Below are 230,686 nucleotides of genomic sequence, written 5' to 3'. Positions count from 1 at the left end.
GCAGCCCTGGTGCTGCTGAAGGAGGCCTATGGCGAGCACAACGGCGCCGAGGTGGCCTTGCCCTATGCCGATGCATGCCTGTTAAGCGGTGATATTGCCGGTGCCAAGAGCTTGCTTGCCGGCATCAAGCTTGAAGATCAGGATGCATACTACGCCAGTTTACAAGCCAAACTCAAATTGGCGGAAGAGGCTGCCGATACGCCGGAAATCCGCTCTTTGCAACAAGCGCTTGAAGCGGCTCCGGGTGACCTGAGTTTACTTGGCAAGCTGGCAACGGCACTGCATCAAGCGCACCGGGATGAAGAGGCTCTTGAGCTGCTTTTTGCGCAACTGCAGCAAGATCTCAACGCCGGCAATGGTGAGTTGAAACAACAGTTTCTGACGATACTTTCAGCCCTTGGCCAGGGGAATGCACTGGCGAGCGGCTATCGTCGCAAGCTCTACAGTTTACTCTACTGATAGAGTCAAGCTTGACAGCCCAAGCCTCTGCCTGAGCGGTTTTGACCATTTTCAACAGGTCAGAGCTGTCAGGTTTTTTTGGCGTTTCTGTGGCTAAAGTCGAAGCCAAAAGCCTTCTCATGGGCGGTCAGATGTGCGAAGATCGCCGCCCTAACAAGAATATCAATGCGAAAAGAGGACTCTTGATATGCGCATTATCCTATTGGGCGCCCCTGGTGCCGGTAAAGGTACCCAGGCTCAGTTCATCATGGAAAAGTATGGCATTCCACAGATCTCAACCGGCGATATGCTGCGTGCTGCCGTCAAGGCCGGTACGCCTTTGGGACTGGAAGCCAAGAAGGTGATGGACGCCGGACAATTGGTTTCAGATGAGCTGATCATAGGTCTGGTCAAAGAGCGCATTACTCAGGACGATTGCGCCAAGGGTTTCCTGCTGGACGGTTTCCCGCGCACCATTCCACAGGCTGATGCCATGGTGGCCAACGGTATCCATGTCGATCATGTGATTGAGATCGATGTGCCGGACGAAGAAATCGTCAAGCGTATGAGCGGTCGTCGGGTGCACCCCGGTTCTGGCCGGGTTTACCATGTAGTCTTTAATCCGCCTAAAGAAGAAGGCAAGGATGACGTCACTGGTGAAGAGCTGGTTATCCGTCCCGATGATGAAGAGAGCACAGTACGTAAGCGCCTTGGCATCTACCACGAACAAACCAAACCTCTGGTGGATTACTATGGTGCCATGGCTGCCAAGGGTGATACCAAGTACAGCAAATTCGATGGTACCCAGAGCGTTGCTTCCGTCAGCGAAGCCATTGTGAAGGCACTGGGCTGATTAATTATCAGAACCGGTTCTCATAATCGAAAAAAGCCCGCTGCTGCGGGCTTTTTTTATGGTTTTAGCGATGTTAACTTGGCGCCATCTATCTCGGAACAGGAATAATACAGTGCAGGATACCCGTCCTCCATTCGGTGTGCTTTTAGTTAACCTGGGAACTCCCTCTGCGCCAACCAAAGCGGCGGTACGTGCTTTTTTGAAGCAGTTCCTCAGTGATCAACGTGTGGTGGATCTGTCTCCCTGGCTGTGGCAACCCCTGTTGCAAGGGATTATTCTCAATACCCGCCCGGGCAAAGTCGCCAAGTTGTATCAGTCTATCTGGCAAGCAGAAGGCTCGCCATTAATGGTGGTCAGTAAACAGCAGAGACAAGCGCTGGCGGAATTGCTTCGGGAGCAAACTGGCTGCCATATTCCTGTGGAGCTGGGTATGAGCTATGGCAGCCCGTCCTTGAATGATGGCCTGACGGCGCTGAAAAATGCCGGTGTGGACAGGGTGCTGGTGTTGCCTCTCTATCCTCAATATTCCTGCTCCACTGTGGCCAGTGTGTTTGATGGTGTTGCCGCTGCACTGAAACTGGAGCGTAATCTACCTGAGCTGAGGTTTGTGCGGGATTACCACGACAAGCCAGGTTATATTCAGGCCCTGGCAGGCAGCGTCCGTAGCCATTGGCAGCGAGAAGGGCGGGGACAAAGGCTGCTTATGTCGTTTCATGGGGTGCCTGAGCGCTACATCAAGGAGGGCGATCCTTATCGCAGTCAATGCGAAACCACGGCCAAGTTGCTGGCCGCCGAACTTGGCCTGGGTGAAGGCGAATGGCAGCTGTGCTTTCAATCCCGTTTCGGCAAAGAGCCTTGGTTAACCCCTTATACCGATGAGCTGCTCGAATCTTTGCCGGGGCAGGGAATCACAGCGGTCGATATCATGAGTCCCGCCTTCGCCGCCGACTGTCTGGAAACACTGGAAGAGATAGCCCAAGGAGGCCGCGAGAGCTTCCTTGAAGCCGGTGGGAAACAATATCAATTTATCCCTTGTCTCAATGCACAATCGGCTCATATGCGTTTTCTTGCTGATTTGGTGAAGTTTCACACTGAAAACTGGCATTAAGCCGGCGAGCGCGCACTGGTGCGGCGGTGGATTTGTGATAGAATCTGCCGCCATTCGGTGTGGTCGCTGGCAGCCCAGTCAGCCTGGCCTAAGATCATTATCAGGAAAGTCTGTACTCAAGCAGTGCAGCTACTCAGGGACGAAGACAACGAGAGCCCAATATGAAATTTCCCGGTCAGCGTAAATCCAAACACTATTTCCCGGTCAAAACCCGTGATCCTCTGCTGGCGCAGTTGACTCAACAGCCGCAACCTTTCAGTACCTGGATTTCAGGTATAGATCAAACTCTGGTGGATATCGAAGCCAAGGTCGAAGATGAACTGCTGCAGCGTTACGGCTTACCCAAAGGCAACTCGACTCTGATTGATGATGCCAGTGCCCACCAGTTGTATCATGAGCTCAAAAGCCGTGAGTTGGTCAGCGATGAGTTTGCCGGCGGTACTATCGGCAATACCATTCACAATTACTCAATTCTCGCCGATGACAGATCTGTGCTCTTTGGCGTGATGAGCAAGAATATTGAAGTAGGCAGTTATGCCTACCGCTATCTCTGCAACACCTCGTCCAAGGTAGATCTTAACTACCTGCAACCGGTTGAAGGCCCTATAGGTCGCTGTTTTACCCTGATCTCCGATGGCGGTGAGCGCACTTTTGCCATCAGCAAAGGCTCAATGGACAAGTTAAGCCCTGAGTTTATCGATAAAGAAGTGATTCAGGGCAGTTCTGCTTTGGTGTTGACTGCCTACCTGATGCGAGCCAGCGATGGCGATCAGATTGGTGAAGCGGCGTTGACCGCCATTCGCTACGCCCAGGAAGCCGAAGTGCCGGTAGTACTGACCTTGGGAACCCGCTTCCTGATTGCCGAAGATCCCAAGTGGTGGCAGGAGTTTATTCGCCAGCACGTTACTGTGCTGGCGATGAATGAAGATGAAGGTGAGGCGCTGACCGGATTTGCCGATCCTTTGCTGGCCAGTGAAGCGGCACTTGAATGGTGTGACATGGTACTGACCACAGCGGGTGCTTCGGGACTTTACACCGCCGGTTATACCAACGATGCCGAGAAACGCGAGACGGCTCATACTCTGCTTCCCGGTGCTATTCCTGAGTTCAACCGTTATGAGTTCTCCCGCCCGAAACTGAAAAAAGACTGTGACAAGCCCATCAAGGTGTATGCCCATATTTCGCCTTACATGGGCGGGCCGGAGAAAATTCACAATACCAATGGCGCCGGTGATGGTGCCCTGTCTGCCCTCTTGCATGACTTGGCGGCCAATACTTTCCATAAGACCAACGTGCCGGGCTCCAGCAAGCATAAACGCGATGGTTTGTGTTACTCCTCATTCTCGCAAATCTGTAAGTACGCCAACCGGGTGGCTTATGAAGTGCTGGCGCAGCACAGCCCTCGCCTCTCCAGAGGTTTGCCTGAGCGGGAAGACAGCCTGGAAGAAGCCTACTGGGAGCGTTAAGCTCGTTTCCACAAGTAGATTAAAAGACAAGTAGATTAAAAGAAGAGGGCGCTCAAATGAGCGCCCTCTTTGTATTTCCACTCTTTTTGTTTTTGGTATCTGAAAGCCAAGCAGCAAGGGCTAACTTGGCTTTGATACCCAAATCCGGATTATCCCTTACATGGGAGTGTGGTGTTCCTTGTGAAAGCTGACATTGTTTTTGCCGGCTTTAGGGTCATTGAAGGTCTCTTCATTGAACTCATTTTCCGACTTGGCAATCACCACGGTTGCGACTGTATCACCTGTGACGTTAACCGCGGTGCGCACCATATCCAGCAATCTATCTACGCCGATAATCAGTGCTATACCATCTACCGGCAGGCCCACTTGATTAAGCACCATGGCCAGCATCACCAGACCCACTCCGGGTACCCCGGCTGTACCGATAGAGGCCAGGGTGGCCGTGACAACCACAGTGATATAGTCGGTAATCGTCAGGTCGATACCGTAAACCTGAGCGATAAACACAGTCGCCACACCCTGCATGATGGCGGTGCCGTCCATGTTGATGGTCGCGCCCAAGGGTAAGGTGAACGAGGCTATCTTATTATCTACGCCCAGGCGATGCTCGGCCGTTTCTATAGTGACCGGCAGGGTAGCGTTGGAACTGGCGGTACTGAAGGCAAATAGCTGCACGTCGCGCATTTTACGGATAAAGGTGAGGGGATTCAGCCCTGAAAGCAGATTGAGCAGCACTGGGTAGGTGACAAAGGCATGCACCAGCAGTACGCCCAGTACCACAAAGAAGTAAGCGACTACGCTGCTGAAGGTCTCCATACCGAGCGTCAATGCCAGTTTACCCATAAGGGCAAATACGCCATAGGGGGCCAGATGCATGATCAGGGTTACCACCTTCATGATTACCTCATTGAGGTCCTCAAACAGGGCGGCAACCCGCTTGCCCTTGTCACCCACATGAGAGATGGCGAAACCAAAGATCACGGCAAAGATGATGATCTGCAGCATATTGCCTTCACTCATTGCCTGCATCGGATTGGTGGGCACTATGTTGATTAACACTTCTGCCAGGCTGGGGGCATCTTTGGCCTCAAAGCTGTTACCTGCAGTAGGCATACTGCTATGTCCAGGATGCAGCAATACCGCCGCCATAATCGACAGTGTCAGGGCAACGGCTGTGGTAAACAGATAGAAAGCCAAGGTTTTACCCCCAAGGCGTCCCAGTTTTGAAGGCTCACTGAGTGAGCTGGTACCGCAGACGAGAGAGATAAATACCAGTGGCACCACCAGCATTTTCAAGCTGGAGATAAAGATGGTACCGACGACGTTGAGAAAACCTTCGGTGATGTAATCCTCAACAAAGATGAAGTAGGGGTCTTGCCGAACTTGTTCTGAGTTCAGGTCACCATCGGGGAAAAAATGTCTCAGAAGAAGGCCGAATAAAATACCGGCCGCCATCCCGATAAGGATCTTGCCGGTCAGGCCTATTTTCTTGGTTGGAGTGAATGCCATAAATCTTCCTGTTTAATTCTTGTACTTTTGTTATTTGGCGCACTAAAGCCTAGCAAGAAAGCTCTCCCGAGGAAATGATACGTGAGTTAAAGTTTTTGGCAAATAATGAGTCATATAGCGCATTTGTGCTGGAAATGTTTAAGGAAAATTGTGTAATGTTGCTCTATAAGTAATACACAAGCAGATTGTTCGTATTTATTGAGTAACAGGGAGTCTGACAATGAGGTCAGCGTTTAAGTTTTGCTTCACTTTATTATGTAGTTTTCTTTTATTTGCCTGTGGCGGTGGGGGCAGTATTTCAGATACCGGGGATGGCTCGACGCCGCCAACGGGAACAACAACCGTCACTCTGAATATTTCAGATCCCAATATTTCCGCAGAAAACCCTGCGACCTTAACTGCGACTGTCAGCAATAGCTTAACGGGAGCGTTGGCGGGGCAACTGGTGACTTTTACCCTAAGTAACGAAAACCTGGGCACCTTCAACCCAGCCATAGGCACAGCCCTGACTGATGCAGATGGCAAAGCCGTGATTTCGCTGGCAACGTCCAACATTGCCGGTGCCGGTACTGTTAGCGCTGCAATCAGCTCAGGAGAGTCTGCCTCGGTCGGTTTCACTATGAAAGGTGATGGCGGTCAAGCCGGAGGTGGCGCGCAAGTCACCTTAACTCTTACTGACGTTGATGGTAATACGACAGACAGCATTACCAGCACATCTCCCGGTATTCTTGTTGCCACAGTAACCGGCCTGTCAAAACCGGCCATAGTGACATTCGATGCCTCTTTGGGCGATCTCCCGATAAAAACTGCGATTACGGATGCCAACGGTAAGGCCAGCGTCAGTATTTATGCAGGAAGTACTCCAGGCGCCAGTTCTGCCACCGCCTCGTTGGCAACCGGTGAAAAGGCTGAGCATGTCTTTGTGATCGGTGCTTCAGATGTACAGATGGGGAGTGGTGATCCTTTTGTTTCCGGAAAAGCAGCAGTGAGTGCAGCGACTCTATCGGCGGGGGGTACCGCTACGATTTCGGTAATGTTGCAAGATAGCCAAGGTAAGCTGTTTACTGAACCTGTCGATGTGAGTTTTTCATCAACCTGTTCCAAAAAGACTTCTCCTGAAGCCGTAATTAGTAGCCCTGTAACGGCCATTAATGGCCTGGCGACCAGTACTTATCTGGCCAAAGGATGTGTCGGTGACGATAACATCACGGTTTCTGCCGATGTTGGTGGCAAAAACCTGTCTGCTACCGGGGTTGTGAAAATATTGGCAGCCGACGCCGGAAGCATAGTGTTTGTTGATGCTTCCCCTGAGAATATCGGTATCAAGGGTACAGGTTCGGATGAGTCCTCTATTATTCGCTTTAAGGTGTTGGATACCAATGGTAATGCTGTTGCCAACAAGGCTGTCAGTTTCAGCCTTAATACCGATGTAGGTGGTTTGAGTCTCAACCCGGCAACGGCGACAACCAATAACGAAGGGATAGTACAGACAGTTGTAAATTCGGGCACGGTAGCAACTACCGTTCGGGTGACGGCTGACATAGATGGGACCTCTCCGCTGATCTCCAGTCAGTCCAGTGTCTTGGTTATCTCTACCGGTAAACCGGATCAGGACTCCTTCTCGCTTTCGGCTGAAACCCTCAATGCCGAGGGATGGGATGTAGATGGCACGGCAGTGAAAGTAACTGCTCGTCTGGCCGATGCTTTCAATAACCCGGTTCCGGACGGCACGGCGGTTTACTTTACAACAGAGGGGGGCGCAATTACTCCTTCGTGTACCACCACAGGTGGTGTTTGCTCAGTGACTTGGACCAGCCAGAACGCTCGCCCTGAAGGCCAATTACTGGTCGATAACAGCGGCTCCCGTAACCCCATTGCGGAGCTTTCTGCAACCGGTGGCAACTTCTATGGCCAAAAGTATGGTGGCCGCGCAACCATCACAGCTACAGCCAACGGTGAGGAGTCTTTCCCGGATACCAATGGTAACGGCCGTTTTGACGCATCTGAAGTCGCTGCATTTCAAGGTACTGATGTCAGTGGCCAACCTTATGATCTGGCAGAGGCCTTTGTTGATCACAATGAAGATGGATTGTTCAATCCTCAGCAAGCCGGTGGTGAAATTGGCGGTGAGAATGAGGAACTGATCGACTTCGACAGCGATGGCGTATTTGACTCGGCCGATGGCAAATACAATGGTGTATTGTGCTCTATCCCTGCCCATGACGCTTGTGCCGATGGCATTAGTCATTCTCAATCCATCAACGTTCGTTCCAGCTTGGTGATGGTAATGTCTGGCAGCACGGCTTATGCTACCGACCCAGCCGACATCCGCATTATTGATCGTGACGGCGATAATCTGGGAGGTGACATTGATATCAACGGTAAATCGAGTGCGACAGTCCAGTTCACTATTTCTGACCTGCATAATCAGCAAATGCCATCCGGAAGTGTGGTGACCTTTACGACATCTGCCGGTTCGGTAGCCAGCTCAGGAAGCTATACTTGGCCCAGCTCCAATCACAACGGTGGCCGTCAATTCAGCGTAACCTTGAAGGGTGCAGATGAACCAGATTCAGGTTCCTTCATTGTTAAGGTCAAAACTCCTGGTGGTGCAGAAACCGAAGTCGTTAACTTGAAGGTCAATATTTATTGATAAAATCAAGTGACCCAAAAGGCGCCATCGGCGCCTTTTTTATCAAGAGTGTTTGTACATATCGATTGGTCTATAACGACTTGAAATACGCGCTATCTACAAAAAGACCACTCATTTGAGTGGTCTTTTCATTAAGAAGTTGCCTATCTCTGAAACTGATAGACACTACCGAGCTTCATTATCTGGGTCAGTTCATCCAGTGCGGTGCGAGACTCGACTATCAATTGTGGGTCGGCCAAGTCTGCGGGTAACAAGCGGTCGCGGTAGTGTTTGTCCACCCAGGCGTTGAGGCGAGTAAACAGGCTATCGTCGAGCAGTACATGCTGATTGATGGCTGCCAACTCGGCATCATTCATGGCGACCCTCAGGCGAAGGCAAGCCGGGCCACCACCGTTTTGCATGCTTTGTTTAACATCAAAGTATTCAACTTTCTGAATCGGAGTATCCAGAGTCAGCAGTTCATCGAGGTAGGCTTTTACCGCAGGGTTCTCTGCACAATCGGTTGGCGCTATGATGACCATCTTGCCATCACTCATACTCAAAAGTTGAGTGTTGAACAGGTAGGATTTTACCGCATCCTGAATACTGACTTTGGCGGTCGGTACTTCAATGAAATGGATATCACCTTCCAGCTTGGCCCGGATCTCGGCCAGCTTGGCCTTGGTATCGACAAAGGCTTGCTCGTGATGAAAAAGCACATTGCGGTTACCGACAGCAATCACATCATTGTGGAATACGCCTTGATCTATCACCTCAGGATTTTGTTGAATAAAGACAGTATTGTCTTCATCGAGACGATGTAAACGGGCGATAGCCTTTGAGGCTTCCAGCGTTTGTCTGGCGGGAAACTTCTTCGGCTTTATGGCCTGAGGGTTGGTAGCTTCCTGGCCGTAAACAAAGACTTCGACTCCGGCATGACCATATTCCTGACACAGGCGGGTGTGGTTGGCTGCGCCTTCATCACCAAAACTGCTGTGTTCCGGCAGGTGTTGGTGGTGTACAAAATAGCGACTGTCGCTGAAAATGGCCTTGAGAATGTTGCCTGTGGTTTGCGGCTCGATTGAGCGATGCAATTTATCCACCAGGTTGGCCGGGGTAAAGTGCACTCGGCCATCATGGGTATCGGCGCTTGGGGATACGGTTGCTGCATTGGCGGTCCACATGCTGGAGGCGCTGCAACAGGCTCTCAGAACCGCCGGTGCCTGCTCGGCGGCCTTCTGCAGTACTTCTTTATCGGTACCGCTAAAACCTATCCTTCGCAGCGTATGCAGATCGGGGCGTTCTTGCGGTGCCAGCATGCCCTGGATCATCCCCATGTCGGCCAGTGCCTTGGCTTTTTGTAATCCCTGCTTGGCCGCAGCCTTGGGGTTGGCTGCCTGGGCAGCATTGTTCAGGGAGGCGACATTGCCGAACGACAGGCCAGCATAGTTGTGGGTGGGTCCCACCAATCCGTCAAAATTCGCTTCAAAATGCTTCATTGCTTGTCCTTTTGGGGTATTTGAGGTTGTTATAGGGGCCCAATCCAGGCCCTGGACTGGCCCCAGTATACTTGAGCTCCTAGGCTTAACAAGTCGCCCCACAGGGTGGCAAAAGTGCTTTTTCATCACAAATGCATAACTATTACTTGCTTGCAGTGAAATAATGAAATATTAGTTTTTAATTACGCAATATTATTTTGTACAAATTTTTAACCCTGCTTAAAAATTGAGTCGCCGGTACACATAAAAGAGGGATTAACTTGAAAGTCCGAGGACAACCCTCTATATATGGTGCCAATTTTCACCGTTCTGAGATCGTTTGGCGCAAATCACACTATGGGTAAATCGCTAGTTATTGTCGAATCGCCGGCCAAAGCCAAGACTATCAACAAATATCTTGGTAAAGAATTCATCGTTAAGTCGAGTGTGGGTCACATACGTGACTTGCCGACTTCCTCCTCCGCCGACGCCAACGGCAAGGCAAAAAGCGCAGCCGAAGTGCGTAAGATGTCGCCTGAAGAAAAGGCCAAGTACAAGAAGGTGAAAGAGAAAAAGGCTCTGGTTGCCCGTATGGGGGTTGATCCTGAGCACGGCTGGAAAGCCAACTACCAAATTCTGCCTGGTAAGGAGAAGGTGGTAAAAGAACTGCAAGCGCTGGCCGATTCCGCCGATGAAATCTATCTCGCGACGGATTTGGATAGAGAAGGGGAAGCGATTGCCTGGCATCTGCAGCAGGTGATAGGCGGCGACAATTCCCGTTATAAGCGGGTGGTGTTCAACGAGATCACCAAGAGTGCCATCCAGGATGCCTTCAGCAAACCCAGCGATCTCGACAACAATATGGTCAATGCTCAGCAGGCTCGACGTTTCCTCGATCGGGTAGTGGGCTTTATGGTTTCGCCGCTGCTGTGGAAAAAGGTTGCCAGAGGCCTCTCTGCCGGACGGGTTCAGTCGGTAGCCGTGCGTTTGGTGGTTGAGCGGGAAGCCGAAATTAAAGCCTTCGTGCCTGAAGAGTTCTGGGATCTGCACGCCCAGTTGGCGACCGCTACCGATGATGCTCTGACCATGCAAGTGGTCAAGCAAAACGGCAAGGCATTTGAGCCGGTCAATCAAGCCCAGGCGCTGGCTGCTGTGGCAGCACTGCAATCGGCCAGTTATGAGGTGATCGGCCGCGAAGACAAGGCCACTCAAAGCAAGCCCAGCGCTCCCTTTATTACCTCAACACTGCAGCAGGCCGCCAGTACCCGTCTCGGTTTTGGGGTGAAGAAGACCATGATGATGGCCCAGCGTCTCTATGAGGCGGGTCATATCACTTATATGCGTACCGACTCTACCAATCTGAGCCAGGAAGCGCTGGATAACGTCAGAGCCATGATTGCCAAAGAGTTCGGCGACAAGTACCTGCCGGATGCGCCTATTCGTTATGGCAGCAAAGAGGGCGCGCAAGAGGCTCACGAAGCGATTCGACCTTCAGATGTCTCTGTAAACGCTGCGTCACTGACCGACATGGAGCGTGACGCTCAGCGGCTCTATGAGCTTATTTGGCGCCAGTTTGTTGCCTGTCAGATGACTCCGGCTCAATATGATGCCACCCGACTCACGGTCAAGGCCGGTGAGTTTGAGCTGAAGGCCAGTGGTCGCACCCTGAAATTCGATGGTTGGACCCGGGTACAATCTGCGGTCAAACGCAAGAATGAAGATGAAGTCACCCTGCCATATCTGGCGGAGGGCGATAAACTGGATCTGAAACAACTGGATCCCAAACAGCACTTTACCAAGCCACCGGCGCGCTACAGCGAAGCCTCTCTGGTTAAAGAATTGGAAAAGCGCGGCATAGGTCGCCCTTCCACTTATGCCACTATTATTTCCACCATCCAGGATCGGGGCTATGTGAAGGTGGAAAACCGCCGTTTCTACGCCGAAAAGATGGGGGAAATTGTCAGTGAACGTCTGGTGGAAAACTTTGCCAACCTGATGAACTATGACTTTACCGCCGGAATGGAGCAGACCCTGGATAACGTTGCTCAGGGGCAACTCGACTGGAAACAGGTGCTTGATGGCTTCTACAAAGACTTCACCAAGCAGTTGCAACATGCCGAGCTGCCACCGGAAGAGGGTGGTATGCGCCCCAACCAGATGGTGCTGACAGACATAGCCTGTCCTACTTGTGGGCGCCCCATGGGGATCCGTACAGGCACTACAGGCGTGTTCCTGGGATGTTCCGGCTACGAATTGCCCCCGAAAGAGCGTTGTAAGACCACGCTGAACCTGACTCCGGGTGAAGAAGCGATCAGCGAGAGCGAAGATGCCGAAACCGAGGCGCTCAGGGCCAAGCATCGCTGTGGCATCTGTGGCACCGCCATGGACAGCTACCTGTTGGATGAAACCCGCAAGTTGCATGTTTGCGGTAACAATCCTGCCTGCCCGGGTTATGAAGTCGAGAAGGGACAGTTCAAACTCAAGGGTTACGAAGGCCCGGTCATTGAATGTGACCGTTGCGGCAGCGATATGGAGCTGAAGAACGGCCGTTTCGGTAAGTATTTTGGCTGCACCAACAGCGAGTGCAAGAATACCCGTAAACTGCTCAAGAATGGCGAAGTGGCGCCACCCAAGGAAGATCCTATTCCATTGCCCGAGCTCAAGTGCAGCAAGTCAGACGCTCATTTCGTCTTGCGTGATGGTGCCTCGGGTATCTTTCTGGCCGCCAGCACGTTCCCGAGATCCCGTGAAACTCGGGCACCACTGGTCTCCGAGCTGGTGGAGTACCGCGAGTTGCTGTGGCCCAAATATCAGTTCCTGGCCGATGCGCCGGTGAAAGATGATGAAGGTAATCCGACTCTGGTGAAGTTCAGCCGCAAGACTAAAGAGCAGTACGTGGCCAGCGAAGTTGATGGTAAGGCAACCGGCTGGGTCGCCCACTATCGCGATGGCAAGTGGTTTGCTGAAAACAGCAAGAAAAAGAAAGCCAAGAGCTAAGCTCAACTGAATACTTGAGCTAATAACGCCCTGCAATTGCAGGGCGTTATTGTTTGTGAAAGTGTAAGTTGACCCTAAACGGGCTGTATCGGCAGCCTGGATTATTCGGAATAAATTAATCGAGATAGAATTGGCTGAGAGAACTTTGGGGATGAGTTACTTGGCTGGCAGAGTTCACTTGGCTAGGCAAAACCGACAGCAGCAACAAAAAGCACCCAAGAGGTGCTTTTTGTTGGAGTTTACCGGTAGTAGCTTAAGCTCAAGTTGACGGCTTACCACTTCTTCTTAGGCTGGAACAACACATCGATATCATCTTCATCATTTTTCTGTTTGGGGGCGCTGGGCTGAGCCATCTTTTGCGCGCCCATGATTTCATCGAGCAGTTGCTTGGCTTCATCCACTTTTCGGGCAATAAAGGGATCATTCGGAGTTTGTGCCTTGATGGTATGCAGGGTACTGAGTGCCTTGGTGACCATCTGCCTCGATGAGCCGTATTGTTTCATGTAACTGGCGGCGCGGGCGCGTGACAGCATGCTCTCCACATTGATCCTGAGTTGCAGGCTGTCAATGCGTCCTTCTTCAGCGGCAAATACTGTGGGATCGACTTTGCCCTTGTTATGCTCGGCGCGCAAAATCGCCTTGAGCTTTTTCAAGGTCTGTACCAGCACCAATACCTGACGATCGTTGTCAGGCAGGCGAAAGTTTTCAATGGCCGGTGTTTGAGGGCCGCTGCTTTGCAGATTGTTGATCAGCGCCTCAAGATCAGTCAGCCTCCGCTCATAATCCCCTTTCTGATTGGCTTTGCTCAGGGTAACGGCGATTCTTGCCGCATCCTGAATACGCTTGTAGAGCACCAAAACCATTTGTGAAGAGCAAGGGAACATGCCGGTATTGGAGAGGACTTCTTCGGTTTCGTCCAAAATAGCCCGTTGGCGAGCCAGCTCGGTACGACGTTCGGCCTCGGCTCGCTCTTTTTGTTGCTGAATAACATTGATGCCGATCACCAGCAGAAGAAGCGCGCCAATCAGCACCAGTACAAGAGTAAATGCCATAGCCTTTCCGTAAATTTTATAATTCTGTTAATGCTACAATAAATCAATAAACTAGCCTAGTTATCTTAGTCCAGCATGAGGTATCTGTCCTGAAGATAGTTCGCATTCGTGGCTATATTCCTGTTTGATTTAGTTATTGCTTTATACTATAACCATTGATTATAGATGTCCGGCATTACAACATTCAAATTCTGCTCCTGAATGGGGCAGGAATTCAAGGATCTAAAGATGAAACTGCAACAGCTCAGATATATTGCAGAAGTGGTCAATCACAACCTCAATGTTTCCGCTACCGCCGAAAACCTTTATACCTCTCAGCCAGGGATCAGTAAGCAGGTACGCATGCTGGAAGATGAACTGGGGATCCAGATCTTCGGTCGCAGCGGTAAACACTTGACCCATGTGACACCGGCCGGCGAGCAGGTCATCAAAATCGCCAATGATATTCTCGGTAAAGTCGAAAGTATCAAGAAAGTGGCCGAAGAGTACACCAAGCCGGATCAGGGGGAACTGAATATTGCCACCACAGATACTCAGGCCCGCTATGCTTTGCCGCAAATTATCCGCCAGTTTATTGAACGTTATCCCAAGGTAAATCTGCATATGCATCAGGGCACGCCATCGCAGATAAGCGAAGCGGCTGCTCGCGGGGACGCCGATTTTGCCATCGCCACCGAGGCGATGCATCTCTATTCCGACCTGATTATGTTGCCTTGTTACCACTGGAATCGTTCTGTGGTGGTATCCAGAGATCACCCTCTGGCCAGCCGCAGTCAGATCAGCATTGAAGAGCTGGCGCGCTTCCCCTTGGTCACTTATGTGTTCGGTTTTGACAAGGCCTCGGAAATTGAGCGTGGTTTCCATGGTGCCGGGCTTGAGCCCAGAGTTGTCTTCAGTGCCACCAGTGCCGATGTGCTCAAGACTTATGTCAGATTGGGTCTCGGGGTGGGTGTAATAGCTTCCATGGCGATTGATCCAGTGATTGACAAGGATCTGGTGGCTATAGACGCCAGTCATCTGTTTGCTCACAGTACCACTAAGATAGGCTTTAGAAAGGGCAGCTTCCTGCGTAGTTATATGTATGACTTTATTGAACGATTTGCGCCGCACCTGACAAGGGATGTGGTGGAAAAGGCGGTTACATTGCGTGATGCGCAGTTGATAGAGCAGATGTTCGCCGATGTCGAACTGCCGCTGCGCTGAGACCACTGCTTAACAGAACCGTCCACAAGTTGGGCGGTTTTTTATGCAGTTACAAGGTTGGAGAAGTAACTGCGATCATTGCACCTTGGGGATTTTTTGACGTTCTCACTAAGCTCTTGGGTAAATTTCAGGAGCCGCTTCACAGTCTGTTGATCTGAATCAAAATTATGGTAATGATATTTATTATCATTTAAGTCTGTCGTTCAACGGACTTTCCGATGATTTTCACTCCCTCCATGACGGGGATCGCCAGCCCATCCCCCTTGCAGTTTGCTTTTAGCCCAAAACGTGCGCCCCATTCCCATGGCGGAGTCAGAGTTGAAGCTCAGCTTGATGCCGGCCAATGGCACGAGCTTTGGCAGCAAACCTCGACCAGCAGCCAGCGTGCTCTTTATCTGCACATCCCTTTTTGCCGAAAACGCTGTAGTTTCTGTAACTTTTTTGAAAATGGCGCCAAGCCGCAAAGAATAGCCGATTATGTTGAAGCCTTGAGCGCTGAGCTGCGCCGCGCCGGCCAAAATCCACTGGTGCAAAGCAGGCCTTTCCAGGCCGTCTACATAGGTGGCGGCACGCCGAGCGACATGACGGCCAGCCAAATCGCACTTCTGCTGCGTTCACTGACTGATTTCCTCTTGAGTGATGATGTGGAAATCACCCTGGAGGGGCGTCTCAACGGCTTTGGCGACGATAAATGGCAGGCGGCACTCAATGGTGGGGTTAATCGCTTTTCATTCGGGGTGCAGAGCTTTGATACCCAGGTGCGTCTTGCCGCAGGGCGTCTGGACTCGAGGGAAAAGGTCATAGAGCGCTTACAGCAACTCAGCCGCCGAAATGATGCACCTGTTATTGCCGATCTTATCTTTGGCTTGCCCTTGCAAGATGAGCGGGTGTGGCAGCAGGATATTGCCGATGTGATTGAAAGCGGCATTCACGGAGTGGATCTGTATCAGCTGATAACCTTGAGTGGCAGCCGTATTCAGCGCCAGCAGCAGAGTGAGGCTGAAGCGCCGCGTGCTGACAGTGCTACTCGCGCGCGGATGTACGCTTATGGTGCCAAGACTCTTGAGGCTGGCGCCTGGCAAGCTTTGTCCTGTAACCATTGGCGCAGAGATGTCAGAGAACGCAGCCGCTATAACCATATGGCCAAAGCCGGCGCCGAGATCATTCCCTTTGGTGCCGGTGCCGGCGGTAACATTCTCGGGTATGGCATCATGTATGGCCGTGAGCTTTCGGCCTGGCAGCAGGCGCTGAAGCTAGGGATCCGGCCACCGGCCCATATTACAGCGCCTGTGCCCAAAGGATTTGCCGGCACGATTAAGGGCGCTCTGGACTCAGGCTCCCTGGCATTTTCTCTCCTGCCTGACAGTCTGGTCGGTCACTTGATGCCGCTGTTTTTACGTTGGCAAAGCCATGGTTTGGCCGAGCTCAGTCAAACGGCTTTGAAGTTGTCTCTGGCGGGGCGTTTTTGGAATGTCAGTATGCAGTCGGGCTTGTTTGAATACCTTGAGCGCAACCCGCCGGCGGAATATCCATCTGTTACACAGGAACGGGAAAATTGTGCTTAAGGTCTGCAAGCTATCAGAAAAAGAGGGTTACGGGCATAGGAAATCCTGTAAACAGGGGAGGCAGTAATGAGGCGTTGCCTGAGCAACGCCTCATATGAGCTTTGGTGAACGAATCTACTCTTGCTATCCCCTGAGTCAGCGCAGGGCGGCACCAATCAACATTCGACGATATTAACCGCCAGGCCGCCTTTGGCGGTTTCCTTGTACTTGCTGCGCATATCTTTGCCGGTATCCATCATGGTCTTGATCACCTTATCCAGGGAAACCTTATGATTACCGTCGCCGCGCAGCGCCATACGTGAAGCGTTGATCGCCTTGACGGCGCCCATGGCATTACGCTCGATACAGGGAACCTGTACCAGGCCGCCGACAGGATCGCAGGTCAACCCCAGATTGTGTTCCATACCGATTTCCGCCGCGTTTTCGACATGCTCGACCGTACCACCCATGATCTCGGTCAGTGCGGCTGCTGCCATGGAACAAGCCACGCCGACTTCGCCCTGACAACCAACCTCGGCTCCGGAAATGGAGGCGTTTTTCTTGTACAGAATACCTATGGCCGCGGCCGTCAATAGAAAGCGGCTACAGACATCTTCATCCACTTCCTGAACAAAGGTGTCGTAGTAGCAGAGCACGGCGGGGATGATACCGGCGGCGCCGTTGGTCGGGGCCGTTACCACCCGATCGCCGGCGGCATTTTGCTCATTCACCGACAGGGCAAACAAGTCCACCCAATCCATGGCATTGAGGGGATCTATGTTGTTGCGGCCCTCAGCCTTGAGGCGGCGATACAGCGCCGGGGCGCGGCGGCGCAGCTTGAGACCGCCGGGCAAAATACCTTCTTTCTGATAGCCTTTCTCCACGCAGGCCTTCATGGTTTGCCAGATATGCCACAGTTTGGCTTTGACTTCACTCTCTGGGGCTATGCTGAGCTCATTGGCCATCATTAATGAAGAGATGCTCAGGCCATTGTCGCAGCACAGCTCCAAGAGTTCGCTGGCGGTATTGAAATCGTAAGGAGCCTGGGCAATGGGGGTCGCAGGAGAGGCGTTACGCTGCTGAATTTCATCCTCATCGAGAATAAAACCGCCGCCGACCGAATAGTAAGTGCGTTGATACAAACACTCTCCGCCCTTGAGGGCGTAGAGTGTCATGGCGTTGGCGTGTGCAGGCAGTGTCTTGCGTCTGTGGTAGGTGATGCCATCTTCGCGGGTAAACTTAACCTTACGGCCATCGCTGAGTGTCAGTGTCTGGCTGTCGGCCACCTCTGCCAGAATCGTCTCTATGCTGTCGGTATCGACGGTTTCCGGATCTTCCCCCATCAATCCCAGGATCACCGCCTTGCCCGTACCGTGGCCCTTGCCCGTTTGTCCAAGAGAGCCAAAAAGCTCGGCCTGCAGTTCGTCGACCTGTCCAAGTAAGTCATCTGCAGCCAGTTGTTCGATAAAGATTTTGCCCGCTTTCATCGGACCCACGGTATGGGAACTGGAGGGCCCTATACCTATCTTGAACATATCGAATACGCTAATCATTTGGTTAACCCTGTTGCTGTTTCGTTGTTATTTTAGTCATTGGGAGGCGCATTGCTCGCGCATACGCGGGTTTCGGAGTAACCTTGACCCAGAGTTACTCTGCCCATAGGGCAAGTATCCCATACTTTTGGCCTGGAATATCATTAGTTATTTTTATCAAGCTATGGTCGGATTAGCCTTGCTAACAATGGGATTGACCCTAGTCGCGCTATCCTGGCAGCCATACCTGTATCGGGGCTAACACCATTTCGTACCTTTTTCAGTCGCTTTCATGCGCGGTACCCTGTTGGAGATGTTTATGAGTCACTTAATGCTGGATCTTGCCTCTGTCGAGTTGACACCAGAGGAGGCCTCTGTCCTACAGCACCCGGCCGTTGGTGGCCTAATCCTTTTCAGCCGTAATTACCAAGACAGAGAGCAACTGATAGCCCTGATCCGTGCGGTTCGCAGTGTGCGTCCCGAACTGCTGATCGCCGTCGACCATGAAGGGGGCAGGGTACAGCGTTTTCGAAAGGGGTTTACCGAAATCCCAGCCATGGGCGATATATTGCCGGCAGCCGCAGGCTCGCTGGAGCTGGCGACAACCTGGGCCAAAGAGCTGGGCTTCCTGATGGCCGTCGAGCTCTTGGCTTGTGATATAGATTTAAGCTTTGCCCCTGTGCTCGATCTCAATGGTATCAGCCAGGTGATAGGCACTCGCAGTTTCGGCTCGAGGCCCGAGCAGGTCACCGCACTGGCAGCGGCCTTTATTGAAGGCATGACTGAGGCCGGTATGGCCGCGGTGGGCAAACATTTTCCCGGCCACGGCAGCGTCGAGGCCGATTCCCATATTGCCCAGCCGGTCGACCCGCGCAGTTACCAAGAGATTGCCGAGTGTGACATGCAGCCTTTTTCACAGCTGATCGCCAAAGAGATGCTCCAAGGCATTATGCCGGCTCATGTCATTTATCCCGAAGTAGACCCTAACCCAGCCGGTTTTTCATCTTTTTGGCTCAAACAGGAGCTGCGCGGCAAATTGGCCTTTAACGGGGTGATTTTTTCGGACGATCTCGGCATGAAAGGGGCGGCGGTAGCCGGAGACTATCAGGCCAGGGCCAGAGCGGCACTGGATGCCGGCTGTAACATGGTATTGGTATGCAATGACCCTGAGGGTGCCAGAAGTCTTCTGGGGGACTTCCCTTGGCCAGAGAGCAATCCTTTCCCGGCTGCAACATTAAGGGCCGACCCCGTAAAGGTAATGCGTGCATTACAGGATGAAGTACGCTGGGACCGGGCCCGCGAGCTGGCGGCCAGAATTTCATCCACAAAAAATTGATTTGGCACAATATAGGTGCAAACTAACTTGGTTAGTTTGAAACCTGTATAACCATGACTGGAAATGAGACTTGAGGAAACAAAATGATTTTGTATTTTCACGGATTTGATGCCACCAGCCCGGGTAATCATGAAAAAGTCAGGCAGTTACAGTTTATTGATGATGATGTGCGTCTCATCAGCTACAGCACCCAGCATCCCAGACACGACATGCAGCATCTGCTGAATGAGGTCAGTAAACAGCTTAAACTCACCGATGACCCCCATCCATTGATCATAGGTGTGGGGCTGGGTGCCTATTGGGCCGAGCGAATCGCTTTTCTGTCCGGGCTCAAGGCGGTATTGGTCAACCCCAATCTGTGGCCGGAGGAAAATATGCCCGGCAAGATAGACAGGCCGGAAGAGTATGCCGATATTGCCAGCAAATGCGTGACCGATTTTCGCAGCAAGAACCGTAACCGTGCCCTGTGCCTGCTGTCGACCGAGGATGAGGTCTTGGATAGCACCCGCAGTCATGCCTTGCTCAGCCGCTATTATGAAGTGATTTGGGACAAACAACAGAGTCATAAGTTTGCTTCGCTGGCGAGCCATTTGACTCAGATAAAAGCCTTCAAGCAAACAGAGGGGGTTGAACGGGTAGGATAAATATCCACTCATACGGTAAATTGAGTGCTTTTTGTGATCCAAGTCACGAGAGTGCCTCCGGGTTGTTTTTCAGTTTGTTTCGCTGGTTGCATCGGGCCATTGACTGTGTAAAGTTACCAACCATGGCGAGTTTGATACAGAATGTTACATTCGGTTATTCATACAGTGCCAGACCTTTTGCGTATGTCGCCCGATGCAGCTAACACTCTTTTGTTAGCTGTTTTTTTTGCTTTTTTGTTAATCAACTGCTTGATTTATAAGCATGGCAACACAAGGCCACCAAGACAAGTCTACAAGGAGACGCCCATGAAGCGGGTGCTGCTGACTGTGAAAGGCAAGGTGCAGGGAGTCTGTTTCAGACGCTTTACCCAGCAAAAGGCTCAGTCACTTGGGGTGACAGGCTATGTGCGCAACAAAGAAGATGGTTCGGTGGAGGTGTTGGCGCAGGGCGCCTTCCCGGCGGTCGACCACTTGATTGCCTGGTGCGAGCAAGGGCCACCTCAGGCTCGGGTCGATGGAGTGTATGTAGAGGAAGACGAGGCAGATGAGATCTACCTCGACTTCTCTATCAGTGATTGATCAGAGTTCTTCGCCACCATCGACTTGAGTTTGGCTGCCTGGCTGGGCCATACGCCTTACCTGTAGGATCATCCCCATTCTTGGATGATCGAAGTAGTGTATTTCCCCGCTGCGAATACGGCGATTCTGTTCCATGGGAATGCTGTAAAGAAAGGGGGTTTGCAGCTCAGGTTCGCCTTCTTGGGTGGCCAGAGATTTATAGCCGGCCTCCCTCAAATTAAAGCGGGTTTCCACATAGAGATAATGGCTGAGATAGATATTTAAAAGCCCATCGAACTCCCACACCGCCTTGGGTGTTTTGGGGACCATCAAGCTCCCAAGCGCTGCGTATTCCTCACTGCCCATTTGATTTGGTTCACTTAGGCCATTGCCTATTGCCTGCCCAGGCAGTTTGTCTTCCGACAAGCCATTCAAAGAGGAGCTTGAAGTCGTGTCCAACTGGCTCTGGGGTAAACCTGACTGCCTGAACTGCGAGCCAAAGTTACGGCCACCAAAGAGATGCATCGCCTCTGCTCTATGGCGGGGTTTCATCTGTTGCTGCCAGGTGAGGTGCAAAAGCCCTTTCAAACCGCTCTGCCGCTTGAGGGCATTGATAACACCGCCAAATTGGGCCTGGCTCTCACTGAGCAGCAAGGCGCCGGGTTGGCTGGCTGTGCTGCTGTCTCTGGGACTGATATTCACAGGCAACTGCTTGGGCATACGGATTTCCGCTTGCTGCTGTTGGCAAGGCAAACCGGCGGCATCCGCTTGAGTCGTGTTATCGGTCTGGGCCAGAGATATCACTTGGCCTGCCTGAAGGGGACGGCCGCGCTGTGAGTCAAAGGTATCTTTATTGAGAGCCTTATCTGCTGCGCTGTCTGCGGATTGAGATTGCCATTGCGGATCACAGTCTCCCACAGCCATGCTGCTTGAGCTGATTTCGGTGGCGACCTGGGGAGTGATCAAGTCTATGGTCTTGTTCAGCTTGAGCTCCAGCGGCGTATCCGGCCACTTTTCCGTGCTTGGCCCGGGGCGTTCAAACAGGTATACCTCGACTTCGTACCAAGGGTATTGTGCCGCCTGCAATACAGGCGAAAGTGTCAGCCCCAGAGCCAGGGTTGCCAGCATATTTCGATACACTATTTTTCTCCCACAGTGTGTTGTGCCAGTTGTTGCAGCAGTAGACCCACTATCTCCAGGCGTTCTTTACTGCTTTCGGCCGCCAGGGTGAACTTTAACTTATTCGGTCCATCCATTCGATAGATTTGTGGCTGGGATTGCAACAGGCCAATGATAAAGCCGGGATCGATAATATGATCGTCACCGAACTCTACACTGCCGCCGCGGGCGTGAAAATCCAGTTTCTTCAGCCCGAGCGCGGTGGCCTGATGCTTGTACAGTGTCAGTTGCATCAGGTTACGGGTGGCTTCAGGCAACAAACCGAAACGGTCAATCAGTTCTACCTTGAGCTCATCCAGCGCCGCTTCCGTAGTGCAGTTGGCTATCCGTTTGTAGAGCGACAGACGAATATTGACATCGCCCACATAGTCTTCCGGCAACAGCGCCGGGATCCTCAGCTCGATTTCGCACTGCTGGTTGAGCATCTGCGCCAGGGATGGCTCCTTGCCCTGTTTCAGCGCCTTGACCGCCGACTCCAGCATCTCCATATAGAGGCTGAAGCCTATCTTGGAGATATGGCCGCTCTGCTCATCCCCCAGCAATTCACCGGCGCCGCGGATCTCCAGATCCTGAGTCGCCAGCATAAAGCCGGCGCCAAGATCTTCCAGGGCATCAATCGCTTCCAAACGCTTGCGGGCATCTGAGGTCATGCGTTTCGGATGCGGGGTCATCAGATAGGCATAAGCCTGGTGATGGGAGCGGCCAACCCGGCCCCTGAGCTGATGCAGCTGCGCCAACCCGAAGGTGTCGGCCCGCTCTATGATGATGGTGTTGGCGCTCGGCACATCGATACCGGTTTCAATAATGGTGGTACACACCAACACGTTGTAGCGTCTGTGGTAGAAATCGGACATTACCCGCTCCAGCTCGCGCTCACGCATCTGGCCGTGGGCTACGACCACTCTGGCATCGGGCAACAGCTCGCGCAACTCCTCGGCGCGTTTCTCTATGCTCTCCACATTGTTGTGCAGGTAATAGACCTGGCCGCCACGGAGGATCTCCCGCTCTATGGCCTCACGGACACTGGCCTTGTCGTATTCGCGCACGAAAGTTTTCACCGCCAGGCGTTTGGCCGGCGGGGTGGCGATAATCGACAGATCCCGCATGCCGGACATGGCCATATTCAGGGTGCGGGGAATAGGGGTCGCCGTGAGGGTGAGAATATCCACATTGGCCCTGAGCGCCTTGATCTTCTCTTTCTGCCGTACCCCGAACCTGTGCTCCTCATCTATGATAAGCAGACCGAGGGCGTCAAATTTCACCTCGCTGTTGAGCAGCTTATGGGTGCCGATAACAATATCCACCTTGCCGTTTGCCAGGTCGGCAATCACCTGTTGCTGCTCTTTGGCGGTGCGAAAACGGGACATGACTTCAATCTGCACCGGCCAGTCGGCGAACCTGTCCTTGAAGTTTTCATAGTGCTGCTGAGCCAGCAGCGTCGTGGGCACCAACACCACCACCTGCTTGCCGGCGTTGACGGCAACAAAGGCGGCGCGCATGGCCACTTCTGTCTTGCCAAAGCCCACGTCACCACAGATCAGACGGTCCATAGCCACCGGTGACTGCATATCGGCGAGAACGGCGGCGATGGAGGTTTCCTGATCCACTGTCTCTTCGAACGGGAAACCCTGGGCGAACAAGGCGTATTCGGCCTCATCCAGTTCACAGGCCTCGCCGGGGCGGGCCTGACGGCGAGCGTAAACATCCAGCAGCTCGGCGGCCACATCACGAATACGCTCTATCGCCTTCTTCTTGGCCTTGGCCCAGCTCTCGTTGCCCAACTTGTTGAGGTTGGGGGATTCATCCGGCGCCACGGCGTAGCGGCTGATGAGGTGGAGTGACGACACAGGCACATAGAGTTTGTCGCCACCGGCGTATTCCAGCTTGAGGTATTCGGCCACCACGCCTCCGGTATCCAGGGTTTCCAGCCCCTGATAGAGGGCGACCCCGTGCTCCAGGTGCACTATGGGTTGGCCGACCTTGAGCTCAGCGAGGTTTTTAATCAGGGCATCGCTGCTGATCTGGCGCTGTTTTTCCCGCCGTCTTTGCTGGGAGATCCGCTGACCGAAGAGCTCGGTCTCGCAAATAATGCTCAGCTTGGGCTCATGGAGTATGCAGCCCTTGGCAAGGGGCGAGACGATTAACCCCAGCTGTGCATCCGAGTCGATAAACGCCTTGAGATGCGGGAACAGTACCGGGCGCAACTCTATCTTGGCCAGCAGCTCCATCAGCGCCTCGCGGCGGCCTTCGGATTCGGCGCTGAGCAGGACTCTGCCCGCCGAGGTGATATAGTCGGCCAATGCCTGCAAGGGCTGCTTCAGCTTATGGTTGACCGAGATATCCGGCAGCGCGCTTACTGCAGCCAATTGCTGCTGTTTTTGGGCATCCACCTGGCTCAGTTGCAATCTTGGCCAGCGCTTGAAGGCGGCAAACAGCTGCTCGGTCAACAGATATAGGTCGGCCGGGGCCAGCAAGGGCCGCAGCGGATCGACCCGCCTGTCTTCATAGCGATTGCGCACCTGCGTCAAATGGGTGTCGGCGGCCTGCTGCAGGTCGCCCAGCGTCAGCAGTTGCACATCGCCGGCAAAATAGTCGAATAGGGTCGCGGTTTCATCAAAGAACAAGGGCAGGTAGTTTTCGATACCGGCGGGCATCAAATGGCGGCTCACCTGCTGATAGATGGACTCGGGCTCTTTAACCAATACTTCAAAATAGCGCCGATAACGCTGGCGGAAGCCTTCTATGGCCCGTTCATCAGTGGGGAACTCCTTGGCCGGCAGCATTCGTACCTGCGACAGGGGTTCCTTGGATAGCTGGGTTTCAGGATCGAAATGGCGAATCGATTCCACTTCATCATCGAACAGTTCAATTCGCAACGGCTCGGCTGAGCCCATGGGAAAGATATCCAGAATCGAGCCGCGAATGGCAAATTCGCCATGTTCATAAACCTGGCCGACCAGATGGTAACCGGCGCTGACCAAGTGCTCGCGCATCTGTTGCAGGCTGTAGTTGTCGCCCTTATTCAGCAACATCACATTGGCCGACAGGAAAGACTTGGGCGGCAGTCGCACCATCAGGGTGTTGATAGGCACTATTACCAGGGCGCGCTTGGCACTTGGCAACCTTGACAGGGTTTCCAGTCGCTGGGAGATCAGATCCTGATGCGGCGAAAAGCTGTCGTAGGGCAGGGTCTCCCGATCGGGAAACAACCACACGGGCAGGGTATCACCCAGAAGGTATTTGAGTTCGGCTTCCAGTGTCAGGGCGGTTGGCGTATCCGCTGTCACCAACAGGCTGACACCTTGATGTTGGCGGGCGAGGTTGGCCAAGGTCAGCGCGCGCTCCACGCCTTCGCCGAGGCCGAGATGGCGGATCTCGCCGGCCTTTGGGGCACCCTCAGGCGCCAGTACAGAAAACTTATTCATTGAAGATGTGATAACAGATTCATTCTGAATGGATTGCGCACCATTGTAGAGATTTAGGATGGCTCATGCCAGTTGGGATCCTGACTGGCCTTACGCCTTTTGAGCTGCTTTTGTTGCACGCTGAGACTGGCCTTGACCAAGAGTTCGATATCGGCATCCTGGATCACTCGATAGTCGAGATCGGCCAGAAACTGGCCTTCATGGTCTGGGTCGTCGCGGCATTCCCGCACCGAGGCGATGCACTGCAAGGACAGGATTTCATCGCGAATAAACAGGGTCAGCTTGCAAAATGTACCGGCGTCCAGTGCCTGGGGTAACTGCACCCGCACGCCGCTGCCGCCAAATTGCACCCCGGGGCAGTGTTGGCCTTCGCGGCTCTCCTGCTCCAATACGTGCTGTAACACCAGATCTATCTTACGGGACTGGAGTTTGAGGTAGTCGACTATCGCCCGGCCCTCATCGCCGAGTTGCCTCAGCTGCATCAAACAGCCGGCTTCCTGCGCCTTGACCTCGCTCATCAGTTTCAAGCCGGTGGATTGCATCGCCAGCAGTTGGCTCTCGGTCGGCAAGGGAGCGTCCTTGGGCCAGAGGCTGAGATAGACATCGAAGGCGTGGGGCACGCTGAAGTATGGATTGGATTCAGGAAACAAGGTCCCGCCTCTTGTATTTACCCGGTCAATCCACCTATTATCGTGCCCACTTCATTGATTTAGCAAGCGCAGCGCACAGGACATGCTATCCCTCTCATGAATCCGGGACTCTCATTTTACATAGGTTATCGTTACTGGCGTGCCCGCAAGGCCAACGCTTTTGCTTCCTTTATTACCTTCTTCGCCGTCAGCGGGATTTTTCTCGGGGTGGCAGCATTGATTATTGTCAGCTCTGTGATGAACGGCCTGGAAGGCCAGCTCAAGACCCGAATCCTGGGGGCTATCCCACAACTGACGGTACATACAGACCACTCTTTTGACGACTGGCAGAGCTTTAAAGGCGATTTGCAACAATTGCCCGGCGTGCTTGGGCTGGCGCCCTCGGCGACCACCCAGGCGATGGCCCAGTCGGCCGACAATATCAGTGCGGTGCAGCTCTATGGCATCTACCCGGAGGCCGAGAAAAATCTTTCGGTTGTAGCCAAACACGCCTATCTGGATGCCTTTGATTCGCTCCGCAGCGGCAGCTACCGGGTGTTGTTGGGCTCAGAGCTGGCACGGCGGCTCAATGTTGCCACCGGTGACAAGCTGCGTCTGCTCAGCGGTGATGGTGTGGTGTACTCGCCGCTTGGGCCTGTTCCCAGCCAGCGAATTTTTGAAGTGGCGGGTATTTTTGAGATGGGTTCTCAGGTCGATGCCGGGGTGGCTTTTCTGCACTATGAAGATGCCCGCCGCTTGATGCGTCAGTCGCCAAAGCAAATTCAGGATCTCAGGCTGTTTCTGAGCGACCCCTTCAGCGCCCCGGCGCTGGCACCCAAGGTTGAACATTTGTTCGAAGATAAGGGAGTCGAGGTAAGCGTCAGCGACTGGCGTGACAGTTATGGCCATCTCTTCGCCGCGGTGAAGATGGAAAAGAACATGATGTCTTTGATGTTAAGCCTGATTGTCGCAGTGGCCGCCTTCAATATCGTCTCGGCGTTGGTGATGATGGTGGTGGATAAAACTGCCGATGTCGCCGTGCTCAAGACCCAGGGGCTGGGCAGGCTGGACATCATGACCATTTTTATCTCCCAAGGCTCTCTCAATGCCCTGATAGGCTTGGCGCTGGGCCTAGGGGTTGGCATAGTGGCCACCCTCAACATCAATCCGCTGCTGTCGACCTTGGGGATCGCCGTATTGGGCGCCGGGCAGAGGTTACCTGTGCAGCTGGAACCGCAGCAACTGGTGCTTATCGCCATCGGCACTCTGCTGATGACCCTGGCCGCCACCTTGTACCCGGCTATTCGGGCCGCCCGGGTAGAACCTGCGACTGCACTTAGATATGAATAAGAGAATCAATACCATGCAACAAGCCGCGCTCCTTGAAGCCAAAGCCGTCAGCAAGAGTTATCAGGAAGGCAAGCTCAGCACCAAGGTGCTCGAGCAGGTCGACCTCAAGGTGTATCCGGGGGAGCAGTTGGCGATTGTCGGCAGTTCGGGCTCGGGCAAGAGTACCTTACTGCATATTCTTGGCACCTTGGATAGGCCTTCTGCCGGTCAGGTGTTGCTCGAAGGCGAGGACTTATACAAGGCCTCGGCTTCCCGCCAGGCACAGCTGCGCAATCAGGCGATGGGCTTTATCTACCAGTTTCATCATCTGTTACCCGAATTCAACGCTCTGGAAAACGTGGCCATGCCGGGGCTGATTGCCGGTCGACCCAAGGCGGAAGTGCGAGCGCAGGCCAGGGCCTTGCTCGAAAGAGTGGGGCTGGGACATAGATTGGATCACACCCCGGCGGAGCTTTCCGGCGGTGAGCGCCAGCGGGTGGCCATTGCCAGGGCCTTGATCAACGGCCCAAAAGTGGTACTTGCCGATGAACCTACGGGTAACCTGGATGCCCACAGCGGCGAGGCTGTCTATGAGCTTATCCGCGAGCTGGCCTCGCAACTGGGCACGGCTTTTGTGGTGGTAACCCATGATCATCAACTGGCGGCAAGGATGGATAGGCAGCTGCAGATGGTCGATGGTCGTTTGTCGGCGCCGGAGGCGGGCCAATGACGGCGCATCCCGCCTTGCTGCCCCTGGTCATCGGCTGGCGCTTTTACCGTGCCCGCCAGAGCAGCAGTTTTATCAGTTTTATCTCTTTTGCCTCCACCGCAGGTATCGCCCTCGGGGTCGCCGTGCTTATTCTGGTGCTGTCGGCGATGAACGGCTTTGAGAGCGAGCTGGAGCAGCGCCTGCTCGGGGTTGTGCCCCAGGGGGAGTTGAGCCAGGTCCGTGAACCTATTCATGACTGGCGTCAGATAGTGTCGGACGCCGAGCAAATCGACGGCATCAGCGCCGCCGCTCCGCTGGTACGTATGCAGGGGTTGGTGCAAAAACCGGGCGGTTTTGTCGGCTTGTCTGTGGTGGGGATTAACCCCGAGGCCGAAGCGCGGGTTTCGACCCTGAGTCAGTATCTGACACAGGAAAGCTGGCAGAGCCTTGAGGGCGACAGCAATCATATCGTGCTGGGCCAGGGGATGCTGGACAAACTGGGACTTAAGGTGGGTGATCGCCTGACCCTCTATCTGCCATCACCCCATGGCAAGGGCAGTGGTCAACTGGCGCAGGCTCGCAGTCATTCACTGTTGATAAGCGGCAGCTTTCGTCTCGGCGGCGAGCTTGAATACACCACGGCTTATGTGCCCATGGCCTATGCCCAGCGCCTGCTTGGGCTTGGAGACGAGGTGACCGGGGTGAGAATCAAGGTTGAGCGGGTATTTGAAGCGCCGCGGCTGATTCGCGAGCTGGGTTATGCCCAGAGCCAGACTTTGTATCTCAACGACTGGACCCGCACCCAGGGCCACCTCTACCAGGACATTCAGCTGGTGCGCACCGTCATGTATCTGGTGCTGGCATTGGTAATAGGTGTGGCCTGTTTCAACATAGTCTCCACCCTGGTAATGGCGGTGCGTGACAAGGCTTCGGAAATCGCCATCTTGATGACCATGGGACTTAAGCGCGGCGCCGTGATGCAGGTATTTATTGTCCAGGGTGCGCTCAATGGTGTGCTCGGCTGCGCCATAGGAACCTTGCTGGGGGTACTGCTGGCCAAGAATCTCTCGGCCATCGCCAAGGGGATTGAGCAGTTGACCGGGCATAAGTTGCTCTCGGGGGATATCTATTTTATCGATTTTTTGCCATCCAGGCTCGAGTTGGCGGACGTACTGGTCGTGGTGGCTATGGCGCTGCTGATGAGTCTGCTGGCTACCTTGTATCCGGCGTTCAGGGCCAGTCGAATAGCCCCGGCCACCGCCCTGGCCGGGCGCTGATAAGCGACAGGCACATCCTAAATAGCAAGAACCCGGCCATCGCCGGGTTCTTGGTTTTGGTTGGCTGAACATGCTTTGGGTTGCCAAGTTTGGTCAGCGCTAAGACTAGGTATCCCTGAATTGTGCCGCTCCAGTGATGTTACTGCCAGCAGCAATTACTTGCGTCGTTTTTGCCACTGCAGATAGATGGAGTACTGCCAGGCACTCTTGATCACAAAATATCCCGTCAGGGCGCTGACCACACCCAACACCAAGCAGCCGAGCAGGAAAGGTGGGCCTATGGTACTGATGGAGGATTCTATCCAGGCCCAACTGGCTTCGAAGGTAAACTGCTGCGGCGGGTGATTGAGCAGCTTGGCGCCTATTAAGTAGGCCAGGTAAAACATGGGCGGCATAGTCACAGGGTTGGTAATCCAAACCAAGGCGACCGACACCGGCAGATTGACGTGGAAGTAGATTGCCAGCGCGGCGGCCAACACCATTTGGAACGGCATCGGCATCCAGGCAACAAACAGGCCTATGGCGAAGGCGCCGGGGGCAGAGCGGCGATTCAGTGCCCAGAGGTTGGGTTTGTTCAGCAGACTGCCGAAGATCTTGAGGTGTTTATGATTCCTCAGTTTCTCCGGATCGGGCATGAATCTCTGAATGATCTTTTTTGGCATAGGCTTGGATTGCTGTCTTAAATTACTCAATGATGAATCAATGCTTATCGGGCTTTTGCATCGCTGTACTCTCGGCCATGCTTTGGCCTTGGATACCGCCCTTATTCTCATTGCCAATTATTGCAGTGCTGCTGGTCTTGTGCCTCAGAGTCTTGAGCGGGAGCTGGGTTCCCAAGGGAAGTGCTTTGCTCTATGGTGCTTTGGGCGGCGTGCTGTGGGTCAGTGTTTACTGTCAGTTAGTTATTGATATTAAAAGCCTTACTGACTCATCATCCAGCTCTGAAACGTCTGTTACTCAGACACTGCGGGGCGAAATCATATCACTAGTTTCTGCAAACGGCGACTGGATCCGTATGGATATTCGGCCAATTGATGATAATTCTCCAACCCTGTTGGCACCCCTGGCCTCCATGTGGCGTTTGAGCTGGCAGGGGGATGCATTGCCGTCACCGCAATTGGGTGAGGTGTGGCAGTTTGAAGTCAAACCCAGAACCTTCGCCGCCGTGCTTAATCAGGGCGGCTTCAATCGTCAGCGCTATCTGCTCGGCGAGCGAATAGCTGCCAGAGGCCAGGTGATATCAGGTGAGCGGCTGTTGCCATCAACTGGGCTCAGGGCCCGATTGGTCACAGAGTTAACTCCAATATTGGCCGAAATCGATGGCGGCGATCTGCTGCTGGCGCTGACCTTGGGTGAGCGGTCACTCTTTTCCAAGGCGCGCTGGCAAGAGCTGCGCCAGTCCGGCAATGCCCACCTGGTGGCGATTTCTGGGTTGCATCTTTCGGTGGTCGCTTTCTGGTGTTATCTGCTGAGTTTTGGAGCGCTCAAACGTTGGGCACCCACCTATGGGCGGCGCAATTTGGTGTTGGCATCTTTGGCGGCGTTGCTGATGGCACTCTTTTATGCCTATCTGGCGGGCTTTGCCATTGCCACCCAAAGAGCCTTGCTGATGCTGTTTTTGCTGGTGCTCTCTTCATTAATGATGCGCTATGCCTCGGCCTGGGATCGGCTGCTGTGGGCGCTGGCCTGTGTGCTCTTGATTGACCCCTTGGCCAGTCTCAGCGGCGGCTTTTGGTTGTCATTCTCGGCACTGGCGTTAATTTTGCTGAGCCTTAACCATCAAGTTCATAATCCTAACGCTCTGGAGCAGGAGCAAGTGCTGACCCACTGGCCTGCCAAGCTCAAGCGCTGGGCCTTGGCATTTTGGGCGATACAGTGGCGCCTTTGTCTGGGGCTGTCGTTACTGCAGGCGGTACTCTTTGGCGCCGTGACAGTTCACAGCCTGTGGCTCAACTTGCTGCTGGTGCCTTGGTTCAGTTTACTGGTGATCCCTCTGGCGCTACTGGCACTGCTGCTGTGGTCGATTTTTTCCGCTCTCGGCATGGATGCAGTGGCACTCATGCCTTGGCAATTGGCGTCTCTCAGTCTCTGGCCGGTGCAAAAATTATGGCAGTTCAATAGTCAGCTTCCCGGCGGCTGGCTCATGTTGCCGCAGGCTCTCAGCGCCGCGGCGCTGTTGCTGTTTCCGGCATGGCTTTGTTGGCGTTTACTGCCCAAGGGGCGGGGAGTGGCCATGCTGCTGATATTGCCCTTTGTACTGCAGCTCGGGCTATGGCTTGGACTGCTCAAATCCAAGGGCTGGCAGTTACATATGTTGGATGTGGGGCAGGGGCTGGCTGTGGTGGTACAAAAGGGGCCTAATGCATTGCTCTATGATACAGGTGCGGCTTTTGGCGAGCGTTTCAGCTACGCAGAGCGGGTGATAGTGCCTTTCCTTGGCGCCAAAGGCGTGACCAAGCTCGATTTCCTTATTGTCAGCCATGGCGATAATGACCACGCCGGTGGTACCCAAGTGCTGATGCAGGCCTTTGACCAGGCAGGGTTGATAACCGATGTCCCTGAGCTCAAGAGCAGTCATCCAAAGCGTTGGCACAGGGGCTGCCGTCCGGGGATGTTCGAGTGGCAAGGGATAGAGCTGAACTTTCTCGGCCCCGAGCAGGCAGAGCCAGGCAACAACGGTTCCTGCGTGCTGCAACTCTTCGATGGACATCATAGGGTGCTGCTGCCGGGGGACATAGAGCTGGCCGCCGAGGTTGCCTTATTGCACAAAAAAGGCTCACTTGAGAGCGATATTTTACTGGCGCCCCATCATGGCAGCCGCACTTCATCTCACCCTGAGTTTATCGGTGCTGTGGCGCCGAAATGGGTGTTGTTTGCTGCCGGATATGGCAATCGTTGGGGGTTTCCCAAAGAGGAGATACGTTTGAGATATCACGCCTTTGGGGCCCAAGCCTTGATTTCCGGCGAGCTGGGGCAGGTGAGTATCCACTTTGATAGCCAAGGTTATACAGTGCACAGTTACCGCGAGGATCTGGCGCCATTTTGGTATAACCGCTTGTTTGGGTTTGGTATGGCAGGGAATCCAGAGTAGAATGGCGACTTTGTCATAAATATAGTTTCGCTGATGAGCACATCTCAACAACGTGAAGTCTGGACGGTTTTCAGACGTTTGCTGTCCTACCTCAAGCCTCTCAAAGGGGTATTTATCATCTCGATTCTGGCGTTGATCACCTATGGGGTTGTGGACGCTACTTTTATCGCTTTTGTGAAACCTTTTATTGATGAAGGGTTTGCCAATAATTCGGTCGTTGCCGGCGTGGAGCTGGGCACCTCCAAAGGGTTTAATGCCAGCTCGGATGTGTTGACCATGGCCCCCTTCGTGGTAGTGGGGCTGTTCAGTCTTAGGGGATTGGCCAACTTTGTCTCTACCTATGGCATCTCTTATATCAGTGCCAAGCTTATTCAGGATATGCGTCAGCAGGTGTTTGAACACATACTGTCGCTGCCTGTCAGCTATATGGACAAGGAAAACACGGGTTCCTTGATCTCCAAAGTAACCTTTGACACAGAGCAAATTGCCAGAGCCTCCGGCAGCGCGCTGATCACTCTGGTGAGAGACAGTGTCACTGTCATCGGCATGCTGGGGTTGATGTTCTATTACTCCTGGAAGCTGTCGCTTTGCATTCTGATCATTGGTCCTTTCATCGGGGTGGTGATTGCCGTTGTCAGTCGCCGCTTCCGTAAGGTATCGCGGCAGATCCAGGGCGCCATGGGGTCAGTGACTGCAGTGACTGAGCAGATGATCAAGGGCCACAAGAACGTGTTGTCTTTCGGCGGTCAGAAGACTGAGGCTGAGCGTTTTGCCAAAGTTAACGATCAAAACCGCTATCAGAACATGAAGTTGGCAGCGGCCCAGGCCATCAGCCAACCGCTTATTATGATCATAGGTTCCTTTGCATTGGCCTTTGTACTCTATGCTGCCAGCTTTGACAGCCTGAAGGATGAACTGACCGCGGGTACCTTTGCCACTATCCTGGGTGCCATGCTCGCCATGCTGCAGCCCATCAAGAACCTCACCCGGGTTAACGCCGAGTTTCAACGCGGTATTGCTGCCTGTACCACAGTGTTTGAGTTGCTGGATACTCCGGGGGAGTCCGATAGCGGCACTCACACAGTAGAGCGGGTTGAGGGTAATCTGCGTTTCGATAACGTCAGCTTTGGTTATCCGGGGCAGGAGCGTCTGGCGCTTGAGAATATCGACTTTGAAGTGCATCAGGGGCAGACTCTGGCGCTGGTGGGTCGCTCAGGCTCGGGTAAGTCGACCATCGCCAGTCTGGTGACCCGTTTTTACACAGGGCTGAAACAGGGGGAGATCACCCTGGATGATGTCAGTATTTACGACTATTCACTCAAGTGTCTGCGTAGCCAGGTCGCTTTGGTGTCGCAACAGGTCACTCTTTTCAACGACACCATAGCCAATAATATCGCCTATGCCTATCCAGGTGAGGCGACTCGCGAACAGATAGAAAACGCCGCCAAATTGGCCTATGCGATGGAGTTTATCGAAACCTTGCCCCAAGGACTGGATACCGAGATAGGTGAAAACGGCGTGATGTTGTCCGGAGGTCAACGCCAGCGGATCGCCATTGCCAGAGCCATCCTCAGGGATGCCCCTGTGTTGATCCTCGATGAAGCGACCTCGGCACTGGATACCGAATCAGAGAAGGCGATTCAAAAGGGGCTGGATAACCTGCGCCGCAATCGTACCTCGATAGTTATTGCCCACAGGCTGTCGACCATTGAAAGTGCCGATCAGATTTTGGTGGTCGATCAGGGCAAGATCCTCGAGCGCGGCACGCATCAGAGCTTGCTGGAAAAGGATGGGACGTACGCCAAGTTGTACCAGATGCAATTCGGAGGTTAAGTGGAAGCTCTGCTTAACCGTATCTGGTATCAGAAGCATTGGGCAAGGTGGTTGCTTTGGCCGCTTTCCTGGTTGTTTGCCTTGCTCAGTGGCCTGAGACGCCTGGGGTTTAAACTTGGACTCAAGGCCTCGCAAGCTTTGCCCGTACCCGTGATCATTGTCGGCAACATTACCGTCGGCGGCAGTGGCAAGACGCCTACCGTTATCTATCTGATTGAGTTGCTCAGGCACTATGGTTACCACCCCGGGGTAATAAGCCGTGGTTATGGCAGTGGTCAAACCGAGCCGAGACTTGTGCCCCAAGGCGCCAATCCAACGGATTTTGGTGATGAGCCGGCGATGATAGTGGCCCGCACTCAAGTGCCTATGGCTGTGGGAGTAGATCGTATAGCCACCGCCGAGTTGCTGCTGGCGTCCGCTGAGGTGGATATTATTATCAGCGATGATGGTTTGCAGCATTATCGACTGGCGCGGGATATTGAAGTGGTGGTGCTCGATGCCAGCCGCCGCTTGGGTAATGGCATGTTATTGCCAGCAGGTCCCTTGAGAGAGGGTGAATGGCGCTTGGAGAGTGCCGATTTCGTTATTCACAACGGCGCAGCCAGCGATACCGTCAGAGAGTTTGGTATGCAGCTCATTCCCGGTGCAGTACTGAGTGTCGCAGGGGAAAACCAGACTCAGGCCCCCACAGCGCCTATGGCGGTAAAAGCCATGGCCGGTATCGGTAATCCGGAACGTTTTTTTGAAACTCTCTCTCAGATGGGGTTCAAGCTCGAAGCCCAAGAGGTCTTTGCCGATCATCAGGCCTACAGTCTGAAGGCCTTGACGCCGCTTGGTGATGAACTGCCGCTGCTGATGACAGAAAAAGATGCGATCAAGTGTCGCGAATTTGCAAAACAACACTGGTGGTATTTGGCCGTCAATGCCAAGCTATCACCCCAATTCGATGCCCAATTGCTGACTCGGGTGCGAGAGGCAATGGCAAGCAAACAAAAGGCAAACCAAAAAGGACAGTCTGATGGCGTTTGATAAGAAACTATTGGAAATCGTAGCCTGCCCCATATGTAAAGGCAGACTGGAGTATGACAAGCAGGCACAGCAACTCATCTGTAAGGCAGATAGGCTGGCTTATCCTATCAATGATGGGATCCCTGTGCTGCTGGCTGACAAGGCCGAGCCTTGGCAGGAAAAGCAATAACAGCCCCTGTCCGATCCCCCCAATCCGCAACAGCGGATTGGGGTCTACATTTCTACTTCCCTCCCTGGCATCGTCTCCCTCTTTTGTATTAGTTGTTGTGTTTGGAAATTGTTAATTTCATTCATCAATTGTTTTTATCATTAAGCCTCTGTGGTATTAGTCTCTGAAAATGCGTTAAATAGCAGGGTTTTAGCCTAAGTGAATTTGCTTTAATCGCCATTCCCTAAGATACTAATAAGAATTTTCTGTGAACCACCACCAATTCTTGGAAGGGAGTCCTGTCCATGGAGCAACCTAAATTCAATCAATATGTTCTGCGGGTGCTGGAAGCTCATCCCGGGGAGCGTATTTGCTCGTTTGAATATGAGGGTAAAAAATACTGGCTCAAACAGGCAGAGACTCTTCAGGGGGCCATGCGGGTGTTGAAACCCAATCCTCAACTGGCGCTGGAAAAAGAGAAACAGACTCTGGAACATCTGGCCAGCCGCTCAGCTCCTGTGCCGCGCATTGTTCAGGCCGATAAGGGTTACTTTGTCGTGGAAGATGCCGGTGTGACAGTCAAAGACTGGTTGGCACTCAAATCCCAGGATCAGCAAGGCATGCAGCAGATCCTCAATGACAGCGCCGCTGCTCTGGCGGGTTTGCACAGTATGGGCTTGGCCCACGGCCGTCCGGCACTAAGGGATATCAGTTGGCAACAGGGACAGGTGACCTTTATCGACTTTGAAGCCAATCAAAAGGGTAAAGACATGCTGATGCAGCAGATAAGGGATCTGCTGGTGTACATTCACAGCTTATACCGCTACATGGGGCCGGCCAACGAGGCGATTGCCCAAGCGATAGCCAGTTATCGCCAAGCCGGTGGTGAAGCTATCTGGCATGAGACCAGAAGTTTCCTGGTCAGTTGGCAGTGGCTCTATCTGTTGCTGAGGCCGTTTCGCGATATAGGCGGCCGTGATCTCAAGCCCATCTATTGGGTGTTGTGGCATTTTCGCAATATTCCTGCCTGAACTTTGCCGAGTCAATAAACGCCTACAACTGAGAGGGCAGTTATTCCTGGGTTAATCCCTGATACAGGGTCTTGACCCAGCGCTCCTTGGGGATGAACTGCCAGCCCCATTCCCGCCATGCTTGTGGCAGTTCCATTGCCTGCATTTGCTCGAGAGTCATGCCGCGCTGCTTGCCCTCTTTCATCCAATTGATGCAGTCATCCAGCATATGTTTGAACCTCAGGAGATCGGCCTTGTTGGCCAGTTCACCATGACCTGGGATAACCAAGGTATCCTGATCTATGAGTTCAAGCACGGCTGCTACATTGTCTCTGTAGCCGATGACTGAGCCGCCGTGGTCGAGATCGATAAAGGGAAACCTGTCTTTAAAGAAGAGATCGCCCATATGCACCAGTTTGCGATCCTGCCATAGCACCAGGGTGTCACCATCCGTATGCCCTGGGCCCAGATGAATAAGTTCCAACACCTGGTTGTTGAAGTGAATTTTCAGTCCCTTGTCATAGGTGATAACCGGTAGCGCCTTCTTTGGGATTGCTTTCTCATTCAACCGCTTGAGCACATTCTCGTGGGCAAGAATGTTGGCGTTTTGGCCAAAGTACAGATTGCCCCCGGTATGATCGCCATGAAAATGGGTATTGATGACAAAAGCCGGGTGGCCCGGCTTGAGACCCTGTAATGCCGCAGAAATCTTCTCTGCCAGCGGCGCAAACTGGTCGTCTATGATGAGCAGTCCATCCTCCCCGGCACTGACACCTATGTTGCCGCCGGCGCCGGTCAACATGTAGCGACCTGGCAGCAGTTCATGAGTGGTTATCTTGACCTTGGCATAGGGATTCTCGGCATAGGAATTATTTTCCGCCGCGGCAGCCAAGCTGACAAGTGTAAACAGCACGAGTGATGTAAAGCGTTTAAGCAAACCTGGCATGAGAGCTCCAAATAGTTGAGTGCTGGGATAAAGCTAGTTCGCTATTGATGTCCGGGCAATAAAAAAGCTGCAATGGCAGCTTTTTTATCTGTTCAGCGGTGTTTTTGGGCTCAGGTCCAGGGCAGCAGGCGCTGACTGAGTTTGAGCGATTGCCCGAGCCTGATGGCCGCATTATGACGCAGGCGGAAGAAGGCCTGGTAACACAGGGGCACCAAATAGAGACTGGTCAGGGTGGAGAAACTCAAGCCGCCTATGATGGCAATCGCCATAGGTGAGTATGGCGGGCCACCGCCGCCTATCTGAGTGTCTCCCAGCGCCAGCGGAAGCAGGCCCAGCACTGTGGTCCCAACCGTCATCAATACCGGCCGTAAACGGGTGACACAGACAGAGGCGATGACCTCGGACAACTGCTCCAGTGGCGGCGTCATCTGATTGATTTGATCCACCAGCACTATGCCGTTGTTGACCACTATCCCCATCAGGATCAGTATGCCTATCATGGCCATCACGGACATAGGCGTGCCGCTCAGCCACAGGGCCCAGAATACCCCTGTGATGGAGAAGAGTATGCTGGTAATGATGGCGCTCGGCAGCAGCAGCGACTCAAACAAAGCCGCCATCACTATATAGATCATGGCAATCGCCAACACCATGTTGATCAGCATGACTGACTCTTCCTCGTCCTGACGTTGAAAGCCGCCTCTGAGTGAGTAGTCATAACCATGGGGGAAGTTGACATGCTTGAGCGCCGCCATGATCTGTTTCTGCGCCTCTTCCATACTGAGATCTTCAAGGTTAGCGCCTATGGATAGTGCCGTCTGGCGATCATAGTGACGAATGACATCGAATCTGGGGACAATTTCCACCTTGGCCAGACTCTCGAGCGAATAGACCTTGTTGTCCTGTCGCACTATGGGCAATTGTTTTAGCCGCTCCAGCGACTGACGCCAGTCGCGTTCAAAGGCCAGTTCGATTCTGAGCTCACCACTGGGATCGTGGCGAAATGAACGCAGCGCCGCGCCCCGCAGTGCCAAGGAGATACTGCCGGCAATATCCTTGATGCTCAGTCCCAGGCGGGCGGCCAGCTCTCTGTCTATCTGTACTATCACCTCCTGCTGGGCACCGTTGAGCTCTGAGCGCACATCATGCAGGCCCTCTATGTTGGAGAGCAAAGGGATCACCTGTTCACTGAGGCGAATCAGCTCTGAGGTGGATCGCCCGGTCAGTGTGACTCTGACGCCGGACTCATCGCTGCCCCAGCCAAACTGAGGCTTGGCAATGGAGAACTTGGGAAATCCTTCGCGGATCCGCTTTTTCAGCTCGGCGACATCTTCCTCCAGATCCGGCTTCAGCAGTATGGTGGAAGAGGCATCCTCGGGAGAGTAATAGCTGTAGACGGCATCTATGTGGAACTCTTCCTTATGGGCATAGAGGTAGTCTTCCATCTGGCTGACCATGGCCTCGGTGACCGCCAGGCTGTGACGTCCTTCCAACTGGTAGTTGATGTAGAAGCGCTCCTTGCTTTGGCTGTCCTGACTGTCCTGTTTCACCAACGACAGCGGCAGGGCGGTTGACAGTAACATCAGCAGTGCCAGGCAAGTAGCGGTTTTCGGGTGCTGCAGTATCCAGTTGAGACTGGTGTGGTAAGACTTCTGCAGCCGCGATTCTTTCTCGACCCGCTCAAACCTGAGTTGCAGTTTTGACAGCATCAAGGGGATCAGTGTCTTGGCCACCAACAGCGAGGCTGCCAGCGAAATGCAGATGGCGATGGCAACATGTTCGAGGAAGATAGTCAGCTCCACTTTAACCCCGAAAATATTCGGCAGGAACACTATCGCCGTGGTCAGGGTGCCGGCCAGCACCGCCAGCGCCACCTTGTCGACCCCGTTGAGGATTGCCCGATCGCCAGTGTTGTTGGGGCTGTCATCAGTATTGTTATCGACAGCGCCATGTTGCTGCTCCTGCAACACACTCTCTGTGACCACCACGGCATTATCAATCAGCATACCTATCGCCAGCAACAGCCCCATCATAGAGAGGATATTGAGGCTGTAGCCGAGAAAGTACATGCCGGCCAATGTCATACAGATGGAGATGGGCACGGAAGAAACCACCACCAGGGTCATGCGCAGGTTACGCAGGAACAGGTACAGCACGGCAAAGGAGAGCAGGGCGCCCAGCAGGCCGGACATCAACAAGTCCTTGAGCGACGATTTCACTCCATGGGCCTGATCTTCCATGATAAACAGCTTGATCCCCTGAAATTGCTTATCCTCTCTTGCGGCCTCAATCACTTTAAGCACCCTGGTCGAAACCTCCACCAGATTGGCACCGGATTCCTTGAACACATCCAGGCCGACGGCATATTTCTTATCCAGATGGCGGCCCTCGGTGGCTTCAGGCAGGGCGAAATTGACTTCGCTGATATCGCCCAGGGTCAAACCCGGCAGTAATACCAGCGCCTTGATCTCTTCGAGATTACGGAACTCGCCCTTGGGAGACACCTGATAGACCCGGCCGTTGTCCCTCAGGTTGCCGCCGCTTATCACAAAGTTTTCTGCCGCCAGACGCTTGTGAATGGCGGGAACACTCATGCCACTGGCAGCCAGGCGCTGGGCATCGAGACGTATCTCTATCTGTTTTTGCTCCACGCCATAGAGGGTGACCTTGGAGACGCCTTCCACCCGCTCCAGTGGCCGTTTGAGCTGTTTTTCCAGCAGATCGAAGGCGCCGGAGAGTTCCCGCTCACTGGAGATCCTGATATTCAGCATAGGCATGTCGGCGGTGGAGAACTGCATGATAAACACCCGCTCCACGTCGGTTGGCAGCAGATGGCGCACCGCATCCACCTTCTCCCGCGCCTCCAGGCTGCGGGCGGCGACGTTTTCACCCCACTTCATTCTCACTTCTATCTCGCTGCCATCCTGGCTGGAACGTGAGCGCAGCTCATCGAGTCCCCCCATGGTGGCGAGTGACTCTTCCAGGACATTGGTGATGTCGCGTTCCACTTCCGCCGGAGAGGAGCCTTTGTAAGGCACCTGGATAAAGATTCGCGGTATCTCTATCCCGGGGAACATCTCCAGCGGCAGCAAGCGGCTGGCGGCCAGACCAAAGAGCAGAATGGCCACAAAGAACGTGCTGGTGGTCACCGGGCGCTTGAGCGCCAGTTTGGTCAGGTTCATGCGCCTTCTCCCATGGTGGCCGGCTCGGCGTACTGTTTGCGGTCGAACAGGGCATAGAGCACAGGAATAACCACCAGAGTCAGCAGAGTCGACAGGCTGAGGCCGAAAATGACAGTGATCGCCATGGGGGCACGCACTTCACTGCCGTCCCCTAAGCCTATTGCCATGGGCAGCAGCCCCAGATTAGTGGTCAGTGTGGTCATCAGTATGGGTCTTAAACGCGATGCTGCCGCTTGCTTGATGGCGTCGAGACGTTGTTTGCCGCTTTGCCTGAGCTGATTGATCCTGTCTACCAATACTATGGCGTTATTGACCACTATCCCGGCCAGCATGATAAGGCCGATAAAGACGATGACAGACAACTGGGTGCCGGTTATTGCCAGGCCGTAGATACTGCCGCTCAGTGCCATAGGTACAGCCATCAGGATAAGCAAGGGGTGCAGCAATGACTCAAACTGACTGGCCATCACCAGATAAACCAGGAATACCGCCAAGATCAGCGCTATCTTCAACGACTGGAACGAATGCTCCATCTCTTCATTCTGACCGCCGAATCGGCTCTGCACCGAGGCGGGCAGCGTCAGTTGGCTGAGAATACGCTTGGCACTGGCCACCGCCTGATTGAGATCGCCATAGGCCAGATTGGCCGACACTATGGCTACCCGCTGCTGGCTGATGCGATTGATTGCCGAAGGTCCCAGAGTCAACGAGACATCGGCCACGGCGCTCAAGGGGATGGGCTGCGGGCTGGATGGGTTGATCAGCATGGCATCGATATCGCTTATCTGATTGCGTTCATCCAACTCGCTGCGCACTAGAATATCTATCTTGCGCTCCCTGAGAGTGTATTTGCTGGCTACGGTACCGCCAACCCGCTGGGCTATGCTGGTGGCCACGGTTGGTGCATCCAGGCCAAGGGCGGCCATTCTGGCGTGATCAAAACGGATACTCAGCTCCGGCTGACCGTCACGCAGGCTGCTGCTGACATCGACAAAGCGGGGATCGCCCTCCAGCGCCTTAACCAGTGAAGCGGCCGAGGTTTTCAACTGTTCCAGTTCATAGCCGGACAACTCTATCTCCAGCGGAGTCTTGAAGCTGAACAGCTCGGGATATTGGATCTGCGCTTCCAGCTCGGGAATAGTGCGCAAAGTGCTGCGCAGTTTGGCGGCAACTTGGTCAAACGCGCGGTGATCGGCCAGCACCACCTGCAGACGCCCCCAGTTTTCACCGCCGCGCCGGGTATCCGAGGTCATAAGACCGCCGCTGCCGGCCTGGCTGTATGCGTGTTTCACTTCCTCTCTGTCTTTGATAGCCAGCGCCAGACGCTGCAATACGGCATCGGTTTGGCTCACCTCACTGCCGGGAGGCAGCAGGATTTCCACATAGAATTCGCCTTGATTCATCGGTGGGATCAGCTCCATTCCCAGGCGGCTCATCAAGACGCCAGAGATGGCGGTGACCGCAATGGCCAGCGCCAGAGTGATGCCACGGAACTTGAGCGCCAGGTTCAGCAGCGGCCGATAGCCATCGGCCAGCCAGCCGTAGCAAAGGTTAAACAGTCTGGACAGCGGCTTCATCACCAGGGATACCAGCCACACCAGCAGCCGGGTGACGATTAATACCAGCGTCAGCAGCAATCTTGGCAGATAGCTGAGCAGCAACAGGAAAGGGAAGGTAAACACAGTGGCGCTGTAATGCTTGAGCTTGCCAAGCTTACCCGCCGGAGGTTGCGGTTTGTCCCGCTTGACCAGTTCCGGCAACATTGTGAAGCCTTCGCGGGAAGCCAGCATAGGAATTGAGGTGAGGGCAACCAGCAAAGAGGCCAGCAGGGCGAAAGTAACGGTCAGGGCCTGATCGGCAAACAGGGCTCCGGCAATGCCGTCGACAAATACCAAGGGCACAAATACCGCCAGCGTGGTCAGGGTAGAGGCAAAAATCGCCCCGGCCACCTCTTTGGTTCCTGTGATGGCGGCCTGACGGCGATCCATCCCCTGAGCCTTGCACCTGTCGATGTTTTCCAGCACCACGATGGCGTTATCCACCAACAGCCCCACCGCCAGCGCGATACCGCCGAGCGACATGATGTTAAGACTGATATTGGCAAAATACATCATGTTAAAGGTGGCTATCACAGAGAAGGGGATAGAGATGGAGATGATCAGGGTAGGGATGATGTCTCGAAGGAACAGGTAGATCATCAGCATCGCGAGCAGACTGCCGATAAGGGCTGATGAAGTCACTTCACTGACGGCGCTTTCGATAAACTCCGACTGATCGTAAATTATCTCGGGCACTGGCGTGGCGCTGTCTTTGGCCTCAGAGCGCATCTGTTGCAACTGGCTCTTAAGCTTATTGGCTACGGCTACTGTATTGGCATCGCCCTCCTTATAGATGGCGAGCTCAATGGACTCCTTGCCGCCGATGCGAGTAATATCGCTGCGCTCTTTAAAGGCATCCGTCACCTCGGCTATCTCGCCAAGACGTACCAGGGTATTGCCCTTTTGATAGACAATCACATTGGCCAGCTCATCGAGGGAGTGGAACTGGTTAACGGTGCGCACCAGATATTCGCGGTCGCCCTGGATCACCTTACCGGCAGAAAGGTTGACGTTTTCTTCACTGATACGGTTGCGAATGGCTTCGCTGCTGAGATCCAGCTGCGCCAGTTTCTCTTGATTGAGCAGAATATGCACTTCCTGCTCCAGCCCGCCGGAAAGGCGCACGGCAGCGACTCCGGAAAGCGACTCGAGATCCCGCTTAAGCTCCTCTTCGGCATAAGTCCGCAGCCGCTTGAGCTCGGCTTCTGTGGCCTTGGGGGCCGGCAGTGCCAGGCGCATGATGGGATCGAGATTGGGGTTAAAGCGCAGCAACAAAGGCTTTTTCACATCCAGTGGCAGCTCTATGGTGTCGAGCTTTTCCCGCACATCGAGACTGGCCATATCCATCTCTGTGCCCCATTCAAATTCGAGCACCACATCGGACATACCGGAGCGGGAAATCGAACTTATCTGCCTCAGCCCTTTAACAATACCGACCGCTTCCTCGATAGGTTTGGAGATAAGCTGCTCCACCTCCACGGGTGCAGCTCCCTCGTATAGGGTACGTATGGTGAGTGTGGGGTAGCTCAAGTCAGGCAACAGCTTTACCGCCAGACGGGAGAAACCCACCATGCCGAACAGGATAACGGCCAGCATAAACATCCAGACGGTCACCGGACGCTTGACCGAAGTGGTAATAATAGACATAAGAGGTGGTCCTTGTGACAGTTAGTTGGCCTTGGCCAGATCCAGCGGAGCTATCACTTCCACCAATGATTGATCCTTGAGATTGTGTTGACCGCGAACCACCACCTGTTCACCCGGACTTATGCCCTCGGTGATTTCCACTTTATCGTCCTGGCGGTAACCCAGTTTGACCTCGCGGCGCTGCGCCTTGCCCTCTTCGATCACATAGAGCGCCTTGCGATCATCCTGATTGATGACGGCGTTATAGGGCACCACTATCACATTATCGTGGGTGTCGTATCTGAGTTCGACCCGGGTAAACATCCCGGCCTTGAGACTGGCATCCTGATTGGGGATCGAAAGAGTTACCTTGAAAGTACCGCTGGTAGCTTCCACCACAGGGCTTATTCTGAGTACCTTGGCCGCCACTTGCTGCTGGCGGGAACTGATGACTTCGGCTTCCTGGCCTATGCGCAAACTGCTCAGTTGCTGCTCCGGCAGATTGACTATGCCGTAGAGCTCATCCTGATTGACCAGGTAGAACAGCTCTTCAAACTCCTTGGCCATATTGCCCTGTTTGACAAAACGTTTGGCGACGACGCCATCTATGGGAGAGCGGATTTGGCTTTCTTCCACCTGCAGTTTGGCCAAGTCCCGACGCGCCTTGGCGGCTTGCAGGTTGAATTCCAGTTTGGCCATGGCATCGGCACTGACAAACTCACGGTTATTCATTTTCTTCAGCCGGTTGAGCTCCTGCTCGATGATTTGCACCTCGGCTTCGGCCTTATCCAGTTCATAACGTTGGCGACGGGAGTCTATCACCGCCAGCAACTGCCCCTTGGTGACTCTGTCACCTTCCTCGACTTGCAGAGCCTCTATCAACCCGGCAATACGGCTGACCACATGAGCTTCTTGTGGCGCTTCCAGTGTGGCTGTGGTGGCGTAGAAGGAGGAAACCTGGCCTTGAGTGACTATGCTGGTCTCGACCGGAATGGCAAAGGCTTGTTGTTCTTCTTCCTGCTGCTGTTCGCTGCAGCCGCTGGCCAAAGACCCAAGCAGCAAAACAGTGCTCAGGGTGTAGGTGAGGTTACGCTTCATGTGAAAGTCCTTATCTTGATCTTTGTTGCGATAAAGCAAAACCAATGCCAATTTTTAATTTCCTTTTAAAACAATGACTAATGATATTTTGGTGTCTACCTTATTGAGGTGTTTGATGCCGATGTAGCAAAAAAGTTTATTTTGTGATGATTTTTACCAATGTTGCTCAGTATAGCGTCTGCGCAAGCGGCTGAGTTGAGGCCTGGGAAGTGACCGCACTGCGCTGAGCTGATGGTGTAATACAGTTCACGGCAAGCGAGGGAATCACTCATTCGCTAAAGGCGGCGCTATTGAGGCTTGGTAACATGAAGCGGGCACTAAGGGTTGGTGACATTAAGAGTTAGTGGCATTAAGAGTTGTACTGGATGCGGCTTTAGCGGGTGAACCGGCTTTTGAGAGGTGAGACAACAGCAAGTGAGCTTAAGATATAGTGGGTTAGGCGAAGGCCAATTTGCAGAACAAGGCTAGCAGCTGGCTGTCGAAAGCGAAGCCTGGCTGGTTTCCCCTTGATCACGCGACATGCTTGAACACAAAAAAGGCGCCCAAGGCGCCTTTTTTCAATGAGTTAGACTTAGCGTTGTCAGGCTCAGCGTTTGTCCAGTTCCACGAAGTCGCGGGATGTGGCACCTGTGTAGAGCTGACGTGGACGGCTGATCTTGTGACCAGGCTGATCCAGCATCTCTTTCCAGTGAGCAATCCAGCCAACGGTGCGGGCCAGGGCAAAGATAACGGTAAACATGGAGGTTGGAATACCAATCGCCTTCATGATGATACCTGAGTAGAAGTCGACGTTTGGATAGAGCTTCTTGGAGATGAAGTATTCATCTTCCAGAGCGATACGCTCAAGTTCCATGGCGACATCCAGCAGAGGGTCGTTAACCTTGAGTTCAGCCAGCACTTCGTGACAGGTTTCACGCATCACTTTGGCGCGTGGGTCAAAGTTCTTGTAAACCCTGTGACCGAAGCCCATCAGACGGAAAGGATCATCCTTGTCTTTGGCGCGTTCGATAAACTCAGGGATGCGATCCACAGTGCCGATTTCTTCCAGCATACGCAGACAAGCTTCGTTGGCACCACCGTGGGCAGGTCCCCACAGAGAAGCGATACCGGCAGCGATACAGGCAAACGGGTTGGCACCCGAAGAGCCCGCCAGACGCACGGTAGAGGTTGAAGCGTTCTGTTCATGGTCGGCGTGCAGGATAAAGATGCGATCCATGGCACGTTCAACAATCGGGTTCACCTTGTACTCTTCACAAGGTACCGCGAACATCATCGACAGGAAGTTACCGGCATAGCTCAGATCGTTCCGTGGGTACACGAACGGCTGACCTATGGAGTACTTGTAGCACATGGCGGCAATGGTCGGCATCTTGGAAACCAGGCGGAAGGCTGCAATTTCACGATGACGGGCATCGTTGACATCCAGAGAGTCCTGATAGAAAGAAGACAGGGCGCCTGTTACGCCACAAAGCATGGCCATTGGGTGTGCGTCACGACGGAAGCCTCTGAAGAAGAAGGCCAACTGCTCATGCACCATAGTGTGAGTTTTAACTGTGTAGGCAAACTTCTCATACTCTGCCTTGGTTGGCAGCTCGCCGTACAACAGCAGGTAACAGAGATCCAGATAGTCGGATTCTGTCGCCAGTTGATCTATCGGATAGCCACGGTGCAACAATACGCCCTGTGCGCCATCGATATAGGTAATTGCAGATTCACAGGAGGCCGTCGCGAGAAATCCTGGATCAAAGGTAAAGTAGCCTTTACTGCCGAGTTTACTGATGTCGATTACGTCGAAACCAGCAGTTCCTTGTTTCACTGGCAGTTCAATCGAGTCGTTCCCTGGTAATTCCAATTTGGCTTTTAAATCAGCCATACCCCGTTCTCCTTACTTCATTCTTATGTGAGTGCGGCATGTCAAACGGCCATTACTTTACAGCCAATCTAGATCACATTTCAATTTAAATAAGCGTTTAAATTCGTTAGACCATGGTATAGGTAAGACCAATTTCCCTGATAACACCAGCACTTATCCTGAAAAAAGCTCAAAAAAACAAAATTTGGATAATGTGATGTTTGTATTTGACATTTACGGCGAGTATACTTGCTCCGGCTCGCAAGAGCTGCAAACGGCGGGCTTGGTTAGCATATCACTAATTAACTAATTTTGTGTGTTGTCAACAAGTTAGCTTTTTGTTTCAACTTTCTTTTGTGAAACCCTTCTCTGTGACTTCAGTCACGGAACTGTGTAAGAGCAAAATCGGTTCACATAACAAAAAAAATGCTCAATGGAGCTGAGTGAGCAGAACGTGAAAAAGCAAAGACCTGTCCATTTAGATCTGCAGACCATTCGCTTCCCGGCGACTGCAATTGTGTCCATTCTGCACCGGGTTTCCGGTGTCATCATGCTGTTCGCTGTTGGTATACTCCTGTGGTTGCTGAATGCCTCGCTGGCATCGGCCGAGAGTTTCCAAGGCGTACAATCTCTGTTAGACAACTTCGTGGTGAAGTTTATCCTGTGGGGCATTCTGACCGCACTGGCTTACCACTTGCTGGGCGGCTTGCGTCACCTGGTAATGGATACCGGTCGTTGGGAAGAGTTACCTTCGGGTAAAGCATCGGCCAAGGCAGTATTTGTCCTGACCGCAGTGTTTTCTGTATTAGCGGGGATCTGGGTATGGTAACCAATGCAGCGAGTTTTGGACGCAGTGGTGTTCATGACTTCATCCTATTACGCGCAAGCGCCGTCATTCTGGCCGTTTACACTATATTCCTGGTCGGATTCGCAGCTTGCAGTTCACCTCTCACCTACGACGTCTGGCATGGGCTGTTTGCTTCACTGCCGATGAAAGTCTTTACTCTGTTGGCGCTGATTGCGCTGCTGATCCACGCCTGGATCGGTATCTGGCAGGTACTGACAGACTACGTCAAAAACGTAGCACTGCGTGGGGTTTTACAGTTTGTCTTTGTCGTGACCGCCTTTGCTTATCTGGCGTCAGGCATAGTAATAGTGTGGGGTGTTTAAGTGGCTATTCCAGTACGCGAGTTTGACGCTGTCGTGATTGGTGCCGGTGGTGCCGGCATGCGCGCAGCACTGCAGATTTCCCAAGAAGGCAAGAGCTGTGCGCTCCTGTCCAAGGTTTTTCCTACACGTTCTCACACGGTTTCGGCTCAGGGCGGGATCACTGTTGCTCTGGGTAATGCCCACGAGGACAACTGGGAACACCATATGTACGACACGGTAAAAGGTTCCGACTTCATCGGCGACCAGGATGCCATCGAGTACATGTGTCAGACCGGCCCCGAAGCGGTTATCGAGCTGGAGCAGATGGGTCTACCATTCTCACGCTTTGAAAACGGCACTATTTATCAGCGTCCTTTCGGCGGTCAATCCAAGAATTTCGGTGGTGAGCAGGCGGCCCGTACCGCGGCTGCAGCTGACCGTACCGGCCACGCTCTGCTGCACTGCTTGTACCAGCAGAACGTCAAGAACAAGACTCAGGTATTCTCCGAGTGGTATGCCTTGGATCTGGTTAAAAACGAAGACGGTGCCATCGTAGGTTGTACTGCAATCGAAATTGAAACCGGTGAAATCGTTTACTTCAAAGCCAAGGCCACTGTATTGGCTACCGGCGGTGCCGGTCGTATCTTTGCCTCTACCACCAATGCCCACATCAACACAGGTGATGGCGTTGGTATGGCTGCCCGTGCCGGGGTTCAGCTGCAGGACATGGAAATGTGGCAGTTCCACCCAACCGGGATTGCCGGTGCCGGTGTTCTGGTGACTGAAGGTTGTCGTGGTGAGGGCGGTTACCTGCTCAATAAGGACGGCGAACGCTTCATGGAGCGCTATGCGCCCAACGCCAAAGACCTGGCATCCCGCGACGTGGTTGCCCGCTCCATGATGACAGAAATTCGTGAAGGCCGCGGTTGTGAAGGTCCTATGGGCCCACACCTGAAGCTGAAACTGGACCATCTGGGCAAAGAAACCCTGGAAGCGCGTCTGCCTGGCGTATGCGAACTGTCCCGTACCTTTGCTCACATAGATCCCGCCGATGGCCCAATTCCGGTTATCCCGACCTGTCACTATATGATGGGTGGTCTGCCAACCAAGGTATCCGGTCAGGTGATCCACAAGAACGCCGATGGTACTGAAGAAGATATCAAGGGCCTGTTCGCCGTGGGCGAAATCGCCTGCGTATCGGTTCACGGTGCCAACCGTCTGGGTGGTAACTCACTGCTCGACTTGGTGGTGTTCGGTCGTGCGGCCGGTCAGCATCTGGGTAAAGCGCTGGATGAAACCGCAGATCCCAAGGCTGCGACTGAAGCCGACATACAGAAGTCTCTCGAGCGCCTGAATCGTTGGGAAAGCAATAAAGACGGTGAAGATCCAGCGGTTATCCGTAAAGATCTGCAGATGTGCATGCAGCTGAACTTCTCGGTATTCCGTAGTGGTGATGCCATGGCCGAAGGCCTGAAAGAATTGCAGAAAATTCGTGAGCGTCTGGCCAATGCCAAGCTGTCTGACAATTCCAAAGAGTTCAACACTCAGCGTATCGAGTGTCTGGAACTGGATAACCTGATGGCGACAGCAATCGCTTCTGCTTACGCAGCCAACTTCCGTACCGAGAGCCGTGGTGCTCACAGCCGTGAAGACTTCCCTGAGCGTGATGACGCCAACTGGCTGTGCCACAGCCTGTTTGACCCTGTCAACGAAACCATGTCCACCCGTGAAGTGAACATGGCGCCCAAGACACGTGAAGCCTTCCCGCCTAAGAAGCGTACCTACTAAGGAGTTGCGAAGATGAAATTGGATATTGCAGTTTATCGCTACAATCCTGATGTAGATACTAAGCCCTACATGCAGGATTACAGCCTGGAAGTGGCTGAAGGTTCAGATATGATGGTGCTGGATGCCTTGCTCAAGCTTAAAGAGCAGGACCCAAGCCTGTCTTTCCGCCGCTCTTGTCGTGAAGGGGTTTGTGGCTCCGACGGCATGAACATGAATGGCAAAAACGGTCTGGCCTGTATCACGCCTGTGTCTACCTTCAAAGGCAAGAAGATTGAAATCCGTCCTCTGCCCGGTATGCCTGTGGTGCGTGACCTAGTGGTTGACCTGAGTCAGTTTTACAAGCAATACGAGAAGATCAAGCCGTACCTCATCAATGATGAGAAGAAGCCGGCCCGTGAACATCTGCAGTCACCGGAGGAGCGTGCTCACCTGGATGGCCTGTATGAATGTATCATGTGTGCCTGTTGTTCTACGGCTTGCCCATCATTCTGGTGGAACCCGGACAAATTTGTTGGCCCCAGTGGTCTGCTGCATGCCTATCGCTTCCTGATAGACAGCCGTGATACTGCGACCGAGGAGCGTCTGAGCGAGCTGGATGATGCATACAGCGTCTTCCGTTGCCACGGCATCATGAACTGCGTGGATGTTTGTCCGAAAGGCTTGAACCCAACCAAGGCCATCGGACACATCAAGTCCATGTTGCTGAAGCGGGCTGTATAAATGCAAGACGACGAGCTTAATCCAATAACTACATAGGCTCGTAGGGAGTCACTTTCTCTGGGCAGGAAGTGGCTCTTTTGTGTGTAAAGGACTACAAAAGGCCGTAACATCCGGATGTCCCAGGGGCGGCTGAGACCCTGCCAAGGCAGGGAAAATATGGCTAAGCACGTGTATCAAGTTTGAAAGGATAAGAAATGCACCAAGGCAGCATGAAAGCCTGGCTCGAATCATCTCACTTGAGTGGGGCGAACTCGACCTACGTTGAAGAGATGTATGAAGCCTACCAAGAAGACCCCACCTCGGTATCTGATGACTGGCGTGCGGTGTTTGAGCAACTCCCTCCCGTGAACGGTGCCTCTGCTGATGTACCCGAAGCTTCTCACTCCAAGATCCGTGACTATTTTCGTTCTCTTGCACAGGAAGGTCGCAGCAAAGGTACCAGCCGTGTGTCCGATCCTGATGTGGACGCCAAGCAGGTAAAAGTTCTGCAATTGATCAACGCCTACCGTTTCCGTGGCCACCAGAATGCCAATCTGGACCCACTGGAGCTGTGGAAGCGCGACACAGTTGCTGAATTGGATCCGGCTTTCCACGGCCTGAGCGGCGAGGATATGGAGCGGGAGTTCAACACAGGTTCTTTTGCTTATGGCGGTGATACCCTGAAACTGGGTGAGCTGGTGAAGGCGCTCAAGGCGACTTACTGCGGCTCTATCGGCGCCGAATATATGCATATCACCGACACCGAGGAGAAACGTTGGATCCAGCAACGTCTCGAACCTTCACTGGGTAAGGGCAGCTATGATAAGGCCGTCAAGACCCGGATCCTTGAAGGATTGAATGCCGCCGAAGGCATGGAAAAATATTTGGGTGCCAAATTCCCCGGTGCCAAGCGCTTCTCCCTCGAAGGGGGCGACTCGCTGGTGCCTATGATGCGCGAAATTATCTATCGCGCCGGTGAAGCGGGTACCAAAGAGATAGTCGTGGGTATGGCTCACCGTGGCCGTCTTAACGTTCTGGTTAACATTCTGGGCAAGCGTCCTGCCGAACTCTTTGACGAGTTTGCCGGCAAGCATCATGAGACGCTGGGTTCAGGGGACGTTAAGTACCATCAGGGCTTCTCTTCCGATTTTGAAACGCCCGGTGGCAATGTTCACCTGGCTTTGGCGTTTAACCCTTCACACCTGGAAATCGTTAACCCGGTAGTGATGGGTTCGGTACGCGCCAGACTGGATCGCCGCGGCAGCGAAGATGGCCTGCAGGTAATGCCTATCACCATCCATGGTGACTCGGCCATTGCCGGACAGGGCATAGTGCAGGAGACATTCAATATGTCTCAGACCCGTGGCTTTAAAGTCGGCGGCTCTATCCGCATCGTGGTGAACAACCAGGTGGGCTTTACCACCTCCAACCACCAGGATGTGCGCTCAACCGAATACTGTACCGATATCGCCAAGATGGTGCAGGCGCCGATTTTCCACGTCAACTCTGACGATCCTGAAGCTGTGGCTTTCGTATCTCAGCTGGCGGTGGATTATCGCAACACCTTTAAGCGTGACGTCGTTATCGACCTGGTGTGCTACCGCCGCCATGGTCACAACGAGGCCGATGAGCCCAGCGCGACTCAGCCACTGATGTACGCCAAGATCAAGAAGCACCCAACGCCACGTAAGATCTACGCCGACAAGTTGATTGCCGAAAATAGCATTGCGGCCGACGATGTCACCGCCATGATCAACAGCTATCGTGACGCGCTGGATCAAGGGGATTGTGTGGTCAAAGAGTGGCGTCCAATGACGCTGCACACTGTGGACTGGACTCCTTATCTCAACCGCGAGTGGGATGAGTCTTTTGAATCCGGTATGACCCGCGAACGTCTGCAGAATCTGGCCGACAAGATAAGTTATGTGCCGGAGAGCCATAAGCTGCACTCCCGCGTGGCCAAGATATATAACGACCGCGTCGCTATGGCCAAAGGCGAGAAGCTGATGGACTGGGGCTTTGCCGAGACTCTGGCCTATGCCAGCATCCTCGAAGACAAGCAAAGAGTCAGGATCACGGGTCAGGACTCGGGTCGTGGTACCTTCTTCCATCGCCACGCCGTGCTGCACAACCAGAACGATGCCACTACTTACCTGCCGCTGCGCCATGTGGCCGAAGAGCAGGGCCCTATCGACATCACTGACTCAGTGTTGTCTGAAGCCTCAGTGCTGGCGTTCGAGTACGGTTATGCCACTGCTGAGCCAGGCGGCCTGACTATCTGGGAAGCCCAGTTCGGTGACTTTGCCAACTGTGCCCAGGTGGTTATTGACCAGTTCCTGTCATCCGGTGAGCAGAAGTGGGGCCGTCTGTGCGGTTTGACTATGTTACTGCCTCACGGCTATGAAGGTCAGGGTCCGGAGCACTCCAGTGCCCGTCTGGAGCGCTTCCTGCAGCTGTGTGCCAACCACAATATGCAGGTGTGTGTGCCTTCGACTCCGGCTCAGGTTTACCACATGCTGCGTCGTCAGGTGGTGCGTCCAATGCGTCGTCCGCTGGTGGTAATGTCTCCCAAGTCGCTGCTGCGTCATCCGCTGGCAGTGTCTTCCATGGATGAGCTGGCCAATGGTCAATTCCAGAACGTTATCGGTGAAATCGATACATTGGATGCCGCCAAGGTCGATCGCGTGGTGTTCTGTAGCGGTAAGGTTTACTACGAGCTGCTGGAACGTCGCCGCAAAGAGAATATCGATAACGTCGCTTTGGTGCGGGTCGAGCAGTTGTATCCCTTCCCACACGAAGAGATGGCAACAGCACTGAAAGACTATCAGCATGTGACCGACTTTGTTTGGTGTCAGGAAGAGCCTCAGAACCAAGGTGCCTGGTATTGCAGCCAGCATCACTTCTGGGCAGCCATTCCCAAAGGTGCCCAGCTCAGCTACGCTGGCCGTGACGCCTCTGCAGCGCCGGCCTGTGGCTACCCTGAGTTGCATACGCATCAGCAGGAATCACTGATCACTAGCGCATTAAAACTGAAGTAATAGAAATTTATACAAAAAGGAAAGCTTTCCATGAGTATCGAAATCAAGGTACCTGTACTGCCCGAATCTGTTGCCGACGCGACTATCGCCACTTGGCACGTTAAGCCTGGTGAGCCGGTTTCCCGTGATCAGAACCTGGTTGATATTGAAACAGATAAAGTGGTGTTGGAAGTTGTAGCACCCGAAGATGGCCAGATCAGCGAACTGCTGTTCCAGGAAGGGGATACCGTCCTGGCAGAGCAGGTTATCGCCAACTTCGTCGCCGGCGCGGTTGCCGGCCAGGAAGTGAGCAAAGAGCAGGCTGAAGCCGCTGCGCCAAAGGCTGAAGAAGCCGCGGCAGAAGGCAACGATGCCCTGAGCCCATCAGTACGCCGCCTGATAGCCGAACACAACCTGGATGCCGCTAAAATCAAGGGCACAGGTGTAGGTGGCCGTATCACCAAAGAAGATGTGGAAGCCTTCGTTAAGTCCAGCTCTGCCAAGCCAGCTGCAGCTGCTGCCACAGCACCTGTGACCCTGGCGGGCGATCGTAGCGAGAAGCGCGTACCTATGACGCGTCTTCGCAAGACTATCGCCACTCGTCTGCTGGAAGCCAAGAACTCCACCGCCATGCTGACCACCTTCAACGAGGTCAACATGAAGCCTATCATGGACATCCGTAAGAAGTATCAGGAAGTCTTTGAGAAGAAACACGGCATCCGTCTTGGCTTTATGTCTTTCTATGTGAAAGCCGTAACCGAAGCGCTGAAGCGTTATCCAGAAGTCAACGCTTCTATCGATGGCAGCGACATCCTGTACCACAACTACTTTGATGTCAGCATCGCCGTTTCCACGCCTCGCGGCCTGGTAACGCCTGTGCTGCGCGACACAGATACCATGAGCCTGGCCGATATTGAAAAAGCGGTTCGCGAACTGGCTATCAAGGGCCGTGACGGCAAGCTGACAGTGGAAGATATGACAGGTGGTAACTTCACTGTGACCAACGGCGGAGTGTTTGGCTCCTTGATGTCGACGCCTATTCTTAACCTGCCACAAAGTGCAATCCTTGGCATGCATGCCATCAAGGACCGCCCAATGGCAGTCAATGGTCAGGTGGAAATCCTGCCCATGATGTACCTTGCTCTCTCATATGACCATCGCATCATTGATGGTCGTGAGTCAGTTGGCTTCCTGGTAACCATTAAGGATCTGCTGGAAGACCCAACTCGTCTGCTGCTGGACTTGTAAGCGCCGCCAGACAATAACCTCGTGACTGGCCCCTCGGGGCCGGTTGGATTTAAAACGTAGTATACGGATAGATCATCATGAATTTGCATGAGTATCAGGCAAAAGCCCTATTTGCCGAATATGGTTTACCAGTGTCAGAAGGCTATGCTTGTGACACAGCTCAGGAAGCTGTTGAAGCAGCCGGTCGCATTGGCGGAAACATGTGGGTAGTCAAGTGCCAGGTGCACGCTGGCGGCCGCGGTAAGGCAGGTGGCGTTAAAGTTACTGGCGACAAAGAAGAGATCAGAGCCTTTGCCGAACATTGGCTGGGCAAGAATCTGGTAACTTATCAGACTGATGAAAAAGGTCAGCCGGTTGCCAAGATCCTGGTTGAAAGCTGCACTGATATCGCCAACGAACTCTATCTGGGTGCCGTTGTCGACCGTGGCACTCGCCGCGTCGTGTTTATGGCTTCTACCGAAGGTGGTGTGGAAATTGAAAAGGTGGCCGAAGAGACCCCTGAGCTGATCCACAAAGCCATTATCGACCCTATCACAGGTCCTCAGCCTTACCAGGCGCGTGACCTTGGCTTCAAGCTGGGTCTGAACCCAACTCAAATCAAGCAGTTCACCAAGATCTTTATGGGTCTGGCGACCATGTTCCTGGAGCATGACTTTGCCCTGCTGGAGATCAACCCTCTGGTGATCACCACCGAAGGCAACCTGCACTGTCTGGACGGTAAGATTGGCGTAGATGGTAACGCTCTGTTCCGTCAGCCAAAGATCAAAGACATGCACGATCCTTCACAGGATGACCCACGTGAAGCCCACGCTGCCAAGTTCGAACTGAACTATGTGGCTCTGGACGGTAACGTAGGTTGCATGGTAAACGGTGCCGGTCTGGCCATGGGTACCATGGATATCGTTAACTTGCACGGTGGCAAGCCAGCCAACTTCCTCGACGTAGGTGGTGGCGCGACCAAAGAACGTGTTGCCGAAGCCTTCAAGATCATTCTGTCTGACAGCAATGTGAAGGCCGTTCTGGTGAATATCTTCGGTGGTATCGTGCGTTGTGACATGATCGCCGAAGGTATTATCGGTGCAGTGAAAGAAGTCGGTGTGAAAGTGCCTGTGGTTGTGCGTCTGGAAGGTACCAACGCCGAGCTGGGCTCTAAAGTTCTGGCCGAATCAGGTTTGGATATCATTGCTGCGACAAGTCTGACCGACGCTGCTCAGCAAGTAGTTAAAGCTGCGGAGGGCAAATAATGTCTGTTTTAATCAACAAAGATACCAAGGTTATCTGCCAGGGTTTCACCGGCGGTCAGGGTACTTTCCATTCTGAGCAGGCGATTGCCTATGGTACTCAGATGGTCGGCGGTGTGTCTCCAGGTAAAGGCGGCACCACTCACTTGGGCTTGCCAGTATTCAACACTGTGAAAGACGCTGTTGCCGCCACCGGCGCCACTGCATCTGTTATCTATGTACCTGCGCCTTTCTGTAAAGACGCTATCCTGGAAGCCATCGATGGCGGTATCGAGCTGATCGTTTGTATCACCGAAGGTATCCCAACTCTGGATATGCTGCAGGTAAAAGTGAAGCTGGAAGAAACCGGCGTGCGCATGATTGGCCCTAACTGCCCGGGTGTTATCACCCCCGGCGAATGTAAAATAGGCATCATGCCAGGTCACATCCACAAGCCAGGTAAAGTGGGTATCGTTTCCCGCAGCGGCACTCTGACTTACGAAGCCGTTAAGCAGACTACTGACGAAGGTTTCGGCCAGTCTACCTGTGTGGGCATTGGTGGTGACCCAATCCCTGGTACCAACTTCATCGACGTACTGGAAATGTTCCAGAACGATCCTCAGACCGAGGCCATAGTGATGATAGGTGAAATCGGCGGTACCGCCGAAGAAGAAGCGGCGGCTTACATCAAGGCCAACGTCACCAAGCCTGTGGTCTCTTACATTGCCGGTGTGACTGCACCAGCAGGTAAGCGTATGGGCCATGCGGGCGCCATCATTGCCGGCGGTAAGGGGACAGCCGCCGACAAGTTCGCTGCTCTGGAAGCCGCGGGCGTGACTACCGTACGCTCGCTGGCCGAAATCGGCAGCGCGCTGCGTGAGAAGACCGGCTGGTAAGCACAGTCGTTAAGCTCACAAAAGGCGCCGCAAGGCGCCTTTTTTATTGGCTGCTGTGATGAAGCTCAGATGCCCCCGGCTGGATATTTGATTGGGAAAAGGTTAGATTGGGGCTAGGCTATCCCTTCGGGGAGTCTTGGTGCATTAATGCGCTAAAAAATTAAAAAATTCAAATTGTTATCAATCATCTTTCTCTGGGTTGTGGGTTTGTTGTTATCAGGAGCCGGGTAATGGGTTGCGCCAGAGCAGCCACTGACGCGGGTATCCGGATAAACCCAGAGGGTTTGATGCAGTGTTAACACAGACTTCAGCGCCGTATTGGTTCGCCCGATGCGGCGCTGAAGTGCAATTCGGGGGCGAAAGACCTCGAGATAGTTGATTCAAGCTGAATGAGTCTGAAACGCCTGTCAGGCGATTTTCAGCGATTGGGTATTGGTGTCAACCCTCAATGGGGGAAGGGATGACCCGATGTGGGGCCGCTCAGGCGGCTTTTCTGAAAAGTAGAGGATTGCTGTGAGTACACAACCTAATATCGTAATTTCTGAAGTGGATCTGGAGCGCCTGGAGCGTTTACTGGATTCATTGCCGGCCAATGCCTTTCCTGGCCATCAAGCGCTTGAGGCTGAGCTGGAGAGAGCGGAAATCAGGCCATCCAAGGAGATGCCGGACAATGTGGTGACCATGAACTCTGAAGTTCGTTTTCGTATGTCTTCCTCCAATGAAGAGTTCACCTTGCGTCTGGTTTACCCAAAAGATGCCGATGGCAGTGCCGGTAAAATTTCAATTCTGGCTCCGGTTGGCGGCGCCTTGTTGGGCTTGGCCCAGGGTGATGAAATTGAATGGCCGGGCCCGGGTGGCGGCACAGTGAAAGTGCGGATTGAAGAGATTATCTATCAACCGGAGCGCTCAGGTGATTTTCACCGCTAAGCACCGGAGCCGGTAAGGCTCTTGAACGGATACGGGAGTGATATACAACTAAGTCACTCAGAATGCACCAACGACAGGGAATGGAGATAAAGATGAAGCAGTACTTTGTCCACAATGGTTTTTCTGCCGGCAGCGGTAAATTACCGGCGGATCCACAGTTGATCAGTGAACAGGACGCCGACAAACTGATGCAGTTTGCCGGTTTGGAGCCCAAGCTCGTAGGGAATTTGACCCCTCCGGCGCAGTTTGCCGAAGAGGGGGACTGGTTGTTCAGGCTTTTCGCCAATAACCGTTTTCTTTGCTATGCGGATCCAACACTTTTCAGCCATGCCTGCCCAAGGAAGAAGGGCGAGCCTCTGGCTTTAAACTGGTAACTCCAAGGTTACCGGCAATAAAAAACCAGCGCTTGGCGCTGGTTTTTTTAATTATCACTCTTGGCCGTGATCGCACTTGTCGTTGGTGCAGACGCCATAGAGGTAGAGGCTGTGATTGGTGAGCTTGATATTGTGACGCATGGCGATTTCATGCTGACGACGCTCGATAAGATCATCGGAAAACTCGATCACTTTGCCACAGCTCAGGCATACCAGGTGATCATGATGGTGTTGGGTGGAGAGTTCAAACACGGCTTTGCCGCTTTCGAAGTGGTGACGGCTGACAATGCCGGCATCATCAAACTGGTTCAGTACCCGATAAACGGTAGCCAGACCTATCTCTTCGCCGATATCCAGCAATTTCTTATATAAATCTTCGGCACTGATATGCTGGTTCTCCGGTTCTTGCATCAGCTCCAGGATTTTGACTCGTGGCAGGGTGATTTTCAAACCCGCTTTCTTCAGCGCTTGATTTCCATCTGTCATGGCTAATCTCTTGATTGCAGAACCCTTGGTATTACACATAGGTTCGTCCGTGGATAATAGACCCCATTATATGTGTACTGTTCTAAAACTTAAACCTCTGATCCGGCTTTTGGTACTTCTGTGGGGTAACTTGGCTATAATCGGCATAAATTTGAATAAAAACAAGCAATTTAAACATACTTTTTGTATGGTTATACCAAGGCATAATTGCAGTGTTTGGTCATCGTTGGCAGGATGACAGAAAAACAAAAAGGACACTAGATGCATCGTCGAATCGTGGTTTTAACCGGCGCCGGGATCTCTGCCGAGTCCGGATTACGTACCTTCAGGGATCAAGATGGCCTGTGGGAAGAGCATCATATTGAAGATGTGGCGACTCCTGAAGGCTATGAGCGTGACCCTGAGTTGGTCGAGCGCTTCTACAATGGCCGTTGGCAGCAATTGCATGCGGGCAATATAGAACCCAACGCCGCCCATACGGCGCTCTCTCGCCTTGAGCAGGAGTTTGAGGGGGAACTGCTTATTGTCACCCAAAACATAGACGATCTGCACGAGAGAGCCGGTTCCAGGCGCTTGCTGCATATGCACGGTGAACTTTCCAAGGGGCGTTGTCCGCGCTCGCGGCAAACCTTTACCCTGCACGAACCCTTCGGGCCGGAGAATACCTGCACCTGTTGTATTCCGGCGCAGCGTTTGCGGCCTCATGTGGTTTGGTTCGGTGAAATGCCCCTGGGAATGGATAGAATTCACGATGCTTTGGATCACTGCGATCTCTTTATTGCCATTGGCACTTCAGGCACTGTCTATCCCGCTGCCGGTTTTGTCGACAGCGCCAATCATCATGGTGCGCTTACCGTCGAGGTCAATCTGATGCCGGCAGACAGACACAGCCAGTTTCAAATTCACCTGCAAGGCAAGGCCAGTGAGATGGTACCGGCACTGGTGGAGCGGATCCTTGCCGGTCAGTCTATCTGCAATCAAACCGGCCAGAACTGATGCCTGAGCCCAAAACAGGTGCCAGCCTGCTTGAGCCGCCTGTCGGTATTTCAAGCGCGCGTAATATCCAAGAGATCAAGGGGGTTATTGACCCCGGGGCTATTGATGGCAACAGCCGCTTGGCGATCATCATGCGCGGCCTGCCGGGCAGCGGTAAATCATACTGGGTTCGGCAGTTTATCCAGGAACTACCAGCGAGGATTGCCCAGAATGTCACTGAGAGAGGCCTGTGCTCAACCGACAGTTTCTTTTACCAAAATAACCGCTACTGCTTCGACATTGCCCGTTTGCCGGAATTTCATCAGCTCAATCTGAGCCGCTTCATCGAGGCGTTGGCATCTGGTATGCCTGTGGTTATCTGCGACAATACCAATATGGCACTGTGGGAGTTCGCGGCCTATCAGGCAGCAGCAAAGGCCTTGAATTACCGGGTGCATATTCAACAGATTGGTGATGTGCGCAGCAAAATTCACCAGCGTGAATGTGCCAAGCGAAACAAACATGGCGTAAGTCTTAACTCCATTCAACGAATGGCCAGTCAATTTCAAAGAAATTAAAAATAACTTTTGCAAGTAAATTAAAATATCTGATTTCATAAATTGCAATATATCGGTATAAGATGAGTATGATTAAAGAAATTCCGAGTTGATATATTTCTTTAATAAAGTCAGTAATTCACCTATTAATATTTTTAAGTTTATTTTAATAATTGCAATCGTATTAAAATGTTTCATAGTCACATCTTGTGTCTTTGCTCACTCTTTTGTTTTATTTTTAGTCATATTATCTGCTCGGGTCAGAATAGACCCGTTAATCATTATTATAACTTTCGTTTGAGTTTCGGGAGTCGGATTGTTCCTCTTAAAAATAAAGAGTGAGCAAGCGGTATTCCTTTGCTCAAACAGGAGAGAAAGATGACCATACTTAAAAAGAAAAGAGTTGCGCTGATGGTGATGGCGATACTGTTGGCCGGTTGCAGTGATGGTGAAGATGGCCGTGATGGAGCGCCAGGTGAACCGGGAACCCCCGGAGAACCTGGGAAGCCGGGGACGAATCCCCCAGTGACCCAATCGGTCGAAACCCAAGTTAAAGTGATTAATTACACATTGGGCGAGGGTAAGGTTAGCTACGAATTTGAAGTAACAGATGAAAATGGCGACTTAATTAATGAACTGACAGATGTTCAGGCAAAAGTGGCTGCTTTGACTGCTAAAGGTTTTATTCTTAACCGGGATGAAAATCCTATTAATGGGGTTGAGGACAATGTTCATATCGGCGGTGCAGTAACTCAGGCAACAGAAGGTGCAACGCTGACTCAAGTAGATGATGGTCATTATATTTTTGAAGCCCCAATGGCAGGTGTTAATGCCGCCACTGAAGGCATTGTTTGGCTGCGTGTCGGCGGTAATGATGCCATTGCCCGTTCAAAGGCGTTGGTCGTCAATAAGCCGGAAGGTCAATTCAGTACCACAACAGAAGCCTGTTATGCCTGTCACGTGGATTATTCACTCAGTCCTCGTCGTCACGCCAGCTACGTGGCTGAAGGCATGGACGGTGAAGTGGATTTTGTGGCAGGTTGCTTGGTCTGTCACGGCTCAGTCAGTCGCGCAGCGACCAATGATGAAGGATTCTCCATCGGTGGCTATGCCACCAATACCTTGTCCAAGATAGGTCACATCAATCATAGGGAGTTCAGCAAGGACTTCAGCGTGCTCAACTGCAGCAGTTGCCATACTGATGCGCCGATCAACAGTAACTTTACCGGCCCTGGTTGTATCGATTGTCATGGTAAAGAAGGGACACCGGCCGGAGACATAGTGCCTTCAAATGGTCTGGACTTCCGTGAACTGCATGAACAGAAAGCCGGGATCACCAAGTTGCAAGCGTTGCGCCTTGGTTACACAGTTGCGCTTTCTACCCCTGAATCCGATGGTGCCGGTGGTTGGTGTTCGACCATCAGTGTCAAGGATAAAGAGGGCAATCTGGTCAATATCGGCAACAACTATAATGCCGATTATGCCACCGCAGGTTATGTTGCCGCCAAGCCGATAGTCTATGCGGGCGCATACCTGCATGCCTATGACAACCATGGCTTGGTGGGCCGCCCGGGCGCCCGTAACTCAGAAACCAAGACGGACAATGCCGATGGTACCCGCACTGTGTGTTATGCGGCGGCCAACATAGCCGCAGGTTATGAGAATGCCGGTTATATGTTCTCGGCGCGGGTGACTTTCTCCAGCGAAGGTTGGCAGTACTATGATGGCAAGGTACGTGGTCAGACAGGTGATCGCATTCGTGCCAATGGTTATGACGGCTCCATGGGGGTCTCCTTCACAGCTTACTCAGATGTGATCAGTCCGGCCGATGGCAGCAAGATTTCCGGCTTTGATCGGCGTCAGGTGGTGGCTGACAGCAGCTGTATCACCTGCCATAACGATGTGACTGCCTTCCACAAGAACGGTGAGTTCGATAACGGTGGTAAGGGTTGTATCGCTTGTCACGGCAACGGAATGGCACGCACCAGCGCCGATTATGGTGCCGGCTTCGGTCCCATGATCCACAGCTGGCACTGGGGTAAGGGGGCAACTGTCGGAGAAGTGGCTCAGGATGCCGATGGTAACTGGAGTCAGACAGGAAAAGCCAACGGCGCCGCAGCGATTGCACCGGCCAGCAGTTGTGTGGCCTGTCACCAGGATGGCCTGTCGCTGGCCGCTGTGCCCAACCAGTATATTCTGGAGCCCGGCAGCAAGATGACCAGCCCGGTCACCGCAAACTGTTATGCCTGCCACACCAGTGATTCGGCCAAGGCGCATATGAGCCAAAATGGCGGTGATATCAGCGTGGATATCCCGGCTGTTGAGTGGTTCAAGCAGCCAAGTGCCGAATCCTGTGCGACTTGCCATGACACCGGCAGAACCTTTGGTATCGATAAGTACCATAAGTTCTAAAAGGGTTTTATTGAGTAAACATTCCCTGCAAGGCTTGGTTTACCTCAAGACAAAGCGGCTCGTTTGAGCCGCTTTTTTTAGTACAGTTGAGGTGTAGCGGGCTCAGCCGTGACTGACGAAGGCGCTGTCATCTTGATTTTGCTCGCTCGTCAGTGCTGCTACTTCCAGCATGGCCCGGCTCAGGCTGCTCAGCTCTTCTGCGCTGATTCCATAGGGCGGCATGATATAGATGAGTTTGCCAAAGGGACGGATCCACACGCCGCGGGCAACAAATTCGGCCTGCAGCGCCGCGGTATTGACCTGTTTGTGCATCTCCAGTACCCCAACGGCGCCAAGTACCCGTACCGCTTTGACTCCCGGCAGTACCGCTGCCGGTGCCAGTTCCTGTTTAAGCTGAGTTTCAATGGCCTTGACCTGAGCTTGCCACTCACCGCTTGCCAGCAGTGCCAGGCTGGCGCGGGCGGCGCTACAGGCCAGAGGATTGGCCATAAAGGTAGGCCCATGCATAAATACGCCGGCAGGGGAGCTGTCTATACCCGCCGCCACTTTATCGCTGCACAGCGTCGCCGCCAGACTGATATAGCCGCCGGTGAGCGCCTTGCCGACACACATGATGTCCGGCGCTATGTCTGCGTGTTCGCAGGCAAACAGCTTACCGGTACGGCCAAAACCTGTGGCGATTTCATCCAGGATCAGCAGCACATCGTACTTGTCGCACAGGGCTCTAGCCGCCTTGAGATAGTCGGCGCTGTAAAACCACATGCCACCGGCACCTTGCATTATGGGCTCGAGGATCAGCGCGGCGGTTTGCTTGCCGTGCTCGGCCAGCATGGCTTCGAGTCCGGCGATGTCATCTGCTTTAGCGGTTTCACCAAAGGGTGTGCTCGGCGCCGGGGCAAACAGTTGCCGGGCCACATTGTCACCAAACATGGTGTGCATGCCGCCCTCCGGGTCGCAGACGCTCATGGCGGCGAACGTGTCGCCATGGTAGCCCTGCTTGACCGTCATGATGCGGTTTTTCTCAGTCTTGTTTTGTCCTTGCCAGTACTGCAGCGCCATTTTCAGCGCCACCTCCACCGAAATGGAGCCTGAGTCAGCCAGAAACACCTTGGTCAGTGGCTCCGGGGTGATAGTGATGAGTTGGCGACACAGTTCTATGGCGCTCTCATGGGTGATCCCTCCGAACATCACATGGCTCAGGTGTTTGAGTTGCTCTTCCATGGCGCTGAGAATTGCCGGGTGGCTGTAACCATGGACGCAGGCCCACCAGGAGCTGGTGCCGTCGATAAGCTCGCGACCATCCTCCAGTGTCAGGCGTACGCCCTCGGCGGCTTTAACCCCATAAACGGGTAGGGTGTGGCTCATGGAAGTGTAGGGATGCCAGATATGCTGACGGTCAAAACAATAATCTATGCTCATATATTAACCAAAGGTAAACCTGTGCAACTGGTTGGCGTTGACAGTGAGGGCGTCGCGGGTATGCTAACGAAAATAATTCAGGCCTTCAAGCAGCCAACTGAACCCGGATCCCGATGGATTAATCGGTAAAATCGGCTTCAGCAACAAATAGATCAGACTCAGGTAACACAGAATATGTCCAATACAGAGCTGCGCCATGACTGGCGCCGTGAAGAGGTTGAAGCCCTCTTTGCCCTGCCGATGAATGATTTGTTGTTTCGTGCCCACAGCGTGCACAGAACCCATTTCAATCCCAATGAAGTTCAGGTCAGCCGTCTGTTGTCAATCAAGACGGGTGCCTGTCCGGAAGACTGCAAATACTGCCCCCAGAGCGCCCGCTACGACACAGGATTGGAAAAAGAGCGTCTGCTGGAGATGGAAAAGGTACTGACAGAGGCCAGAAGTGCCAAGGCCGCCGGGGCGACCCGCTTCTGCATGGGAGCCGCCTGGCGTAACCCGCATGAGCGCGATATGCCTTATCTCAAGCAGATGGTGCAGGAGGTTAAATCCCTGGGGATGGAAACCTGTATGACCTTGGGTATGCTCAGCGAAAACCAGGCCAACGAGCTGGCCGAAGCCGGGCTGGATTACTACAACCATAACCTGGATACCTCGCCGGAATACTATGGTGACATCATCACCACCCGCACCTATCAGCAGCGGTTGGACACCCTGGCCAATGTGCGCGCCGCCGGCATGAAGGTGTGCTCCGGCGGGATTGTCGGCATGGGCGAGCAGGCCACCGACAGGGCGGGGCTGCTGCAGCAGTTGGCCAATCTGGAGCAACATCCCGACTCTGTACCTATCAATATGTTGGTCAAGGTGGCCGGTACGCCGCTGGACAGCCTGGACGACCTGGATCCGCTGGAGTTTGTACGCACCATAGCCGTGGCCAGAATCATGATGCCTTTGTCACGGGTACGCTTGTCGGCCGGGCGTGAAAATATGACAGATGAGCTGCAGGCCATGTGTTTCTTTGCCGGGGCTAACTCGATTTTCTATGGGTGCAAGCTGTTGACCACCGCCAACCCGGAAGAAAATGACGATATGAGCCTGTTCCGCCGTCTGGGATTGACCCCGGAGCAGGGTAAGGCTGCCACGGTCGAGGAAGAGGGCGCCGAAATAGCCCGCGCCGTGGCCAAGGCAGAGGCTATCAATAACAAGGCTCAGGGACAGTTTTACGACGCCGGAGCCCTGTAACTTGACCTCATTGCTGGACAAAATGGCCCGCCGCCGTGAAGAGCTTGCGCGCGGCGGCTTGCTCAGGCAAAGACGCTGCTTTGCAGCAGCGCCTGGCCGTGAGCGACTATTGCATCCTGTTGCCCAAGCCCAAGCCACAGGCAAACCATTGTTGGATTTTGCCGCCAATGATTATCTGGGCCTGGCCCGTCATCCCAAGGTCATCTCTGCGCTTGCCAAGGGGGCAGAGATCTATGGCTGCGGCAGCGGCGCTTCACCTCTGGTTTCGGGTTACAGCGAGGCGCATCTCAAGCTGGAACAAGGTCTGTGCCGGGCACTCGGCGCAGAAGCGGCGTTATTGTTCAGCTGTGGTTTTGCCGCCAACACTGCGCTGATGAAAACCCTGTTTAGCGCTGAAGATACAGTGATTGCCGACAAATTGGTGCATGCCTCCATGATAGATGGCCTGCGCGACTCAAAGGCCAAAATACGGCGTTTTGCCCATAACGATATGGCGGCAGCTACAACGCTTTTGGCCCGGCATCCCGGCAGCGCTGTGCTCACCGAAACCGTGTTCAGCATGGATGGCGACAGGGCGCCGCTCGGTAAATTGAGCCACTTGTGCCAAGAGCACGGCAGCCCGCTTATTCTCGATGATGCCCACGGCTTTGGCCTATTTGAGTCATCATCCCTGCCTGTATTTGCCCGTTTGGTGACCTTTGGCAAGGCGCTCGGAGGTCAGGGCGCGGCGATTGTGGGCTCGCAGGAATTGATAGACTATCTGGTGGCCAATGCCCGTGAATACATCTATTCCACCGCGCTGTCACCCGCCTGCTGTATGGGCGTGCTCGAGGCTCTGGAGCTGATCCAGCAAGAGCCCTTGCTCGAGCGCCTCAACGCCAATATCGCTTTGTTTCGCCGCAGCTGCCAAGTGGCGGGGATCTCCTTGATGCCATCTGAGTCGCCAATTCAACCTCTGTTGGTGGGTGAGAGTGACAGATGTATGGCGCTGGCAGCAAGGCTTCTGGAACGCGGCTTCCTGGTGGGGGCGATTCGGCCCCCCACAGTCCCCAAAGGCAGTGCCAGATTGCGTATTACCCTGAGCGCCGAGCACAGGGAGCAGGATATACTGGCCTTGGCCTCGGCATTGGCGGAGCTGATGGCATGAGCAACATGAGTCATGAGCCTCTGGCCAGTCACTCAGGCCTGGTGCAATCCGTGCCGCTCGGGGATGTTGCCGGGCGCTTTTCCAAGGCGGCAACCGCTTATGAGCGCCACAATAGGGTGCAGCGTCTGACGGCCGAAGCCTTGCTTGACTGGGACGATTGCCCACACTCAGGAAAACTGCTGGATATAGGTGCAGGTCCGGGCACGGCTTTTGCCACGCTCTGGCCCCAAAGCGTGACTGCCCTGGATATCGCCAGCGGAATGCTCAAGCAGCTGAAGGGAAATTTCCCCGATTATCAGGTTGTTTGTGGCAATGCCGAGCAGCTTCCCTTTGGCGACGACAGTTTTGATGCGGTTTATTCCAATCTGGCGCTGCAGTGGTGCGGCGATATTCCGGCCGCCTTGGCAGAGATTTTTCGGGTCATGCGCCCGGGCGGTTCGGCGCGCCTAGCCATAGTGGCCCGGGGCAGTTTGCCCGAATTACAGACGCTGGGGCTGCGAGTCAAGGCGTTTGCAGCCGAACATAAGTTGGAGCAAGCGCTGGCGCAGCATCCCTGGCAGAGCTTGCACACGCAAAGCCGCACCTTTCAGTGCCATTTTGCCAATCTCAGGGAATTGCTTTACTCCATCAAGGGGGTCGGCGCTTCAGTCGGCGCCGACAAAAACTCAGGTGCCGGGCTCAAGGGAAAGGGTTTTTGGCATACACTTAACGGGCAGGCCGAAGTCCTTAGAACGGACAAGGGAATGCCGCTGACATACAGGATAGTAATGGTTCAGGCCCGAAAATAACCATTGATGTTTTGGCTGTAGGGGTAGTTCAGCGATGATTTTTTTTGTAACAGGTACAGATACCGACAGTGGCAAGACTCAGGTCGGGGCCGCGCTGCTGCATAAGGCACGAGTCGAGCATGGCTTGAAAACCTTGGGGGTAAAACCCCTGGCCTCGGGTTGCCACAACACCCCTTACGGGCTGAGAAACCCGGACGCCCTGGCCCTGATTGATGAATCCACTCTGAAACTGCAGTACGACAAGGTGAATCCTTTCAGTTTTGAGCCGGCGATTGCCCCTCATGTTGCTGCCGCCGATCTCGGCTTGGATATCAGCCCCGAGGCGGTACTGGCAGCGCTGGATTTTACCCAATATGCCATGGCCGATTTCTGCCTGATAGAAGGGGCCGGTGGTTGGCGTTTGCCTTTGGGGGAGGGGCGTTTCTTATCGGAAGCGGTGCAGGGACTGGCTCTGCCCGTGATTCTGGTGGTGGGAATGAAGCTTGGCTGCCTTAATCATGCCGTGTTGACCCAGGAAGTGATCCGCGCCGATGGGCTTGAAATCGCCGGTTGGGTGGCCAATCGCGCCGAAGCCGATATGAGTCGCTTCGATGAAAACCTGGCCAGCCTTAAAGACTTGATGCAGGCGCCGCTGTTGGGAGTGGTGCCGCATCTGGCTCATCCCAGTGCCGAGGCCATGTCTCAGCACCTGGATTTGAGCCCTTTGCTGGCCAAAGTGCCCGGTTGAGCCCTGGAGTTAAAAAGAAGCAAGGCCACGTAGGGCCGAGGTTTTTTAGCTCAATAGATTGGAAAGATCACTGCCTACAGGCACGGGGATCTCCTGCTCTACACCGCTGAACAGATAAGCTTCCTTATCTCCTAAAAGACTCAGTTTATTGTCCTGCAGCAACAGGGCGCTGCCTTCTTGGATGGCCAGTACCGGCGTCTTGGGATCGATACAGGTAAACTCAAGCAAGCGCTGGGCCCGGGTTTCACCATTGTGACCCGGCGCCTTGTAGTTGCTGTAATGCGGATTGATTTGCAGTGGCAGCAGGCCAAGGGCACTGAATGATGGCGGCTCTATAATAGGCATATCATTGGTGGTACGTATGCTGAGACCGGCAATATTTGAACCTGCACTCCAGCCGATATAGGGTTTGCCGGCGGCGACTTCCTCTTTGATCAGATGCAGCAGATCGTAGCGGTACAACTCATGCAACAGGTGGAAGGTATTGCCACCACCAACCAGAATGCCGTCAGCATCGCGAATAGCCTGCTTGGGATCGCCATGTTGATGGATAGAGGAGATATCCAGCCTCAATGGTGCCAGGCCATTAACCACGGCTTCCAGATAGTTGTCATAGCTCATGCTGACACCGGCATAAGGGATAAATATCCACTTGCGGGCCTTTTCTGTCATAGGCTCAATATAGGGCAGGGCATGTTCCAGGTAAGGGGTGTCGCCAGCGCGGGAGCTGCTGAGCAGCAGGGTATTTATCGTCATAATCGTCGCTGTCCTTCAGATTGATTTGCGTTGCTTGATGGTAACAAAAAGCCTTTACACTCAACAATCGCCGCCGGTGTTTTTGGTCGCCTTAAAAAGCTGCACTCGGGCAATTGATTAAGTTTGATTTAATCAAGCCTGCCTAGACTGCTTCCTCTGCGTAACCGGGGCGTTTGGGCGGGAAAGCTAAACAATAATTTACCTTTTCCCACTTGAATTCCCGCCAAGTGGACATATTATGTCTGCAATGACGCAATTCCGGTACAAGGGTACCTTACAGGAGCTGATATGAAGCGTGTATTTCTATTGATTTTGACTAACCTTGCCATCCTGTTGGTGGCATCGATCGTCATGTCTATTTTGGGTGTCAATACTCAAACCATGGGTGGCTTGCTGGTGTTTGCGGCGATCTTCGGTTTTGGTGGCGCCTTTATCAGCTTGGCGATTTCCAAGTGGATGGCCAAGAAGACTATGGGCTGTGAGGTGATCACTCAGCCCCGAGATAACACAGAGCGTTGGTTGCTCGAGACCGTAGCCCGTCAGGCACAGCAGGCCGGGATCAAGATGCCGGAAGTGGCCATCTACCAATCGCCTGAACTGAACGCCTTTGCTACAGGCCCAAGCAAAAACAATTCTCTGGTGGCAGTGAGTACAGGTCTGCTTTACGGCATGAGTGCCGATGAAGTGGAAGCCGTACTGGCGCACGAAGTCAGCCATGTGGCCAACGGTGACATGGTGACTCTGACCCTGATCCAGGGCGTGGTGAACACCTTTGTTATCTTTGCTGCCCGTGTGGTTGCCGGTATCATCAACAACTTTGTTGCCAGCAACGATGAAGAGGGTGAAGGCCTGGGCACCATAGCTTATATGGCTGTGGTATTTGTGCTGGATATGCTGTTTGGTATTCTGGCGTCCATGGTGGTGGCTTACTTCTCCCGCATCCGTGAGTTCCGCGCCGATGAAGGTGCCGCTCGCCTTGCCGGCAAGAACAAGATGATTGCGGCGCTTGAACGTCTGCGCACCGGGCCGGAAACCGGTGCCATGCCGGCCAATATGTCGGCCTTCGGTATCAATGGCAAGCGCTCAATGACCGAACTCTTTATGAGTCACCCACCGCTTGAAAAGCGTATCGAAGCGCTGAGAAACCGCGGATAATTTAGCAATACTTTCTCTTAAGGAGGCCGGTTGGCCTCCTTTTTTTATGCTGTTGAAACGCTTATTGATACAGATGCTTATGTGTAAATTAAATGTAAAATTCCGTAATTAACCGATGGTTACATGATTCAGCGCACATTTTGCTTTTGCGCAAGTTGTTAAAGTGGCGGCGACTCAGAATTAGTTTGCCAATTGGCAAAAGCTTGGCTAAGTTAATCCAAGTCGTGCTATTTACTGATAGTGAGACAAAGGTCATACCTGACATAAGAACCTTTGCTCGACTGTCATCATCGGAGGATATTATTGTGAGCAAGAAACTCTTGAGTGTGTTGTTCGGTGCCGGTTTGGCCGCACTGGCCATGTCACCGTCTGCTTTTGCAGAAGATCAGAAGCTGTCAGATTTCCACGCGGATATGGGTGGCTGTGAAAGCTGTCATGCCGATGGTTCACCTTCAGCTGACGGCGCCTATGAATTTGAACAGTGTCAGAGCTGTCACGGTTCGCTGGCAGAAATGGATGCGGTACACAAGCCACACGATGGTGCCTTGATGTGTGCTGATTGCCATGCTCCCCACGACATGAACGTAGGTCAAAAGCCTACCTGCGATAGCTGCCACGATGATGGCCGTACTTCAGATAGCGTACTGAAGTAAGAAGCGCATATCGCACGAATGACAACGCCGGCTTGATGCCGGCGTTATTGTTTCTGGCTGGTGCCTATCTCTGGCTCTGTGTGGTGAGCCAATATCTCAGTCAGTCTTTATCCACCGGCGTTGTTGGCAGATATTTATTGCCGGAAAACATAGCAGAAATAATACCGGGCTGACGCTTACGCTCGGCGTGGATCACCGCGGCTACGTGCAGCAATACCAAGAGAAGCAACAGATATACGCTGTAGACATGTACTTTCCCTGCCAAGCCCTTGGCGCCCTTAATCGCTGCAGCCTTGTCTGGATTAACGCCTGTGTCATCATAGGGTTTGAGGCTGGCAGGCTCAACACCATCGGCGGCGATATATTCCTGAACCATGCCGCCCAGCGGTGGATAGAAGATGTCAGTACCGGCTCGCACCAAACCTGTCACCATGATCAGCGTCAGCAAACCCAATAAGGCGATGACCGCCAGTTTGCCCGCCGGATTATGGCCGAGATATTGTGGGTTTTCGCCTTTCTTGAGTGTTGCACGATAGCCTGCCAATTCCCCTTTTTTGGGGAGTAGTTTACCAAGACGGGCCTTGATCGGGCCGAATAATCCCCACAGTAATCTGAATGCCAGGTTGATGGCAAAGGCATAACCTATCCAGACGTGCAGCGTCTTCAGGCCGATTTTGGCGTCGAGACCACTGATCCCGAAGTCAGATTTGAACATCATTACCCCGCCGATGATCACCAGCAGCAGCACCAAAAGCAGGTTTATCCAATGAAAAAGGCGAGTGGGAAGATCCCATGCCTTATAGCGAGACAGGCGCACTTCGCCCGCAGTATTTGTTTCCATGTTTGATCCCCCAGATCTGTTTTACCCCTTTATGTTAACGCCTGTAGCGGCGCTTGTTCAGTTAACTCTTATTCATTTTGAGTTTTTGGTAAGGAATCTGTACTTCCATTTCAAGCAGTTGTCTGCTTTGATACTCATGTTGCGGTAATGTAAATTTTAGGTTTTTTAGCTGAGGGCAGCCTATGTTCAATGTGATGCACTGGCTGGTGGTTTCCAGATCCGCGCTGTTGACCGAGCTGATGGATAGCCGTTGGCCGCAGGAGTTTCTGGTACGCTTGTCCTGCTTATCTCCCGATAGATGGCACACTGATGCCTTGGGAGCTGATGTCGACATGCTGTTGCTGGATTTGGCCACAGTGGAACCGGCCTTGGGCTATAAGATTCTTAAACAGGCCACCAGGAATCGTGGTTGCAAAGTGGTGTTACTGCATTATCCCAGAAGGGTGGAGTATGAATGCCTGTTGTTGCCGTCTGTGGTCAAGGCGGTTTTCTATCCCGAGGCGACCTTGGCACAGTTGGGCCGTGGCCTGGATATTGTGCAGAAGGGCGGTTGCGATATTCCTTTTGAGTTGCAATCTCGGCTGGCCAAGGGAGAACTCAGTGGCGATGTACTGACTTTCAGGGAGCGGGAGGTGCTGCAGGCGCTACTGGCCGGGCTCAGTAATCAACAGATTGCCACTTCCCTCTATGTCAGTGAAAGTACGGTCAAGACCCATCTCTATCGGGTGTTTCGCAAACTGAATTTAAGCAACCGAGCCCAGGTGATGGCCTGGGCCCAGCGTCACTTGATGGCCGATGTGGCCGAGAGTCAAGGCTCAGGCAGTTAACCCAGCCAGGCCTTGGCTTTGGCTGGATCGGTGAGCTTGAGTGACACAGTATCTATTGCCGCCGGGTTGATAGGCAGTTGGCCTGTCATCAGTTCATCACGGCGGAAGAAGTGCAGCTCCAGACTATCGCCGGGCTCATATTGTTGCAGTTCATTTTCAAATTGAGCGCCGACCTGCAGACCATTGGCGGCAATCAGCAGATCCTGAGCCGCGAGCCCGGCGCTGTGAGCCGCGCTGCCGTTGGTTACACTCACAATTCGTAACCCCAGGGCTTCAGCCTTGTAGCGGGCTCCGAAGCCGATTTTTTGCCCCTCAACATCCCCGCCGCCCTGATCCTGAGCGCCTTGGGCACTGCGAAGCTGCATCTCGATTCCGAATTGCGCCAGCAGGGGCGCCAGTGGCAATTCTTGGGTATTATCCAGAAAGGCAAATTCTGCGCTGGCATCCCGGCCAAGCAGCTCCTCGTAGAGGCGGCGATGGGAGTCATCTTCAGTGCCTATACCCTGGCTGCCAAAGGCCTGCCACAGCTTTTGCATCAGGTTATCCAGTGTGTATTTTCCCTGGGTTTCCAGTCTCAGAGTCAAGTCCAGATACAGGGCAAACAAAGCTCCCTTGGTGTAATAGCTGACGATGGCGTTGGCGGCGTTTTCATCCTGTTTGTAGAACTTGGTCCAGGCATTGAAGCTCGAATCTGTCAGGCTCTGCAACTGCCTGCCCGGCATGCGATACACCCGGGTCATGGTCTGGGATAGCATCTCCAGATATTGCTCATTGGAAACCCTGTTGGCTCTGAGTGTCATCAGGTCATCATAGTAGGAGGTGATACCTTCATAAGCCCACAGCTGACGGGTGTAGCTCTCGGCCTCCAGCGCATAGGGCATGAAGCTGGCAGGCTTAATGCGTTTGACGTTCCAGCTGTGGAAGTATTCGTGACTGCAGAGCGACAGATAAGTGCGGTAATCCTTGTTGACCGGCATCTCCATACTCAGCGGCAGATCCTTACGGGAGCAGTGCAGGGCGGTGGAGGCTTTGTGTTCCAGTCCTCCAAAGCCATTGCCCAATACCTGGGTCATAAACAGATAGCGCTCAAACGGCGCTTCACCGAAGAGGCGGATCTGGCTCTCGCAAATAGCCTTGAGATCGTCAAGCAGTCTGGGCATGTGGCAGCGGTGACGCCCGGTCAGTATCACATCATGGCGCACGCCACAGGCCTCAAAGCTGCCGTGGGTAAAGGTGCCCATCTCCACCGGATGGTCGATAAGCTCATCATAGTTGGCGGCGCTGAAACGGCCGAACTGCCACTCTTCACCCTCGATTCGACTCAGGGTTGTTGCCAGCTGCCAGTTGGCCTCCTCCTCCGGAGGCAGAATTTCCAGCTCCAGCGGCTCAAGCTCTTTGCCGGCCACCGCCAAAAAGACGCTGCTGCCGTTGAAAAAGCCGTGGGTCTGATCCAGGTGGGCGCTGCGCACCGACATATCCCAGGCATAAACCGAGTAGCGCAGTTGCAGCGATTCGGCATTGGAATCTATCAGCCAGCGCTGCTTGTCAAGCTGAGTAATGCTGAGCGGACGCTCCAGCTCATCAAAGGCTTTAAGATCTATGATATTGCGACAAAAATCGCGAACCATGTAGCTGCCCGGGATCCAGGATGGCAACCAAAGTTCCTGTTTCGGAGCCGGTGCCTGAATGGTGATTTTGACCTCGAACAGGTGAGCGTGGGGATCTATGGGGCAAATCTGATAACTGATCATCTGATATCCGTATGAATCGTTGGCGAGTGCCGGGAGCCAAATTGGGTGCTATCCGGCTGAGCATGGCGACAATGCTGCCAAAAAAGCCAGGCTGCGGCAATTGCTGCCGAGTTTTAAATGGCTTGGGGTTCAAATCGCCGTGGCCGATTACATCTCCGGGCCGAATGGTATTATACTGCCAAGAACACAGAGGTTTGGCCCTTGGGCCGAGTCTGAACCGACACACCGGAGAGTGGCAAAATGGCCGAAGAAACCATATTCAGCAAAATTATCCGCCGTGAAATCCCCACGGACATTCTGTATCAGGACGAATTGGTAACCGCCTTTCGGGATATCAATCCCAAGGCGCCCACCCATGTACTGATAGTGCCCAATCATCTGATCCCCACAGTCAATGACGCCAAGGCCTCGGATGAGCAGGCCATAGGCCGTATGGTGACTGTGGCTGCCAAGCTGGCCGCCGAGGCCGGGATCGCCGAGGACGGTTATCGTTTAATCATTAACTGTAATGAACATGGCGGCCAGGAAGTGTTCCACATCCACATGCATCTGCTTGGCGGTAAAGCCTTGGGGCCTATGGTGAGTTCAGCGTCATGAAAGTGAATCCGGAGTTTTTCCCGCTGACGACTCTGGCTACCCGTTTCGTCAACCAGTTGGCCCAGTGCCGCCGTCTTGGGCTCAAGGTGCATGAGGCCAGTGAGCACCATGTACTGATAGAATTGCCTTACAGCACCGAGCTGGTGGGTTACCCTGAAACTGGGGTTATTCATGGTGGGGTTATCACCACATTGATGGATACTGCCAGTGGTTGCGCCGTGGTTTGTGCCATCAAGGACAAATATGGTTCGCTGGAGATCTCGCCAACTCTGGATCTGCGGGTCGACTATATGAAGCCTGCCGAGCCCCACAAGCCGGTGTATGGTTTTGCCGAGTGTTATAAATTGTCATCCAGCGTAGCGTTCACCCGGGCCATTGCCTATCAGGACAGCATAGACGACCCCATAGCCCATGCGGTTGGCTCCTTTATGCGGATAAGCCCTGAAATGATAGGGGATACTTTCCGCAAGGCACTGATGGGTGAGGAAACAAAATGACAGATCCCAAGGCATCCATGGATGTAAAAAGCATAGTTGCTAAAGTGACAGAAACCAATGATTTCAGTCACTTGCTTGAGCATGTTCCCTATGCTCGCTTTATCGGCATGCAGGTGGACAGGTTTGGCGATGAACTGGTGTTTCGTCTGCCGGCCAAAGATGACAACATAGGTAACCCGGTACTGCCGGCCATTCACGGTGGCGTGATAGCCGGGTTTATGGAGATGTCGGCCATCATCCAGCTTATGGTGTTTATGCAAACCAGTAAGGTGCCCAAGGTGGTTGATTTTTCCATCGACTATTTACGCGCCGGTTATCATAAGGACAGTTTCGCCGAGTGCCGAATAACCCGTCAGGGGCGGCGAGTGGCCAATGTCAATATCGACTGCTGGCAAACCAACCGCAAACAGTTGATTGCAACGGCCAGGGCGCACTTTTTGATTGATTGAGAATAAGGGATTGGCAGATGAAAAAAGTCTTGGTAATAGCAGCAACCCTGCTGGCTCTGGCAGGCTGCGCCAACCATACGGCCGGGGTGTATGCCAGCTCGACCGGTGAAACCCGCGCAGACAACAGCAGCTTTGCCCGCTCTGTGAGTGTGGGTGATCTTATGGCCAGAGGCGAGGGCGGCTTGCTCAGAGGCACAGCCACCATCAGCAGCAAGGTCGCTACCGATATGCGCATTCAGTACAAGTTCACCTGGTATGATGCCAGCGGCTATACCCTGGATGATGAAGGTGTGTCCTGGAAGTCGGTCAAGCTGCATGGTAAACAACAGTTGCAGGTGAGCGCCGTGGCGCCGAATCCGACCGCCAGCCGTTTTGAGATCTATGTGCGCGAGGCCTTTTCAAACTAAAAGTTGAAACCTCGGCACCACTGCCGCCCGAGCCATTATTCCCGTTGAATGCTCAACACTCGGGAGTATTGGAGTGGGCGGTTTTTTTATGCCCTCAGGTACAATTTGGCAACCTGGCTCACTTTTGTTGGTAACTCGTGTATACTGGCCCGCGCCAAGGGGTGTTTACCGCATTGCGGTTGACTGAGATGTCGTATGACGAACCCTTAGAACCTGATCCGGCTAGTACCGGCGTAGGAATGGGCCACAATTCGTGCACTTTCAACTCGCTTTCTTATTGCCGGATCTCAAACTGTGAATATTTGAGGTCCTATGTCCAAGTTTACCGTACCTACTCTGCTTGCCAGCACCATTCAGATGCTGCTGTGGGCACCCGTTCATGCCGCCGATAATCCCGGCGTTGAAAAGCAAGATGAGCAACAAGCCATGGAAGTAATAGTCGTCAGCGGCGACTTTCGTGGCCTGACGCTGGAGAAGATGCCCTCCAGTGTGACTGTTATCGATGAGCAGCGCATTGAAGATCAAGGCGCCGAGCATTTCGAAGACATGCTGGGTAATGTGGCCAACTTCAACTGGTCAGGTGCCAGCTCCCGGCCAAGATACTTCCAGATCCGCGGTGTAGGTGAGCAGGAGCAATACCAGGGCGCGCCCAACTCCTCTGTGGGCTTTATTATCGACGATATCGACCTCTCCGGGCTGGGCAGCGTTTCCAGCCTGTACGACCTGCAGCAGTTTGAAGTGCTGCGCGGCCCACAGGGCACCCGCTATGGCGCCAATGCCCTGGCCGGTCTTATCTATCTCAAGAGCAATGATCCCACAGACGTGTTCGAGCACGGCGCCGAAGTCTCGCTCGGTAATGATAATCTGCAAACCTTCAGCGGCTTCAGCTCCGGCCCAGTGACTGATTCCGGCAAGTTGCTCTATCGTGTGGCGCTGCAGCAACACAAGCAGAACGGTTATCGCGACAACCTGTATCTGGGCCGTGACGATACCAATGAGCGCGATGAATTCAGCGGCCGTATCAAGCTGCGCTGGTACGCCACCGACAAGTTGCAGGCGGACTTCACTCTACTGCACGCCGATTTTGACAATGGTTATGATGCCTGGACCCTGGACAATAACGGCTTCAATACCATTACCGATGCGCCGGGCGTCGACAAGCAGCGCACCACGGGATCCAGTCTCAAGCTGAGTTATACCGGCTTCGAGGCTTTTGAGCTGGTGTCCCTGTCAAGCTATGCCGCCACAGATCATCATCACGGTTACGACGGTGACTGGGCCAACCCGGATTACTGGGCCGGGAAAGAGTGCGGCGGCGCACCCTGTGAGTACGATTACACCTGGGATAAACGCGGCGAGCGGCGCACTCTGTCACAGGAGTTCAGATTCAGCTCCAACGAGGCCGGGCGGATTTTCGGCGGCAGCACAGACTGGCTGGCCGGGCTCTATTTTATGGATCTCGATGAGGACAATGATCTCTACTCTGAATACAACAGCTGGCCGGATGAAGTGTTGACTTCCCGCTACAGCGCCAGTAACTATGCGGTGTTTGCCCAGTTGGACTCAGATCTGGGGGCGGGCTACAGCCTGTCTATCGGTGCTCGTATCGAGCGACGTGAGAGTGACTACAGCGACAGCAATGGTGATGCCTTTAGCCCATCGGAAAACATGTGGGGCGGCCATATCGCCCTGTCCAAGGCTCTGACTGAACACCATGAAGCCTATGCTCGGATAGCCAGGGGCTACAAGGCCGGTGGTTTTAATATGACGCTGCCCCAGGAGCTGGCCGACAAGAAAGAGTTCGATACCGAAATCCTCTACAACTATGAACTGGGGCTGAAATCCAGTTGGGCCGATGGCTTGCTGGATACACGTCTGGCACTGTTCTTTATGGACAGGGAAGATCAGCAGGTAGCGGCCTCGCTGCAGGATCCTGTCGATCCCCAGCGCTTTATTCTGTTCACTGAAAACGCCGGCAGCTCCAATAACTATGGCGCCGAGCTGGAAGCCAACTGGTATCCCACAGATTCACTGCAGTTCTACACCAGCCTTGGGTATCTGCAGACAGAATACGGTGATTACCTGTATCAGGATAAATATGGCAACCCTGTGGATCTCAGCGGCCGGGAACTGGCCCACTCGCCGAGATGGACCTATAGTCTCGGCATGACCTGGCGCAATGACATGGGCTGGTTTGCCAACCTCAACAGCAGTGGCAAGAGTGCGTTCTACTATTCAGACAGCAATGACTCCCGCTCTGAAGACTATCAAGTGGTCAACGCCAAGCTGGGCTATGAGGCCGACAAGTGGTCGGTTTACCTCTGGGGCCGCAACCTGTTCGATGAAAAATACGGCGTGCGCGGTTTCTACTTCGGCAATGAGCCGGATCAGGACTGGGCCGAGAAGCAATATATCCGCTACGGGGACCCACGCCAGATTGGTGTGACCTTCAACGTCAAATTTATCTGATGGCATAAGCCGTTGTCGGCCGGGGCGTGTTGCAGCGCCCCGGTTCATTACAGGAGATGTAAAATGAAGTTAACTGCCGAAATCAGCATGTATCCGCTCCACGATGAGTACCTGGAGCCTATTCAATGGTTTATCAAGCGCCTGGACAGTTATGCCAACATAGAGAGAACCACCAATGCCATGGCGACTCAGGTATGCGGTGATTATGCCGACGTGATGGCCATGCTGGCCACTGAGATGCAGGCAGCGCACGAGAAATTTGGCAAGGCGGTGTTTGTCTGTAAATTTATCGGCGGTGAGCTGAACTTGGGCCACAGGGAATAACCCATGAGTGAATTCTGGCACTGGCTCGCCGAGGCCGGCTCTCAGGCCCAGGGCATGGGCGCCTGGGAAGCGGTAGCCGTGGTATTGGCCTTGGCCTATCTGCTGCTGGCCATGAAAGCCAATATCTGGTGTTGGGCGGCAGCCTTTGCCAGCACCGCCATCTACACTGTGCTGTTCTGGAAAGTCGCGCTGCTGATGGAGTCAGTGCTCAATGTCTATTACATGGCGATGGCGCTGTACGGATACTGGCTCTGGCGCCGGGGTGGGGAAAACCATCAAGGAGTGGCCGTGACCTCCTGGCCCTGGCAGCGGCACCTGGTACTGATTTTGTTGACTGGGTTGGTGTCTCTGTTTGTCGGTCATATGATGGCGACTTTCACTCAGGCAGCCTTTCCCTACCTGGATGCAGCAACCAGCTGTTTTGCTGTGATGACGACTTTTCTGGTGGCGCGCAAAGTGCTGGAAAACTGGCTCTATTGGGTGGTTATTGATCTGGTATCCATCTATCTCTATTTAAGCAAGGGCTTGATGTTGACCTCACTCTTGTTTGTGCTCTACGTGGGGATGGCGGTAGCCGGATACTTTATCTGGCGCGCCAGAGCCCAGGAGTCCCGCGGTCGCGACTCCTCACAGCTTGAAAGCGGCGCGGCATGAAAGGCAAACCGCTGACAGCACTTGAAACCAGTCTGGGTGAAGGTTTGAGCTGCGAGCTCAACGCCGCCCTCAAGCGGCTACAGTTGTGGCCGCTTGAGGGGGCCAAGCCGCTCACCCTTGGGCTAAGCAACCAAAACTGGTTCTTGCAGGCCGGTAGCGAGTCAATGGTGCTGAGAGTCAATTCCCCGGGCTCAGACCGTATCTGCGACAGAAACAACGAACTGGCATGTTGGCGGGTTGCCGAGAAGGCGAACCTGGCACCAGGGCTGATTTGGGTCAGCGCTGACAAGGGGTTATATCTGAGCCGCTTTATCGAACAAGCGCCGCAAGCCAACTGGCAGCAGTTACTCGCATCCAAAGGCGCGACCGAGATCGCAAGCGCGGCTCAAAAAGCCTATGTTAGCTCAAAAAGCCTCTCTGGCCTGCCTGAGCGTAAACATGATTCTAAACATGAGCCTAGACATGAGCCTAAACATGAATTGGGCTCAGGCGCTGTATTGGGAGCCAAGCAAGGCAAATCCCCTCAGGCCTTACTGCTGGAGTTGCTGCTGGGGCTGAGAGCATTGCCGGCTCCCAAGCTCGAAATCAGTGTTGCCGAGCAGTGGCGCATCTATCTGGAGCGGCTCGATGATATGGCACTGAGCCGGGGGCAGCCTTCAAGCTGGCAACAGCGGCTTATGCAACTTCACTCGGCCCAAGTGTTATTCGAGCAGTGCAACGCTCGGCTGGAAGCCTGTCTGCTGAGGCCTCAGTATTGTCACAGGGATCTCAATCCTCATAATCTGCTGCTGGCCGAGGATGGACTCAAGTGCGTCGATTTTGAATATGCCTGCGCTTCCCATCCGCTGTTTGAGTTGGCCGGGGTGCTGTCATCCCATCTGCTGAGCGCCGAGGGGCAGCAGTGGCTCATCTATCACTATCTTGAGCAGCATCCGCATTTAACCGGCGATGCCCACCTGGCCGTGGCTGCCGCCATCGATGTCTACTGGCTGTTTGCCTGCTGCTGGGCCTTGCAGATGGCCTGGGACAATCAGCAGCAGTCTTATCTCGACTGGTTTGATGACTTCTGGCATCTTGTAAAGCATCAATGAGTCAGGCAGGGAAGCTGTCGCCTGGCCTTAGCCAACTTAAAGTATTTAATGGATGAAACGCATTGTTATTGCCCTGGCGCTGCTTATTGCGCTCAGTGCCTGCTCCACCAAGGTCAGCTATTATTTCCTCGATTGGGCCATAGAGTGGCAGCTGGAAGATTATGTCACTCTCGACCGGCAACAGGAGCAGGCGTTTGACGCCATTCTCGACCCTTTTCTCGTCTGGCATCGCAGCCAGGAGTTACCCAGATACAGTGCCCAGTTAAAAACGCTGCAAACCGAGCTTGCCGATGGCACTTTAACGCCACAGAGTTGGCGCCATCATGTGGATATGGCAAGAGATCACTGGTTTCGGCTGTTTGCCCAGGTGTTTGACGATCTTTTGCCCCTTATCGCTTCTTTGAGTGATAAGCAGGTCGCCCAGGTGATAGCCAAACTGGAGGCCGATGAGCAGGAGCTGGTGGATGAATACAAGGACAAGAACCAGGAACAACTGATTAAAGATGCGGATGAACGGCTGGAGGAGCTGTTTGCCGATTGGCTGGGGCGTTTGAGTGAGCAGCAAAAGGCCCTGATCCATGAGCACAACAGCCGCCGACTGGCGACCTTGGATATGTGGCTCGAGTATCGTCACGAGTGGCTCCGGCAGTTCAAACAAGCCTTGCTGCAACGCAGTGATTCTGACTTGTTGGCGCAGCGCTTGCGGCTGCTGATGACATCGCCCGATGAGCTCAAGTCAGACGTCCACAAGCAGAAATTGGCGCAGAACACGGAAAACTTCGGCATGCTGTTGTTGCAACTGCACCAGAGCCTGAGTGAGCGCCAGCAAAAGCACTTCAAGCGTAAGCTGGGCAACTTGATTGACGATCTGGATGAACTGAGTCAGGCATCGCCTTGAGTTGGCACAGCCCTGAGCTTATGAGGCAGACATAGCCCTGAGCTTATGGGATCGTAAAGCGAGTCTTTGAGTTGTAGAACGGGCATGGGGCTTGTTCGCACCTTTCTAAACTAAAGACTGAAATAAAATCGCTTATTGCCGGGTCAACTGCAGCATGACAGGAATACTCCCCGAATAAGGACGCTTTCATGCAAGCCATCATTCAAACCTATGCGGCATTTTTGAAATCACTGCGCCAATTCGATGGCCTGGCACCTTTGGCATTGCGGCTCTATCTGGCGCCGGTGCTGGTGCAGGCCGGTTACAATAAACTCAGCCACTTCAGCGACACAGCGGCCTGGTTCGGTAATCCGGACTGGGGGCTGGGCTTGCCCATGCCTGAAGTGATGGTGGCGCTGGCGGCCGGGACCGAATTTTTTGGTGGCTTGTTGCTTCTGCTCGGGTTGGCCACTCGGCTGGTGGCTATCCCCATGAGTATTACCATGTTGGTGGCGGCCTTCAGTGTGCACTGGTCCAACGGCTGGCTGGCGATTGCCGATCCCTCATCCTGGCTCGCAAACGACAGGGTGATGGCTTCGGTGGAGAAGCTTGAGCGGGCCAAGGGGATACTGCAGCAGCACGGCAATTACGACTGGCTTACCAGTTCGGGTAACCTGGTGATCCTCAACAACGGCATTGAGTTTGCGGCCACCTATTTCATTATGCTGTTGGTATTGCTGTTTATGGGCGGCGGCCGTTACACCAGTGTGGACTATTTTATTGGCCGTAAATGGCTGCCCAAAACCGCTAACCTCGGCTGATTGTTGCTTAAAACAACTCGTCCGACTTTTTTGCCTCTGGCGATCCGGGGCGGATTTGGTATCCTGTGAAGTCATTGATATCTCAGCTGAGGATCGCGCATTGGACGCACTTACTCTTCTTCTTACCCGTCAATCATGTCCACGACTGCAGGCTCCGGCGCCGAATGAGGCGCAACTGAAAATTATCCTGGATGCCGCGGCCAGAGTACCGGATCACGGTGGCCTGGCGCCCTGGGAGTTTATTATTGCTACCGGCGAAGGGCTCAATCGCCTGGCGGATATTTTTGTGGCGGCCGCAACAGCAGATGGTGCCGACGAGGGCTTTATCAACAAGGCTGCCGGTATGCCGCTCAGGGCGCCTATGGTGATAACCGTGGTTGCCAAGACCAAAGATCATCCCAAGGTCCCCGAGTTGGAGCAGCAATTGGCAGCCGGCTGCGCCGTGATGGCGATGCAGCAGGCCGCATTTGCCCAGGGGCTTGGCGGAATATGGCGCACTGGTGCCTTTGCCTTTGACTCTACGGTCAATACGGCGTTGGGGCTTGATGGCAGCGATCAGATAGTGGGCTTTCTCTATCTGGGCACCCCTGTGGTTGAAGCGCCGCTCAAAGCCACCAAAGAGGGCAGCGCCTTTGCCCGCTATCTCTGATAGCTGCCAGCGACTCAATGGCGGAAAACTTGCCATGGGCCAAGCTCATGGCATCAAGCTATTGTACTCAGTTGCCTACCGCAACCCCCACCTCCAGGCGCTCGAACCAGTCGAGAAACTCAGGTATCTGCTCGCCCCTGAATATCCGCCCGTGCTGCGGACATAAATAGTCCAGCTCCAGCTCTCTCACTCTGGCTATCCAGTCCTGCTTGGCGCGGTTGGAGGGCATCCATCTTTGATGGAAAAAGCGCATCTTCTCGGTGTGACGGCCAAAGTCATCGACAAATAGCCCGGCATCCGTGTCTTCCAGTGCCGCACCTATATCGCCCGACATCAGCACTTTGCCGACAGGGTCGTAAACATGAAAATTGCCGGAAGCGTGCAGATAATGGGCCGGGATAAACTGCACCTCTACGCCATCGAGCGTCAGCTTGCCGCCTTGATCTTTAATGGCCTGGTATTGGATATGCTCCATCCCGAAATGGCGGATGAAACCTTCCCAAATCCAGGGCGCGTGCAGCTGGGCCCGCTCCAGCGTCTGATCCCACAACCCCAGGGAGGAGATGATATCGGGATCCTGATGGGATGCGAATAGATGGGTGAGCTGCTCTATGGGAATGTGGCAAACCACATTGGCCAGCATGGGGGCAAATAGCTCTATGCCACCCGGGTCCATCAGCAGAGCCTGCTCGGCAGTGACCAACATATATTGATTGGTGTCTATGATGCCGTCGGGTTTGTCCGGATCCCGGCCAAAATAGATCCATTTGTGGCTATGGGTTTCCAACAAGAGTTGGTTCTTCATCCCTGTACTCCCTTATTGTTCAAGTAATTGAATCGCCTTATCTACCTGAGTGCGGATCGCGCCGGCAGCAGCATCGACCCGGTTGGCAACATGGTTGAAAGTGGCCTGGTCGGCGGGCTTTATCCGGCAGGCTTCGATGCGGCACAGCGAGGCCAGCACTTTAGCGGTTTTCAGCTGCTGGCAGAGCTCTTCCAGTTGCAATTCAATATCCAGGCTCAGGCGTTTGCACTGCTGCTCAAGGGCCGTAAAGTGTTGGCTGTTCTTCTCCAGCGCCGGCATGATGCTGTCGCCATAACGGGCTTTACGGGCTTTCTCCCTGGCGCGGGCAAATTGCAGCATCGCCTTGCGGACTCGGGTCTGCTCGCTGGTCAGGCGGCTGATGGTCTGTGCCAGATGATTGATTCTCGCGGCTGAGTGGGTGGTGAAATGCGCCAGTTCGTCGATGGAGTGGGTCAGCGCCTTAAAGCCCAGCGCCATGCTGCCGGCGCGAATCGATGCCGCCTGGGCATTGCTGGCGATGATATTAATCTCTTTGCAGTGGCCCTGAGTCTTTTCCAGTTCGGCGGCTATGATGGCGGCACGAACATAGAACTGACGCGTTGGTTGACGTTCTGATCCCATAATTCACTGTTTTACAGTCATAATCCTGTTTGAGAGTATAGAAGATAATTAACTTGCCAACAGGCGCGAGCTGATTTTTCCCATCAATGGATTCAAGCTACAACTCAAGCGCTTGAATTTGCACCCTGTTTAGCTTGAAGAGTCTCTTTGATAATATATGCTTAGTGTTGTAACTATATGAATTGAAGTTTTATTTTGATTGTCAGCCCAAGTCGAATGCTCTAGTATCCGCTGCTATCAGAATCGGCCCCCGCTTTATTCAAGTGGGGGCTTTTTAGGTTGTGGCTTTGTCAATAAGCAGGCAATAACAGCCGCAGCATTTCAGAGAGGATCCCCATTTGGTTTCGCTATTAAACGATGAACTATTGGACAGGATTGCCGATGCACTTACGGACAAGGGATACATAGTGCTTGATGATGTGCTGCCGGAGACGTTGAGTAGCGCATTGCTGGATAAGGTTAACCACTCGCCGGTAGAGAGTTTTCGCTGGGCTGAAATCGGCCGTGGCAATGAGCGTGTTCGCGAGCAGGAGATACGTTCAGACAGGATCCGCTGGTTGAATGAAGCACAACAACCGGATGCCGACTATTTGGAATACATGGCCTGCTTGCGTCATGGGCTTAACCGGCGCCTGTTTATGGGGCTATTCGATTATGAAAGCCATTACGCCTTTTATCGCCCTGGTACTTTTTACCGTAAACACCTGGATGCGCTGCGGGGCAGTCGCAACCGGATCTTGACCACGGTATTTTTCCTTAACCCCGACTGGCAACTGGGTGATGGTGGCGAGCTGATGCTCTATGAAGAGGACGACGCTCTGCTTGAGCAGATCCCGCCGAGAATGGGCACTCTGGTGATCTTCCTGAGCGAGCGTTTCCCCCATGAAGTACTGCCAACCCATAAAGATCGCGCCAGCATAGCCGGTTGGTTCCGGGTTGCCGGTAGTTATGAATTGTTGTAACTGGCACGATATTTGGCCGGGGTTAACCCGGCCAACGTTTTACTATTCTGAGCGCTTATATTGTTGGGGTTAATTCTGATGTATCAAACGGAATTGCTTGACATAAATTATGATGGCCGTTCATAAGGCCAGCGATAAACTTTTCCACAATACTAACATCAAAAAATACCGTATTTGACTCTTTCACCCTAAAAACCAAACGTTTATGTAATGGAATAAGCTCGAGTTTTTCCGGGCATATAGCTAGACGAGAAACAATAGGTGGTCGGTGGGGCTTTGGATTTTGAATAATTCTACTACGCTCAGTATCTATAACGTCAATGACATTCTTTATTGATACTATGTACCTTTCTGTAAGAAGTTCATTTTCAATGAGCAAACTTGCTGGATATATCTCCACACCATAAGGGTCAAATGACATTATTAGTTTAGCAACTTCTTTGGATACGAGCTTATCACCTTTTTCAACGATATCAGGAATCTCAGTACTATCTGATATCTCTGGATCCTCCCAAGTTATGGGTGAAATAGAAGAGCAAGGTATATATTCATTGGTGGCATAAAAGTAACTTCTCTCATCAACCTCTTTAAACATACAATCAGACTCGTCGAAGTCCTCGGATAGGGTCCCTAAATTAAAACATTTCTTACTCATCATTCTGCCTTCGACTGCAATTATTCAACTGTCATGACTCTATTACCGTCTCTCTATAGTGATTCAAGGGAAGCACGAATTCAACTTGGAAGTGCGACTCCGTCTATGTGATCAGGAGGTTCTTCAGGAGCACCATCTCAGGTTGCTTCAATTCAATCTATATAGTGAGCAGAAGCGTGCTGCTCAACGGTTGATGCCTCAGTCCGTTCAACCATGCGTGTTGCACTTATTGACTGCAGCCCTGGCTGATATTCAGCGGGTCAAAAGGCCGGGTTTTCCCGTCAGATTGACAGAGTTCAGCTGGCTTGCTGCAGAAACCGTTTGTTAACATTTTCTCTGGTTTAATGATTTATTCATGTTAGTCTGGTAATCAAACAAGTGTTAAATCATCATCTTGCATTATTAGGGAGGCAAATCATGGGACTGGAAGCATGCTTGACCGGAGAACATGTGATCCTCGAACCTTTGAGTCAGGATCATCTGCCGGCGTTGTCGCTGGCGGTCGCCGATGGTGAGTTGTGGCGCTTGTGGTACACCAGCGTGCCGCATCCGGATGAGATGAAGGAGTATATCCAGCAGGCTTTGGATAGTGAGCAGCGCGGTGAAGCCTTGGCCTTTGCGGTACGTAGCCGAAGCAGCGGTGCAATTGTCGGTTGTACCCGCATTTGCAACTGGGATCAGGCCAACCGCCGGCTGGAGATAGGGTATACCTGGTATGCCAAGAGCGTGCAGCGCAGCGCCATCAATACCGAAACCAAGCTGTTGTTGCTGGAATACGCCTTCGAGACCCTGGATGTGATGGCGGTGGAGTTCAGAACCCATTTTCACAACCAAGCTTCACGGGAAGCCATCACCCGACTGGGAGCCAAGCAAGATGGCATCTTACGCAATCACAGACTGCTCAAGGACGGCAGTGTCAGGGATACAGTGGTTTACTCCATCATTGACAGCGAATGGCCTGAGGTGAAACAAGGCCTCAAGGACAGGCTGGCATTTTACAGTGATCAGTACCATGCCGAACTCGCACAGTGAGTGAGCGCCACTTAGGACAATAGAATTGAAGGGAAATCATTCATGCTAAAGCAAGTTATTCGGGCACAGTCACAGGATGCCGAGATTATCTCACCGCTGTTTGATGAGTATCGCCGGTTTTATGGATATCCCAGCGAGCCCGAACTGGCGTTAAGCTTTATCAGCCAAAGGCTTAAGCGGGATGAATCCGTGATCTTTTATCTGCCGGATGAGCAAAACCAAGCCTTGGGGTTTGTGCAGCTCTATCCCGGCTTTTCTTCGCTGCAGGCGGCGCCGCTGCTTATCCTCAATGATATTTATGTCACTCAGCATGCCAGGTGTGTCGGCATAGGTCGTGCGCTGCTCGATGCCACGCTGAGTTACGCCAAAGCACAGGGCATTGATGAATTGATCCTCGAAACCCAGCGTAATAATGTCAGGGCTCAAGCGCTCTATGAGTCCATTGGTTTTGTCCGGGACAATGAATTTTTCCACTACAGTCTGACCCTAAAACCTTGAAATTCATCAGGCACTAAAGTAGCTTGCCTTCATTGATATCAAGAGGATCACCAAGATGTCCCATAAAACTGTTTTGTCTGTCGTTGCCGCCATCGGCTTATTTTCCAGTGCCACAGCACTCGCCGGTTCTGCCGAGGAGGCCTTTAGCGCCGAGTTGCAGCAATGCGCCGCCTATTATCAGATAAGTTCTGAAGCCATAGCAGCAATGAATGCACCGCAGATGGCCGCCGTTGGAGATAGACTGAAACAATCTGCCAAGGATGCCGAGGCTTTGGCCGCCCAGTACAGTTCGGCGCAGGATGCCGAGAAGGGCGTGGCTGCGGCCCGTGCTGAAATGCTGGAAACCATGGGTAACAGCAAGAGTTTGGGTGGTTTGATGAGTCAATATAAAGACAGCTGCAAAACCATCTTGGCCGAGCCGCAAAAGCGCCTCGACTACTGGATAATGGCCAACATGTGATGCAATAAAATGCGGCCGCAGGCTGTCTCTTTGTCCATGGGAGGGAGGCATTATGCTTTTGAGTCTGTTATTGGCTGCTTGTATCATCTTGTTCGCGCTGGTAATTGAGTTCTGGCCCAGGGTCCGTTCCAAAGCCCGTGAACGTTGGCAAGGGGCACCTTGGACGCAGGAAAACCATGGCCGCGTCAGCGGGCGTGAACAGCAGGACTGCTTTGCGGATCTCAGCTTTGCGCCCTTCTTGCTTACTGCTGCTCTGGCCTTGATAGCCTGCGCATTTGAACTAATGCCGGCAACTTATGTGTTTGGTTTAATACTCTTTATTGTTCTCAACCTACTTCTCTTGATGGTCTGGCATCTCTATGCCAGACTGCTTGGCGGGCAAAAAAGTGGCCAGAGCCTGTTGCCGCCGCTGCTTTACGGCCTCGCGGCCCTGTTTGCCTGGATAGGGGCTATGCCATAAGTCAGGCCCTAAGCCCGATTCCAAGGCAAGAATTCATGAGCCAGGCCCAAATACACCAAGAAGCGTTGTATCGGCCTCAAGCTGTTTGAGGTCATCACGGCATTGGTTCTCGGCGCTGAAATGTCAGCTTACAATTAGCTTGCGGTCCGGCGCTGGAATTTGGCATTAAATAGGGAACTTGCACCTTTATCCAAGGTTCAAAGCTGCAGACAATAACAAGGAGTGGTTGAGCGCCGGTCGCAATACCCACCAAGAGCAATGATAAAGCTTCAACAACTTTGCAAAACCTATCAGATGGGCGACGCCTGTGTGCGTGCGCTTGATGAAGTCAGTTTCGACATTCAAGCCAATGAATTTGTGGCCATCATGGGGCCATCGGGTTCAGGCAAGTCGACGCTGATGAATATCATCGGCTGCCTGGATAAACCCAGCAGCGGCAGTTACCTGCTCAATGGCGAAGAGGTGGGACAACTGGATGATGATGCCTTGTCCGCGGTGCGTAACCGCCAGATAGGTTTCGTGTTCCAGAGTTTTCACCTCTTGCCGAGACTCACGGCGCTGCAAAATGTGATGCTGCCGCTGAGATACAGTCCAGAAGGGCAGGGCGATGAAACCCACGCCATAGAATTACTGAGGCGTGTCGGGCTGGGAGAGCGACTGGATCACAGGCCCAACCAACTCTCGGGCGGTCAGCGTCAGCGGGTGGCGATAGCCCGCTCCCTGGTCAATCGCCCGGCCATTTTGCTGGCCGATGAGCCCACAGGGGCGCTGGACAGCAAGACTTCGCTTGAGATCATGGCGCTGTTTACCGAGCTGCATGCCGCAGGGCAAACCATTATTCTGGTGACCCACGAAGAGGAAGTGGCCGCTTACGCCCAGCGGGTTATCCGCATGCGAGATGGTTGCCTGCAGAGTGACAGGAGGGCTAATGCGGCCTGATTCTCTTTTACTTTTGAGCCTGGCGGTCTCGGGCCTGACTTTTTCAAGCTTGGCTGTTTCAGGAAGCGCCATAGCGGTGGCAGCCGGCTCACCTTCTTCGATAGCTTCTCCATTGGAGCCTCTAACGGACAAGGTGACGGACGCCAAGTCGCAGCCCGCCGCGCAGCTGCTACTGACAGGTAAAGTCAGTTCCGCCAAGTCGCAGACTTTCAGCGTCCCCAAGGCCGGTGATGCCTGGCGCTATCAAATTCAGTGGATGTTACCCGAGGGCTCTTTGGTGTCCCCTGGGCAAGTGGTGGTGGTGTTTGACAAGAGTCAGGTAGCCAATCAGATAGAACAGTTGGAAGCCAGCATGCTCAGGGTATCGGCGCAGGAGCAGAGCCAGTCCATAGAGCTCAAGTCCAAGGTATTGCAAGCCAGATTTGAGCTGAAAAAGCAGTTACTGGAGCAGGAAAAGGCGCAACTGGTAGCGGCCGTGCCGGCGGATTTTATTGCTGCCAAGGAGTACGCCGACAATCAGTTCAAGCTGTTGCAGATAAACGCGGAGGTGACCAAGGCCAAGCAAGCACTGGCCGAAGCTCTGGATACCGAGAAGGCGACTCTGGCACAGCTGAAGATTGACAAGGAAAAGGCGGCGCTCGAGCTGGCCCAGGCCTTCAAGGACTTGGACAGCCTGGAGCTGAAAGCCGAAATCGCCGGCCCCTTGCTGCTTGGACGGGACCCTTGGAGCAACAAAAAATTCGAGGTGGGGGATACGGTGCAAGTGGGGCGACAAATTGCCACTGTGCCAGCCATGGAAGATCTGGAGGTGATCGCCTGGGTCAATGAGGTGGACGTGGATCGCCTGAAACCCGGGCAAGCCGTCACCATGAGTTTGGATGCGGAAATTGAGCGCGCCTTTCCCGGACAAATAGCCAGTATCGGTCGCCAGGCCATCAATTTACCTGCCTGGGGCCGCAGTAATTGGTTCGAAGTCGGGATCCGTTTCAAGGCGCCTGAGGATATCGCCATGATCCCCGGCATGAGTGTGCTGGTGGAAACCGGAGGCAAACATGAAGCGTTTTAGTTTGGCCTGGTTGGCACTGCTTGCGCTGAGCGCCTGCAGTGATGGGGTGAGCACTCAGGTGGTGCAGGGGCCCTTGAGTCAAAAAATAGAAGTCACCGGCGAGCTGGTGGCGGCCGATACCGTGTCTTTAATGCCGCCTGTGATGCGGCGCATCTGGCAATACCAGGTCAAGCAACTGGCGCCCGAAGGCAGCGAGGTGGAAAGCGGCGAGATGGTGGCTCAGTTGGATACCTCGGAACTGACCCAAAGGTTGTCGGTCAAATCGGCCGAGCTTGAGGCAACGGTGCAGGACTTGCAGACTTCCAAGCTGCGTAATGCCAAGAAGATGGAAGAGCTCAAGTTGCAACTGGCGGAGGCCAAAATGGAGTTGGACAAGGCCGAGCGTAAGTTTGCCCTCTCTGATGACACAGTTGCGGCGCTGGATAAAGAAAAGTACCAACGTGACGCGGTGATCGCCCGTGACAAAGTGACTCTGGTGCAGCAACAACTGGTGCTGGAGGCCCAGAGCGCCCGGCAACGGGAAGCCATGCTCGACGGAGACCGGCAGAAGTTCGCTGCCGAAGTGGCGGCGCTGAAAAAGGGTATTGCCTCGATGACCTTGGTGGCGCCCCGTGCCGGTATGGTGGTTTATGGCAACGATCCTCAGGGCAACAAGCTCAAAGAGGGCCAATCTGTGTTTGCCGGTGATGTGGTGTTGTCTATCCCGGATCTCGACAGCATGCAGGTCAATATGGCGATCCCTGAAGTAGAAGCCCGCAGAGTTAAACTGGGCCAGCAACTCAAGATCCGTCTGGATGCCAATCCTGATAAAGTATTTACAGGAAAAATCAAAGAGTTGGGCGCGGTTTTTCGTAACAAAAGCCAGGAGGTTCCTCTGGTGGTGTTCGATGCGGTTGCCAGCATAGACGAGCCGGATACCGAGCTGATGCGTCCGGGAATGACCGCCAAGATCAGCATAGAAATTGCCGATGACAGCCAGCGTACTCTGGTGGCTCAGGATGCGGTGCATTACGAGGCCGGTCATCCTTATGTGCTGCTGGACGGGCTCTTGGGGGCTCGCAAACAGTCGGTGCGGGTTGGTGCCATGGGTGGTGATCAGGTTGAAATACTCTCCGGTTTGCAGGTGGGCGATGAGGTATTGCTGCCATGAAGAATCATTCGCTAATCGCTTGTGCCTTGATAACGCAGGCCTTAATAGCTTTGGCCTTGAGTGGCTGCCAACCAAGCGGCAACGATGGTGTGCTCACCATGACAGTCAGCCGCGGCGAGTTTCAGGTCAATATCCCCGCCAGCGGTGAGCTGGAAGCGGCGCAGTCCACTCCCGTTGTGGTGCCCACGGGGTTACGTGGGCCTCAGTCCCTGGCCTGGATCCAGAACAACTTTACCCAGGTTAAGGCCGGGGATGTGGTGGCCAGGCTCGATGATACAAGGGAGTCGTTTCGCTTGCAGATGGAAGCCTTCGACTTTGAGCGCCTGGCTCAGGATGCACAGATCCAGACAGAGAAAGATCTCACCTTGAGCCAGAGTTTGACTCTGGGAAGCAAGGTTACAGGTAATGAGCGGGAGTTGGCCGAGCGCTTTTTCAGTGAAGATGAGCGGGTCTACACCAAAATCGACATCATAGATCAGATGCGCAACAAGGAATATCTGGATGCCAAGCTGGATTATTTTCAGTGGGGCGGCACTCAGCACCAGGCGCAGGCCGATGCCGAGCAGGCGCTTATCAAGCTGAAACAGAAAGGCCATCAGGCCAAGATGGACAGGTATCAGGGCAATCTATCACAGATGGAGATCATCGCGCCGCACGATGGGCTGTTTGTCTATCAGGCTGGCTGGGATGGCGCCTTTCCTGTGGTGGGTGACATGATCTGGTCCGGATTCCCCATAGGTATATTGCCGGATACTTCGGTGATGCAGGCAAGGGTCTATGTGCTTGAATCGGAAGCTGTGGGGCTCGCCATCGGCAAGCAGGCCACCGTGACTCTGGATGCCTATCCTGAGCGGCCTTTTAGCGGCACAGTGACCCAGGTCGATGCGCTGGCTAAGCCCAAAGACAGAGATAGCCCGGTGAACTATTTCCAGTTCACCATCAGCCTGGATCAAACTTTGCCGGCCATTATGCAGCCGGGAAGACAAGTGAACGCCAAGGTACAGGTGCTGGATCTCAATGATGTATTGACTGTGCCCAATCAGGCCCTGTTTCAAAAAGACGGGCGCTACTGGGTGTTTCTCAAGCAGGGCGGCGGCTTTGTGCGCCGGGATGTGACTCCGGGGCACAGGTCCCTTAACCGCACCGAAATTACCGCCGGGCTCAATCCCGGTGATGTAATAGCCCTGACAACCCCACCCAAGAGGAGTCAGCTATGAGTCCGGTGATAGGGCTATGGCAAGGATTTGCCCAGGCGTTCGATGAGATGCGCCACCACAAACTGCGTACCGCCTTGACGTTGCTGGGGATGATATTCGGTGTCGGCGCCGTTATAGCCATGCTCAGCGTCGGTGAGGGTGCCGAGCGTGAAGCCTTGAAGATGATTGAATCCATGGGGGTTCGCAATCTGGTGGTCAACAGCCGCAGCAATGACGGCGAGGCGCTGAAATCGATTCGTGAACACAGTGTCGGTCTGAGCCTGCGTGATATCGACAGTGCCAGGGACACCTTGCCTTTTATCCAGGATTGGGGCGCCGCCAAGGAAGTAAAGGCCTTCAGCCTGTTTTCCGCCGAAGGGCGCAGCGATGCCAGTGTGATGGGAGTGACTCCCAGCTATTTTGGGCTGACGTCGCTCAAGCTCAGTGAAGGGCAGATTTTTACCGAGCAGGATCAAGTTTACTTTCGCCAGGTCGCCGTGTTGGGGCCAGAGGCGGCCCGCAGCCTGTTTCCCAAAGGCGATGCCCTTGGCAAGAACATCAAGGTTAACCATCAATGGTTTACCGTGGTGGGTATCTTGGCCGATGCCAATCGCGGCAAGTCCAAAATCCAGGGCGTCAAGCTTGGGGGCGAGCGCAATCAGGTGTTTATTCCACTGTCGAGCGCCCTGAAAAAGATGCAGTTCAAGGCGCTTGAGGATGAGCTGGACATGATTAAGCTGTCGCTCAGGGAAGAGGTTGAGCCTTCGCTGGCGGCCAAGAGCCTGAATCATCTGTTGCAGCGCCGTCATGGCGGTGAGAAGGACTATGACATAGTGGTGCCGGCCGACCTTCTGGCCCAACATCAGAAGACTCAACAGATCTTCAATATCGTCATGGCCTGTGTCGCCGGGATCTCGCTTCTGGTGGGCGGGATTGGCATTATGAACATTATGCTCGCCACCATTTTGGAGCGCACCGCCGAGATAGGTTTGCTGCGGGCGCTGGGAGCCAGGCGCAAGGATATCGCCCGGCAGTTTTTGATTGAAAGTATCGCCATTTCGGCTACCGGCGGTCTGTTTGGCATAGTCGTAGGGCTGGGACTGGCGCTGCTTATATCAACTGCGGCCGGTTGGCCTGTGGCTTGGTCTCCCTTTGCGATACTGCTGGCGCTTGGGGTTTGTATGAGTATTGGGGTCGGTTTCGGCCTCTATCCGGCGCAGAAGGCGGCCAAACTGGATCCCATTATTGCCTTGCAACGGGACTGACAGAGGGTTCTTTCGCCTCTGTCAGCGGCTTTGGCGCCATGGACGGCGCTCGCAAGGGCAGGCTGAACTGACGTGACAACTTTTGCAGCACGCCTTCGGCTCGTAACGCTTCCAGAGTGGCTATCAGTTTGGTCTCTTTGATGGCGGCATCGTCCGCGAGCAGAATATGGTGGTCATAATGCTGCACCCTGAGGTCGGATATCATCAATTGCCGGCGTTTATTGGGATACTTGGCCAGGTAGCGCTCCAGCATGGAACGGGTCAGGGGGGCGATATCTGCCCGCCCTTTGAGGATCCCCTGCAATACCTCATGATTACTGCTGACATAACGCACTCTTTTAGGTGGGCCTCCGAGCTCCTGCCAGAGTCCGGGGTAATGATAACCTTCCACCAGTAACATCTGTTTGTTGTTCAATTGGTTAAAAAACTGCTCGTCGCGATTTTTCTCTGCCTTGGCGATATAGATCTCACTGTCTTCAAATGGCAGTGGGATGAAGTGTGGCTGTGGGTTGAGTTTGCTCCAGCCCCACTGTGGGTTTTCAAACAACATCATCTGGAAACGGCCACGACTGAAGGCGGCGTATCTGTTGTGTATGCTGGTGGGAACAAACAGAAATCGATATTCGGGGTGTCTGGCGGCAATCGCATCGAGCAGCATGATACTCAAGCCCGAGGGTGGATGCTGATTGTGCAGCCGGATATAGGGCGGAAAATCATAACCGCCCACCAGGATAAGGGGCCTTGAGTCGCGAGACTCGGGCGTCTCAGTGGCGGCCTGCACTTGCGTGGGCAGCAACAGACAAGCCTGAAATAGGCAAGCCAACAGCCACTGCCAAACAGGAGCTCTTCTTGATATCTTCCCGGTATGGAAACGTCTGACACACAAACCCTACCTCCAACTCTGCTGATCTGTTTGATCTTGTGATTAAATATAGGAACTTAATTCACTCAAGGAAAGCGGGCAGGTCATTTCATGGATGCTTTGCAACAACACAGAGCCCAGGCCAAGCAGCAACTTTATCTATGGCATTCGCAACATCTTGTCTCGTGGGCTGCGTGGCGCAAAGCCTTGGGATTACTGCCATCAGCCGGGGCCAAGCAGAGCCTGAGCTTTTTCAACCCTTTGCTGCTGGGTAGCGCTGCGCTCTGTTTTGCTTCAGCGCTTATCTGCTTTTTTGCCTACAACTGGGCCGCTTTACCGCGCATGGGCAAGTTGGCGTTATTGGAAACCGGCTTGCTGGGCTGTTTGTTGCTGGCCTTTGCGTTGAGCCGATGGTTAAAGCCACCCCTTGCCGACAAGGCACAAGGCGCTTTGCCCTGGCTCCTGTTTGTGGCCTGTGTGTTTATCGGCGTCTTGCTGGCCTTTATCGGCCAGAGCTATCAGCAAGGGGCTGACAACTGGCAGTTGTTTGCCGTGTGGGCACTGCTTATTCTGCCCTGGGTGGTATTTCTGAAACTGGAAGCCGGTTATCTGCTGATTATCTTGCTGTTGAACCTGGCCCTGTGCTTGTTGCTGCAGATAACCTCATTGCCGTTTGCAGACCTGTTTAGCTTCCTGGGGGATGACAGGCTCGCTATCCCTTGGTCACTGTTTGCGCTTAATTGGCTGCTGCATCAATGCCTGCTTCGTTTTGCGCTGACAGACAAGCACGGCATCCCCCTCAGCGAGGTAACAAGCGGGCTGCTCGGTTGGGGCTTTTTGTTGTTGGCGAGTTGTTGGACACTGTTCGACTCCTTGAGCAAAGAGCAGTTTATTGCTGTCGTTCTCTACGGGGTTGTTGCCGCAGCGCTGATACGAGGCTATCACACAAGGCGTAAACTCTACGGCATGGCGCTTGGGCTTTTCGGCACGGCAGCGCTGTTTGATCTCTGGTTGCTGCGCTTGCTGTCTGAAGTGCTTGATGGTGATGCCGTGGTACTGTTGTTTGCCCTGATGACGCTTTGTGTGCTGCTCAGTGCCTCAGTCGTCGCCTTGCTGCTAAAGCGCTTGCAGGCTGACTATCTGGCCACGGCACCAGAGCAACAGACCCAAAAACACAAAGATGCGACAGCCGACACAGAGCCCGGGGAGGATGAGCAAATCGTCCCTAATGCGGGCAGCCTTTTCTGGCAACGGCTGCAGCAGGCAGGCATTGTCTCGGGGGATGTGACACAAGATACACCAGAGTTGCAAAGTCCCTGGTATCTCAAGGCGATGCTTATCCTGTTTGGCTGGTTAGCCGGGATCTGTTTGCTGGGTTTCATCGGCACCAGCCTGGCGTTATTGTTGGACGATATTCAGCCTGGGTTGCTGCTGAGCCTGGCGCTGGCGGCATCTGCAGTGGCCTTTGGTTTGAGCCGAGGTCAAAGTGGACTGTTTATCTCTCAGTTTGCCTTGAGCTTTGCCGTTGCCGCCTTGGTGCTCTATGGCATAGCCTTTGATGAGCTGCTGTTTGAAGTGGCTTCCTGGCGCTGGTGGTTGATGCTGGCTCTGGCGGCATCGCTTCACTGGTATCTGCTGCCACCTTATTTGACCCGGTCCAGTTGCGCGCTGCTGGCATTATTGGCCTTGATTGCGCTGTTGCAGACTCTGGCACTATTACCCTTGGTGACGCCGGCACTGCTACTGGGCTTTGTGCTGCTTTGGCGCCATGAGGCCGACTGGGGCAAGACGCCGCTTCGCTGGCGCTCCCTTGCCATGGCCCTGACCTTGGCGCTGCTCTTTTGTCAGACGCCGCAATTGGTTTGGCTGGAAGGTGTCTGGGAGTTAAAGGATCCAGGTGTGAGCCTTGCTATGTTGCAGGGCGCGCAATGGTTACTTGAAGCTTTGCTGCTGTGGCAACTTTGGTGTCTTTTCGGCAGTCGAATGAACGCAATCCGGCATCAATTGGATGGGCGTTCGCAGATGCTGTTGCTACTGGGACTGCTGTCGGCCTTGGTTTGGTTTTGGTGGATCCCCGGGCTTATCGCTGGTGCGTTGGTCGCGGTTTTCGGCTTTGTGCTGGCCGAGCGCTTGCTGCTCTGTCTCGGGGTTCTGGCTATGCCGGTTTACTGCGGTTATTACTATTACTCGTTGCAGCAAACCTTGTTGGAAAAATCCTTGCTGCTGATGCTGCTTGGCGTGAGTCTGCTACTGCTCTGGTTTGCGCTGAAGCCTTTGAGCGACAGGCCTGAGTGGCTGGCGGCGCAGAATGGAGGAGAGCAGTCATGAAACCCAAATTGACGCCCAAAATAATGGGGTTGAGCCTCGTGTGGGGGCTGCTTTGTTTGCTGGTCATCAACATTTCTGTGTGGCAGAAAGAGCAGCTCTGGCAGCACGGGGAGCCCATCTTGCTTGAGCTGGCCCCGGTGGATCCCCGCTCGCTGATGCAGGGGGATTATATGCAACTCGATTATGAGTTGGCCCGGCAACTGGCCAATGAGCTGCGTTCAAAAGGGCAGTTTCAGGACAATATGCAGGGCTGGCTCAGAGTGAGTCTCGATGAGCAGCAGCGTGCCGCTTTTGTGGCGCTGGAGAGTGACCCGGATGCTCCTTTGTTGCAGCAGCAAAGACGCTTGCCGTTTAAAGTCCGTCAGGGAGAAGTGCAACTGGCGAGCCAGGCTTTTTTCTTTGAAGAGGGCCAGGCGGAGCATTTCAGCCAGGGGCGTTATGGCGAGCTGAGATTGGGCGCTGACGGGGAGCTGATGTTGGTGGGCTTGCGTGACGGCCAACTTAAGCCGCTTTGAACCTAATAGTGATAATGGCATGTTCTTAGAGCACTAGAGTTACTCAGGCGCTTTCAATTTTTTCTCCAAGCTAACCCCTTGATAGGACTAATTAACTAACACTAAAGTTTGATAAATATTTTACATATTGCAACTTGATTGTAACCTGTGGCCTTTATAGTGGCTGCATCTCCGGATGCGGGGATGTGGAAATAACATTACTTATTGATAAATAAGAAAATCACTATAATCAGGATATATTTCAGGGGTCAATATGTTAACCAAGGCAAGTCTGCTTGCCCTGGCCGTGGGCAGTATTGCTGCCCAGGCTCAGGCGAGCGAGCAAGTGATCATTTCCGAATATGTTGAAGGTTCAGGCAATAACAAGGCCATCGAACTCTTTAACGCCGGCAGCCAAGCTGTCGATCTCAGCCAGTATCAGCTGGATATCTTCTTCAATGGCAGTAGCAGCGCAGGCAGCAGTATTGCCCTGAGCGGCATGCTGGCCGCCGGTGGCACTCATGTATTGGCCGACAATGATGCCGACGCTGCAATCCTGGCATTGGCGCAGCAAACCAGCAGCGCCAGTTTCTTCAACGGTGATGATGCCCTGGTGCTGAGCCGTAATGGTGAGGTGGTCGACAGCCTGGGCCAGGTTGGGGTGGATCCCGGCTCCGAGTGGGGCAGCGGTGATGTTTCCACTCAAAACAATACTATAAGGCGTAAGCTGGACAACTTGAGTGCGGATCTCATCCCCTTCGATGCGGTTGACCTCAGTGGTTGGGACGGCTTTGCCATCGATAATATCGACGACCTGGGGGCCTTTGGCGGTAATGCCGGCGAGCCGGGTGAACCGACAGATCCCGGTAATGGCGCCTTGGTTTGCGGCGATGCGGCTACACCCATTCATGCATTGCAGGGTAGCGGTGAGGCCAGTCCATTGGCCGGTGAAACCCTGGAAGTGGAAGCAATAGTCACCAGCAACCAGGAAGCGGGTCTCAAGGGATTGTTCCTGCAGATGGCCGATGCCGAGGCGGATGCCGATCCTTTGACCTCGGAAGGGGTGTTCCTGTACACAGGCAATAGCGCCAGTGGCTATCAGGCCGGCGACCGAATTCGAGTGCGGGCTCAGGTCATTGAATATCAAGGCCTGACCGAACTGACCAATGTCAGTGCCAAGGCCTTGTGTGCCACATCACAACCTCTGCCGAGTGCAGCCAGAGTGAGCCTGCCGGTCAATGACAGCAGTGCACTTGAAGCCTTCGAAGGCATGTTGGTCAGCTTTGAGCAGCATCTTACGGTAAACGAAGTCTACAACCTTGGCCGTTATGGTGAGGTGTTGTTGGGTTCAAGCCGTCACTTTATCGGTACTCAGGTGGCCAATCCCGGCGCCGATGCCTTGGCGGTCACGGCAGCCAATGCCCTGGATTCCATAGTGCTTGACGATGGCCTGACGGCACAAAACCCGGATCCTGTTATCTATCCGGCCCCGGGTCTGAGCGCCGCTAACCCGCTCAGAGTCGGTGATACTGTCACAAACCTCACCGCGGTGATGCATTACGGTTTTGGCATTTACCGTTTGATGCCGGTCGATACCGTCAACTTTGTTGCCGCCAATCCCAGAGCATCCGAGCCTGAGTTGAATCGTCTCGATGCCTTGACAGTTGCCAGTTTCAACGTGCTCAACTATTTCAACGGCGATGGCCAGGGCGGTGGTTTCCCCACGTCCCGTGGCGCCGATACTCAAGCGGAGTTTGAGCGCCAACGAGCCAAGATAATCGCGGCGATGAAAACCATTAACGCCGATGTCTTCGGTTTGATGGAAATCGAGAACGATGGTTTCGGCAGTAACTCGGCAATTGCCGATCTGGCGCGCGGTCTCAACGACGCCATTGGCACTGACAGCTATCGCTATCTGGCGCCACAGGTTAATCGTATTGGTAACGATGAGATCAGCGTCGGTATTTTGTATCGTCAGGACAGAGTCACCCCGGAAGGGGTAGCGGCGATTCTGGACAGCAGTAATTCGGCGCTGGATGACAATGGTCAGGTGCTGTTCAACGATGGCAAGAACCGTCCCATGCTGACCCAGAAGTTTAGCGTCAACGACAGTGAGGATAGCTTTGTGGTGGCGGTCAACCACCTCAAGTCCAAGGGCAGTGATTGTAATGCGCTGGGCGATCCTGACATGAACGACGGCCAGGGTAACTGTAATCTGACCCGAACCCGCGCAGCCATGGCGATAGGCCAGTTCCTGCAGGCAGAATATCAGGATGACAAGGTGCTGGTGATAGGGGATCTCAACGCCTACGCCAAGGAAGATCCGCTGACAACCCTGGCCAATGCCGGTTACGCCGAGCTGTTTGGCGAGCTTGGTAAGCCTTCAGCATACTCCTATGTGTTCTCCGGTGAGTCGGGACAGCTAGATCATGCACTGGCCAATGAAGCCATGCTGGCCAATGTTCGTGATGTGACCGATTGGCATATCAATACTGATGAACCCAGGGTGCTGGACTACAACACTGAGTTCAAGACGCCGGAGCAACTGCAAAGTTTCTACAGCAACGATGCCTTCCGCTCATCGGATCACGACCCTGTGATCATCGCTCTGGACTTTACCGCGGCCAATCAGACACCGGTGGCCGAGTTCTCAGTGCAGCAAAATGGTGCCGCAGTGGCGCTTGCTAGCACTTCGAGTGATAGCGATGGTGAGTTGGTGAGCCTGGAGTGGGATCTGGGTGATGGCACTCAAGCCTTTGGCGAGCAAGTGAGCCATGAATACCAGCAAAGCGGTGTCTACCTCATCACTCTGACTGTGACTGACGACAAAGGTGCCCAGCACAGTGTCAGCCGTGAGGTGACCGTTGAGATAGCCCCTGAGCCGACCGAGCCTGTGGCGGTTATCCGTCATCTGGATCTCTGGCTGCTGCAGGTGTTTATCTCCGAGAGCTATGATCCTGACGGTTATATCAAAAAGCAGCAGTGGCGCTTCAACGATGGGCGTAGATTCAACGGCCCGGTTGCCATGCGTATTGGCGGTCGTGCCAATGAAGTGACCTTGACCGTGACCGACAATGATAAGCAAAAGGCCAGCACCAGCCTGAGCTTCTAATCAAAAATACCCGAAAAGGTAAAACGCCCCCAATAGCTAAGGCAATTGGGGGCGTTTCTTTTGTGCATTTAATCAAGAGCAGCGTTTAACAGCGACTTGATACTTGCTTGCACCTTGTTTAGAGCTCTATAACATCAAACTCAACCGCCGGATTAACGTCGGCATCATAGTCTATGCCTTCGATACCAAAGCCAAACAGCTTGAGGAATTCGGCCTTGTACTCACGGTAGTCGGTCAGCTCACTGAGGTTTTCTGTGGTGATTTGTGGCCAGAGATCGCGGCAGTGCTGCTGGATATCTTCTCTCAGTTCCCAATCATCCAGGCGCAGGCGGTTGGCATCGTCTACTTCTGGCTTGCTGCCATCGGCCTTGTATAGGCGCTCGCTGAACATACGGTAAATCTGTTCCATGCAGCCTTCATGCAGGCCTTCTTCGCGCATCTTCTTGAATACCATGGCGATATACAGCGGCATTACCGGAATAGCCGAACTGGCCTGAGTGATCACACTCTTGAGCACGGCGACATTGGCACTGCCACCCTTGGCGGCCAGTCTTTGGTTCAGTTCGCCGGCGGCGCGGTCGAGATCCATCTTGGCCTTACCCAGAGCGCCATGCCAGTAGATAGGCCAGGTCAGCTCTGTTCCTATATAGCTGTATGCTACTGTCTTGCAACCATCGGCCAGTACGCCGGCCTTGTCGAGGGCATCTAGCCACAGTTCCCAATCCTGACCACCCATCACAGTAACAGTATCTTTGATTTCCTGCTCTGTCGCTGGCTCAACCGAGGCTTCAATGATGGTGTCTTTGTTGGTGTCCACCGCGGTAGAGCGATATGACTCGCCGATAGGCTTGAGGGCCGAGCGGATCACTTCGCCGCTGTCTGGCAGTTTGCGTACAGGCGAGGCCAGTGAATACACCACCATGTCTATCTGGCCCAGATCGGCCTTGATCAGCTCAATCACCTTGGCTTTGGCTTCATGGCTGAAGGCATCACAATTGATGCTCTTGGAATACAGGCCTTCAGCCTTGGCAAACTTGTCAAACGCCGCCGAGTTGTACCAACCGGCTGTGCCGGGTTTGGTCTCAGTGCCGGGCTTTTCAAAAAAGACCCCGATAGTGGCAGCATCGGAACCAAAGGCGGCGGCAATACGGGAGGAGAGACCATAACCACTGGAAGAACCTACCACCAGTACTTTCTTGGGGCCATTGGCTATCTTGCCTTTGGCCTTGGTGGTGTTGATCTGCTCCAGCACGTTGGCTTCACAGCCCAGAGGATGAGTAGTGGTACAAATGAAACCACGAATTTTAGGTTTAATAATCATGTCTTAGCTTCTTCTTCCGAAAACTGTCATTAGGATAAGTATTTCAACTCTAATTGGTACTGATTTTTTCAAAAAGCCTGCCGACGGGGCAGTGGTTGGAGCAGTTTGAACCCTTATCAACGCTTGCGGGCCAGTTGTGCCTGCTCCTGCAATAATCTTTGGGTGTATTCGTGTTGCGGATCATTGAACAGGGTCTCGGTGGCGGCTTTTTCCACCATCACCCCCTTGTGCAACACCATGATCTTGTCGCTTACATGGCGGATAACATTGAGATTGTGGGACACAAAAATATAGGAAAGCCCCATCTCTTTTTGCAGCTTGAGCAGCAGGTTGAGGATCTGGGCCCGTACCGAGAGATCCAGTGCCGTCAGAGCTTCATCGGCGATAATGATCCTCGGGTTGAGCATCAAGGCCCGGGCCACCGCTACCCGCTGCTTCTGTCCTTCGGAAATCATGTGGGGATAAAACTCCACGTGTTCCGGCAGCAAGCCGACTTTGCGCAAAGTCTCAACCACTTGCTCACTGCGGGCATGGGCCGAGAGCCTGGTATTGAACCTCAGCGGCTCATTGAGCAGTTCCCCTATGGTCAGCCTGGGGTTGAGTGAGGTGTTGGGATCCTGGAATATCATCCGGATAAGTCTGCAGCGCTGTTTCAGATCATGGCTGTCGAGCGGCTCGCCATTGAACAGAATTTGCCCGCCGCTGCGATACTCGGCGCCGACCAAAATACGGGCCAGAGTACTCTTGCCGGAGCCGGCTTCACCGGCAATGGCCAGGGTTTCGCCGCTGTTGAGTTCGAACGAAATGGGCGCCAAAGCCTCAGTATATTGGCGGCGAAAGCCCTTGTAGCCGCTGAAGTAGCGTTTGCTCAGGTCCGTGACTTTAAGCAAGGGAGTCGTCATCAATAGGCTCACTCTGATAAGGGAAATGGCAGGCGTAATATCTGTCTTTATGATGGCTCAGTTGCGGTTGTACCACGCATTGTTTGCGGGCTTCCGGGCAGCGAGGCCCCAGGCGACAGCCTATCGGCAGATGTTGCAGCGCCGGCACTGAGCCCGGCAGGGTCGGCATCAGCGTCTTGTGGGCTGCAGGGCCGGAATAGTCCGGCATATTATCCAGCATCGCCTTGGTATAGGGATGATAAGGCTGCTCAAGTAGCTCTGCGGTAGGGCCGGATTCCATCACCTGGCCGCTGTAGAGCACAGTCAGACGGTTACACCAGTTCGACAGCGTGTCCAGCTCGTGGCTGATCAGCAAGATGGCGACGTTCTGCAACTGATTGAGCTGAGTCAACAGACGAAATATCTGCGCCTGGGTACTGGGTTCCATCGAAGCCGTAGGTTCATCGGCGATCAGCAACTTGGGACGATTGGCGAGCGCCATGGCGATCATCACTTTCTGGCATTCGCCTTCGGAGAGTTCCCAGGCATAGCTGGCCAGCACCCGCCGCGGCTCTTTGACCCCCACCTTGTGCAACCATTTTTGTGCTGTAAGACGCCGCTCTTTACCGCGGCGCCAGAAAGGTGTCTGCTTATTCAGCGGCATGGCTTCAATCAATTGGCTGCCCACAGTGAGCGCCGGGTCAAAGCTGCCGGAGGGATCCTGAAATATCATCGACATATCAGAGCCCATAAGGCTGCGCCGCTCCGCCTGATTCATTTCCATCAGGTTGCGGCCATCCCACATCATGCGATCGGCGGTGACAGTCCAGTTGGGGCCGGGGATCCCGAGAATGGCCCGCGCCATAAGAGAGCGGCCCGAGCCGGATTCACCGACCAGACCATGGATTTCACCGGCATTGACTGTCAGGCTGACTTTTTCCAGCGCCTTGACCCGCCCATGGGGCGTGTCCAGTTCTATGGTGAGATTACGAATATCGAGTAACGGCATAATCAGTTTCTGATGGGCGCAAGCGCCGATCTCAGTCCATCGCCGACCAGGTTGACGGCCAACACACTCAGCAGGATAGCGGCTCCCGGAATGGTCACTGTCCAGGGAGCGGTCAGCAGGTTATCCAGGCCCTGGAATACCATGGCACCCCATTCGGATTTGGGCGCCTGGGCACCGAGATTGAGGAAACCCAGCGCGGCGATATCCAAAATGGCCGCCGATATTGCCAGCGTTGTTTGAATAATTACAGTCTCCCAGACATTGGGCATAATCACAAACCAGAATATCTGCAGACCATTGGCGCCATCCAACTTGGCGGCGGTGACATATTCTTTTTGCAACTCTTCATGCACGGCTTGATGTATGGCGCGAACAAACTGAGGCGTGAGCGCGATACCCACGGCCCAGAATACGTTCATCAGCCCGGGGCCCATTACCGCCACCACCAGAATAGCCATCAAGAGTGATGGAATTGACAGCAAGGCATCGAGCAGGTGCCCTAGGATACTGGACTTGAGGCCGCGCATCATCCCCGAGAATGAACCTATGATAAAACCCACCAAGAGAGCGGTGGCAACAATCGCCAGCGCCATGCCGAAGGTGTAACTGGTGCCGTGCAGCAAGCGGGAAAAGATATCCCGGCCGAGATCGTCTGTACCGAGAAAGTGCTCAACCGTGCCGAGATCGTCCCAGGATGGTGGCAGTAACAGGGCGTTGGGATCTTGAAAATCGGCCGGGTAGGGGGCGATCATGGGCCCGAACATTGTCAGGATCAGCAGGCAGAGCACGCCCCAGAGCCCGGCAAGCGCAAAAGGATTGGCGGCAAAGGTACGCCAGAGCTTGAGGCTGGGGGATGGAATATCGTCTTCCTGATAAATCTTAATTTGAGGCATAGAGTTCCTTCCTGCTGAGCGGATTGGTGGCCGTGTGCAGCACTTCAATCAGAATACTCAGAAAGATAATCAGCAGCGCTACCGCCAGTGTACCGCCCTGGATCACAGTGTAATCCCGTTGGTAGATACCTGATACCAGCCAGGAGCCGACCCCGGGCCAACTGAAGATCACTTCCACCACTATGGCATAGCTGGCAAATGGCCCCAGCATAAGTCCCAGGTGCTTGAGCAGGGGGATCAAGGCATTGGGCAGGGCGTGGCGCAACACGATTTTACCCGTGGGCAGGCCTCTGGCCTCGGCGGCACGGATATAGGTCTGGTTCATCACATTCATCATCGCCGAGCGGGTAATACGTACCACCACGGTAAAGGGCAACACAGACAAGGTCAGCGCCGGCAGGATAATGTGCAAGGCGGCATCCTTAAAGGCGGATAAGCGGTATTGCGAGTCGGACAGCAGGGTATCTATCAGCATAAAACCGGTCACAGGTTTGATCTCATAGAGCAGGTTTATCTGCCCGGAAATTGGCAGCCAACCCAGTCTGACCCCGAACCAGAGTGACAGGGACAGCCCGAGCCAGAATACCGGAATCGAGTAACCTGTCAGTGTTACCGCCATGATGGCGTTTTGGGTCAGTTTCTGTTTACTCAGCGAGGCCAACACCCCCAGCGGCACCCCGAAGATGATGGCAAACAAACCGGATACAGTCGCCAGTTCGAAAGACGCCGGCAGTACCGCCAACAGCTCTTCTGCCACCGGTCTTTGAGAGGTCACAGAAATGCCGAGATCGCCACTGAGCCTCTGCCCCAGGTAGCCAATAAACTGAGAAAAGGAGCCGCCATCGAGATGATAGTCGGCGATGATTTGTGCCTCCTGGGCATCACTCGGTGCCTGGATCCCGGTCAGGGCATAGATGCGGTCCACCGGAAACAAACTGGTGGCGTAGAAGAGTACACAGATAAGGATGAGTGAGGTGGCGACAAAGAGGTTAAGCCTGCGCAGCAGATAAGCGGCCATCAGTTTTGCTCCTTGGCGGGCGGTGTTTTTTTCTCAACAGCCGGTTTGTTGCCGTGGCCTATATTGGCAAAGGCGATGCCGCCAAAAGGCGTGAGGCTGGTTTCGGTCACGCTGGCATTCTTCAGTGCCATACGTTTGGCATGAGCCAGGCTCACCAACGGCATATCCTGTGCCAGAATCGCCTCGGCCTGGTGGTACAGCAAACTTCGACTTTCTCTGTCGCTCACGCTTCTGGCCTGGTTGAGCAGGGCGTCAAACCTGGGGTTACACCAGCGAGAACGATTGTTGTTGGAGGCGATAGAGCCACAACTGAGCAATGGGGTGAAGAAGTTATCCGGATCGCTGTTGTCGGCGTTCCAGCCGATGAGTACCGAGTCATAATCACTGCGTGCCAGTTTTTGGGTGAACACACTCCAATCGTAGTTGACGATATTGACCTTGACACCTATGGTCGCCAAATCGGCCTGGATCAGCTCGGCGGTCTTCAGCGCATTGGGGTTGTATATTCGTGCCACAGGCATAGCCCAGATATCCAGCTCCAGTTTATCTATGCCGGCTTCATCCAGCAGCGCTCTGGCTTTGTCTGGGGCATATTCATGACTCTTGGCCGAATCGGAATAGGCCCAGGAGGAGGGCGGCAGAATACCGGTTGCCTCGACGGCTGTGTCCTGATAAACGGCCCTTAGCAGGTTTTGCTTGTCGATGGCGTAGGCCAGCGCCCGTCTGACCCTGACATCATTGAACGGCGGCTTTTGGGTATTGAAGGCCCAATAGGCCACATTCATCCCGGGGCGGCTTTCCAAAACCAGGTTGTCGTGCTGCTCAATAACCGGCAATTCACCGGCCTTGGGCAAGGCCGAAACGCTGCAATCGCCGGTGATCAGCTTGGCCAGGCGGGTAGTGCTTCGCGGCGTGATATCGAACACCAGCATTTCAGACTGCGGCATATTGCCCCAGTAACCTGGGTGGCGCCGGTAGCGGATATATTCATTCTTAACGTATTGCACCAGCATAAAGGGGCCTGTTCCTATCGGCTGGTTATCCAACTGCTGTGGGCTGCCTTGGGCAAGAAGCTGATCGGCATACTCTTTGGAGAGGATCACCGCAAAGTCGGTGGCCAGGTTGGAAAGGAATGAGGCATCGGGCTGGGTGAGTTCAAATCTGACTCGATATTCGCCTTGTTTGCTGATGGATTTTATCAGCCCGGCAAAACCTATGCTTTGGAAGAAGGGGTAACCGCCCTGAGCTACCTCATGGAAAGGGTGCTGCTTGTCTATAATGCGATTGAAACTGAACAGCACATCATCTGCATTGAAATGCCGACTGGGGTGAAAGTAGGACAGATCGTGAAACTGGGTACCCTGGCGCAGCTCAAACTCATAACTGAGGCCGTCTTCGCTTATCTGCCACTCGGTTGCCAGTGCCGGAATGATATCACCGCTCTCGGGATCATAATCCACCAGGCGACTGTAAATTTGGTGCGAGGTGGCATCGATTGTGGTTCCCGAGGTCACCAGCTGCGGGTTGAACGACTCGGGATTGCCCTCGGAGCAGTATACCAGGCCGGAGGGCACTTTCTGTTGACCACAGCCGCCAAGCAGCATTGTCAGAGCCAGGCCGGTCAGTATGCTCCCGGTCAGCTTCAGGCGCCGGCATGAGCGGAATAAACGCCCTGCCACAAGATCTCCGTAGAGCTTGCTCCTGGAGACTTGCGCCATTGCATCAGAGTCTCGCCCGGGGCGTAACGTCAGCAGATTCATTGCAAAATCGTTAGTTATTCAGATGTTGACCGAACATTTTAGCAGTGCAGCCGTTACCTGGGCAATCGGCTTATGCCTTATCGAGCAAATTGTATTTTTTCAGTATGCCCCTGAGCTGATGGTAGCTAAGTCCCAGTAGCTCTGCGGTTTTCTTTTGATTGAACTGGGTGGCACTGAACGCACGTTGAATAAGGTCGGTCTCGAAGTCCTCACAGCACTGTTTGAAGTCCACCGGGAACTGTATCTGGTTTGCCGAAGGTTCTGGGCTATCGTTTGTCGGTGCGGCGGCACTGCCGGCAAGGACTTCATTGCCAACTTCAGCGGTCGCCAGCTGGCGACTATGGGTCTTGACCCGCTTGGTGGGCCGGTAGGGCGAGGCAAAAGGGTCGAGCACTATGTTCTCAATCGGTTCTGGGTTATTACCATGGCGATAGACGCTGCGCTCTATGGCGTTTTTCAGCTCCCGAATATTACCCGGCCAGCTGTGATCCATCATGGTCGCCACGGCTTCGGTGGCAAAACCGGTAAACAGCTCCAGTTTGAGCTGACGCGCCATGCCCACGGCAAAGTATTCAGCCAATGGCAAAATATCTTCCCGGCGGCAGCGCAGCGGCGGCAGGGTGATAACATCGAACGCCAAACGGTCGAGCAGATCGGCTCGAAACTCGCCGGCTTCTGCCAGACTGGGTAAGTCTTCATTGGCGGCGCAGATTAGGCGTACATCGGCATTGAGGGTCTTGCTGCCGCCCACCCTTTCATATTCACCATATTCTATGACCCGCAGCAGCTTCTCCTGAATGAGGCCGGACGTATTGGCCAGCTCATCGAGAAACAGGGTGCCGCCGTCGGCGCGCTCGAAGCGGCCTTCATGACGCCCCTTGGCGCCGGTAAATGCGCCGGACTCATGGCCAAACAGTTCACTTTCCAGTAGATTTTCACTCAAAGAGGAACAATTGAGTTTGATAAAACTCTGATCCCAGCGTTGGGAAAGATAGTGCAGACGCTCGGCGATCAGCTCTTTACCCGTCCCCCGTTCACCTATGATAAGCACGGGTTTGGACAGCGGCGCGATTTGGGAAACGTGCTCCAACACCTCCAACAAGGCATTGGATTGACCGATAAGATTGTCTTGCTGATAGGGATTGGCCACGATAATAGTTAGTCTTTAACGCTAATAATTGGTGAAAATCATAATATGCGGGTAGGTTAAATAAATAAAGAGAAAGTTAAAATTTATATTAAACTATTGATTTCAAATGGCGTTTAAAAGTTGGCACGGGATCTGTATTACAAGAACCGAGACCCACAATAAATGTAGAGGACAGGATTATGGGAATTTTCACACGTTTTGCCGACATCATTAATGCCAACATCAGTGCCTTGCTGGACAAGGCGGAAGATCCGGAAAAAATGGTGCGCCTGATCATTCAGGAAATGGAAGATACCCTGGTTGAAGTGCGTTCTACTTCGGCTAAAGTATTGGCAGAGAAGAAAGAGTTGCTCCGCCGTATTGGCAAAGTGCAGCTTCAGGTGCAGGATTGGCAGGAAAAGGCTGAGCTGGCACTGACCAAAGACAGGGAAGACCTGGCCAAGGCCGCGTTGGTTGAAAAGCAAAAAGCCGCTACCCTGGCGCAGACTCTGGAGCAAGAGCTCGAGGTAGTTGAAGAGCATATTGCCCGCCTGAAAGAGGAAGTGGGTCAACTGCAGGAAAAGCTGGCCGATGCCAAGGCACGCCAGAAGACTATCATAATGCGCAAGCAAACCGCTTCTTCACGCCTGGAAGTGAAAAAGCAGCTGGATTCCAGCAAAATCGACAACGCCATGCTCAAGTTTGAGCAGTATGAGCGTCGCATCGAAGGGCTGGAAGCTGAAGTTGAGTCCTATGATCTGGGTGGCAAAAAGTCCAGTCTGGAAGAGGAATTTGCGGCACTCAAGGCCGAAGACTCTGTCAGCGCCGAGCTGGAAGCCTTGAAGGCCAAGGTGAAAGGCGATAGCGCCAAAACCAAAAAATAATTCAGACTCAGAGGTGATTTATGGATATGGACTTACTGCTGGCACCCCTGATTATCTTCATGATCTTTGTGGCGCCAATCTGGTTGATTCTGCATTACCGCAGTAAACGTCAGGTGAGCCAGGGGCTTACCGAAGCAGAGTTCAAACAGCTTAACGACTTGATAGACACAGCTGACAAGATGGGCCAAAGGATTGAAACGCTGGAAGCCATCCTGGATGCCGAGTCCCCGGAATGGAGGCAACGTCATGACTGAATCAGGCAAGCGTACTCTTTACCGCATTCCCCAGCAAAGGAAGATAGCCGGGGTCTGTGCCGGGGTAGCCGAGTACTTTAATCTGGAACCTTGGTTGGTTCGGGTGGTGGCAGCTTCCATCTTCCTGCTCGGTGGCTCAGGCATAGTGGTTATCATCTATCTGCTGCTGTGGATGATACTGGATGTCAAACCTTGGACAGCCAAAGACACCCATAAGGACATTGGGGTCAAGAAAAAGGTCTGGCAAGCCGGGGAGCCCGCCAAACAGGCGCTCAGAGATGTAAGCAATCGCTTTCAATCACTGGAGCATAGGCTCCGGGCACTCGAACAACATGTCACCTCTGAGCAGTTCGAGTTGAAAAGACAGATCAATAACCTATAAATCCTTGTTCAAGGGGCGGTGCTTACCGCCCCGTTTGTTTGTATCAGGAGAATTATGGCAAGCGTCAGGCAAAAGTTCGGCAAACTCAAACACAAAACCCGCGAGTTGGCACAACGCACCACAGACAGGCATCTTAGGTTGGCGGTTACCGGCCTTTCCGGCGCAGGCAAGACGGCCTTCATTACCGCGCTGGTGGATCGACTGCTGCGCGCCGGCACTGAGGCTGATGGCAGTGGCTTACCCCTATTTCAGGTGTGCCGCGACGGACGTTTACTCGGGGTCAGGCGGGAGCTGCAGCCTGATTTGACCATAGCCAGTTTTGACTTTGATGCTGCAATTGCCAGCTTGACCGCAGCCAAGCCCAGTTGGCCGGCGTCGACCCGCAGTATCAGTGAGCTGCGGCTGACGCTCAAATATGTGCCTACCAAAGGGATGCTGGCAAAATTGGCCGACAGCGCCAAACTGCATCTCGACATAGTTGATTATCCCGGGGAGTGGTTGCTGGACTTGCCCATGTTGAGCCAGGACTTTAACCGCTGGTCCGAAACCCGCTTTGCCCGGCAATCAACCCTGGAATCCTCGCCTCTCTATCCTAAGTTTGCTGCGGCGCTGGCGACGCTGGATTTGTACGCCGATGCCGACGATCAGGCGCTGGCCGCCATTGCCGAAAGTTATCGGTTATTGCTGCTGGATCTGGTGCAACAACAGGGGTTTTATCAAGCCCAGCCGGGGCGAATGTTGCTTCCCGGAGAGCTGGCCGGTACGCCAATTTTGGCTTTTTTCCCCCTGTTACCCGAGCAACTCCAAGATAAGCAGCAACTGGCATCGGCCGGACGTCGCAGCAATTATCAGGTGCTCAGGCACAGATATCTGCAATATCTGGCCAAAGTGGTCAAGCCCTTCTATCAGGAGTATTTTGCCGGTTTCGACCGTCAGTTAATTCTGGTGGATTGTTTCAGCGCCCTTAATCGTGGCAAGGCGCAGTTTGAAGATATGGCCGAAGCACTCAATGCCATTTGTGCCAGCTTCCAGTATGGCCAGTCCAGTCTGTTGCGACGTTTGTTTGCCCCCCGAATAGATACTCTGCTGTTTGCCGCCAGTAAAGTCGATCAGGTGACCCGGGATCAGCAGGGCAATGTGTTGTCACTGCTCAGTGCCATGTTGGCGCCCAGTCGGCAACAGGCCGGATTTGCCGGCAGTCGGGTGGAAACCATGGCCATCAGCGCCATCAAAGCGACCCGTCACGGTATGGTCAAAGATGCCGATGGCGTGGAGGTGGAAGTGGTTTGTGGCCGACGCATGAGCGATGGCCAGAAGGTGACCCTGTATCCGGGCGAGGTGCCCAGAGCCTTGCCTGAGCAAGCGTTTTGGCAAAGGCAGGGATTTCATTTCTGTGAGTTTGCGCCGCCCGACAGCCAACCGGAACTAGGCTATGAACATATCCGGCTCGATCATCTGCTGGAGTTTCTTTTGGGCGACAAGTTGAGGTAAGTCGTGGCAAAACACAGTTCAGAAAAGCATGTTGATAATGCTGCCGGCAACGGCAGTCACGCTGATGAAGCGCAACCCACAGAGTTGGCGCCGCAGAGAATTTTCAGTCATCAGCCGGAATCCGCCGCCGAATTGGCCGCGGCCAAGGATTTCCAAGGCGATGACTTTGTTGAATACCCCACAGAAGCCGAACTGGAACAAGTGCTGAGTGCACAGCCCAAGGCAGATGAACTCATCTCCCTCAAGCCCAAACGCTGGTCCTGGTTGGCGCGCTTGGCTCTGTTGGGCGTGATGGCGGCGGTCGTGGTGCAGACACTGCTCGGTCTTGTCGATGCCTGGCGCGACAGCCCTTGGCTGTTTGGTTTTTACAGCCTGGTGCTCGCTTTGGTGCTGGCCTGGGTAGGCAAGCTTTGTTTCGGGGAATGGCGCAAACTCAAACGCCTGCGCCAGGTGGAAGATACCCAGCAAACCGGGCAACGCCTGCTCGGCAGTATGCAGATGGGCGAAGCGCGCGACTTTATCTATGGTATTTGCAAGCAGATGCCCAAGGGGCCAGAGCAGGACAGGCTGCAGACGCTGCTGAATCCGGAGCAGAATGATGCCGAGCAGTTGCAGCTGTTTGATCAGGTAGTGCTGACCGAGCGCGACAAGGTTGGTATGAAGCTGGTGCGCCGTTATGCGGCCGAATCGGCCCTATTGCTGGCGGCCAGCCCGCTGGCGGTCCTGGATATGGCGCTGATCCTCTGGCGTAATCAGAAGATGATCCAGGATATCGCTCGCTGTTATGGGGTAGAGCTGGGTTATTGGAGCCGTATTCGGCTGATCCGCGGGATCCTGGTCAATATTCTCTATGCCGGCACCACAGAGCTTGCCACCGACTTGGGTACCCAATTGCTGTCGGCAGAGATGTCCGGCAAGCTTTCGGCGCGGCTTGGTCAGGGGCTGGGGGGCGGTTTGTTGACGGCGAGACTTGGCTATCAGGCGATGGCGCTTTGTCGGCCGCTGGCATTTTCCAGTGCCAGCAAGCCCAAACTGTCGCGGATCCACAAAGAACTCCTGTTGGAGCTGAAGGATTTTTCCGCCTCAGTGCTGGCCAGAAAAACCGAACGTAACAAAGATTTTACAACCAAGGAGTAATGATTTTTGCTTGCCGATTTGGGCAAGTCTTGCTGACTCAGTATGTTGGTGCCAGGACAACTGAATCATCCCGGGCGATAAGCCGAATAACAATATAAGGGATGGTCGGACTGACATGGGGAGTTAAGCATGCAACACAAGCAGCCAAAAGCACTGCATTCAGCCACACTGGCTATTCATGGCGGCCACTCTGGCGAGCCTTCCGGGGCACTGGTATCGCCTTTATATCAGAGTGCCACCTTCTGTTTTGATACCGCCCAAAGCGGTGGTCGCCGCTTTGCCGGTGAAGAAGAGGGTTATATCTATACCCGCTTGGGTAACCCGACGGTTGCCGAGCTTGAGCGGCGTCTGGCGCTGCTTGAAGGCGCTGAAGCCGCTGCTGCTGCCGCGTCCGGCATGGGCGCTGTATCGGCGGCCTTGCTGGCATACTTGAGCTGTGGCGACCATCTGCTGGCTTCCTCAGCCGTCTATGGTTGCACTTTTTCATTGATGACAGAGCAGTTTGCCCGCTTCGGTATTGAGGTTTCTCTGGTGGATTTTGCCGATCTCGCGGCCGTCGAGGCGGCTATTCGCCCCAACACTCGGGTGATTTTCTGCGAAACCCCGGTGAACCCGCATCTGGCCGTGTATGATCTCCGCGCCATAGCCGCTATCGCCAAGCGCCATCAACTGACCAGCATAGTGGACAACACCTTTATGACGCCGCTGCTGCAGCAGCCACTGCAGTTGGGAATCGATCTTGTGGTTCACAGCGCCACCAAGTATCTCAATGGTCATGGCGATGTTATTGCCGGTATCATCTGTGGCTCACAAGCGGCGATAACGGCCATCAAGCAACAACAGCTAAAAGATATTGGCGCCGTGCTATCACCTTTCGATGCCTGGTTGATTTTGCGAGGCCTGAAAACCCTCTCGGTACGACTCGAACGTCATTGCGATAACGCCGAGCGCCTGGCGCAGTATCTCGAATCCCATCAAGCCGTGGCCAAGGTACATTATCCCGGGTTGGTTTCCCATCCGGGCCATCAGTTTATCGGCTCGCAGATGCGCAGGGCCGGTGGGGTGTTGGCGTTTGAGCTGAAGGCCGATTTGGAGCAGTCCATGGCCTTTGTCAATCGACTGGGATTGTTCAAAATTGCCGTGAGTCTGGGGGATTGTGAGTCGCTTATTCAGCACCCGGCATCCATGACCCATTCACCCTATACCCAAGAGGCGCGTCTTAAAGCCGGCATAGGCGACAGCCTGCTGCGAATATCGGCCGGGCTTGAAGATGTGGATGACCTGATAGCCGATCTGGAGCAGGCATTGACAGTGATCAGTTAAAAGAGACAAGGCGAGCATGGCTCGCCTTGTTTTTCGGGCTTAAGAGAATCAAATGCCCCAGAAGGTGTGGGCTATGATATAGAGCACCAACATACTGATGAAGTTGATGATAATACCGGCACGCATCATTTCAGACTGCTTTATGTAGCCTGAGCCGTAGACTATGGCGTTGGGTGGCGTGGCCACCGGCAGCATAAAGGCGCAGGATGCCGAAATACCTATGAGCACCGACAACATTACGGGCGATAGCCCCAATGCTTCGGCGATAGCGGCAAACACAGGTACCAGCAAGGCGGCACTGGCGGTGTTACTGGCAAATTCGGTCAGCATTACCACAAAGAAAATGACCGCAAACACGAACAGCGACATATGGGTACTGCCGAAGATGTCTGTCATCCAGTGGGCCAGAAAGACGCTGGTACCAGTGGCTTTCAGTACGGCACTCAGGGTCAGACCGCCGCCGAACAGTATCAGCACACCCCAGTCGGTGGTTTTTTCTATTTTTTTCCAACCAACCAAGCCAAGACCTGCCAGCAAAACCACTGCAGAAAGAGCGACTATGGTGTCAAACTGGCTGATACCGCCAAGGGCGGCCGATAGAGGCTGACTGAAGATCCAGCAGCAAACTGTGGCCAGGAAAATAAGCAGAGTCAGTTTTCCCTGGAAACTCAGTTTTTGATCTTCGATATCCAGTTTACATTCCACCGACAAGTCCGGTTTGAAATACAGATACAGGGCGATAAGCATTGTTGGCAACATCAAAGCCACGGTCAAGAGGCCAAACTCCAGCCAGTCGCTGAAGCTCAAGCCGGCCTGGGCAGCGGCGATGGCGTTTGGCGGACTACCTACCAGAGTGCCTATGCCACCAATGTTGGCCGAATAAGCGATACCCAGCAGCATAAAGACATAGGTGTTGTGCTGACTCTCTTTATCCAGTTGCTGCAAGATCCCCAGTGCCAGAGGCAACATCATGGCCGCGGTGGCCGTGTTGCTGATCCACATTGACAGCAATGCGGTTACCCCAAACAACATCATACAGGCGATGCTGAGTTTACCTTTGGAAGCCAGCAGCACCTTTTGGGCGATAAGGGTATCGATTTTTTGATGGTGCAGGGCAGCAGCCAATACAAAGCCACCAAAAAACAAATAGATAATTGGATTGGCAAAGTTGCTCATGGCAGCTTTGGTTTCAAACACACCGAAAAATACCGCCAGAACCGGAATGAGTATCGCCGTGATACTCAGGTGAATGGCTTCAGTAAGCCAGAGCACAGCGGCAAATACCAAGATAGACAGACCGGTATTTACCCCGGGTTCAAAAGGTAAAAAGCTGTGCAATAGAAAAAGCAGCAGGATATCTGCAGCCAAGATCAACATGTTACGTTGTTGGGTACTCTTCTCTGTCTGCGAAGGGGGTAAGCTTTCCGTTTGTTCTAAAGACATTCTCAACTTCCTCGTCTTGTTTTTATGGCAAGCAATTTAGGGCATAGCTCACATTTGGCAAAGGGCTTTCTTGGGTAAGTTAACTACCATGCCCACTACATTTGCGTGAGGAATCTATCACGAAAATGGCAAATGTGAGAGATGTATCACTCTAAATTGATCGCCTTTGAGCGTTTTTTTGTTTCAAACGGTTAACTAAGGAGCACAGCCTTTATATTGCTGAAAGAGAATGAAAGTTTAAAACGGTGATATTGGTCACATTAACTTGTTGTACTAATGTCTAGTTGCAATAATTTGGCAATATTCGTGCGCTGGTCTACATTTCTTTAAGGCCAAGGAAAGGGATACCGGCCTTAACAAATGACAGGAGTCTTATATGAAAACACCATTCTATGCTTTGCTACTTGCAGCCACCCTGAGTTCTCCCCTATACGCAGGAGAGCCCACTAAAGACAAAACCCCACAAACGCCGCAAGCCGGCCAAGCGCAGGTTCATAAAATCAACATTAATACCGCTTCGGAATCTGAGCTGCAGTTACTGAAAGGGATAGGTGAGGCCAAGGCCAAAGCGATTGTTGAATATCGCAGCAGCCAAGGCAAATTCAAATCCATTGATGAGTTGACCCAAGTCACGGGTATCGGTGCCAAACTGGTTGAGCAGAATAAACATCTGTTGGTACTTTGAAGGGCAGAGATAAACACAAGTTTTTGTTTATCTTATGTTCACTTGAATGCCGCAGAGGGCAAACCTTAGTAATTTCCCTTGATCCCGGCGGGGCCATGATGGATAATCCCCGGCGTTGCAGCAAGGCTGCAAATCTGTGGTGACCCCAGGGTCCCCCCGCAATGATAACTTGTGAACCCGGCCAGGCCCGGAAGGGAGCAACCGTAGCAAGTGACTCATGTGCCGGGGTGTGGCTCTGGGGGAACCTCCAATTCCAAACCTTTTCAAATGGTTAGTGCTGAAAGTACCTAAGGGGTCCACAAGGTGGTCCACTTTGAGTCTAGCTAAAGCCGATTTCCACCCCTATCTCTGTTACTCCTGACAAGATATTTGATTCGCCAGAAGCGCGGCCCCTCTATAGCGAAGAAGCACCAATGGCTACCATTAACACTTTTGTTTGGTATAAACAGCTGGCTACATGGACTGCGATGGCTTGGCTACCACCTCATTAACGGCCAAAACAAGACAGCCAAGAAGTAAAAGAATAGCAGCAGGGCGGTGACTTTATTTCCGCAGGTGAGGCTTAAACACAGAGTTATCCGTGTTTCTTGATAACTGGGCCTGTGCTACCCCTGCGCTTGCTGATCGGTTTCCAGTTTCGGGGGCAGTTTGGATTTCAAAAACGCCCGTGATTTCTCTAATGCCTGGTAGATTTCGTTGCGCATTCTATCTTGCTCTTGATAGTCACCGTAGAAATAGGTGTCTACCAGATGGTGAATGTAGCGCACTGGTAGTTGATTGAGCGTGATACAAGCCAGATCGGCCACATAGTCGACCGGCAGCTCGTCCATTAATCCCTCTTCGGCGAGGATTTCCATTAACATCACTTCGTAGTAGTTGCGGATCTCTAACTGCATAGGTGACGCTCCCCAAAGTTTTGCTGCATTACGCTTGGTTTATAGCATTTGGTTTGTAGCCTTTAGCGATATAGCATAGCAGCGGCATGAAATAACTGACTGTGTCTGAGTGTTAATTGTAGAGGGTCTTTGCAGTATCCGCCTCCCGTGACACAGGCTATTGGTATTGCAGCGTCTCTGGCATGACGCAATACGCTCATATCCCGCCGGAATATGCCCTCAAGGCTGAGCTGCAGCAAGCCGAGTTCATCTTCAGTATGTACATCGACTTCGGCGTCATAAAGAATGAGATCCGGTCTATGAGTCAAGATCAGCAATGGCAGTATCTGCTCAAGCGTTGAGAGGTACTCGTCATCACCAGCGTCTTTTTCAAGCTCGATATCATAGTGAGAGTCTGATTTACGGGCGGGGAAGTTTTGCCGGCAGTGTATTGAGCAACTGATGATGTGCGCATCGCCGACTGTCATGGTGGCTGTACCATCGCCTTGATGGACATCGCAGTCGATAATCAGAACCTTGTCCGCCAGTCCTTGGTTTATCATGCGTCTGGCACTATAGACCAGATCGTTGAAAATACAGTAACCGCTGCCAAAGTCCTGGTGAGCGTGATGGTAACCGCCGCTGATATGCAGCGCTATGCCGTGCTCGATCGCTTTTCGCGCCGCAAGCTCGGTACCCGCGACTGAGTGCAGTGTCCGCGTCAGTAGATGTTCGCTCCAGGGAAAACCTATGCGGCGCATCGCCTTGGGATCCAGTCGATTGTGAATAAACCCGGCAACATATTGAGGGCAATGCACAGAAGCGAGGGCAGTTTGGTTTGCAGGCTTTGGAGAACAGAGGCTGAATTGCCCGGAAAATGGAGTTTGGCACAGGTACTCAAACAGGCGTTGATATTTGCTTATGGGAAATCTGTGCCGGGATGGTAACGCCAGCCTGGAATAGCTGGCGTGATATACCAAAGGGATCATCTATCAGAGCTGTTTGATGGCCCAGCTCATGAACTCTTTGCGAGTCGCTTCATCGGCCTGTAACCACCAGTACTGCAGCATTTGCTGAGCGTGGGCGGCACTGTCACCATTTTGGCCGGCAGCCTGAGGAGCATTGCTTGGCATTGTCATGGCGCTGACGGGTGATGGTTTGGATACAGGTGCTACCGGTTGACTGGCTGCCATGTTGCCTGCGGTTACGGCAGCGGCAGCGGTTTCAACATCAGGGCCATTGTTGCCGCTGAACAGTTGCGACAGGAACGAGGTTTCTTTCAGCTGAGTCAGTTCCACCTGGTAGTTGACCTGGCCCTTATCGGCGCGGGTAATGACGACCTGAGGGGTTTTGGCAAACTCTTTGGGCTTCTTGACGTAGTCACCATCGGCAGGCTTGAGGATGTACTCGTTGTCGCCTTCGGCTTTCAGGGTCAGAATGAAAGGAGAAGACTTAACGAAGCTCTGACTGTCGGAAAACTCGTCATCGATCATGTCATGATAACGAATGGCAATCTTGTGGACACCTTCGGACAGTGCCAGCTCAGATTTGTGGTTGAAGTTGCTGGTTTCAATTTCCTTGCCATCCAGTGCCAGATACTCAAAAGACATAGGGATGGTCAGATTGGCCGCAAATACCGAGGAAGTGCTGAGCAGGGCCAGTAGGGCCGAGGCGGTCAAGCGTAGTTTCATTGTTGCTCCTTAACGATTGTAACTCTGATGCGGACGTTCAAATGCCTGAATGCGATCTTCAATATAGCTGATCGCCTGCCTGCACTTACCGAGGCGGCGATGCATCAAAAGGATGTCATTCTGGACGGGGATTTTGTCAGTACTATGACAGTTTTCAAGCTTTGATTGCAATTGTTCAATCTTTTGTTCTATTTTTTTGGCCCAGTTCAGATGTTTGTTCAGCTCTTCGTACAATTGATGGCTGTTTTGCATAACACCTGCGGCTATCCAGCCAAAACCACTTTCCTGATGCCGGCGGCCCTGACGTTGTTGGTAGCTTTGCCGTTTACTGGCCTGCTGCAGCTTCTGGATCCTGGCGTTGAGACCTGTGGTTCCCAAGGCCCGTTTCAGGGCGACAAACCTGTCCTGAATGCGTTCGCAGCTTAAGGCGATAGTGTGTTGGGCCAACTGATGACGTAACTGTTTTTCCAGCTGATCTATGCTCTTGTGCAGCTGTTCCACACAGGGATAGAGCTGGGCACCATGCTGAATAAACAGTTCGCTGTTGAAGCGTTCTGTATCCTGCAGCAGTTTGCGCTGCGCCGGTGGCAAAGAGGCATCATGCTGCAGCACTTCCTGCTCCAACTGCCTGAGTTGTTCCCGCAGGCGTTGTACCAGTTGGTTGGTGTTCAAAACCAGGCACTCCAGGCTAGATTGGCGGCGATAAGCACCACGATAGCAATAAAGAGTGGCCTGATAAACGGCATTCCAAAGCGGATAGCCGAGTGGGCGCCGATATAAGAACCCAGCATCATACACAAGCCCATCACCACACCGACCAAAAGGTGCACCTTACCTAGCAGCAGGAAAATCATCAATGCCGTGATATTGCTGACAAAAGTCATCGCTCTGGCCAAGGCACTGCTGTGCAGGAAGGGCAGGCGGTAAAGCGCGGTCGAGCTGACTGCCCAAAAGGCGCCAATGCCTGGGCCGGCAAAGCCGTCATAGGCGCCAAGCCCCAGCCCCTGAAGTATCTGTTTATGTTTCGCCGGCGTTTCGGTGACGGGTTTACACTGGCTGCAGCCCATGGCTCCGGGTGAAAACAGCGAATAGAGCGCGATGGCGATAATAAGCAATGGCAGAATTTTTTCCAGCCAACGGGTATCGATGAGATAAACGGCAATGCTGCCGATAACGGCGCCTACGGCGGTGGCAATAAAGGCGAACAGCCAGAACTTTGGCGTCAGCAACTGCTTGCGGTAGTAGGTAAATGCCGCCATGGATGAGCCGAAGCAGGCCGCCAGTTTATTGGTCCCCAGCGCCAGATGAGGCGGCATGCCCACGGTCAGTAAGGCGGGAATGGACAGCAGGCCGCCGCCACCGACTACGGCATCAATAAATCCGGCCAGCAGGCCGACTGCGGCCAATATGGCCCAGCTGCTGGGTTCGAGCAGAATATCCACTTTACATCCTGATTGAGCGCATCATTCGATAACGCGGCGGTAAGGCGGCAGGGCATCGAGCAGCGACGACCCGTATCTTTTGGTTACCAAACGCCTGTCCAATATGGTTATTCGGCCATAGTCCTGCTCTTTTCGCAACAGGCGGCCGCAACTCTGGATGAGTTTCCGTGACGCATCCGGAATAGTCAATTGTAAAAACGGGTTACCGCCTTTCATTTTGACATATTCTGCATGGGCCTGCTCTACCGGCGAGGTTGGCACGGCAAACGGCAGCTTGGTCACTATTAAGTTGGTCAGGTAGTCGCCGGGAAGGTCGAGACCCTCGGAAAAACTGCCGGTACCAAAGATAATGCTGGGCTCGCCCTTGTCACATTTCTGCTTATGCTGCTCGAGCAAGTGTTGGCGTGGGGCACTGCCCTGGATGAGCGGTTCGGATACCAGCTTGTTGCGCAGTAGATCGGCCACCTTTTCCATCTGCCAGTAGGAGGCAAACAGCACCAGAGTGGCCATTTCCCCCTCCACCAACTGCTTTATCTGGCTGGCAAGTTCTTCTGTGTAGGCGTCTTCGGTTGGCTCGGTGCGCATTTTCGGCAGGTAAAGAGTGGCGTTGTTTTCAAAATCGAAAGGAGATTGCAGCGCCAGGTAGCGACTGCCATCATTGAGTGACAGGCCAACCTGATAGGCAAAATGCTCAAAGCGGTTCAGCGCTCTGAGGGTGGCGCTACATAGCACGACGCCGGCGGCTTTTTCCCACAACATATGTTCCAGCATATAGCCGACTTCGATTGGCGATGCACTGAAAAGGTAGTCCTGCTGCTTGCCGCTGAGGGCTTCAATCCAGCGGGCGGTGGGGGCACCTTTGGGACTGTCCTCCTTGGCCATCATTTTCCAGAGCTTTTGCAGGTTTTCCAGGCGCTGCATCATAAAGCCGGTTTCACTCAAGAGGGCTTCCGCCTGATGCCTTGGTAATTCACCATCCTTGACACTTTCGCTGAGGATAGCCTGCATCTTGTTGAATTGCTTGAGGGCATCGTTGGAGGCCGTGGCCAGGTTTTCAGCCTGAATCAACAGGGTGTCCGGCAGCTTGCCATGTTCGAACCGCAGGCGGTTTTCCGGGTTGGCAAAGAGTTTGGGTTGGGTATCACAGTAGTGGGCAACCTGATTCAGCAGACCGGTTAATTCTTCGATGCGATCCAGCATCGCCTGCGCCGGGGCGATGATATTGTTGCTCTTTATTTGGTTTTGCAGTTTGGCCGTGGTCTTGCTGACTTTCTCCAGCCAATCACAGGCGCCCCTGAGCGTGGCCTGGGCGCTGGAGAAATCCCTGGCCACATTCGGCAGGTGATGGGCTTCGTCGATAACGTAATAGACTTCTTCCGGATCCGGCAGAATCACACCGCCACCCAGCTCAAGGTCGGCCAGTAACAAACTATGGTTGGCAATAAGCACATCCCAGGTGTCAATATCTTCGCGGGCCTTGTGGAAGGGGCAGTGGCTGTGACTGGCCAGTTGGCGATGACAGCTGTGTTTGTCACAGGCTATCTGCTGCCACAGGTGGTCCGGCAGCGGTGTCTTGAGGGTATCGAGCTCACCATTCCAGCGGCCATCCTGATAGTCTTTGAGCAGCGCCTGCAACTGCTCAACCTGTGAGGTATCCGGCTTGGTCTGCCACATGGCCATCTGGCTGCCGTTGCCATCACCGACCAACATCTCAAGCTTGGCCAGGCACACGTAACGCTGACGCCCTTTGACCAGACCGAAGCGGAAGTTGAGTTTGGAGTGTTGCAGAAAAAACGGCAGATCTTTATGCAGCAACTGTTCCTGCAGCGCCACTGTCGCTGTGGCAATACAGACTTTTTTCTTGCTGGCCAGCGCCAGGGGAATGGTTCCCAGAATATAGGCCAGGGATTTACCTATACCTGTTCCCGCTTCAATCACCATGATGCGCCGCTGCTTGTCGTATTCACCGGCAAGTGTCTTGGAGATCTCCGCCACCATATAATTCTGTTCCCGGCGGGAACGGAAGTTGGGCAGTGCAGAGGCAATGTCCTTGTAGATCTCACGGATCTGGGTCTTTACATGGGCTGCTAGCATGAGACTCGGTTCTGGAAAATTATCCTGTATATATTACCAGTAATTTCTTATGCTAATAAACCTCTAAAACGCGATTGTCCCGACTCATGCCCCAAAACACGCCGCAAACCCTTAAGGGTCGTATTCTTACCCGTCATCTGGCTCAGAGAGACGAGGGGCTATGCCTGCAGTACTATTTGGCCACCGAGTTGGGGCCTGTGTTGGTTGAGGTGCCGGGGCAGGAACAAGTTTGCTTTGCCAAAGAGCAGGATGCGGCGGTTTTATGCCAGGGTTTAAGCCAGGTGAGGGCCCAGCCGCTGGCGCTGAGAAACTTCGCCGAAGAGAAGGTTGCAGCGCTTTACAGTCGCAGTCGGCAACAGATGCGGTTGCTGCAAAAGCAGGCCCAGGATCAGGGGATGCCTTTGTATGAAGCCGATCTTAAACCCCAGCAGCGTTTCTTGATTGAGCGCTTTATTGCGCTCGATGCCGAGTTTTACGGTTATTTCAGCGAGGAAAGCGGTGCGCTGAAGCGGTTTGTTGCCAGTCGCGCCAGGAAAGCCTCGCTCAACAATATAGGTCTGGCTGTTATTTCCCTCGATCTTGAATGCAGCATGCAGGGTGAACTCTATTCCGCCGGACTCTACGGTCGTGACCGCGATGGAGAGCTGTTTCAGCGCGTGTACATGATAGGCCAAGCCCAGGACGGGCCTGTCTATATCCACTGGGTCAGGGATGAAGCAGCCCTGTTGCAGGCTTTGGTTGACTGGTTCAGTCTCTGGGATCCGGACATCATCATAGGTTGGTCGGTTGTCAATTTTGACCTGGCACTGCTGAGCCGACGATACGCCCATCATGGTATTGAAGCACGGCTTGGGCGCGCAGGCGTGCCCATGTCCTGGTTGGTGGAAGGCAAGTATCGACCGGAAACCCTCTCCTTGCCCGGGAGAGTGGTGCTGGACGGTATAGACTGGCTCAAGGCCGCCTTCTATCAGTTTGAGCGCTATTCGCTCGAGTTCGTCTCCCGCGCACTCTTGAGTGAGGGCAAGGCGATAGATAAAGTTGAAGATCGCGGTCAGGAGATAAGCCACCTCTTTCAAGAGGATAAATTGGCATTGGCCCACTACAATCTGACCGATTGCCGTCTGGTACTGGATATTTTCGATAAAACCGATCTATTGAATTTTGCTTTGGCCCGGGCGCAGCTGACCGGGTTGGAGTTTGGCCGGGTAGGGGCTTCGGTGGCGGCGTTCAATCACCTCTACCTGCCACACTTGCACCGGGCCGGATTTGTGGCGCCGGCAGCACCGGCCAGTGATGGTCTGGAGAGTCCCGGCGGCTATGTGATGGACTCCATTCCGGGCCTTTACCGGGACATTCTGGTGCTGGACTTCAAGAGTCTATACCCTTCGATTATCCGTACTTTTTTAATCGACCCCATGGGGCTGGTGCAGGGCATGGGTGAACCCGAGGTTGAGACGGTTCCCGGCTTTCTCGGTGCCAGATTCAGTCGCAAACAACCTATCTTGCCAACGCTTATCGCCAAGTTGGCCCAAGAGCGGGAAAGCGCCAAGGCTCAAGCCAATGTCCCCCTGTCTCAGGCAATCAAGATCATCATGAATTCGCTTTATGGGGTACTGGGCTCTCGGGGCTGTGTGTTCCACGATGCCCGATTGGCAAGCTCAATTACCATGCGCGGCCATGAAATCATGCAGCAGACCAAACGTTGGATTGAGGACGAAGGCATGAGTGTCATCTATGGCGACACTGATTCGACATTTGTTTGGCTGGGACAGCAGCATGATATAACAGATCCGCAAGCCTTCGGCAGGGATTTGGCTGCCAGGATAACCGCCAAGTGGCAACAGCATTTGGCGGAGCATTTTCAGTTGCAGAGTCATCTGGAACTTGAGTTTGAGCGCCATTATGAACAGTTTCTGATGCCCACCCTCAGAGATTCGGAAGAAGGCTCCAAAAAGCGCTATGTCGGTGCCAGCCGCAATAGTCAAGGTCAGTTGGATATCATCTTCAAAGGCATGGAACAGGTTCGCAGCGATTGGAGTCCCCTGGCCAGACGAGTGCAGTACGAGCTGTACCGGCGTATGTTCAATGGCTTGGATGTAGTGGGCTTTTTGGCCACAGAAATAGAAGCGCTCAAACGCGGCGACTATGATAGTGAGCTTGTTTTCTCCAAGCGGCTAAGGCGTAAGTTGGATGCCTATCAGGCCAAGGCATCACCCCATGTCAAGGCCGCAAGACAACTGTTGGAGCAGACCGGCGACCCTCGTTATGGCCGTTTGGGCACCCGGATTGATTACCTGGTAACAATCAATGGCCCCGAAGCTGTTTCCCTCAGGCGTTCTGCCATTGATTATGACTACTACATCGAAAGACAGATCAAGCCGATAGCCGATCCAATACTTTCCATAATGAAAGAAAATTTCACATCAATCAGCACAGGACAAATGAGTTTAATCTGACGCTTAATTTGTTTCAAAAAGTTAATAAAGTTAATAAATGGTTTTATTGCTGGGTTTTATCGGTTCTTGTGGTTTTTTTTAAGGTAAAACTAATAAAAAATGTGATTTTTGTCTTTGCCGCTTTACTGACCTTTTGCTAATCTTCGCCACCCTTGGAAGGAAATAAAACAACGGAATGGGGTAGGCAGACTGAAAACACTTAAGGTTAACAGCAAATGAACAAGACTCTCATCGCATCCGTCCTGGCAGGACTCTTGGCCGTTCCATCGGTTCAAGCTATTGAAATCTACAAAGATCAAAAAAATGCAGTCTCTATCGGCGGTTTCGTTGATGCCCGAGTAATCAATACTCAGGGTGAAACGGAAGTCGTCAATGGTGCTTCCAGGATCAATTTTGGCTTTGAACGTGAGCTGACCCACGGCTGGAATGCGTTTGTGATGCTTGAATGGGGTGTTAACCCATTCGGTAACAGCGATATTGTCTATAGCAGCAAGTTTGAATCAGTCCAGGATGATTTCTTCTACAATCGTCTTGGTTATGCGGGACTTTCTCACGACAAGTACGGCACCCTGACCATAGGTAAACAGTGGGGCGCCTGGTATGACGTGGTGTACAACACCAACTATGGCTTTGTGTGGGATGGTAACGCTGCCGGTGTCTATACCTATAACAAGGATGATGGCGCCATCAATGGTACCGGTCGTGGTGACAAGACGGTTCAGTATCGCAACAGCTTTGGCGATTTCAGTTTTGCCATCCAGACTCAGTTGAAGCACGATGACTTCCTGATGGATGAAAGTTCAGGTACCAACCCGTTCCCGCCAAGGGATCATGCGCCTGTTACCGGCACTGCTGCAACTGCCGGAACCGCCACCAAGGTGGAATTCAACAACACCTATGGCATTGCCTTGACCTATGCGGTCAGCAAAGATCTCAGCCTGATGGCTGGCTATAACTATGGTGAGTTTGAAGCGACCCGCGCAGATGGCAGTACTTTCTCCGAGTCTGACTATATCTATGGTGCAGGTATTACTTGGGGTGGTTGGGATAATCAAGGTTTGTATGCCGCTGCCAACGTCAACAAGAACGAGTTCCACGATACAGATAATCTGGGGCGTTTGCTCCCTGAATCTTATGGTGTTGAAACTCTGGTTTCGTACCGCTTTGACAATGATATTCGTACCTTTGTCTCATACAACTTACTGAACGCCGGCGATGCTTACGAGCAGGCTTATGGTGGTGATGTGTTCAAGCGTCAGTTTGTGGTTATGGGTGTTCACTATATATGGGATGCCAATACCGTATTGTATGTTGAAGGCCGTAAAGACTTCTCTGATTTCAAGGGCGCCGAAGAGGCTGCTATGGAATTGTCTGAAGATGATGGCATTGCAATAGGTATTCGCTATACCCTCTGATTACAGATTAAGCTGTTCAAAAAAGCGCCGAAAGGCGCTTTTTTATTGGAAAAACACAAGTGCTCACACTCCTTTCCAGAAAGAGGTATGTAACACATGTGTTACGTTTTTGGTGGGAAAAGGCATCGCGACAAACTCCCCTTACTTCAGGCTGTTACAAGTTATAACACTACCCCAAATACCTAATACCGCTGTGATAGCCGTTATATTCAAGCTCAGTGAAATAATACCTTCTCTCTTTTGTTGTTAATTTTATATGCAATATTAACGTTTCAAATGTTGATAAAATGTTTGTTATGTGATTTTATTTGCGTGAAATTGTTGCTGGTTAACTTATGTCTACCTGCAAACAACTAAAGGATCCGGGCAAAGCATTCGGATCCGTTACCAAGACACAAGATGTCGAAAGGGAGATAAGTATGTATAAGAATAATTCGTTAACCAACGCAGTGCGTCTGGCATTGGTTGGTGGTGTTGCAGCGACTGCTTTTAGCGCTCCAACCGTTTTGGCGGCCGAAGAAGGTGCTGACAATGTAGAGCGTATTCAGGTTACAGGCTCTCGCATCAAGCGCACCGATATGGAAACAGCAAGCCCTGTTAGCGTGATCGATGCTTCATCTATCATAGCGTCAGGTGCCGTTAACATTGATGACGTTCTACAGAAAATGACCTCTGCCGGTGGCGCCATGACCAACGCCGGTATCAACAACGGCTCAGGCGGTAACTCTCGTATCAACCTGCGTGGTTTGGGTGACAACCGTACTCTGGTTCTGGTGAATGGTCGTCGTATGATTGCATCCGGTACCGGTGCAGCTTCTTCTGTTGACCTTAACACTATCCCAGTTTCCATGATCCAGCGTGTCGAAGTACTGAAAGATGGTGCTTCTGCCATTTATGGTACCGATGCGATTGCCGGTGTGGTTAACATCATTCTGAAAAGAGATTTCGACGGTTTTGAAATCAACGTTCAGACCGGTATTTCCGGAGAAGGCGATGCCGACGAGTCCAGCATCGACATGACTCTGGGTAACACCTTCGAGAAAGGTAATATCGTCGTTAATGCTCAGTACACCAAGCGCGGTGATGCCAGCCAGGCAGATCGCGATTTCTCCAACTGTCCGATTGCAGAGACAGGTCCAAAAGGGGACCGTAGCCTGTACTGTGGCGGTAGTAGCTACTCTCAAGGCGGCCATGTCTGGGGTGACAACAACTTTGGTATTGTGGGCTCAGGTCCAGATGGTGCTTATGCCATAGGTGACAAGGGCTACTATGGTGAATATGTTGATAACGGTGAAGGCAAGCCAAAGTTCCAGTACTTTGATGGCATGTCTGAGGCCGATCTGAGTGGCCTGGGTGGTACCTACCACGAGTTCGGTGATGCTGACAGATACAACTACGCCAAGGACAGCTATCTGTCGACGCCAATGGAGCGTTTGAACCTGTCCATGGCCGGTACTTATGAACTGACCGAATCTATTCGCTTCTTCACCGAAGCCATGTACTCCAAGCGTTGGTCCAATCAGCAGATGGCGCCTCAGCCAATCTGGAACGGTGATGCCTGGGTTTACAATCCAAAATCAGCCGGCGGCTGGATGACTGATGACCTGTTGCCTTGGGTTCAGCCAGGTGAAGAACTGGCTTATGGTCGTCGTATGGTTGAGTCCGGTACCCGTGACTTTGACCAGGTAGTAGACACCATACGTATCGTTGTTGGCCTGGAAGGTGAGTTTGAAAACGGCTGGACCTGGGATGCTTCTTATAACAAAGGTAAGAACGACTCAACCGATACTCTGGCTAACCTGCACAACTTAGGTTCTATCAACGCTGCGGTACTCGAAGGCACTTTCGATCCTTTCCTGCAATCTTCATGGGAAGGTGAGAGCATCAAGCCATACATCTATACCGAAGTGAACAGCGGTGGCAGTGAGTTGGATGTGATTGCAGCGACTCTGTCCGGCGATCTGTTTGAAATGCCTGCCGGTATGATGGGCTTTGCAGCGGGTTATGAGCACCGTAAAGAAGCGGCTCATTATACTCCGGATTCCCTGACTTCTCAGGGGCTGGCAAACGATCCTCGTGTTGAGCCAACTGCCGGTGATTTCAGCGTTAACGAATTCTACGCAGAATTGGCAATCCCACTGCTGAGCGAGCTGCCTTTGGCACAACAAGTGGATCTGAGTGCCGCTATGCGTTACTTCGACTACAGCACTTTCGGTGATGATACTACCTGGAAACTGGGTCTGACTTGGCGTGTATATGATGACCTGATGATCCGCGGTGGTATGTCTACAGCCTTCCGTGCACCAACTGTATATGAACTGTACGGTGGTAAGTCACCATCGTTCGAACAGATAGTTCACCCTGCCACCGATCAGGACCAGGCTGAAGTGACTGTTGGTGGTAACGAAATGCTGACCCCTGAAGAAGCTGATATCACTACTCTGGGTCTGGTGTATTCACCAAGCTTTGTAGAAGGTCTGTCTCTGACCGTCGATTACTATGACATCGAGATCTCCAACACTATTACTTCAGTTGACAACAACTATGTTGCCAACCAGTGTCTGGATGCCGGTGGCAACAAGATCAACACAGGCACTGCGCTGTGTCAGTCTTCCAACATCGAAATCGACAATAGTGGTCGTATCAAGTTCGACAACGGTCTGCAGAACATAGGTGCTACCAATACCTCAGGTTACGATATCAACGTTGCCTACGTATTCAATGCCTTCGGTCTGGACTGGAAAGCCGGCTGGGACAGCTCTATCCTGAGCGAGTATGAAGAGTTTGACCCGGATGGTAATGCGGTTGACTATCGTGGTTACATCACAGGTGGTGTGGGTGCTTATGCCAAATTCAAGAGCAACCTGAATATCACTGCAGCCGGTGATGACTGGACTGTCACTTATGAAGCCCGCTATATAGATGGTATGGATTCATTTGCTTGTAAGAACGACGATGGCAGCTGCTACGCGCCTTCAGTTGACAGCGTGGTTTACCATGACCTGTCGGGTTCTTACGATATCACCGACCGCATCCGCGTATCCGGTGGTGTCAACAACCTGTTCGACAAAGAGCCTCCATACTACACAGGTAACAACGACTCGAATACCGACCCTTATACCTATGATATGTTGGGCCGCTACTTCTTCGTTCGTGCCAGCATGAAGTTCTAATGGCAGATTTCATCTTTGGATGAATTAAGTCAGCTTCATTGAATGAAACCCCGGGATACCTTCCGGGGTTTTTACTTTTTAAACTCTCTATATAAGTAAGACATAGTCGCAAATTGACAAAACACTATTGCGTAACAACTGAAGTCGACCCGGGCTGCCAATTGATTTCATGGCAAGAGAGCAGGGGAGACGGCTTTGTGGTTAAACCGCTTTCCCAAGGACAGTAATCACTTGGAAAAAGTGTATTGCCATCGCTCGACAGAATTGAATTCTTTCAAGATTGATAAAACATAACGCACCGACTTATGCTTTTTAATTATATATAAATCATAAGGTTAAATATTAGCTAGTGCTGTTTTTACCGTTATTCACCGTTCAAGAAGATGGCTGACAATTGATCACTAAATGTAAAAAAAAGCCATTGATGATTAATCACACAGTTAGCCTTAGTTTCCAGCGTTTTCGTCTCATTTCAAATGTTGACACAGGTCAACATTTTGTGAAATGATGCCAGCGGGTCTATGCCTTCAGGGGCATAGGAAAGGGAAGATAAAAAACTAACAATCACAAGAGAAAGACATACTTGATAGCACCACCTGCCGTTGAAATAGGGATATTCGGGGCACTGTTGCTGAAAAGTTAAACCTTTTTAATCACTTCAAATTGGTTGGGAACTATGTCCAAGGTAAGCAATAGAACAAAAATCGCTTCTGCGCTTGTTGGCGCGCTGGCACTCGCCAGCAGCAACTTAGTCGTTGCAGATCCTCTTACCGACGCGCAACAAGCCGCGGGTCGTCTGCAGTCAGACGCCGTTGCGTCACAGAAGAAGATCGATAAGTATTTTGACCAGGCTCAAGATATGCTTTTCGAATATTCCGCCGTTGCTGACGAGCGTGAATCTCTCAAAGCCTACAATGATTATCTGGCTGGATTGGTCGCTGATCAGGAAGCCACAATGAAATCCATTCAGGACGATATCAATGGCGTAGACAAACTGCGTCAGGGTGTTGTTCCTTTGATGTTTAAAATGGTTGATGCACTGGAGCAATTCGTGGCTCTGGATCTGCCATTCAAATCTGAAGACCGTGCGCAGCGCGTTAAAAACCTCAAAGACCTGCTTAACACTGCCGAAGTGACTCTGGCTGAAAAGTTCCGTCTGATCCTGGATGCTTACAGCATCGAGCGTGAATACGGCAGCTTTGTTGACGTTGAAACCGGTAAGCTGAATCTTGATGGTAAAGAAGTGCTGGTTGATTTCTTCCGCTTGGGCCGCGTAGCTCTGTACGCTCAGAGCCTGGACCAGAAGACTGCCTGGATGTACAACCCTGAAACCAAGGGCTGGGATAAGCTGGATGACAGCTACCTGCGTGACATCACCAAGGGTATTCGTATCGCCCGTAAACAAGGGGCTCTGGATCTGTTCGCACTACCAATTCCAGCTGCGGAGGCTGCACAATAATGAAAAAGCTAATCACTACCGCCGTCGTTGCTGCCAGTTTTTCACTGTCTGCCGGTATGGCCAGTGCCGCCGAGGCGCCTAAGACGATTGACCAACTGCTGCAGCAAGTTAAAGTTGAGCGTGCCGCTCAAGGTAAAATCAACGCCAAGCGTGAGAAAGAGTTCCAAGCCGAGCGTGGCGACAAGGCTGCTCTGCTGAAGCGTGAAAAAGATGCGCTGGCTGCTGAAACTCAGCGTGGTAAAGACCTGAACCAGGCCTTCCTTGATAACGAGCGTAAGATTGCTCAGCTCGAAGAAGATCTGAAAACCGCTCAGGGTGACCTGGGTGAAATGTTTGGTGTGGTTAAAGGTGAAGCAGGCGATTTCGCCGGCAAGCTGATCAACTCCAACGTCAGTGCTCAATATCCAGGACGTGACAAGTTCGTTCAAGACCTGGGTGCCCGTAAGCAACTGCCTAAGATTGAAGAACTGGAGCGCTTCTGGGAAGAGCAACTGTTCGAAATGGCCGAGTCTGGCAAAGTGGTTAAGTTCGAAGGTTCTGTAACCGACATTGATGGTAACGTGAAAAACACCACCATCTACCGTATCGGTGCCTTTAACCTGTTGGCTGACAACAAGTATGTGGTTCTGAACCACGAGCTGGGTCTGATCCAGGAGCTGTCACAGCAGCCTGAAGGTTATCAGGTTAAGCCTATCGCCGACTTCGAAAAAACCACTTCAGGTACAGCCAAGCTGTATGTTGACCCTGCCCGCGGTACTCTGCTGAACATCTTCACTCAGAAGGCCAGCTTCCAAGACCGTATCGAGGCCGGTGGTACCATTGGTTACATCATCATCGCCTTGCTGGCTCTGGGTCTGCTGATCTCTCTGGAGCGTCTGGTTACTCTGACTCTTATCGGTGCCCGTGTTAAGTCTCAGGCCAAGAATGTTGCCAACCCAGGTAACAACGCTCTGGGCCGTGTACTGAAAGTGTACCAAGAGAACAAAGATGTTGACGTTGAGACTCTGGAGTTGAAACTGGATGAAGCCATCCTGAAAGAAACACCAGCGCTGGAAACACGTATCTCCATCATCAAAGTATTGGCGGCTATCGCTCCTATGATGGGTCTGCTGGGTACCGTAACCGGTATGATTGCAACCTTCCAGAGCATCCAGCTGTTCGGTACTGGCGATCCAAAACTGATGGCCGGTGGTATCTCTATGGCACTGGTTACTACAGTACAGGGTCTGATTGCGGCTCTGCCACTGATGTTGTGTCATGCCATCGTTGTGGCTCGCAGTAAGTCTATTGTTCAAATCCTTGAAGAGCAAAGTGCCGGTATCATTGCTGAACACGCAGAGAAGAGGGCTGACTAATGATGCTATACCTGATGGACATTTGGGATTCCGTCAGGGGCTTCATGGCCTCCGGAGGCGACGTCCTCTGGCTTGTTGCGGCGGTGCTGTTTCTCATGTGGGTATTGATGCTTGAAAGATTCTGGTATCTGAACTGGGTATCACCAAAGAATCATAAAGACATTATTGCCGCATGGAATGCCAGGGAGGAAACGACTTCCTGGTATGCACACCGTATCCGTGAAGCTTGGGTATCCCAAGCGAAGCAAGATATGAATGCACGTATGCTGATCATCAAAACACTGGTAGCCATCTGCCCTATGATAGGTCTGCTGGGTACAGTGACAGGTATGATTTCAGTGTTCGATGTTATGGCAGTTCAGGGGACGAGTAATGCTCGTCTGATGGCAGCTGGTATTTCTATGGCCACTATGCCAACTATGGCTGGTATGGTCGCGGCATTGTCCGGGGTGTTCTTTAGCACTCGTTTGGACGCCAAGATGAAAATCAGCTTGGAAAAGCTGAAAGACAGCCTGCCACACCACTAGAGAGAGATTGAACATGGCACGTAAGAAGCATTCCAGTGTAGAAGAGGAAGCACAGATCGATATGACCCCGATGCTCGACATCGTGTTCATCATGCTGATCTTCTTCATTGTGACCACCTCGTTTGTGAAGCCATCCGGTTTGGACTACAACAAACCCAAGGCGTCCACAGCGACTTCAAAACCTTCGGCGAACATCTTTATCGGCGTCAGCAAAACCGGCGTGATCATGATGGAAAACCGTCAGGTTGATATTGAACGAGTAACCGCTAACGTAGAACGTATGTTGGCGGAGGCACCAGAAGCCGCCGTTCTGATCCAGGCAGACAAAGAAGCCCAACACGGCTTGGTTGTTAAGGTACTGGATCAGGTGAAGGCTGCTGGTATTGATAAGGTCTCGGTATCTGCGGGGAACGACTGATATGTTAAGAGCACTAGTATCTATCATTATTGGTGCTGCTGTGACTTTTGGTCTGTTCTGGTTTATGGCATTCCTGGTCGGAGGTGGCGCACAACGCGGCGACACCTCAGCCGAAACGCCAGTTATCGAGATCACAATGGACAAGCAGGATTCGAAGGCACAGAAGAAACCAAGGGTGACACCTAAGCCACCCCCACCACCAGAGCAGCCACCGAAGCCAGCGGAAACGCCACCGGATAGCTCTTCTGATATTGATACCAATATGGCATTCAATATGGGTGGAGTAGAAGCAGGCGGTCCAAGCACAGGCTTTAAGCTGGGCAACATGATGACCCGCGACGGTGATGCAACACCTATCGTGCGGATTGAACCTCAGTATCCCATTGCTGCGGCGCGTGACGGTAAAGAAGGTTGGGTACAACTGCGCTTTACCATCAACGAACTCGGTGGTGTTGATGATGTTGAAGTTATCCAGGCGGAACCAAGAAGGATCTTTGATCGTGAAGCGGTTCGTGCACTGAAGAAGTGGAAGTACAAGCCGAAGATTGTTGACGGTAAGCCGATGAAGCAACCCGGTATGACAGTTCAGCTGGACTTCACCCTGAATCAAGGAGACAGATAAGATGCAAAAAGTGAATAAGCTTGCTGCAGCCATGCTGTTGACTTTGTCAGGCAGTGCAGTGCTGATGGCGCCAATCGCCCAGGCCGCTGAGAAATGTCCTATTGACCAACGTCAGGCCAAGGCTGTGGGTCAAACTGCTGCCAAAAAGGTGCAGAGATCCTTTGAAGCCTATCAGGACGGTAATCTGGACGAAGCAATCGCCGTATTGCTTGAAGCCAACGCCCGTAATGACTTCGACAAGGCTTATATCGCCCGTATGCTGGGTAACTTCTACGCTGAAAAAGGTCAGATGGGCACTTCCATCAAGTACCTGAAGCAGGCAGTAGAGGCAGATATCCTCGGTGGAACCGACCACAGTGCAACTCTGAAGTTGTATGCGGATCTACTGCTGCAGGAGAAGAAGTTTAAAGAAGCTATCACCTACTATAACAAGTGGATGGATTTCTCCTGTAAGCAAGATCCTGTGGTCTACCGTCGTATCGGTATTGCCTATACTGAACTGAAAGACTATCCAAATGTGCTGAAAACAGCGGATAAAGGTTTGTCACTGGCGGAAAAGCCTGATAAGAACCTTTACCAGCTTAAGTTCCAGGCTTACTTCAACCTCAAGCAGTACAAGAAAGCGGTTGGTGTTCTGGAAACTATGGTGCCCCTGTTTCAGGACGATAAGCGTCTTTGGGTTCAGTTGGCTCAGCTCTATCTGCTGACCGAGGACTTCGACAAGGCTACAGTGACATACGATTTGGCCTATCAGAACGGTTTCCTGGAAACTGCTGATAACATCACTCGTTTGTCGCAACTGTTGGCGTCCAAAGGTTCGGCTTATCGCGGCGCAGTGATTTTCGAGAAGCACATGAAGCAAGGGCTTATCGAAAAAAGTGAGAAAAACCTGTCTATGTTGGCCGGTTTCTTCCACAACGCCAAGGAGTTGAAGAAGGCCGCGGCTTATTATGGTCAAGCAGCAGCTGCCGGTAACGATGGCAAGCTGTACCTGAAACAAGGTCGTTTGCTGGCTTTGGATCAGCAGTTCAAGGAAGCGATTCCGGTATTCAAGCAAGCACTGGATGCCGGACTGCAAAACCCAGGCGAAGCTCAGTTTGAGCTGGCACTGGCCTACTTGAACCTGAAAGACTATAAGTCGGCTTACCGCCGTGCCGAATTGGCCTCCAAGGATTCCAAGACTGCACGTAGCGCCACCAGCTATCTGTCATACATAAAAGAGAAAGCGCGGATCCACAACGTTTCGCTCTAATGTGATGTCAGTGAAAAGCCCCGCAAGGGGCTTTTTTATTGTCTGAGTGTCAATGAACTTCCTTGACCCTTGAAAGGGCGCTGTCCTGCTCTTCCAACTGATGGCTCAAGGTTTCGACGTCAATAAACAGGGTTTCGGGTTTCAATTCTTTGTTGGGTAAGCAAATACAGGCCGCCAGACGATAATCCAGCCGAAGATGATGAAATTTGCTGTACTCTTCGCTGAAGGCCTTGAGCTTTTCATTAATCCGCTCAATCACTTTCTCTGTCCCCATTTTATCGACGTTGAACAGACCAAGGGCGAACAGATGGTGGTTCATGCGCCCCAATAGATCTGTATTGCGCAGTAAGGCTTCCTGCACCTGTTTGGCAAAGAATTCCAGCAGGTGAGGTTGGTTAACTGTTTCATGTATGTGAGGGCAAAGATACAATAGCGCCAGACTCTGGTGATCTCGCAGATGGCGATACCATTCACGGTGAAAGACTTCCATAAAATAGGTCCGGTTATAGACCCCGGTTTCCGGATCCCTGAAACCCGAGTTACTGAAGGAATAAATCATGGGTTGGCTCCGAGCTAGTGACTGCTACAAGTATAGTTAACCAATCCATCTACTGAGTTGTGACAGGAGAATAACGACAATGAAAAAAGGGTTTTTGCTGTGCTCTATTATTTTGGCGTTGAGCGCTTGCTCCAAAGAGGAGAGCACTTTAGTGACTCAGCCACAGGCGGAGCAACAGCCCGCTGCGGCAATGGCACAAACGGCAGAGCAGGCTTATCTCGCCATGGTGGATCAGTTCTTCAAGGACTACCTCAAGCTTGAGCCCATCTATGCTACCTTTGTTGGGGTCAATGATTATAACGATACCTTCGGTGGCGACCTCTCCGAGGCTTACCTCAAACAGCGCCATGAACTCAATAGCCGCTACGCCGCCCAGGCCAAGACCATAGATAGACAAGCCTTGCCCGAACAGTTGCAACTCAGTTACGACATGTTTGTCTATGACAGGGACATGGCGCTGGTGGATGAAACCTTCCCCAGCCGTTTTATGCCAATAAGCCAGTTCTACAGCACAGTGATTACCATGGTGCAGCTTGGCAGCGGTGAGAGTGCCCAGCCTTTCAATACCCCGCAGGATTACGCCAACTGGCAGCAAAGGGTGAAAGGTTTTGTCAAATGGACTGAGCTGGCGAAACAGCGTATGGATGAGGGCATTGCCAGCAAGGTTGTGCTGCCACGGGTATTGGTCGAGCGGCTTATCCCTCAGTTGCAGGCGCAGTTGGTGGACACGCCTCAAGATAGCATTTTCTACGCCCCTGTGACCAAGATGCCCGAGAGCTTCAATGCCGCCGAGCGTGCCTTGATTGAGCAGGAATATCAACAGATGATCAGCCAAGAGTTGCTGCCGGCTATCGCTTCACTCAAGCAATATTTCGAGCAAACCTATCTGCCGGCCTCGCGGGCCACTGACGGTTGGTGGGCGCTGCCTAACGGTAAAGTCTGGTATCAACATCTGGCCAATGCCCATACCACAACCACTATGGCGGTGGACGATATTCATCAAATCGGCCTCAAGGAAGTGGCACGGATCCTCGATGAGATGGACAAGGTGCGCCAGCAAGTGGGTTTTGAAGGTGATCTCAAGGCCTTCTTTGCTTCACTGTCGTCCGAGCCAGAGTACTTCTTCAGTGACAAGCAGGGCTTAATTGACGGCTATATGGTGCTCAAGGACAAGATCAATGCCGTACTGCCCGGTTACTTCAATGTGATGCCCAAGGCCGACTATGTGGTGAAGCCGGTTGAAAGCTTCCGTGAAAAATCGGCCGCCGGAGCCTCCTATGAAGCACCGGCCGTCGATGGCAGTCGTCCAGGGGTGTTTTACATCAACACCTATAACCTGAAAGCTCAGCCCAAGTGGGGCATGACTACTTTGTCATTGCATGAAGCAGCGCCGGGTCACCACTTCCAAATAGCCATCAAGCAAGAGCTGCAGGGCGTGCCTGAGTTCCAGCGTTTCAGCGGTTACACCGCCTTTGAAGAGGGCTGGGCCCTCTATGCCGAATATCTTGGAATAGAGATGGGTTTGTTTGAAGACCCGTACCAGTATTTCGGCAAGCTCTCGGATGAAATGCTGCGAGCGATGCGTCTGGTGGTGGATACCGGCCTGCATGCCAAGGGCTGGAGCCGTGAACAGGCGATTCAGTATATGAAAGACAACTCTCCGCTGGCAGAAAGCGACATTATCGCCGAGGTGGAGCGCTATATGGCAATTCCTGGTCAGGCGCTGTCTTATAAAGTCGGTCAGCTGAAGATCCTGGAGCTTAGAGCCCGGGCCGAGAAAGCCCTGGGGAACGACTTCGATCTCAAGGCCTTCCACGATCAAATTCTCACCACTGGCTCCTTACCCATGGCGGTGATGGAAGCCAAGATAGATCTCTGGATAGAAAAACAGCTGAAGCAGAAAGCATCAGCCTGAGACCAGACTTAAGTCGAGTCTTTGATAAGCAAACTAAAAACGCCGCCATCAGACGGCGTTTTTCATTTTCAACTCAAGGCTTGCCATTATTGTTGTGTCAGTTAACTTCTGACACAGAATGATATTATACTGGCTGGGTTTGTTCGGTGAACCACCGAAAAAGACCACTTGGCCAAGATTACTGAGGAGCAAATTATGGTGCAGGCAACAGCAAGACATCTACTGGTAAAGACCGAAGAGGAATGTGTCAGCTTGAAGCAACAGATTATCGATGGCGCCGATTTTGCCGAGCTGGCCCGTAAACATTCCGCCTGCCCTTCAGGAGCCCAAGGCGGTGAGCTGGGCTCTTTCGGCCCGGGTATGATGGTGCGCGAGTTTGATGAAGTGGTGTTCAGCGCACCGCTTAATGAAGTACAGGGGCCGGTCAAAACCGCTTTTGGTTTTCACCTGCTTGAAGTCACCAGTCGCGATTAAGCCCGGGTTAAGCAAGTGATAGAAATCTATACCGATAGACTCAGGCTCAGGACTCTGACGGCGCAAGATTGGCCGGCGTTTCTGGCGCTGCATTGCGATCCTGAGGTGGGCCGCTTTGTACGTGAACCGGAGCCGCAGGAGCAGATTAAAGCCAAGTTTGAGCAGCGAAGCCAGCCTTGGCGTTACGAGTCCGGGGATTGGCTGACGCTGGTGATTGAAGAACTGGGCAGCGACTGCTTTGTCGGCTTGACCGGCTTTTACTGTGTCGATCCTGAGCTGGCGCAGGCCGAGGTAGGTTACCTGTTGCATCCGGATATGCAGGGGAAGGGCTATGCCACAGAGTCGCTGCGCGGGGTAATAGATTGGGGCTGTTTGAGCTTCAATATTCACAAGTTCATCGGTCACTGCGCCAATGACAATCTGGCTTCGGCCAAGGTCATGGAGAAATGTGGCTTCGTGCTTGAGGGAATATTGCGGCACAACTTCCGTATCGGCGATCTTTGGGTGGATGACAGAGCCTATGGCCTGCTCAGCGATGAGCGTCGTTGACTTCTCTCCCCCAAGCGGATGCTTGCTGCTATAATCCGCCCCAAATAGAGTTAATTCCAGCAAGGCAAGGTCACAGTGACACAGAAAATAAGCGAATTCACCCTCAATAGCGGCGATGAGTATATTGAGCTTTATAAGGTGCTGAAGGCAGAAGGCATGACCAGTGCCGGCGCCGAGGCCAAGCATGCGATTGCCGAAGGGTTGGTGCTGGTCAATAACGAGGTTGAAACCCGCAAGCGCAAGAAACTGCTGCCGGGCGATCTGGTCAGCTTCAACGGCGAAACGGTTAGAATAGTGGCGGCGCAATAAGCGCAAGGGGAACAGAATGCAATTTCCAGATGATGACAACGGCAAGATGCTGCAGGCAATGCAGGAGTCGGGTATCGACTTGAGCAAGCCTTTGGATGTGGACTTTTTCCTGGTGTTTGATGATCAGCGCGACGCTGAATCGGCATTGGAAGATCTGAGTCAATCCGAGCTGGCCGGCGAAGTTGAGCTGCAGTTCAACGAAGAGATTGAAAAGTGGGAGCTGATTGTCTGCATCAATATGGTGCCCGAGTATCAGGCTTTGGTGGCGCGCGAAACCGAGCTGAACAGCTTTGCCGCCGAGTTTGACGGTATGACAGATGGTTGGGGCGTGATGCAGCATCAGGACGGCGATGACGAGTTTGCTGATGATGACCATGAGTGTGATGAGCACTGCCACCACTGAAGATAAGTGAATTTTTCCTGAGCCACCCAAATTTGGGTGGCTTTTTATTCTGCACTCACGGATTGCCAATCTCAGGGAGAGTGATATGGCCAAACACATCAGTTTTGGAACCCCGGTCAACGACGCCGAGCGCTGGGCCTTTGAACTGCTGGGTGATGAGTTACCCAAAGATTATCTGCTGCTGACCAATATTGAGATCCCGACTCAGTCCGGGCAAGCGATGGAGGTGGATGCTCTGGTGGTCGGCGAGTGGGGCGTGTATGTCATCGATGTCAAAGGCTATATCGGCCGACTCAATGCCGGTCTGCACGCTTGGTCGCTGGATGGTCGCGAGGTGGACAACAGTCTGTCCAAGGCCAATTATGTTGCCAGAGTGCTGGCCGGTAAGCTGAAGAACAAGATCCCGGTCGGTGTCTATGCTCCCTGGTGCCAAGGGATGGTATTTGTAACAGGTCACAAGGGCGAAGCCATAGAGCTGGAGAAGCAGGACGGTGCCCTGAGCATCTATACCCCAAGGCAGATCATCGCTGCGCTTACCAAAGAGTGGGGCCTGACGGCTCCCCATAAGCACCAGATCAATCAGCGTCAGAAAGAGGCGGTGTTGGACACTCTGGGGCAGGTGGCTCTGGTGGAACAGCGCAACAATAAAATACAGGATTTTATCAAGCTCAAATGCCTGTTCCTGCAAAGTGGCCTCGAAGTCTGGCAGGCCGAGTACAATCCCGGCGGCTGGACCGCGCCCTGGCTGCTGAAAATTCTGATCCCTACCCATTTCGAGCAGCTTTCTGAAGCAAGACAGCATGAAGAGCAACTGCGGGGGGAGTTTCAACGGTTACAGAAACTGTCCGGTTGCAGCGGCGTGCCTTACTCTGCGCCCCTTATTCAGGATGGCGAGCAGTTGGTGTTGCCTATTCGCATGCCAAGAGGTGTGCCTATTCATCTGCTGGAAATCGAGCGGCTCAGCATCTATCAACTGCTGGAGATACTGCGCCGCGGGGCCACCAGTCTGTCGCAAATTCATCGGCGTAATATCTGTGTCGGTGGCTGGGATGAGCACTGCCTGTTTATCGGTGATGATGGCGAAGTCGAGTTTATCGATATCCGTGATGACATCAGTATCGACGAGGATCTCAGGTGCTATGCCGAGCGATTCTTGCCCCTGGCGCTGGCCACTCATCAGCCACGTACCTATCTCTGGTTCCAGCGAGTCGCGGCAGGGCGGGGCGCGGATCTTGATGAGCTTAGAGCCGACCTCAGCGCGCTTATCGAAACTGGAGTCTGTGACAGCCTGGATAGCGATACAGAGATAGCCGAGGGCAGCGTTATCGACCATCACTTCCGCCTCGAAGAAGTTATCTATCAGGCAGCTCACAGTGAACTCTGGCGCGCCACTCACCTTCAGGGACAGTTCGATGTCGGGCTGTCTGTCTATCGCTTTTTGCAGCAGGACTGGCCCGGTCTTAATCATCAATACCGCAGCCTGAGCCGCATTTATCACCCCAATGTGGAGCGGGTATTGGCCTTTGGCGAACTTGGCGGCAGCGACAGGGTCTTCATTGCCAGGGCCTGGGAGCGTGGAGTTGCTTTGGATTGCGCCGAGATCCAATCGCCGCAACAGGTGATAGGTTGGTTTCGGCAGTTGCTGACGGCGCTGCAGTATCTCCACAGATTGGATATCTTCCATCGTGCCATCTGCCCGAAGAATATTGTTTGCAATGGCGACAGCGCCGTGCTTTTGAACTTTGGCCTGGGTCAGGACATAGCGGCCAGACACTATGCTGCTCAATATGCCGACCCGGATCTCTGGGCCCTTGAAGGGGATGCCGAACGGGATCTCTATGGTTTGGTGGCCAGTTTTATTGATGTGTTGACCCCTATAGAGCTCAAGGGCGATGCAGGCCCTGCGGGTATGCTCAGGGCTCTTGATGCCTTCGATCCCCGTTGGTTGGGAGAGTCTTTGTTTGCCATGTGCCACAAAGTGCTGCGCTTTGAGGTCAGTCTGGCGGACAATGCCGACTACTTGCCACTGTTTGGCTTCAAGCGGTAGGGCGCAAACTCAGACAGCAGCCAATCGATAAATAGTGCCGATTTACGTGGCAGGCTGCTGGACTTGGGGGTTAACAGATAATAGCTGTAGGGGCTGACAAAGGGCGCGTCAAAGGGGATCACCAGAGTGCCGGCCTTGAGCTGATCTTCGATAAAGAAACGCGGGATCAGCGCCGCCCCCATGCCGCTGGCGGCGGCCTGACTCAGCATATAGAAATGCTCGACGCCAAACTTCTGCTCTGTGGTCAATGTTATCCCCAGTTGCCTGGCCCAGTAAGGCCAAAGCTCAGGACGGGTGGTGTGCTTCAGCAGCGTCACCTTGTTGATGTCCTCGGGCCGTTTCAATTTAGGGGCCAGCAGCGGCGAGCATACCAGGCACAGCTCTTCATCCATCAGTTTGATCACATTCATCCCCTGAGGCTCGCTGGTGGCGGAGCGAATGGCAATGTCGTAGCGACCATTGGCAAAGTCGACAGCGAAGTCGCCTATAGTGAGATCCACATACAGCTGTGGAAAGTGTGACTTGAACTCCTCCATTCTCGGGATCAACCAGTTGATGGTCAGGCTGGGTAACACATTGATGGCCAGGGTCTGCGCCTTGAGACTTTGACGTTTCAGCTCGGCGGTGGCATTGGCCAGGGTTTGCAGTGCTGCCTGCACCTGTGGCAGGTATTGTCGCCCCTCATCTGTGAGCACCAGTTGCCTGTGTTGACGCACAAACAGGCTGAATCCCAGGAAGTTCTCAAGTAGGCGCACCTGTTTGCTGATGGCACCGTGGGTCACATACAACTCTTGCGCCGCCAGAGTGATGCTTTGCAGCCTTGCAGCTGCCTCGAATGAACGCAGGGCATTGAGAGGAGGTAATTCCTGAAGCATGTTTTCTCCGCTGTTTTTGTGTGAGAAAATCTCACACATGGGCGAGAATAACTCCTTTGCCTTTTGGGGGCAAACTGCGTCTAATAGCAATCCTTCAACTCTGTATTCGACAACATAAAAAATGGCATTTGAACTCACTCTGCAATTGGCTACGGTTCTGTTTTTTGTCGCCCTGGTGGCGGGCTTTATTGACTCTATCGCCGGTGGCGGTGGCCTGTTGACTATTCCGGCGCTTATGTGGGCCGGACTGCCTCCGGCGGCGGCGCTCGGCACCAACAAGCTACAGGCATGTGGTGGCAGTTTCTTCGCCAGCCTCTACTTTGTGCGTAAGGGAATGGTGAAGCTGGGGGAGATGAAACTGGCAATTGGTTGTGCCTTTGTCGGCGCCTCAGTCGGTACGGTTCTGGTTCAGTTGATAGATGCCAGCGTGCTGGAGTTGGTGCTGCCGTTTCTTATTTTGGCTATTGGTTGTTACTTCCTGTTTTCCAAGAAAATCACCGAAGATGACCGCGCCAGGGTTCTGACCCCGGGGGTATTTGCCTTTACCGCCGCACTCGGGGTGGGTCTGTATGATGGCTTTTTCGGCCCGGGCACCGGCAGCTTCTTTGCCCTGGCGTTTGTGTCTTTGGCGGGTTTCGGCCTGGCCAAGGCGACGGCTCATGCCAAGGTACTGAATTTTTCCACCAATATTGCTTCGCTCATCTTTTTTGCCCTCGGCGGCAAGGTGGTGTGGCTGCTGGGATTGGTGATGCTGGCAGGGCAGGCAGCCGGGGCGACTCTGGGCTCACGTCTGGTGATCACCAAGGGCAGCAAGATCATCAAGCCGCTGGTGGTGGTCATGTCGCTGGTCATGAGCCTCAAGCTGCTGGCCGATCAATATCAGTGGAGTTTTTAAACCCAAATAAGGCATACGGCTGAGTGGTAAGCACTCGGCCGCTGAACCTCGGCGGGCGCATATACTATTGCATTGATTTTGCATACCATAAGGCTCACGTATCCGCCTGTAATCTTAGCGCCCAATGAAATTTATCCATACCTCGGACTGGCATATCGGTCGGCAACTGCACAACGAGTCGCTGCTGGATGAGCAAGCTCATATGCTTGAGCAGATAGTGGCGCTTGCCGCTGAGCATCAGGTTGATGCCCTGGTGGTTGCCGGTGACATATACGACCGCTCGATCCCGCCTGCCAGCGCGGTTGCCCTGCTGGATAAGTTCCTCAATATCCTGCTCAATGAGCATCACATTCCTGTGCTCATGATAGCCGGTAATCACGATGGTCAGGAGCGGCTCGGATTTGCGGCGCGGCAAATGGCCGCCAGTGGCCTTTATATTAGCGGCCCGCTGCAAGCGCAAGTTAAGCCGCTTATCCTCAAAGGCCGTGACGGCGATGCCTGTTTCTATCCCATTCCCTATGCCGAGCCGGCGCAGGTACGGCATGTGCTGGAGGTGGATGCCGGCAGCCACCAGCAGGCGATGGCCTGCTTGCTGGAGCAGGTTCAGGCGCACGATAGCCAAGGCCTGCCCAAGGTAGTGGTGGCCCACTGTTTCCTCGATGGCGGCAGTGAGTCTGAATCCGAGCGGCCCTTGAGTATCGGCGGCGCCGATAAAATCGACCCTGCACTCTTTTGCGGCTTTGACTACGCGGCGCTCGGGCATCTGCATGGCCCGCAATACAAGGGCGCCGAGCACGTGCGCTATTCGGGCTCGCCGCTGAAATACTCCTTCAGTGAACACAAACAAAAAAAATCCGTGACTCTGGTGGAGCTGAGCGCAGGTAATCCCCCCAAAATCACCCTGCTAGCGCTAAAACCCAGGCGGGATGTGAGGGTGATTGAAGGCCTGCTCGATGAACTGCTGCAACAGGGCGAAAAAGATCCCGGGCGAGAGGACTACCTGATGGTGCACCTGCTCGATACCCAGGCGCTGCTGGATCCAATGGGCAAGCTGCGCGGCGTCTATCCCAATGTGCTGCATCTGGAGCGCACGGGCCTGATGTCCCGGCAACAGGGGCAGGAGATTGGCCGCGACAGAATCAAAAAAGGCGAGCTCGACATGTTCAGCGATTTTTTCAGTCAGGTACAGGGTGAGGCCATGACAGAGGCGCAGCAACAGACCATGAGCCGTTTGATTGAAGAGTTGCACAGGGAGCAGGAACAATGAGACCGCTGATTTTGGAAATGCGCGCCTTCGGCCCCTTCGCCGATTGTCAGCGCATCGATTTTACCGAGCTGGGCGACAAGCCGCTGTTTCTGATCAATGGCCCCACAGGGGCGGGCAAGACCACGATTCTGGATGCCATCTGTTTTGCCCTGTACGGCAAAACCACAGGTAACGAGCGGGAAGGCAGCCAGATGCGCTGCGATAATGCCGATGACGGCCTGCTCACCGAAGTGTATTTCAGTTTTGAATTGGGGCAAAAACGCTACAGCATTCGCCGCTGTCCCGAGCAGCAAAGAGCTAAAAGCCGCGGCGATGGTTTTACCCTGCAAAAGAGCGAGGCGGAACTCAAGCGGCTGTTGCCCGATGGCACCGAAGAGTTGCTGGTGGCCAGTAAGGTCACGGATGCCAACGCCTGCATCGAAGAGTTGACCGGCCTGGATGTGGATCAGTTTCGCCAGGTGATGGTACTGCCCCAGGGCAAGTTCCGCGAGCTTTTGCTGGCGGACTCCAAAGAGCGGGAAAAGATCTTCAGCCAGCTGTTTCAAACCCATATCTACCGCCGTATTGAAGAGCGCCTCAAACAGCAGGCGCTGGAAATCAAGGCAAAGGCCAGAGACTTGCAATCACGCCGCGCCGGGATTTTGGAAACTGCCGGTGTCGAGAGTCTCGAGCAGTTGACCGCGGAAATTGCCGCTGTGACCCCCTCTTTGACCGAAGCGACAAGTAACAAACAAAAAGCCAGCGATGCCTTGGCCCAGAGTACCAAGACGCTCGATAACGCCAAGGCGTTAACCGCCGAGTTTGAGCGCCGCAAGCTGCTGCAAACCCAGCTCGATGCGCTTGAGCAGCGGCGCGCTGAAATCGAGCTGCACCAGCAGACATTGGAGAATGCCCGCAAGGCTGAAAAGTTGCTGCCAAGCCTCAAAGAGTTGCAGTTTCGCCAGCAGGAGTGGCAGCAGGCTAAAGCCAAGGAGGCTGACTATGCCAGGCGGTTGCAGAGCGCTGAGCAGCGTCTGAAACAGGCTACAGATGATAAAGCTACACTCGCCGAGTTGGATGAGCACGGCAATAAGCTGCGACGGGAGCTTGAACAACTCGACAAGCTGCAGCCGGCTATTAACGAGCTTAAGCAACTGACCGAGGAGCATGAGCTTGGCATAGTGGAGCTTGGGCGTCTTGAGCGGGCAGAGCAGCAGAGTCGCACTGAGCTGGAACAATGGCAGCAGCAACAGCAAGGACTCAAGTCAGAGGCGAACGAACTATTCTCAAGCGCCGAGCGCCAAGGGCCGTTGCATCAGGCACTGGCGGCGTTGAACACTCGCCTGGAGAAGACGGAGCAGCTCGGGCACATTAAGCAAAAATGGCAGCAAGCCCAAGCTGGCCTGCAGCAGGCCGAGGCCCATGGTCATCAATGCAAGGCCGAAAGACAGAGCGCCGAAACGGAACATCAAAGGTTGCAACTGGCCTGGCATACAGGGCAGGCGGCTATTCTGGCGGCTAAGCTGCAGCCTGGGCAACCTTGCCCCGTATGCGGCGGCTTGGAACATCCGGCGCCTGCCGAGATGGCGCAGGATATTCCGGGTGAAACCGAGCTCAACCGAGCGAGAGACGCCGAGCAGCAAGCCACGGCAAGGCATGAGGCGGCTCGCAGCGATTATCGCAATATCAAGCGGCAAACCGAGGAATTGCAGCTCGAACTACAGCGCTTGAGCGCTGAGCTACAGGCCTGTGCTGCAGCAGATGTTATGGCTGATGTTAAGACTGATGCTACGATTGATGCGGCAATGGATGCCGACTCTTATGCCAAAGCCGATCTCACTATGGAAATAGACAGGCTTGTGTCCCGGCGCAGGCAGCTGCTCAATGAATTGCAACAGGCCGAAGCGGCTCAAACCCGCCTCAATAACTGCAGGCAACAATTGCAGCAGGCCGAGCAGCAAGTGGAGCAGCGACTCAAACACAGAGAGACTCAATTACAGCAGTTGCAGCAGCTAAGAGAGCAGTTGAGTCTAGCAGGTGCCCGTAAAGACGCGGCGCTTGCTGCTCTGCCCAATGAATATCATTCTTTGGCGGCCGAGGCGGCGCTTGAACTGATGGCGCGGCAACTTGAGCAAAAGCAGAGTGAGTGGCAACAGCTCAAACAGCAACAACAAGATATCAATCAACAGTATACCGAGGCTGTCAGCCAGCATAAGGCATTGATGCAGGCATTGGCATCGAGCCGTGAAGACAACGCCCGGGCCGAGCAGTTTGCCATCAAAGCACAACAAACGCTTGATGATGCCCTGAAACAATCTGGATTTGCCGGCCGTCAGGCGTTGGAACAGGCGCAGCTGGATGAAGTGCAGATGCAGGCATTGGCTGAGAAGATAGAGGCCTGGCGCACTCAGCGCTCGGAGCAGCAGGCGCTGCTCAAAGCCATGGATGAGCGGCTCGCCGGACAAAGCCTGCCGGAGCTTGGGCAGCTTGAAAGCCTCTGGCAGCAACAGCAGCAGCAACTCGCCGAGGCGGAGGATGCCTGGCAGACGTTCAACAACCGAATGCAGAGCCTTAAAGGTACAGAAGCCCAGCTCAATAAAGAAGCGTTAGCCGCTCAGGCGCTGGATCAGGAGTACGCCCTTATCGGCACACTGAGTGATGTGGCCAATGGCAACAGTCATAGCAAGGTGAGTCTGCAGCGCTTTGTGCTCAGTGTCTTGCTCGATGATGTGCTGCTCGAGGCCAGTCGCCGTTTGGCACTGATGAGCAAAGGCCGCTACCGCTTGCTGCGTAAAGAGGACAGGGCCAAGGGCAATAAAGCCTCAGGTTTGGAGCTTGAGGTGGAGGATGCTTACAGCTCCAAGGTGCGTCCGGTGGCCACACTCAGCGGTGGTGAGAGCTTTATGGCGGCCTTGTCGCTGGCGCTGGGGCTCTCTGATGTGGTGCAGGCCTACGCCGGCGGTATCAAGCTCGATACCCTGTTTATCGATGAAGGCTTTGGCAGCCTGGATCAGGACTCGCTGGAGCTGGCGGTTCGCACCCTGATGGATCTGCAATCCAGTGGCCGCATGATAGGGGTTATTTCCCATGTATCCGAGATGAAAGAGCAGATAAGCTGCCGTATTGATATCAACAAGCATGCGCTGGGCAGCAGTATTCGCCTGGTTACAGTTTGATGCAAATGGGGCAATTTTGTCGGTCAATTCCGAAATTCACCCAGTAATCATGGGGTTTTGGCGAATAATACTTGTCTCAGGGACTTTTTTTGATATAAGTTTGCAGCTGGCCCCTTGAAAACAGGGGATCAAGCTATTGGTTTTTCAGTTTGAACTCGGTGAGGCAACAGTTGCAGACAGATAGAATATCCTGGTTGAGTATGATCCCTATGCGTTTGCAGGCCTTACCCGCTTTTCACAAGAAGCTGCTGCTCAGCTCAGGTTTGTTGGTGGGTGCGGCACTGCTTTGGCCCGGAGCTCACGAAGTCACCCCACAACGTATTCCCTTGCATCTGGATATTGAAGCTCTGTTGCCTCAAGTCGGCACTGAGCCTTCGGTTGTTGAAGTCGCCGGCCCGGATTTTGAACGTGTGATCCAAAGTGGTGACACCCTCAGCGTATTGTTCCAAAAGGCAGGTGTCGGCCAGCAAACCATGTACAAGGTGTTGGAAGCCGATTTGGATATCTTGGCACTCGATACCCTGCAACCGGGTAACAGGATCCGTTTCTGGCTCGATGAGCAGGGCAATCTTACCCAGCTGGAACTCTACTTCAACGCCGCACATCAGGTGCTGTTCAAGCGCTTCGACGATGGCGGCTATGGGGTGGAAGAGATCAACATCGAAGGTTTCTGGCAAAACCGGATTGTCAGCGGTGAAATCCAGGGGTCTTTCTATCGTTCGGCGCAGCGGGTCGGCCTGAGCGCCGCCGAAATTCAAAAAATTGAAAGCCTGCTGAAGGAAAAGCTCAATTTTGCCCGGGATCTGCGTGCCGGTGACCATTTTTCAGTGCTGATGAATGATCAGTACATAGAAGGGGAGTCGACCGGTGTCAGTCAGGTGCTGGGATTACGCATTCAAAACGGTCGCAATGAAATCACCGCCTTTCAGAGCACAGATGGCAACTTCTATGATGAGAAAGGTCAGAGCCTGGCGCGGGCGTTTCAGCGGATCCCGCTGGAGAAACGTTACCGTATCAGCTCATCATTCAACCCCAATCGCCGTCACCCGGTCACAGGGCGGGTTTCACCCCATAATGGCACCGACTTTGCCGTGCCGATAGGCACCAAGGTCGTGGCGCCGGGCGACGGTGTGGTGACACTGGTAACCAATCACAGATTCGCCGGTAAATATATAGTGATAGAGCACGGCAACAAATACCGTACCCGGTATCTGCACTTGTCCAAACCTTTGGTGCACAAGGGGCAGAGAGTCAGCCGTGGCCAGGTTATTGCGCTTTCCGGTAATACCGGGCGCTCGACCGGGCCGCATCTGCATTATGAATTTCATGTTAATGGTCGGCCGGTCAACCCAATGAAGGCGGATATCCCCATGGCCAGCCAACTCTCCAAAGAGCAGATGCGTGAGTTCAGCCAATTGGTCAGTACCCGCAAGATGATGATGGATCTCGGTTAAATCCGCTTATTGGTTTTCCAGTAGCCAGCGCTCAACGGCGCTGGCTTTTTTTATAAGCCAATTTTACCCATCCAGGCCCATTTGTTAGGGTGTGGAGAAAACCTGAGTGCAACAGGAGGAAAAATGAAGTTATGGCATGCACTGGTATTAGTGTTAATGAGCCTGGCGTTGCCGGTTACGGCGGCCGAAGAGCCGCCAAAACCCTATTCTGAGCAGAGTATTTACGACAAGCCCTTGATGGAGCGCTATGTGCTCGATGAGCTCAAGTCGATACGGCAAGACATGCAGTCGCTGGAAAAACGGGTCACGATCGATATTACCGACCGAGAGTTGGCGGTGGCCGACAAGTCGATGAACTATGCCAATGTGACTGTGACCTACTTCTTCTATCTTATCGCTGCCGCAGTGTCACTGATTGCTCTGGTAGGTTGGCAGTCACTCAAGGATATTCGCGACAAGACCCAGGAGATGGCCAACGAGAAGCTGGAGGCGATTGCCGCCCAATATGAGAAAAAGTTTCAGGAAATGGAACGTGAGCTGAAACGCAAGAGCCGGATTATAACTGAAAACAACAAGGAAATTGAACGGATCAACGAGATCCACAACCTGTGGATCCGCGCGCAACATTCGCAGACGCCGGAGCAGCGAATTGAGATCTACAATGATATCCTCAAAATACGTCCGGGCGATCTCGAGGCCTTAACCTACAAGGCCGATGCCGCCATGGAAATGGGCGAGTATCATTGGGCCTTGAGCATCTGTAACCGGGTGTTGGAAGTGGATCCCGAGAACGCCAATGCACTTTATCAGCGGGCCTGCGCCTTTACCCGTATGGGCTCGGAAGAGCAGGCGATTTCCGATCTGGAATTGGCTGTGGGTTTCAGTGCCTCACTCAGTGAGGCGGCCAAGGAGGAGAAAGACTTTGATTCCCTGCATGGCTACAAACGTTTTGACGATCTGATAAGCGACGACTGACAGTGGAACCTGCAGGCCGGGACTGTTCTTGAAGCTGAAGGCGTTAGCCTGCCTGCTGTAGCCGCTGCTGATACTTAAGGGCGCAGCGGCAAAGTTTGCCCTTGAGTGCCGGGCAGCCGCCGCAGGGGGATTTCTTAAAGGGCCGCAGCGCAAAGCTCATGCTGCCGGTCTGGGGTTTTAGGCTGTGAAGCTGCCCAAGAGAAGGTTGATTGGCGGCAATCCAACTGCCGGCACGGTTTTGCAGTTCCGCCTTGAGCAGTTTCTTTTGTGGCTTCTTGAGTTTCTTTTGCCGGGAGAGTTCTGTGGGCAGTTGCAGCTCTAATGCACTAATCAAGTCTTTGCCAAGGCGTTTGCGGCTCGATTTGCCAAGCGCGGGTAGCGTCTTTTTCAGCGCTTTATTGGCCTGTTTATGGCATATCTTGGAAACATGCTTGCTTATCTTGGGCATAAACCACTCCACATCTAGCCGGTATTTTCATCTGTGCCAAGGCCGGTCAAAAGAAGCTGTCAGAAGGGCACTGACGATAACTTTTGGAAAGGCTGTTTGAAAAGCAGATACCAAAAACTAAAGCTGATTTTAAATGAAAACTATTATCAGTCAATATGCGGTTGATTTTATAACGCTTGGGTCTTTTGAGGGTAGGCCTTGGCGGGAACCGCTTCGAATAACGGCTGGATAGCAACTGGATATATTACAGGAAGCCCAGGAGCCGCACTTTTATAACCAAGTGGCTTTTGAATGCAGCTCTAAAACTCACATTAGGTAGGGGTCTTGGTTGGCGTCCAACAAGCTGAGGTAGATCCTGAGCTCAAACTCCAATTGATGGTAGTCAGGCTCCATATAGGTGCACAGTTTGTAGAAGGCCTTGTTGTGCTCTTTCTCCCTCAAGTGCGCCAGCTCATGCACCACCAACATCCGCAAAAAAGCTTCGGGTGCCCGTTTCAGGCGAGAGGAGATACGGATTTCGTTCTTGGTCTTGAGTTTGTGCCCTTGCTTACGGGCGGCGTAGGTATGCAGCCCCAGCGCCTGATGGCTGAGACTGATCTTGTCGTCGAAACACACTTTGGCAAGCGGGTTTGATTGACGCAGATAAGTTTGCTTCAGCGCCTGGGTATAGTCCCAAAGCGCTTTATCACTGCGGATCTGATGCAACTCAGGATGGCGTTTTCGCAGGTATTCTCCCAGCTTGCCCGCTTGCCTGAGCTGCTGAACCTGCTGCTTTATCTCGTCGCTGTAGTGGGCCAGATAATCAAAACCGCTCAAGGGCTCAGACCTTCTTGTAGATCCGCATCTGCTGGAAGGCGTACGCGGCGTCAAAGGCGTTTTGCTGGAACTTTTTCAGCTCCAGGCCGCTGAAGTCCACTTGCGGTGGATTGCGTTTCAGCTGCTCTTTAATGCTTTGAGGTGTCAGCATTGTTACCGGCAACTTACCCAGTTGAATGGCTGCCTCGAACTTGAAACTGGCAGAGCTGCCGGCCAGCTTCCCCTTGTATTCGCGTTCGATAATCACTATGTGTTCGACCTGATAGTCTTCCATCAGCTTATTGAAGGCGAATTGGAACTCCCTAATCGCTTCCTGGCTGGCAGGATTGCTCAAGGTAAATGAGTGACGGCGGCAATCGGGGACGTTGAATACGTCACCCTGGGCGCTCAGCAAACAGATGACGGCTTCGCCGCCTTTTAATTCAACAGCACAAACTTTCATGGTATTCCTTTTGGTTCATCATGCCGCACCGGCGGCTAATGTTAATCTTATGACTCTGAGCCGCTTTCATCGCCGTTATCTACTGGAGCGGGTTTACGCCTCATAGGGGCATCGCCCACATCCACCCCGGTAATAAAGCGCTTGTCTCTGCCGGACTTGGCCTTGCCCGGTTTAGCCGCTGTCTTGCTGCGGCCCTTGGGCTTGCTGGCCTTGGCGTTCTTGGGTTTGCTGCTCTGGCGCTTGGGATCGGCCAGGCCACTGAATTTGGGTTCTAGCCCCTCAAGGGTACTGAGCTCGAAGCGGCGACCGAGAAAGCTCTGCAGCTTCTTGAAGTTGAACCAGTCCTTGGGACCCACCAGAGACAGGGCGTCGCCCTTGGCACCGGCGCGGCCGGTACGGCCGATACGGTGGACATATTCTTCGGCGAATTTGGGCATGTCGAAGTTGACCACCAAGGACACATTCACCAGATCCAGACCGCGGGAGGCGACGTCGGTTGTCACCAGAATTTGCTGCTGGCCACGGCTGAACTGATCCATTATCTGGTTGCGGGCGCTTTGGCGCAGTTCACCACTGAGCGCCACGGCGCTGTAGCCTTCTTGCTTGAGCTTCTCGGCTAATCTGTCGGTATCCTGGCGGGTGGCGGTGAAGATGATCACCTGGCGCTGTTGCTCGCGCTTTAGCAGCTCAGTCAGCAGCGCCTCTTTATGATCCAGATGGTCACAGAGGAAAATACGCTGGTGTATATCCTGATGCTCGGCATTGGCAGCGCCAATGGCTACGTGCAGTGGATCATTGAGCAAGGTGGCGGCGATATCATTGACCTCTTCATGTTCCAGAGTGGCTGAGAACATCAGGGTCTGCCGCCGTCTATGGTTAGCGGCGTCGTTGATTGCCTTGAGTTGCGGGGCAAAGCCGAGATCCAGCATGCGGTCGGCTTCGTCAAGAATAAGCAGTTCCAGCCCTTCCAGATACAGATGGCGTTGTGACAGGTGGTCGGCAATCCGTCCCGGGGTGGCGACGATAAAGTGTGGATCCCGCGCCAGCGCCTTGGCCTGATCGTTGAAGTTTTCCCCGCCAAGCACACTGATGGCTCTATATTGGGTATTGGCAACCAACAGACGCAGCTGGGCGTAAACCTGGTTGGCCAGCTCACGGGTCGGCAGGAGTATCAATACCCTGGGATCGCGCTTGCTGAGCGCCTTGGTGGAGATCACCCTTTGCATTGCCGGCAGCAAAAAGGCCAAGGTCTTTCCCGAGCCCGTCTTGGATGAGGCCATCAGGTCTTTCCCGGCCAGCGCTACGGGAATCGCTTCACGCTGAATTTCGGTAGGCTCGTCGATACCCATATGCTTAAGGGTTTGCAGCAGACGCTGATCCAGCGAAAAATCGGAAAAATGCAAAGGTTAACTCCTCAATAAAAACGACCGCATATTATAACGGCTTTTGTGGCGCTGGGCATGTATTTAGTCAAAGGAGTGTCGAAACAGTGGCGACTTTTGCTTAAAAAGGTCGCAATCTCATGGCTGAAAGCCTGCCGGATAAAATCTGGAGCCGCTCCGGCTTCGGGTGTATGCTGCTTTGGCTGAATGGCATAGCTTGGAGTTTTTTTAAGGAGAGAGGATGGCGCAGAGTCATAACCCTTGTATCGGCATCGCCCTGGGAAGTGGCGCCGCCAAAGGATGGGCCCACATAGGAGTACTCAAAGGTCTGGCAGCCATGGGGGTGCATCCGGCCAAGGTGGCCGGTTCATCCATAGGTGCCCTGGTCGGTGCTGCCTATGCCAATGAGCGTCTCGAAGAACTGGAAGACTGGGTGCGCAGTTTTTCCAGTTGGGACGTGTTGGGATTGATGGATATCAGCTGGGGCCGGGGCGGGCTCATCAGTGGTGACAAGGTGTTCAATGCCATTCAGGACCGCATCGGCGATCTCTTGATTGAAGAGCTCAAATATCCCTTTACAGCGGTGTCGACCGACCTCTACTCAGGGCAGGAGATCTGGTTCCGTCAGGGCGACTTGCGTCAGGCCGTCAGGGCTTCCTGCTCCATGCCGGGGATCATGTCGCCGGTGCGTCAGGGCCATCGTTGGTTGGTGGATGGCGCAGTGGTGAATCCCATTCCCGTGTCTGTGGCCAGAGCCATGGGTGCCAGTTTGGTGATAGGTGTCGATCTGCATGGTCACAGGCGCGAACAGTTGCAGGTACTGCCGGTGGCACTCAATAGTGAAGAGCACTCATTACAGAACAAAGTGGTGGAGCATTCCTCCGAGAACGGTTTTATGGATCTGTTGGCCAAGGGCAAGGATTATATTTCCGGCCTGACCGACAAGTTCTCCCTCGGCAATAAGGCCGAACCCGGCATGTTGGCTGTGATGTCACAGTCGATGGATATTCTGGAGCAGCGCCACAAGCGCGCGCGCTTGATGGGGGATCCACCGGATATCTGTATCGTGCCAAAGGTGTCTGACATAGGCACTATGGAGTTTCACCGTGCCAGTGAAGCCATTGCCGCCGGTGAGAAGGCGGTGCAGCAGGCCTCGCATCTGATTGATGCGGCGTTGGGGCGTCTCTGAAACAGGCGCTTTTTTGTTAGTGCTTGGTATGGGCACACTTCCTGCATAGTCAGCACATCATCAGCATCAAGGCGCTTCAAGGGCGATTTTTTGACAATTTTTATGACAATCTTGTCTTAAAAACAACCGCTTGGGCGTCGATATGACGGAAAACTGACATGCAGCCTATCCATTCCTCTGTGGATCCCAGATTGTCCGGGGTCGATGCCTATGGCGTCAACAATCGTCTTACCAGCGGCAGCGGCCTCTCGGTTGTCGACACTGAAACTGTCAATGACAACAAGAGCCAGGGCTCTGCCTCGGCAAACATAGGGCAGGACAGCATATCCCTTTCCAACGATGGTAAAAGAGCCGCGCGGGTCCAGGAGTTGGCCAAGGAGTTTTTCGGCTCAGGTCAGTTCAGCAGTGCCGATTTACCCAAGCTTCTGGCGCGCCTAGGCGACGAAGGGCTGTTGTCTGAAAGCCAGATGGCCAGATTGCAGGGCAGCGGCCTGATGGGAGTTGATACCAAAGATAACGCCAGCCTCAAGGAGTTTATTCAAGGCCAGATTGGTATGCTCAGACAACAGGCCAGTCAAAGCCCTTTGCTCAATGCGCTTAAAGGGGCGGATAACCTGATGGGCAATATGGGAATGATGTATACCCCATCGAGCTCTTTGGCGGCCAACAAGGTAGCAGCTCAGTTGGACGCCGTGCTCAAGGGAGAAAACCAAACTGCCGAGAGCGCAGAGAACAACAGCAACAAGCTAGCGGGCAAGGCCGATTCCGCACTGCAAGATCCTCAACTGTTATCCCGGCTCAGTGGTGTCAGCGCTCTGATGCGCACCGCAGCAGCCATAGGCAGCCAGCAGCAGGGCAGTGGGCAAATCAATAGTTATCTGGCCTTGGCAAAGAGGTACTGACTAGCGGCCGTTTGGGTCTCGGTCAAGGGAAAAATCTCCACAAGTTGTGCTCGTCGGCACTAATCCCATAGTGTTGTTCATCCTCTTCAATACCATGATCCAGATCATGGTATTGAAGAGCGATTTGTCGCTTAATTCTCTACATATTGTGCTTGGTTAATAAAACACCACTATATATGGTGTTAAATAAACAACATGGAGATTAGAGAAATGCCGGTAGTGATTAAGCGGGACGGGTGCCGTACTCAGTTCGATGAAACAAGGATAAGGGATGCGGTGCTGGCAGCCTCTAGCCACTGCGGTATAGAAGATGTGGACTATGCGGCCACAGTCGCAGCGCTGGTCACCCAGGCGGTAACCGACAAGGCTGAGGTCAATATCCAGGAGTTGCAGGACAGGGTCGAAAACCTGTTGATGGAAGGGCCGTACAAACAAGTGGCCCGTAGCTACATTGAATATCGTCACGACAGAGATATCTGCCGTGAATCCAGCAGCCGACTGAATCTGGAGATCCGCGGCCTGGTCGAGCAGAGCAACGCGACCCTGCTCAACGAAAATGCCAATAAAGACTCCAAGGTGATCCCCACCCAGAGGGATCTCCTGGCCGGTATTGTCGCCAAACATTATGCCAAACATCATATCCTGCCCAAGGATGTGGTTGCCGCCCATGAGGCCGGTGAGATCCACTATCACGATCTCGACTATTCGCCTTTCTTCCCTATGTTCAACTGTATGCTGATCGATCTCGGTGGCATGTTGACCCAAGGGTTTAAGATGGGCAATGCCGAGATTGAGACACCAAAATCCATCTCGACTGCGACCGCAGTTACCGCGCAGATCATCGCCCAGGTCGCCAGCCATATTTATGGCGGCACCACAATCAACCGCATAGATGAAGTGTTGGCCCCTTTTGTGGCCAAGAGCTACGACAAGCATTATCAAACTGCGCTCAAGTGGGGGATTACCGATGCCAAGGCGTTTGCCACAGAGCAGACCAAGAAAGAGTGTCACGACGCCTTCCAGTCGCTGGAATATGAGGTCAATACCCTGCATACCGCCAATGGTCAGACGCCTTTTGTTACCTTCGGTTTCGGTTTGGGTACCAGCTGGGAGTCGAGGCTGATCCAAGAGTCTATTTTGCGGATCCGCATGGAAGGCCTTGGCAAGAACCGCAAGACAGCGGTTTTCCCCAAGTTGGTGTTTGCCATTCGTGATGGTATCAACCATAAGGCCGGCGACTGCAACTACGACATCAAGCAGTTGGCGCTCGAGTGTGCCAGCATTCGCATGTATCCGGATATTCTCAACTATGAGCAGGTGGTCAAGGTTACTGGCTCATTCAAGACTCCTATGGGTTGTCGCAGTTTCCTTGGCACCTATGAGGAAAACGGCGAGCTGCTGCATGAAGGTCGCAACAACTTAGGCGTAGTCAGCCTGAACTTGCCGAGGGTGGCGCTGGAAGCCAAGGGTGATGAAGCCGAGTTTTATCGCATTTTGGATCAAAGGCTGGAGATGGCCCGCAAGGCGCTGGATACCCGCATCGAACGTCTGGCCAACGTCAAGGCCAGAGTGGCGCCCATTCTCTATATGGAAGGGGCTTGCGGAGTGCGCCTGCGCGGTGATGATAACATTGCCGAAATCTTCAAAAACGGCCGAGCTTCCATCTCTCTGGGCTATATAGGCCTGCATGAGACAATCAATGCTCTCTATGGTACAGACACCCATGTGTTTGACGATGAAACATTGAGGCAGAAAGCAGTTGCCATAGTGGCTCACCTCAAGGCGGCTACAGTGCGCTGGAAAGAGGAAACCGGTTATGGTTTCAGCCTCTACAGTACACCGAGCGAGAGCCTGTGCAGCCGTTTTGCCAAGCTGGATGCCAAGAGCTTTGGCCTGGTTGATGGTGTTACCGACAAGGGCTATTACACCAACAGCTTCCACCTGGATGTGGAGAAGAAGGTGAATCCTTACGACAAACTCGACTTCGAACAGCCGTATCCCGAGCTCGCCAATGGTGGTTTCATCTGCTACGGCGAATACCCGAATATGCAGCACAACCTGGAAGCGCTGGAGAATGTCTGGGACTACAGCTACAGCCGGGTGCCTTACTATGGAACCAACACACCGATAGATGAGTGTTACGACTGTGGCTTTACCGGTGAGTTTATCTGTACCAGCAAGGGCTTTACCTGCCCCAAGTGTGGCAACCATGAGCCCAGTCGGGTGTCTGTGACCCGCAGGGTTTGCGGTTATCTCGGCAGCCCGGATGCCAGACCCTTCAACCATGGCAAGCAGGAAGAGGTCAAACGTCGGGTTAAGCACCTTTAACGACAAACTGTTTTATAGGCGCCCCTCGGGGCGCCTTGTGGATATAGCTATGAACTATCATCAGTATTACCCCGTGGATGTGGTCAATGGACCGGGCACCCGGGTAACCCTGTTTGTCTCCGGTTGTGAACATCAGTGCCGGGGTTGTTATAACCAGTCAACCTGGGATCCCCGCTCCGGGCATCCTTTCGACCAGGCGATGTCTGACAGGATCATTGCCGATCTCAATGACAGCCGGATCCCGAGAAGGGGCTTGTCACTTTCAGGTGGTGACCCACTGTTTCCGGGCAATCTTGACGCCATCAAGGCCTTGTTGCTGCGGGTGCGGGACGAATGCCCTGGAAAGGATGTCTGGCTCTGGACTGGTTATCGTCTCGATGAACTCAGTCCGGCGCAGCGGGAATTGCTCGGGCTTATTCATGTGTTGGTGGATGGCAAATTCGTGCAGGAGCAAGCGGATCCGTCGCTGAAGTTTCGTGGTTCGGCCAACCAGGTGATACATCTGCTCAACGACCCTCAGTAAGTACAAAAGTGAAAACTGGTTAACACAATTGCTTTTCCCTGCTAAAAAACCCCGTCACCTGGGCTTGAGTTGCTGTTATACTTCTGTCCGGCACATTTACGGCAACCAGGCCGTCCATTCTCAGGGTGCCGGGATTTTGTAAGGTAACAGAATGAATTTGAAGCAGGAGCTGCAACAGCTCAACGATAAGCTGGATCAGTATCGCCGTAAATTGGCCGCCGCAGAGCAACGTGGCGATGGTCCTATCATTGCCCAGTTTCAGCGGGAAATCGCCGCCGTCAACAAGCGGATTGCAGCCATCAAGGGCCAGCAGAGTCGGCAGCTTGGCAAGCAGGGACAGTCTATTCGCGATCTGCCTTTTAGCCGCGAACTCACCAAAGCCGAACAGGCCGACATGGGCAAACTCAAGAAGTCTGTCCGGGGTTTGGTCGTTGTGCATCCCATGACAGCGCTGGGCAGAGAAATGGGTATTACTGCCGTTACCGGGTTTGCACCCAAGGCATTTTAACTGCCGCCGTGACAGCAGATAATAACCAATGAATTTACTTGGGTATTCCGGTCGGTGGTAAAAACGCATAAAATGACCGGCCTGAGTACTGAGCACGCTTCACTATTATCTTGATTTTGAGGGATGTTAACCGTCTCAGGGAATGAGAGCAGTCGTTAAGGTTAATTCATGTCTATTAAATTTATCGCCACCGCCAAATTGCCAACCCCTTGGGGGGTGTTTGCCATGCATGGTTTCGAGGATACCGAAACCGGTAAAGAGCACGTGGCGCTGACTTTTGGTGAGCTCCAAGCCGATAAACCCATGCTGGGACGGATCCATTCGGAATGTCTCACCGGAGATGCCCTGTTCAGCCTGCGCTGCGACTGCGGCTTTCAACTGCAGACCGCGATGCAAAATGTCGCCGAAGCCGGTCAGGGCTTTATTCTCTACCTGCGTCAGGAAGGTCGTGGCATAGGGCTGTTGAACAAAATTCGAGCCTACGAGTTGCAGGACGATGGCGCCAATACAGTGGAAGCCAACGAGCGTCTGGGCTTTCCGGCCGATATGCGCAAGTACGATATGATTGCGCCCATGCTGGAAAAAATTGGCGTTCACAAGGTTAGGTTGATGACCAATAATCCGCGCAAGGTGCAGGCGATGAAAGATGTCGGCATGGAAGTTGTCGAGCGGGTGCCGCTGCAGGTGGGCAAAAACCGTTACAACGAAGCCTACCTCAAGACCAAGTCTACTGAGCTTGGCCATATGATGTCTGAGTATCATTTCACCGAAGGTCATCAGGACTGAGTCGGCAAAGATGAAGTCACCGGGGAAAGCATCAACCCAAGTTGGTTTATTGAGTGTGTCTTCCCTGGGGCTTTTGCTGCTTGCAGCCCCAATCCTTGCCCAAGAGTCCCCCGGCCACGCCCGGCCGCCGGACAACTCCCACTATGCCTTTGGCAGCTATCTGGGCAGCGGGGTCTATCGCGCGTCCGAACAGGATGCTACCGTCATCAGCTTACCGCTGGACTTTACGCTGGAGCAGAGTGATGACTCGGAGTTCTTGCTGCGCCTGCCCATCTCTGTAGGCTTTTTCAACTATAGCCTTGAAGATGCCGGTGAGTTCGAATTGCCTTCCAGTGTTGGTACCCTGACCGTGACCCCAGGCTTTGAAAAGCGTTGGCGTCTGGATGAAAACTGGCGCATGGAGGCCTATGGCGATCTCGGTTTTGGCAGTAATTTTGACCAAGGCGGTAATGTCGCCATCATGGCAGCCGGCATCAGTGGCTTGCGTCATTTTGAGCTGTGGCAGGCAGATTCTCTGTGGGTGACCCGACTGAAATTTGCCGCCTACAGTGAACGGGCGTTCAGCATCAGCCAGAGCTTTTCCGTATTGCAAACCGGAGTGGATATCGGTTTGCCTTATCACTGGTCCTGGCAGGGGTTACAGATGCAGCCCAGGGTGTTTGCTTTGGGTTATTGGTATTTTGACCAGTTACAGTTTGCCGGCGATCTCAACCAGGATACCTTGGTGTCCGGCAGTATTGAGTTGGGGGCCACCCTGGCCCTTGCCAAGCCAGTGCTTGGCATAGACAGATTGGGGATCAGTTACCGTAGTGGTGATGGGCTGGAGATCTGGCGCCTGGTGTTCAGCATGCCCATCTGAGCGGCATCAGCCCTCAGTGGCGGCGTTCTTGTCCTGGCGGGCTTTCTCGTTGAGCAGGGCGACCAACTGACCACTGACGGCGGCAATCTGATCCTGCAGCAACTTACGCTCTATCTCGGCCGCTTCAGAATCATCACCATTCAGTTGCTGTAGCTGCTGCTGCAACTCCTTGAGCTTGTCCTGCAGCTCTTTAATCTTCTTGTCAATTTCAGACATATCCGAGGTATCTTCCTCGGCGGCTTTCTGCGCTTCTGAGGTTTGCTCCGAATTGTTCCTATACAGCTGACCACCTATATCATCCGCCAGTGCTTTGCGACCGGCAGAAGAGATATTCACTTTATCCTGGCTGTCCGAACTTGTGGCAGCGCTTTCCTTGGCTGCGTCTTTGTCGGCCACTGTGACTTCACTTAGGTTGCGGGGACCGGTTCCCTGAGTGGCGATTTGACCTAAGCCTGCAATGTTCATCATTAAACTCCTTGGCGGCATCTGTTCGTGCTGATAGTCGATAACGACTTATCGGCTGCAAGGGGAAGAACTTTAGCAGCTTTAAGGCAAAATTGGTTAAAAATATAGCGGGTTGCGTGTTGTATCAGTATCTGCCTAGTCGCTCTTTTTACCCCAGATATGGGCATTGGTTTGAGGCTTGTCGGCACAGGTTTGTTTGGCCGGCTTTTGCCTTGTGGCCGGGGTTGAACTGCCCAGAAGGTGAGGCGGAATGGGCAAGCCCTTACTGGTCAGATAGAGACGTTCCAGTTTTTCCCTGGCCCATTGGGTCTTTCGCAAAAAGGTCAGGCTCGATTTAATGCTGGGATCATGGCTGAAGCAGCGCACTTTTATCCTTTGTGCCAGGCCATCAAAGCCGTACTGCTCCACCATCTCTGTGAGTATCGCCTTGAGGGTCAAGCCGTGCAGGGGATCTTTGTTGGCTTGAGGGGAATTGGAAGCTGTCATGAATGGGCCTTGGTAGCTGGTGTTATAAAAGCGGCGCCAGTATAACCGAGAAGCTTTTCAAATGCCTTGCAAAAAGGTTGAAAAAGTCGCGTCAAACTGTCCGGCAGCTCTTCAGCCAAGGGGAAACCATCGAGAGAGGAAAAAGGGGCCGTAGCGGCCCCTTGAAAGAGAGATTATTTAAAGTGCAGTGACCAGCTGTCGATGTAGCCTACGTCACGGCGACCGGAGTCAACGGCCTTGAGCAGCCAGGTACCACTGGACTCGACACCTGTCATATCGACCGAATAGCTCTGGTTGATATTGTCGGTGCCTTTGCCTGTGTTGTCGTGCAGCACGGCAATCTGGCCATTGGGGCTGTGCAGTTCAACCTGCAGATCGCCAATGTAAGGGTGCACTATGCTGACATCTACAGTGACCACACCCGAATCACCGCTGCGGCTGACACTGATGGGGCTGGTAATGCCTGTGCTGTTGTTGTCGGGAATATTGGCATTATCACCATTGGTGTAGCTCGCTGCGCCGCCACCTGGATTGGTGCTGCTTGAGCCTGTGTAGCTAGCCACCAGGCTGGCACCGCTGAAGCTGCTGTAACCGCGAACCATCACATAGTAAGTACCGGCTTGAGGGCTGTTGACCGAACAGCTTTCAGTGTTGCCGCCTTTCCAGGGGCGACAATCAAAGCTGCTGGTGGTTGGAGCCGCGCCGTACTGCATGTAAAGGTCGGCATCACCTGTGCCGCCACTCAGGTTGAAGCTGAGGTTGGAAGCGCCGGCAGGCACATCGAGGAAGAAGTGCAGTTCATCGTCTTTGGCACCACTAAGGTTGTTGACTGCCACACCGTTTTCCAACTGACCATCGCTTGGTGTGCCGGGATCGCTCGGGCCATTACAGGAGGCATCCAGATATTCCTTGGCAGCCACGGCATTGACCAGACCATAGCCGGTGCGATCGTCACGACCGGGGACATCCAGATCTTCGGCGGTGGCTTTCAGCGCCTGACGCACCTGGGCGGCACTACACTCAGTGTGATAGCTCCATACCAGAGTTGCGACGCCGGATACGTGTGGCGTCGCCATGGAAGTACCGTTGTAGTACTCATAGTCTTCGCCAGTGGTGTTGGATACGCTGGCCTGCTGACCGATTTGGTTACGCAGCGCCAGACCGGTTTCACGGTCTACAGACACAGAAGCCTTGGTCAATTCAGTGTTTGAGTCCACCAGGAAGGGGTTTTGCAGTCCGGGCAGATCGCTGTTGGAGTAGACAATAGTCGCTGCCGCACCGGCGTTGTTACAGGCGCGAACCGCATTGATCTCGGGATAACCGGCACCTTGGTTTTCCAAACGCTGCACCAAACAGACTTTGCCTGTCATGTTGCCGCAGTTGTAGTTGCCGCCGCTGGTGTCACACTCGGCCAGTTCGCCGCTGGCACTGGCGCTGATGGGCGAGGGCACATAGTTGCTTCCCGATGGTACAAAGCGGTTGTGAGGCACCACCCCTTCGGCAAACAGCGACTGACCGGCAATGACAATATCAGCCAGACGTCCTTCGCCGCGAGTCACGGTTGAGAGGATTGCTTCACCCGGGCCGGAGATTTCGACCTGATTGGTGTACTGGGAGAAGGCCGAATGGTCTTTGTTGCTGTCGACCGAGGCCACCGACATTACCGCATCATAGGAAGCCGGGTAGCTGTGGGTGTTGTTGCCATCGTTACCGGCCGCAGCAATCAAGAGCACGCCATTGTTAAAGTGGTTGGTCATGGCATTGCGCTCAGTGGTGCTGGATCCTGAGCCACCCAGGCTCATGGTGACCACATTGGCGCCATTGTCGACACAGGTATCCACGGCGGATACTAGTGAAGAGGAGTAACCCCAACCTGACTCGTTGAATACCTTGATCACATGGATATTGGCGTTCTGATTCGGCATCACCCCAACCACGCCTTCATTGTTGGCGATGGCGGCTATGGTGCCGGCAACGTGGGTTCCGTGGGCATTGTTATTGCCCGGCTCGAACCAGTTTCCGGTGCCCGAGTTGTTGGTACCTGTGACATTGTTGCCACTGAGATCCTGGTGAGCACGATCATAGCCGGAGTCTATGATACATATGGTGCGATTACCGCTGAGGTTATCGGCCAACTGAGTCGCGCCGACATAGGTTTGACCCCAGGGCGTGGTTTCACTCAATAAGCGGCGGGGCATATCTTCTTCGACATACTCCACATCGGTGCGGGCACGCAGCGCCTTGAGTCCGGGGTTATCCAACTTGACGCTGTAGCTGTGGCTGCGACCAATGCGCTTCATTTCGCGAGCCTTAACGCCGTTAAGCGCTCTGTGCTGGCCGAATACCTGATTCAGTTCGCTTTGGCCACTCATGGTTTGCAGGCCGTTGTTGTCCTTGAACTTAACGATATAGCGCTTGGGCAGGGGCGACTGCTGTGACAGATCATTGGCTTGAGGCTTGAAAGGTGCGCCATGAACACCGGCAGAGACTGCCAGGGCCAGCATGGACAGACTCAGGGCCAGCTGTTTATTTGTTATTTTTTTCATACTTGTCTTCCGTGTAACAGATCTTGGTTTATTGTCCTCGGGCACTTCAGCATTCACTGAAATGACCCATTTGCAATCTACCGCTATGAAAAAGTCATGTAAAACAAATGTTAACAGCATGGCGTTCCATTTCGGCTTGATTGTATTTCACTTTTTGTGAATAAAAATTCACTCTAGGTGTTTGCTGTTACTAAATGTATCAGTGGCGGGTGCATGAAATTTTGCCGGGTTTGAATAAGACTCTATGTGGGGTTTGATTGATCCCTGAGATGCGTGAAAGATGTAATTGATTGATTTATAACTTTAATGATGTCTCTTATTCTAATTTGACATAAGTAATTATTATGAAGAATAATCGTTGCGAAAAGGAGACTTTAGTATGGGGTAAAGGCGACTTTTTGACTGAGTGTGCAAATTTGACACTTGCACGTCATCTTGGTTTTTGGCTTTTTGTTAATTATTTGTGCTGATCACTTAGTAAAAAGGCCCACTTGAGTGGGCCCGGTTGCATGAGTGGCGCAGTACTTAATGGTTATCTGGTCAGCTAGTTGCCGGCGCTGGCCTTGAGGGTATAGTAGCCACCACCATTGTATACCGCCTGATAACCGGCGTTATCCAGCGACTCCTTGGCAATGCCTGAGCGGCGACCGCTACGACAGTAGACAACTACAGGGGTGTCCTTGGCAATGCCCTGTTTGGCGAAGACTTCGACTATCTGCTCAAAGGGGATATTGATAGCCTCTGGCAGGTGTCCCTCGGCGTATTCTTCCGGGGTTCTGACATCCACCAGCATGGCGCCCTGGGCGACCTTGGTCAGCGCCACCTCGGGAACCATCTGCTCGGCGCGAGCGCTGAGGCTCAGCAGTACAGCAAACAGCAGAGTGGTCAGCCACAGGAATTGGCGCTGGGTACGGGTTTTTATCTTCACTTGCATTCCTTATTCAGTGGGCCTTGGCCTGTTCAGCCTCCGTTTTCATACCGAATTTACGCATCAGCATGCTGGCAGGACAAAAGCCGGTAAAAGCACTCTGAAACAGGTTAGCGCCAACAAACAGAGTTAGCCATACAAAATTGTGATGGACAGTGGCGGTTAACAGTAATGACAACATCACCATAAATCCGGCAAAGGCCATAGTGGCACGTTCTACAGACATTTTAAGCTCCTTTGGCCGCCTGGGCCTGGTTGATCACTGAGTCGATGCGCTTGCGCATCAGGGCATAGTAAAGTACCGGGATCACCACCAGCGTCAGCAGAGTGGAGATCAGGATCCCGAAGATAAGACTGATGGCCAGACCGTTGAAGATCGGGTCATCCAGAATAAACATGGCGCCTATCATGGCCGCGAGGGCGGTAAGCATAATAGGTTTGGCCCGCACGGCGCCCGAGTGAATGACCGCCTGTTCAAATGGCACTCCGGCAGCGGTTTCCTGGTTGATAAAGTCCACCAGGAGTATGGAGTTACGCACTATGATCCCCGCCAGCGCTATCATGCCTATCATGGAGGTGGCGGTGAACTGGGCGCCGAGCAAGGCGTGTCCCGGCATGACCCCGATAATGGTCAAGGGGATAGGCGCCATAATGATCAGCGGTACCAGATAGGAACGGAAGTGGGCCACCACCAGGAGATAGATGGCAATCATGCCGACCCCATAGGCCAGGCCCATATCACGGAAGGTTTCATAGGTGATCTTCCACTCGCCATCCCAGAGTACGCTGATGGCATCCAGACCATCGGGTTGGCTGAAATAATGCTGGTTGAAGCCAAGGCCACCTTCTGAGTCGATATCCGCCGCCATTTCAAACATACCGTACAGTGGGCTGTCGAGCGGCCCGGCCATGTCGGCAATCACCATGATCATCGGGATCATATTCTTGTGAATGATGGGTGCGTCTATCTGCCCCTTGCGGATTGTCACCAATTCGGCCACGGGCACAGTGCCGCCATGGAGGCTGTCGAGGCGCAGGTTGAGTACTGAGGTCAGATCCAGTTTGTCGGCCTCCGGCAGTTCCAGGCGAATTGGCACAGGGCGTTTCTGCATCGGCTTATGCAGCACATTGATATCCTTGCCGCCGACAGCAGTGGCCACCAGATCCACTATGTTGGCGTAGGGCACGCCCAGCAGACTGGCCTTGCTGCGGTCGATAAGTACCTGCCATTTCTGTTGTGCCGCCGGCAGGAAGATATCGATATCCACCACATCCTCGGTCGCCTGGAACAGGGACTGCAGCTCTCTGGCCGCCTGCTGGCGAATATCCTGGCTGGGGCCATAGACCTCGGCCACAATCGGCGACCACACAGGTGGGCCGGGGGGCACTTCCACTACTTTGACATTGGCGTTGAAGCCCTGGGCGATTTGTTGCAGCGGGCCGCGCACCGCCAGGGCTATGCTGTGGCTGTCTCTGTCCCTGTGTTTCTTGTCACTGAGATTGACCTGAATATCGCCAAGCTCCTGACTGTTGCGGACAAAGTAATGCCTGACCAGGCCGTTGAAGTTAATCGGGGCATGGGTGCCGGCATAGAGCTGCAGATGCTGCACTTCGGGTACAGTCACCAGATAATCGGATAAGGCCTTGAGGACTTTTTCCGTCTGCTCCACCGGCGTGCCTTCCGGCATATCCACCATCACCTGGAATTCGCTCTTGTTGTCGAAGGGCAGCATCTTGAGCACCACCAATTGGCCGACGGGCAGGGCCACGGCCATGCCTATCAGCACAAACACGCCGGCGGCCATGCCTACACGGGCCTTGCGGCTCTCGAGGAATGGCTTGATAAGCCGGGTAAACAGCCTGAGCATCACAGGGTTGGCATTGTCGCTGTGCCCCTCGCCACCCTTGTGCCTGAGCAGTTTGTGGCTGAGCCAGGGGGTGACCACAAAGGCCACAGCCAGGGAGATCAACATGCCCATGCTGGCGTTGATGGGAATAGGGCTCATATAGGGGCCCATCAGCCCCGAGACAAAGGCCATCGGCAGCAATGCCGCAATAACGGTAAAGGTCGCCAGAATCGTGGGGCCACCCACTTCATCCACGGCGGCGGGAATAAGTTCACTCAGGCTGCGTTTGCCCATGGCCATATGACGGTGGATGTTTTCCACCACGACGATGGCATCGTCCACCAAAATACCTATGGAGAAGATCAGCGCAAACAGGGATACCCGGTTGAGGGTAAAGCCCCAGGCCCAGGAGGCGAAAAGGGTAATCGCCAGGGTAATGACAATCGCCACTCCCACCACCAGTGCCTCGCGCATTCCCATGGTGAACACCACCAGGATAACCACAGCGGCGGTAGCAAAGATCAACTTGAAGATCAGAGTGTTGGACTTATCTGCCGCCGTTACGCCATAGTTGCGTGACACAGTGACATTGACATTGTCCGGAATAAGCAGGTTACGGCTCTTTTCCACCTTGGCAAGGATAGCATCGGCCACATCCACGGCGTTTTCACCCGGTTGTTTGCCTATGGCTATGGTCACTGCCGGGAAGACGCCTTTAGCTTCTGCTTCGTCGCTGTGACCGTTCTGATGCCAGGCGCCATAGAGGGGGACATCGGCCTTGAGGCTGATATCGGCAATATCACTGAGGAAGACAGGGGCGGCCTTGCCTTGGCTGTCATTGTGCACCGCGACCACCAGTTGCTGCACATCCTCCAGCGAGCGCAGGAACTGGCCGGTCTGCACCTTGATCTCCTGGTTATCTTGCACCAGAGACACGGGCATGGAGACCGCATTATTGGCGCCGAGCGCCCGGTTGATGGCATCAAAGCTGACACCATAAAAACTCATTTGGGCCGGATTGATGCGCACATTGAGCACTAACTCATGGGACCCCATGGACTCGACATCTCGGGTGCCGGGAATGCGCTTGAGTTCGGTTTCGAGCCCATGGGCCACATGAGTCAGTTGCTGAGCCGAGACACTGGGATCCTCAGACCAGAGAGTCAGGCTGACAATGGGCACATCGTCTATGCCCATGGGTTTTATCAAGGGATCACCCACACCCGCGGCTCTGGGCAGCTTGTCCAGGTTGGAATAGATTTGATTGTAGAGTTTGACTATCGCCTCGTTGCGGGGCACACCCACCTCAAAGATGACGATGATCATCGCGCCATCGGGCTGCGAGAAGGAGTAGAGGGTATCTATGCCTTTTATCTGCGAGATCACCTCTTCTGCCGGCAGGGTAACCAACTGCTCGACTTCGGTCGGTGTGGCACCGGGGAAGGGGATAAACACATCGGCAAAGGTCACATCTATCTGAGGTTCTTCCTCCTTGGGAGTGACCATAATGGCAAACATCCCCAGCAACAAGCCCAGCAAGGCCAGAAGCGGCGTAATGGCACTGAGCTGGAAACTGGCGGCAATGCGGCCGGAGATGCCGGTGTTATTTTCGCTGTGATTAGCCATGAGTTCCCCTTACTTGGCCTGGCGCTGCTCGAGCAGCAACTGATAGGCGTTGGCGGCGACTATGTCTCCGGCTTCGAGTCCTGCCAGTATGGTCACGCCATCGTCACGCACATCACCCAGGCGTACCTGTTGCAGGACAAAGTTGTCGCCGCGCTTGAGGTAGACGGCCGACAGCTCATTGACGCTGTAAAGCGCTTCTTTGGGCAGTACTATCTCCTGGCGCTTTTCTATGGCAAAGCGCACCTTAACGAAACTGCCGGGCAATAGATCGCCTGTGTTGGCCGGTAGTGGCAGTCTCACCTGAAAGGCGCGGCTCTGCTCATCACTGAAACCAAAGACCTTGGGGGTAGTGACGTCAAAACTGCGACCATCGGCTAGGATAACCGTCATCTTTTCTGTGGCTTTGGCGGCCTGAAGAAAACGCTGCGGCAGCTGCATCACCACCCGCATCTCATCGTCGGCAAAACCGGACAGGAGCGGTTGACCGGGAGCGACTGTTTCTCCCTCTTCCACATGCCTGGCCGTGACTATGCCAGCATATGGCGCGCTGACGACTGTGTATTTCAGTGATTCCTTTGCCTGAATGATCCTCGCCTTGGCAGCGCTGGCCGCTTGGGAGGCTGACTTGGCATTGGCTATGGCCTGATCCATTTGGCCGCGGGAAATCGCGCCCTTGGGAAACAGTTCCTGATAGCGCTTGAGCGTCAGCTGCGCTTCGGTATCCAAGGCTCTGGCTCTGGCGTATTCCGCCTCGGCCGCCGCCAGGGACGCGCCTTGCTCTTCACTGGTGATCTCAAGCAGCGCCGCCCCGGCGGGGACTCGGTCATTGACATCAAAGTAAAGCTTGAGGATCCGTCCCGAGGTCTGGGCCGACACGGTTGCGGCCTTGACCGCCTCGAGCCTGCCATCCAGGGTCAGCAATTGGGAGTGCTCTGTCTGGCGGACAGTCACTGTGGCCGGCTCGGCTGCCTTAACGGGTTGAATGAGCAGCAGCGCGGGCAGTAACAGGGTCAATACTGGCGTTATTCTGGGCATGGAACTGTTCTCAAAAAAGCATCTATGAGAAAATTCTAATGAATAAGGTGGTCGCCTGCAACTATTATTAGAAAAATATGATTAAATAAGAGGTGGCTTGAGTAACTGACTAGACCTTGAATACCCAGGCCAGAATATACACAGCCAAAATACAGATACGAAAACAGGCGGCCTTGGCCACCTGTTTATATTGAAAAATCCGTTTCAGGTTTGCGCTTCAAAAGTTCAGTCGTTGAGATAGTAGGTGAGGGTAGAGACGATTCGCACCTTCTTGATGTAAGGCGTATTACTGTCGCGATCGGAAATGGTGAAGGTGCCCTGGCTGGCTTGTTTGATCTTCCCAAGTACCGAGTCTGAATCTTTGGCAAACTTCTCGGCCACTTCACGGGCATTTTGGGTAGCCTCCTGCACCATGGCCGGCTTGATACTGTTGAGTTCGGTAAACAGGAATTCGGTGCGACTGTCATAGTCCTGACTGGCGATGGCTATGCCTTCTTTGGCCAGGGCCAGCAGCTTGTTACGGCTCTCAAGCAGCAGATCCACCTGGTGAGTATAAAGCGACACTGTCACCCGGGCTGCGTAGCGATACTTTACATTGGGATCGACATAACCCTGGGCTTGCCTGTCTTCGATGGAAGGCAGAGAGACAGAGATTTCATCCTTGTTGAAACCTTGCTGTTCAAGAAAAGCCGTCACTTTATCTGTGTTTTGTTGCACCGTCTGATACAAGGTGTTGAGATCGTTATCCACCTCATTGAAGCGAATCGGCCAGATGGCGACGTTGGCCTTGACCTCGCGTTCAGCCAGACCTTTGACCGCCACGGTTCGCTCCATACCTTTCATTGCCAGCAGGCTGTTTCCAATACTGGTGCCAAGCAGCAGTAAACCGGCGCAAATAAAACCCCCAAGCAACAGGGCCGCCAGAGAATAATTTTTACTCATTTCAAAATCCTTTTGTGACATAGGAGAGGTACGAAGTACGCCTTATATCCGGCCCTGTAAGCCAGCCGATGCAGCGCAATTTACACCTTTCATAAGATAACCAAGCCTTGGCGAGAATGCATCTGTAAGCTTGAATGTTGCCTGAACAACTTGCTGTTAATCAACAAAAAAGCCGCCCCGAAGGGCGGCCTTGTCAGCTTAAACTCGTTGGAGCCTTGGCTCAGAATTGATAGCTGTACTGCACTGAGTAGTACATAGCTTCTGATTTGGTAATGGCGTTAACCGGACCAACTACTGCACTGTTTTCTACCAGTTCCACTTCTTCACCTTTAACAAAGGCCATACCTAAGTCGATGGTTTGATGCTGGTTGATGTGGTAGCTCAAGCCAGCAGTGAACCATTGACGGTCAGAATCAGGGATAGAGATTGAACTGATTTCATCAACCACACCATTGTCGAACATGTAACCGGCGCGAACAGTGAATTGTTCGTTAATGTCGTAGGTTCCGCCCACACTCATCAGCCAGGAGTTTTTCCACTGATACTGCTTCAGAGGGGCATTGACATTGTTGGCAATCACTGTACCTGTACCATAAATGCTGCTGACACCATCTTTGGCTGTAATTTGATCGAAGTTGCCCCAACGGGTGTATTGAGCCGTGTAATGGACAGCAAAGTTTTCGGTTAACTGGTGGAAACCGGCCAACTGGAATATGTCTGCCAAAGGCACTTCCAACTCGTCAAACAGGGTTGAAGCAAAACTGTTTGTTTGGCCAGGCAAAGGTGTCAGTGTCGCAATATGGCCACTCACATCGACATTGGGGCTGTAACGGTAACTCAGACCAAAACGGTTGTTCTCATTCAGCTCAAGTGTGGCACCAACAATACCGCCAATACCCCAACCATCGGCATCCACATCGACCAATGGCATTTGATTGTAATAGCGATCCAGGTTGCCTTCGCCATAAACCAAATCCAGTCCGACACCCAAACTCAGCATGTCATTGATGCGGTAAGACACACTGGTGTTGAAGTTGATGGTGGTTACTTCGGTATTACCTATTAGATCATAGGGAGCCGCCACTGTTTTGCTATTGACCAATGAGGCGCTGTCTGTGCCGGTACCGAAGTTGGAAAAGGCAGCAAAGCCCACAGCCCATTTATCATTCAAAGGCTGGATGTAATAGATGTTGGGGATCCATTTGACGCTGCCGGCATCATCAATCCCACCCAGATCCACCTGGCCGCCCATGAAGTTAACGTCTTTGATATCTACCTGGACGTCAACAGTGGTGACACCAACCGATATAGCGGCTTTGTCAAACAGTGCCATGGCGGCCGGGTTACGGGATAACACGGATGCGTTATCTGCAATCACGGCATCACCGGCAAAGGCACGGCCGATACCTGTGGCTGATTGGCTGTTGAGCTGGAAACCGGCTGCCAGGGTCTGGCCACTGACCAGCGCTACTGAAACCGCGATAAGAGTCTTGTTGAAATACTTCATTATTATCTTCTCTTTTATGTTTGCAGGTTGGCTGTCAGTCTCTAATACCCCACAGACACCCGCTTATTCGTCCAGTGCATCTTATGGACGCCCCATAGCGCCAACAACTCCGACCAGATGTGAAGTTTTGTAATATTTTGGTTAATTTCTGCGAATGTGCTGCGAACGTGCGATGAACTTCAAAATGCAGGCCGAGCCGGAAAAGCAGCAATAGCTGAATAGTGGCTGGTTGAAGATGACAAGCCCGTGTGTTGCTAAGCTGTAAAATCGGGTGAAACAATAAATTACAAACTGGCGGTGCGTTTGGCGTACAAGTGTACGCCAAACGCCAGGGCGGGCAATTGAAAGCTGAATTTACGAGCTTAGAGGCTCTGTTCGAAGCGACTGAATTGTGTCTGTGTAGCCTCGGATGGCGGCGACAAACGGCTCACTACAACCCCGGCCAGGGTGGCCAGAATGAATCCAGGCAATATTTCATAGAGGGCGAAGATACCGCTTTCCAATTGCTTCCAGATGATTACTGTCAAGCCGCCAACTAGGATGGTGGCAATGGCGCCGTTGCGGCTGTAGCCACGCCAAAACAGCGACAGGATCACTACAGGGCCGAAGGCGGCACCGAAACCGGCCCAGGCATAGCTCACCAGACCCAGTACGCTTGCTTCCCGATCCAGGGCAACAACCACTGAGATAATGGCAATGGCCAACACGCCGATACGACCGACCAACATCAGCTCCTTGCTTGAAGCCTCGGGCCTGAGCCACTTACGGTAGAAATCTTCGGTGATCACGCTGGAACACACCAGCAGTTGCGAGTCTATGGTGCTCATGATGGCCGACAAGATAGCGGCGATAAGCAGACCACCAATCCAGGGGTTAAAGGCGACTTGAGTCAAATGGATAAACACAGTTTCCGGATTCTTGAGCGGCTCGTCGGCAAAATAGAGCGCGCCGGCAATGCCAGTCGCCAGGGCGCCGATCAGGGAGACAAACATCCAGCTCATGGCGATGCGGCGCGAAACCGGCAGATCCTTGACACTGTTAATCGCCATAAAGCGCGACAGAATATGGGGCTGTCCAAAGTACCCCAGCCCCCAGGCCAGAGCCGACAGCAGGCCTATCAGGGTCAGCTTATCGCTCCATAACGACAGCATAGCCGGGTCCAGGGCATCCAGGCTCTTGTGACTCTCTGGATGGGTAAACATGCTGACCGGGACTATCAACAGGGCTATCAACATCAAGCAACCCTGGAAGAAGTCTGTCCAGCTGACGGCAAAAAAACCGCCGACAAAGGTATAGGCCACTATCACCGCGGAACCTATCAGCAGCGCCGTCAGGTACTCGAGGCCAAAGACATTGCTGAACAGCACCGCGCCGCCCACCATGCCGGAGGAGGCGTAGAAGGTGAAAAACAGTAATATGGTGACGGCGGAAACCAGTTTCAGGAGGCCACCCTCGTCGTTGAAACGCTTCTCAAAAAAGTCCGGCAGCGTGAGAGCATTGTCAGCCATCTGGGTATAGATCCGCAGGCGTTTGGCCACCAAAAGCCAGTTAAGCCAGGCGCCCAGTAACAGACCTATTCCCATCCAGGCTTCGCCCAGACCGCCGAGATAGACGGCGCCGGGCAAACCCAGCAGCAGCCAACCGGACATGTCGGAGGCGCCGACACTGAGAGCGGTCACGGCCGGGCCCATCTTGCGACCGCCGAGAATATAGTCATCGACCGAATCGGTCGCCTTGTAGGCCCAAAGACCTATCCCCATCATCAGAGCCAAATAGCCCAGAAAAGTTATCATTACCGGGGTTTCAATATGCATGCTGGTTTACACTTTTGTGTTGTTGTTTGGCGCGGATACTAGCAAAAGTTTGCCAAAGCGCCCAATGTTGACAGATTATGTGAGGCAGATCTGACCAGTCCCGGCAAGTGTTCGCCGGGAGATTTGGCAAGCAAAGAACCGCGATACCTTAGATAAAGCTCTGTTTTATTTCTTCTTTAACAGCGTCTAGGTCCTGAGGATATTCGGCTACCAACACCAGGTAAGCTGAGTCGGTTTTTATCGCCTCTCCCCGGTATTCGCTGTCAGCAAAGGCCTCGGCCAGCATCACCCTGTGCTCAGGGGGCACAATAAACACTGTTACCTTGCCTTGTTCACCGGCCAATACCAGGTGAATACTCTCAATTCCCTGAAAATCGCAGAAGGTGCTGTAAAACACCCGTCCCGGTTGGCTGTTGAATCTGGCACTGCCCAACCCCTTGAGCGATGCGAGCTTGGCATTGACCGCCTGATAAGAGATATCGGCATCACTGGTCATGGCGATGGTTTCATGGCGGACATGGGCGAGGGCGTGTTGTCCTAAATCCACCGGCCCCTGGCGCCAGAGACTGAAACTGACTCCGGCAACAAAAGCGACGGAGGCCGCCATCGCCAGCATCCAGCCGGTGCGTTTGCGTTGGGCGTGATGCACGGCCAGCTGCTGTTTCAGTAGCAGTTTTTCGCTCAGATCTTCGGCCACAGGAATTCTGAGCGCCTGACTTATTTTGCCATCGAGAGCCTTGAGTTCGGCGACAAACGCCTGATTGTCCTCGCTCTGGCTGAGGGCCTCGAGAAACTCGGGATCCTGATTATTGGGGTCGCCATAGGCCTGGCGGCGAAACTTCAGCTCATCCATTGGATTGACCTCTGACCTTGGAGTGTTCCAGTGCTTCTTTTAACTGATTTCTGGCCCGAAACAAGCGGGTCATGACAGTATTTCGGTTTAGATCCAGCAATTGGGCAATTTCATCGCCACTGAATCCGGCTATCAGCTGTAATAACAAAGGCTCCCGATACTCGGGTTCCAATTGAGCGATTTGACGCCTGAGCAGATAGTGCTCGGCATGATCTTCCTGGCTCTGGGAACCGGGATCTTGCCAATGCTCTTCGCCGATATCGGCATAATCAAACTGTTTACGCTCAAAGCGGCGGGCATTTTCCCGCCGTAAAATAGTGATTAACCAAGCCTTGGCCGCTTTGTCATCTTTCAAGGAATCCAGCGAGCGCCAAGCCCGGAGAAAAGTTTCCTGGGTGATATCTTCGGCCACATGACGGTCGCCGCAAAGCCAGAAGGCGTAGCGGTAAATATCGGTATGCAGCGCCCGGACCAGGCTATCGTAACGTCTTTGTTTATTCAGCATGTCAGAAATGACCGCGTCATCAGACTTTTTCTTTCGCCAGCTATCGAACATTTTCCATGCTTGTTTTATTTTTGTTGCCGCTAAGCTTAATGGCCTTGGGGGCATTCTGGCAAATACCATGAGTGTAAAATCGGTTGCAAGCCTGATTTAGCCTGGATTTCAGCACGCTTGGCGGTAAAAGTGATGGCCGAAATATCGGGATAAGGGTAAACACACTGTTGAAAATGGAGGGAAACAGTTGGTTGAAAAAGCCTGCTGTTAACGGCCTTGAGAGGGGAAGTGGTAACGGCAGGCTATACCCAGACGGGCACTCAGCCATAGCGAATAGACGCTATGGCTGAAGCTGCCAATTAAGGGTTTAGCGGTGCCAGCACTGAGGCCGTACCGGCAGCGTTGGAGTACTGACTCTTGAAGCGCTCAAAGGCCTGCAGCAGCGCCGGGAAATGCTGACCGGGATCGCCGCCTTGTCTGCCATAGCGGCTGGCCTGAATCTTGGCGACAACGGCGGCCAACTCAGGGGCCAGTTTAGGCAGTTCATCGAGTGTGACGCTATGGCCTGTGATATCACTGAGTTCCAGTAGCAGCGCCTTGAATACCCGGCTCAAGTCCCCTTGCTGACAAGCCTGGCTCAATCCCGGCTGGGTTTGGCTTGTTTGAGCTTGCAACACTGTTGCCGGAGCGGCTATCGCTTGTTGTTTGCGGGCCTTTAGCCACAGCACACAGGTGGCCAGCCACAGCGACGCAAACAGAGCCGTCAACCAAGGCCAGAAACCTGCGCTGCTACCGGGCTCCTGCGCAGGTTGGTTGATGGTTGGTTGCGGCATATCGGCGGCGGGGGCGACCTGGATAGTGCGCGCCGGTAGCAGGGCGAACTCCTGCTGTTTCAAATGCGGATTCCACCAAGGCACCTTGATCTCCGGCAGGGTATAGCTCCCCGGTTTCGAGGGCACTATGGCAATGGTCTGAGTCAGTTGCGATACCAGTTGGTTGTCGCGAACAAAGGTCTTGCGCTGCGCCTTTTCCGGATAGCTCTTGAGATTGTCCGGCAAGCTCAGTTTAAGCTCCGGTAGGCTGGTTTCATCGGCATTGGATGCCAGCAGTGTCAGGTTGCGGGTAATAGGGCGACCCACTTCAAAAGTCTGCTTGTCGTCCCATTCCTCTTTGAGCATCACCAGATCCGATACCAGCCAGTCGCCGTGATATTCGGCCGGGATCGGCTTGATGCTGACCAGCATGCTGTCACTCTGGGCCTGCATGGGGCGACTTTCCTGAAAGGCGAACATGCCCCGTCTTGGGGTATCGACCAGCACATCGCCAGAGAAGTTGGCACCGGAAATCGCCAGCTCGCCGGGTTCATCGGCTATGATGCCGTAGCTGCGCTCTATCACCCGAAAACGGCGGCCGTTGACGATTTCACTGCTTTCTTTATCTTCGCCGAGCTGTTTTATCTGGGCGCCGCTGATGGAGGGGGCCGACAACACCCCACGCTGCAGCTCAACGGCCAGAAAGAGTTTTACCTTGTAGGCGAGCAGTTGGCCGACATAGGCCTCCTTGGCAGAGATACTGGTACGCAGGAACAGGTTTTTTTGCGCCTCGGGGCGACTACCGGCCGGCATCACCTTCAATTCGATGGCATCGCTGCTGACGCCATCGATACTCAGGGCCGGAATAGTGACCTGGCCGGTGGTTTTTGGGGCCAGCATCACTTGCCAGCGGGTTTCCTTGCGGGCATCAAAGTTGATGATCTGGGTACTGCGACTGACGCTGGTGCGGCCGACGATAAAGTCTTTCAACAGGGCCGAGGTGTCCAGTGCCTGGGCTTCGAGTTCATCATCTGCCACCACGGACAGCATAAAGTACTCGCTCTCGGTCACGGGATTGCGATCGACCGAGGCCTGAAGCTGTGTCAGTGCCAGTGCCTTGAGCGGCAGCAGGCACAGAAGCAATAGAGGAATAAGTCTAGTTACCACTGTTCATTGTCCTTGGGTGTCTCGCCGCGCTGGCGGCGTTTTTGATACTCGAGTTGCATCTTGTTGCGCAGCAAAGTGGCCGGGTCATCCACCAATGCCTTCAGCGCCCGCTCCATTTCAGGGGGCAGGGGCTCGGTGTCCTCGAGTGACGAGGCGGCAACTTGTGCCTTAATCTGTTCATCACTTTGCTCATCGTTTGGCCCTTCTTGTTGCTCGGCAAGGCTCGCCGAGTTGGCCTTGTCGGCATCAGACTCAGAGCCATCCTGCTTAGCTGCACCGTTTTGACTTGCAGCTGTGCTTGACTCATTTTGCGGCTCTTGCTCTTGCGGCAAAGAAGCCTGCATCTCAGGCTCAGAGCCTGCGCCAGTGTTATCCTCGGCATTTTGCGGGTTCTGATCGCCTTTGGTGTCCTTATCGGCGGCATTGTCAGCATCATTTTGCTGCGAGTCGGCAGTGGAAGGCTCGCTATTCTCTTTGTTAGCGTCTTTATCTGAGCCCTGGTGCGAGTCCTTGCTTGAGCCCTGGTCGGCTTGGCTGTCTTGACCTTGCTCTTTGTCCTGGTTTTGGCCCTGGCTGTTGTCACCCTGGGCGCTGTCCTGACTGCCCTGACTCTGATCCTTGCCGGACTGAGAATTCTGTTGTTGATCCTGCTGGCTTTGATCCTCTTGCTTATCCTGGCTCTGTTGATCTTGTTGCTGCTCTCGCTGCTTTAGCAAGGATTCCGCCAACGCCTTATTGTCGATGGCATCCTGCATATCGGGCACTTGTGTCAGGGCGTCACTGTAGCGCCTGATGGCTTCTTCATATTGGCCAAGCTGCATCAGGGCATTGCCTTGGTTGTATAAGCCTGTGGCACTGTCATCTTGCTCGAAGGCTTGCAGCGCGCCTTGATAATCGCCGCTGCGGTAGCGGGCGCTGCCTTGCCAGGCGGGGTCAACAAACTTGTCGGCGGCAGTGGTAAAATCCTCTTGCTTGAATGCCTGCATTCCCTGCTGATCCCGGGTTTGCCAGAGATCATCCCAGCCGCTTGCCTGGCTAGGTGGGCTGACAAGCAGGCCAAGACTCAAGGGCAGCACCAGCACCGGCAGGCCGCTGCGAAAGCTTAAGAGCAGCGGCAACAACAGCAAGAATGCCAGATAGGGGCCAAGGTCGACCCAGGTATCGCCGGCAAGATCTGTTTCTGTCGCATCCGAGCTGGTGGCGAGCCACTGCTGCAGCGTTTGCAGATCTTTGCCGTCGTTGCTGTAGGGCACCAGAATGCCGTTCCCGGCACTCGCCAGCTCGCTGAGCAGACCAAAATCGGTGGCCGGTACTACCACTTCATTTCGGCTGTCCTTGAGCAGTTGCCCATCCGGCAGCCTTATCGGTGCACCCTGGGATGAACCTATCGCCAGAATGCCCAAGCGGTAGTGACTGCCCTCAATCGCCTGTTTGGCGGCATTGAGCTGACGGCTGCCGACGCCATCTGTCATCAATATGATATCGCCCTGCAGGTGGCCGCCCTGGCTGAGCAGCTCCTTGGCTTTCTCCAGCGCTGCGGCCAAATTGGAGCCGCGCACTGGCATGATGGCCGGGCTCAGGGTTGGCAACAGATTGAGCAGGGTGTTGCGATCCCGGGTCAAGGGGCTGATGACAAAGGCGTCACCCGCGTAGGCCAGCAGGGCGGTTTCCCCTTCATTGAGTTGCTCCAGCAGATCCGTGGCGCGGAATCTGGCCTGGGTCAAACGGTTGGGGGCGGCGTCTGTGGCATACATGGACAAAGACATATCCATCACCAGCACCCGTCCTGTGCTGCTGGCAAATACCGGCAGGGGTTTCTTGTAAAGCGCCGGGCCGCTTAAGGCCAGTACTGCCACTAACCAGGCCAGACCAAGCCAGGGCAGGCGATTTCGGCGGCTTTTGCTGCCTTGGGTCAACAGCAGTGGCGCCAGATGCGGCGCAATATAACGATCCCAGTCAGATTGGCCCGCTTGACGGCGACTTTGCAGCACTAACAGCAATGCCAGTGGCAGTAAGGCCCACAGCCATTCGGGACGGATAAAGTGCAAACTCATGATTTCCTCCCCCAACGCCCTGGCCAGACGCTGAGCAACAGGCTTTGCAGCTGCAATAGTACGCTCAGTGCCAGCGCCAGTCCCAGCGGCCAGTAAAACAGCTCGGATTGCGGCCGGTAACTGAGGGCGTCACGGCTGACGGGCTCCAGCTTGTCGATTTCCTGATAGATCTGTTCCAGTTCTTCGGTATTCCGGGCACGGAAATAGCGCCCCTTGGTGGCATGGCTTATCCGTTGCAGCTGGGCTTCATCCAGATCCATCGAGGGGTTGACCCGCTCACGGCCAAACAGGGTACGACGCTCCATCACATCGGCGCCCACACCTATGGTGTAGATGGTGATGCCGCGCTTGGCGGCAATCGCGGCGGCCTGATCCGGCACTATGCTGCCGGCATTGTTGGAGCCGTCGGTCAAGAGCACCAACACCCGGTTGCTGTCTTTGACCTTATCGAAGCGTTTTACCGCCAGGGCAATGGCATCGCCAATGGCTGTCTGTTTGCCCACCAGGCCGATTTGGGCTTCCTTGAGATACTGAGCCACAGAGCGTCTGTCCTGAGTCAGTGGCGCCTGCAGGTAGGCGGCATCGGCAAACAATATCAGGCCGATACGATCGCCGGCGCGGCGCTCGATAAAGTCGCTGACCACTTTCTGGATCAGGGTGAATCTGTCTACCGCCTTGCCATCGAGCACCATGTCTTCAATCTGCATACTGCCGGAGAGATCCACCGCCAGCATCAGATCCCGTCCTTCGGTGGGCAGCTCTATGGGATCGCCGAGCCACTGTGGCCGGGCGATGGCCAGCAGCAACAGGCACCACAGCAGCCAGAGACTCAAGGGCGCTCTGCGTTTGCTTTGTTGCTGCTCGTGGGCATGGGTATCGACGCCGGGCAGTTGCAGTTGCCCGCCGCTGTTGACGGCGGGGCGATAGGCTAGCAGCAGCGGCAAGGGAATAAGCAGCAGTAACCAGGGCCAATGGAGAGTCAGCATCTTGGCTTGCCTCCCTTGGCAAAGTGTTTGGGGGCGCACTTGAGCCAGCAAACACAAAGCGCCCGCAACTCGGTGGGGGCAGCGCTCGGTTGGCTGCGGTATTGATTTTCGAGCAAAGAGGCGAAGCGACCACGCTGCTCGGCTGGCAGTGCGTTATCCAGGTACTCGGCCCAGGATTTGCCGCTGAGTCCGGCCACCTGGGTGCGCTCACCATAGCTGATGGCGGTGCGTTTCAACAATGCGCTCATCTTGGATAGCAGCTGCGGGTCCTGGTCCTGCAGCTGTGTCAGTTCAGTCATGGCGGCTTGAGCCACCGCCTTGTGAGCCTTGGTTGCCTGCAGGCGCCGATAGCCAAAGAATGCCGCGGCGCCAAGCAGTAACAAGGCCAGCAGCATCAGCAGCCAAATACCGGGAGCCGGAGGCCAAAAGGGCACCTCGGCCGGCAGTTGAATATCCTTGAGCGCACTCAGCGCCGGATTGGCTTGATTGGGATTCATCTTAACAGTGTCAATTGTTGATTGAGGCGCCGGCCGGCATCCAGAGTGCGAACCGGGACCTTGAGTTGTTGCATCAGGGTATCAAACTGCGCCAGGTTGGCGCGCTGACGACCGAGCCAGGCATCATAACCGCTGCGATCCAGGATCAGGCTGCGGCCCGACTCCCGTACCGGCAGGGCAAACTGCCGCGGCAGCTCGAGTGTGCCTTGGCGCATGGGATCTGTTACCACAAAGGCCGCCAGCTCGCAGTGGCGTTTGAGTTCCGACAGCGCCTGCTGACATTCGCTGCCAAAACCGTTGCCGTCTGTGATTATCCAGATAAGGGAGCCGGGTTTGGCCAGTCTTGCCAGACGCTGACAGGCCTGGAGCATTAACGCCTGACCATCTTCATGGGGGCTGTCCAGCGCTTCGAGCTGCGACTTGTGTACCGCCACCAGCGCCGATATCAGTGCCAGGATCCCCTGGTTGCGTGCTCTTGGCTTAAGCTCTCTGTGGGCGCTATCGCCCACCACCAGCGCGCCGAGACGGTCGCCCTGCATGATGGCATTCCAGCCCAAGGTCGCTGCCAGATGCGCCGCCTGTACCGACTGCAATAGCAGCTGGGAGCCGAAATAGAGGCTGTGCTTCATATCCACCAACAGCAGAATAGGGCGCTCACGCTCCTCGACAAACAGCTTGGTATGCGCCTTGCCGGTGCGGGCTGTGACCCGCCAGTCTATGGTGCGGACATCATCGCCCTGTTGATAGTGGCGCACTTCGGCAAATTCCATGCCGCGGCCCTTGACCAGGCTGGCTCTGTGACCGGCCATGGCCGCGCGGGCTTTTCCCTGCCGGTCACCCAGAGCGCGGGCGATATTCTGGCAGGCAAGCAGCTCGGCCTCACACAGGTGGAGGCCGTCGGCGAACAGTGGCAGTGAAGAGTCTGTTGCTGCGGCTTTCATCAGGGAACGGCCACCTGATTGAGCACATGGTCAATCACCTGATCGCGGCTGACCCCTTCGGCCTGCGCCTGATAACTCAGCAGCAAACGGTGGCGCAGTACATTGGGCACCACGGCTTGAATATCTTCAGGGGAGACAAAGTCACGTTCATATAACCAGGCACGGGCGCGGGCGCAGCGCTCGATGGATTGGGTCGCCCGCGGGCTGACACCGTATTCCAGCCACTTGGCAAGCTGGTCGCTGTAGCGCTGAGGCTGACGGGTCGCCATCACCAAGTCGACAATATAACGCTCCAGCGGCTCGGCCAGATACAGCTCCAGCGCCTGCTCCCGGGCGAGGAATACTTCCTGCTGGCCTATGGGAGTGACTTTCTCCATGCCGTGGGTCTTGGCTTCGCTGCGGGACAAACGCAGGATCTCAAGCTCAGTGTCTGCTTCCGGGTAATCCAGGTTCAGGTGCATCAGGAAGCGATCAAGCTGGGCTTCCGGCAACGGGTAGGTGCCCTCGTTTTCCAGCGGGTTTTGGGTCGCCATCACTAAAAACAGCGGCGGTAATTTGTAGGAGTGCTTGCCCACCGTCACCTGGCCTTCGGCCATGGCTTCCAAAAGGGCCGACTGCACCTTGGCCGGGGCGCGGTTGATTTCATCCGCCAGAATAAGGTTGTGAAATATCGGTCCGGCTTCAAATTCAAAGGTCGCGGTTTGGGCGCGATAGATGTCGGTGCCGGTCAAATCGGCCGGCAGCAGGTCCGGGGTAAACTGAATGCGGTGAAAGTCGCCCTCAATGCCATCACACAGCGCTTTAACGGCCCGGGTCTTGGCCAGCCCTGGTGGTCCTTCCACTAACAGGTGGCCATCGGCTATCAGAGCGATAAGCAGGTTTTCGGTCAAAATTGGCTGACCTATGATCACTTGATCCAGATAGGTCCGCAGTGCATGAAATCGACTCAAAGGCATGATGCTACTCGTTTTATTTTAAGGCCCAACTATAGACAGCGGTTATGGTAAAGAATTCCCTGCGCCCTTGGCTAGTGTTAAAAAAACAAACAGGTGTTTAAAACCGGCCAACAAGAAGTTAGAATCAGATCACATTTTTAATGGTCAGACCTGTTTAGGGCAGTACGGGTCTCTTATGGAAAAACAATAAAGCGCAGCGTCAGGGCCAGTTTTCGGCGTGCGCCACTGTAAAGAGGGTGACAAATGAGTGACAGACAACAGGTAACCAATGCCAGGGGCGAGCGGATTGCCATAGTGGCAGGTCTGCGTACCCCGTTCGCCAAACAGGCGACGGCGTTTCACGGCGTATCGGCGCTGGATATGGGCAAGATGGTGGTCAATGAGCTGCTCAGTCGCAGTGAATTGGACCCCAAGCTGATTGAGCAGCTTGTCTATGGCCAGGTCGTACAGATGCCGGCAGCGCCCAATATTGCCCGTGAAATTGTCCTGGGTACCGGCATGAATTTGCACACAGATGCCTACAGTGTTACCCGTGCCTGTGCCACCAGTTTTCAGTCCACTGTCAATATTGCCGAGTCGATCATGACGGGCAATATCGAAATAGGCATAGCCGGGGGCTCGGACTCCTCCTCTGTGCTGCCTATCGGGGTGTCCCGCAAGTTGGCCCATGCCTTGGTCGATCTCAATAAGGCCCGTACCCTGGGACAGAAGTGGAACATAGTTCGCCGTCTGGGGTTTAAAGATCTCTTGCCTGTGCCGCCTGCTGTGGCCGAATATTCCACCGGCCTGTCCATGGGGCAAACCGCCGAGCAGATGGCCAAGAGCCACGGCATCAGCCGTGCCGATCAGGACGCGCTGGCCCACCGCTCTCATACTCTGGCGAGCCAGAGCTGGAATGAAGGCAAGCTCAAGGATGAAGTCATGGTGGCCCATGTGCCGCCCTACAAGAGTTTTATCGAGCGTGACAACAATATCCGCGACAACTCGTCCCTTGAGTCTTACGCCAAACTCAGACCCGTATTCGACCGCAAGCACGGCAGTGTCACCGCCGCCAACAGTACCCCGCTGACCGATGGCGCCTCGGCGGTGATCCTGATGAGTGAAGGCAAAGCCAAGGCCCTGGGTTACACCCCCATTGGCTATATCAAGAGCTATGCTTTCAGCGCCATAGATGTTTGGCAAGATATGCTGATGGGGCCATCTTACGCCACGCCACTGGCGCTGAAACGCGCCGGTATGCAGCTCGAAGATCTGACCCTGATAGAGATGCACGAAGCCTTTGCCGCCCAGACTTTGGCCAATATGAAGATGTTTGCCTCGAAGAAGTTTGCCGAGGAAAAACTCGGTCAGAGCCGCGCCATTGGTGAAATCGATATGAGCAAGTTCAACGTGCTCGGCGGCTCGCTGGCCTATGGCCATCCGTTTGCGGCCACGGGTACTCGCTTGATCACCCAAGTGTGTAATGAACTGAAGCGCCGCGGTGGCGGTACGGGGCTGACAACCGCCTGTGCGGCCGGTGGTCTGGGTGTGGCAATGATAGTGGAAGTGGAGTAATTGCAGATGGAAAACAGCAACAAGAGTTTTAGCCTCAGCCGCCGCGACGACGGCATTGCCATTCTTTCCATGGATGTACCCGGCGAAAGCATGAATACCCTCAAGGCTGAATTCGGCCCTGAGATCAGCGCCTTGCTGAGCGAAATCAAAGCGGACAGCAGTATCAAGGGCTTGGTGATCATTTCAGGCAAGCCCGACTCCTTCGTGGCCGGCGCCGACATCTCCATGCTCGATGCCTGTCAAAGCGCCGCCGATGCCCGCGAGCTGTCGAGCTCGGGGCATAAGGTGTTTGCCGAACTGGAAGGGCTGAAGATCCCCGTGGTTGCAGCCATTCACGGCGCCTGTCTCGGTGGCGGCCTCGAGCTGGCACTGGCTTGCCATCTGCGGGTGTGCAGTGACGACAAGAAAACCATGTTGGGGGTGCCGGAAGTTCAGCTCGGTCTGCTGCCGGGCGGTGGTGGTACCCAGCGTCTGCCACGTCTGGTGGGGATCACCACAGCGCTGGATATGATGCTCACCGGTAAACAGGTTCGCCCCAAGCAGGCGCTGAAGATGGGGCTGGTGGACGATGTGGTGCCCAAGTCGATTCTGCTGGAGGCGGCGGTTGAACTGGCATTGGCCGGCAAAGCCAAGCGCGGTAAAGGCAAAAATAATAAACCTATGATGAACAAGCTGCTCGAAAGCAACGGCTTTGGGCAGAAAATCATCTTTGATCAGGCCCGTAAACAGGTTGCCAGAAAAACCCAGGGTAACTATCCGGCGCCGGACAAGATCATCGACTGTGTGCGAGTGGGGATGAGCCAGGGGCTAGAGGCAGGTTTGGCCACCGAGGCGCGCCATTTCGGCGAGCTGGTGATGACGCCCGAGTCGGCGGCGCTGCGCTCCATCTTCTTTGCCACCACAGAAATGAAAAAGGAAACCGGCGCCGAAGGTGCTGAGCCGAGTCCGGTTCACAAGGCCGTAGTGCTCGGCGGTGGCCTGATGGGCGGCGGTATCGCCTCAGTGACCACCACCAAGGCCAAAATTCCGGTGCGGGTCAAGGATATCAGTGAGCAGGGACTCAGCAATGCGCTGGGCTATGCCTATAAGTTACTGGATAAGGGCGTCAAGCGTCGGCATATGACCCCGGCGGTGCGCGATAAGCAGATGGCCTTGATGACGACGACTACAGACTATGTTGGGGTAAAGGATGCCGACATAGTGGTCGAGGCGGTATTTGAGGATCTCAGCCTCAAGCATCAAATGGTGCGGGATATCGAGCGCGAATGCGGTGAACACACTATTTTTGCGTCCAACACCTCGTCTCTGCCCATAGGTCAGATTGCCGAAGCCGCCGCCAGGCCGGAAAACGTCATCGGCTTGCATTACTTCTCGCCGGTAGAGAAGATGCCGCTGGTGGAAGTGATTGCTCACGACAAGACCTCCCCCCAGACGATAGCCACCACAGTGGCCTTTGCCCGTAAACAGGGCAAGACACCGATAGTGGTGAAAGACGGCGCCGGTTTCTATGTTAACCGTATTCTGGCGCTCTATATGAATGAAGCCGCGCAGCTGCTGCTTGAGGGCAACAGTGTCGAGAGCCTGGATAAGGCGCTGGTGAAGTTTGGTTTCCCGGTCGGCCCTATCACTCTGCTCGATGAAGTGGGTATTGATGTGGGCGCCAAGATTTCACCGATACTCGAAAAAGAGTTGGGTGAGCGTTTCGCTGCCCCCTCTGCCTTCGATAAGCTGCTCGCCGATGACCGCAAGGGGCGCAAGAACGCCAAGGGCTTCTATCTCTACGGTCCCAAAGCCGGCAAGAAGAAGGAAGTGGACAAGAGTGTTTATCAGGTGCTGGGGATAGCGCCGGGTGTTGGCGCCGAAAATGCCAACCTGGCAGAGCGCTGTGTGGTGCAGATGCTCAATGAAGCGGTGCGGTGTCTGGAAGAGGGCATCATAGCCTCTGCCCGCGACGGGGATATTGGCGCCATCTTCGGCATTGGCTTCCCGCCTTTCCTCGGTGGGCCTTTCCACTATATAGACACCATGGGCGCCGATCAGTTGCTGGCCAAGCTGGAACGCTTCCAGAGCCGCTTCGGCGACAGATTCGCCCCGAGTGAATTGCTCAAGACCATGGCCGCAGAAGGACGACGCTTCTTCGACTGACAGTGATTGGAATGGCTGTTCTTCGAATCGCCTTTGAGTAACAGCACTTTGAATAACAGTGCTTTGAGTTACAGTGCTTCGAATAACAGCGCTGCTTTACTGTAAAAGCGGCCTCAGGCCGCAACCCTCCAACCAAACGCCCCGGTAAGGCAGTAAATCACCGGGGCGTTTTTTTATAGAAGCTTGGGACGTCCCGCTCTTGGCAACCAAGGTGGCAGAGCTCAGGGAAGAGCAAGGAGCCAATCCAATATCAGTCGGTCGCTATGCTTATCAATGAGCAGAATGCTGATGTCAATCTGGCATCAGATACAGGGCGATGCCGCGTTTAATGATCTGAAAGCCTGTCCACTGGATAAGTCAGCCTTGGCAGAGGTTTTCTGGCCTTGATAAAGGCAAACTGACCACACTCTTTATCCAGTCAGCTTATCGGTTGTTTCCATGGTGAGCCGGCTTCTGTGGCTTGGCGGGATTCGCCGTAAGCCACAGAAGCCGGGTTAATGTTGACTCAGAGCTTGAATACTTCCATCCTGGCTTTGAGGCTATGGGTTAAGTTGCTGATCTCCTGGCACGCTATGGCCGTTTGCGATGCCCCTTCGGCCATTTCGGTCGACACGTTATTGATATGGTCGACACTGCGGTTCAACTCTTCCGATACCGCATTTTGCTCACTGCAGGCGGTAGCAATTTGAGTACTCATTTGGGCGATGTTTTCCACCGAGTGCTCTATTTCGGTTATTTGGTTTCCGGCTTCGTTAACCTGCTCTACGCATTGGGTGATACCCGTCTGACATTCTTGGCTGGAAAGACCGATTTTGCTGCTGTTTTCCTGCAGTTGATTAACGATGTCGACAATTTGCGAGGTTGAATCCTGAGTGCGCTGCGCCAAAGAGCGCACTTCGTCCGCGACCACGGCAAATCCACGTCCTTGCTCACCGGCTCTGGCCGCTTCTATGGCGGCATTCAGTGCCAGGAGGTTGGTTTGTTCCGCGATGCCGCGAATAACGTCGACTACCATATTGATGTTGTTTGAGCTTGATTCTAGCTCCCTTGCCAATAGATCGGATTGCTGAATGCTCTTGGACACTTGCTCGATAACCGCCACTGTACGTTGCAGGGTAGCAGTGCCTTGTTTGGCCACTTCGGTTGCCGAATAGGCCGACGTTGCCCCAGCCTCGGTGTTTTGAGCCACTTCGGCGACTGCAGCCTGCATTTGGGTCATGGCCGATGCGACAGAGCTGAGCTCTGATTGCTGGTTTTGCATACTCGAGGCATTTTGAGCCGAAATGGCACTCACTTCCTCCACCGCTGCGGTCAGTTGGATGGTGGAGTCGCTGATCTCAGACACCAGAGAGTGGAGGTTGGCCTGCATGGTGACCAACTCTTTCAGTAGTGTTCCCAGCTCATCTTTGGTCAGGGCCTGCTCATCTATGGCGTTATTCAGTTGTCCCTTGGCTATCTTGGCGGCGAATTTCAGGGCCCTGTCTATGGGGCGGCAAATTGCCCGCGAGAGCAGAGTGGAGGAGAGGGCTATCACCATTATGATGATGAGCGCACCTATGGCAGCACCGTACTGGGTCAATGAGGCTTCATGCTGAACGTCATCACTGATTTTATTGATTAGTTCATCATTGAGCCCCAAGGTATTGTCGAGACTCGTCAAGGCGCGGGAATAGGTATCAAAGCTGGAGAGGATCACCTGATTGGCGGTTGTCGCATCACCTTTTTTCAATAGTTCATTATAGGAACGGGTTTCCTGAATGTATTGATTCCAGGTGTCTTTAAAGGCTTTAAAAGCGTTCTGCTCTTGCCTGCTCAGATCCAAAGCTTCGTAGGCGACTATGCCCGCCTGAACGTCGGCTCTCAGTTTATCCAGCCCTTGCAGCCATTCACCTATTTGCGGGTTATCTATATTGGGAAGCAGTGAAAACTCATCTTTTCGAACCTTGGTGATATCGACTTGGATACCTTTCAATATGGCCACCGAAGGCAGGCTCTTGTCGGTCAGCACCTTGATATTTTGGTTCAATGCCGACAGGCTCAGTACCAATAATATGGCTACAGCAGCAAATACCACAAAGACGACCAGGTAACTCGCCCATATTTTTTTAACGACACTTAAGTCTCTAATATTCATTTACTTCCCCATCAAGGATTGGCTATTAGACAAATGTACAATAACTATAGCCTGATTCCGGGGGACTCCCACCTGTTATAAACAGTTTGCTATTCCGTTTGAAGATTGTGACTTTTCCAACGTTTGTGGGTGATGCCAAGTGAGTGCTAAAGCCAAAGCCAGGCGGGAGTTGTGTTTTTGCCAAGGGGAATAAATATGCGGCGTTACATGCTACGAGCCACTTAAGAAAGGTAGAGCGTGTTTACTTGAGACAAAAAAAGCCGGTCAGCATCTTGCCCACCGGCTTGGTAGAGTTCACGGCATCAGAGCCCTATTCAGTCAAGGCGCCGATTCTATTTAGCGGTATCACTCGTTATTGCCTGTCCCTGTCCATTGGATATTGGCTTTAATCTCTTCCACCAGACCGGCATCCTCTTCGGTAACATGACCTATAACACTGTAGATCTTGCCGACAACAGGTTGCTCGATATCGAATTGCGCCTGGCAGTATTCGATACCATTTTCTTCACCGGGGAACAGATAGGCTGGAATGCGATATTCCATACCTTCGTAGCTGAGGTTGAGATCGTAAAACTCCCTTACCTCATCACAGCTGAAGTCGGTGTTGGGCACATCGAAGTAGAGCCCCACCTTGGCGCCGCCATTATCCGCCGCAGTCATCTGCATGGTCAGGTGACCGAGCTGATAGCTTGCTTCCGTGGCCGCCGGCAGCTCCGCTGTAAACATACGACCTTGGGCATCGTCATCAGACTCAATATCCAGACGTTTTTCTACATCATCGGCTTTGCTGAACAGGGTATAGCGACCGTCCCATAGTTGCAGCACTTTGGCATTGTCACCGACACCGGCAATGGCGTCGTTCAGCTTGATGGTTTCCTGATGTTCAACACCTTCATCATCGCCGAACTCCAGCACCATTTGGCCTAGTTCATTAATGATATAAGTGGAGACTTCCATGGTTGCAGTGGCGGAACATTCGCTGAGGTTGTCTTGAGTACGGACATTACGCAGCACAGAGCCGTTTTTGAACTCCAGAGTGTCGCACCATACTTGCATCACACCGTCGTCGTTCTCGTCTGCAGAACCCCATTCTGTGGTGAACCAGGTTTTGCCTTCCAGCGGATGTTTGGGCTCTGGTTCGACACCGTTATCGGCAACCTTGACTTTGAGGTCGGTCTTCACAGCTGCATGTTTGCCGTCATTGACTGTCACAGTGATCACAAAGTCGCCGGCAACCAGAGGCTTGCCGGACAAACGCAATGAGTCACCTTGCTCAATTTTCAGGGCGATACCTTGCATATCTGTCACGGCGCTGAAGGTCAGTTGATCTTTATCCTGATCGCCAAACAGCTCATCCAGGTCAATCACCTGATCGATTTGATTGCCTACTGTCAGCGCCATGCGCGCCAGTTCAGCTTCCAGTTCGGTTTTTTCAGCCGGGTTGATGACAGGAGTATGGTTGATACTGCTGACTTCAATCTCAATTTCCAGTGGGTAAGAGCGGGCGCCCTTGCTGTCGGTGGCGTAAGCGTGCAGCTCAATTTCACCGGCTACCTTAGGTGTGCCGCTGAGTACGCCTGTTTTGGCATCGAATGCCAGGCCCAGGGTTTCCAGTGCTATGTTGCCATCTTCCTCCATCAGGCTCAGAGTGAAGCTGTCGTTGTCCTTGTCGGCAAAAGCGGCTGACAAATCTACGGCAGTCATCGGCTGACCCAGTTCCACTTCAATTTGGGTCAGCTTGTCCAGCTCAGTCTGGCTCAAGGCAATATGAGGCCTGTGGTTGGACTCTACACCGCCTGCTGGGGTGATCACCGGCTCGTAGTCGTCGAGTTTGTCACCGGCTTCTAGCTTGGCAGCCACATCTTCAACCAAGAGTTGCAGATGCGCTTCAGCCAGGCCCTGATGGCTAACCAGCGTCTCGCCGACAATGTTCAGCGCTTGAGCGACCTTGTTGGCACTACTCTTGGCCAGATAGTCACCAAACAGCAGCTCTGGTTCGGCTTTAAGTTCTGCAAATTGAGCCGACACAGCTTTTTCGGCATCTGCCTTGGATACACCTTGGTTGGCGTCCATATGCTTGACAACCAAGTCGGTCAGCGGGCTGATCACCAGGCTGTTGGCATCTTTGCTTGCCGGGGCCTTGAGCTCAAAGGTTTTTTTCACCAAGCCGCGGCTTTCATCCATGGTCTTGTCGGCAACAGCCTTAACACACAGTTTTTGTCCCTGATATTGGCCATCGATCCGGGCAATACCGCCTTTGCCGGTTGTCGCCACTTTGGTTTGGCAGTTTTCGCCGGCATAAACGTCGGCATTCACCAGATAACCATCAATGGCTGTGACCGAAAATGATTTGGCTGTGGGGTTGTCATTGTTGTCGCTGCCGCCGCAACCGGCCAGTGCCAGTGCTATTGACGCTGCAAGCAAAGTCGTCTTCTTCATTCTTTATCCCAAAATAATTAGAGCGCCTTGATGACGCCCATCCACCTTTTTAGATACAAAAGTTCCATTTAAAGGGATGCAGATGATAACTTTGATAAATAAAAGATAAATTGATTGGCTTCACATAAAATTCATGATTAAAAACAGTGTGATAGGTTGAATTTTGAGCTGTGGTTTAATTTTGGGCACATATTGGCGTCATAATCGCCAAAAGTGCCGCTATCTGAGTTTTTACTTGTCAGAAGTAAGGATATGTGCCGCCTGAATGGATTGATAAATGCTTATAAATAAGAGGGTTATTGACGGCTTGTTAATTGCGTCTCGGGTAGCAGAAATGAAAGCTCTGGATTGAATTAGCGCATATTTAGCCCACGCCAATGCGCGGAGGTTAAGCCGCCGGTTTGTTAAAAGTGAACCTTGGTTCAGTGTAAAAAACAGCTCCGCAAGAGTGGCATCTGCGGAGCTGTTTTCAATGGAACTGTTCTAAATGGAGCTGTTCTAAATGGAACTGTTTTAAATGAGAGTTAAGCCGAATTTAATGCCCGTCGCCTTACTACTTTGTTTAGGAAACCTGTCTCAGGAGCTTTTTCAGTGGCTTGGGTTTAGGTGGCAGGGCTCAGTAGCCCGCCGCCTCACTGCCGGCGCGGCGCGGGTCAGATGCACCAAATTTACCTTCTTCGGTCACCATAATGCTCTGGGTGCTGCCCATGGAACTTTTGACCTTGACCTGGTGGCCCATGGCTTCCAGCAGCGCTATGGTGTCACCATTGAGGCTGCGCTCAACCCGAATTTCATCCGGCAGCCACTGGTGATGCATCCGTGGCGCAAAGCTGGCTTCGGCGATATTCAGGTCGTGGTCAATCACATTCATGATGATCTGCAGCACTGTGGTAATGATCCTGGCGCCACCCGGGCTGCCGGTAACCAGAAACGGCTGGCCGTCTTTCATTATCATGGTCGGGCTCATGGAGCTCAGTGGCCGCTTGTTGCCTTGTACCGAGTTGGCTTCACCGCCCACCAGACCATAACCGTTGGGGGTGCCGGGTTTGGCTGAGAAATCATCCATCTCATTGTTCAGCAAAATCCCTGTACCATCGGCCACCAGCCCAGAGCCATAACTGAAGTTGAGGGTATAGGTGTTGGATACCGCATTGCCCCATTTATCCACGACCGAGTAGTGAGTTGTCTGGTCACTTTCATAGGGTGCCAGCTTGCCGGGTTTGACCTGGCTCGAAGGAGTGGCGTGCTTGGTGTCGATACTCTTGGCCAATGTCTTGGCATAATCCGGGCTCAACAGGGCTTTGACCGGCACAGGATAGAAATCTGGATCGCCGAGATACTCGCTGCGATCGGCATAGGCCCGTCTCATGGCCTCGGCCATAAGATGCAAAGTGGCGGCGGTGTTGTGGCCCAGATCATGGATGGGGTACTGCTCGAGAATGTTGAGGATCTCTATGATATGGATGCCACCCGACGATGGCGGCGGCATGGAAACCACCTCATAGCCTCGATAGTGTCCGCGCACAGGCTGGCGCTCTATGGCCTGATAGTTGTTGAGATCTTCAAGGGTCATGATGCCGCCGGCGGCCTGAATGGCACTTACCAGTTTCTCGGCGGTTTCCCCTTGGTAAAATCCTTTGCTGCCCTGTTTGGCAATCAGCTCCAGTGAGTGAGCCAACTCAGGCTGCTTGATGATGTCGCCCGGTACAAAGCTGCTGCCATCTGCCTTGTAGAAGATGGCGGCAGAGCTTGGCCATTGGGAGATGCGGCGCTTAACCCCATCGAGGGAGTTGGCCAGATCTGAAGTAACGCTGATCCCTTCCCGCGCCAGTTTGATCGCCGGGGCTATCACTTGTTCCCGTTTCATGGTGCCATACTTGGACAGGGCCAGCTCCATGCCCATCACAGTGCCGGGAACACCCACCGCCAGGCCGTGCTCGCGGCTGAGTTTATTGACCGCATTGCCCTTGTCATCGAGGAAGATATCCCTGTGGGCCTTGGAAGGCGCCATCTCCCGATAGTCTATGGCTATGGTCTTGTTTTCCTTCGCCAGGTGTACCAGCATGAAACCGCCGCCACCTATATTGCCGGCCCGGGGCAAAGTCACTGCCAGGGCATAACCCACGGCCACTGCTGCATCTACTGCGTTGCCGCCTTGCTTGAGAATATCCACCCCGATACGGGAAGCCAGTGCCTCCTGGCTGGAAACCATGCCATGCTTGGCCCAAACGGGCTGGGCTGTGGCCATTTCACTGTAAATCGAGGATTCGTTGGCGGTAGCTTGTGGGCTGTAACTCAGGGTGGAGGCTGCAGGCAGAGCCAGAGCGACGGCGAAGATCAGCGGTTTTATCAGGCGCACTATATTTCCTTATACTGCTTTTGCTTAAGTTGCTATGCAATGTGCCGCCAATTATCCTTGATTGCAAGTTTGCCTCGGCATATGGAATAAATTTGGACAATAAGCACTGGCAGTGGCGTTTTGCCGCCAGCATTGATGAGATCCCCGCCGCCGAATGGGATCTGTGTCTGGCTGAAGAAGGCCAAACAGAGCCGGACAACCCATTTTGCCGGCATGCTTTTTTGAAGGCGCTGGAGCAAAGTGGCAGTGTCTGCGCCGCAGCCGGCTGGCAACCCATGCATTTACAGCTGTTTTGCGGTGACAGACGTTTGGCTGTGATGCCTCTCTATCTCAAGGATCACTCCTGGGGCGAATATGTGTTCGACTGGGCCTGGGCCGATGCCTATCAGCGCCACGGTGAAGCCTATTATCCCAAGCTGGTCTGCGCCATTCCCTTTACGCCTGTCACCGGCCCAAGACTCGGGATAGCGCCCGAGGCCAGGGCAGCGGCCACAGATATCCAGCAGGCGCTGGGGAAACTGTTTTGGCAACTGCTCGAAAGCTACTCCTCCTGGCATTGGCTGTTTGTCAATGAGGTGCAACTCGAGTCATTGCGGCATTTGCCCCAGACCTTGGTGCGGGAAGGAACGCAGTTTCATTGGTTTAACCGGGGTTACAGCAACTTTGATGATTTTTTGGCGCGGCTCAACTCCAAACGGCGCAAGAATATTCTCAAAGAGCGCCGCGCCTTGGCTGGCTTGCAGTTTGTCTGGCTCAGGGGCGATGAACTGCAAGATTGGCACTGGAAGCTTTTCTATCGCTGCTATCGGCAAACTTACCTGAAACGCTCCGGCCACCGGGGATATCTTCAGCCCGACTTTTTCAAGCTACTCGGTAAGTTGATGGCGGCCGAGGTGCGTTTGCTCCTGGTGCACCGCTTGGGTGAAACGCCGCAACAGGCGCTGGCATGCGCGCTTTATCTGCAGGGGAAAGATACCCTTTATGGCCGCTATTGGGGTGCACTTGAGGAGATCCCGGCGCTGCATTTCGAGGCCTGTTACTGGCAGGGGATAGACTACTGTATTGATAATGGCCTCAGTTGCTTCAACGCCGGTGCCCAGGGGGAGCACAAGCTTATCCGCGGCTTTGAGTGTGTCACCACCTATTCGCTGCATGGCATAGCGCATCCAGGCTTTCGGGAGGCGATAGCCGATTTCTGTCAAACAGAGGCCGGCAACAACCGCTTGTATCAAGCGCAGTTGCAGCAGGCCTTACCCTACAAAAAGGGCGATTAACCCAGCGCCAGCCAGACACCGACCCCCAACATCAGGCTGCCGGCTATCCGGTTGAGCAGACGGACATTGTTGCCACGGCTCAAAAACAGCCTCAGGCTCTTGCCGCCATTGGCATAGGCCAGCATGCAGATGAGCTCGGTACACATGATAATGCCGATGAGTGCCGTCAGTTGCGGTGCCATAGGTTGCTGCAGATTGATAAAGGGAGGCAGCAAGGAAATCATAAAGGCCCAGCCCTTGGGATTGGCAATGGCGGTGACAAAGCCTTGGGAGATCAACGCCGTGCGCTTGATACTTCGGGGTTGGTCCAGATTGGCCATCTTGCCCTTGGCCCGCCACATATTGATGCCGAGCCAGATAAGATAGGCACCGCCAAGATATTTGAGCCCCTGGAAGATCATCGGATGTTTCAACATAACCGTGGCCACGCCCAGCACGGCCGCCAAAGCCACCAGGGCGACCCCCACGAGTTCACCCAGCATCATCCACAGAGTGCGGCGCACCCCAATGCTCATCCCCAGTGTCATGGCCAGGGTCATGCACATTCCCGGGGTAACGGAAACAAAGAAAAAGGTTGGAATAAAAGCGGCGAGCAGGGCGTAGTCTTGCATTTTGGGTACAGCTGTCACTCAAAAAAGGGAGATCAGTCTAATGAAATCCTACCGGGTGACAAAGTAAAAAATTGCAGTGCTCAATATACTAAGGAAGGTGCGAACAAGTCCTCGTGGCACTCTGGCTTACACAGCAATTGGCGTTCAAGGCATCTGACTGAAGGCATGCCTGGGCCTGTCGAAGTCGGATAACGCAGAGAGCCGATTGCTGTGCAAGCCCCGAAGGGCGTGGCTTACAAGCCTGCCTGCTGTGTTGTGCTTCTTGCAAAGGACTAGGGCCATTTGCTGCGAACCACGCCTTGCATTCAGGCCTGTAAGCCGACGCAGAGCACACATGGGACTTATTCGCACCTTCCCTAAGGCGGAAAACAAGAGACCGATCATCAGATCGGTCTCAAACAGGTGATTTCGCTATCGGTTACAGCACGCCACGCTTCATTTGATCGCGCTCGATGGATTCGAACAACGCCTTGAAGTTACCCTCGCCAAAGCCGAGGTTGTTCTTGCGCTGAATAATTTCGATAAAGATGGGGCCGAACAGGTTTTTGGTGAAGATCTGCAGCAGATAGCCACTGTCATCCCCGTCCACCAGAATTTGATGATGCTTTATCTTGTCGCGGTTTTCCGTCACTTGCGGCACCTTGTCGAAGATGGTGTCGTAGTATTCAGGGATGATGTCCAGGGTCTCGATTGAGGTTCCTTCCATGGCATCGAGCGAGGCGACGATATCCCGGGTGCGGAACGCCAGATGCTGCACGCCCGGGCCGTTATATTCGCGCAGGTACTCATCAATCTGGTTTTTGTCGTCACCCTTGCCCTCATTGATGGGGATACAGAAGCTGCCATCGGGAGAGCGCAGGGCATAGGAGACCAAGGCGGTTTGTACGCCGCTGATATCGAAGTAACGCACTTCGGTGAATCCGAAGATATCCTTATAGAAATCAGACCATTGTTCCATAGTACCCTTGTGGACATTGTTGGTCAGGTGATCCACTTCCATAAAGCCTTTTTCAGGGACTATCACAGGGGCAGGCAGGTCGACAAAGTCTGTCTTGTAGATATTGTCCTGCTCGCCGAAACGGTCGATGAAGTAAATCAGGCTGTCGCCTATACCATAGATTGCCGGGTAGGGCAGATCAGTGTGGGCCTGATCTGCCGGACGGGCGCCGCGGGATACCGCCAGTTGCAGGGCATAATTGGCATCTTCTACCCGCCACCCCATGGAGCAGATGGCCGGGCCATGGCGCTTGGCAAATTCGGCGCTGAAGCCTTGACGCTCCTTGTTGAGCAGAAAGTTAATGTCGTTCTGCTTGTAATAGAAAATCTCCCTGTCCTTGGCTTTTTTCAGCATGGAGAAACCAAAGTCGATAAAGACCTGGTGCATGAAATCACTGTCCGGGGTTGCAAACTCGGTAAATTCGATACCGAGCAGTCCCAGTGGATTCTTTTCGCTTGCCATTTCTATGTCCTCTTCAATGATGTTGCTTGCGGCCATTCTCTGATGGCCTTGCTGGATATTCGGGTCCGGGCTCAGCGTTCGAGCCAGGAGCGGTTGTAATCAGTACTCATGCAGCTTTGCACATGGGTGGTTAATTGCAGCGGGGCAAAGGTATCCACCATAACGGCGTATTCATAGGTGTCTTTCTTGCCGATGGAGGCTTCGGTGCGCCCGGGCTGCGGCCCATGAGGCACGCCTTTTTGATGCAGTGTCAGGTAACCGGCATCTATGCCGGTGCGGCTCATAAAGTCGCCATCCACATAGTAGAGCACCTCGTCACTGTCGATATTGTTGTGGTAGTAAGGTGCGGGGATCGCCTTGGGATGGAAGTCGTAAGGTCTGGGAACAAAGTTGCAGATAACAAAGTTGTGGGCGGTAAACACCAGATGATCCGAGGGGGGCAGGTGAATCTTGCCTACCTTGGGCGCGTACTCTGTGATGTTGAAGGCCCAGGGGTAGACAAAACCGTCCCAACCCACCAGATCAAAAGGATGCCATTCCAGCTGAGTCAGCTGATACTTGTCGCCAAACTTGCTGACCAGAGGGAATTCCCCTTGCTCGACCCTGGCCTCTGTCAGTTCGGGTACCCGGATATCCCGCTCGCAATAGGGCGCCGACTCCAGCAACTGGCCATAGTCATTACGAAAGTGTTTGGGGATCTCCACCATGGAGAAGGATTCGATCACCAACAGGCGCACGTTACTGTAGTCCTTGAATTTCAACTGATAGGTGGTGCCGCGGGGGATCACCAGATAGTCCCACTTTTGCACCTTGAGCTTGCCGTATTCACTTAAGAGCTCGCCTTCACCCTCGTGGACAAATACCACCTCGTCGGCGTAGGCATTGCGGTAGAACAGCTCGGTATCCTCGGTGACTCTGGCAGTATAAATCGCCAGATCCTGATTGAAGAAAATCTTGTTGCGGGCACAGAAGAAGTGCCCCTTCCTGTCGGCCTGTTTACTGTCCAGTTTATAGTTCTGTACCAGGGAGTCCTGCCACACTTCACCATGGCTGAGCTCAAAAGGCTCAACGGTTAACGCCTTGGTAGGCATATTGTGGTGGTACTTGTTGGAATAGATATTGGAAAAGCCATGGGTTGAAAACAGCTCTTCACGGTAGAGTTCACCGGATGGCTTCTCAAATGCGATATGGCGCTTGTTGGGAACCTGCCCCTGTTTTACATAAAATGGCATCTGACTCTTCCTTGGTGGCGCTTGCAGTTAACCTTCTTTGGGAACCTTCGGCGGCCACTGTTGTTATTCTTGTTCTCTTTGCGCTCTTGTCTGTCGGAATTGCCGGTCGCTGGCAGCGCAAATGAGCCGTTTTTGTGATCTATCTTTCAATTTAGTTGCGCGCTTGTACAAAAAAAAGAATAATTATTCGGCATACTCAATCTAAAAATTTGATTGTCTTGTTGGATTTACGGGAGTGTAAACCTTGCGTATCGATATCGACGCCTTCAATGTGCTTAAGGTGGTGGTGGAAGAGGGCAGTTTTGCCAAGGCGGCAGAGCGTCTGCACAAGGCGCAGTCTGCGGTCAGTTATCAGATAAAGAAACTGGAACAATATCTTGGCGTTAATCTGCTTGACCGTAATCAATACCGGGCCGAGCTGACTCACGAAGGGCGGGTTATTTTGGCCGAGGGACAACGCTTGCTGGCACATCTTGGCAATATTGAGCATCTGGCCAGCCGTTTCAGTGAGGGGTGGGAGCCCAGATTGGAGCTGGTGATAGACGGCGCCTTGCCGATGGAGCCTATCATGACCGCCCTCAAGCGCATGACAGAGCATAAGATCCCGACCAAAATCCAGCTCAATATGGAGTTTCTCGGTGGGGTACAACACAGGTTTGAGCGCGACAGCGCTGATCTTATGTTGGTGAAAGACTATCGCAGTGGCCCCAGTTACCACCCCAAGCCCCTGCCTGCTATCACCAGTGTGTTGGTGGCAGGTAAAGACCACCCCTTGACTTCGCGCCGCGGCATTACCCTGTCAGAATTGCAGCAACATGTGGAGCTCACCATCGAAGACTCATCACCGGTCAAGAGCCAGCGCGATGAGCTGCAGTTCGGCGGCGACAAGGTCTTTTATCTCTCCGGTTTCATCATGAAAAAGAACGCCTTGCTCAAGGGCCTGGGTTTTGGCTGGATGCCGGACTTCCTGATAACCGAAGAGTTGGCTTGTGGTGATTTAAGTGAGCTGGACTTTGTCGGCGGCAGCCGTTTTCGTTTTATTCCTCAGTTGGTGTCGACGCTGGAGCGGCCTCTTGGCCGTGCAGGAAGGCTGTTTACTGAGCTGATTCTGGAGGAGTTTGAGCGCTTTCAGGGGGATAATGCCAGCGGTCTGGGTTGAAGCATTCTGTTACTTTTTACTCAAATCACATCCGTCTCCTCACTTGCTGTTTTGACATTTTATGTCATAGACTGAGTGCCAGGTCATTCAGACCCTAAACCATTGAGGGGGAGTTTCAATGAGCAAGAACAGCCATGAAGTGGATTATGAGATCAAGGGCGAGAGCATGCAGCTGGTTGAGGTGGAGCTGGATCCCGGTGAAACCGTGATCGCCGAGGCGGGCGCCATGACTTACATGGAGGAAGGGATCAGTTTTGAAGCGCGCATGGGCGATGGCTCAGAGCCGGATTCAGGATTCTTTGGCAAGTTGATGGGGGCCGGTAAACGTATGCTGACAGGTGAAAGCCTGTTTATGACCCATTTCAGCAATCAGGGCCAGGGCAAACGTCGGGTGTCGTTCGCCGCACCTTATCCCGGCACCATCCTGGCAATCGATCTCGATGAGGTCGGCGGTGAACTCATTTTGCAGAAAGACAGTTTTCTGGCCGCGGCTATGGGTACCCAGGTGACCATGAGGTTCAATAAGCGCCTGGGAACCGGTTTCTTCGGCGGTGAAGGCTTTATTTTGCAGAGCCTCAAGGGTGATGGCATGGCCTTTATTCACGCAGGTGGCACCTTGATCCGTAAAGAGCTTAAGGGCGAAACCCTGAGAGTGGATACCGGCTGTCTGGTGGGCTTTACCAACGGCATCGATTACGACATAGAGAGGGCCGGCTCTCTCAAGTCCATGGTGTTTGGTGGTGAAGGTTTATTTTTGGCGACACTTTCAGGGCATGGCATAGTGTGGCTGCAGAGCCTGCCGTTTTCCCGTATGGCCGACAGGATCATTGCCCATGCGCCTTCCGCCGGTGGCAGTGACAGGGGAGAGGGCTCAGTGCTTGGTGGAATTGGCCGTATGCTGGATGGGCGCTAAAGCGCTATTTGCGAAACTATCAGCAGAGATAGCAGTAAAGATAGCAGCGAAGAAAGGCAGTCAAGCGCTTAACCTATTTTGCCGACAAACAAAAAAGCCATGGTTTCTACCATGGCTTTTTGCTTTTGAACTTAGGGCTTTTGATAACGGTATCAATGTTCCAGGATCTCAATGATCCTGCGGGTCTTGTCGTGCAGCTTGAACAGTGTGCCTTCAATGTCGACCGTTATCAGGCCATCATTGCCCAGCGGCACAACCACTCGGCCGCGGGCATAGATATCATTATCAAGAATATCGCCCCTGTGATAGCGCTTCTGCCAACCCGGAGGCAAAGGTTCACCCCGGGCGGCTTTCTTTTGCAGTCCAGGGGGCAAATCTTTGTGGTCTTTATCCTGCTTGGCCAAAACGGCCGGACTGGCCAGCAGGGCACCCAGGCTGATTGCTACCAAGGCTTTGGATAGTTTGTTTGTCATAGTTTCTCTCCTGCGAGTAGAAGAATACGTTGCCATTCCTGCTCTGTGACCGGTTGCACGCTCAGCCTGGCCCCTTTTTGTACCAGATACATATGTTCGAGCTGCGAGTCTGCCTTGACCTCTTTGAGGCTAACTGTTCTGGCAAACTGACGTTCAAAGCCGATATCCAACTGAAACCAACGCGGTGACTCTGGGCTCGACTTGGGATCAAAGTAGGGTGACTCTGGATCCCAGGCCGTGGTATCGGCTTTGGCCTCTCCGACGACTCTGGCAGTGCCCACCACGCCCGGCGTTTTGCAACTGGAATGATAGAACAAAATGGCGTCGCCGATTTGCAGTTCATCGCGAATAAAGTTTCGAGCCTGATAATTGCGGATCCCGCACTAGGGTTCCACCTTGACCCGCTGTAGATCGCCGATACTGAATTCATCGGGTTCGGATTTCATCAACCAGTACTTCATGCTGGCACTCCTTGAGTGTTTTTACCAGAAAAGCTTACCAGCCTGTTAAGCACTTATTCAGCAAGGCAAGGGCAGACTGACCTCATTAGATTGGTAGATTATGCATTATTGTGATAATCGATGTAAAAGATTAGGAGTCGCCTATGGCCACGCTTAGCCTGACAGCTTCAACTGCTGATTATCAAACCTATCGTCATGATTTTGCCCGCGGGGAACAGGATTACAATCCCGCGACAGTCCACAAATTTGTTGCTGAAATGAAGCGCCAAGGCATGCTGCTAAACGAGTTCAGTTGGGACGATTGGTACCAAAACAGCCATATGGTCGACAGGCCTGAATATATCGCCGATGCTTCCTTGTATGAATGCCGCTTGCTGCTCAGTGCCATGGTGCGACTTGAGCGTTTCAGCCCGGGTGTCCTGCAGAACATGCGCCGCCAGGGGGTCATGTTGGCCTTACTGGAAAGAATGCAGCAACTGCAAAAGGCGGCCTGAGAATATCCGGGGGCTGATCTTATATTGTCCATTTTGCTGCCATGATCCCGTCATCGGCAGACTTTTTATTCAGGGCTCCTTTGAGAGCCCTGATGGTTTTTGAGCCATTATTCTTTAGTCTAAAAGCCGGTTTCCTTGCTTGTTATTCCAATGCGCCATTCGTTAGAGTCGTTATGAACCCTGCGCCCAGGCCGCAGTGAAAGCCAATCATTGCAGCTGTTTTTGATGCTTTTCAGATGCTGCCAATATGGTTTCACACTGTGAGGGGAGGGCCGCCGGCTCAGGGTGACAGACTCTTCCTATAACGATAAAACAACGCACGGAGGCTTAGATGTCTGCCAACAAGACAAGCAAGCAACTCAATGATTTACCTCTGTCCCAGAGCCGTTATCTGGGGCACAGTAATACTCCCTTGATAGACAAGACCATAGGCCAGTATCTGCAGGATATCTGCAACCGTTATCCGGACAACACTGCCGTGGTGATGCATCATCAGCAACTGCGCTGGAGTTATGCGCGCTATCTTGAAGAGATAGATAAGCTGGCCACAGGCCTGCTGGCACTGGGTATCGGCCCCGGGGATCGGGTCGGGATCTGGTCGCCCAATAATATCGAGTGGTGTCTGACTCAATTTGCTACCGCCAGAATTGGCGCCATCATGGTGTGCATCAACCCGGCTTATCGCCCGGAAGAGCTGGAATATGCACTCAGTAATGTGGGCTGTAAGGCACTTATCACTCACGACAAGTTCAAGTCCAGCGATTACCTGGCGATGCTGAATGAGCTGGCGCCGGAACTCAGTGATGCTGAGCCAGGCAGACTGATGTCCCGCCGTCTGCCTGAGCTGCGCTGCGTTATCCGCACCGGCAGTGACAAGACGCCGGGCATGCTGAATTTCCCCGAGGTATGTGCCATGGGCTCTGAGGCGGAATATGCCGATCTCAAAGGCATAGGTGAGCGTTTATCGCCCCATGATGCCATCAATATTCAATTCACCTCAGGCACCACGGGGAACCCCAAAGGCGCCACTCTGACCCACCACAATATTCTCAACAACGGCATGCTGGTGGCCGACGCCATGGGCTTTGGCCCGGACGACAAGCTTTGTATTCCCGTGCCTCTGTACCACTGCTTCGGCATGGTGCTGGGAAATCTGGTGTGTCTGGCCAAAGGCGCCACGGCCGTATTCCCATCCGATGCCTTTGATCCTGCTATTACCCTCAAGGTGGTTGAGCAGGAGCGCTGCACCGGACTTCACGGGGTGCCGACCATGTTTATTGCCGAATTGGAGTTGGCCAACTTCCAGGATTATGACCTCAGCAGCTTGCGAACCGGAGTGATGGCCGGAGCCACCTGTCCCGAGGAAGTGATGAAACGGGTGCATAAGCTGATGCATATGACGGAAGTCGTAATCGGTTATGGCCAAACCGAATGCAGCCCGATCAATAACATGACAGAGGTCGAGTCCTCGTTGGAGAAGCAGGTTACTACCGTGGGCCGGGCTCTACCCCATACCGAGGTGAAGATTATCGATGAGTTCGGTGAAATAGTGCCTGTAGGTCAGCCGGGTGAGGTGTGCAGCCGAGGTTACTGTGTGATGCTGGGGTACTGGAACGATCCGGCCAAAACCCAAGCCACCATAGACAAGGATGGTTGGCTGCACTCTGGCGATCTCGGGGTGATGGACAGCGAAGGTTATGTGCAGATAGTTGGCCGCATCAAAGACATGATTATCCGGGGCGGTGAGAACATCTATCCGCGGGAGATTGAAGAGAAACTCTACACTCATCAGGATATTCAGGATGCCGCGGTATTCGGGGTACAGAGTGAAAAATACGGTGAAGAGGTGTGTGCCTGGATCAAGATGCGCCCCGGCAGTACTGTCACTGAAGATGAAATCCGTCACTTCCTGACCGAAAAGGTGGCTTATTTCAAAGTGCCACGTTACATCAAGTTTGTTGAGCAGTATCCGATGACAGTTACCGGTAAAATTCAAAAGTTCCGCATGCGTGAGCTGATGTATGAAGAGCTGCACCGGGATATCAATGGCTGAGTCATTTAAACCGCAACAGTAAAAGAGAAGCGCCGCAATGCGGCGCTTCTTTATGGTTATGAATTACTTGCCGAAAGGAACCGGCCTTGGGGTATCTTTATTGGATGGCGGCAGAATCGGCATTTCTACCTTGGGCTGTTCCCCGGTCAGCGACTTGAGGAAGGCTACCATCTCCTGAGTTTCTTTTTCGGTCAACTTCTGGCCCAGCTGGATATCCGACATGGTGTTGACCGCCTCTTCCAGGTTCCAGACGCTGCCGTCATGGAAGTAGGGGTAGGTGAGTTCAATGTTACGCAGAGTCGGCACCTTGAACACCATCTTGTCAGCTTCCTTGCCTGTGACTCCCTTGCGGCCTTCGGCAGGGTTATCCGTGTGGAAAGGTTTGATGAGTCCCATCTTCATATACATGGTGCCACCGACCGCCGGGCCATTGTGGCAAGCGACACAGCCTTTGTCCTTGAACAGCTGATAACCCGCTTTGGCTTCGGCGCTGATGGCCTTTTTGTCGCCTTCCAAATATTTGTCAAAGGCGCTGTTGGGGGTCACCAGCGTCTTTTCAAAGGCGGCAATTGCATCTGTGATCCTGTCGATATTGACCTCTTCAGAGCCGTAAACCTGCTTGAAGCGGGCACGGTAAGCCGGCATGGAGGCAACGGTTTCGGACGCCAGCTCATGAGTAAAGCCCATCTCTTTAGGGTTGGCTATAGGACCTGCGGCCTGTTCCTTGAGATCTTTGGCGCGGCCATCCCAGAACTGTGCCAACATATAATCGGCGTTCAATACGGTAGGCGAGTTGATAGGACCTTCTTGCCAGGCATGACCGATCGAGGTTGGCAGGGCGTCGACCCCTCCCATGGAAAGGTTGTGACATGAGTTACAGGAGATAAACCCGGATTTTGATAATCTGGGTTCGAAGTAAAGCATTTTCCCGAGTTCGACCTTTTCCGGCTCGGTGATTTTCACCGGCTTGATAATTTCGATAGGCTCAGCCGCCTGAGCCGCAGTCATCCCGAGGGCTGCCGTTACAGCCATGACCAGTGCTTGATATCTCATTGCTATCACCTCTAATAGGCTTACTTTGTGTGTGGTTTTTGTCTATCATAGTGATGGGATAGAGGCTTTGACAGCTGTTAATATCGATTGGCTCCATCGTTGATTTAGATGGATTTTTTGTGATGATTGCCGCGGTTTTTACCTCTTGCTTTAGCTATCTTGTCTGAATCGACTTTTCTCACATTTTCATCCTGCATCACGCTTTGGGTAAAAGTGTGCTGAGGGCGATACTTTTATCTTCCTGGCAGCGCTTATTAGAGCCTGTGGCTGACTGACATCGACAAGCTATACTCTGTTAACTTCCTGGATGCTTATGGGATTGGCCTTGGCAAACGGAGTGATACTATGGCAAGAACCTCAATCACCTTTTTCGGCCGGCCCGCGCTGTTCGTCCTCCTGTTGTTACTTTATAGTGGCAGCCCTGTGGCTCGCGCCGACACTCTGCAACTGAGCTCGCTTAATTGGCCACCCTACACTGGTCAGATGCTGGAACAACAGGGGGCTTGTGTTGCCGTGGTCAAGGCTGCTCTCGCCGCCATGGGCCATGACCTCAAAGTCAATTTCTACCCCTGGAGCAGGGCGGTTAAATTGGCAGACATGCCTGGTTCACCCTATCTTGGTTACTTTCCCGAGTATTATCACCAAAGCGATAAGTTTATTTTTTCAAAGCCCCTTGGCTTCAGTCAATTGGCACTGGTGGAACAATCCCAGCGGCCAGTGAGCTGGCAACAGTTGCAGGACTTGCAGCGTTACAAGCTCGGAGTGGTAAAGGGCTATGTTAATACCGAGAGCTTGGACCGGGCCATGGACTCAGGCCGGCAACCCTTTGAGCTGGCCAATTCCGATGAACAAAACCTTCGCAAATTAGCGGCCGCCAGAATTGATGCCGTGGTGATCGACGCCAATGTTTATCGTTACCTGCTGCGGCAAAAGGGGATGGAGGAGTTGGAAGGCAAGCTTAAACTGAATCGGCAATTGCTGGCCAGCAAGGGCTTGCTGGTGGCTTTTCGAAATTCCGAAGAGGGGCAACGTTGGCGGGATATTTTCGACCAGGGATTGGCCCGAATTGATGCCAAGAGCATATTGGAGCAACACTTAAAGTATCATTGAGTTGTCATCCAAAGCGGCTAAATTGAGCACTTTACCCCAGATGGACGGGTCTGTGACAGAAAGTGCCTATGAGCTTGAAGAGCTTGCCGAACTGGAGCATAAATACCAGCAACATTTGAACGCCAGGTCTTTGGCCCAAGTCGGCTTTGCCGGTAAGTCGCTCGATGTGCGGGCGCTGGAACTGGGGAACCCAAACGCCAGGGTGCCCACAGTGCTGTTCGTCGGCGGTGTTCACGGGGTTGAACGTATCGGCAGCCAGGTGATACTGGCGCTTCTTGGCAGCCTGTTGACCCGCTGCAGCTGGGATAAGCATCTGCAGTTGATGTTAACCCAGATACGGCTGGCGTTTGTACCTGTGTTGAATCCCATCGGCCTTATCAGGGGAACCCGCGCCAATGGCAACGGGGTCGATTTGATGCGCAATGCTCCCATAGATGCCCGCGGCTCAGTGACTTTTATGGTCGGCGGTCAACGGCTTTCCCGCCATCTTCCCTGGTATCGGGGCCGCAGCAGTCAGCTGGAAGTCGAGACCAAGGCGATTATTGACTACAGTAATGAACTTATGGCCCGCGGCAGCAGCTTGATTGTGCTCGATGCTCACTCAGGTTTTGGCCTGGTGGATCATATCTGGTTTCCCTTTGCCTGTAAGGACACGCCTTTTGCCCGCCTGGGGGAGGTGTATCATCTAAAGCAGTTGTTCGAAATGAGCTACCCCCATCATTGTCACTATCATATTGCGCCCCAAAGTCGCTTCTATCGCACCCACGGTGATATTTGGGATTATTTGGTCAGTTGTAACCCCCAAGTGCCTTTCCTGCCCTTAACGCTGGAAATGGGCTCCTGGGCCTGGGTCAAAAAGAACCCCAGGCAATTGCTGCGTTTCTCCGGTTATTTCAACCCTCAAAAGCAGCACAGGCTGCAGCGTATTTTACGGCGCCACTTTACCCTGATGCAGTTCTTGCTCGATGTGGGGTATGCTCAGGTACTGGAGCAACTGCCTGAACTTCATCGGCATCACCTGGATTATCAGGCACGAAACTTTTGGTATCCACAAGCGGCGGAGAAACCAAGTCATGACTGAGCAGCAAACCTGGGTGTTGATCCGCGGCTTGATGCGCGATAAACGTCATTGGCAGGCCTTTGCCGATAATCTGCTGGCGGCGGGGTTTAGGGTGGAGCTCATCGATCTGCCTGGAAATGGCGATAGGGTGGCGGATACCAGTCCCTGGGATATTCAGGATTATGCCGACTTTGTTGCAGATGAACTGCTGCGACGCAAGGTGGGTAAATGCCGAATATTGGCTATCTCCATGGGCGCCATGGTGGCCATGACACTTGCCGGGAAAAATGACACTGAAGCCGGCCGCCAAAAGGGATTTCAGCTTGAGGGGCTGTTATTGCTCAACAGCAGCGCCGCCGATCTTTCGCCTTGGTATCAGAGATTTCGGCTGCAAGCCCTGCTACGAGCCTTGTGCGCTAGAGTCAAAGGCGAGGGCATTCAATGGCGCGAGGCGACGATTCTTGCGCTTACCAGCCTTGCTCATGCCAAAGACAAGTCTCTGTGCCGTTTCTGGAGCCAACTGGCGCTTGAGGCCAAAACCACACTCGCCAATGGCTTGCGACAAATTGTTGCCTCGGCCCGCTTTCGCTCCCCGGCTAAGCTGTGGGTGCCGGCAACCATTGTTTATGGCTGTGATGATCGCCTGGTTTCGCCCAAGTGCAGCATTCGCCTGGCGGCCAAATATCGGCAAAAGCCGATTCCTTTTTGCCGCTGCGGGCATGATGTGGCGCTGGATAGGCCCGAGTTATTGCTGGAGTTGGTGCAGCGTTTGAGTCGACAAACGCCTTAGACTTGTTTGGGTAAAGCCTGAGCCCAGGTCGAAATCGAAGCAGATATCCGACCTGGGCTTTGTGATTAATGAGAGGCGACCACTGTCTTGCCTATGGGCGTTAAAGAGAGCAAGGCCAGTTTTAGGTGCTGAATGCCAAAAGGTATGCCTATGATGGTGACAAAGCAGGCCAGGGCGTGGGTCAGGTGGCCTATCGCCAGCCAAATCCCGAACAGCAGGAACCAGATAATGTTGCCGACCATACCCAGGGCGCCGGTGCCCAAGTCTTCGCGGCCAGAGAGCCTGTCGCGGCTGATATGTTCCTGACCGAAGGGCCAGAATGCCAGTTCACCTATGACAAAGCAGGCGCGGCCGAATGGGATACCTATGATACTGATAAAACAGAGTAAGCCGACAAACCACCAGGCCAGTCCCATGACAAAGCCGCCAAGAATAAACCAGGCAATATTAAAAATAAGACGCAAAATAGCCATTGAGTGCTCCTTTAAATGGCGGATCAGCCACACAGTTTTGCTGTAAAGCTTTGGATATTTCGATTATTAGCTAGAAGCATGCCATAATTATAACATGTTGAATAATATTGGATATTGCTATTTCTGAGCCTAGGCGAATCGCGGCGGTTGGTGATTTATACCAATAAGTAGCGATAATCATCACAGAGTGGAGCCGCAATGGATTAGCCTCCAAGCCATCACTTAGTCGGCATAAAGCCAACTGGTGCCTGTGAGGATTTGTGGCCTGAATCCTGTCCTCCTTGGCGGCAAACACATACAATAGCCATCCCTTGCACACCTTAGCCTTGAAATATATCGCCAGTGCCATGTCTTTAGCCGATTTCAAACTGGATAAAACCCCAGTTCAAGCCTTTGAGTTTCGAGGTCATCAGCTGTTTATCAAGCGCGATGATCTGCTTCATCCCAGTTTCAGTGGTAATAAGGCGCGCAAGTTCCGTTATTTCCTCGAACATGACTTTCCCGGTATCAAGCGCCTGATAGGTTATGGCTCGGCCCAGGCCAACTCACTCTACTCTATGGCGGCGCTGGCCGAACTCAAAGGTTGGCAGCTGGACTTTTATGTGGATCACCTGCCGGAATGGTTGCAGCAGCAACCCCTGGGTAACTATCGCGCCGCGTTGGAATTGGGCGCACGGGTGATTGCTGTAAAGAATACGCCCAAGGCCGAGTTGATGACCGGCATGACCCTGGAGGACTTTGTCAGGCAGCATATTGTGCCTGAGTGTGAGCACAGCCTGTTTGTTCCCGAAGGGGGGCGCTGTAGTTATGCCGAATACGGCGTGGCTCTGTTGGGCGCCGAGATTTTACAGTGGCAGCAGCAACAGGCTACCCATAACCTCAAGCTGTTTTTGCCATCGGGGACAGGTACAACAGCACTGTTTCTACAGAAGTATTTTTGTGAGCAACAGGCTGATATTGAAGTGCTGACTTGCGCCGTGGTCGGCGGAGACAGTTACCTCAAGACCCAGTTGCTTGAGTTATCGCCCGATGAGGCATTGCATCCAACTATTGTTACACCCGAACGCAAGTATCATTTTGGCAAGTGTTACCCCGAGTTTTACCAACTTTGGCAAGAGCTGGAGCAAAGCGGTATCCGCTTTGAGCTCTTGTATGATCCACTCGGCTGGCAAGTGTTGCTCGACTTCTTGCGACGTGAGGGCCACAGCCAGGTATTGTATCTGCATCAGGGGGGGCTCCTTGGCAATGAGTCCATGCTTCCCAGATACAGGCGTAAATACGGCTGATTCAGACCAGCTGGTTGCGCTTGAGGATCTTATGAGTGCGCTCAGCCAAGCGCTGCAAGGATTTGAGATCGGCAAGCCCAGGCACCTCGTCATCGAGATGGGACTCCCAAAAGCATACCTCAGTGTCCAACATCTCCAGCATTTTCTTGGAGCAACCCAGGCATTTCCCGCCGCATAGGCTGGCTTCCGGCAAGTCCAGTGGAATACAGCGCCGGATCTCGCTCAGCAATGAGCGCATCGCTTCCGTGGTATTCGGTTTAATGGAGCCGGGTTTAGTCGCTCTGCTTTTAGTGGCTGTGATGGATTGATTCAAGGCAACACCGACAGGTAAGTTTGTTAAACATCAGCTTAATTCAAGTGGAAGGGTTGGAGAATGATCTGGCGCTTGATTTACTGTTTATCGCCATTTGGTCAGGCTGCTTCCCGGGATCACGGGAAAAGGCCTTGACCAAATGTGATGTTCTACCCGATTGCTGCTGGATAACAGTCCAATCTGCCTGAGCATTCGATACAGTGAGAGGATAGGGGTATCGAGTGGGTATTTCGACAGTCTTACTTATTGGCGCTCAGCAACCACTTCATAAACTTGAGGGTTTCTGTACGCTTTGAGAAGGTTTGCTTCTTCTTGCCTTTGCTGTCGGTAAAGGCGATTGAGTTTTTGTTGATGGAAATTGAATCTACAGGGAAATTTACTGTGATTTCATGTCCGTTTACTTTGTATGACATAGGCCACACTCCTTATTTTCTGTTAGCGCCGATATTGGCGTATACAATCTTAACTATAGAAAATCCTTAGCATTTATTGCGAAAGATGCGTTGGTTGACTATTGAATGTACCCAGTTTGTCAGCCTTTATCAAGCCCCCGACAGACTGAAGTGCATACAGACACTCAGGGTGTCAGTAGAACATCAGACCATCGCCGCAGCACAGAGTTCACCACAGCTGTGTGACATTTCAATTAAACTCAGGAATTGTTAACTGAACGAATTTACTTAAGCGGCCTGGAGCGAGATGGGACGAGCTGAGGGTACCTTAATATCGTCGGCAATTATATCGACAGTTGGCTATAAGTCAAGCAGTATAAATACTGAGCCGATATATCCGGAACTACATGTTTCTGCTACTCTTTTTTGCTAAAGGTGCCAATAGCTCCCTGGTGCACTCTGGCTTGAACACAGCTTGAAGTGCTTACACCGGATGGATTGGTACCTTATCTTATAGTGGCAAGGAGCGCGTTAATGAATAGAGTGTTGATTGGCATAGGATTATTTATTCTGTTGCTCTGGCCTGGGTTGTGTCCGGCGGCCGAACCTGCACCGGAAACGCCAAGCGAGCAAAGTGCTGCAGCGGCTTATGAGTATCGCGACCCCTTGTTCAGGGATACCCCCAGAGGCGCCCTGCAGGGCTTTATGCAATACGCCAGAGAGGGGGATTACCAAACCGCGGCCGAGTATCTGGATCTGCGTTTTCTTCCCACCGGCATGACAGCGGAGCAGGGGCCGCTCTATGCCAGGCAGTTGCTGGCGATTATCGAGCGTAATCTCTGGCTCAACCCGCAAGAGCTGGATGATACCCCGGAGGGCAAAACCGACGACAAGCTGCCCGCCTATCGGGAGGGATTTGCCCGTTTGGAAGCCGAAAAAAAGGCCTATCAGCTCCTGTTGCAGCGGGTGCCTAGCTCTGAATACGGCAGTCTGTGGAAGGTTTCCAATGCCACGGTTGCCAAGCTCCCAAAACTTTACCAGGCCTTGGGCTATGGCCCTGTGGTGGAGTGGTTTATTGAGCACATTCCTGAAGGACGCCTGTTTACCCTGAATCTGTGGGAATGGGCCATGATGCTGGCCTATCTGGCGCTGGCGTTCTTATTCGTGGTACCTGTGACCTGGTTGCTGCAATGGCCGCTTTCACGTTCATCACACCCGCTCAAGGCTGAATTGGGCGCCTTTATTCGTGGCCCTCTGAGATTCTTTGCCGCTGTGGCACTCGATAGAGCCATGCTTGCCAACAGTACCTTGAGCGCTGCGATGCAGGAGATAGTCAACACAGGCTTTTTCTTTATTCTGGCCACAGTTTGGTTGATATGGGCGCTGGTGGGGCTGGCACAGAGCAGCCTTAGGGAGCGCTGGATAGCCAAGGGCAACAAACAGGCGGCCTCCTTGTTGCGACCTCTTGGAAATTTTCTGCGGGTGGCTCTGCTGAGCCTGGCGACCTTATTATGGCTTGAGCATCTGGGTTTTAATGCCGGCACTATACTGGCCGGGATGGGTATCGGGGGGCTGGCAATCGCTTTGGCCTCGAAACAGTCGATAGAAAACCTGATTGGCACCATCACCCTCTATTCGGCCGCGCCTATCAAGGTTGGCAATATTGGCAATTTCGGCGGCGTTCGCGGCACAGTGGAGGAGATAGGGCTACGCTGTACCCGCATCAGAACTCTGGATCGTTCTGTCATTCATATGCCCAACGCCAAGTTGGCCGAAATGGAGATAGAGAATATTTCAGAGCGGGAGAAAATCCGTTTCAAGACAGAGATACGTCTCGATTACAGCACAGATGCCAAACAGCTGCAGGCGATAATCAATGATATCAAAGCCTTGCTAAAGCAGCATGAGAAGGTGGACGAATCACCGATGCGGGTCACTTTCAAGGGTTTTGGCAACGCCGGGCTCGAGTTGAATGTACTGGCCTATGTCGGCACCACCAGTTTACCGGTTTATCAGGAAGTCGCCGAGGAGTTGCAGCTGGGGATAATGACGATTGTCGCCGAGCACGGCAGCAAGATGGTGCCCGTATGGCCGGTTTCGGCCTGATGCCCAAGATTGAAAACGGCAGAGGCTAAAGCCTATAGACAATGACAATAAAAAACGGTGCCCACGGCACCGTTTTTTTAAACAGATCATTCGGCTCAGACTTTATCTCAGGCCTTATCGCGATGGCAGAAATAGTCTACTGCGCGTTTTACCAGCTCAATACCTGTCTGCTCACATGGCGGCAGGCTGGCATCGCTCTGCTTCAGCGGCGTGACTCTATCACCCCATTTCAGCAGCAAGGCGGCGCTGGTGAGGCCGGCCCCAAAGGCACAGGAAAGAATATGTTGTCCTGGCTTGATCATGCCTTTTTCCAACGCATCACAGATGGCAATAGGAATGGTGGCTGCCGAAGTGTTGCCATAGTTGGCTATGTTGACGAAGGCCTTCTCTTTGGGGATCTTCATTCTGTGTACCAGAGTGTCGATGATCCTCTCGTTGGCCTGATGGGGGATAACCCAATCGACTTCCTCTTTGTCCAGACCACACTTCTCCAACACCTGGGCGCTGAGTTTGCCCATGCCGTTGATGGCGCGTTTGAAGATCTCCTGGCCATCGAATTGGATGTAGAAGTCCAGTGACTCGGCAACAAATCTGTCCATGCCTGTACCAAAGCTGGCTTTGAGAATGTCGCGGCCACCTGGATCATTGTTAAGTTCATAGCCCAGTACGCCACATGGGCTGTCTGTCGCTTCCAGTACCACGGCACCTGCACCGTCACCGAACAGTACCGCGGTTTCTCTTCTTGACCAGTCGAGGTAGAAACTCAGACGTTCGGCGCCGACCACCAGGACTTTCTTGCATTGACCACTCTTGATTTGAGCGGTTGCCAAGCCAACCCCGTAGAGAAAGCCACTGCAGGCGGCGTTGATGTCAAAGGCGGCGCAGTTGGCGCCAACATTGGCCTGTACTGTTGAGGCTATGTTGGGGATCAGTGTGTCCGGGCTGGCGGTCGCCAGGATAATCATGTCCAGTTCGCTGCCTTCGATGCCGGCGGCGGCCAGCGCATGCTGAGCGGCTACAGTGGCCAATTCCGAGGTGTTGACGTGGCTGATATGGCGCTGGCTGATCCCTGTTCTGGGTTTAATCCATTCATCGGAAGTGTCGATAAAGGTGGCCAGATCATGGTTGGTCAGTACGGCGGGGGGAACGCACTTTCCCCAGCCGGTAATAGTGGCGTACTGCATTGAATTTACTCTCAAAATAAAAAGACAGAAGCCAGATCTGTCTTTTGGACAACTAAAGCGCTATTGCTTGGAAAGGGTCGTGATTTTTCAGCTCACCTGTTGGGCTACCAATTCACGAATGGCGTTGGCAGCGTGCAGTATGTGGGCCCTCAGCAGGACCACGGCCTCATCTATTTTCTTTTGCCGACATAATTGCAGCAGATCCCTGTGATCCTGCTCGGCTCTGGGGATCCCACCTGTCAGCAACAACTGTAAGCGAATATAGCGATCACAGTTGGTGTTCAGACCATGTACGACTTCCATGGTGTGGGGACGGTTGGCGGCGCGGTACAAACTTGTGTGGAACTCTGTGTTGAGTTCGCTCCAGCTGCCCACGGCATTATCCTGTTTAAAGGCGGATTCCAGTTTGTCCAGTACGGCTTCGGCCTGACGCAGATCTTCATCCTGCAGGTTTGGAATGGCTTTGGCAAGGAGATCAGTTTCAATCAGTGCTCTGAGTTCAAATAACTCGCTGACTTGCTCCACCGACAATTCGGTAGCCGTGGCGCCTTTATGGGCTTCAAACTTGACCAAGCCTTCGGCTTCCAGTTGCAAAAGGGCTTCCCTGACCGGAATCCGGCTGACATTCATCTCTTCTGCCAGAGCGCTCTGACGCAGCGGTTCGCCGGCTGCGATTTCACCTGAAAGAATTTTCTCCCGCAGCACTTCGACCACAACCTGGGTGCGCGTTTTATGAACGATGGGCGTAGTTCGGCTCATAGATCCCGTCTTTGTATACGTTATTCGGTTTTGATCCGAATAAGACTACAGCGAATGCTCAGATAAATAAAGGGAAACCACTTGGGTTTCCCTCTGCAATGCCGCGCAAGATGTGCTTTAGAAGTAGCGTGCGCCTGGGTGTTTATCCGAAACTTGCCCCTGGTTGAAGCTGTTTGTCAGCTCAGAAGGCAGGTTTTGCAGACTCAAAGGCCTGAGAAAACGCGCCATTGCCTGAGTGCCCACCGAAGTACTGCGCAGATCTGTGCTGGCAGGGAAGGGGCCACCATGGTTCATGGCATGGCAAACCTCGACGCCCGTTGGCATCTGATTAAAAATCAGTCTGCCCACCTTGTATTGCAGTGCCTCCAAAACGTCCGGATAACCTTGTAAGTCGCTGCTGGTGGCATGGACACTGGCGGTTAACTGGCCATCGAGCGCCTGGATCACAGCGTGCAGTTCGGCTTCACTTTTGGCCGTCACCAACAGGGCGAAGGGGCCGAACACTTCTTCCATTAGATCGGGGCTGGCAAGCAAGCTCTCGGCACCGGTTTCCAACAATAGTGGCCGGGTATGATGCAGCGCCGCGGCGGCTTTACCCTGAGCCAGCAATTCAAGGGCCGGATTGGCGAGCAGCTGCTTGCTCCGGGTTTGAAATGACTCGGCAATTCCCGGGGTTAACATGGGAGCTGCCTCGGTTTCAGTGATAGCCTGACTCAGGACGCTACGGTAACGTGCAAGGGCTTTTTGGCTGGATTCGCTGTCGGCCAATGCCAGAATAAGCCCTGGGCTGGTACAGAATTGCCCCTGAGCCATCAACATCGACTGATGTTGATGGCCGGCGAGGGTTTCTGCCTCGGCTTGCAATTTACCCGGCAGCAGCAGCTGCGGGTTGATTGAGCCCAGTTCGCCATAGAAGGGAATGGGTTTGGCTCTGGCGGCGCAGCAATCGGCCAGGAACCTCCCTACCTTGAATGAGCCGGTAAAGCCTACTGCCTGAATACCGCTGTGAGATACCAGACCTATCGATAGCTCTGGCCTGCGTCCCTGCAATAGGGAAAATACGGCGCTTGGCATATCGCAGCGAGAGATAGCGCGGGCAATGGCGCGGGCCACCAGTTCACTGGTGGCCGGGTGTGCAGGATGGCCCTTGACAATCACGGGGCAACCGGCTGCCAGTGCCGAGGCACTGTCACCGCCGGCGGTGGAAAATGCCAGCGGGAAGTTGGAGGCACCGAATACGGCAACCGGCCCGAGAGGCAGCTGGGTCAATCTGAGTTCGGGTTTGGGCAGCGGCGTGCGATCGGGGTTGGCTTTGTCTATCAACAGAGGACTTGGCGTCTCTCTGAGCTCTGATGCGAACAACCTGAGCTGATTGGCGGTGCGGCCAAGTTCGCCGTTTATCCGCGCTTGTGGCAGGCCGGATTCCAGCATGGCTGCCGCCGTGATAAGCACGCTGTCGTTTTCAAGCTCGGTGGCGATGGCCTCCAGGAAGGCGGCCCTGGTTTGCGGCCGTGTTTGCCGGTACTGAACAAAGGCGGCACCGGCCGCTGTGACTGCCGCATCTATCTGGCGCTCGCCGGCTTCAGCGAAACTGAGCGCCAGCGTTTGATTGGCGACCGGGTCCAGGCTTTGAAACCGTTCGACATCTGTCTCACTCTGCCATTGCCCGGCGATTAGATGTTGGCCGGTCAGTTGTGACGCTAACTCCTTGACGAGCGCCTCACGGCGGTTGGGGATTTCTGTTGTCATGGGGTCTCCTTTAATGTGTGGGCACTTGAGTCTGGGCTATCCAGTGTTGACTGTGATGACAGCTCACAGCACCTGGAATCCATAGGCGTAAGGATCCTTATCATCCACCAGGATACTGTTGTGCCCGGTGACTCTGGCCCAACCTTGAATACTGGGCAAAATAGCCTCGAACTGGCCGACGCGGGTGGTGCCTTCGATACGGCCGATAAACTGGCTGCCAATGATGGATTCATGGGTGTAACTGTCTCCCGCGTTGAGCATGCCTTTGGCGTGCAGCTGCGCCATTCTGGCGCTGGTACCTGTGCCGCAGGGCGATCTGTCTATCGCCTTGTCACCGTAAAACACCGCATTGGCGCCATTGGATTCCGGGCTCAGACAATCGCCTGTCCACAGTACATGACTGATGCCCTGAACTGTGGCGTCATCCGGGTGAACACATTCAAGCTGCGCCCTGGCCGCTTCCCGTACCAGTGGGCTCCAGCGCAGAATATCGGCGGCGCTCCATTGCCTGAGTCCGGGAAAGTTTTCTTGCGGATCCACTATTACGTAAAAGTTGCCGCCGTAGGCCACATCGACCTTGAGGCAGCCAAGGCCGGGTACGTCGATGACTTTATCCGCATGGGCGAGATAAGCGGCAACGTTGTAGAGCTTTACCCAGTCGACTTTGGCGCCACTGCGTTGATACTCGATGCGTATTTGGCCTGCGGGCACATCGAGCAGCAGTTCACCTTCCCGGCGCGGTGTCAACAAGCCGGCTTCCAGTGCGGCGGTGACTGTGCCTATGGTGCCATGGCCGCACATGGGCAGGCAGCCACTGGTTTCGATAAACAGAATAGAGCCGTCGGCATCGGCCGAGCAGGGCGGGTAAAGAAAAGCACCGGACATCATGTCATGGCCTCTGGGTTCGAACATCAACGCCTGACGGATCCAGTCAAACTGCGAGAGAAAATGCTGGCGTTTTTCGCTCATGGTCTGGCCCTTAAGTTCAGGATGGCCACTGGTTACCAGGCGTACCGGGTTGCCACAGGTGTGGGCATCGATACAGAAAAAAGTCCCTTTGAGCATAAGTTCTCCTTGGTGCCGCTCTTGGCTCAGTCCAGATTGTACTTGTCGAGGTCTATGCGCGTTGTCAGTGCCTGCTCAAGCAGTTGCTGTACATAGGCGCGATCTTCGCCTTCCAGAGGCAATCTTGGCATGCGTACATGTTCACTGCCGCGTCCCACCAGTTCTTCGGCCAGCTTGATGCACTGTACCAGAGTCGGGATGGTGTCCAGTCTCAGCAGCGGCATAAACCAGCGATACAGCTCTCTGGCTTCCTGCAGTCGGCCGGCGCGGGCCAGGCGGTATAAGGTAACAGACTCTCTCGGGAAGACATTTGTCAGGCCGGATATCCAGCCATCGGCTCCCAGAAGCAGTGACTCGAGGGCAATATCATCGACACCGCAAAAGACGATGAAACGGTCGCCGAAGCGGCTCTGCAGTTCGGTCAGACGGCGGGTGTCTGTAGTCGATTCCTTAATGGCGACTATGTTGGGCTCTTTGGCGAGTTCGGCGGTCATTTCCAAATTGATGTCCACTCCATAGCTCACCGGGTTGTTGTAGATCATGATGGGCAGGGGGGTTGCGCGGGCGACGTGGCGGTAATGCGCCAGCACTTCTCTGTCTGTGCCGCGATAAACCACGGCGGGCAATAACATCAGGCCATCGACACCAAGAGCGGCCACATCTTTGGCGTATTCGGCAGCTTGCTCGGCACTGTGCTCGGTGCAGCCGGAGATCACTGGAATTCGCCCGGCGACGGTTTCGACTGTATGTTTGATAAAGGCGCGCTTCTCGGCCGCGCTCAAAGAGGCGTTCTCGCCCACAGTGCCCAGCGCTATGATGCCGTCAATACCGTCGTGGATCAGGGCTTCCAGCATACGGCGATTGGAGTCAAAGTTGATTGAGCCATCGGCATTGAATTGGGTTGAAATTGCAGGATACACCCCTTGCCAGTTTGGTTTCATGGTACAGACCTCTTGTTGATTTAGTTGTCGTTCTTTATCCCTTGCGGGCTAACAGCTGTGGATATTGTCAGAGATAAAGTATATTGTATACAAAAATATTTAACTAAACACAATCAGTGATCGTGGTGCTTGGGAAAAGCGTTTCGTTATTTAAGGCTTTTGGCTGCCCGGCGCAGGGAGAAAACAGATGAACAGCAAACAAGATGGCACAGTGTCCTCAAAGGGAGAACTGACGGTTTTAGGGGGCGGCATAGTCGGGCTTTGCTGCGCCATAGCCGCGCAAAAGCAGGGATTCAAGGTGAGCCTGTTGGATAAAGATGAGCCGGGGCGAGGGGCCTCTTTCGGTAATGCCGGACATTTTGCCACCGAGCAGATGTTTCCGCTGGCGTCTTTCTCTCTTGTGCCTCGGCTCCCTGGAATGTTGCTGGACCCGCAAGGCCCGTTTCGGATCCGTCCCGGGTATTTTTTCAAAGCTTTGCCTTGGTTTTGCCGCTTTATGGCCAATATGTTGCCCGCCAAGCGACGTAAAAATGGTGCGGCGATCGCGGCTTTGAACCGTGAAGCCATAGGCGCCATGCGTCGGTTGCTGGCACAAGCCGAGGCCAGCGAGTTGATGTGTGAAAACGGCAGCCTGCTGTTGTTCGAGCGGGATGGAAAAGCTGCCCGGCAGGAGTATGAGGCCTATACCAAGGCCGGTGTGGCGGTGAAGCTATTGAGTGGTGATGAAGTCAGGCGGCTTGAGCCTTCGCTGTCCGGCAATATCAAGGCTGCACTGTTTTTCACTGAGGTGGCGCATACGCCATCGCCTTTTGAACTCTGCAAGCGTTTGGAGTTGCACTTCAAGGCACTCGGTGGGCAGGTACTGCGCGCCGAGATCGATAAATTGCAGCCGGACAAGCAAGGTGTCCGCCTCGGTGACAGTCAGGGGCAATCCTGGCACTGCGACAGACTGTTACTCTGCTGCGGCGCCTGGTCCAAACCCCTGGTGCAGCAATTGGGCCATGAGGTGCCGCTGGATACCGAACGCGGTTATCACCTGATGATGCCGCAAGTCAGCGGTTTGTCTCGCCCTGTGGCGTCGTTCGAGCGTAAGTTTATCATTACCCCAATGCGCGGCGGTACCCGTTTGGCCGGCACTGTGGAGTTCGGCGGGCTCAAGGCGCCCATGGATCCCTCCAGGGCCGATTGTTTGCTGCCCCATGCCCAGGCGCTGCTGCCAAAGGTATTTTCCTCTGCCAGTGCCGAACAAGGTGAGCGCTGGATGGGGTTCAGACCCTCTTTGCCGGATAGTTTGCCGATACTGGGAGCGAGCTTGAAGCAGAAGGGCGTTTGGTTTGCCTTTGGTCATCAACATCTTGGGCTGACCTGGGCGGCGATAACGGCAGAGTTGCTGGCCAGCGAGTTTGATGGTGACGAGCCGGCGTTATCACTGCATCCTTACCGGATTGACAGGTTTTGAGCCCGGGAGCCTGTTCACATTCAAATGCAAAATAGAAAAACGGCGCCGAGGCGCCGTTTTTGCCGATGGGAGCGAGTGGGTCAGTCTTTGAGGCCGTGCATCATGTCGACGCCGGTATTACGTCCCTCGGCGTGACAAACGGCGCAGCTCTCGCTGCCACTCTGATAGACAGGGCCGCCGCTGGCATCTTTGCGGAAAACACCGCCGAAGGCTTCGGCATGGCTGGCCCATTTTTCCACTTGGATATGACAGCCACCACAGGCTGCAACCGTGGGAGAATACTCGGCGATTTGGCCTTTCTCGGTTGCGCCGGGAGTGGCAACCAACACGGAGGCGCTCTGACTCAGGCCATCCAGCGTAAGCTGGCCCTTGATATGACAGGCGCGGCAATCACTGGCCGGTTTCGGATAGGTGGCCGCCTCTCTGTCGGCGCCCATTCCGGCCACAGTGCGGGTACCACTGTGCAGCGAATGCACCATTTCCCTGTAGTTCAGACTGTTGTTCAGGGTACGGATCGCTTTTATTTGATCCATGCCAGGAGTGTGTTTCAGTCCGGCATTCAGGTACATGTTAGTGCCATTGTTGTGGCAGTCGTTGCAGCTCTTGTCGGTCAGGGCCGTAGCTCCTTGAGGCGCATGACAACTGCCGCAGCTGTCATTGCCCGGCTGGAAGCGGCTCGCCAGAGTATGAGCGCTGACAACCCGCTGCTGCATGTCGCTGTCATGACAGCGCCGACAGGCAGCCTCATCGGCAAGGGCTTTATTACTCGCCGCAGAGCCTGTGAGTGACAAGGGGTTATCGGCAATCACCTCGATGCGGGTAGCGCTTGTATCACAAGCCACAGCAAAGCCTGTCGCGGGATCGGCGCAGACAAGCAGTTTGGCTTGCACCCGAGTCTTGTCCGGCTCACCAAAGTCCGCTGCCTGAAGCGGGCCTATGGCAGCGCTGAGGCTGTGTCCCTGCATGGCCAGGCTGACATCGGCCCCAGGGTTGGCCAAATTCCAAATTTTGCGCTGACCGTTGTTGAGCGGGCGATTGGCAGGTTCGGGATCGCCACTGACCGTTAACCACAATGACTCTATGGCCGGATCGCCTGCAGGCAGACGGCCTTGGCTGCGAAAATCCAGGCTGATACTCAGCTTGTCGCCATCAATAGCGGCGGAGGAAAGCGCAAAGGCATACTCCTGTTTGATGAGTTTGCTTGTCCTGCCAAGGCTCAGGTGGATTTTACCCGCGCCCTCTGGGTTGCTGGCATCCGGATGGCAGCCTGAGCAGCTTTGTTGCCAGCCTCTGGGGAAGAGTTCTCTATCGTGGAATAAAGCACTGGCGCTACCATTCCAGCCCTCGGGGGCATCCTTACTGTGGCAGCTCAGGCAGCTGTTATTGCCGGGAATAAAGTAGTGGTTGGCCTGCGGCGCCGCATCGGGAATATGACAGCTGTTACAATCCTTGATATCACCGGGATAGTGCAATTGGCTGTAGTCATATTCATGGCCCTGATAGCCAACGACCTTGTACTCGCCATGGTGAATTTTGTGAGTCAGGGTCGCCATATCAAGCGCCGAGCCGGTTTCTGGGTCGCCCGAGTAACTGGTGTGACACATGACGCAGCCTTCAAAGGCAAAACGCTTGCTGCCGTGCATCAACAAACGCGCCTCACTGTTATCCCTGTCACTGCCGTGGCAGCGATAGCAGGCCTGCTGCTGATCTATCAATATCCGGCTGTCTTCGGCAGCGGCGGCTTGGCCGGTTGCCGGAATAAAGTCATAGACACTGTTGATCAGCATGCTGCTCAGAGAGCTGTCTGCAGCGGGCTTGAGTTCCAGATAGACCCTGTGAGTCTTGTCACTCTCGTAATGGGTATCGAGCCCTTCAAAGCTTGGGTATTGATTGAGCGTCTTGCTGAATTGATAGCGGTAACGCCCCTGGCCCAGGCTCTGTAGGCAGTCGAGTTTGCAGTCACTCTCAATCCCGGCTTGCCACTGCGCTGCGGCCTGGGCTGTGGCACCTGTACCCGGCTCAACCAGTTTATTGATATAGCTTATCCATTGGGGAGCGCGGCTTATCTCATAGCGTCCCTCTGCTGGCCTTGTATCGCCGTACATGGGTTGAGCACTGCCCAGCTTGGCTATGCCCATGGCCAAGGCTGATACCTGCTCCAGTTGTTCCAGTCCGGTCACGGCAACGCCGTTGGCGTCGCTTAAGAAAAAGTCGACCGAAACCCGGGTTTGCTCATCTATGGTTACGGCTTCGATATTGGCCTGCAGTGATTTGGCTTTGGCAATATTGATCCCCACTTCTCCCGGAGGACCCACCTGGCCGTCATCGCCATCGGAACATGCAGCCAATAAGCAAACCACCAGTGGGGATAGTTTCCACCAGGCGTTTTTAGGCTTGAATTTCATCATTTCCCATTCCTTTATGTTTTAGATTCTGTCGGGATGTCTAATTAGGAATGTATGCAGGCCTTAATCTATTTAATTTGAATAATTTATCTGTGACCATCGTCAATTTGTTCCAGCTATAACTGATAAGCGTAGGTTTGGTCTAAGTTGTTTTTTCTGATTTTTTAAAGAGTGAAAAATTAATATTTGATTTGAGTTTTAGTTAATGAGTTTGGTCGGTTAGCCTGTGAGTAAATGTGACTCAGATTGGGAAAAAATGTCTGGATTTAATTAGCATGAATTGTCGGGTATTTGGTGTATGCATATTTAAATAATATTTCTTAAACTAATTAAGGAACGCAATATGATTACCAGACGAGGAATGCTGAAAGGGAGTATGGGAGCAGCCGTAGGCACTGTCTATGGTGGAACGCTCATCAGCTTTCTTACCGGTTGCGGCAGTGACAATGACAGCGATGAAAAGGTTGAGGTGTTACCCGGTGGCTTGATGGTGGTTAATCCGGTTATCTGCGTCAGTTGCCGTCGCTGTGAAATCGCCTGTGGCTGGAACCATGAAGGCGATTGCAGCCCAACCCTGGCAAGGGTCAAAGTCGAACACAACATGAACTATGGGCCTCATGGTGTGCAGTTTAATTACACAGAGCAGCGAGGGGAATGCGGCGATCGCACTGTGGTTCCTGCCACCTGTCGTCATTGTGAAGTTTGTACACAGGTATGTCCGCAGCAGGCCATTTCAACTCATCCGGAAACCGGCGCTAAAGTGATAGATGAAAAGCGCTGCGTTGGCTGTGGTTATTGCGCCGATAAATGTCCACAACAAGTGATTAAAGTCGTACGCAGCAAAATGAAAGCCGTGAAATGCGACCTGTGTCAGGGCGAGCCGGCCTGTGCCCAGGTTTGTCCTACAGGTGCGATTAAATTTTATACCTGGGAACAGGCGGAAGTCGCGCTCGAACAATATGAAAAATATACTGGCCTGATCGGTTAATGAGGTAATTAAAAATGACAGATAAACTTGGCGGATGGGCTGGTAAAGTATTAAGGGTTAATTTAACAACCGGCAATATTACGACAGAATCAACAAATAAATATCATGACTATATAGGTGGTATGGGGATAGGCTACAAGATCCTTTGGGATGGCCATAAAGATAATATCAAGGCCACAGATCCTGAAAATATTATTGTATTCTCCGCCGGCCCGCTAACTGGTTCTGGGGTGATCTGTACGGGTCGTACCACTATAACTTCCCGCAGCCCGGTGATTAAAGATCATCTGATTTCTGATGGACATTTCGGTGGTCACTTTTCACCGGCAATGAAATATGCCGGATTTGATGCCATCGCCATTGAAGGCCGCGCCGCCGCACCGGTATGGCTCAGGGTTGAAGACGGCAAAGTCACGCTGGAATCGGCTGTCGCGCTCTGGGGCAAGGGGATTTTTGATACCCACGCCATGATAGCTGAAATGATGGGCCCCAATGCCCAGGTGGCTGCCATAGGCCAGGCGGGGGAGAATCAGGTGCCCCTGTCAGTGATTATGACTCAGGGTGGACACTCAGCCGGAGGTCATGGCGCCGTGCTCGGGTCAAAGAACTTCAAAGGGATTGGCATCATAGGTACAGGGGCCGTGGCCATTGCCGCCGATAATGCCAACATGCGTCGGCTCGATGACCATATTCTGGGGATTATAGGCGCCAATAACCAAGGGGTTGTGCCATCTACTCCCCAGTCCTGGGCCGAATATTCCAATAGTGGTAGTCGCTGGAAGGCGCGTCCCGGGCTTAAATGGGGGCAATCGGATCAACAGATTGAGCTGGGCGAGGTACCCTGGAATGAACGTAACAAGGTAGGCTTCCGTACCTCAATGGCCGAGATGTACTTCGGTGAAGAGTACGCCAACAAGTGGATGAAGCGTACCGGTGGTTGTCATGCCTGCCCCATTCGCTGCTTCTGTGAGCTCAAGGTGCCTGAGCTGAAACAGAAATATGGTCGTAAGAGCGAGCATATCTCCAACGTCTGTATGGGATTCCTGGCGCCTCAGTATCTGATGGATACCAAGAAAGGTTCGGAAGAGCACGCTATGACAGGTGCTCTGGGCGGCAACCTGATCGACGATTACGGCATCTGGTGTAACTACGGCCTGATTTCGCACCTGTTCAAGTACCTCAAAAAACACGATATGTTCCAATATCTGTTGCCTAAAGAGGAGTTTGACAGCATCCCATGGGATCTGTGGGACAAGAAAGATCCGGCGTTTCTTATCGATTTTTACCGCCGCATAGCCTATCGCGAAGGGGAAATTGCCCATATGGCCGATGGCATGTCGGATCTGATTGAACGCTGGAAACTGGATGGGCGTAACCCGGATCTCGGTTATTGGGATATTCACAAAGAATCCTCGGTGAAAATTTTCAATAAGAAGACCAACGCCGCCGTGCACCATGCCAGTGAGACCGCAGGGCAGGTGGGCACCCTGATCAACATGGTGTTCAACCGCGATGCCCAGTGTCACTCCCATATCAATATTGTTAACTGTGGCTTGCCTCAGGACATGATAGAAACCATAGCCGCCGAATTCTGGGGCGAAGGGGCCTTCGATAAGGTGAAATGGTATACCCCAATCAACCCGGCCAAGGTTAAGTTTGCCAAGTGGTCTTTGGTAAAAAACGTGCTGCACGATTCATTGACTCTCTGTAACTGGATGTTCCCCTTGCTGGCTTCGCCGGACAAGAATCGCAACTACCGTGGAGACAGCACCATAGAATCCCAGATGTTCTCTCTGGTCACAGGCAAGGAAGTGACTGAGACTGAGCTCGACTTTATGGCCGAGCGGGTACTGCATCTGCACCGAGCGCTGACCATCATTCAAATGAATGAGATGAATATGCGCAATGAGCACGATGTGCTTTGCGACTGGGTTTACGACCTGGACCCCGACAAGGCTTTTGGCGATGAAGGCACCATCAAGATGGACAGGGACGATATTCAAAAGGCGTTGGATATGTTCTATGACGATTTTGGTTGGGACAGGCAAACCGGGGCACCACTGAGATCAACCCTGGAAAAATTCGGCCTGGGTTACGCCGCCGATGCGCTGGAGGCCCGTGGCTTGTTGCCGGGATAAAGCATGCTGGAACTGGTGGATTTTATCCGGTTGTTCAGCCAACACGGACGCCTGGTTTCCCTGCCGCAGCTGTTGGCTGTGGCGGGGGATGACTCAGAGAATACTGTGGATGCGGTGCAAGAATATATCCGTTTGATCCTGGCGCCTGAACACAGGGATCTGAAGATGCGCATATCTGAGGATGAGCACTTCTTCTATTCAGACCGTTACATGGTAGACAGCTATGCCAACCGTTGGTTGGCACTGCAACGCGGGGAGGTTGCCGCGACTCTGGCGCAGCAGATACGCGAAGCCAGTTGTCGCCATACCGCGGTGCTTGAGGCTTCAGTTTTGGGGTTTCCCCCCTACAACCTGGATGCCGAAGCGCAGCAGGCGCTGCGACAACAGTTGCTGGCGATGCCGGAATATGACGACATACGTTATGACACCGGCCGCGATGGCAAGGGGTATTACTTTTCTACCGATGGCCTGAGTCCTGAATATGCCAGAGTGCTTGCAGACTACGACCCGTTTGAATGGTCATGCTGAGCCCGGAAGTCTGATGTCTCCCTGCGGGCGTGCTCCCGAACATCAGGCACCCGGGGTCAGCGCCCATCTCCCACCCCGGGCCTGAATGCCCGGGTTTTTCTTATCCTATGTCCTGAAGCCCACGACATAAGTTTGTTACCACAGTGCATTTTGCCCCAATGAGTGGAATAATATCGCTATTCGCTTTCTGGGAGGCAAACAGTGAACCGAGCGGTTTTTTTGGATAGAGATGGTGTAATCAATGTCGATCACGGCTATGTGCACCAAATAGATGATTTTGAATATATCGAAGGCGTCTTCGATGCTTGTCTGGCGTTGAAACGACAAGGCTATAAGCTGGTGGTGGTGACCAATCAGTCGGGGATTGCCCGTGGGCTCTACACTGAAGAGCAGTTTGCCAGCCTGACCGAATGGATGGATTGGAACTTTGCCGACAAGGGCGTGGATCTCGATGGTATCTATTACTGCCCGCACCATCCGGAGAAGGGCATAGGTGAATACAAGCAGGATTGTGACTGCCGTAAACCCAAGGCCGGAATGATCAATAGTGCTGCCAGTTTTCTTAAGCTGGATCTTGCTGCCAGTGTAATGGTCGGTGACAAGGCCGATGATATGCGCGCCGCCAAAGCGGCGGGGATCCCGGTGCGGATCCTGGTCAGAAGTGGCAAAGAGGTGACTCAGGAAGCCATGGATGAGGCGAGCGTAGTACTGGATAGCATTGCCGATGTCCCCCAATATTTGGCATCACAGGCCTGAGTTGGTCGATTACCAAGCGTCTTGGCGCAATAGTGAACACTTGAAGGCTTTGGTAAGAAAAATCGCCTTTTGGGGGTTGCGCAAAAATTCAGGCTCCCTATAATGCGCAACCACTGACCCACGACAGGGTCTGGAAGTCAAAGATTCAAGCATCGAATGCTTTAAGTTGAAATGCTTGGCTGGCTTCTTTTGCTCTTTAACAATCTATCAAGCAATCTGTGTGGACACTCACAGGCATTGAGAAATCGACAAAACGATTTAACTCGATGAAGAGTGTTCATACGAACAGAATTCATTGAGCAGAACCTTCGGGTTCAACCAAAACTTTAATTGAAGAGTTTGATCATGGCTCAGATTGAACGCTGGCGGCAGGCCTAACACATGCAAGTCGAGCGGTAACATTTCAAAAGCTTGCTTTTGAAGATGACGAGCGGCGGACGGGTGAGTAATGCCTGGGAATTTGCCCATTTGTGGGGGATAACAGTTGGAAACGACTGCTAATACCGCATACGCCCTACGGGGGAAAGCAGGGGACCTTCGGGCCTTGCGCTGATGGATAAGCCCAGGTGGGATTAGCTAGTAGGTGAGGTAAAGGCTCACCTAGGCGACGATCCCTAGCTGGTCTGAGAGGATGATCAGCCACACTGGGACTGAGACACGGCCCAGACTCCTACGGGAGGCAGCAGTGGGGAATATTGCACAATGGGGGAAACCCTGATGCAGCCATGCCGCGTGTGTGAAGAAGGCCTTCGGGTTGTAAAGCACTTTCAGCGAGGAGGAAAGGGTGTAAGTTAATACCTTACATCTGTGACGTTACTCGCAGAAGAAGCACCGGCTAACTCCGTGCCAGCAGCCGCGGTAATACGGAGGGTGCGAGCGTTAATCGGAATTACTGGGCGTAAAGCGTGCGCAGGCGGTTTGTTAAGCGAGATGTGAAAGCCCCGGGCTCAACCTGGGAACCGCATTTCGAACTGGCAAACTAGAGTCTTGTAGAGGGGGGTAGAATTCCAGGTGTAGCGGTGAAATGCGTAGAGATCTGGAGGAATACCGGTGGCGAAGGCGGCCCCCTGGACAAAGACTGACGCTCAGGCACGAAAGCGTGGGGAGCAAACAGGATTAGATACCCTGGTAGTCCACGCCGTAAACGATGTCTACTCGGAGTTTGGTGTCTTGAACACTGGGCTCTCAAGCTAACGCATTAAGTAGACCGCCTGGGGAGTACGGCCGCAAGGTTAAAACTCAAATGAATTGACGGGGGCCCGCACAAGCGGTGGAGCATGTGGTTTAATTCGATGCAACGCGAAGAACCTTACCTACTCTTGACATCCAGAGAACTTTCCAGAGATGGATTGGTGCCTTCGGGAACTCTGAGACAGGTGCTGCATGGCTGTCGTCAGCTCGTGTTGTGAAATGTTGGGTTAAGTCCCGCAACGAGCGCAACCCCTATCCTTACTTGCCAGCGGGTAATGCCGGGAACTTTAGGGAGACTGCCGGTGATAAACCGGAGGAAGGTGGGGACGACGTCAAGTCATCATGGCCCTTACGAGTAGGGCTACACACGTGCTACAATGGTCAGTACAGAGGGTTGCGAAGCCGCGAGGTGGAGCTAATCCCATAAAGCTGGTCGTAGTCCGGATTGGAGTCTGCAACTCGACTCCATGAAGTCGGAATCGCTAGTAATCGTGGATCAGAATGCCACGGTGAATACGTTCCCGGGCCTTGTACACACCGCCCGTCACACCATGGGAGTGGGCTGCACCAGAAGTAGATAGCTTAACCTTCGGGAGGGCGTTTACCACGGTGTGGTTCATGACTGGGGTGAAGTCGTAACAAGGTAGCCCTAGGGGAACCTGGGGCTGGATCACCTCCTTACCTAAGCGATAATTGGTGTTTGTTGAGTGTTCACACAGATTGCTTGATAAAAGAAGTAGAGCATGGGGGTCTGTAGCTCAGGTGGTTAGAGCGTTCGCCTGATAAGCGAGAGGTCGGTAGTTCGAGTCTACTCAGACCCACCAATTCTTCCGCTATTCTGCGTTAAACAGGTCGTTGTTTACTCCAGTAAACTTCCTCCCTGTTTGCCTTGACTAGCGTTGAAGAAATGAACAGGTCAATGTTCAAGACTGTTTGCGAGAGATTTTTATTGAGTTCGAGGCAGCCGAGCGATGAGTGAAGGAGTTTAGTTAACTAAATGACTGAGCGAAGAGGCGAAGGCTAACAACGAAATCGGTAAAAAGAACCGCAAAGAAACGGGGCTATAGCTCAGCTGGGAGAGCGCCTGCCTTGCACGCAGGAGGTCTGCGGTTCGATCCCGCATAGCTCCACCACTTCCCTTGGAAGTGCTGGAACCGTCACTCTACAAAGGACGAGAGACGCCAAAGATAAGTCAGTATTTATCTTTGGCTTTTTTAAGCCCGCTCTTTAACAATTTGGAAAGCTGATAGTAGACATCAAAACCTCTCTTCGGAGTGGATTTGATGCATACAAATTGAGTTCTCAAACACTTCAATCAAGTGTTTTGGAAATTCTTCAAGGCGAGTCCACTTCCTTAACCCGGAGGTGAGACAAGTAAACCTAAGCTGGTTGCAATACAATCCGATGAAAACTCATCCGGGTTGTATGGTTAAGCGACCAAGCGTATACGGTGGATGCCTTGGCAGTCAGAGGCGATGAAGGACGTAGTAACTTGCGAAAAGCGTTGGTGAGCTAGTAACAAGCATTTGAGCCAGCGATGTCCGAATGGGGAAACCCGGCAGCATAAGCTGTCATCACTAAGTGAATACATAGCTTAGTGAGGCGAACGAGGGGAACTGAAACATCTAAGTACCCTTAGGAAAAGAAATCAACCGAGATTCCCCAAGTAGCGGCGAGCGAACGGGGATTAGCCCTTAAGTCTTTGGGGTGTTAGTGGAATGTGTTGGAAAGCACAGCGGCACAGGGTGATAGCCCCGTACATGTAAACTAACCAGAGATGAAATCGAGTAAGGCGGCACACGTGATATGTTGTCTGAATATGGGGGGACCATCCTCCAAGGCTAAATACTCCTGACTGACCGATAGTGAACCAGTACCGTGAGGGAAAGGCGAAAAGAACCCCTGTGAGGGGAGTGAAATAGAACCTGAAACCGTATACGTACAAGCAGTGGAAGCGGTTCTTGAGACCGTGACTGCGTACCTTTTGTATAATGGGTCAGCGACTTACATTTAGTAGCGAGGTTAAGCGAATAGCGGAGCCGTAGGGAAACCGAGTGTTAACTGCGCGTATAGTTGCTAGGTGTAGACCCGAAACCCGGTGATCTAGCCATGGGCAGGTTGAAGGTTGAGTAACATCAACTGGAGGACCGAACCGACTAATGTTGAAAAATTAGCGGATGACTTGTGGCTGGGGGTGAAAGGCCAATCAAACCGGGAGATATCTGGTTCTCCTCGAAAGCTATTTAGGTAGCGCCTCGGACGAACACCTTTGGGGGTAGAGCACTGTTAAGGCTAGGGGGTCATCCCGACTTACCAACCCTTTGCAAACTCCGAATACCAAAGAGTGCTATCCGGGAGACAGACGGCGGGTGCTAACGTCCGTCGTCAAAAGGGAAACAACCCAGACCGTCAGCTAAGGTCCCAAAGTAATTGCTAAGTGGGAAACGATGTGGGAAGGCTTAGACAGCTAGGATGTTGGCTTAGAAGCAGCCATCATTTAAAGAAAGCGTAATAGCTCACTAGTCGAGTCGGCCTGCGCGGAAGATGTAACGGGGCTAAGCAATTCACCGAAGCTACGGGTACTGATGCTTGCATCAGTGCGGTAGAGGAGCGTTCTGTAAGCCGTTGAAGGCGAAGGGGTAACCCACGCTGGAGGTATCAGAAGTGCGAATGCTGACATGAGTAACGATAAAGGGGGTGAAAAACCCCCTCGCCGAAAGACCAAGGGTTCCTGTCCAACGTTAATCGGGGCAGGGTGAGTCGACCCCTAAGGCGAGGCTGAAAGGCGTAGTCGATGGGAAACGGGTTAATATTCCCGTACTTCTGCTAACTGCGATGGAGAGACGGAGAAGGCTAGGCCGGCGCGGCGTTGGTTGTCCGCGTTTAAGGTAGTAGGTGGTGTGCTTAGGCAAATCCGGGCACACATACACTGAGAGCTGACGACGAGTCCCTACGGGGATGAAGTGGTTGATGCCATGCTTCCAGGAAAATCTTCTAAGCTTCAGGTTAGCAGGAATCGTACCCCAAACCGACACAGGTGGTCGGGTAGAGAATACCAAGGCGCTTGAGAGAACTCGGCTGAAGGAACTAGGCAAAATGGTACCGTAACTTCGGGAGAAGGTACGCTCCTGTTGGTGATGAGACTTGCTCTCTGAGCTGACGGGAGTCGCAGATACCAGGTGGCTGCAACTGTTTATCAAAAACACAGCACTGTGCAAAATCGCAAGATGACGTATACGGTGTGACGCCTGCCCGGTGCCGGAAGGTTAATTGATTGGGTTATCTTCGGAGAAGCTCATGATCGAAGCCCCGGTAAACGGCGGCCGTAACTATAACGGTCCTAAGGTAGCGAAATTCCTTGTCGGGTAAGTTCCGACCTGCACGAATGGCGTAATGATGGCCACGCTGTCTCCAGCCGAGACTCAGTGAAGTTGAAATTGCGGTGAAGATGCCGTATACCCGCGGCTAGACGGAAAGACCCCGTGAACCTTTACTATAGCTTGGCACTGAACATTGACCCTACATGTGTAGGATAGGTGGGAGACTATGAAGATGAGACGCCAGTCTTGTTGGAGTCAACCTTGAAATACCACCCTTGTAGTGTTGATGTTCTAACCTGGGCCCCTAATCGGGGTTAGGGACAGTGCCTGGTGGGTAGTTTGACTGGGGCGGTCTCCTCCCAAAGAGTAACGGAGGAGCACGAAGGTTGGCTAAGTACGGTCGGACATCGTACGGTTAGTGTAATGGCATAAGCCAGCTTAACTGCGAGACAGACACGTCGAGCAGGTGCGAAAGCAGGTCATAGTGATCCGGTGGTTCTGAATGGAAGGGCCATCGCTCAACGGATAAAAGGTACTCCGGGGATAACAGGCTGATACCGCCCAAGAGTTCATATCGACGGCGGTGTTTGGCACCTCGATGTCGGCTCATCACATCCTGGGGCTGAAGTCGGTCCCAAGGGTATGGCTGTTCGCCATTTAAAGTGGTACGCGAGCTGGGTTCAGAACGTCGTGAGACAGTTCGGTCCCTATCTGCCGTGGGCGTTGGATGATTGAGGGGAGCTGCTCCTAGTACGAGAGGACCGGAGTGGACGAACCGCTGGTGTTCGGGTTGTCATGCCAATGGCATTGCCCGGTAGCTACGTTCGGAATCGATAACCGCTGAAAGCATCTAAGCGGGAAGCGAGCCCCAAGATGAGTCATCCCTAGGGCCTGGAGCCCTCTGAAGAGCCGTTCGAGACCAGGACGTTGATAGGCAGGGTGTGTAAGCGTTGCGAGGCGTTGAGCTAACCTGTACTAATGACTCGAGAGGCTTAACCATACAACCCAGATGGGTTTTACGGACTTGAAGAAGTCGATACTTGATTGAAGTTTGAACTCAAGCTCTGAAAAGAGCACAGCCAAGAATACCGGTCGCTTAGCTCAGCCGGGAGAGCACCTCCCTTACAAGGAGGGGGTCACTGGTTCGATCCCAGTAGCGACCACCATATTTCAAAGCAACAGCTTTCTGAATTTAGGAATGAATTTATCAAATACATCCCTGTATTTGACCCTAACGGGCCGCGCTAAAGCGCGTTTAAAATTTGTTCCATACAATTTTATGTCTGGTGACAATAGCATTGTGGTCCCACCTGATCCCATCCCGAACTCAGAAGTGAAACGCAATCGCGCC

At 53.4% G+C, this 230,686-nt stretch carries 191 protein-coding genes, 3 tRNA genes, 3 rRNA genes, 1 other RNA gene, 1 pseudogene and 1 riboswitch (2 of these 200 only partly in view); of the genes and pseudogenes, 121 read left to right on the top strand and 78 right to left on the bottom strand.

Annotation, left to right across the window (positions count from 1 at the left end; genetic code table 11):
• The 4 genes from ACWAU4_RS14220 to ACWAU4_RS14205 all read left to right on the top strand — a co-directional run.
• On the top strand, positions 1–459 hold the 3' portion of the coding sequence (locus ACWAU4_RS14220; RefSeq protein WP_028781268.1) for a tetratricopeptide repeat protein. Its footprint begins 387 nt before the window's first position; 459 of the gene's 846 nt are visible here — the last part of the coding sequence; the start codon falls outside the window, past its left edge; the stop codon is at positions 457–459.
• Between the two features lie 187 nt (positions 460–646).
• Positions 647–1,291, top strand: coding sequence for an adenylate kinase (gene adk / locus ACWAU4_RS14215; protein WP_025888745.1), 645 nt, complete (start codon positions 647–649; stop codon positions 1,289–1,291).
• 70 nt (positions 1,292–1,361) lie between these two features.
• Positions 1,362–2,399 (top strand): ferrochelatase, encoded by a 1,038-nt coding sequence (gene hemH / locus ACWAU4_RS14210; protein WP_071239195.1) that lies wholly within the window; start codon positions 1,362–1,364, stop codon positions 2,397–2,399.
• 161 nt (positions 2,400–2,560) lie between these two features.
• Positions 2,561–3,865: an inosine/guanosine kinase gene (locus ACWAU4_RS14205; protein ID WP_025011037.1), complete on the top strand. Its 1,305-nt coding sequence runs from the start codon at positions 2,561–2,563 to the stop codon at positions 3,863–3,865.
• A 156-nt stretch (positions 3,866–4,021) separates the two neighbouring features.
• On the opposite strand, the gene ACWAU4_RS14200 is transcribed toward ACWAU4_RS14205, so the two are convergent.
• Positions 4,022–5,374 (bottom strand): dicarboxylate/amino acid:cation symporter, encoded by a 1,353-nt coding sequence (locus ACWAU4_RS14200; protein ID WP_028781266.1) that lies wholly within the window; start codon positions 5,372–5,374, stop codon positions 4,022–4,024.
• Positions 5,375–5,594: 220 nt separating this feature from the next.
• On the opposite strand from ACWAU4_RS14200, the gene ACWAU4_RS14195 reads away from it, so the two are divergent.
• Positions 5,595–8,027, top strand: coding sequence for an Ig-like domain-containing protein (locus ACWAU4_RS14195; RefSeq protein WP_208124891.1), 2,433 nt, complete (start codon positions 5,595–5,597; stop codon positions 8,025–8,027).
• Between the two features lie 143 nt (positions 8,028–8,170).
• Here ACWAU4_RS14195 and astB read toward each other — a convergent pair whose 3' ends face one another.
• Positions 8,171–9,505 carry an N-succinylarginine dihydrolase gene (gene astB / locus ACWAU4_RS14190; protein ID WP_115390165.1) on the bottom strand — a complete coding sequence of 445 codons (1,335 nt, stop codon included), beginning with the start codon at positions 9,503–9,505 and terminating at the stop codon, positions 8,171–8,173.
• A 336-nt stretch (positions 9,506–9,841) separates the two neighbouring features.
• Between astB and topA the strand changes: the two genes are divergently transcribed.
• Positions 9,842–12,481, top strand: a complete 2,640-nt coding sequence (gene topA, locus ACWAU4_RS14185) for a type I DNA topoisomerase (RefSeq protein WP_454290304.1) — start codon at positions 9,842–9,844, stop codon at positions 12,479–12,481.
• A 272-nt stretch (positions 12,482–12,753) separates the two neighbouring features.
• On the opposite strand, the gene ACWAU4_RS14180 is transcribed toward topA, so the two are convergent.
• Positions 12,754–13,533, bottom strand: coding sequence for a hypothetical protein (locus tag ACWAU4_RS14180; RefSeq protein ID WP_025011035.1), 780 nt, complete (start codon positions 13,531–13,533; stop codon positions 12,754–12,756).
• Positions 13,534–13,761: 228 nt separating this feature from the next.
• Between ACWAU4_RS14180 and cysB the strand changes: the two genes are divergently transcribed.
• Together cysB and hutW are read left to right on the top strand one after the other, a co-directional pair.
• Positions 13,762–14,736, top strand: coding sequence for an HTH-type transcriptional regulator CysB (gene cysB, locus ACWAU4_RS14175; RefSeq protein ID WP_208124890.1), 975 nt, complete (start codon positions 13,762–13,764; stop codon positions 14,734–14,736).
• 218 nt (positions 14,737–14,954) lie between these two features.
• Positions 14,955–16,301, top strand: a complete 1,347-nt coding sequence (hutW, locus tag ACWAU4_RS14170) for a heme anaerobic degradation radical SAM methyltransferase ChuW/HutW (protein WP_208124889.1) — start codon at positions 14,955–14,957, stop codon at positions 16,299–16,301.
• 155 nt (positions 16,302–16,456) lie between these two features.
• Here hutW and ACWAU4_RS14165 read toward each other — a convergent pair whose 3' ends face one another.
• Positions 16,457–17,833 carry an L-serine ammonia-lyase gene (locus tag ACWAU4_RS14165; protein WP_025888736.1) on the bottom strand — a complete coding sequence of 459 codons (1,377 nt, stop codon included), beginning with the start codon at positions 17,831–17,833 and terminating at the stop codon, positions 16,457–16,459.
• A 298-nt stretch (positions 17,834–18,131) separates the two neighbouring features.
• Here ACWAU4_RS14165 and nagZ point away from each other — a divergent pair, with 298 nt between their 5' ends.
• From nagZ to ACWAU4_RS14150, 3 genes are all read left to right on the top strand, one after another.
• A complete protein-coding gene (nagZ, locus tag ACWAU4_RS14160) occupies positions 18,132–19,148 on the top strand; it encodes a beta-N-acetylhexosaminidase (protein ID WP_129978589.1) in 1,017 nt (338 codons plus the stop codon).
• A gap of 83 nt (positions 19,149–19,231) precedes the next feature.
• A complete protein-coding gene (ycfP, locus tag ACWAU4_RS14155) occupies positions 19,232–19,792 on the top strand; it encodes an alpha/beta hydrolase YcfP (protein WP_028780489.1) in 561 nt (186 codons plus the stop codon).
• 306 nt (positions 19,793–20,098) lie between these two features.
• On the top strand, positions 20,099–20,371 hold the full coding sequence (locus ACWAU4_RS14150) for an acylphosphatase (RefSeq protein ID WP_025011030.1): 273 nt from the start codon (positions 20,099–20,101) through the stop codon (positions 20,369–20,371).
• On the opposite strand, the gene ACWAU4_RS14145 is transcribed toward ACWAU4_RS14150, so the two are convergent.
• Genes ACWAU4_RS14145 through ACWAU4_RS14135 form a run of 3 tightly spaced genes read right to left on the bottom strand, consistent with a single transcriptional unit; the run spans position 20,372 to position 25,604 of the window.
• Positions 20,372–21,490 carry a CsiV family protein gene (locus ACWAU4_RS14145; protein ID WP_146509040.1) on the bottom strand — a complete coding sequence of 373 codons (1,119 nt, stop codon included), beginning with the start codon at positions 21,488–21,490 and terminating at the stop codon, positions 20,372–20,374.
• Positions 21,490–24,954: a transcription-repair coupling factor gene (gene mfd / locus ACWAU4_RS14140; RefSeq protein ID WP_221052174.1), complete on the bottom strand. Its 3,465-nt coding sequence runs from the start codon at positions 24,952–24,954 to the stop codon at positions 21,490–21,492. Before mfd ends, ACWAU4_RS14145 begins: the two co-directional genes overlap by 1 nt.
• Positions 24,955–25,007: 53 nt before the next feature.
• Positions 25,008–25,604 carry a hypothetical protein gene (locus tag ACWAU4_RS14135; protein WP_454290303.1) on the bottom strand — a complete coding sequence of 199 codons (597 nt, stop codon included), beginning with the start codon at positions 25,602–25,604 and terminating at the stop codon, positions 25,008–25,010.
• Positions 25,605–25,700: 96 nt separating this feature from the next.
• On the opposite strand from ACWAU4_RS14135, the gene ACWAU4_RS14130 reads away from it, so the two are divergent.
• The 3 genes from ACWAU4_RS14130 to lolE are packed head-to-tail and all read left to right on the top strand — an operon-like array spanning position 25,701 to position 28,898.
• A complete protein-coding gene (locus ACWAU4_RS14130) occupies positions 25,701–26,933 on the top strand; it encodes a lipoprotein-releasing ABC transporter permease subunit (protein WP_071477435.1) in 1,233 nt (410 codons plus the stop codon).
• Complete coding sequence (gene lolD, locus ACWAU4_RS14125; protein WP_025011027.1) at positions 26,926–27,642, top strand: lipoprotein-releasing ABC transporter ATP-binding protein LolD; 717 nt, start codon at positions 26,926–26,928, stop codon at positions 27,640–27,642. Before ACWAU4_RS14130 ends, lolD begins: the two co-directional genes overlap by 8 nt.
• Positions 27,639–28,898 carry a lipoprotein-releasing ABC transporter permease subunit LolE gene (gene lolE / locus ACWAU4_RS14120; protein ID WP_167715349.1) on the top strand — a complete coding sequence of 420 codons (1,260 nt, stop codon included), beginning with the start codon at positions 27,639–27,641 and terminating at the stop codon, positions 28,896–28,898. The genes lolD and lolE overlap by 4 nt, the downstream gene beginning before the upstream one ends.
• A gap of 155 nt (positions 28,899–29,053) precedes the next feature.
• Here lolE and ACWAU4_RS14115 read toward each other — a convergent pair whose 3' ends face one another.
• Entirely contained in the window at positions 29,054–29,560 is a 507-nt protein-coding gene (locus ACWAU4_RS14115; protein WP_025011025.1) for a DUF2062 domain-containing protein, read from the bottom strand.
• 29 nt (positions 29,561–29,589) lie between these two features.
• On the opposite strand from ACWAU4_RS14115, the gene ACWAU4_RS14110 reads away from it, so the two are divergent.
• The 5 genes from ACWAU4_RS14110 to ACWAU4_RS14090 all read left to right on the top strand — a co-directional run bounded on the left by ACWAU4_RS14110 (position 29,590) and on the right by ACWAU4_RS14090 (position 36,030).
• Complete coding sequence (locus ACWAU4_RS14110; RefSeq protein ID WP_311044945.1) at positions 29,590–31,989, top strand: DNA internalization-related competence protein ComEC/Rec2; 2,400 nt, start codon at positions 29,590–29,592, stop codon at positions 31,987–31,989.
• A 33-nt stretch (positions 31,990–32,022) separates the two neighbouring features.
• Positions 32,023–33,822 (top strand): lipid A export permease/ATP-binding protein MsbA, encoded by a 1,800-nt coding sequence (msbA, locus tag ACWAU4_RS14105; protein ID WP_107005363.1) that lies wholly within the window; start codon positions 32,023–32,025, stop codon positions 33,820–33,822.
• Positions 33,823–34,851 carry a tetraacyldisaccharide 4'-kinase gene (gene lpxK / locus ACWAU4_RS14100; RefSeq protein WP_167715351.1) on the top strand — a complete coding sequence of 343 codons (1,029 nt, stop codon included), beginning with the start codon at positions 33,823–33,825 and terminating at the stop codon, positions 34,849–34,851. It begins immediately after the preceding gene.
• Positions 34,841–35,020, top strand: coding sequence for a Trm112 family protein (locus ACWAU4_RS14095; RefSeq protein WP_025011023.1), 180 nt, complete (start codon positions 34,841–34,843; stop codon positions 35,018–35,020). The genes lpxK and ACWAU4_RS14095 overlap by 11 nt, the downstream gene beginning before the upstream one ends.
• A 284-nt stretch (positions 35,021–35,304) precedes the next feature.
• On the top strand, positions 35,305–36,030 hold the full coding sequence (locus tag ACWAU4_RS14090; RefSeq protein ID WP_025888719.1) for a BUD32 family EKC/KEOPS complex subunit: 726 nt from the start codon (positions 35,305–35,307) through the stop codon (positions 36,028–36,030).
• 40 nt (positions 36,031–36,070) lie between these two features.
• Here the strand turns inward: ACWAU4_RS14090 and ACWAU4_RS14085 are convergent, their stop codons facing one another.
• From ACWAU4_RS14085 to ACWAU4_RS14065, 5 genes are all read right to left on the bottom strand, one after another.
• Entirely contained in the window at positions 36,071–36,955 is an 885-nt protein-coding gene (locus ACWAU4_RS14085) for an MBL fold metallo-hydrolase (RefSeq protein ID WP_167715352.1), read from the bottom strand.
• 110 nt (positions 36,956–37,065) lie between these two features.
• Positions 37,066–40,137 (bottom strand): efflux RND transporter permease subunit, encoded by a 3,072-nt coding sequence (locus tag ACWAU4_RS14080; RefSeq protein WP_454290302.1) that lies wholly within the window; start codon positions 40,135–40,137, stop codon positions 37,066–37,068.
• A complete protein-coding gene (locus tag ACWAU4_RS14075) occupies positions 40,134–43,382 on the bottom strand; it encodes an efflux RND transporter permease subunit (protein WP_167715356.1) in 3,249 nt (1,082 codons plus the stop codon). Before ACWAU4_RS14075 ends, ACWAU4_RS14080 begins: the two co-directional genes overlap by 4 nt.
• A 21-nt stretch (positions 43,383–43,403) precedes the next feature.
• Positions 43,404–44,459: an efflux RND transporter periplasmic adaptor subunit gene (locus ACWAU4_RS14070; protein ID WP_045282719.1), complete on the bottom strand. Its 1,056-nt coding sequence runs from the start codon at positions 44,457–44,459 to the stop codon at positions 43,404–43,406.
• A gap of 586 nt (positions 44,460–45,045) precedes the next feature.
• Positions 45,046–46,332: a citrate synthase gene (locus ACWAU4_RS14065; protein ID WP_025011018.1), complete on the bottom strand. Its 1,287-nt coding sequence runs from the start codon at positions 46,330–46,332 to the stop codon at positions 45,046–45,048.
• Positions 46,333–46,744: 412 nt separating this feature from the next.
• Between ACWAU4_RS14065 and sdhC the strand changes: the two genes are divergently transcribed.
• The 10 genes from sdhC to ACWAU4_RS14015 all read left to right on the top strand — a co-directional run bounded on the left by sdhC (position 46,745) and on the right by ACWAU4_RS14015 (position 57,629).
• Complete coding sequence (sdhC, locus tag ACWAU4_RS14060) at positions 46,745–47,140, top strand: succinate dehydrogenase cytochrome b556 subunit (protein ID WP_025011017.1); 396 nt, start codon at positions 46,745–46,747, stop codon at positions 47,138–47,140.
• The gene (sdhD, locus tag ACWAU4_RS14055; protein WP_025011016.1) at positions 47,134–47,481 is read left to right on the top strand and encodes a succinate dehydrogenase, hydrophobic membrane anchor protein; all 348 of its coding nucleotides are present in this window, start codon (positions 47,134–47,136) and stop codon (positions 47,479–47,481) included. Before sdhC ends, sdhD begins: the two co-directional genes overlap by 7 nt.
• Positions 47,482–49,248, top strand: coding sequence for a succinate dehydrogenase flavoprotein subunit (sdhA, locus tag ACWAU4_RS14050; protein WP_144165788.1), 1,767 nt, complete (start codon positions 47,482–47,484; stop codon positions 49,246–49,248).
• A gap of 12 nt (positions 49,249–49,260) precedes the next feature.
• The gene (locus tag ACWAU4_RS14045) at positions 49,261–49,968 is read left to right on the top strand and encodes a succinate dehydrogenase iron-sulfur subunit (RefSeq protein ID WP_025011014.1); all 708 of its coding nucleotides are present in this window, start codon (positions 49,261–49,263) and stop codon (positions 49,966–49,968) included.
• Between the two features lie 194 nt (positions 49,969–50,162).
• Complete coding sequence (sucA, locus tag ACWAU4_RS14040; protein WP_025011013.1) at positions 50,163–52,985, top strand: 2-oxoglutarate dehydrogenase E1 component; 2,823 nt, start codon at positions 50,163–50,165, stop codon at positions 52,983–52,985.
• Positions 52,986–53,015: 30 nt separating this feature from the next.
• Positions 53,016–54,212 carry a 2-oxoglutarate dehydrogenase complex dihydrolipoyllysine-residue succinyltransferase gene (odhB, locus tag ACWAU4_RS14035; RefSeq protein ID WP_028780473.1) on the top strand — a complete coding sequence of 399 codons (1,197 nt, stop codon included), beginning with the start codon at positions 53,016–53,018 and terminating at the stop codon, positions 54,210–54,212.
• Between the two features lie 77 nt (positions 54,213–54,289).
• The gene (gene sucC / locus ACWAU4_RS14030) at positions 54,290–55,456 is read left to right on the top strand and encodes an ADP-forming succinate--CoA ligase subunit beta (RefSeq protein WP_025888715.1); all 1,167 of its coding nucleotides are present in this window, start codon (positions 54,290–54,292) and stop codon (positions 55,454–55,456) included.
• Complete coding sequence (sucD, locus tag ACWAU4_RS14025) at positions 55,456–56,328, top strand: succinate--CoA ligase subunit alpha (RefSeq protein WP_025011011.1); 873 nt, start codon at positions 55,456–55,458, stop codon at positions 56,326–56,328. Before sucC ends, sucD begins: the two co-directional genes overlap by 1 nt.
• A 513-nt stretch (positions 56,329–56,841) precedes the next feature.
• Positions 56,842–57,255 (top strand): nucleoside diphosphate kinase regulator, encoded by a 414-nt coding sequence (gene rnk / locus ACWAU4_RS14020; protein WP_025011010.1) that lies wholly within the window; start codon positions 56,842–56,844, stop codon positions 57,253–57,255.
• A 92-nt stretch (positions 57,256–57,347) separates the two neighbouring features.
• Positions 57,348–57,629, top strand: a complete 282-nt coding sequence (locus tag ACWAU4_RS14015) for a hypothetical protein (protein WP_025011009.1) — start codon at positions 57,348–57,350, stop codon at positions 57,627–57,629.
• Positions 57,630–57,683: 54 nt separating this feature from the next.
• Here ACWAU4_RS14015 and fur read toward each other — a convergent pair whose 3' ends face one another.
• Positions 57,684–58,115, bottom strand: coding sequence for a ferric iron uptake transcriptional regulator (fur, locus tag ACWAU4_RS14010; RefSeq protein WP_025011008.1), 432 nt, complete (start codon positions 58,113–58,115; stop codon positions 57,684–57,686).
• Positions 58,116–58,376: 261 nt separating this feature from the next.
• Between fur and cobB the strand changes: the two genes are divergently transcribed.
• From cobB to ACWAU4_RS13995, 3 genes are all read left to right on the top strand, one after another.
• Complete coding sequence (gene cobB, locus ACWAU4_RS14005) at positions 58,377–59,111, top strand: Sir2 family NAD+-dependent deacetylase (RefSeq protein WP_025890087.1); 735 nt, start codon at positions 58,377–58,379, stop codon at positions 59,109–59,111.
• Between the two features lie 131 nt (positions 59,112–59,242).
• Positions 59,243–59,668 carry an AAA family ATPase gene (locus tag ACWAU4_RS14000; RefSeq protein ID WP_037437211.1) on the top strand — a complete coding sequence of 142 codons (426 nt, stop codon included), beginning with the start codon at positions 59,243–59,245 and terminating at the stop codon, positions 59,666–59,668.
• A gap of 357 nt (positions 59,669–60,025) precedes the next feature.
• Positions 60,026–62,059, top strand: a complete 2,034-nt coding sequence (locus tag ACWAU4_RS13995; RefSeq protein WP_028780471.1) for a multiheme c-type cytochrome — start codon at positions 60,026–60,028, stop codon at positions 62,057–62,059.
• Between the two features lie 102 nt (positions 62,060–62,161).
• On the opposite strand, the gene bioA is transcribed toward ACWAU4_RS13995, so the two are convergent.
• Positions 62,162–63,478 carry an adenosylmethionine--8-amino-7-oxononanoate transaminase gene (gene bioA / locus ACWAU4_RS13990; protein WP_107005368.1) on the bottom strand — a complete coding sequence of 439 codons (1,317 nt, stop codon included), beginning with the start codon at positions 63,476–63,478 and terminating at the stop codon, positions 62,162–62,164.
• A gap of 174 nt (positions 63,479–63,652) precedes the next feature.
• Here bioA and bioB point away from each other — a divergent pair, with 174 nt between their 5' ends.
• The 4 genes from bioB to bioD are packed head-to-tail and all read left to right on the top strand — an operon-like array spanning position 63,653 to position 67,379.
• Positions 63,653–64,717, top strand: a complete 1,065-nt coding sequence (gene bioB, locus ACWAU4_RS13985) for a biotin synthase BioB (protein WP_208124884.1) — start codon at positions 63,653–63,655, stop codon at positions 64,715–64,717.
• Position 64,718: 1 nt separating this feature from the next.
• Positions 64,719–65,864: an aminotransferase class I/II-fold pyridoxal phosphate-dependent enzyme gene (locus tag ACWAU4_RS13980; RefSeq protein ID WP_208124883.1), complete on the top strand. Its 1,146-nt coding sequence runs from the start codon at positions 64,719–64,721 to the stop codon at positions 65,862–65,864.
• The gene (locus tag ACWAU4_RS13975) at positions 65,861–66,652 is read left to right on the top strand and encodes a methyltransferase domain-containing protein (RefSeq protein ID WP_144165796.1); all 792 of its coding nucleotides are present in this window, start codon (positions 65,861–65,863) and stop codon (positions 66,650–66,652) included. The genes ACWAU4_RS13980 and ACWAU4_RS13975 overlap by 4 nt, the downstream gene beginning before the upstream one ends.
• Positions 66,653–66,689: 37 nt before the next feature.
• The gene (gene bioD / locus ACWAU4_RS13970; RefSeq protein WP_028780466.1) at positions 66,690–67,379 is read left to right on the top strand and encodes a dethiobiotin synthase; all 690 of its coding nucleotides are present in this window, start codon (positions 66,690–66,692) and stop codon (positions 67,377–67,379) included.
• Positions 67,380–67,424: 45 nt separating this feature from the next.
• Here the strand turns inward: bioD and pepE are convergent, their stop codons facing one another.
• The gene (pepE, locus tag ACWAU4_RS13965) at positions 67,425–68,135 is read right to left on the bottom strand and encodes a dipeptidase PepE (protein WP_208124882.1); all 711 of its coding nucleotides are present in this window, start codon (positions 68,133–68,135) and stop codon (positions 67,425–67,427) included.
• Positions 68,136–68,423: 288 nt separating this feature from the next.
• On the opposite strand from pepE, the gene htpX reads away from it, so the two are divergent.
• The gene (htpX, locus tag ACWAU4_RS13960; protein WP_025011003.1) at positions 68,424–69,290 is read left to right on the top strand and encodes a protease HtpX; all 867 of its coding nucleotides are present in this window, start codon (positions 68,424–68,426) and stop codon (positions 69,288–69,290) included.
• Positions 69,291–69,595: 305 nt separating this feature from the next.
• A complete protein-coding gene (gene cctA / locus ACWAU4_RS13955) occupies positions 69,596–69,943 on the top strand; it encodes a tetraheme c-type cytochrome CctA (RefSeq protein WP_025011002.1) in 348 nt (115 codons plus the stop codon).
• Positions 69,944–70,043: 100 nt separating this feature from the next.
• On the opposite strand, the gene ACWAU4_RS13950 is transcribed toward cctA, so the two are convergent.
• Positions 70,044–70,784 (bottom strand): cytochrome b/b6 domain-containing protein, encoded by a 741-nt coding sequence (locus tag ACWAU4_RS13950; protein WP_208124881.1) that lies wholly within the window; start codon positions 70,782–70,784, stop codon positions 70,044–70,046.
• Between the two features lie 182 nt (positions 70,785–70,966).
• Here ACWAU4_RS13950 and ACWAU4_RS13945 point away from each other — a divergent pair, with 182 nt between their 5' ends.
• Complete coding sequence (locus ACWAU4_RS13945) at positions 70,967–71,611, top strand: helix-turn-helix transcriptional regulator (protein WP_096142264.1); 645 nt, start codon at positions 70,967–70,969, stop codon at positions 71,609–71,611.
• Here ACWAU4_RS13945 and ACWAU4_RS13940 read toward each other — a convergent pair.
• Positions 71,608–73,362, bottom strand: a complete 1,755-nt coding sequence (locus ACWAU4_RS13940) for a M61 family metallopeptidase (protein ID WP_208124880.1) — start codon at positions 73,360–73,362, stop codon at positions 71,608–71,610. The two genes, ACWAU4_RS13945 and ACWAU4_RS13940, sit on opposite strands and share 4 nt — an antisense overlap.
• 240 nt (positions 73,363–73,602) lie before the next feature.
• Between ACWAU4_RS13940 and hinT the strand changes: the two genes are divergently transcribed.
• From hinT to ACWAU4_RS13885, 11 genes are all read left to right on the top strand, one after another.
• The gene (gene hinT / locus ACWAU4_RS13935) at positions 73,603–73,959 is read left to right on the top strand and encodes a purine nucleoside phosphoramidase (RefSeq protein ID WP_025010998.1); all 357 of its coding nucleotides are present in this window, start codon (positions 73,603–73,605) and stop codon (positions 73,957–73,959) included.
• Positions 73,956–74,456 carry a PaaI family thioesterase gene (locus ACWAU4_RS13930; protein ID WP_028780462.1) on the top strand — a complete coding sequence of 167 codons (501 nt, stop codon included), beginning with the start codon at positions 73,956–73,958 and terminating at the stop codon, positions 74,454–74,456. The genes hinT and ACWAU4_RS13930 overlap by 4 nt, the downstream gene beginning before the upstream one ends.
• Entirely contained in the window at positions 74,453–74,905 is a 453-nt protein-coding gene (locus tag ACWAU4_RS13925; RefSeq protein WP_025010997.1) for a PaaI family thioesterase, read from the top strand. The genes ACWAU4_RS13930 and ACWAU4_RS13925 overlap by 4 nt, the downstream gene beginning before the upstream one ends.
• 17 nt (positions 74,906–74,922) lie before the next feature.
• On the top strand, positions 74,923–75,312 hold the full coding sequence (locus tag ACWAU4_RS13920; protein ID WP_044734760.1) for a YcfL family protein: 390 nt from the start codon (positions 74,923–74,925) through the stop codon (positions 75,310–75,312).
• A 147-nt stretch (positions 75,313–75,459) separates the two neighbouring features.
• Positions 75,460–75,569, top strand: a riboswitch (TPP riboswitch).
• A gap of 55 nt (positions 75,570–75,624) precedes the next feature.
• Positions 75,625–77,781 carry a TonB-dependent receptor gene (locus ACWAU4_RS13915; RefSeq protein WP_208124879.1) on the top strand — a complete coding sequence of 719 codons (2,157 nt, stop codon included), beginning with the start codon at positions 75,625–75,627 and terminating at the stop codon, positions 77,779–77,781.
• Positions 77,782–77,844: 63 nt separating this feature from the next.
• Positions 77,845–78,105 carry a hypothetical protein gene (locus tag ACWAU4_RS13910; RefSeq protein WP_208124878.1) on the top strand — a complete coding sequence of 87 codons (261 nt, stop codon included), beginning with the start codon at positions 77,845–77,847 and terminating at the stop codon, positions 78,103–78,105.
• A gap of 3 nt (positions 78,106–78,108) precedes the next feature.
• Positions 78,109–78,759, top strand: coding sequence for a nicotinamide riboside transporter PnuC (gene pnuC / locus ACWAU4_RS13905; RefSeq protein WP_025011200.1), 651 nt, complete (start codon positions 78,109–78,111; stop codon positions 78,757–78,759).
• Positions 78,756–79,850, top strand: a complete 1,095-nt coding sequence (locus tag ACWAU4_RS13900; protein ID WP_208124877.1) for a phosphotransferase — start codon at positions 78,756–78,758, stop codon at positions 79,848–79,850. The genes pnuC and ACWAU4_RS13900 overlap by 4 nt, the downstream gene beginning before the upstream one ends.
• Positions 79,851–79,902: 52 nt before the next feature.
• Entirely contained in the window at positions 79,903–80,748 is an 846-nt protein-coding gene (locus ACWAU4_RS13895; protein ID WP_025887128.1) for a DUF6279 family lipoprotein, read from the top strand.
• Between the two features lie 188 nt (positions 80,749–80,936).
• Entirely contained in the window at positions 80,937–81,548 is a 612-nt protein-coding gene (locus ACWAU4_RS13890; protein WP_045282668.1) for an HvfX family Cu-binding RiPP maturation protein, read from the top strand.
• A gap of 100 nt (positions 81,549–81,648) precedes the next feature.
• Positions 81,649–82,197, top strand: coding sequence for an NAD(P)H nitroreductase (locus tag ACWAU4_RS13885; protein WP_025887130.1), 549 nt, complete (start codon positions 81,649–81,651; stop codon positions 82,195–82,197).
• Positions 82,198–82,264: 67 nt separating this feature from the next.
• Here ACWAU4_RS13885 and ACWAU4_RS13880 read toward each other — a convergent pair whose 3' ends face one another.
• Together ACWAU4_RS13880 and ACWAU4_RS13875 are read right to left on the bottom strand one after the other, a co-directional pair.
• Complete coding sequence (locus ACWAU4_RS13880) at positions 82,265–83,002, bottom strand: oxygen-binding di-iron domain-containing protein (protein ID WP_208124876.1); 738 nt, start codon at positions 83,000–83,002, stop codon at positions 82,265–82,267.
• 12 nt (positions 83,003–83,014) lie between these two features.
• A complete protein-coding gene (locus ACWAU4_RS13875; RefSeq protein WP_025011204.1) occupies positions 83,015–83,623 on the bottom strand; it encodes a hypothetical protein in 609 nt (202 codons plus the stop codon).
• 338 nt (positions 83,624–83,961) lie between these two features.
• Here ACWAU4_RS13875 and ACWAU4_RS13870 point away from each other — a divergent pair, with 338 nt between their 5' ends.
• Positions 83,962–84,585, top strand: a complete 624-nt coding sequence (locus ACWAU4_RS13870) for a 2OG-Fe(II) oxygenase (protein WP_208124875.1) — start codon at positions 83,962–83,964, stop codon at positions 84,583–84,585.
• Between the two features lie 55 nt (positions 84,586–84,640).
• Here ACWAU4_RS13870 and ACWAU4_RS13865 read toward each other — a convergent pair whose 3' ends face one another.
• Positions 84,641–85,180, bottom strand: a complete 540-nt coding sequence (locus tag ACWAU4_RS13865) for a hypothetical protein (RefSeq protein WP_144190728.1) — start codon at positions 85,178–85,180, stop codon at positions 84,641–84,643.
• Between the two features lie 477 nt (positions 85,181–85,657).
• Here ACWAU4_RS13865 and ACWAU4_RS13860 point away from each other — a divergent pair, with 477 nt between their 5' ends.
• The 9 genes from ACWAU4_RS13860 to ACWAU4_RS13820 all read left to right on the top strand — a co-directional run bounded on the left by ACWAU4_RS13860 (position 85,658) and on the right by ACWAU4_RS13820 (position 93,306).
• A complete protein-coding gene (locus tag ACWAU4_RS13860) occupies positions 85,658–86,272 on the top strand; it encodes a GNAT family N-acetyltransferase (protein ID WP_025887132.1) in 615 nt (204 codons plus the stop codon).
• A gap of 42 nt (positions 86,273–86,314) precedes the next feature.
• Positions 86,315–86,770 carry a GNAT family N-acetyltransferase gene (locus ACWAU4_RS13855; RefSeq protein ID WP_025887133.1) on the top strand — a complete coding sequence of 152 codons (456 nt, stop codon included), beginning with the start codon at positions 86,315–86,317 and terminating at the stop codon, positions 86,768–86,770.
• A 55-nt stretch (positions 86,771–86,825) separates the two neighbouring features.
• Positions 86,826–87,230, top strand: a complete 405-nt coding sequence (locus tag ACWAU4_RS13850) for a hypothetical protein (RefSeq protein WP_025887134.1) — start codon at positions 86,826–86,828, stop codon at positions 87,228–87,230.
• A 52-nt stretch (positions 87,231–87,282) separates the two neighbouring features.
• On the top strand, positions 87,283–87,690 hold the full coding sequence (locus ACWAU4_RS13845; RefSeq protein WP_208124874.1) for a hypothetical protein: 408 nt from the start codon (positions 87,283–87,285) through the stop codon (positions 87,688–87,690).
• A 258-nt stretch (positions 87,691–87,948) separates the two neighbouring features.
• A complete protein-coding gene (locus ACWAU4_RS13840; RefSeq protein ID WP_025887136.1) occupies positions 87,949–88,629 on the top strand; it encodes an ABC transporter ATP-binding protein in 681 nt (226 codons plus the stop codon).
• A complete protein-coding gene (locus ACWAU4_RS13835) occupies positions 88,619–89,695 on the top strand; it encodes an HlyD family secretion protein (RefSeq protein ID WP_044734751.1) in 1,077 nt (358 codons plus the stop codon). The genes ACWAU4_RS13840 and ACWAU4_RS13835 overlap by 11 nt, the downstream gene beginning before the upstream one ends.
• Entirely contained in the window at positions 89,682–90,845 is a 1,164-nt protein-coding gene (locus ACWAU4_RS13830) for an efflux RND transporter periplasmic adaptor subunit (RefSeq protein ID WP_100142419.1), read from the top strand. Before ACWAU4_RS13835 ends, ACWAU4_RS13830 begins: the two co-directional genes overlap by 14 nt.
• Complete coding sequence (locus ACWAU4_RS13825) at positions 90,842–92,062, top strand: efflux RND transporter periplasmic adaptor subunit (protein ID WP_025011213.1); 1,221 nt, start codon at positions 90,842–90,844, stop codon at positions 92,060–92,062. The genes ACWAU4_RS13830 and ACWAU4_RS13825 overlap by 4 nt, the downstream gene beginning before the upstream one ends.
• Positions 92,059–93,306, top strand: coding sequence for an ABC transporter permease (locus ACWAU4_RS13820; protein WP_028780450.1), 1,248 nt, complete (start codon positions 92,059–92,061; stop codon positions 93,304–93,306). Before ACWAU4_RS13825 ends, ACWAU4_RS13820 begins: the two co-directional genes overlap by 4 nt.
• Here ACWAU4_RS13820 and ACWAU4_RS13815 read toward each other — a convergent pair.
• Positions 93,284–94,102, bottom strand: coding sequence for a substrate-binding periplasmic protein (locus ACWAU4_RS13815; RefSeq protein WP_025011215.1), 819 nt, complete (start codon positions 94,100–94,102; stop codon positions 93,284–93,286). The two genes, ACWAU4_RS13820 and ACWAU4_RS13815, sit on opposite strands and share 23 nt — an antisense overlap.
• A 177-nt stretch (positions 94,103–94,279) precedes the next feature.
• Between ACWAU4_RS13815 and ACWAU4_RS13810 the strand changes: the two genes are divergently transcribed.
• From ACWAU4_RS13810 to ACWAU4_RS13800, 3 genes are all read left to right on the top strand, one after another.
• Complete coding sequence (locus ACWAU4_RS13810; protein WP_454290301.1) at positions 94,280–96,496, top strand: DUF4401 domain-containing protein; 2,217 nt, start codon at positions 94,280–94,282, stop codon at positions 96,494–96,496.
• Positions 96,493–97,011 carry a GDYXXLXY domain-containing protein gene (locus ACWAU4_RS13805; protein ID WP_454290300.1) on the top strand — a complete coding sequence of 173 codons (519 nt, stop codon included), beginning with the start codon at positions 96,493–96,495 and terminating at the stop codon, positions 97,009–97,011. The genes ACWAU4_RS13810 and ACWAU4_RS13805 overlap by 4 nt, the downstream gene beginning before the upstream one ends.
• A gap of 253 nt (positions 97,012–97,264) precedes the next feature.
• Entirely contained in the window at positions 97,265–100,102 is a 2,838-nt protein-coding gene (locus tag ACWAU4_RS13800) for an ExeM/NucH family extracellular endonuclease (protein WP_454290299.1), read from the top strand.
• 118 nt (positions 100,103–100,220) lie between these two features.
• Here the strand turns inward: ACWAU4_RS13800 and fabV are convergent, their stop codons facing one another.
• The 7 genes from fabV to pspF form a co-directional block, all read right to left on the bottom strand.
• Positions 100,221–101,423, bottom strand: coding sequence for an enoyl-ACP reductase FabV (gene fabV, locus ACWAU4_RS13795; protein ID WP_025887141.1), 1,203 nt, complete (start codon positions 101,421–101,423; stop codon positions 100,221–100,223).
• Between the two features lie 116 nt (positions 101,424–101,539).
• Positions 101,540–102,325, bottom strand: a complete 786-nt coding sequence (locus ACWAU4_RS13790) for a peptide ABC transporter ATP-binding protein (protein WP_025011219.1) — start codon at positions 102,323–102,325, stop codon at positions 101,540–101,542.
• Positions 102,306–103,313 carry a peptide ABC transporter ATP-binding protein gene (locus tag ACWAU4_RS13785; RefSeq protein ID WP_025011220.1) on the bottom strand — a complete coding sequence of 336 codons (1,008 nt, stop codon included), beginning with the start codon at positions 103,311–103,313 and terminating at the stop codon, positions 102,306–102,308. Before ACWAU4_RS13785 ends, ACWAU4_RS13790 begins: the two co-directional genes overlap by 20 nt.
• A 2-nt stretch (positions 103,314–103,315) precedes the next feature.
• The gene (locus ACWAU4_RS13780) at positions 103,316–104,206 is read right to left on the bottom strand and encodes an ABC transporter permease subunit (RefSeq protein ID WP_028780445.1); all 891 of its coding nucleotides are present in this window, start codon (positions 104,204–104,206) and stop codon (positions 103,316–103,318) included.
• Positions 104,193–105,224 (bottom strand): ABC transporter permease, encoded by a 1,032-nt coding sequence (locus ACWAU4_RS13775; RefSeq protein ID WP_025011221.1) that lies wholly within the window; start codon positions 105,222–105,224, stop codon positions 104,193–104,195. Before ACWAU4_RS13775 ends, ACWAU4_RS13780 begins: the two co-directional genes overlap by 14 nt.
• Entirely contained in the window at positions 105,224–106,828 is a 1,605-nt protein-coding gene (locus ACWAU4_RS13770; RefSeq protein ID WP_454290572.1) for an ABC transporter substrate-binding protein, read from the bottom strand. Before ACWAU4_RS13770 ends, ACWAU4_RS13775 begins: the two co-directional genes overlap by 1 nt.
• A 226-nt stretch (positions 106,829–107,054) precedes the next feature.
• Positions 107,055–108,134: a phage shock protein operon transcriptional activator gene (pspF, locus tag ACWAU4_RS13765; RefSeq protein ID WP_107005384.1), complete on the bottom strand. Its 1,080-nt coding sequence runs from the start codon at positions 108,132–108,134 to the stop codon at positions 107,055–107,057.
• Between the two features lie 179 nt (positions 108,135–108,313).
• Here pspF and pspA point away from each other — a divergent pair, with 179 nt between their 5' ends.
• From pspA to ACWAU4_RS13735, 6 genes are all read left to right on the top strand, one after another.
• Complete coding sequence (pspA, locus tag ACWAU4_RS13760; protein ID WP_025887146.1) at positions 108,314–108,997, top strand: phage shock protein PspA; 684 nt, start codon at positions 108,314–108,316, stop codon at positions 108,995–108,997.
• 20 nt (positions 108,998–109,017) lie between these two features.
• Positions 109,018–109,251, top strand: coding sequence for an envelope stress response membrane protein PspB (gene pspB / locus ACWAU4_RS13755; protein WP_025011223.1), 234 nt, complete (start codon positions 109,018–109,020; stop codon positions 109,249–109,251).
• Complete coding sequence (gene pspC, locus ACWAU4_RS13750; RefSeq protein WP_025887147.1) at positions 109,244–109,633, top strand: envelope stress response membrane protein PspC; 390 nt, start codon at positions 109,244–109,246, stop codon at positions 109,631–109,633. Before pspB ends, pspC begins: the two co-directional genes overlap by 8 nt.
• A gap of 54 nt (positions 109,634–109,687) precedes the next feature.
• Complete coding sequence (locus ACWAU4_RS13745; protein WP_093983127.1) at positions 109,688–111,124, top strand: YcjX family GTP-binding protein; 1,437 nt, start codon at positions 109,688–109,690, stop codon at positions 111,122–111,124.
• A 3-nt stretch (positions 111,125–111,127) separates the two neighbouring features.
• Entirely contained in the window at positions 111,128–112,261 is a 1,134-nt protein-coding gene (locus ACWAU4_RS13740; protein ID WP_107005385.1) for a TIGR01620 family protein, read from the top strand.
• Between the two features lie 129 nt (positions 112,262–112,390).
• Positions 112,391–113,584 carry a trans-sulfuration enzyme family protein gene (locus ACWAU4_RS13735; protein WP_208124873.1) on the top strand — a complete coding sequence of 398 codons (1,194 nt, stop codon included), beginning with the start codon at positions 112,391–112,393 and terminating at the stop codon, positions 113,582–113,584.
• Between the two features lie 48 nt (positions 113,585–113,632).
• On the opposite strand, the gene ACWAU4_RS13730 is transcribed toward ACWAU4_RS13735, so the two are convergent.
• Positions 113,633–115,027, bottom strand: a complete 1,395-nt coding sequence (locus ACWAU4_RS13730) for a DASS family sodium-coupled anion symporter (RefSeq protein ID WP_025887150.1) — start codon at positions 115,025–115,027, stop codon at positions 113,633–113,635.
• A 376-nt stretch (positions 115,028–115,403) separates the two neighbouring features.
• On the opposite strand from ACWAU4_RS13730, the gene ACWAU4_RS13725 reads away from it, so the two are divergent.
• Together ACWAU4_RS13725 and ffs are read left to right on the top strand one after the other, a co-directional pair.
• Positions 115,404–115,712 carry a ComEA family DNA-binding protein gene (locus tag ACWAU4_RS13725; protein WP_045282673.1) on the top strand — a complete coding sequence of 103 codons (309 nt, stop codon included), beginning with the start codon at positions 115,404–115,406 and terminating at the stop codon, positions 115,710–115,712.
• A gap of 145 nt (positions 115,713–115,857) precedes the next feature.
• Positions 115,858–115,954, top strand: an RNA gene (gene ffs / locus ACWAU4_RS13720) — signal recognition particle sRNA small type.
• A 363-nt stretch (positions 115,955–116,317) separates the two neighbouring features.
• Here ffs and ACWAU4_RS13715 read toward each other — a convergent pair.
• The 6 genes from ACWAU4_RS13715 to dinG form a co-directional block, all read right to left on the bottom strand.
• Entirely contained in the window at positions 116,318–116,608 is a 291-nt protein-coding gene (locus ACWAU4_RS13715; RefSeq protein ID WP_093982738.1) for a late competence development ComFB family protein, read from the bottom strand.
• A gap of 62 nt (positions 116,609–116,670) precedes the next feature.
• On the bottom strand, positions 116,671–117,576 hold the full coding sequence (locus ACWAU4_RS13710) for a histone deacetylase family protein (protein WP_208124872.1): 906 nt from the start codon (positions 117,574–117,576) through the stop codon (positions 116,671–116,673).
• Positions 117,577–117,579: 3 nt separating this feature from the next.
• Positions 117,580–118,278 (bottom strand): DUF2057 domain-containing protein, encoded by a 699-nt coding sequence (locus tag ACWAU4_RS13705; protein ID WP_025011231.1) that lies wholly within the window; start codon positions 118,276–118,278, stop codon positions 117,580–117,582.
• A 9-nt stretch (positions 118,279–118,287) separates the two neighbouring features.
• A complete protein-coding gene (locus ACWAU4_RS13700; protein WP_025011232.1) occupies positions 118,288–118,950 on the bottom strand; it encodes a primosomal replication protein in 663 nt (220 codons plus the stop codon).
• Entirely contained in the window at positions 118,947–119,720 is a 774-nt protein-coding gene (locus tag ACWAU4_RS13695; RefSeq protein WP_025011233.1) for a TSUP family transporter, read from the bottom strand. Before ACWAU4_RS13695 ends, ACWAU4_RS13700 begins: the two co-directional genes overlap by 4 nt.
• A 21-nt stretch (positions 119,721–119,741) precedes the next feature.
• The gene (gene dinG, locus ACWAU4_RS13690) at positions 119,742–121,814 is read right to left on the bottom strand and encodes an ATP-dependent DNA helicase DinG (protein WP_208124871.1); all 2,073 of its coding nucleotides are present in this window, start codon (positions 121,812–121,814) and stop codon (positions 119,742–119,744) included.
• An 86-nt stretch (positions 121,815–121,900) separates the two neighbouring features.
• Here dinG and ACWAU4_RS13685 point away from each other — a divergent pair, with 86 nt between their 5' ends.
• The 9 genes from ACWAU4_RS13685 (at position 121,901) to ACWAU4_RS13645 (ending at position 134,491) form a co-directional block, all read left to right on the top strand.
• A complete protein-coding gene (locus ACWAU4_RS13685; RefSeq protein WP_208124870.1) occupies positions 121,901–124,270 on the top strand; it encodes a DNA polymerase II in 2,370 nt (789 codons plus the stop codon).
• A 215-nt stretch (positions 124,271–124,485) separates the two neighbouring features.
• Positions 124,486–125,685, top strand: coding sequence for a porin (locus ACWAU4_RS13680; RefSeq protein ID WP_096142244.1), 1,200 nt, complete (start codon positions 124,486–124,488; stop codon positions 125,683–125,685).
• 419 nt (positions 125,686–126,104) lie between these two features.
• Complete coding sequence (locus ACWAU4_RS13675) at positions 126,105–128,858, top strand: TonB-dependent receptor (protein ID WP_107352925.1); 2,754 nt, start codon at positions 126,105–126,107, stop codon at positions 128,856–128,858.
• A 676-nt stretch (positions 128,859–129,534) separates the two neighbouring features.
• Positions 129,535–130,317 (top strand): DUF3450 domain-containing protein, encoded by a 783-nt coding sequence (locus ACWAU4_RS13670; RefSeq protein ID WP_025011235.1) that lies wholly within the window; start codon positions 129,535–129,537, stop codon positions 130,315–130,317.
• Positions 130,317–131,672, top strand: a complete 1,356-nt coding sequence (locus ACWAU4_RS13665) for a MotA/TolQ/ExbB proton channel family protein (RefSeq protein WP_025011236.1) — start codon at positions 130,317–130,319, stop codon at positions 131,670–131,672. The genes ACWAU4_RS13670 and ACWAU4_RS13665 overlap by 1 nt, the downstream gene beginning before the upstream one ends.
• Entirely contained in the window at positions 131,672–132,199 is a 528-nt protein-coding gene (locus ACWAU4_RS13660) for a MotA/TolQ/ExbB proton channel family protein (RefSeq protein WP_081737208.1), read from the top strand. The genes ACWAU4_RS13665 and ACWAU4_RS13660 overlap by 1 nt, the downstream gene beginning before the upstream one ends.
• Positions 132,200–132,212: 13 nt before the next feature.
• The gene (locus tag ACWAU4_RS13655; protein ID WP_025011238.1) at positions 132,213–132,617 is read left to right on the top strand and encodes an ExbD/TolR family protein; all 405 of its coding nucleotides are present in this window, start codon (positions 132,213–132,215) and stop codon (positions 132,615–132,617) included.
• A gap of 1 nt (position 132,618) precedes the next feature.
• Positions 132,619–133,239: an energy transducer TonB gene (locus ACWAU4_RS13650; protein ID WP_454290298.1), complete on the top strand. Its 621-nt coding sequence runs from the start codon at positions 132,619–132,621 to the stop codon at positions 133,237–133,239.
• A gap of 1 nt (position 133,240) precedes the next feature.
• Complete coding sequence (locus tag ACWAU4_RS13645) at positions 133,241–134,491, top strand: tetratricopeptide repeat protein (RefSeq protein ID WP_454290297.1); 1,251 nt, start codon at positions 133,241–133,243, stop codon at positions 134,489–134,491.
• Positions 134,492–134,540: 49 nt separating this feature from the next.
• Here ACWAU4_RS13645 and ACWAU4_RS13640 read toward each other — a convergent pair whose 3' ends face one another.
• On the bottom strand, positions 134,541–135,050 hold the full coding sequence (locus tag ACWAU4_RS13640; RefSeq protein ID WP_025011241.1) for a diguanylate cyclase domain-containing protein: 510 nt from the start codon (positions 135,048–135,050) through the stop codon (positions 134,541–134,543).
• 79 nt (positions 135,051–135,129) lie between these two features.
• On the opposite strand from ACWAU4_RS13640, the gene ACWAU4_RS13635 reads away from it, so the two are divergent.
• The 6 genes from ACWAU4_RS13635 to ACWAU4_RS13610 all read left to right on the top strand — a co-directional run bounded on the left by ACWAU4_RS13635 (position 135,130) and on the right by ACWAU4_RS13610 (position 140,747).
• Entirely contained in the window at positions 135,130–136,965 is a 1,836-nt protein-coding gene (locus tag ACWAU4_RS13635; RefSeq protein WP_107353440.1) for a DUF885 domain-containing protein, read from the top strand.
• 195 nt (positions 136,966–137,160) lie between these two features.
• Positions 137,161–137,439: a peptidylprolyl isomerase gene (locus tag ACWAU4_RS13630; protein WP_208124869.1), complete on the top strand. Its 279-nt coding sequence runs from the start codon at positions 137,161–137,163 to the stop codon at positions 137,437–137,439.
• Positions 137,440–137,454: 15 nt separating this feature from the next.
• On the top strand, positions 137,455–137,988 hold the full coding sequence (locus ACWAU4_RS13625; protein WP_208124868.1) for a GNAT family N-acetyltransferase: 534 nt from the start codon (positions 137,455–137,457) through the stop codon (positions 137,986–137,988).
• 75 nt (positions 137,989–138,063) lie between these two features.
• The gene (locus tag ACWAU4_RS13620; RefSeq protein ID WP_208124867.1) at positions 138,064–138,297 is read left to right on the top strand and encodes an RNA-binding S4 domain-containing protein; all 234 of its coding nucleotides are present in this window, start codon (positions 138,064–138,066) and stop codon (positions 138,295–138,297) included.
• A gap of 16 nt (positions 138,298–138,313) precedes the next feature.
• The gene (locus ACWAU4_RS13615) at positions 138,314–138,700 is read left to right on the top strand and encodes a ribonuclease E inhibitor RraB (protein WP_109247356.1); all 387 of its coding nucleotides are present in this window, start codon (positions 138,314–138,316) and stop codon (positions 138,698–138,700) included.
• A gap of 85 nt (positions 138,701–138,785) precedes the next feature.
• Entirely contained in the window at positions 138,786–140,747 is a 1,962-nt protein-coding gene (locus ACWAU4_RS13610; protein ID WP_208124866.1) for an NERD domain-containing protein kinase family protein, read from the top strand.
• Here the strand turns inward: ACWAU4_RS13610 and gcvA are convergent.
• On the bottom strand, positions 140,717–141,622 hold the full coding sequence (gene gcvA / locus ACWAU4_RS13605) for a transcriptional regulator GcvA (RefSeq protein ID WP_208124865.1): 906 nt from the start codon (positions 141,620–141,622) through the stop codon (positions 140,717–140,719). The genes ACWAU4_RS13610 and gcvA overlap by 31 nt on opposite strands.
• Before the next feature lie 121 nt (positions 141,623–141,743).
• Between gcvA and ACWAU4_RS13600 the strand changes: the two genes are divergently transcribed.
• From ACWAU4_RS13600 to ACWAU4_RS13580, 5 genes are all read left to right on the top strand, one after another.
• Positions 141,744–142,517 carry a TSUP family transporter gene (locus ACWAU4_RS13600; RefSeq protein WP_044734738.1) on the top strand — a complete coding sequence of 258 codons (774 nt, stop codon included), beginning with the start codon at positions 141,744–141,746 and terminating at the stop codon, positions 142,515–142,517.
• A gap of 124 nt (positions 142,518–142,641) precedes the next feature.
• Entirely contained in the window at positions 142,642–143,784 is a 1,143-nt protein-coding gene (locus tag ACWAU4_RS13595; RefSeq protein ID WP_208124864.1) for an exonuclease SbcCD subunit D, read from the top strand.
• Positions 143,781–146,939 (top strand): AAA family ATPase, encoded by a 3,159-nt coding sequence (locus ACWAU4_RS13590; protein ID WP_208124863.1) that lies wholly within the window; start codon positions 143,781–143,783, stop codon positions 146,937–146,939. Before ACWAU4_RS13595 ends, ACWAU4_RS13590 begins: the two co-directional genes overlap by 4 nt.
• A gap of 170 nt (positions 146,940–147,109) precedes the next feature.
• Entirely contained in the window at positions 147,110–148,393 is a 1,284-nt protein-coding gene (locus ACWAU4_RS13585; protein ID WP_370628849.1) for a peptidoglycan DD-metalloendopeptidase family protein, read from the top strand.
• 123 nt (positions 148,394–148,516) lie between these two features.
• Complete coding sequence (locus ACWAU4_RS13580; RefSeq protein ID WP_208124862.1) at positions 148,517–149,368, top strand: TPR end-of-group domain-containing protein; 852 nt, start codon at positions 148,517–148,519, stop codon at positions 149,366–149,368.
• A gap of 43 nt (positions 149,369–149,411) precedes the next feature.
• Here the strand turns inward: ACWAU4_RS13580 and ACWAU4_RS13575 are convergent, their stop codons facing one another.
• From ACWAU4_RS13575 to ACWAU4_RS13560, 4 genes are all read right to left on the bottom strand, one after another.
• Positions 149,412–149,816: a hypothetical protein gene (locus tag ACWAU4_RS13575; protein ID WP_208124861.1), complete on the bottom strand. Its 405-nt coding sequence runs from the start codon at positions 149,814–149,816 to the stop codon at positions 149,412–149,414.
• Positions 149,817–150,122: 306 nt separating this feature from the next.
• The gene (locus tag ACWAU4_RS13570) at positions 150,123–150,632 is read right to left on the bottom strand and encodes a M48 metallopeptidase family protein (protein ID WP_144166315.1); all 510 of its coding nucleotides are present in this window, start codon (positions 150,630–150,632) and stop codon (positions 150,123–150,125) included.
• A gap of 4 nt (positions 150,633–150,636) precedes the next feature.
• A complete protein-coding gene (locus tag ACWAU4_RS13565) occupies positions 150,637–151,074 on the bottom strand; it encodes a DUF3010 family protein (protein ID WP_025887164.1) in 438 nt (145 codons plus the stop codon).
• 47 nt (positions 151,075–151,121) lie between these two features.
• Positions 151,122–152,477 carry a DEAD/DEAH box helicase gene (locus ACWAU4_RS13560; RefSeq protein ID WP_045282684.1) on the bottom strand — a complete coding sequence of 452 codons (1,356 nt, stop codon included), beginning with the start codon at positions 152,475–152,477 and terminating at the stop codon, positions 151,122–151,124.
• Positions 152,478–152,697: 220 nt separating this feature from the next.
• Between ACWAU4_RS13560 and rssA the strand changes: the two genes are divergently transcribed.
• The 7 genes from rssA to ACWAU4_RS13525 all read left to right on the top strand — a co-directional run bounded on the left by rssA (position 152,698) and on the right by ACWAU4_RS13525 (position 159,551).
• Entirely contained in the window at positions 152,698–153,645 is a 948-nt protein-coding gene (gene rssA / locus ACWAU4_RS13555) for a patatin-like phospholipase RssA (RefSeq protein WP_062793377.1), read from the top strand.
• A 158-nt stretch (positions 153,646–153,803) separates the two neighbouring features.
• A complete protein-coding gene (locus ACWAU4_RS13550; RefSeq protein ID WP_208124860.1) occupies positions 153,804–154,547 on the top strand; it encodes a hypothetical protein in 744 nt (247 codons plus the stop codon).
• Between the two features lie 210 nt (positions 154,548–154,757).
• Positions 154,758–156,875 carry an anaerobic ribonucleoside-triphosphate reductase gene (gene nrdD / locus ACWAU4_RS13545; RefSeq protein ID WP_044734729.1) on the top strand — a complete coding sequence of 706 codons (2,118 nt, stop codon included), beginning with the start codon at positions 154,758–154,760 and terminating at the stop codon, positions 156,873–156,875.
• 49 nt (positions 156,876–156,924) lie between these two features.
• Positions 156,925–157,398: an anaerobic ribonucleoside-triphosphate reductase-activating protein gene (gene nrdG / locus ACWAU4_RS13540; RefSeq protein WP_025011145.1), complete on the top strand. Its 474-nt coding sequence runs from the start codon at positions 156,925–156,927 to the stop codon at positions 157,396–157,398.
• A 151-nt stretch (positions 157,399–157,549) separates the two neighbouring features.
• A complete protein-coding gene (locus ACWAU4_RS13535) occupies positions 157,550–157,906 on the top strand; it encodes a YibL family ribosome-associated protein (RefSeq protein ID WP_025011144.1) in 357 nt (118 codons plus the stop codon).
• A gap of 168 nt (positions 157,907–158,074) precedes the next feature.
• Positions 158,075–158,692 (top strand): GTP cyclohydrolase II, encoded by a 618-nt coding sequence (gene ribA / locus ACWAU4_RS13530; protein ID WP_025011143.1) that lies wholly within the window; start codon positions 158,075–158,077, stop codon positions 158,690–158,692.
• Positions 158,693–158,747: 55 nt separating this feature from the next.
• Positions 158,748–159,551, top strand: a complete 804-nt coding sequence (locus ACWAU4_RS13525) for a hypothetical protein (RefSeq protein ID WP_454290571.1) — start codon at positions 158,748–158,750, stop codon at positions 159,549–159,551.
• A gap of 6 nt (positions 159,552–159,557) precedes the next feature.
• On the opposite strand, the gene ACWAU4_RS13520 is transcribed toward ACWAU4_RS13525, so the two are convergent.
• The 18 genes from ACWAU4_RS13520 to ACWAU4_RS13435 form a co-directional block, all read right to left on the bottom strand.
• Positions 159,558–160,019 carry a hypothetical protein gene (locus tag ACWAU4_RS13520; protein ID WP_025887169.1) on the bottom strand — a complete coding sequence of 154 codons (462 nt, stop codon included), beginning with the start codon at positions 160,017–160,019 and terminating at the stop codon, positions 159,558–159,560.
• A 132-nt stretch (positions 160,020–160,151) separates the two neighbouring features.
• Positions 160,152–160,502, bottom strand: a complete 351-nt coding sequence (locus tag ACWAU4_RS13515) for a VF530 family protein (RefSeq protein ID WP_025887170.1) — start codon at positions 160,500–160,502, stop codon at positions 160,152–160,154.
• A gap of 173 nt (positions 160,503–160,675) precedes the next feature.
• Positions 160,676–163,048, bottom strand: coding sequence for a S8 family serine peptidase (locus ACWAU4_RS13510; protein ID WP_028780784.1), 2,373 nt, complete (start codon positions 163,046–163,048; stop codon positions 160,676–160,678).
• Between the two features lie 544 nt (positions 163,049–163,592).
• Entirely contained in the window at positions 163,593–163,913 is a 321-nt protein-coding gene (locus ACWAU4_RS13505) for a rhodanese-like domain-containing protein (RefSeq protein WP_371873403.1), read from the bottom strand.
• Positions 163,914–163,989: 76 nt separating this feature from the next.
• Positions 163,990–164,202: a YgaP family membrane protein gene (locus ACWAU4_RS13500; protein ID WP_025011137.1), complete on the bottom strand. Its 213-nt coding sequence runs from the start codon at positions 164,200–164,202 to the stop codon at positions 163,990–163,992.
• A 1-nt stretch (position 164,203) separates the two neighbouring features.
• Positions 164,204–167,449, bottom strand: coding sequence for an efflux RND transporter permease subunit (locus tag ACWAU4_RS13495; RefSeq protein WP_208124858.1), 3,246 nt, complete (start codon positions 167,447–167,449; stop codon positions 164,204–164,206).
• Between the two features lie 9 nt (positions 167,450–167,458).
• Positions 167,459–168,484, bottom strand: a complete 1,026-nt coding sequence (locus ACWAU4_RS13490; protein ID WP_045282690.1) for an efflux RND transporter periplasmic adaptor subunit — start codon at positions 168,482–168,484, stop codon at positions 167,459–167,461.
• Between the two features lie 225 nt (positions 168,485–168,709).
• Positions 168,710–169,426 carry an SIMPL domain-containing protein gene (locus ACWAU4_RS13485; protein ID WP_044734721.1) on the bottom strand — a complete coding sequence of 239 codons (717 nt, stop codon included), beginning with the start codon at positions 169,424–169,426 and terminating at the stop codon, positions 168,710–168,712.
• Between the two features lie 220 nt (positions 169,427–169,646).
• Positions 169,647–170,933: an OmpP1/FadL family transporter gene (locus tag ACWAU4_RS13480; RefSeq protein ID WP_044734720.1), complete on the bottom strand. Its 1,287-nt coding sequence runs from the start codon at positions 170,931–170,933 to the stop codon at positions 169,647–169,649.
• A gap of 362 nt (positions 170,934–171,295) precedes the next feature.
• On the bottom strand, positions 171,296–172,747 hold the full coding sequence (gene putP, locus ACWAU4_RS13475; RefSeq protein ID WP_044734719.1) for a sodium/proline symporter PutP: 1,452 nt from the start codon (positions 172,745–172,747) through the stop codon (positions 171,296–171,298).
• Positions 172,748–172,895: 148 nt separating this feature from the next.
• Positions 172,896–173,600 carry a DUF3379 domain-containing protein gene (locus ACWAU4_RS13470; RefSeq protein ID WP_025011134.1) on the bottom strand — a complete coding sequence of 235 codons (705 nt, stop codon included), beginning with the start codon at positions 173,598–173,600 and terminating at the stop codon, positions 172,896–172,898.
• Entirely contained in the window at positions 173,593–174,156 is a 564-nt protein-coding gene (locus ACWAU4_RS13465; RefSeq protein ID WP_025011133.1) for a sigma-70 family RNA polymerase sigma factor, read from the bottom strand. The genes ACWAU4_RS13470 and ACWAU4_RS13465 overlap by 8 nt, the downstream gene beginning before the upstream one ends.
• A gap of 299 nt (positions 174,157–174,455) precedes the next feature.
• The gene (locus ACWAU4_RS13460; protein WP_208124857.1) at positions 174,456–176,075 is read right to left on the bottom strand and encodes a BatD family protein; all 1,620 of its coding nucleotides are present in this window, start codon (positions 176,073–176,075) and stop codon (positions 174,456–174,458) included.
• Positions 176,069–178,129 carry a vWA domain-containing protein gene (locus ACWAU4_RS13455; protein WP_208124856.1) on the bottom strand — a complete coding sequence of 687 codons (2,061 nt, stop codon included), beginning with the start codon at positions 178,127–178,129 and terminating at the stop codon, positions 176,069–176,071. The genes ACWAU4_RS13460 and ACWAU4_RS13455 overlap by 7 nt, the downstream gene beginning before the upstream one ends.
• A complete protein-coding gene (locus ACWAU4_RS13450) occupies positions 178,126–179,115 on the bottom strand; it encodes a vWA domain-containing protein (RefSeq protein ID WP_208124855.1) in 990 nt (329 codons plus the stop codon). Before ACWAU4_RS13450 ends, ACWAU4_RS13455 begins: the two co-directional genes overlap by 4 nt.
• On the bottom strand, positions 179,109–179,612 hold the full coding sequence (locus tag ACWAU4_RS13445) for a DUF4381 domain-containing protein (RefSeq protein WP_208124854.1): 504 nt from the start codon (positions 179,610–179,612) through the stop codon (positions 179,109–179,111). The genes ACWAU4_RS13450 and ACWAU4_RS13445 overlap by 7 nt, the downstream gene beginning before the upstream one ends.
• Complete coding sequence (locus tag ACWAU4_RS13440; RefSeq protein WP_100145615.1) at positions 179,609–180,553, bottom strand: DUF58 domain-containing protein; 945 nt, start codon at positions 180,551–180,553, stop codon at positions 179,609–179,611. Before ACWAU4_RS13440 ends, ACWAU4_RS13445 begins: the two co-directional genes overlap by 4 nt.
• Positions 180,553–181,509 carry an AAA family ATPase gene (locus ACWAU4_RS13435; RefSeq protein ID WP_028780795.1) on the bottom strand — a complete coding sequence of 319 codons (957 nt, stop codon included), beginning with the start codon at positions 181,507–181,509 and terminating at the stop codon, positions 180,553–180,555. Before ACWAU4_RS13435 ends, ACWAU4_RS13440 begins: the two co-directional genes overlap by 1 nt.
• 243 nt (positions 181,510–181,752) lie before the next feature.
• Between ACWAU4_RS13435 and fadI the strand changes: the two genes are divergently transcribed.
• Together fadI and fadJ are read left to right on the top strand one after the other, a co-directional pair.
• Positions 181,753–183,063 carry an acetyl-CoA C-acyltransferase FadI gene (gene fadI, locus ACWAU4_RS13430; RefSeq protein WP_123116491.1) on the top strand — a complete coding sequence of 437 codons (1,311 nt, stop codon included), beginning with the start codon at positions 181,753–181,755 and terminating at the stop codon, positions 183,061–183,063.
• Positions 183,064–183,069: 6 nt separating this feature from the next.
• A complete protein-coding gene (fadJ, locus tag ACWAU4_RS13425) occupies positions 183,070–185,208 on the top strand; it encodes a fatty acid oxidation complex subunit alpha FadJ (RefSeq protein WP_190532420.1) in 2,139 nt (712 codons plus the stop codon).
• A 505-nt stretch (positions 185,209–185,713) separates the two neighbouring features.
• On the opposite strand, the gene ACWAU4_RS13420 is transcribed toward fadJ, so the two are convergent.
• The 3 genes from ACWAU4_RS13420 to ggt all read right to left on the bottom strand — a co-directional run bounded on the left by ACWAU4_RS13420 (position 185,714) and on the right by ggt (position 192,140).
• Positions 185,714–187,342, bottom strand: a complete 1,629-nt coding sequence (locus ACWAU4_RS13420) for a methyl-accepting chemotaxis protein (protein ID WP_028780798.1) — start codon at positions 187,340–187,342, stop codon at positions 185,714–185,716.
• 345 nt (positions 187,343–187,687) lie between these two features.
• Positions 187,688–189,781 carry a putative Ig domain-containing protein gene (locus tag ACWAU4_RS13415; protein WP_208124853.1) on the bottom strand — a complete coding sequence of 698 codons (2,094 nt, stop codon included), beginning with the start codon at positions 189,779–189,781 and terminating at the stop codon, positions 187,688–187,690.
• A 616-nt stretch (positions 189,782–190,397) separates the two neighbouring features.
• Positions 190,398–192,140, bottom strand: a complete 1,743-nt coding sequence (gene ggt / locus ACWAU4_RS13410) for a gamma-glutamyltransferase (protein WP_208124852.1) — start codon at positions 192,138–192,140, stop codon at positions 190,398–190,400.
• 92 nt (positions 192,141–192,232) lie between these two features.
• Between ggt and ACWAU4_RS13405 the strand changes: the two genes are divergently transcribed.
• Positions 192,233–193,414: a GNAT family N-acetyltransferase gene (locus ACWAU4_RS13405; RefSeq protein WP_208124851.1), complete on the top strand. Its 1,182-nt coding sequence runs from the start codon at positions 192,233–192,235 to the stop codon at positions 193,412–193,414.
• On the opposite strand, the gene ACWAU4_RS13400 is transcribed toward ACWAU4_RS13405, so the two are convergent.
• From ACWAU4_RS13400 to ACWAU4_RS13390, 3 genes are all read right to left on the bottom strand, one after another.
• A complete protein-coding gene (locus ACWAU4_RS13400; protein WP_025011125.1) occupies positions 193,411–194,025 on the bottom strand; it encodes a LysE family translocator in 615 nt (204 codons plus the stop codon). The genes ACWAU4_RS13405 and ACWAU4_RS13400 overlap by 4 nt on opposite strands.
• 418 nt (positions 194,026–194,443) lie before the next feature.
• Entirely contained in the window at positions 194,444–195,484 is a 1,041-nt protein-coding gene (hppD, locus tag ACWAU4_RS13395) for a 4-hydroxyphenylpyruvate dioxygenase (protein WP_028780802.1), read from the bottom strand.
• 71 nt (positions 195,485–195,555) lie between these two features.
• Positions 195,556–196,716 (bottom strand): homogentisate 1,2-dioxygenase, encoded by a 1,161-nt coding sequence (locus ACWAU4_RS13390; RefSeq protein ID WP_044734708.1) that lies wholly within the window; start codon positions 196,714–196,716, stop codon positions 195,556–195,558.
• Between the two features lie 244 nt (positions 196,717–196,960).
• On the opposite strand from ACWAU4_RS13390, the gene ACWAU4_RS13385 reads away from it, so the two are divergent.
• Entirely contained in the window at positions 196,961–197,875 is a 915-nt protein-coding gene (locus ACWAU4_RS13385; protein WP_025011124.1) for a LysR family transcriptional regulator, read from the top strand.
• 118 nt (positions 197,876–197,993) lie between these two features.
• Positions 197,994–198,788 (top strand): TIGR00266 family protein, encoded by a 795-nt coding sequence (locus tag ACWAU4_RS13380; protein WP_044734707.1) that lies wholly within the window; start codon positions 197,994–197,996, stop codon positions 198,786–198,788.
• A 152-nt stretch (positions 198,789–198,940) separates the two neighbouring features.
• On the opposite strand, the gene ACWAU4_RS13375 is transcribed toward ACWAU4_RS13380, so the two are convergent.
• Together ACWAU4_RS13375 and ACWAU4_RS13370 are read right to left on the bottom strand one after the other, a co-directional pair.
• Positions 198,941–199,261, bottom strand: coding sequence for a hypothetical protein (locus tag ACWAU4_RS13375; protein WP_028780804.1), 321 nt, complete (start codon positions 199,259–199,261; stop codon positions 198,941–198,943).
• A pseudogene (locus ACWAU4_RS13370) lies at positions 199,258–199,722 on the bottom strand (EVE domain-containing protein). Before ACWAU4_RS13370 ends, ACWAU4_RS13375 begins: the two are co-directional and overlap by 4 nt.
• A gap of 143 nt (positions 199,723–199,865) precedes the next feature.
• Between ACWAU4_RS13370 and ACWAU4_RS13365 the strand changes: the two are divergent.
• Together ACWAU4_RS13365 and ACWAU4_RS13360 are read left to right on the top strand one after the other, a co-directional pair.
• Complete coding sequence (locus ACWAU4_RS13365) at positions 199,866–200,216, top strand: DUF6508 domain-containing protein (protein WP_025011120.1); 351 nt, start codon at positions 199,866–199,868, stop codon at positions 200,214–200,216.
• Positions 200,217–200,547: 331 nt separating this feature from the next.
• Positions 200,548–202,269, top strand: a complete 1,722-nt coding sequence (locus ACWAU4_RS13360) for an AMP-binding protein (protein ID WP_208124850.1) — start codon at positions 200,548–200,550, stop codon at positions 202,267–202,269.
• Between the two features lie 63 nt (positions 202,270–202,332).
• Here the strand turns inward: ACWAU4_RS13360 and ACWAU4_RS13355 are convergent, their stop codons facing one another.
• Positions 202,333–203,322, bottom strand: coding sequence for a cytochrome-c peroxidase (locus ACWAU4_RS13355; RefSeq protein WP_208124849.1), 990 nt, complete (start codon positions 203,320–203,322; stop codon positions 202,333–202,335).
• Between the two features lie 345 nt (positions 203,323–203,667).
• On the opposite strand from ACWAU4_RS13355, the gene ACWAU4_RS13350 reads away from it, so the two are divergent.
• Genes ACWAU4_RS13350 through ACWAU4_RS13340 form a run of 3 tightly spaced genes read left to right on the top strand, consistent with a single transcriptional unit; the run spans position 203,668 to position 206,282 of the window.
• Entirely contained in the window at positions 203,668–204,432 is a 765-nt protein-coding gene (locus ACWAU4_RS13350; protein WP_190532414.1) for a substrate-binding periplasmic protein, read from the top strand.
• A 52-nt stretch (positions 204,433–204,484) separates the two neighbouring features.
• Entirely contained in the window at positions 204,485–205,513 is a 1,029-nt protein-coding gene (locus ACWAU4_RS13345; RefSeq protein WP_454290296.1) for a DUF2817 domain-containing protein, read from the top strand.
• Positions 205,506–206,282 (top strand): alpha/beta fold hydrolase, encoded by a 777-nt coding sequence (locus tag ACWAU4_RS13340; RefSeq protein ID WP_028780809.1) that lies wholly within the window; start codon positions 205,506–205,508, stop codon positions 206,280–206,282. The genes ACWAU4_RS13345 and ACWAU4_RS13340 overlap by 8 nt, the downstream gene beginning before the upstream one ends.
• A gap of 65 nt (positions 206,283–206,347) precedes the next feature.
• On the opposite strand, the gene ACWAU4_RS13335 is transcribed toward ACWAU4_RS13340, so the two are convergent.
• On the bottom strand, positions 206,348–206,755 hold the full coding sequence (locus ACWAU4_RS13335) for a YccF domain-containing protein (RefSeq protein WP_025011114.1): 408 nt from the start codon (positions 206,753–206,755) through the stop codon (positions 206,348–206,350).
• A gap of 311 nt (positions 206,756–207,066) precedes the next feature.
• On the opposite strand from ACWAU4_RS13335, the gene ACWAU4_RS13330 reads away from it, so the two are divergent.
• Positions 207,067–208,041, top strand: a complete 975-nt coding sequence (locus ACWAU4_RS13330; RefSeq protein ID WP_243892192.1) for a 1-aminocyclopropane-1-carboxylate deaminase/D-cysteine desulfhydrase — start codon at positions 207,067–207,069, stop codon at positions 208,039–208,041.
• A gap of 1 nt (position 208,042) precedes the next feature.
• Here the strand turns inward: ACWAU4_RS13330 and ACWAU4_RS13325 are convergent, their stop codons facing one another.
• Both ACWAU4_RS13325 and ACWAU4_RS13320 read right to left on the bottom strand, forming a co-directional pair.
• Positions 208,043–208,279, bottom strand: a complete 237-nt coding sequence (locus tag ACWAU4_RS13325; RefSeq protein ID WP_208124847.1) for a hypothetical protein — start codon at positions 208,277–208,279, stop codon at positions 208,043–208,045.
• 314 nt (positions 208,280–208,593) lie between these two features.
• On the bottom strand, positions 208,594–208,767 hold the full coding sequence (locus tag ACWAU4_RS13320) for a hypothetical protein (protein WP_093983382.1): 174 nt from the start codon (positions 208,765–208,767) through the stop codon (positions 208,594–208,596).
• 513 nt (positions 208,768–209,280) lie between these two features.
• On the opposite strand from ACWAU4_RS13320, the gene ACWAU4_RS13315 reads away from it, so the two are divergent.
• Positions 209,281–210,852 (top strand): mechanosensitive ion channel family protein, encoded by a 1,572-nt coding sequence (locus ACWAU4_RS13315; protein ID WP_208193272.1) that lies wholly within the window; start codon positions 209,281–209,283, stop codon positions 210,850–210,852.
• Positions 210,853–210,959: 107 nt separating this feature from the next.
• On the opposite strand, the gene ACWAU4_RS13310 is transcribed toward ACWAU4_RS13315, so the two are convergent.
• The 5 genes from ACWAU4_RS13310 to ACWAU4_RS13290 all read right to left on the bottom strand — a co-directional run bounded on the left by ACWAU4_RS13310 (position 210,960) and on the right by ACWAU4_RS13290 (position 216,550).
• Complete coding sequence (locus ACWAU4_RS13310) at positions 210,960–212,036, bottom strand: ketoacyl-ACP synthase III (protein WP_028780812.1); 1,077 nt, start codon at positions 212,034–212,036, stop codon at positions 210,960–210,962.
• An 87-nt stretch (positions 212,037–212,123) separates the two neighbouring features.
• Positions 212,124–212,795, bottom strand: a complete 672-nt coding sequence (locus tag ACWAU4_RS13305) for a GntR family transcriptional regulator (RefSeq protein ID WP_025011106.1) — start codon at positions 212,793–212,795, stop codon at positions 212,124–212,126.
• Between the two features lie 117 nt (positions 212,796–212,912).
• Positions 212,913–214,544, bottom strand: coding sequence for an aldehyde dehydrogenase (NADP(+)) (locus ACWAU4_RS13300; protein WP_454290295.1), 1,632 nt, complete (start codon positions 214,542–214,544; stop codon positions 212,913–212,915).
• A 63-nt stretch (positions 214,545–214,607) separates the two neighbouring features.
• On the bottom strand, positions 214,608–215,609 hold the full coding sequence (locus ACWAU4_RS13295) for a 4-hydroxyproline epimerase (protein ID WP_304716445.1): 1,002 nt from the start codon (positions 215,607–215,609) through the stop codon (positions 214,608–214,610).
• A gap of 26 nt (positions 215,610–215,635) precedes the next feature.
• Positions 215,636–216,550 carry a dihydrodipicolinate synthase family protein gene (locus tag ACWAU4_RS13290; protein WP_028780815.1) on the bottom strand — a complete coding sequence of 305 codons (915 nt, stop codon included), beginning with the start codon at positions 216,548–216,550 and terminating at the stop codon, positions 215,636–215,638.
• A 187-nt stretch (positions 216,551–216,737) separates the two neighbouring features.
• Between ACWAU4_RS13290 and ACWAU4_RS13285 the strand changes: the two genes are divergently transcribed.
• Positions 216,738–218,009, top strand: coding sequence for an NAD(P)/FAD-dependent oxidoreductase (locus ACWAU4_RS13285; RefSeq protein WP_208124843.1), 1,272 nt, complete (start codon positions 216,738–216,740; stop codon positions 218,007–218,009).
• An 80-nt stretch (positions 218,010–218,089) separates the two neighbouring features.
• Here the strand turns inward: ACWAU4_RS13285 and ACWAU4_RS13280 are convergent, their stop codons facing one another.
• On the bottom strand, positions 218,090–220,417 hold the full coding sequence (locus ACWAU4_RS13280) for a multiheme c-type cytochrome (protein WP_208124842.1): 2,328 nt from the start codon (positions 220,415–220,417) through the stop codon (positions 218,090–218,092).
• A 340-nt stretch (positions 220,418–220,757) separates the two neighbouring features.
• On the opposite strand from ACWAU4_RS13280, the gene ACWAU4_RS13275 reads away from it, so the two are divergent.
• The 10 genes from ACWAU4_RS13275 to rrf form a co-directional block, all read left to right on the top strand.
• Positions 220,758–221,402 (top strand): 4Fe-4S dicluster domain-containing protein, encoded by a 645-nt coding sequence (locus ACWAU4_RS13275; RefSeq protein ID WP_096142692.1) that lies wholly within the window; start codon positions 220,758–220,760, stop codon positions 221,400–221,402.
• A 14-nt stretch (positions 221,403–221,416) separates the two neighbouring features.
• On the top strand, positions 221,417–223,540 hold the full coding sequence (locus ACWAU4_RS13270; protein WP_096142693.1) for an aldehyde ferredoxin oxidoreductase: 2,124 nt from the start codon (positions 221,417–221,419) through the stop codon (positions 223,538–223,540).
• 3 nt (positions 223,541–223,543) lie between these two features.
• On the top strand, positions 223,544–224,068 hold the full coding sequence (locus ACWAU4_RS13265) for a hypothetical protein (protein WP_123116475.1): 525 nt from the start codon (positions 223,544–223,546) through the stop codon (positions 224,066–224,068).
• Between the two features lie 201 nt (positions 224,069–224,269).
• Complete coding sequence (gene gmhB, locus ACWAU4_RS13260; protein ID WP_107110587.1) at positions 224,270–224,824, top strand: D-glycero-beta-D-manno-heptose 1,7-bisphosphate 7-phosphatase; 555 nt, start codon at positions 224,270–224,272, stop codon at positions 224,822–224,824.
• A gap of 327 nt (positions 224,825–225,151) precedes the next feature.
• Positions 225,152–226,696 (top strand): 16S ribosomal RNA (locus ACWAU4_RS13255).
• Between the two features lie 66 nt (positions 226,697–226,762).
• A tRNA-Ile gene (locus ACWAU4_RS13250) sits at positions 226,763–226,839 on the top strand.
• 233 nt (positions 226,840–227,072) lie between these two features.
• Positions 227,073–227,148: transfer RNA gene (locus ACWAU4_RS13245), tRNA-Ala, on the top strand.
• Positions 227,149–227,442: 294 nt separating this feature from the next.
• Positions 227,443–230,335 (top strand): 23S ribosomal RNA (locus ACWAU4_RS13240).
• A 90-nt stretch (positions 230,336–230,425) separates the two neighbouring features.
• Positions 230,426–230,501, top strand: a tRNA-Val gene (locus ACWAU4_RS13235).
• A gap of 116 nt (positions 230,502–230,617) precedes the next feature.
• Positions 230,618–230,686 (top strand): 5S ribosomal RNA (gene rrf, locus ACWAU4_RS13230) (it continues 47 nt past the right edge of the window).
• The 16S, 23S and 5S rRNA genes sit together here with 3 tRNA genes alongside, the layout of an rRNA operon.

Source organism: Shewanella sp. FeAMO (genome assembly GCF_053653955.1).
The sequence above is the reverse complement of the archived record's forward strand: the minus strand, read 5'-3'. Positions and strand labels throughout refer to the sequence as shown.

Coding starts and splice junctions, on each gene's coding strand:
- adk (WP_025888745.1), top strand. CDS start 647: ATGCGCATTATCCTATTGGGCGCCCCTGGTGCCGGTAAAGGTACCCAG.
- hemH (WP_071239195.1), top strand. CDS start 1,362: ATGTTAACTTGGCGCCATCTATCTCGGAACAGGAATAATACAGTGCAG.
- ACWAU4_RS14205 (WP_025011037.1), top strand. CDS start 2,561: ATGAAATTTCCCGGTCAGCGTAAATCCAAACACTATTTCCCGGTCAAA.
- ACWAU4_RS14200 (WP_028781266.1), bottom strand. CDS start 5,374: ATGGCATTCACTCCAACCAAGAAAATAGGCCTGACCGGCAAGATCCTT.
- ACWAU4_RS14195 (WP_208124891.1), top strand. CDS start 5,595: ATGAGGTCAGCGTTTAAGTTTTGCTTCACTTTATTATGTAGTTTTCTT.
- astB (WP_115390165.1), bottom strand. CDS start 9,505: ATGAAGCATTTTGAAGCGAATTTTGACGGATTGGTGGGACCCACCCAC.
- topA (WP_454290304.1), top strand. CDS start 9,842: ATGGGTAAATCGCTAGTTATTGTCGAATCGCCGGCCAAAGCCAAGACT.
- ACWAU4_RS14180 (WP_025011035.1), bottom strand. CDS start 13,533: ATGGCATTTACTCTTGTACTGGTGCTGATTGGCGCGCTTCTTCTGCTG.
- cysB (WP_208124890.1), top strand. CDS start 13,762: ATGAAACTGCAACAGCTCAGATATATTGCAGAAGTGGTCAATCACAAC.
- hutW (WP_208124889.1), top strand. CDS start 14,955: ATGATTTTCACTCCCTCCATGACGGGGATCGCCAGCCCATCCCCCTTG.
- ACWAU4_RS14165 (WP_025888736.1), bottom strand. CDS start 17,833: ATGATTAGCGTATTCGATATGTTCAAGATAGGTATAGGGCCCTCCAGT.
- nagZ (WP_129978589.1), top strand. CDS start 18,132: ATGAGTCACTTAATGCTGGATCTTGCCTCTGTCGAGTTGACACCAGAG.
- ycfP (WP_028780489.1), top strand. CDS start 19,232: ATGATTTTGTATTTTCACGGATTTGATGCCACCAGCCCGGGTAATCAT.
- ACWAU4_RS14150 (WP_025011030.1), top strand. CDS start 20,099: ATGAAGCGGGTGCTGCTGACTGTGAAAGGCAAGGTGCAGGGAGTCTGT.
- mfd (WP_221052174.1), bottom strand. CDS start 24,954: ATGAATAAGTTTTCTGTACTGGCGCCTGAGGGTGCCCCAAAGGCCGGC.
- ACWAU4_RS14130 (WP_071477435.1), top strand. CDS start 25,701: ATGAATCCGGGACTCTCATTTTACATAGGTTATCGTTACTGGCGTGCC.
- lolD (WP_025011027.1), top strand. CDS start 26,926: ATGAATAAGAGAATCAATACCATGCAACAAGCCGCGCTCCTTGAAGCC.
- lolE (WP_167715349.1), top strand. CDS start 27,639: ATGACGGCGCATCCCGCCTTGCTGCCCCTGGTCATCGGCTGGCGCTTT.
- ACWAU4_RS14115 (WP_025011025.1), bottom strand. CDS start 29,560: ATGCCAAAAAAGATCATTCAGAGATTCATGCCCGATCCGGAGAAACTG.
- ACWAU4_RS14110 (WP_311044945.1), top strand. CDS start 29,590: ATGATGAATCAATGCTTATCGGGCTTTTGCATCGCTGTACTCTCGGCC.
- msbA (WP_107005363.1), top strand. CDS start 32,023: ATGAGCACATCTCAACAACGTGAAGTCTGGACGGTTTTCAGACGTTTG.
- ACWAU4_RS14095 (WP_025011023.1), top strand. CDS start 34,841: ATGGCGTTTGATAAGAAACTATTGGAAATCGTAGCCTGCCCCATATGT.
- ACWAU4_RS14090 (WP_025888719.1), top strand. CDS start 35,305: ATGGAGCAACCTAAATTCAATCAATATGTTCTGCGGGTGCTGGAAGCT.
- ACWAU4_RS14085 (WP_167715352.1), bottom strand. CDS start 36,955: ATGCCAGGTTTGCTTAAACGCTTTACATCACTCGTGCTGTTTACACTT.
- ACWAU4_RS14080 (WP_454290302.1), bottom strand. CDS start 40,137: ATGAACCTGACCAAACTGGCGCTCAAGCGCCCGGTGACCACCAGCACG.
- ACWAU4_RS14075 (WP_167715356.1), bottom strand. CDS start 43,382: ATGTCTATTATTACCACTTCGGTCAAGCGTCCGGTGACCGTCTGGATG.
- ACWAU4_RS14070 (WP_045282719.1), bottom strand. CDS start 44,459: ATGAAGCGTAACCTCACCTACACCCTGAGCACTGTTTTGCTGCTTGGG.
- ACWAU4_RS14065 (WP_025011018.1), bottom strand. CDS start 46,332: ATGGCTGATTTAAAAGCCAAATTGGAATTACCAGGGAACGACTCGATT.
- sdhC (WP_025011017.1), top strand. CDS start 46,745: ATGGAGCTGAGTGAGCAGAACGTGAAAAAGCAAAGACCTGTCCATTTA.
- sdhD (WP_025011016.1), top strand. CDS start 47,134: ATGGTAACCAATGCAGCGAGTTTTGGACGCAGTGGTGTTCATGACTTC.
- ACWAU4_RS14045 (WP_025011014.1), top strand. CDS start 49,261: ATGAAATTGGATATTGCAGTTTATCGCTACAATCCTGATGTAGATACT.
- sucA (WP_025011013.1), top strand. CDS start 50,163: ATGCACCAAGGCAGCATGAAAGCCTGGCTCGAATCATCTCACTTGAGT.
- odhB (WP_028780473.1), top strand. CDS start 53,016: ATGAGTATCGAAATCAAGGTACCTGTACTGCCCGAATCTGTTGCCGAC.
- sucC (WP_025888715.1), top strand. CDS start 54,290: ATGAATTTGCATGAGTATCAGGCAAAAGCCCTATTTGCCGAATATGGT.
- sucD (WP_025011011.1), top strand. CDS start 55,456: ATGTCTGTTTTAATCAACAAAGATACCAAGGTTATCTGCCAGGGTTTC.
- ACWAU4_RS14015 (WP_025011009.1), top strand. CDS start 57,348: ATGAAGCAGTACTTTGTCCACAATGGTTTTTCTGCCGGCAGCGGTAAA.
- fur (WP_025011008.1), bottom strand. CDS start 58,115: ATGACAGATGGAAATCAAGCGCTGAAGAAAGCGGGTTTGAAAATCACC.
- cobB (WP_025890087.1), top strand. CDS start 58,377: ATGCATCGTCGAATCGTGGTTTTAACCGGCGCCGGGATCTCTGCCGAG.
- ACWAU4_RS14000 (WP_037437211.1), top strand. CDS start 59,243: ATGCGCGGCCTGCCGGGCAGCGGTAAATCATACTGGGTTCGGCAGTTT.
- ACWAU4_RS13995 (WP_028780471.1), top strand. CDS start 60,026: ATGACCATACTTAAAAAGAAAAGAGTTGCGCTGATGGTGATGGCGATA.
- bioA (WP_107005368.1), bottom strand. CDS start 63,478: ATGAGCATAGATTATTGTTTTGACCGTCAGCATATCTGGCATCCCTAC.
- bioB (WP_208124884.1), top strand. CDS start 63,653: ATGTCCAATACAGAGCTGCGCCATGACTGGCGCCGTGAAGAGGTTGAA.
- ACWAU4_RS13975 (WP_144165796.1), top strand. CDS start 65,861: ATGAGCAACATGAGTCATGAGCCTCTGGCCAGTCACTCAGGCCTGGTG.
- pepE (WP_208124882.1), bottom strand. CDS start 68,135: ATGACGATAAATACCCTGCTGCTCAGCAGCTCCCGCGCTGGCGACACC.
- htpX (WP_025011003.1), top strand. CDS start 68,424: ATGAAGCGTGTATTTCTATTGATTTTGACTAACCTTGCCATCCTGTTG.
- ACWAU4_RS13950 (WP_208124881.1), bottom strand. CDS start 70,784: ATGGAAACAAATACTGCGGGCGAAGTGCGCCTGTCTCGCTATAAGGCA.
- ACWAU4_RS13945 (WP_096142264.1), top strand. CDS start 70,967: ATGTTCAATGTGATGCACTGGCTGGTGGTTTCCAGATCCGCGCTGTTG.
- ACWAU4_RS13940 (WP_208124880.1), bottom strand. CDS start 73,362: ATGATCAGTTATCAGATTTGCCCCATAGATCCCCACGCTCACCTGTTC.
- hinT (WP_025010998.1), top strand. CDS start 73,603: ATGGCCGAAGAAACCATATTCAGCAAAATTATCCGCCGTGAAATCCCC.
- ACWAU4_RS13930 (WP_028780462.1), top strand. CDS start 73,956: ATGAAAGTGAATCCGGAGTTTTTCCCGCTGACGACTCTGGCTACCCGT.
- ACWAU4_RS13925 (WP_025010997.1), top strand. CDS start 74,453: ATGACAGATCCCAAGGCATCCATGGATGTAAAAAGCATAGTTGCTAAA.
- ACWAU4_RS13920 (WP_044734760.1), top strand. CDS start 74,923: ATGAAAAAAGTCTTGGTAATAGCAGCAACCCTGCTGGCTCTGGCAGGC.
- ACWAU4_RS13915 (WP_208124879.1), top strand. CDS start 75,625: ATGTCCAAGTTTACCGTACCTACTCTGCTTGCCAGCACCATTCAGATG.
- ACWAU4_RS13910 (WP_208124878.1), top strand. CDS start 77,845: ATGAAGTTAACTGCCGAAATCAGCATGTATCCGCTCCACGATGAGTAC.
- pnuC (WP_025011200.1), top strand. CDS start 78,109: ATGAGTGAATTCTGGCACTGGCTCGCCGAGGCCGGCTCTCAGGCCCAG.
- ACWAU4_RS13900 (WP_208124877.1), top strand. CDS start 78,756: ATGAAAGGCAAACCGCTGACAGCACTTGAAACCAGTCTGGGTGAAGGT.
- ACWAU4_RS13895 (WP_025887128.1), top strand. CDS start 79,903: ATGAAACGCATTGTTATTGCCCTGGCGCTGCTTATTGCGCTCAGTGCC.
- ACWAU4_RS13890 (WP_045282668.1), top strand. CDS start 80,937: ATGCAAGCCATCATTCAAACCTATGCGGCATTTTTGAAATCACTGCGC.
- ACWAU4_RS13880 (WP_208124876.1), bottom strand. CDS start 83,002: ATGAAGAACCAACTCTTGTTGGAAACCCATAGCCACAAATGGATCTAT.
- ACWAU4_RS13875 (WP_025011204.1), bottom strand. CDS start 83,623: ATGGGATCAGAACGTCAACCAACGCGTCAGTTCTATGTTCGTGCCGCC.
- ACWAU4_RS13865 (WP_144190728.1), bottom strand. CDS start 85,180: ATGTTTAAAGAGGTTGATGAGAGAAGTTACTTTTATGCCACCAATGAA.
- ACWAU4_RS13860 (WP_025887132.1), top strand. CDS start 85,658: ATGGGACTGGAAGCATGCTTGACCGGAGAACATGTGATCCTCGAACCT.
- ACWAU4_RS13855 (WP_025887133.1), top strand. CDS start 86,315: ATGCTAAAGCAAGTTATTCGGGCACAGTCACAGGATGCCGAGATTATC.
- ACWAU4_RS13850 (WP_025887134.1), top strand. CDS start 86,826: ATGTCCCATAAAACTGTTTTGTCTGTCGTTGCCGCCATCGGCTTATTT.
- ACWAU4_RS13845 (WP_208124874.1), top strand. CDS start 87,283: ATGCTTTTGAGTCTGTTATTGGCTGCTTGTATCATCTTGTTCGCGCTG.
- ACWAU4_RS13840 (WP_025887136.1), top strand. CDS start 87,949: ATGATAAAGCTTCAACAACTTTGCAAAACCTATCAGATGGGCGACGCC.
- ACWAU4_RS13835 (WP_044734751.1), top strand. CDS start 88,619: ATGCGGCCTGATTCTCTTTTACTTTTGAGCCTGGCGGTCTCGGGCCTG.
- ACWAU4_RS13830 (WP_100142419.1), top strand. CDS start 89,682: ATGAAGCGTTTTAGTTTGGCCTGGTTGGCACTGCTTGCGCTGAGCGCC.
- ACWAU4_RS13825 (WP_025011213.1), top strand. CDS start 90,842: ATGAAGAATCATTCGCTAATCGCTTGTGCCTTGATAACGCAGGCCTTA.
- ACWAU4_RS13820 (WP_028780450.1), top strand. CDS start 92,059: ATGAGTCCGGTGATAGGGCTATGGCAAGGATTTGCCCAGGCGTTCGAT.
- ACWAU4_RS13810 (WP_454290301.1), top strand. CDS start 94,280: ATGGATGCTTTGCAACAACACAGAGCCCAGGCCAAGCAGCAACTTTAT.
- ACWAU4_RS13805 (WP_454290300.1), top strand. CDS start 96,493: ATGAAACCCAAATTGACGCCCAAAATAATGGGGTTGAGCCTCGTGTGG.
- ACWAU4_RS13800 (WP_454290299.1), top strand. CDS start 97,265: ATGTTAACCAAGGCAAGTCTGCTTGCCCTGGCCGTGGGCAGTATTGCT.
- fabV (WP_025887141.1), bottom strand. CDS start 101,423: ATGATTATTAAACCTAAAATTCGTGGTTTCATTTGTACCACTACTCAT.
- ACWAU4_RS13790 (WP_025011219.1), bottom strand. CDS start 102,325: ATGACGACTCCCTTGCTTAAAGTCACGGACCTGAGCAAACGCTACTTC.
- ACWAU4_RS13785 (WP_025011220.1), bottom strand. CDS start 103,313: ATGCCGTTACTCGATATTCGTAATCTCACCATAGAACTGGACACGCCC.
- ACWAU4_RS13780 (WP_028780445.1), bottom strand. CDS start 104,206: ATGCCTCAAATTAAGATTTATCAGGAAGACGATATTCCATCCCCCAGC.
- ACWAU4_RS13775 (WP_025011221.1), bottom strand. CDS start 105,224: ATGGCCGCTTATCTGCTGCGCAGGCTTAACCTCTTTGTCGCCACCTCA.
- ACWAU4_RS13770 (WP_454290572.1), bottom strand. CDS start 106,828: ATGCTGCTTGGCGGCTGTGGTCAACAGAAAGTGCCCTCCGGCCTGGTA.
- pspA (WP_025887146.1), top strand. CDS start 108,314: ATGGGAATTTTCACACGTTTTGCCGACATCATTAATGCCAACATCAGT.
- pspB (WP_025011223.1), top strand. CDS start 109,018: ATGGATATGGACTTACTGCTGGCACCCCTGATTATCTTCATGATCTTT.
- pspC (WP_025887147.1), top strand. CDS start 109,244: ATGACTGAATCAGGCAAGCGTACTCTTTACCGCATTCCCCAGCAAAGG.
- ACWAU4_RS13745 (WP_093983127.1), top strand. CDS start 109,688: ATGGCAAGCGTCAGGCAAAAGTTCGGCAAACTCAAACACAAAACCCGC.
- ACWAU4_RS13735 (WP_208124873.1), top strand. CDS start 112,391: ATGCAACACAAGCAGCCAAAAGCACTGCATTCAGCCACACTGGCTATT.
- ACWAU4_RS13730 (WP_025887150.1), bottom strand. CDS start 115,027: ATGTCTTTAGAACAAACGGAAAGCTTACCCCCTTCGCAGACAGAGAAG.
- ACWAU4_RS13725 (WP_045282673.1), top strand. CDS start 115,404: ATGAAAACACCATTCTATGCTTTGCTACTTGCAGCCACCCTGAGTTCT.
- ACWAU4_RS13715 (WP_093982738.1), bottom strand. CDS start 116,608: ATGCAGTTAGAGATCCGCAACTACTACGAAGTGATGTTAATGGAAATC.
- ACWAU4_RS13710 (WP_208124872.1), bottom strand. CDS start 117,576: ATGATCCCTTTGGTATATCACGCCAGCTATTCCAGGCTGGCGTTACCA.
- ACWAU4_RS13705 (WP_025011231.1), bottom strand. CDS start 118,278: ATGAAACTACGCTTGACCGCCTCGGCCCTACTGGCCCTGCTCAGCACT.
- dinG (WP_208124871.1), bottom strand. CDS start 121,814: ATGCTAGCAGCCCATGTAAAGACCCAGATCCGTGAGATCTACAAGGAC.
- ACWAU4_RS13685 (WP_208124870.1), top strand. CDS start 121,901: ATGCCCCAAAACACGCCGCAAACCCTTAAGGGTCGTATTCTTACCCGT.
- ACWAU4_RS13680 (WP_096142244.1), top strand. CDS start 124,486: ATGAACAAGACTCTCATCGCATCCGTCCTGGCAGGACTCTTGGCCGTT.
- ACWAU4_RS13675 (WP_107352925.1), top strand. CDS start 126,105: ATGTATAAGAATAATTCGTTAACCAACGCAGTGCGTCTGGCATTGGTT.
- ACWAU4_RS13670 (WP_025011235.1), top strand. CDS start 129,535: ATGTCCAAGGTAAGCAATAGAACAAAAATCGCTTCTGCGCTTGTTGGC.
- ACWAU4_RS13665 (WP_025011236.1), top strand. CDS start 130,317: ATGAAAAAGCTAATCACTACCGCCGTCGTTGCTGCCAGTTTTTCACTG.
- ACWAU4_RS13660 (WP_081737208.1), top strand. CDS start 131,672: ATGATGCTATACCTGATGGACATTTGGGATTCCGTCAGGGGCTTCATG.
- ACWAU4_RS13655 (WP_025011238.1), top strand. CDS start 132,213: ATGGCACGTAAGAAGCATTCCAGTGTAGAAGAGGAAGCACAGATCGAT.
- ACWAU4_RS13650 (WP_454290298.1), top strand. CDS start 132,619: ATGTTAAGAGCACTAGTATCTATCATTATTGGTGCTGCTGTGACTTTT.
- ACWAU4_RS13645 (WP_454290297.1), top strand. CDS start 133,241: ATGCAAAAAGTGAATAAGCTTGCTGCAGCCATGCTGTTGACTTTGTCA.
- ACWAU4_RS13640 (WP_025011241.1), bottom strand. CDS start 135,050: ATGATTTATTCCTTCAGTAACTCGGGTTTCAGGGATCCGGAAACCGGG.
- ACWAU4_RS13635 (WP_107353440.1), top strand. CDS start 135,130: ATGAAAAAAGGGTTTTTGCTGTGCTCTATTATTTTGGCGTTGAGCGCT.
- ACWAU4_RS13630 (WP_208124869.1), top strand. CDS start 137,161: ATGGTGCAGGCAACAGCAAGACATCTACTGGTAAAGACCGAAGAGGAA.
- ACWAU4_RS13615 (WP_109247356.1), top strand. CDS start 138,314: ATGCAATTTCCAGATGATGACAACGGCAAGATGCTGCAGGCAATGCAG.
- ACWAU4_RS13610 (WP_208124866.1), top strand. CDS start 138,786: ATGGCCAAACACATCAGTTTTGGAACCCCGGTCAACGACGCCGAGCGC.
- gcvA (WP_208124865.1), bottom strand. CDS start 141,622: ATGCTTCAGGAATTACCTCCTCTCAATGCCCTGCGTTCATTCGAGGCA.
- ACWAU4_RS13600 (WP_044734738.1), top strand. CDS start 141,744: ATGGCATTTGAACTCACTCTGCAATTGGCTACGGTTCTGTTTTTTGTC.
- ACWAU4_RS13595 (WP_208124864.1), top strand. CDS start 142,642: ATGAAATTTATCCATACCTCGGACTGGCATATCGGTCGGCAACTGCAC.
- ACWAU4_RS13590 (WP_208124863.1), top strand. CDS start 143,781: ATGAGACCGCTGATTTTGGAAATGCGCGCCTTCGGCCCCTTCGCCGAT.
- ACWAU4_RS13580 (WP_208124862.1), top strand. CDS start 148,517: ATGAAGTTATGGCATGCACTGGTATTAGTGTTAATGAGCCTGGCGTTG.
- ACWAU4_RS13575 (WP_208124861.1), bottom strand. CDS start 149,816: ATGCCCAAGATAAGCAAGCATGTTTCCAAGATATGCCATAAACAGGCC.
- ACWAU4_RS13565 (WP_025887164.1), bottom strand. CDS start 151,074: ATGAAAGTTTGTGCTGTTGAATTAAAAGGCGGCGAAGCCGTCATCTGT.
- rssA (WP_062793377.1), top strand. CDS start 152,698: ATGGCGCAGAGTCATAACCCTTGTATCGGCATCGCCCTGGGAAGTGGC.
- ACWAU4_RS13550 (WP_208124860.1), top strand. CDS start 153,804: ATGCAGCCTATCCATTCCTCTGTGGATCCCAGATTGTCCGGGGTCGAT.
- nrdD (WP_044734729.1), top strand. CDS start 154,758: ATGCCGGTAGTGATTAAGCGGGACGGGTGCCGTACTCAGTTCGATGAA.
- nrdG (WP_025011145.1), top strand. CDS start 156,925: ATGAACTATCATCAGTATTACCCCGTGGATGTGGTCAATGGACCGGGC.
- ACWAU4_RS13535 (WP_025011144.1), top strand. CDS start 157,550: ATGAATTTGAAGCAGGAGCTGCAACAGCTCAACGATAAGCTGGATCAG.
- ribA (WP_025011143.1), top strand. CDS start 158,075: ATGTCTATTAAATTTATCGCCACCGCCAAATTGCCAACCCCTTGGGGG.
- ACWAU4_RS13520 (WP_025887169.1), bottom strand. CDS start 160,019: ATGATGAACATTGCAGGCTTAGGTCAAATCGCCACTCAGGGAACCGGT.
- ACWAU4_RS13515 (WP_025887170.1), bottom strand. CDS start 160,502: ATGACAGCTTCCAATTCCCCTCAAGCCAACAAAGATCCCCTGCACGGC.
- ACWAU4_RS13510 (WP_028780784.1), bottom strand. CDS start 163,048: ATGAAAAAAATAACAAATAAACAGCTGGCCCTGAGTCTGTCCATGCTG.
- ACWAU4_RS13500 (WP_025011137.1), bottom strand. CDS start 164,202: ATGTCTGTAGAACGTGCCACTATGGCCTTTGCCGGATTTATGGTGATG.
- ACWAU4_RS13495 (WP_208124858.1), bottom strand. CDS start 167,449: ATGGCTAATCACAGCGAAAATAACACCGGCATCTCCGGCCGCATTGCC.
- ACWAU4_RS13490 (WP_045282690.1), bottom strand. CDS start 168,484: ATGCCCAGAATAACGCCAGTATTGACCCTGTTACTGCCCGCGCTGCTG.
- ACWAU4_RS13485 (WP_044734721.1), bottom strand. CDS start 169,426: ATGAGTAAAAATTATTCTCTGGCGGCCCTGTTGCTTGGGGGTTTTATT.
- ACWAU4_RS13480 (WP_044734720.1), bottom strand. CDS start 170,933: ATGAAGTATTTCAACAAGACTCTTATCGCGGTTTCAGTAGCGCTGGTC.
- putP (WP_044734719.1), bottom strand. CDS start 172,747: ATGCATATTGAAACCCCGGTAATGATAACTTTTCTGGGCTATTTGGCT.
- ACWAU4_RS13470 (WP_025011134.1), bottom strand. CDS start 173,600: ATGGATGAGCTGAAGTTTCGCCGCCAGGCCTATGGCGACCCCAATAAT.
- ACWAU4_RS13465 (WP_025011133.1), bottom strand. CDS start 174,156: ATGTTCGATAGCTGGCGAAAGAAAAAGTCTGATGACGCGGTCATTTCT.
- ACWAU4_RS13455 (WP_208124856.1), bottom strand. CDS start 178,129: ATGAGTTTGCACTTTATCCGTCCCGAATGGCTGTGGGCCTTACTGCCA.
- ACWAU4_RS13450 (WP_208124855.1), bottom strand. CDS start 179,115: ATGCTGACTCTCCATTGGCCCTGGTTACTGCTGCTTATTCCCTTGCCG.
- ACWAU4_RS13445 (WP_208124854.1), bottom strand. CDS start 179,612: ATGAATCCCAATCAAGCCAATCCGGCGCTGAGTGCGCTCAAGGATATT.
- ACWAU4_RS13440 (WP_100145615.1), bottom strand. CDS start 180,553: ATGAAAGCCGCAGCAACAGACTCTTCACTGCCACTGTTCGCCGACGGC.
- ACWAU4_RS13435 (WP_028780795.1), bottom strand. CDS start 181,509: ATGCCTTTGAGTCGATTTCATGCACTGCGGACCTATCTGGATCAAGTG.
- fadI (WP_123116491.1), top strand. CDS start 181,753: ATGAGTGACAGACAACAGGTAACCAATGCCAGGGGCGAGCGGATTGCC.
- fadJ (WP_190532420.1), top strand. CDS start 183,070: ATGGAAAACAGCAACAAGAGTTTTAGCCTCAGCCGCCGCGACGACGGC.
- ACWAU4_RS13420 (WP_028780798.1), bottom strand. CDS start 187,342: ATGAATATTAGAGACTTAAGTGTCGTTAAAAAAATATGGGCGAGTTAC.
- ACWAU4_RS13415 (WP_208124853.1), bottom strand. CDS start 189,781: ATGAAGAAGACGACTTTGCTTGCAGCGTCAATAGCACTGGCACTGGCC.
- ACWAU4_RS13400 (WP_025011125.1), bottom strand. CDS start 194,025: ATGCAAGACTACGCCCTGCTCGCCGCTTTTATTCCAACCTTTTTCTTT.
- hppD (WP_028780802.1), bottom strand. CDS start 195,484: ATGGCAAGCGAAAAGAATCCACTGGGACTGCTCGGTATCGAATTTACC.
- ACWAU4_RS13390 (WP_044734708.1), bottom strand. CDS start 196,716: ATGCCATTTTATGTAAAACAGGGGCAGGTTCCCAACAAGCGCCATATC.
- ACWAU4_RS13380 (WP_044734707.1), top strand. CDS start 197,994: ATGAGCAAGAACAGCCATGAAGTGGATTATGAGATCAAGGGCGAGAGC.
- ACWAU4_RS13375 (WP_028780804.1), bottom strand. CDS start 199,261: ATGACAAACAAACTATCCAAAGCCTTGGTAGCAATCAGCCTGGGTGCC.
- ACWAU4_RS13365 (WP_025011120.1), top strand. CDS start 199,866: ATGGCCACGCTTAGCCTGACAGCTTCAACTGCTGATTATCAAACCTAT.
- ACWAU4_RS13360 (WP_208124850.1), top strand. CDS start 200,548: ATGTCTGCCAACAAGACAAGCAAGCAACTCAATGATTTACCTCTGTCC.
- ACWAU4_RS13355 (WP_208124849.1), bottom strand. CDS start 203,322: ATGAGATATCAAGCACTGGTCATGGCTGTAACGGCAGCCCTCGGGATG.
- ACWAU4_RS13350 (WP_190532414.1), top strand. CDS start 203,668: ATGGCAAGAACCTCAATCACCTTTTTCGGCCGGCCCGCGCTGTTCGTC.
- ACWAU4_RS13340 (WP_028780809.1), top strand. CDS start 205,506: ATGACTGAGCAGCAAACCTGGGTGTTGATCCGCGGCTTGATGCGCGAT.
- ACWAU4_RS13335 (WP_025011114.1), bottom strand. CDS start 206,755: ATGGCTATTTTGCGTCTTATTTTTAATATTGCCTGGTTTATTCTTGGC.
- ACWAU4_RS13325 (WP_208124847.1), bottom strand. CDS start 208,279: ATGCGCTCATTGCTGAGCGAGATCCGGCGCTGTATTCCACTGGACTTG.
- ACWAU4_RS13320 (WP_093983382.1), bottom strand. CDS start 208,767: ATGTCATACAAAGTAAACGGACATGAAATCACAGTAAATTTCCCTGTA.
- ACWAU4_RS13315 (WP_208193272.1), top strand. CDS start 209,281: ATGAATAGAGTGTTGATTGGCATAGGATTATTTATTCTGTTGCTCTGG.
- ACWAU4_RS13310 (WP_028780812.1), bottom strand. CDS start 212,036: ATGCAGTACGCCACTATTACCGGCTGGGGAAAGTGCGTTCCCCCCGCC.
- ACWAU4_RS13305 (WP_025011106.1), bottom strand. CDS start 212,795: ATGAGCCGAACTACGCCCATCGTTCATAAAACGCGCACCCAGGTTGTG.
- ACWAU4_RS13300 (WP_454290295.1), bottom strand. CDS start 214,544: ATGACAACAGAAATCCCCAACCGCCGTGAGGCGCTCGTCAAGGAGTTA.
- ACWAU4_RS13295 (WP_304716445.1), bottom strand. CDS start 215,609: ATGCTCAAAGGGACTTTTTTCTGTATCGATGCCCACACCTGTGGCAAC.
- ACWAU4_RS13290 (WP_028780815.1), bottom strand. CDS start 216,550: ATGAAACCAAACTGGCAAGGGGTGTATCCTGCAATTTCAACCCAATTC.
- ACWAU4_RS13285 (WP_208124843.1), top strand. CDS start 216,738: ATGAACAGCAAACAAGATGGCACAGTGTCCTCAAAGGGAGAACTGACG.
- ACWAU4_RS13280 (WP_208124842.1), bottom strand. CDS start 220,417: ATGATGAAATTCAAGCCTAAAAACGCCTGGTGGAAACTATCCCCACTG.
- ACWAU4_RS13275 (WP_096142692.1), top strand. CDS start 220,758: ATGATTACCAGACGAGGAATGCTGAAAGGGAGTATGGGAGCAGCCGTA.
- ACWAU4_RS13270 (WP_096142693.1), top strand. CDS start 221,417: ATGACAGATAAACTTGGCGGATGGGCTGGTAAAGTATTAAGGGTTAAT.
- ACWAU4_RS13265 (WP_123116475.1), top strand. CDS start 223,544: ATGCTGGAACTGGTGGATTTTATCCGGTTGTTCAGCCAACACGGACGC.